Below are 210,377 nucleotides of genomic sequence, written 5' to 3'. Positions count from 1 at the left end.
TGTTCCACGGCCACGAGACGCACGTCGGCGAGCTGCCGGCCCGCCCCTTCGACGACCTGACCATCGTGGCGGTCGCCCTCCAGACCCTCCCGCTCGCCGTGCGCCGGCGTTGGCCGGTCCTCTGCATGACCCTGGTATCGCTCGGGTTCGTCCTCGACCAGCTCCGCGGCTATCACGAGATAGCGGGCACCGCACTGGCCATCGCGCTGATGAGCGTCGGCGCCCACTCAGAACGCCGACGGCGTGTCACCGCCGTCGTGTTCAGCTTGGGGTACGTGTCGCTGGCGGTGGAGCTTCATCGGCTCGGCGGGACCGAGAAGGTGGAGGGATTCGCGCTGTTCTATGTCGCGCTGGTCATGGTGTGGAGGGTCGGGTCCTGGCTGCGCTCGACCCGGGCCGCCGAGGCCGAGCGCCGGAGCCGTATCGCCGAGGCCACCCTCACCGCCGAACGCACCCGCATCGCCCGCGAACTCCACGACGTCGTCACCCACCACGTCACGGCCATGGTCGTCCAGGCCGAGGCCGCGCGCTACCTGACCGCCGCACCCGACCGCCTCGACGCGACCCTGACCGCCGTCACCGACACCGGCCGGCGCGCCATCACCGACCTGCGGCACCTGCTCGACCTGCTCAACCATGGAGGTCGCCACCCACGGCGCCACCTCGCGGACCGCATCCCCTGGCGGAAGCGGACGCGGCCTCACCGGCCTCCAAGAACGCGTCGACGCCCTCGGCGGTCACTTCACCGCCCACCGCCAAGACGACGGCGGCTTCCTCGTACACGCACGCATCCCCGCGGGAAGCCCCGCACGAACCGAGTGCTCGTCCGCGACGACCAGGCGCTAACGCGCCACCGGTCACGCGCCGCGCATCCGGCGGGCATCGTCGACGATCGCTTGCAACCGTTCGCGATGGGCGCCCTTCCAGTAGAGCCGGTCGCAGGTCTGGCAGCGGGCGAACTCGTCGTGGCAGCGGCGGGTGCCGGGTTCGAGGCGGTGCTCGATCTCCGCCTTGGCGACGGGGGCGAGCAGCCCGTTGCAGGCGGTGCAGCGCGTCCAGGGGTGCAGGGGCGGTGCGAACCGGTCGAGGAGGTCGTCGAACTGCTCCTCGGGCCGGCTGCCCCGTACGAAGGCGCCGAACCACAGCTTGCGGCGGCGGAGGATGCCGCGATCCTGGGTGAGCAGGATCCTGCGCTGTGTGTTGGCCATGTCGATGAGGGTGTCGTCGTCGAGGTCGTTGTCGTACGCGGCGTCGACCCCGACGAGCCGGAGCCGCCGTGCGAGCGTGCCGAGGTGAACGTCGAGCAGGAACCTGGGCGGGGACGGCGTCGGCTGTGGCCGTGAGACGGCGAGTACGGTGACGTGCTCCCCGTCGGTGGGCCGGTGAGACGGGGCGACCGGGTCGCCCTCCCGGAGCAGCGTGCCGACCTCGGGCAGCGGCACGCCGAGCGACTCGATCACGTGTCCCAGCGAAGACGTGCCGTCGACGGCCGCCTCCACCCGCCCGTTCCGGTGCCGGGCGGCGAGGAACAGCCGCAACTCTCGCGCGAACTCGATGACGATGCCCACGCTCTCATTGTCCGCGCTCTCGGGTCTGTTGGTGTTCGTCCGTGGTCAGGGCCCGCTGCATGAGCAGCGTGTCGATCGAGTGGCCGTGCTTGTGTCCGACGCCGGTCAGCCGGCCCGCGTGGGCGAAGCCGAAACGCTGGTGCAGCGCCGCGGAGGCGCCGTTTCCGGTGTCCGCGATGACCGCGATCATCTGGCGCATGCCCGCCTGGGCGCATCGGGGCAGCAACGCGCCGAGCAGCGTTCCGCCGAGCCCCCGGCCGGTCTGGTCGGGGGCGAGATAGATCGAGTCCTCCACGGTGTACCGGTAGGCCGGTTTCGGGCGCCAGGGGCCGGCGTAGGCGTACCCGACGACGACGCCGTTCACGTCGGCGACCAGGAAGGGAAGGCCCCGGTCGGCGAGGCCGTCGAGCCGCTGCTGCCATTCGGCGACGGTCGGCGAGACCTGATCGAAGGTGATCACGGTCTGGGAGACGTAGTGCGCGTAGATTTCGGCTACGGCCCGCAGGTCGGCGGAGGCCGCGGGGCGGATGACCGCTTCGGGGACTGCCACGGCATGCTCGATTCTCTATAGCGAAACTAAGCTCTATTATAGAGGAATGCTGGAGCTCGTGACGTTGGGCAGGCGCGTTCAGGGACTGCGACGCGATCGGAGCCTGACGCTTCAGCAGCTGGCCGAAGCGGCCGACGTGAGCGTGAGCATGCTGTCGTCGGTGGAGCACGGGCAGAAGGCGCCCACGATCGTGGTTCTGGCCCGCATCGCGGACGGTCTGGGCGTGCCCCTCGTCGACCTCGTCGCCGAGCCCGATGACACTCGGATCGTCGTACGCCGCGCCGCCGACCAGGACAGCGTCGACGAACCCGGAGGGTGGCGGCGGACGATCCTCTCGCCGGTGGTGCCCGGCGTGAACTTCGAGTGGATCCGTACGACGCTGCCGCCGGACTGTGACGCGGGCGAGTTCCCGGCGTACGCCCCGGGCTCCCATGAGTACATCGTCGTCGAGTCCGGCACGCTCCGCCTGACCATCGCCGACAGGTCCGTCGACCTCGGTGAGGGTGACTCGGCCTACTTCGCCGCCGATGTCGGCCACGCGTACGCGAACGCGGGCTCCGAGCCGTGCACCTATTACGTCGCCGCGCTCATCATGCGTGCCCGTACGCCGCGTGGTTGACGCGGAGTCCGCCGGACCCGGCCCGCCGAAATCGTGGTTTCACTCCGATTTAATCGGTCGCCACTACTTTCTCTACGGCGGAGCAGCGGCTGATTTCAAAGGTGGTACAGGTGAAACTCTGGCGAATCGGGACCCGAACGGTCATCGCCCTTTCCGTTCTGATCGGCGCGACCGGCGCGGCGGGTATGACCGCCGCCGCGCGGGCCGACGAGCCGCAGACGCCGGGTGAGGTGCTGCAGGCCGGCGTGGCGAGAATGCAGTTGGAACAGAAACTGCCCGGCGTCATCGGTATGGTCCGCGACGGAGACAGCGTCGCTTATGCCCACGCGGGCTGGGGCGACATGTTCATGCGGTGCCGGCGGACCCGAAGGCGTGGTTCCGTATCGGCAGCAACACCAAGCAGTTCACGTCCACCGTGCTGCTGCAACTGGAGGCCGAGCCACAGCCTGCCTTTCGCGTTCGCCGAAAACGTTATAGCGAACGTATCCGTCGGGACCGAAGGCTGCATCAAGGCCTTCCGGGCTGCGGAAAAAACCCGTTGATCTGCGGAAGAGGGATCGCTCTACGATTCGTCCGACGTGAACCATGGAGGTAGAAGCCTCGCAGACTGAAATACCATTGGGACCGCACCGGTCACGAACGCTCGCCGGGTGTGAGGGTGCCCCTCACAGGGCCCGCGGGTCTGCTGGGGGTTCGTCGTTACTGCGCTCGGCGTCGGGTGCTTCCGGGCGGAGCTGCCCGGACAGCCGGTGGAGCGTCCGCAGGTCGTCGTGTGACAGTTCCGACAGTACGGCGGGTGGCCGGTAGAGGCGGTTGCGCACTTGTGTGCGGAGGCGCCTGCCGCGATCGCTCAGCACGACGACCTTGACGCGCCGGTCGGTCTCGTGGGCCTGGCGCTCGACCAGGCCTTGCTTCTCCAGCCGGTCGACGATCCAGGTGACGGTCGAGGCGTCGCAGCGCCACATGTCGGCCAGGGCGCGCATCGGCTCGCGGCGGCCTGGGGCCAGCCGCATGAGGGCCTTGAGATCGCCGGCGCTGACGCCGAACTCGGCGACGGACGCCAGATGAAGCTCGTGCTCGTCCAGGAAGAAGTCGTACAGCGCTTTCCAGATCTCGGCCTTGAGTTGCTCGTCCTGGTCGGGGCCGCGTTCTTCCATGACGGCCATGGTACGTCCGTAGGATCGCTCAGAATATTCGATGAGTCAAATAGTTGGACTCATCAAAGCTTCTGCTACCGTCGAGGCTCACAGCACATCGAGCTTCGGGAGTCGCGATGACCGTCCTGGTGACCGGTGCCACCGGTCGAGTCGGTAGCCGGTTCGTCCCCCGCCTGCTGCAGCAGGCACCACCCGTCCGCATCCTGGTCCGTGACCCGGTTCGGGCCGAGCCTCTCGGCCGGCTCGGCGCCGAGCTCGCCGTGGGCGACCTGCGTGACCCGGGCACTCTCGAGCAGGCGCTCAAGGGCGTCGAGACGATCGTTCACCTGGGTGCGGCGTTCCGCGGCGTGCCCGATGAGGAAGCGGTCACGGTCAACCACACCGCGACGGTCGCGTTGGCCGAGTCCGCCCTTCGAGCAGGCGTCGGCCGGTTCGTCTACGCCAGTACCACACGGGTCTACGGGCCGGGCCGGGGTCGCCCGGCGTCGGAGGCCGACGAGCTCGCGCCACCCGGGCAGGCCTACCCGGCGAGCAAGGTGGCCGCCGAAGAAGCACTCGTGCGACTCCACCGAACCGAGGGACTGCCCCTGCGCATCGCCCGGTTGGCGTTCGTCTACGGCGAGGGAGATCCGCACCTGGCCGAATCGCTGCTGTGGGCACGTGACTGGCCGCTGCACAAGCGCCTGCACATGGTGCACCACGCCGACGTCGGCCAAGCCCTCCTACGCCTCGTCCAGGCGAACGGCGTGGACGGCCAGATCTACAACGTGGCCGACGACGCGCCCGTCACCGCCCTCGAACTGCTCGACCTCAACCGCGAGCCGGCCGCCGATGAAGCGGCGAGCCGGACCCTCGACGATCCTTGGGAAGGCATCGTCGACACCGCCAAGATCCGCCGCGAACTCGGCTTCCGTCCCGTCCACCCCACCGTCCACACCGCCAAAGACGCCGGAGCTCTGTGACGCGGCTAACCGGGGAACGTGAGCACTTCGGCGCCTGGGCGGAACGGGCTCAGCAGGGCGGACTCGGTGCCGTGTAGTTCGCCGGCGATCAGGTCCGCCAGCAGGGGTGCGAGTGTGATGCCGTCGCGGGTGACCACCGCGTACACGCGGTACGCGTGGTCCACGAAGCCGGCGGCCGTACGGCCGCGGCACGGGCCCGCGTGCTGGGCGACGCGTACCTGTTCCACGTGTGCGCCGTCGGTGCCGGTCAGCAGTTCCGGCAGTCGCGACAGCAGTTCCGCGCCGACTCGGGGAGGCGGTGGCAGCGCCGGGTCGGCCGCCGCGTCCAGGTCCGGGGCGCGCAGCAGCAGGCGGCCCCCGCCGTCCGGGCGCACGCTCAGGCGGTCCGTCGTCAGGACCCGCGACAGCGGGGCCGTCACCGGCGTCGTGCTCGCCAGGAAGCCGCCCGTGTGCGCGCCCGGCATGCGCGAGTCGAGCGTCGCGACGTCCAGCAGCGTGCCGGTCCAGCGGCCCGCGCAGCTCACCACGTAGTCGGCGGTGCGCACGTCGCCGTCCGCGAGCACGACGTTCGCCCCCGACCCGTTCGACCGGATCTCCCGTACGGCGACGCCCGTCTCGACGTCGGCGCCGCCCGCGCGTGCCTCGGCCAGCAGGCGGCCGAGCAGCCGGGCCGGGAAGACGTGCGCCTCCTCCGGGAACAGGACGTACTCGGTGCCGTCCGGGCGTGGGACCAGGCCCGGTTCCAGCTCGGCGGCCCGGTCGGCGGTGATCCGCTCGACGGCGTAGTCGCGGCCGGCGAGCCAGTCCACGCGGCGGTTCAGCTCCTCCAGGCCCGCTCGCTCCGTCGCCCACATCAGGTGTCCGGTCGGCACGAACGCGTCGCTGCCGAGCGCGTGGTGGGCGTGGACGGCGGCGTGGGTCAGCGTGTGGTACGACTCCGACTCCGGGTGGTCCGCGGCGACCAGGCCGAATGACGCGCCGGTGGTGCCGGCGCCGGGGAAGCGTTCCTCCAGCACCGTGACCCGCGCCCCGCGGCGGGTCAGCCCGGCCGCGACCGCGGCGCCCACGATGCCCGCTCCGATGATCACGACTCGCACGAGGGCTCCTTTCGCTCCCCCGCGCCTCGCGGAGGCCTTGATCGCGACGGTAGCGAACAGAAGGGGCGCGATCACCAATGTTCAACCTGGTCAGATGGTGTGTCGCGGCTCCGGGCGGGTCCGCTGGGCCCAGCGGGCGAGTGCCGGTAGGGGCGCCGAGCAGCCGAGGAACACCACGGCGACGAGGAGCCATCCCGCCGCACCGAGCCCGGTGAGCGCCAGCGTGAACACCGCGGGCGCGAACATCTGCACCGTCGCGGTGGCCGCCTCCGACGCGCCCTGGTACGCGCCGCGGGCGTCCTCGGGCATCAGGGTGATCGACAGGCCCCAGCTCGCCGCGACGAAGCCGAGCTCGCCCGCCACGTGGAACAGCGCCGCGACGACGACCACCGTCGCCGCGACCGGTACGGGACCGGCCCCCGTGGTGGCCAGGAGCACGCAGCTCGCCGCGAGCGCGACGCCGGACCGCACCGCCGTACGCGCCGAGGCGCCGACGCCGCGCGCCAGCCGGGAGGCGGGCACCTGGAGCAGGGCGATCCCGACCGAACTGATCACTACGACGGCGCCGCTCAGCGCCAGCGGGAGCCGGCCGGATCGGGAGACCCACAGCGGAAGACCCGTGGACAGCATGGCCCAGCACAGGGAGAGCCCCGCCGTGGTCCCGACGACGGCGAGGTACGGGCGGTCGCGCAGCACCGGCCGGACCCGGGCCGTACGCGACCGGGCGACCGGCGCCACGGCCGGGACGGTCGCGGTCACGGCGGCCAGCACGAGGAAGCCGGCCGCGTCGCCCCCGATCGCCGCGAGGTATCCGGCGGGCCGGTCGGCCGACAGCACCAGCGCGCCGAGTCCGGCGCCGAGGGCGTACCCGACGTGCTGGGCGACGCGTTGCCCGGCGAGCGTCCTCACCCGTTCGGCGTCCCCGCCGACCAGGCCGGCCACCATCGCGGTCCGCGCCGCGGTGGCGCCGTTGGCCGGCGCCGTGAACAGGACCGTGACCACCAGGAACGCCACGGTGCCGTGGACGACCAGGTAGCCCGCCATCGCCGCCGCCCGTACGAGAGTGACCGTGATGAGGACTCCGCGCGGGCCGTGGCGGTCGGCGAGGGCCCCGATCGGCACGGCCAGGGCCAGCCCGGCGCCTCCGGCCAGCGCCATGGCGAGGCCGACGGTCGGCGCGGGCAGGCGCAGGACCCGGGTGAAGTACAGCGCCCAGATGGTGAACCACAGGCCGTCGCCCAGCGCCGACACCCCGCGCCCCCAGAGCAGGCGCCGCAGCCCCGGCCGTACCGCCGAGAGCGTCATCGTTGTCACCATGCCACCCTTCAGAGATGCCTGAAAGGTGAATGTAGCCACGTAGGCCGGGAGGCGGCAATCATCATTCACGGTTACATGAATGGTGATAGTCTGGGCGGCGTGGCGGAGTGGATCGATCCTCGGCACCCGGTGACCAGCGCGGTGACCGCGCTCGCGCGGGAGCTCGCCGATCCGATCCGGCTCACCGCCCTGCAGTTCCTCGCCATCGAGGGCCCGCACACGCTCACCCAGCTCGCCGACGCCCTCGGCGTGACCGCGCCCCGCCTGGGCAACCATCTGGCACGGCTGCGCGCGGCCGGGCTGGTCGACGTCGAGCACTCCGGACGGCACGCGGTCTACCGCGTGTCCGCCCCCGGTCTCGGCGATGTGCTCGCGGCGCTCTCCCGGTACGCGCACGCCGATCCCGGGGCCGGGCCCCGACGGGCCGTCACCACCGCCGACACCGCGCGGACCTGCTACGACCACCTCGCCGGGCGGCTCGGCGTCGCGGTGTTCGGCGCGCTCGTCCAGCGGGGCGCGCTGACCGGCGACGGCCGGAGCCTGGGACCCGATCCCGCGTTCTTCGCCGAGCTCGGCGTCGACGTCGCGGCGGTCGACCCGGGGCGCCGCAAGCTCGCCACCGCCTGCCTGGACCGTACGCGGAGGCTTCCGCACCTCGGTGGGGCGCTCGGCCGCTGCGTGCTCGACGCCTTCGTCGACCGGGGCCTCGTCGCGCCGGCCGGTGGGCGGGAGCTGACGGTGACGGCGGCGGGCGCCGAGCGGCTGCCCGTCCTGCTGCCCGGGTTCACCCCGTCCTGAGGAGCGCGAGCCGGTAGTCGCCGGGCGTGACGCCGTAGTAGCGCGTGAACCAGCGCGTGAGGTGACTCTGGTCGGCGAACCCCGTACGGGCCGCGACGTCGCTCAGCGGCTCGCCGGCGGCGATCAGCCCCCGGGCGGCCCGCAGCCGCAGCTGCCGCTGGTAGTCGCTCGGCGCCATGCCGTACGACGCCCGGAACGCGCGGTAGACCGCGTAGCGGGTACGGCCGGTCGCGGCGGCGAGGTCGTCGGCGGTGATGTCCTCCAGGTACGCGTCGTGGATGACGTCCCGCGCGAGGGCGGCGACCGCGGAGTCCGGAGCCGTGGTCCGGTCGGACCGCGACCGCGTGGCGCGGCGGGTGAGGCACGCGACCGTGGCCGCGAGCAGTTCGTCGCGCCGCAGGGCCGGTGCGCCGCCGAGCAGCGCGCGGTGCAGGGCGTGGACGTGCCGCGCGGCGACCGGATCGTCGATCACCGGCTCGGCGAACAGCGGCAGAGCGGCCGGGCGCCCGTCCCGGTCGGAGAGCACGTCCCGTACGAGACCGGGCCCGATGTGCACCATGCGGTAGGTGAAGCCGAGCCCGTCGGCGGCGTGTCCGTCGTGCGGATCGTCGGGGTTGAACGCCATCACCATGCCGCTGGCGCTGGTGTGCGCACCGCCGCGGCACGTGAACGACTGGGCGCCGCTCTCCGTGACGCCGAAGGAGTAGGACTCGTGGCTGTGCCGGTGGTAGACATGCCGCTCGAAGTGCGCGTGCATGGCCTCCAGCGGTCGGTCACCCGAGTGCCAGTAACGGGACCAATCGCGTGACATCGCCCCATTGTCGCTCGTCAGAGGCGCACGAGCGTTCAAGACCCCGGCGGGCCGCCGCGCCAGGATCGGTCCCATGCGATTCGATACCAAGATCGGCATTGTGGTCCGGGAGGATCTGGCCGTCTGGCAGAAGCTCAACGTCACCGCGTTCCTGGCCGGTGCGGTCGCCGCGAACCACCCCGAGGTCATCGGCGAGCCGTACGAGGACGGCTCCGGCACCGGGTACCTGTCGATGTTCCGCCAGCCCGTGCTCGTCTACGCCGCCGACGCCGAGGCGCTCGGCCGGGTGCGCGCCTCGGCCGTGAACCGCGGCCTGGACGTCGCCGTCTTCACCGAGGACATGTTCAAGACCGGGCACGACGAGGCCAACCGCGCCGCGGTCCGCGCCGTGGCGGCCGAGGACCTGGCGCTGGTGGGTCTCGTGGTGTTCGGGTCGAAGAACCCCCTGGACAAGACGCTCAAAGGGCTGCCCCTGCACCCCTGAGGTCAGGACAGCGTCACGTCGTCGAACTTGGCCGACGTCGGGTCGCCGAAGTAGCCGTCGTCGTGGCTCAGCAGCGTGAGGGTGTACGCGTGGCCGGCGACGACCGGAGCCTCGGCCTTCTCCCACCTGTTGTCGTACGTGCAGGTCCGGGGGAGCACCGTGCGGGTGGCCCCGGTCGTGTCGTCGCGCAGTGAGGCGGTCACCCAGTCGTAGCGCACCCGGTCCGGGCAGCTGACGTTGTACCAGAACGACAACCTGCGGTTGCCGCGGACGGCGGTGAAGCTCTGCCGGATGACGGAGTCGCCCTTCTTCGGGTCGTCGGGGTACCCGAGCAGCGCCGCGTACCCGCCGCTGTGCGGATGGTCCTTGGTCACGCCGGTCACCACGCCTGCGGACGTCCAGCCGGCCAGCGAGCCGGTCTCGAACCCGCCGTTGGCGAGCGGCCGGAGCGCCACCGCGGCCGTACGCGCCACGGCGGCCGTACGCGCCGGGACGCCGCCGCTCCTGACGGCCTGACCCGCGACGGCTCCGCCCGCCACGGCTCCGTGCGGTACGCCGGGACGGGACGCCGCCGGGGCCGGGTGGGCGGCGCCGGCCTCGCGGGCCCGCGCCCGGCTCGACCCCGCCTGGCCGGCGCGGAAGGCGTCCACGCCGTCGGGCGTGCCGAGGCCGGTCGGGCCGTCGTAGCCGGGGCCCGCGGTGCAGAGGTACGGCGGGGTGCAGGTGCCGGTGCTGCCCTCGACGATGTCGTGCAGCCTGCCCGCGTGCGCGTACGGCACCGAGGCCGCGTACCCGTTGGCGGGCAGGGAGCCGGCCAGGGCGTAGGTTCCGGCGATGATCGGCGCTGCCGCGCTGGTGCCGCCGACGACCTGCCAGCCGCCGAACCCGAACGTGTCATAGACCGCGACGCCCGTGTGCGGGTCGGCGACCGCCGCGACGTCGGCGACGGTGCGGCGTGAGCAGCCGGTGTCCTTCTGCCACGGCGGCTTCGGCGCCCGCGTCGAGCAGCCGGAGCCCGAACCGCTCCACGCCGTCTCGTTCCAGCCGCGCGCGTTGGCCGCCCGGTTGAGCGACGTGCCGCCGACCGCGGTGACGTGCGGGGCGGTGGCCGGGAACAGCACGCCGTAGCCGCTGTCGCCGGAGGCCGCGGTGATCGCGACACCCGGATGGTCGAAGTGCTGGAAGTCGCTCGCGCTCGCGGACGCCGCCTCCGGGCCGCCGTAGCTGTTGGAGATGTACCTGGCGCCGAGGCGTACGGCGGTGTCGACGCCCTTGCCCAGACCGGGGATCGAGGGCTGGTCGGCCTCGACGAGGAGGATCTTGCAGTTCGGGCAGGTCGCCGAGACCATGTCGAGGTCGAGGGACATCTCCTCGGCCCAGCTGCTGTCGGCGCGGGGCAGCCGGCTGCCGCCGTCGGCGTTGACCTTGCGGAAGCAGCCGTTCGCGGTGGTGCACGGCGGCAGGCCGTACTGCGCGCGGTACACGGCGAGGTCCGACTCGGCCTTGGGATCGTCGTAGACGTTGATGATGGCGACCGTCTGGCCCTTGCCGGCGGTCGCGGTCGGGAGCCGGTAGGCGTCGCGCAGGTCGGTGGCGCCCAGCCCGGCGGGCGCGCGCTGCGGCTGGACGCCGTGCAGCGGTTTCACGTCGGTGCGTACGAGCGCGAGGCAGGTCACCATGCCCGGCTGGGACGTGTCGGGGCACGCCCGTTTGACCGGAGCCGCGGCGAGCGGATCGGCGCCGTGGTCCGGCGAGCCGACGTCGGCGCGGGCCGGCGCGGAGACGAGCGCCAGGGCGGCCAGCGCGGCGATTCCGGCACGTCTCGCCCGCCGGGTGGGGATGAACACATCTGCTCCCTTCACGGCGGGAACCGGGCTCGAGACGAACGAGACGAGCGGCATCCGCGCGGCGTATCGGTCATTTAACTTCTGTCGCAGACAACGCGGCCACAGATCGGGCCGCGCATCAATTCAATTCCCGCGACCGCTTCCGTCAATCTGGCTGCTGACCTGCTAAGAGTCGGCGGACGGCTGTCGTTTATTGCTGCTTATCGTGCAAATTGTCAGAGCAAAGGAGATCAGTGCCGCCTTTCAGGGAAACGGCCTGACCTGGTCAGCTCGCGTGCTTTCGTCGTTCGGCGATCTATACTGCGGCAATGTAAGACGGGAGAAAAAGGGGCGGCCTGTTGCGTGACGAGAGTGCGACGACCGGGGCCGATGGTGGCTGGGAGAATCAATTGGCCGGAGATGTCGCCGGAGCCGCCGTGCAGGCCCGCTCCATTCACGGCGACGTGCAGTTCAACTTCGGCACTCCCGCCGCGCTCCCCGCGCCGGCGCAGTTACCCTCCGCCGGGTTCTTCGCCGACCGCACGCGCGAACTGGCGGCGCTGCGGCGGCTCGCCGAGCGACCGCCGGAGACCGGCGCTCCGCTGATCGTCGTGGTCAGCGGTACGGGCGGCGTCGGCAAGACCACCCTCGCGCTCCGCTGGCTGCACCAGATCCGCGAGTCCTACACCGACGGCCAGCTCTTCGTCGACCTGCGCGGATTCTCCGGGCAGCGGCCGATGCCGCCGGCCGAGCCACTCGAACGCTTCCTGCGCGCGCTCGGCGTCGACGCCGCCGCGGTGCCGGCCGACGCCGAGGAGCAGGCGACGCTGTTCCGCACCCTGACCACGGGCCGGCGCCTGATCGTCATGCTCGACAACGCCGTGTCGGCCGCCCAGGTGCGCCCGCTGCTGCCCGGCCCGGGACCGGCCCTGGTCGTGGTCACGACGCGCCACCGCCTCACGGGCCTCGCCGTGGACGGCGCGCGCTTCCTCGACGTCGCGCCGCTCGACGACGAGGGAGCGGTCGAACTGCTCGACCGTCTCCTCGGCGACGGGCGCGTCGCGGGCGAGCGTGAGCAGGCCGTCGCCCTCGTCGCGCTGTGCGGGCGGTTGCCGCTGGCCGTGTGCGCCTCGGGAGTGCGCCTCGCCGCGCGGCGGCGCTGGCCGATCGCACGGGTCGTCCGCGAGCTGACCGACGAGACACGCCGGCTGGCCACGCTCGTCGGGGATGAGGACGACGCGTCGGTGCAGGCGGTCTTCAACGCCTCCTACGGCGCGGTCCCCGACGAGGCCGCCCGGAGGCTGTACCGCCTGCTCGGCCTGCACCCGGGCACCGACTTCGACGCCGGAGCCGCCGCGGCGCTCCTGGGTGCCGGCGCCGAGGAGGCCGCCAACCTGCTGGACCTCCTGGCCGGGGCGAACCTCCTCCAGGAGGGTCCCGGCGACCGCTACCACTTCCACGACCTGGTGCGCCTGCACGCGCGGGGCGAGGCCGACGTCTCCGAGTCCGCGGCCGGTCGCGCGGAGGCCGTGCGGCGTCTCACCGACTGGTACCTGCGGACGGCCGTCGCGGCCGACCTGGCCGTCATGCCGGGCCGCTGGCACCTGGGCGGTCACTACGACGAAGCACGGCGCGGTGCCGCCGCCTTCGACGGCCGGGAGGACGCGCTCGGCTGGCTGGAACGCGAGCGCGCCAACCTCGTGGCCGTGGTGGAGAACGCCCACGACGCGGGACTGCACGAGGCCGCCTGGCAGCTCTGCGAGGCGATGTGGCCGCTGTTCCTGCTGCGCAAGCACTACGGCAGCTGGCTCGAATCGCACGAGGTCGGGCTGGCCGCCGCGCGGGAGTGCGGTGACGCCAAGGCGGAGTCCCGCATGCTCACCGCGCTGGGCACGGCCCACCTCAACCGCCGGGACTTCCGGTCCGCCATCGACTACAACGGCCGAGCGCTGCGGCTCGACCCCCCGGGCGGGCATCCGCTCGGCGAGGCGTCCGCCCTGGAGGGTCTCGGCGTGGCCGAGTTCGCGACGGGCCACGGCGAGCGCGCCATCGGTCACTTCGCGCGGGCCCGGGCGATCCACGAGGAGCTCGGACGCCCGCGCGGTGTCGCCCTGATGACCCGCCACCTCGGTGAGGCGGAGAGCGCGATCGGCCGCCACGACGAGGCGATCGCGCACTTCACAGCGGCGCTCCGCTGGTTCGAGGCGCAGGAGGAGCACTATCACCAGGCCCGTACGCTGGGCGGCCTCGCGACGGTGTACCTGCGCGCGGACCGGCTCGGCGAGGCCGCCGACGCGCTGGCCCGGGCGCTCGTGAGCGCCCGGACCGCGGGTGCCCGGCACGAGGAGGCCGGCGTGCACGTCTTGCTCGCCGATCTCGCCGAGCGGCGCGCCGAGCCGGACGAGGTGCGCGACCGGTTGCGGGCCGCGCTGACTATCTACACCGAGCTCGGCGCACCGCAGGCAGACGAGGTCACGAGGCGACTTGCCACACCTCCGGACGCCCCATCACGCTGATCCGCACGCCCGTCCGGCCGTCGTGCAGACATCCGTCGTCGAGCGCGTCGAGGGGCCGGCCGGTCACCGTCCACGTGTGGACGAACGATGCGTACGGCCACACGTCCACGGTCCCGGGCCCGAGCGGCACCAGCCGCGCGAACCAGTCGGCGGCGACCTCCAGCAGATACTCGCCGCCCGGTCGGCCGAATGCCGCCACGAGACACCCCGGGCATCGGGCGCGCAGGGCCGCCACCCGTCCGAGCGGCCCGTCAGCGACGATCACATCCGCGATCGGCGGCCAGGGCCCGGGGACGCCGGCGTCCGCGAGCAGGTGCTCGTCGGCGAACCCAGAGTCGCCGGGATGACGCATGTCGATCGCCACACGGTGGACCACCGCCGTGGTCGGCGGCGTCGCCGGTCCCGTGACGACGACGCGCCGCCGGTCGGGGCCGGGTAAGGGGTACGGGTCCGCGTCGTCCGGCGCCGGATACACCCGGACGCGCCACGCGCTCGTGTCCATCAGGCGGCCCGCAGCCCGTCGCGAGACACGCAGTACGGCAGCGGCACCGGTTCCAGCCGGGCCGGGTGGTCCGGTTCGGCCAGCCGCATCAGCCGGTACATCTCCCGCCGCAGGATCTGCGCGGCGCGCCCCGGCACGGAGGTGAGCTCCGTACGGAGCGCGGCGTGGACGTCCTCGCCGAAGCACCCGGTGGAGGCGCGGAGCTGCGGGGACAGCGGCGCGTCCCAGTCGATCCTCGGCGCGATCGCACCGAGGCGGGAGATGTGCGAGCCCGGCTCGACGTCATCCTCGGCGAACGCCCCAAGGGCGACGGGCACGCCCAGCGCGGCCCCGTAGTAGGTGACCGAGCCGTGGTCCCCGATCACGTGGTCGGCCGCGATCAGCGCGGCACGCCAGCCCTCCTCCGGCGGCAGCAGCCGTACGCCGTGGCGCAGGCAGTCGGTGTGCCAGCGCGTCACCTGCCGCCGCCCCGAGATGGTCCAGATGCCCGGGTGGAGCGCCGCCACCACCGCGTACTCCTCGCGTGAGAGCTGGGCGGCGACGCGGAACAGCACGTCCGGGTGCCGCCCGAACAGCGAGTGCGCGCCCCAGGTCGAGGTGACCAGGACCAGCCGCCGTCCGCGCCCGACGCCGAAGGCGCGCCGGTAGGCCGCGCGCCGCCACCGGCTCTCGACGAGCCGGTCGAAGCACGGGTCGCCGCCGACGACCGCCACGGGTAACGCCTCGGGACAGTCGCGCTCGAGCAGGCGCAGGTGCCGCTCGTGCGGCAGCACGTACGCCGACGGGACGACCCGTCCGCCGACCACCAGGCGGTCGCGGAGCACGCCGGTGACCGGGCGGGGCGCGGCCGGCCCGGCTCCCTCGATGCGCGGGTAGAGCTTGCCGGGACCGGACCCGTGCGGCAGCGTCAGGACGGGCGCGTGCAGGCTCTCCAGCCGTCCGTTCGACGCCGCGACCGCCAGGTCGAAGGGCGTCCGGATCGCCTGGCTCCAGGGCACCGTCAGGCCGCCCAGGCGGTGTAGGTAGTCCGCGAGCCCGCCGGTGAAGTGCGACGACGGCGCGGCCGTGTAGACGACCTGAATCCGGCGGTCGCTCTCCAGCAGCGGAAGCACTTCGGCCAGCCGCGTGCCGGCGGTGAGGTGATGGACGACGGCGAGCACCGTCCGCTGGCCCGGCACGGTCGTTCCCCTGGCCGCGTCCAGCCCGAAGGGCCCCGGGACCCATTCGTCGTTCGACAACCTGATCCTCCCCCTACGCGGCGTGGAACGCCGCTGTCATCGGTTTCGGCCGGCGGAGCTTCATCTCCGCGCGCCCGGTCACCAGGAAGTGCGCCGGTCGCCCCGCGGTCGCGGCGACGTACCGGCCCACGGCCACGACCGCCTCGTCCAGGGCGGTCATCGAGATCCCCGCCGTCTGCCAGCAGTGCACCGCCGAGCCGTACATGGCGTAGCAGGAGCCGATACCCGCCGACGCCGGCGCGATCCGCGGTCCCGCCACCGCCAGCAGCCGCCCGTCGCGTAACCGCAGGTCGCAGCCGCCCGTACGGTGGCCGACGACGACGTCGCCGCGCCGGCGGGCGATGAGGTCGCGGAGTCCCCGCCGTACGAACACGCCCGGTACGGCCGGAGCCGGGCGGTCGTGGCGGCTCCGCGCGCAGACGACGAGATGAATGTCGGTCGTGATCCACCCGGCCGGCCGCGGCAGCCGGTGCCGGTCGGGGTCGGTCATGACGACGAGGTGCGGTTCGGACAGCCCCCGGCCCGACGGGATGACCAGCATGCCCGGCATCTCCGCCTCGGGCCGGGCCGGCCGGTACGCGGCGCGCCCGTCCGGCGGCAGGTGGTCCAGGGCCAGTGAGTCTTCGACGCGCAGCAGGTGGGCCGCGATGAGGCTCGTTTCCACGATCGTGTCTCCCGTGTCTAGTCGAGGCGGAACGGCGGAGAGACCGGATCCGTCGTGGGGATGCTGAGCGGCTGCCGGAGCCGGAGGTGGCGGTACAGCAGCGACCGCATGTTGCGGTTGAACCGGCCGGGCTCGGAGGTGATGCGCTCCAGCACCGGCCGGTGAAGGTCCGGGCGGTGCCGGGCCGCGGCGGCGTGGAGCTGCGGCTCGACGGGCCGGTACGGCGACAGCCGCGGCGCCACCCGCGCGAGCTCGGCGAGAGCGGAGTCCGGAGCGATGTCGGCGTCCTCGACGCCGCTGAGCAGCACGGGCACCCCGGTGACCGCGCCGTACGGGCCGACGGCACCGTCGTCGATGATCCAGTCGGCGGCGACGAGCGCGGCGCGCCAGTCGCCCTCGGGCGGCAGCACCCCGAGCCCGCCGCGCAGGCAGTCGGCCAGGCCCACCCCTCCCGGGCCCGGCTCGGGCGGGAACAGCGCGATCACCCGGTACTCCTCCGCCGGCAGCTCCCTGGGGAGCCGGGCCAGCAGGTTCGTCGCTCCGGGCGGGCGCGCTGTGGACCGCGCGACCACGACGACGAGGCGCTGCCGCGGGCCGACGCCGAGCGCGCGCCGGTAGAAGTTCCGCAGCGGCAGGCTGGCGGTGAGCCGGTCGTAGGTCGGGTCGCCGGCGACCGTCGTGACCGGCAGCGTCTCCGGGTGCCGCCGGGCGAGGCGCGCCACCTCGGCCTCGTGCGCGAGCACGATCGACGTCGGCCCGGCGCCACAGCGGTGCACGACCCGATGGGCGCCGGACGCGCACGGCAGGTCGCGGCGGTGGGCCTCGCGCAGCGCGGCGGCCTCGATGCGCTCGCCGAACGGCATCACGGCCGACGGCGCGCGCACCCTGCGTACGGCGGCGAGGTCGGTGGCGACGGCCAGCCCGAAGTCGCGCGCCGTGGCGTCCCGCCAGGAGATCACCACGGCACCGACGTCGCTGAGAAGCCGCTCGACCCCTCGGTGGTAGATGTCGCAGTCGGTGGTGAACGCGACCTTGACGCGCGGGTCCGACTCCACCAGCCGGACGACGTCCAGCAGATGCTGTCCGCACGCGGCGCTGCGGACCACGACGAGAACGGTGTGGCGGTCGCCGGGCGCCCCCCAGATCCCCGTGTCGTGTCCGACCGGAGACCGGCGCCATTCGAAACCGAACATGTGGTGAGAGTCGGCGACGCGCCTTGACGAAAACCTTGCCGCAACCTTGCCATGCGTCAGCGGGGCGACCCATATCGGCCAAGGGGGCTTCTGGTCATGATGACACCGTGAGTGAAACCATGTGATGAATATGTGAAGATCCACCGAAGAGGTCGTTGGTGGAGTTCCGAATTCTCGGTCCGGTAGAGCTCTGGTCCGATGGCCGGCGACACGCCGTCGGGCGCACCAAAGAGCGCTGTGTGCTGGCGATCCTCGCCCAGACACCCGGTGTTCCGGTGCCCATGGAAAAGCTCGTCAACTGGCTCTGGGACGGGGCGGAGCCGCCCGGCGCACGTGCCAATCTGCACACATATGTCTCGCGGCTGCGCGCACGGCTCAGCAGTATCGGCGACGACGCGACCATCGGAACTCTCCGGCCCGGCGGATATGTCCTCCAGGCCGATTCCAAGGACATCGATCTGCACCGGTTCCGCAATCTGCGAAGACAGGCGCGGGCCATCGCGGCGAGCGGTGACGACGAACGGGCGCTCGAACTCCTCCGCGGCGCGCACGCCCTCGTACACGGCCGGCCACTGGCCGATCTGTCCAGCGCATGGGCGGACGGCATCCGCCGGGCCATCGAGGACGAACTCCTCGGCGCCACCCTCGAACGCGTCGAGGTGGAGCTGCGGCTGGGGCACCACACCGACCTGGTGAGCGAACTCCGCGTCCTGGTCGAGGAGCACCCGTACAACGAGAAGCTCGTGGAGCACCTCATGAAGGCGCTCTACCGCGCCGGACGGCACGCCGACGCGCTGACGGTCTACCACGACGCCAGCCACCGGCTGTGGAAGGAGCTGCAGACCCAGCCCTGCCCGGAGCTCCAGGAACTCCAGGCGCGGATCCTGCGGCGCGACCGCACCCTGCTCCCGGTGCCGCGGGCGCGGGTCGTCGTGAGCGATCCGCGCCGCACCCTGCCCGATGACATCCGGCACTTCACCGGACGTGAGGAGGAGGTCCGCGCGCTGATCGAGGTCGCCTCTCCCACCCGCCCGAGGCGTCCCACGGTGATCGCCCTGGACGGCATGCCCGGCGTCGGGAAGACGGTGCTGGCCGTGCATCTCGCGCACCGGCTGGCCGAGGAGTACCCCGACGGGCAGCTGTACCTCGACCTGCACGGCCTGGACGCCGAGCAGGAGGCGACCACCCCCGCCGCCGCGCTGGACGCGCTGCTGCGGATGCTCGGCATCCAGGGCGTCCCGCCGTCGGTCGAGGAGCGCACGGCACTCTGGCGGGCCGAGCTCGCGGGCCGCCGGGTGCTCGTGGTCCTCGACAACGCTCGCGGGCGTGAGCAGATCCAGCCGCTCCTGTCCTCGGCGCCGGGCTGCCTGACCCTGATCACGAGCCGGCGGCGGCTCGTCGGCCTGGACGACGTGTGGTCGCACTCGATCGACGTGATGAGCCCCTCCGACGCCGCCGACCTGCTCGAACGCGCGATCGGACCGGATCGCGCGTCCCCGCCCGGCGACATCGCCGAGGTGGTCGCGCTCTGCGGCCACCTGCCACTCGCGATCCAGCTCGTCGGCAACCGGTTACGGCACCGCCGCGCCTGGACCAGCGCCGTCCTCGCGAAACGGCTCGCCGCGCGCAACCGGCGGCTCGCCGAGATCCGGGCGGCGGACCGCGAGATCACGGCGGCCTTCGACCTGTCGTACCGCGGGCTCGCCCCCCGCGTACGCCGGGGGTTCCGCCGCCTGGGCCTGCACCTCGGCGCCGACTTCGCCCTCCACGGCGCGGCGGCGATCACCGGCGAGCCGCCGGGCGACGCCGACCGGCTGATCGAGGAACTGCTCGACCACCACCTCCTGACCGAGCCGATGGAGGGGCGGTACCGGTTCCACGCCCTGGTCCGCGACTACGCGCGTCAGCGGGCGGCCGGTGAGGACTCGGAGTCGGTGCGCCGGGACGCCGTATGGTGCCAGCTCGACCACGCGGTGTCCGCCGCGCTGCTCGCCGACCGGCTGCTCCACGCGCACGGCCGCGACCTCGGCCGCGACGTCCCGCCGCCCGACCCGGCGCCGTTCGCGACCCCGGCCGAGGCGGACGCGTGGATGACGGCGGAGTACGCCAACCTTCTCGCCGCCGCCGAGTACGCGGAGAGCGTGGGCGCCCTGCGGCATACGGCCCTGCTCGCGCACGCGCTCGCCGGGTACCTCGACGCCGGGGGCCACTGGGACAGGGCCGACGTCCTGCACCGGCGCGCGGTCGAGGCCTGGCGGGAGCTGGGCGAGGCGGCCGGGGAGGCGCAGGCGCTGCTCGACCTGAGCGGCGTGCGGTTCCGTACCGGGCAGTACGGCGAGGCGCTCGACCACGCGCGGGCGTCCCTGGAGATCTACCGGTCGCTCGGCGACGCGCGGGGGGAGGCCGATGTCCTGGCCCATCGCGGACTCATCCTGTGGCAGCGGTCGCTGTACCGCGACGCTCTGACCAGCTCGCGCGGAGCGCTGGCGATCCGGCGGTCGCTGGGCGACCGGCGCGGCGAGGCCCGGGTGCTGGACCACATCGCGATCTTCCTGGAGTTCGTCGGCCGGTACCAGGAGGCCGCCGACCGCCGGAACACGGCCCTGGAGATCTACGCGTCGATCGACGACCCGCGCGGGCTGCTGATGTCGCTGAACAACCAGGGCGACCTGATGCTGCGGCTGGGCCGGGTCGACGCCGCGCGCGGGTACTACGAGGACGCCTCCCGCGTCATGCCGGAGATGAGCCGTCAGCACGATGCGATCTGGCGTAACAACATGGCGCGCATCCATTTACACACCGGACGGTACGACGAAGCGCTGACCGGGTTCCGCTACGCATTGCTTACATATCGACAGATTGGGGACAAGCGGAACGAGATAGAAACGCTCATCGAGATCGGAACGACCTATTTCGGGATGGGGCAGCACGGAGAGGCGCTGATCCACTTCGAGCAGGCTTTGGCCTTTTCGCGGCGAATATCGGAAATGTTCGAGCAAGCGAAGGCGCTGCGGCGCATCGGGGAGGTACTGCTGGCGGACGAGCGCCTCGCGGACGCCGACGAGGCGTTCCGCGAGGCGCTGAAACTGGCCGGCGTCATCGGCGAGCCGTACGAACGGGCCAAGGTGCTGGAAGGCCTCGGACGCCTCCACCTGCGCAGGGGCGCCCGGCACAACGCGCGCCGCTGCTGGCGCCAGGCACTGCGCTTCTTCGAGCGAGCGGGCATGCCCTCGGAGTCCGAGACCCTCCGAACCCTCCTGGAGGCCGTGTAGAGCGACGGCCGGTCCCGGAGGCGCCCACTCGGTGGGCTCGCGTTCAACGCCACGTGGGCCGGACGAGATCCATCCCGTCCGGCCCACGGTCATGCGCTGAACTGTTTGGTTCAGAAGTAGATCGAGGGGGTCGCAGTCATGTGCGTGCCCGGAATGTAGGAGATCACCTCGAACGCGAATGCTGAGATCATAGCCGCTCCAACGACGTATGTGAGTACATATTTCATGTTTGTCCTCTTTGGGTTGCTTTGTTGATCGTCCCCCCGAGTACAACCAAGATCATAATCCCTTGATCCACTTGATTGGCAAACTTTCTCAAAAATCGCGTGAGTTGCGAATCGGCGGATCACATTCGCCCGGAAAGTGTCGCAAATCTAGGCGTATGCGTGCTTATACCGTGATGACCGGTCTGGCGGGCGGGAGCAGAGCGGGGCACACTGGGGCATCCCTGGTGGCATCGGGAAGTACGGGAGAGAGCACTGGCTTCCACGCGAGAGACCGGAACGCCCGAGGCGCCGGTTCGTTTCGAACGTTCGTCGGTTCTACGGTTCGCCGCGGAGCTGGTCGCCTGGGTGGCGACGCCGTGGGCGCTGGCCTCCCACTCGCCGGTCCTCGCCGGCGTGGCGCTGCTGCTGCTGATCGGGCTGCCGACCGTGTTCGTCACGCCGGGCGACAAGATCCAGGTTCCCGTCGCGGCGCCCGGCTGGGTCACGGTCGGGCTGGTCGTGCTGCAACTCTTCGCCGCGGTCACCGCGTCCTGGGCGGCCTGGCCGGTACCGGTGGCCCTCCTGGTCTGGGCGCTGGTCATCGGCACCGTCTACACGGAGATCCCTCGCTGGCGGCGGCTCACCGGCGGGGATCTCGTCGCCACCGGTCCGGTGCACCTGGCGAACGAGGGGCTGGCGTTCGTCTTCGAGCTGCTCGCCCTGGCGTTGCTCGCCTGGTGGGGCGCGACGGTCGGGAGCGGCCTGGCCCTCCACCTGGTCCTGGGCATCGGGACGCCACTGGTGGCGGCGGTCGTGTGGGGGCTGTTCGCCGCGCCGAAGGCCCGGGTGGCGCTGCCGCTCGCCGGGGTGCTCGCGGTGAAGGCGCTGGTCTTCGTCACGGCGATGCTCTGCCTGGACGTGCTCGGGCACCGTACGCTCGCCGTCGTGTTCGGCGTGCTCGTCACCGCCAACACCGTGATCGCCACCCTCGACCGGGAGGCCGCCTTCCGCAAGGTGGACGTCTCGCCTGGCGCGGTGATCACGAACGTCCGCCGGGTGTTGTGACACGGCGGCTGACGGACGCAGAAGGTCGGCGGCCGACCCGGGCCCCTGCGCGCGGCAATGCCCACTGTCGTGGTCGCCGCGCCAGGTGGGACCGATGGCCACGCCGGGCACCCGATCGGCTGTTGTTGTCACGACTTTCGGTTGATGCGGTGTGACCGTCTGGTCGATGTGGAGCCCGGTGCGCGTTCGCCAGTCTGGCCGGGAGTCCGCGGTGGGCGCGGGCACCGGGAGGAGATGGGATGCGCGGAGCGCGAGGGCGCCGGCGGATGGCGATACCGGCCGTGGTGTCTCTGATCATGCCGCTGACCGCGATGACGGCGTCGGCGGACGCCGCCGTGCCGCGGGCGAACGGCGACTGGCCGACCTGGCAGGGCGACCCGCTCGGCTCGCGGTTCAACCCGGCCGAACACACCATCACGCCGGCCGACGTCGGCGGGCTGAAGCTGAAGTGGGCCTTCGCGTACCCGAAGGAGGCCGGCACGCCGCGCAGCCAGCCCGCGGTCGCGGACGGCACGGTCTACTTCGGCGGCCCGGACGGCAAGATGTACGCGCGCGACGCCCGTACCGGAGGCGCGCGGTGGACCTTCGACCTGGCCTCCGTCGGCACCGGCCCCACGCAGGTGCAGGACGGCCCGGCGGTCTCCGGCGGCAGGGTCTACTTCGGCGACATCCGCGGCTACCTGTACGCGGTCGACCAGCGCACCGGACGGCTCGACTGGGCCACGCGCCTCGACGCGACACCCGGGGCGGTCGTCACCAGCTCGCCCCTCGTCTTCCAGGGCCGCGTGTACGTGGGGGTGTCCAGCGGTGAGAACGTCGCCGGGAAGGACCACGCCTGCTGCACCTTCCGCGGGCACCTGGACGCTCTCGACGCCCGTACGGGAAGACTCGCCTGGCGCTACTACACCGTGCCGAAGCCCAAGCGGGACGGCACCTGGCCGAACGGTGTGCCGAAGTACGCACCGTCCGGCGGCGGGGTCTGGAGCACCCCCGCGGTCGATCCGGTGACGCGCACCGTGTACGTCGGCACCGGGCAGAACTACACCGGCAGCGGCGGGCACTTCGACTCGGTCCTGGCACTCGACGCGCGGACCGGACGGGCCCGCTGGACCGAGAAGATGACCGACGTCGACACCTGGCGGGCCGAGTGCGCCAGCCAGGACCCGGCGGACCAGAAGTACTGCCCCAACCTGCCGGAGGGCACCGCGCTGGACTTCGACCTCGGTGCGGCGCCGAACCTGTTCACCGTGGGCGGCCGTCGCCTGGTCGGCATCGGCCAGAAGGTCGGCGTGTACCACGTCCTCGACGCCCGTACGGGCAAGGCGGTCTGGCGGCGGCAGCTCTCCACGCCCATGCCGAACGGCGGCCTGTCCGGCATCCAGTGGGGGTCGAGCTACGACGGGCACCGGCTGTACGTCGCGACGTACATGGCCGGCCCGGGCACGCTGTTCGCGCTGGACCCGGCCACCGGTCACGTGCTGTGGAAGACGCCGAGCCCGGCGGACGGCTGCACGACGGGCGGCGCGGCGAAGTACCCCGACATCTGCCAGCGCGGATTCACCCCGGCGGTGACCACGACGCCCGGCATCGTCTGGGAGGGCGGCATGGACGGCAAGATGCGCGCCTACTCGGCGGAGACCGGCAGGGTCCTGTGGAGCTACGACACGATGCGCGACTTCCAGGGCGTCAACGGCCTGCCGGGCCGGGGCGGCGCCCTGTCCGGCGGCGGAGGCGCGGTCGTCTCGCACGGCCTGCTCTACACGCAGGCCGGGTACGCCTTCACCCCGTACCCGAACGACCGCGGCTCCGCGCTGATGGTGTTCGGCCGCTGACCGAGCGGGCGGCCCCTGCGGAGGGGCCGCCCTCTCTCACATCAGTTCCAGAAGGTCACCTCCGGATAGGCCGATGAGGGCCCGTCCAGCAGGGGCTCGGGCCGGTGCCGGAGGCTCCGGTCGAAGAAGGCGCCGACGTAGGCCCGCGTGATCTGTACGGCGCGGGTCCCGGAGATGTCGGCGCCGAAGGCGAGGCCGAGCTGGTCCGCGAGCGGGTGAAGGTCGGTGAAGGAGGAGTGCTGCGTGCCGGCCACGGTGATCCACCGTTTCCAGCCGGTGAGGTGCTGCCACGCGTCGCTCCAGGTCGTGTCCTTGGAGGTCGGGGTGTGCATGACCGCGGTGCCCATGAGCAGGAACGGGCGGGAGAGTCCGGTGACGGGTGTGTTGAACGTGCCGTCCATGTTGACCCCGGCCCGTACGCGCGGGTCGGCCGCCATGGTCACGGCCGTGCTGTCCCCGCCGAGGGAGTGCCCCGCCATGCCGATACGGGACGCGGAGATGCCGCCCTTCCACACGGGGCGCGGGCCGGTGAGCCGGTCGAGGACGAACGACACGTCGGCGGCACGGCCGGCGGCCAGCTTCCGCGCCAGCGCGGGCGTCTGATCGAGGTCGCAGACGACACACGTGGTGGTGTGGCCGTCGGGGAAGGTCTCACCGAAGTTCTCGTACGTGTGGTCGACCGCGGCGACCACGTATCCCCGGCTCGCCAGGTCCTCGCCCAGCGAGGTGAGGGACGAACGCGGCAGCGAGAACCCCGGAGAGAGCACGACCAGCGGATGCCGCCCGCGGGCCGGCGTGGCGTCCGCGTACGCGTCGGTGCGGGTGTGGCTCAGCGTGTCCGGCGGCACGGTGGTGATGCCCTCTCCCTTGAGTAGCAGCGCCGATTCGTCCGGGGTCATGTACGCGGCGCGCGGGCCCCGCGCCGCCGACGCCGGGTACCACAGCGACACCATCAGCCGGCGCGCACCCGACGACGGCACCCACGGGTCCGTACGCGACGAGTCGACCAACTGCAGCGTCGTGGCGCCCACCGGGCGCGGGCCGGTCGGCCGGGGGAGGCGAAGGGCGGGCTCCGCGCTCGCCTGGGTGGCGGCGGTGCAGGTGAGAAGGGTGGCGGCCAGCAGGCCGCCGAGAATGGATTTCCGCATGGACCGCAGCCTTCAGCGATGCGGCGGCGAACACGTCTGCCGGTCGGCGGTCGGCCGGCTACGACTTTCGTCGGCGGTCGGTACGACGATCGTCGTGCGCTCATGCCGCGGGCCGGCCGTACGCTCGAGGCCATGGAGCGACGCCGGTGATGGAGAGGCTGAGGCGTATCGACCGCCTGATCGACCCGGCGATCCCGTGGGTTCTCGGCGCGGTCGTCGGGCTGCTGTCCGTGGTCTACGCCGAGGGCTTCATCGGCATGCTCTACCCGCCGGCGACCGGCCCGGCGGCGCCGTGGCTCCACCCTCTGATCATCGTCTTCTGCGTGGCGTGCGGGGTCGCGGCCGGTCTCGCCCGGCGCCGGCGGTGGCCCGTGTTCGCGCTGGCGGCCCTGGGCTGGGTGTGGCTGGCGCTCTGGCCCGCCTCCATGGTCGCCGCGTACTACGCCGGCACGAGCCTGCGCCGGACGCGCGTGGTGACCTTCGGCCTGGCGGCGCTCGCGGTCGCCGGCGTGTCGATCGGGACCGGGGCCGCGGTCGGCGGATCCCGATACCTCGCGACCGCGACGTTCCCCAACATCGCGATCCTGCTCGCCGTGCTGGTGGGGCTGCCGCTGGCCACGGGCCTGTGGGTGAACGCGCGGCGGCTCGCCTTCGCCGCGCTGCGCGAGCGCGCCCGGCGACTGGAGCGTGAGCAGGTGGCCCGCGACGAGCAGGCGCGTGCGCAGGAACGGACCCGGGTCGCCCGGGAGATGCACGACGTCGTCGCCCACCGCGTATCCCTGATGGTGCTGCACGCGGGGGCGCTGGAGGTCGGCGCCGGCGACGAGCGCACCGCCGAGGCGGCCGCCCTGATCCGCGGCATCGGCCGCGAGGCGCTCAGCGACCTGCGAAACGTCCTGGGCGTGCTCCGCTCGCCGTACGCGGGCGATGCCACGGTGCCCCAGCCGACGCTGTCCGACCTCGACCGGCTGCTCGACCAGACCAGGAGCCTGGGCATCCGCGTCACCCGGCGCGACGAGGGCGAGGTACGGGCACTGCCGGACCTGGTCGAGCGGACCGCCTACCGTGTCGTACAGGAGGCCCTGACCAACGTGCACAAGCACGCCGGCGGCGCGCCCACCGAGGTCGCCCTGCGCTATCTTCCGGACGAGATCGAGGTGGCGGTGTGCAACGATCCCGGTGACGGTCCGGACGACCCGCTGCCCGGCGCCGGCCTGGGCCTGAGCGGGCTACGGGAGCGCGTGGGGCTGCTGGGCGGCGCGTTCGAGGCGTGCCCGCGGCCGGACGGCGGGTTCGAGATGATCGCCAGGCTGCCGGCCGAAGGAGGTACCGGGTGATCAGGGTGCTGATCGTCGACGACGAGGCGCTCGTACGGTCTGGGCTGCGGCTGATCCTGGAGGCCGCGGGCGACATCGTGGTGGTGGGCGAGGCACGGGACGGCGCCGAGGCCGTCGCCGCGGTCGAACGGCTCCGCGCCGACGTCGTACTGATGGACGTCCGGATGCCCGGCATGGACGGCCTGACCGCCGCGGAGCGCATCACGCGACGGGACGATCCGCCCAAGGTGATCATGCTCACCACGTTCGACCTGGACGAACACGTGCACCGGGCGCTGCGCGCCGGCGCCGTCGGGTTCCTGCTCAAGGACACTCCGCCCCGCGACCTGGCCTCCGCCGTCCGTACGGTCGCGGCGGGCAACGCCATGCTCGCGCCCACCGTGACCAGGCGGCTGATCGAGTCGTACGCCGAGCGGCGCCCATCGCGCGCCCAAGCGGCACACGACCGGTTCGCCGCCCTCACCACACGGGAACGCCAGGTCGTCCGCGCGGTCGCCCGCGGCCTGTCCAACGCCGAGATCGGCCGGGAGCTCACCATGCGGGAGGCCACGGTGAAGACACACGTCAGCCGCGCACTCGCCAAGCTCGGCCTGACCAACCGCGTCCAGGCGGCGATCCTGGTGTACGAGGCCGGCCTGATCTGACTCTGGACGGCGAACTCGGGATGAGAGGCCTACTGGGGGGTGGGGCGGTTGGCGCGGATGCGGCTGGCCAGCCAGCCGGTGTAGCCGGCGGTGCCCGCCAGGCCGAGGAGGCGTGTCTTCTTCGTGGTCAGGGCCAGTCCGAGGGCGACCTCGATCGCGCCGTTGCGGTAGGTCCACTGGCGGGTGTCGTCGGGGAAGGCGGCCTTGGAGATCGGGTCGAACACCTGCGGAGCGGCGAAGTGGGCCGCTCCGGTTCCGGCAAGGATGATTCCGGCGAGACGCAACATCGAAGGCCTTTCGGAAAGGGAGGAACCTCGACCATAGTCCTCCAGCCGCCGATGCCGCCGAGCGCTATTCACCCGGCGCGGAAGCCGAGCCTCAGCCGGTCGCTGACCGGGCGGAAGCCGATCCGCCGGTAGACGCCGTTGCTCGTCGGGTTGGCCAGGTCGGTGAACAGCACGACGTGCGAGGCGCCGGCGTCCAGCGTCGCCTGGGCCAGCGCCGCGGTCACCGCGGCTCCGTACCCGCGCCGGCGGTGCTCCGGCGGCGTGTAGACCGGGCCGATCCGCGCCATCCCCGCCACCACGCGCGTACGGCCCGCCAGCGCGACCGGGCGGCCCTCCGCCTCCCACAGCAGCAGGCCGCCGTAGCCGAGGCGGTCGTCGATCAACGCGGTGTTCGCCAGGCCGCCGCCCGACGCCTCGTCCTGGAACGCCGTGTACCAGTCGCGTACGAGGGCGTGGTCGGCGGCGGTCGCGACGCGCGGAGTGCCGTCCGGCCGGGGCTCCGGCGGCTCCAGCCGCCCGAGACGGAACAGGCGCTGGCGCATGTGCACCTCCGCGATCGTCTCCGTGCGCTTCTCCCAGACGTCGGCGAAGGCGCGGGCCGCCGTCGGGTGGCCGGTGATGCCGCCCAGGCCGACACCGCGGTCGGCGAGTTCGTCGGCGAGCGTGGCGGCGGCGTGGTCCGGCATCGCGCTGAGCAGCAGCGGGAAGGTCCCGGTCTGCAGGAGCGCACCCCGTACGCCCGCGTCCGAGCGCCACCAGCCGAACAGCGGCCCTTCGCCGAAGGCGTCCACGCCGCTCGCCCGCAGGGTCTCGACCACGCCCAGGGGCACGGTGTTCTCCACCGGGTCCGCGCGCAGGAAGTCGCCGGCCTCGGCGACGTAGGCGTCCAGATCACCCGTGATGTTCCAGCCCATGCCCCATGGTCGGCGCGACCGCCCCTCCCGCGCATCTGGTTTTTCCGGCCGCCGCCGTCATCCCGGGCCTAAGGAGGAGGTGACCCACCGGCCGCGTACCTCCCAGGAGCCGCCGTCGGCGGTGGCGCCGCGCAACCCGCGCACGGTCTCCGGGCCGGCCAGCGCGGGCAGGCGGGCGTCGTGGAGTGAGGCGAAGGCGAAGGTGCGTCGCGGGTCCCAGTCGGTGCTGTACCGCAGGCGCCGGCTCAGCTGGGCGAAGCCGAGCGTGGCGGCGGCCACCACCCACGCGTCCGGCACGGAGGCGGTCAGCCGCCGGGCGGGGCGGAGCCAGGAGGCGGCCTCCTCGGGCCAGTCCACCGTCGCGACGATCTCCTTGCCCAGCCGCTGCCAGGCGACGGCGAAGGCCCCGGCGGCCGCTCGGGAGGCATCGTCGCGGCCGTGGCCGACCACGACGGTCCCGATCCGGGCCCTCGGCCTCGTCAGCAGGCCGATGAGGGCGGTCAGCTCGGCGTCGGTGTGCGATGACGGCGGCGGCGATTCGCCGTACGCGGTCGTCTCGGTGATCAGCGGCGAACCGGGGCGCCCGGGTTCGGCCGCGATGGCGGTGGCCATGGGTCAGGCGGCGTCGTGGAAGACGAGGCCGAGGGCGTGGCGGCGGCCCGTCCGTACGGTGCTGACGCCGTGGCGTACGGCACCGGCCGACCAGCCGCGCTTGGTACGGACGGGACGGTCGCGGGTGGTGAAGATCAGGCCGTGGCCCTGTTCGAGCACCTGCACTGTGCCGCGGGACTGGGCGCGGGGACGCTGTTCGACCAGGAGGAACTCGCCGCCGGTGTAGTCGGTGCCGTGTTCGTCGAGGCCGATGACGACCTGGAGCGGGAAGAGCATGTCCCCGAACACGTCGCGGTGCAGGGCGTTCCAGTCGCCCGCGTGGTAGCGCAGCAGGATCTGAGCCGACCGGTCCTGCCCGGCCTCGTGGCACATCGCCACCCACTCGGAGAGGCCGTCGGGCCACGGCGCGGTGCGGCCGAGGCGGGCCGCCCACTCACGGGCGATGGGCAGCAGGTGCGGGTAGAAGGCCTCCCGCAGGCCCGCCACCAGGTCGGGCAGGTCGTGGGTGAAGTACCGGTACTGGCCGGAGCCGAAGCGGTGACGGGCCATGTCGATCGTGGTCCGGAACAGCTCCTCCCGGTCGTACAGCGCGGCGACGTCGCGGCACTGCTCCGGGGTGAGCAACCGCGGCGTGAGCGCGCAGCCGTGGGCGTCGAGTTCTTCGGCGAGCGCTTCCCAGTCCGCCGCGTCGACGTTTCGCCTGCTGTCGTCGGTCATCACCCTTCTACTGTGCGGCAGAGGAGATGACGTCCGCTGGCGGAAAACGGACGTCACGTTCGCCCGTTGAGTCAGGCCGTCACGGTGTGGTCGGCGTGCGCGGCGGCGGCGAAGGCCCGGATGATCGGGTGGGCGCGGCTGCCGTCGCCCGCCAGCTCGGGCTGGAACAGCGTGGCCAGGTAGAACGGGTGTTCCGGCAGTTCTGCGATCCGTACCTCGCCGTTCTCGTCGGCGCCGCTGAACCGCATCCCGTTCTCGCGCAGCACGTCGAGGAACTCCCGGCTCAAACCGTACGAGCAGTGGTACCGCTCGACCGTCCGCTCGGCGCCGAGGATGCGCCGGGCCAGCGAGCCGGGCGCGACCCGTACGGCGCCCTCGTGCCCGACGAGCGAGCACGCGAGCGGCGCGATCAGCGGGTCGCCGGTGGCGGACGGATACTCGGCGTGGCCGGCCGAGGCGAGCCCGCAGGCGTTCCGCGCGTACTCCAGGAGGGCGTGCTGGAAGCCCCCGCACGTGCCAAGGAACGGGATGTTCCGCTCTCGGGCGGTACGGGCGGCGGCGACCGCGCCGGTCAGGCTGCGGTACGGGCTGCCCGGCACCAGCCAGATCGCGTCGAAGCCGTCCACCGCGCCGTCGGCCTCTTCGGTCGGGATCCAGTACGCGTCGAGGACCAGCCGGTCGCGCTCGGCGAGCGCCGTGAGCAGTGAGGGGATCCGGACGTGCGCCCGTACGTTCGGGGAGCGGTCGCCGACCAGGGCGATCCGCGGGGTGAAGGTGTCCATGCGGACATCCTGACCACGAAGGCGAGTTCAGCGCCAACGATGATTTCGCGACTTGTCATCAGGGATACTTATGAGGCGTGGACACGCATCTGCTCCGCACCTTCGTGGCCGTGGCCCGCCACGGGTCGTTCACCGCCGCGGCGAGCGAGCTCGGTTACACCCAGTCGGCCGTCTCCCAGCACATCGCCGCGCTCGAGGCCGACCTGCGGACTCCGCTGCTGCGCCGCCGCCCGGTCGCGCTCACCGACGCGGGCACCCGTCTGCTCGAACACGCCGAGCCCTTGCTTTTGCGCCTCGCCGCCGCACGCGCCGACGTCACGCGTCTCGTCGCCGCGCCCGCCGAGCACCTCGTCGTGGGCGCCTCGGCGCTGGCCGTCACCGGCGAGCTCACGGGCGCGCTGGCGGCGGTACGGTCGCGGCGCCCGCTCGTGTCCGTGACCGTCCGGGTGCTCTCACGCGCCGAGATCGCGGCACAGGTCGCCGACGGCACCCTGGACCTGGGCCTCGTCGACGGTGTCGCGGCCCCGACCGACCCGCTGCCCCTGCCCGACGTGGGCCCGCTGAGCGCCGTCGCGGTGGCCCAGGCGCCGCTGGCCGTCCTGCTGCCGCCCGGCCATCCGCTGGAGGGCCGGCGCGGGCTCCGCCTGGCGGACCTGGCCGACGCCCGCTGGATCGACGCGCCCGAGGTCGCGATGCCCCTCGACCGGCTGCGCGCCGCGAGCGGCTCGGACGGCTTCCGGCCCTCACTGCGCTACGAGGGCACCGACGTACGCGGCCTCATCGCCCTCGCGCTCGCCGGGCACGGGCTGGCGCTGCTGCCGGAACCGGCGCTGGACGGCGTGGCGCCCGGTGTCCCGGTGCCCCGGCTCGTCCACCGCATCGAGCTGCTGCACGGCGGCCTGACCGACGGCCCGGCCGCGCTTCTCGCCGCCGCCCTCACCGGCTGACCTGAGCCTGGGCACGGACTCACCCACCGTCCGAGGAGCGCGCCGTTCGGTGCTTAGTGGCGGAGATCGGGATCGACTGGTAATGGCGTGATTCGGGGTAGTCCGGCCCGAACTCCTGGCTAGGATCGGCTGCGCTTGACGATCAACGGTGATCGCCAAGGCCCCCAGCGAGTCATATCCGCATAAGGCCCCATAGGGGGCGAAATGGCTTCGGCGGTCGTCCGGATTCGGCGGCCCGCCTTGCATGCGTCGATGCCCGGAACGCGAGGCGAATCAGCCCTGATCACGTGAGGGCCTTGCCGGTCGGCTGCCGGATCGTCGGCCTGGTGGGGCTTACCAATCCTGAGGATGTGCCCGCGCGCTGCTGCGACGAGCGTCGGTTGCGGCGGTGGCCGGTGGCCGGCGCCTCGCGACCGGTGGCCAGGGAGGTGGGGCATGCAGAAAGGGCCGGAAGAGCCGCGCGCCTGGCCACGGGATCCGGGTGGCACGGCCACGCCGCGAGCCGACGATCACGGGCAGGGCGACTGGCCGCGTGAGGCCGGCGCACCGCGGCCCGGGACGCCCGGAGGTGAGGCGGAGCGCGCGGTGTCCGGAGGCGGGCCACCGGAGCGGGTGGTGCTCGGGCGCGAGACGCCGGGCACTCCGGCGCCGGAGGCGGCACCGCCGGAAGACGATCACGCCGCCAAGATCTCCGAGTTGGAGGACCGGTGGCGGCGGGCACTGGCTGACCTGGACAACTACCGCAAACGCAGCGTCCGCGCCCTGCAGGAGGAACGGGACGCCGAGCGCGCCCGTACGGCCGCGCGGTGGCTGCCGGTGCTGGACAATCTGGAACGCGCCCTCGAACACGCCGGCGCCGAGCCCGGTGCCGTCATCCAGGGCGTCCGTGCCGTCCTCGACCAGGCCCGCGACGTCATCGCGCGCCTCGGCTACCCCCGCCAGGATGACATGGGCGTACGGTTCGATCCGGCGCGTCACCAGGCGGTCACCGTCGTGCCCTCCGAAGCGCCGGACGGCACGGTCGTGCGCGTGCTGGTGCCGGGGTACGGCGAGGGAGCGCGCCAGTTGCGACCGGCACAGGTGGTGGTCGCCCAGGGTCGACCCGAAGACCGAGCCCGCTGACCTGCGGCTCCAGTGATGCCCGACCGTGTGACGTCAAGAGTGACGTCATTATCGGCTTGACGTGACGTCGTCATGGCGTCATAGTTGGGGCATGGACCTGATGCCGTACGTGGACAACCTCCGCCGTGAGCTCGCCGTCGCCGCCGAGGCGGGCGGTCCGGAAGCTCGCGCGCTGGCCGAGCGCCTCACCGGCGCCCTGGAGTCGGCCGCCAAACTCACCCTGCTGGAGGCGTTGTCTGCGGCGGCGGACGAGATCACCCGCGATCTCGCGCCGGGCTCGGTCGATGTGCGGCTGCGCGGCGGCGACCCCGCGTTCGTGGTGACGCCGCCGCAGCCGGGGCCGTCCGCAGGCGGTGCGACCGGCGGCGGGGCGGAGACCGCGCCGGAGGCCGCGCCGCCCGTCGGGCCACCGCCTTCCGAGGAGGGCGGCACCGCGCGGATGACCCTGCGGCTGCCCGAGCACCTCAAGCTGCGCGTGGAGGAGGTCGCCGGCCGGCAGGGGCTCTCGGTGAACGCCTGGCTGGTGCGCGCCATCTCCGCGGCGTTCGAGCCCGGCGCCGGCCCCCGCCCCGCCGACCGGCCGCAGCCGCAACAGGGCGGGCGCAGCTTCACCGGCTGGGTGCGCTAGCCCCCCATCTCTCACCACTCATCACCCGGCCCCGAGGCCGGGAAGTTCCACCGGACCCATGAGGAGGGCTCCGCCATGCCTGCTTTTGACACCCCCGAACCCATCACCCTCGACGTCGACATCTACGTCGGCCGCGTCCAGATCAACGCGAGCGAGCGCGCCGACACCGTGGTGGAGGTGCGCCCCAGCGACCCGTCCACCGAGGCGAGCGTGCAGGCCGCCGAGCGCACGATCGTCGAGTTCTCCGGCGGGCGGCTGCTGGTCAAGGGCCCCAAGCCCAAGGGGCTCGCCTACCTGCGGGCCTGGCGCGGATCGGTCGAGGTGACCGTCGACCTGCCGGCCGGATCCCGCGTCGAGGCCAAGGCCGCCGCGGACTTCGTCGCCACCGGCCCGCTCGGCCGTACCGTCCTGCACAGCTCGACCGGTGACCTGCGCCTGGAGGAGACCGGTCCGCTGGAGGCCAAGGCGTCCGTCGGCGACATCTCCGTGGACCGGGTGACCGGGCCCGCCGAGGTGACCGCCTCCACCGGGACGGTCCGGATCGGGACCATCGACGGCCCCGGCACGGTGAAGAACTCCACCGGCGCCATCGCCGTCGGCGACGTGACCGGCGACCTGCAGCTGAAGACCGCCACCGGCGACATCACCGTCGGCCGCGTGCTGGGCGACCTCACCGCCAAGACCGCGCACGGCCGGCTCCAGGTCGGCGCGGTGGTGCGCGGCGCCGTCCACCTGGAGACCGGTTACGGCAAGGTCGGGATCGGCATCGCCGAGGGCACGGCCGCCTGGCTGGACCTGCACACCAAGAACGGCGTGGTGCGCAACAACCTGACCGCCGCCGAAGGCCCCGAGACCGCCGACACGGTCGTCGAGGTGCACGCCAACACCCACTACGGCGACATCGACGTCTACCGGTCCTGACCTCCGAAGATCGGTGAGGCGCCCCCTGATGAGCCGGTACCTGACCGCTCGGCCCACCGGCCGTCGGTGTTCAGGCGGTGCGCTGGAGGGTCAGGCGGGTCAGTTCCACCCGGGAGCCGATGTTCAGCTTGCGGAAGACGTGGCGCAGGTGGAAGGCCACCGTGTGCGCGCTCATGAACAGCTGGTCGGCCACCTGGCGGTTCGTCAGGCCCTGGGCGACCAGTTCGGAAACGGCGCGTTCGGTGTCGGTGAGACTCGCCCAGCCGGAGACCGGGCGGTCGGCGTGGTTCCAGTGCCGGCGGCGTACGCCCAGGCGCCGCAGCCGGCGGCGGACCCGGGCCGCGTCACGGCCGGCGTCCATCGCCTCGTACGCGGACAGGGCCGTGTCGAACGCGGACACCGCACGGCGTCTCGCCTCGGCGGTCTCCTCCTCGCCGGCGACGATCACGGTCAGGTCCTCCAGCGCCGACGCCCGTGCCCACGGGTCCGGATGATCCGCGGCGGCCCGTTCCAGCGTCGCCGGTGAGCCGTCCAGCAGGCCCCGGGCGTGGTCCGCGGCGGCGCGGACGGCGGGGAAGGCCGGGTTGCCGGCGGCGAGGCGCTCCACGGCGGTGACCACGGCCTCGGCCGCCGGCCGGGCGTTCGCGGCGAGGGCCGTACGGACCAGCCAGGCAGCCGCCGCCGGATCGGCGACCAGCGTCCAGCGGTGCCGCAGCACCTTGTCCCGCAGCGCGCCGAGGTCCAGCGATCCCGCCCCGTCCCGCGCCTCGGCGACCTGCGCCGCCGCCAGGGCGAGCGCGGCGTGCGGATATCCCGGCGCGGAGCGGTGCGCCGCCGCGTGATCGTGGGCGGCACCGAGGTCCCCGGCCCGTAGCGACGCGGTGATGAGCACCGACAGTGCGGAGGCGACGAGCAGCCGCGGGCCTCCCGTCGAGGACAGGCCCTTCTCGGCGGCGGCGATCGCCTCGTGGAACCGGCCCGCCGCCAGGTGCGCCCGCGCGGCCAGGACGGCCGGCGCCGCCGACCACGCGAGCGGCCCCAGCGTGTCGTCGCCGGCGCTCGTCATGACGGTCCGCGCCGTGTCGTGCCGCTGCGCGTCGGTGAGGAGCATCGCGAGGACGAGCCGGGGATGGACCCGGCGGGTGTCCGCGGAGACCGCGCGGCGTACGGCCTCCTCGGCGAGCGCGAGGCCGGACGTCAGCCGGCCCGCGTCCCACTCGGCCAGCGCCAGGGTGACGAAAGCCCCGGCGACCAGGGCGTCGCCGTGCTCACCCGTCGAGGAGACGATCGCCTGCGCGCGCTCCCGTACCCCGGTGCCGGAGCCGGCGCGGGCGTTCAGGAGGGCCAGTTCGGCGTCGTCGCGCAGGCCGCCGGGCAGGCCGGGCTCCGCCAGCGCCGCCGACGCCTCTTCGGCCGCCTCGTCGTCGTGTCCTCGCAGGCTGAGGATCTCCGCCAGCGTGCAGTGCAGCCGCGCGCAGGCCGGGGCGGGCATCGGCCGGTCGAACGCGGCGCGCGCGAGCCGGGCGGCCTCATCCAGCCGGTCCGTCGCGGTGAGGGCGCGGACCGCGGTGAGGGTGCGGTCGGGCCGGGCGGGTTCGGCCGGGCCGGTGAGCTCCAGGGCGTGCATGGCGAGCGCCGCCGCGTTCCGTGGCGACCGGGGCAGCACGAACGCGATCACCTCGTCGAGCCGGGCCAGCGCGCGTGCGTCCCCCGGCCGTACGCCGCGGACCAGGTGGGCGGCGGCCGAGGCGACCGAGTCCTCGCGCCCGATCAGCAGCTCGCCGATCTGCCGGTGCAGAGCCTGCCGTACCGGAGGTGGCACCGCCTCGACGATCACACGGCGGATCAGCTCGTGCCGGAAGCGCAGAACCGCCGGCGCGGCGGCCAGCAGCCCGGCCTCCAGCAGCTCTTCCAGGTCGGGTACGAGCGCCGCCGGGGTCGTGCCCAGCACTTCGGCCACGTCCTCGGGGGAGAAGGAACGCCCCAGGACGGCGCTCACTGTCAGCAGGTGGCGCGTCCTGGGGCGCAGTCCGCCGAGCCGGCGGGCCACGCCGGTGCGGACTCGATCCGGCAGCCGCGCGGAGGAGAGGCGCGCACGGCCGCCGGAGATCCTGACCGCACCTTCGTCGCGAAGGCCGGTCAGGAGTTCGGTGATGAGGAAGGGGTTGCCGCCCGCCTCGGCGGCGGAGGCCAGCAGCCCGGCGTCGGGCACGGCACCGAGCAGGTCGATCGTGATCTCGGTCACCGCGTCCTCGTCGAGTGGGCCGAGGCGGCAGCGCGCGGCGCCGTCGCGTTCCCCGCGGTCGAACAGGCGTGCCACGGCGTCGTGATCCGTGCCCGTGCACCGGACCAGCAGCCAGGCCACCGCGTGACGAGTGCCTCGCGACGTCAGCGGCTCCAGGGCCGCGAGTGTGCCCGGGTCGGCCCACTGCAGATCGTCGAGCGCCACCAGCACGGGGCCCGCGCCGGCGCGCCGCTCCAGGGCGGGCCGCAGCCGCTCGATCGGCGGCTCCGGCGGCGACGGCTCGCCGAAGGCCGCCAGCAGGGGCTCGGCGGGCGCGGGCGAGCCGAACTCCCGCGCCCGGCCGGTGACCGTGATCAAGCCCCGAGCGGCGGCCGCGCGTACCGCCTGGTCCAGCAGCAGGCTCTTGCCCGCGCCGGGTTCGCCCTCCACCAGGAGGGTTCCCGGCCGCCCGGACTCGGCCGCGTTGAGCAGCTCGAGCACCGTGGTCCATTCGCGCCTCCGGCCGCGCATCGTCCTCGCCGCCGGGCCCGGATCGCGGGACACGGTAGCCGTCATGGCTTCAGCGTCGGGCGGGCGCCCAGGGGCCCGACAGGTCACCGCGGGGCCAAAACCGCGCTCCCGTACGGTCCGGGCGTCACGCCCCCTCACCTACTCCGACCTGACGGGTGTCCCCGAGGGTCGAAACGATCAGCGTTCACCGTCCTGGGAGCCGGTGGTCCCGAAACTGGGTACGTATGCTGGTAAGAGGGGGGAAATGGCTGGTCATCGCGCTTTCTGGGGCCGCGGCGCGACGCATGACGCCGCCACGCGACGCAAGGGGGGTGCGTCGCGATGCCGATTATCCCGGAGTCGCCGCCCGGCCCTTCGCCCGGTCCGTCCCCGCAGGATCAACTGTCCGGCATGCGGTCGCTGCTCGCCCTGTCCATGGTGATGAGCGAGAGCGAAGATCAGGACCACATCCTCGGGCTGGCGGCCACGGCCGTGCCCTCGCTCGGACAGTGCCGGCTGGAGGGCCTCTACCTCACCGAGGGCGGCTGGCAGGCGGTACCCGGCGTGCACGCCACCTCGGACGCCCGGGGCGATCTCGAGACCCAGTTCGCGGTGCTGAGCGTGGCCGGCGGGCCGGTGGCGGTGCTCGGGCGCGCGTGGGCGTGGGCGTTCCCGCTGCGCAGCCTGGACGGGCATCTCGGCTACCTGGTGGCGAGCGCCGCCGGCGAACCCTCCTCGGCGGAACAGTTCCTGCTGCGCGTGCTGGCCCAGCAGGCGGGCATCGCGATCGCCGGCGCCCGGCAGCGGGCCCGCCAGCGGGCCGACGCCGAACGCCTGCGCGCCGCCAACGCCGCGCTCGCCGAGACCGTCGCCGAACTGGAGTTCAGCACGAACGTGCACGAACGCCTCACCCGCGTCGCGGCGGCGGGCGAGGGACCGGAGGGCATCGCGGTCGCGCTGCACGAGCTGACCGGCTACCCGATCGCGGTCGAGGACCGGTACGGGAACCTGCGGGCCTGGGCCGGGCCCCGCCGCCCCGACCCCTATCCGAAGGAGCCGTGGGAGTCGCGAGAGCGGACGCTGAACGAGGCGGTGCGCTCATCCCGGCCCCTGCGGCGCCAGGACCGCCTCGTCGTCACGGCGGGCCCGCGCGACGACGTCCTGGGCCTGCTCGCCCTGATCGATCCGGGCGAGTCGGCCGGCCGCCCCGAACGCGTCGCCCTCCAGCACGCCGCGACCGTGCTCGGCCTTGAACTCGCCCACCTGCACAACGTCGCCGAGGCCGAGCTGCGGCTCGGGCGCGACCTGGTCGAGGAACTGCTGTCCGGCGTGAGCGAGGAGACCGTGCTGGCCCGCGCCGACGCCCTCGGCTACGACCTGCGGAGACCGCACCGCGTGGTCGTCGTCGTGGGCCCGGTTGACGAGGGGTTCGGGCGCGCCGTCGGCGCGGCGATGCGGGACACGGGGGTCGGCTCGCTGTTCGCCGTACGGAGCCGGGAGGTGGTCGTGCTGTCCGATACCGACCGGCCGTGGCCGCGCTTCCGCGAGGCCGTACGCCGCGAACTCGGCGGCGGCCTGTGCCGGGTCGGCGTCGGTGGGGCGTACGACCGGCCGCTGGACCTGCCGCGCTCCTACCACGAGGCCCGGCTCGCGCTGCGCCTCCAGACCGCCGTCACGGGCGACCACCAGGCCACGGAGTTCGACCGGCTGGGGGTGTACCGGCTGCTCGCCGGCGTGGGCGAGCCGGCCACGGTCGAGGGCTTCGTCCGCGAGTGGCTGGGCGACCTGCTCGACTACGACGCGCGTAAGGGCTCGGAGCTGGTGGGGACGCTGAGCCGCTATCTGGAGTGCGGTCGCGGCTACGAGGCGACGACGTCCGCGCTCGCGATCCACCGCAGCACGCTGAAGTATCGCCTGCGCCGCATCCGCGAGATCTCCGGCCACGACCTGGCCGATCCGGACACGTACTTCAACCTGCAACTGGCCACCCGGGCCTGGAACACCCTGGCCGCCCTCCGCGCCGCCGACCGCCCCTGATCGCGCGCGGGCTCAGCGGTAGCCGGTCACGTCGGCGGGGAGCCCGGCCTCCCGCACCTCGACGATGTAACGCCAGGAGTCCGGGCGGCTTCCGTCGACGTCCGTGAAGCCGTACTCGCGGGCCAGCTGCCCGCTGGACAGCGACCGGCCGTTCCAGCGGGCGACGTCCGGGTCGGTCACCAGCGCCACGACGGCCCGGCCGGTGTAAGCCGGTGTCTCGGTGCTCCCAGAGCGCTCCCGCGTGCTGCGCCCGGTGACGTACACCGTGAACGCGGCGGCGCCCAGCTCCACGGCGATGCCACGCCCAGCGCCGCGCGTCGCGCCCGCCACCAACGCGATCCTGTTCTCACCCATGGAGCCCGATGCTCGCAGGGGGCTCCGACAGGCCGCCGGTGCGTTCGACGACGATCACGGCGGCGTCGTCGGGCAGTCGGCCGCCGACGTACGCCAGGAGATCGTCGCGGAGGAGGCGGACCAGCGTCTCGGGGTCGCCGTCCTGCCAAGACGCGAGACGTTCCGCGAGGGGATAGAAGACGCCGGACCGGTTTCGTGCCTCGATGACCCCGTCGGTGTAGAGCACGAGCAGGTCGCCGGGGCGGAACGGCAGGGTCTCCACGGGGTGATCGCTGGTGATCAGCTCGGTCATCCCCAGCGGCGGCGCGGGGTCGGGGAACCGCGGTTTGAGGACCCGCCGTCCGCGCAGCACCAGCGGTGGCGGGTGGCCACGGCTGATCATGCGCACCACCGGCTCGTCGTCGGGCACCTCGGCCACCGCCGCGGTGATGAAGAACTCCACGGCGTGCGGGGACGCGCCGCCGAGTTCGGCGAGGTTGCGGGCGACGCTCTCCTCCAGATGGCCGACGAGCGTGGGAAGGTCGACACACCGGTGCGCGGCCTCGCGGAACGCGCACAGCGCGACCGCGGCGTCGCTGATCGCCGCCAGCCCCTTGCCGCGCACGTCGCCGATGAGCAAGCGGCTCGCGCCGTTGGTGCGGACGGCGGCGTACAGGTCGCCGCCGATGTGCGCCTCGGCCGCCGCGGCGACGTAGACCGAGGCGATGCGCAGCGGCCCCAGCCGGGCCGGCATCGGGCGGAGCACGACGCGCTGCGCGGCCTCCGACACCGAGCGGACCTGCGCGAGCTCCCGCTGGCGCCGGTCGCGGAGCAGGCAGTAGATCACCAGGAAAACGGTGATCAGCACCACGGCGCTGAGCTGCAGCTGGTGGTTGAGGGTGCTCAGCCCGCCGTGCAGCCGCCCGACGAACAGTAGCGCCAGCAGGGCCAGGAGGCCGGAGAGCCCGGTCATCCACGGGCCGGCGAACATGGCGGTCAGGGCCGGGGCCACCGCCAGCAGCGGGCCGAGGTGGACGGCCGCGGGCAGGAGGCGGTCGGCCACCACGATCGCCACGATGAACAGGATCGGGATCAGTCGCCACGCCTGGCTCGGTCGCCAGGCCGAGCGGTAGAGGCCCTCGGGCTCCCGATGGTGCACGTGGGTCTATCTACCCCGGCGCACTCACCGCCGACCGTCGCCCGGCGCCCCCACCCGAGCATCCTGCCGATATCGGGAGAGACGTGACTCAAGTGGGTGGAATGGCCCCAACGTTGCTCGTCGGGGTCGTAAGATCACGCGGATGTGACCAGAACGTGCTTCCGTCCGGACCGGACGGCATGGGTGCCGTCAGGACTGTCGTCGCACCCGGACCGGCGGAGCCGTCCCGTACCCGATCCGGCCCGACGACCGTTCCTGTCTTAGTCCCACCGCCCGCGAGGATCTGATGGAGCAACAACTGTTGGTGGCAGCGGTGTGTTGTCTCGCCGTGGTCACCGTCATCGTCATCGCCATGCTGGTGTGGCAGCGGCGGACCACCAAGCGCCTGCGCAACCGGGTCGGCGCGCTCGAAGGCGGCGCCGAGATCCGGGAGAAGGAGCTGGCGCACATGGTCACCACGCGCCTGCCCGCCCTGGTACAGACCCTGAACGGCCGGCCGGTCGAGATCCCCGGCCCGCTGAACCCCCGGCTCGGCGAGGTCGCGTACGGGCGGCATCTGGACAAGATCGTGGAGATGTTCTCCGAGTCCGGCGGCCGGGCCAAGGCGCGCGCCGACGAGTCGGCCAAGGCCACGCTGAAGTCGATGATGCGCGGCGTGCAGAGCCTGGCCAACGAACAGCAACTGGCGATCTCCCGGATGCAGGCCCAGCACGACGACCCGGACGTGCTCGAGGGCCTGCTCAAGATCGACCACATGAACGCGCAGCTCGGCCGGCGCGCCCAGGTCAGCGCCGTGCTCTGCGGATCATGGCCCGGCCTGCAGCGGTCCGCCTCCCCGCTCACCGACGTCGTACGCGGGGCGACCTCCCGGATCCGCGACTACCTCCGGGTCCAGGTCCACTCCCAGGTCAGCGACGCCGTCGTCAGCCGCGCGGTGGAACCGGTCGTGCTCGCCCTCGCCGAGCTGCTCGACAACGCCGCACGCCACTCGCAGCCGAACACCCCGGTCGAGGTCAACTTCCAGCCGGCGCACAACGGGATGGCGATCGTCATCGACGACGCGGGCGTCGCGATGACCACCGAGGAGCTGAAGCGGGCCGAGCGCCTCCTCGCCGGCCAGGACACGGTGGACATCAACCGGCTCGGGGACCCGCCGCAGGTCGGGTTCGCCGTGATCGGCGTGCTCGCGGCCCGGTACGGCTTCAAGGTCTCGGTGGACACGCGCTCGCCGTACGGCGGCGTACGGGCCGTGGTCTTCCTGCCCACGGCGCTGCTGACCCGGATCGACGACCGCCCCAAGGCCAAGGCCACGAGCAAGGCCGAGGCCGAGGTCGCGGCCACCGGACCCGCTCCGGCCCCACAGCCCGAGACCACCGTCGCGGAGGAGAAGCCGTCGCTGACCGCGAACGGCCTGCCGCGCCGTCGCCGCGTGTCCGGCGCGACGGCCGGGTCCACGGACACGGCCTCGGCGCCGGCCGCCGTACCGGAACAGCGGACGCAGCCGCGTGAGGTACCGTCCGGCGAGCCCGTCCGGCCGGCCCGGCGGACCGCCGCCGGGCTGGGCGCCTGGCAGCGCGGCACCAGGTCCGGCCGCGCCACCGTCCCGCCCGACTCCGAAGGGAAATCGCCGGAATGAACGACGCCGCGACCAACAAGCTCGGCTGGATGCTCGACGATGCCCTCAAGATGCCGGAGACGCGCCATGCCGTGCTGCTGTCCGCCGACGGGCTGCTGATGGCGCACTCCGAGCGGATCAGCGTGGACGACGCCGAGCGCCACGCCGCCGGCATGGCCGGCCTGCAGTCGCTCGCCCGGAGTGCGGCGGAGTTCTGCAGCAGCGCGGAGACGACGTGGCGGCAGACGGTCACCGAGTTCGACGACGGGTACGTCTTCCTCGTCGCCGCGGGCCCGGGCGCGTACCTGGCGGTCTCCGCCACCGAGAACGTCGACATGGAGGCGGTGTCGTTCCGGCTCCAGGAGCTCGTGCAGCGCCTGGGCAAGGAGCTCACCACTCCGCCGAGGGGTGATCTGGGCGGCGTCCGGTGAGTCCGCCGCGGAACGAACGTGCGCTCGTCCGCCCCCACGTCGTCACCGGAGGCCGCGCGCACCCGACCCGCAACATCTTCGACCTGGTCACTCTCGTGATCGTGAACAGTACCCAGGTCACCGGGCTGAGCCCGGAGAAACGCAAGGTGATGGAGCTGTGTCAGGGCGGCGCACTCTCGGTCGCCGAGGTCGCCGCCCATCTCGCGCTGCCCGTCAGCGTTACCAAGGTTCTGCTGTCCGACCTCGTGGACAGCGGGCACATCGTGACCCGCGCGTCCGTCGCCGAGCCCGACGAGCCGTCGGACCGTCTGCTCAGGGAGGTATTGGATGGGCTCCGCGCTCGTCTCTGACCGTTTGTACGTGCGTGAGAGTGTGCGCCACTCCGTGAAGATCCTGATCGTCGGGCACTTCGCGGTCGGCAAGACCACGCTCGTCGGAGCGCTGTCGGAGATCAAACCGCTGCGCACCGAGGAACAGATGACGCAGGTCGGTGAGTCCGTCGACGACCTGACCGGTGTGCCGGGCAAGACCACCACGACGGTGGCCATGGACTTCGGCCGCCTCACGCTCAGCGATGACCTCGTGCTGTACCTGTTCGGCGCGCCGGGCCAGGACCGCTTCAAGGCGCTGTGGCACGACCTGGCGCGCGGCGCCCTCGGCGCGCTGGTGCTCGCCGACACCCGCCGTATCGAGGACTCCTTCGACGTGATGACGCTCCTGGAGGAGCGCGGCCTGCCGTACGCGGTGGCGATCAACGAGTTCGACGGCGCGCCGATGTTCCCGGAGGAGGAGCTGCGCGAGGCACTCGACCTGCTGCCGACCACGCCTCTCGTCACCTGCGACGCGCGCGACCCGGTCTCCTCGACCCAGGCGCTGATCGCGCTCGTCGAGTACCTGATCGAGACCAAGAAACGGGAGTCCGCGTGACCGCCGGTCCGTCCGAGGCCGGCGCCCCGCCGTCCGGCTGCCCCGCGCACGGGGGCCGATACCCGCTGTACGAGCTGGGGGCCGACGCGCCCGCCGTGTACGAGCGCCTGCGCGCGCGAGGCCCCGTCGTGCCGGTCGAGCTGTCCCCGGGCGTGCCCGCCTCTCTCGTCACCGGGTACGACGAGGCCCTCCAGGTGCTGCGCGACCCGACGACGTTCCGCAAGGACCCGCGCGGCTGGCAGGAGACGGTCCCGGAGGACTGCCCGGTGCTGCCCCTGATGATGTACCGGCCGAACTGCCGGCTCGCCGACGGCGCGGCCCACAGCCGGCTGCGGCTGGCCGTCACCGACAGCCTGGAACGCGTCGACCTGTTCGCGCTGCGCGGGTACGTGGAGAAGAACGCCGACGTCCTCATCGGCCGGTTCGCGGGCCGGGGCGCCGGCGACCTGGTCGCCGACTACGCCCGGGTGCTGCCGCTGCTGGTCTTCAACGAGATGTTCGGCTGCCCGCCGGACGTCGGCGACCGTCTCGTGCTCGGCATGAGCGGCATCTTCGACACCGTCAACGCCAGGCAGTCGAACGAGATCATGAGGGACGCCGTCCTGGAGCTGGTACGGCTCAAGCGGCGGGAGCCCGCGCAGGACGTCACCACGTGGCTGGCCGAACACCCCGTCCAGCTCACCGACGAGGAGCTGATGCACCAGATCCTCACCCTCCTGGGCGCCGGCACCGAGCCCACCCAGAACCTGATCGTGAACGGCCTGCGGCTGCTGCTGTCGGACGAGCGCTTCGCCGGCGACCTGTCGGGCGGCAACCTCCAGGTCGAGGACGCGCTGGATGAGATCCTGTGGACCGACCCGCCGCTGGCCAACTTCGCGATCACTTATCCGGCCGAGGACGTCGAGTTCCGGGGTGTGACGCTGCCGAAGAACCAGCCGGTCGTCATCAGCCTCGCCGCCGCGAACACCGACCCGGCCCTGGCCGGCGAGCACCGCGGGGGCAACCGCGCCCACCTGTCCTGGAGTGCCGGCCCGCACACCTGTCCGGCCCAGGGCCAGGCCCGTCTCATCGCCTCGGCGGCCATCGAGAAGGTCCTCGACGCCCTGCCGGACATGGAACTCGCCGTGCCGGCGCACATGCTGACGTGGCGGCCGGGCCCGTTCCACCGGGCGCTGCACTCCCTGCCGGTCAACTTCCCGCCGGTGACGGTGACGACGGGGATCGTCTCGGCGCCGATTCCGGCGGCGGACGTGACCGCTCCGCAGGAGGGCCTGGCGGCCGTCCTGACCGCCCGCAAGCAGGAATACCGGCCCGAGCCGGCCTCACGGCTGGGGCACTGGCGCCGCGCCACCCGGGACTGGTTCCGCCGCCTCTGACCCAGGCCGTACGGACGGCGATGACGCGGTGGTCGACTCAGAGGGCGCCGAAGTCGCCGTGGCGGCCGCTGCCTTCCGCGAAGCGGGTGGCGCCCTGGCGGGCCTCGGCCTCCAGGGCGACCTGGCCGTGGCGCCATTCGTTCGCCATCGCGGTCTCGATCGGCAGGCCCGCCTGTTCGTAGGCGGACAGGCGGTCGTGGCGCATGCACAGCTGCGGGAAGCGGGCGATCTCCGCCGCCAGTTCCTCGGCGCGTTCCCGTGCCTGGCCGGTGGGGACCACGCGGTTGGCCAGGCCCAGGCGGGACGCCTCCTGCGCGCCGACCGGGCGGCCGGTGAGGATCATGTCCATCGCCGCGCTCAGGCCGATCAGGCGCGGCAGGCGTACGGTGCCGCCGTCGATCAGCGGGACGCCCCAGCGGCGGCAGAAGACGCCGAAGACCGCGTCCTCCTCGGCGACGCGCAGGTCGCACCACAGGGCCAGCTCGAGGCCGCCCGCGACCGCGTGCCCGGCCACGGCGGCGATCACCGGTTTGGACAGCCGCAGCCGGGTCGGGCCCATCGGGCCGTGGTCGGACTCCTCCGGCGCGGCCACGTCGAACCGGCCCGCCGAGACCGCCTTCAGGTCCGCTCCCGCGCAGAACGTGCCGCCCTCGCCGTACAGCACCGCGACGCTCGCCTCCGGGTCGGCGTCGAAGGCGGTGAACGCCGCGTACAGCTCGGCGGCATGCTCGGGGTCGACGGCGTTGCGCACCTCGGGCCGGTCGATCACCACCGTGGTGACCGCGCCCGTACGCTCGACGCGGATCATCGGGCCCCGCCCGTACGCTCCACGCCCGCCCAGAGGGGGTCGCGCAACGCCCGGCGGAGCACCTTGCCGACGCCGCTCTTGGGAATCGACGCGACGAACTCCACGCGTTTGGGCACCTTGTAGCCGGCGAGCCGGTCCCGTACGTGCGCGGTGAGCTCGGCGCCGGTCACCGTGACGCCCGGCCGGGGCACCACGAACGCCACCACGGCCTCCACCCAGCGCTCGTCCGGCGCGCCGACGACGGCGCACTCGGCCACGGCCGGGTGGGAGTGCAGAGCGTCCTCGACCTCGCGCGGATAGACGTTGTACGCGCCGCTGACGATCATGTCCGAGGTGCGGTCGACGAGGTACAGGTAGCCGCGGTCGTCGAAGCGCGCCACGTCGCGGGTGCGCAGCCACCCGTCGCCCAGGAAGGTCGCGGCGTTCAGCTCGGGGGCGTTCAGGTAACCGGCCATCGTGAACGGCGCGCGCACCGCGATCTCGCCCGGCTCACCGTCCGCGACGTCCGCGCCGTGCTCGTCGATCAGCCGGATCTCCGCGTCCACCGACGGGTGTCCGCACGAGCCGAGCGGCGAGCCCGGTCCGACGTGGTCGGCGGCGGGCAGCACCGACAGGCACAGCGGCGCCTCGGTCTGCCCGTAGTACTGGCTGAAGATCGGCCCCCAGGCCGCCATCGCCTCCTCGATCACCGGGCGCGGCATCGGCGAGGCACCGTAGATCACCGAGCGCAGGCGACCGGTCTCGGCGATGGCGCCGCCGGCGGCCAGCAGCATCTGGAGCATCGTCGGCACGAGGTTGGCGTGCGTGACGCCGTAGCGGGGGATCGCCGCGAGGTACCCCTGCGGGTCGAAGCCGTCGAGTACGGCCGCCTGCGCGCCGCGCAGCCAGAACGGCAGCACGAACGTGCCGCTCGCGTGGATCAGCGGCGCGGCGTGCAGCATCACGTCGTCGGGCGCCGGGCTGATGAGGTTGGCCATGATGTTGGCGACGATCGCGGCGTAGCTCGCCTGGGTGTGCTGCGCCGCCTTGAGCGTGCCGGTCGTGCCGGAGGTGTACAGGGCGAGGATCACGTCCTCGGGCCGGGCGGGCAGCCGCGGATCGGCCGCCGACGCCGCGTGGGTCTGCTCCAGCAGGTCGTCCAGACCGAGCGTGCGCAGCCCGTCGAGGCGTTCGCCCAGCTCGCCGGCGCGCTCGGCCAGCGCGGACTCGTGCACCAGCGTGCGTACGCCGGCGTCGGCGAGCATCCGCGCGTGCTCCTCCAGCGACAGCCGGGCGTTCAGCGGCACCCGGCACGCCCGCGCCTTGAGGCACGCGAAGTCCAGCGGCACGGTCCAGAGCCCGTTGCCGAGCAGCAGCCCGACGCGTTCGCCCGGTTCGACCCCCATGCCCAGGAGCACGTTGGCCATCCGGTTGGCCGCCTCGTCGACCTGGCGGAACGTGAGCGACCGCTCCCCGTACCGGATCGCGACGCGGTCCCCGTGCCGGCGCGCTCCGGCCCGCACCATGTCGACGGTCAGCATCCATCCTCCTCAGCAGTGGGTTCGTACATACCTATCGGCCGGCGCGGGCGAGGTGCGCGTGCAGCAGCGTGGCGAACTCCTCGGGCCGCTCGGCGTACGGGAAGTGCCCGGTGCCGGTCATGACCCGCTCCTCGTAGTCGCCGTACCGCTCCAGCACCCGGCGGGTCTGGGCGATCATCGGCTGTGCGGGGAAGACCTCCGCGCCGGGCCAGCCGGGGACCATGCCGAGTGCCCCGAGATGCCCGAGATCGGTCATCGCGGTGTCGGAGACGATCGCGTCCCGGTCGCCGCGGATCCACAGCACCGGTGCCCGGCAGCCCGACTCGGGGAAGTCCTGCCAGCCGAAGTACTTCGGGGAGATGGCGTTAAGCACGCCGCGGGTGCCCGGCGCGGTACCGGGCCAGTGCGGCGAGGGCGTGGCGTCGCCGGGGTAGTGGTCGTCGCCGATCCGCGCGCCGAGGATGCCCGCCAGCAACTCGTCCTCGTTCCGTACCGCCGCCGGCTCGGAGAAGTAGAGCGTGCGGACCACGTTGCGCGGCGACAGCGGGTCGGCGTCGGTCCGGTCGCCGGCCCGGATCGCCGCGACGAGACCGGGATTGGCGGTGCCGCCGCCGGACCCGGCGAAGTCGGGTGCGCACGGCGTGCCGTCATCTCGCGTGCCGCCATAGCCGTACGGCGAGACGGGCGCGACCAGGGTGATGGTCCGGACCCGGCCGGGATGCCGGGCGGCCAGGTCCATGACGATGCCGCCGCCCATCGAGTGGCCGACCAGGTGCACCGCGCCGAGGCCGAGGTCGTCCAGGAGCGCGACGAGGTCGTCCCGGAAGTCGCCGACGCCACGCGTCGCGTCCACCGGCTCGGGCCGGCCGCCGCCGAACCCGCGCAGGTCGGGTGCGATGCCGCGCAGACCGGCCGGGAGCAGGCCGAGCTGCTCCCGCCAGGCGGATCCGTCGGAGAGGTTGCCGTGCACGAACAGCACGGGCACCTCCGTGCCGCTTTCCCCTACAGCCATCGTCACTCCAGGACCCTAGATCGATCCCGACAAATTAGTGCCGTGTCAGTCAACGTTTGCCTCGTTGGGGAGGCGGGGTTGGCTGATCCTCGCTGTGGTGGGCGAGCGACTCCCCACTTCTGGTGGGGCGGGCCACGGCCGGCCATGGGACCCCGGGTGCGGTGCCGTGATGGGGGGACCGTCGGGGGTCACGCCGGGACCGTCCGGCACCGGACAGGTGCCGTCCGGCTCGACGGTGCGTGATCACCACCGGAAACATGTTGGTGGTGATGGTGCCGCCCGGCCTGCGCCGGGCGATGTTGGCGCCGCCGACCAGGTCGCGGTGCCCGCTGAACCCGCAACGAATGCAGGTGAAATTCCGGTTCTTGGGTTTGGGAACCCGCTGCCGACAGGTGGGGCAGGTCGAGGAGGTGCCCCGCTCATCCACCAGCACCAGGTCGATCCCGGCCTGTTCGGCCTTGTCGGTCAAACACCGGATCAGGTACCCGACCCGCCAGGCCTGGACCCGCTGGTGGTGCCGCCGCCCCGCCTTGAGGGCCAGGACGCCACGCGGGTCCCCGACAACCAACGTCCCGACCCGGCGCGCGGCCGCCCAGTCGACGACCGTTTTGGCGGCCTCGTGCTGAGCCTGGCGCACGCGTCGCCGGTGACGCGCTTCGACCTCGCGCTGCCGGGCCCGATACTTTCGCCATCGCCGCGACCCGGCCTGACCCGGTTTCGGTGGCCGCCGCGACACCGTACGCCGCCGATGTTTGGTGTCTTTAAGGTGGAGGTGGGCTTCGGCGCGGATCGCCCGTCCCGACACCACCAGCCCTTCACCGTCCGGGCCCGCCACCGCGAACGGATGGATCAACCCCGGATCGACCCCCGCCACCCGCCCGGGATCCGGCTCCCGCTCTGGTGGATAGGCGGTGATGGGGACTTCGGCGGTGACATCGACGAACAACCGGCCGCCCTCGGCCACCAACGTCACCGACCGCACCTGCCCCGCCTCATAGGGGACCGGCCGGTCCAACCGCACCCACAACGACGCACACCCACGACCGGTCGGCAGCCGCAACCGCCGGCCGTCGAGGGTGAACGTGCCGTGGTAGTAGCGCACCGGCATCAACCCGCGTTTACGCCGAGGGTACCGCGCCGTCTCCTCGCCGTCTTTTCGGCGTTTGGCGGTGGCGAACCAGGCGTCCCTGTAACGCCGCAGCACCGACCGTGCTCCGACCGTGTTCAACTCCCCGAACGTGCCCGGACCCGCCGCCGACAACTCCCGGCACAACGCCTGATAGCCCACGATCGGCCGCAGGCCGCGCTGCCGCCGCCACCGGTTCACATCAAGCACACACGCCCACACATCACCGGCCGAGACCAGCAACCCGAAACACCGGCGCCGCTGACCGGCCGAGACCCGCAGACCGACGCGGGCGGTCCGCATGACCACCCGCTCACCATCACCGTCATCACGTCGAGGCACCAGGCGATTACAGTAAGTACCTACGACAGAATTCGGCCCCAGCCCGCAACACCTGATCGACGCCTGCCCGAGGCCAAAACACAGCGGCCAAGCCGCCTGACAAGCCCCCGCGCTTCCCCAACCCGTTCCAGACAGAACCCACCACAACAGGGCAAACATTGCCTGCCGCAGCACTAGCACGCACGTGGCCGGTCGCTGGGCCGTCGCGGGGTACGGAAGGACGTGGAAGCCGCAGGTGACAGCCCCGGCGCGACATCGCGCGCACCGCACGGGGGATACGCGTCCGGGGGAGCAGATGTCGGAAGCAGGCAGGCCGCTGGGTCTCTCCCGGCCCGTGAGGAGAGCCGCCTGGTCGGCCGTGGCCGCCGGGGCCGTGGTGAGCGGCCTGTACGCGGTCATGGGGCTGATGGGCCACGGCGCCCACCTCCTGCCGCCCGTCGTGTTCGTCGTCCTCGTGCTCGTCGGCCGTCCGCTGGCCGTGCTGGGCGGCCGTACCCTCCTCACCGGCGACGGCATCGTCGCGCGCCGGCCGCCGCTGCGGCGCGTCGTCCCGGGCTCGCGCGTCGGGCTGGTGAAGCTCCGGCGCGGGCTGCTCCTAGAGTGGCCGGTCCTCTGCCTGCGCGACGGCGGCCTGGTGGAGCTGGCGGCGCCGGCCCGGTTCTGGTTCCGCGCCGACCCGGAGTTCGACCGCGACCTGGACGCGCTGCGCGCGCACGTCCGGACGCACGCGTCCGTCGTGACCTGGCCGCATCGGGGCGTGCTGCGGCCGGCCACCGGCCCGCTGCTCACCGCGCTCGCGCTCGCGCTCGTGCTCATCGATCCACCGTGGGCGAGCGACGCCTGGCCGCTGCGCCGGCATGCCCGGCACCTTCCCGACGCGTGCCAGATGTTCGACCCCCAGGCGCGGGCGCTGCTGCCGGGAGCCACGGTGGACCGGATGCTCAGCCGCGTCGACGACGGCCCGCACGTCGCGCGGCACGCCTGCCAGTGGAACTCCACCCGCCTCGCGGCCGACGGGACGACGCTCGTCGTCATCGGGCGGCTGAGCGTCGTGATCGAACTGGAGCACGGCGTCGGCCCGATCAGCGACGCCGGGGAGGCCCACCGGGACTTCGTACGGGAGACGCGGATCGACGCCGGCGAGTACGAGACGAGGATCCCGCGGCTGGGCGACGAGGCCGAGCTCATCGACGTGCGTCCCGGTTCGAATCTCACCTGGGTCGCCGTCGCGGTGCACCGGGCCAACATCGAGGAGAAGATCGACCTGATGTACCGGGACCGGTCGCGCGAGCGGGAGGCCGCCAGGGCCGCCGAGAATCTCGCCCGGCTGGGCCTGTCGGAGATCCACTTCAACCGAACGTAGTGCACGGTCATCCACAGGCTGTGGACAACCGGAGCTGGCGGGCGGGTTGGAAGAGGATGTCCGCGCAGGACAGAGCCATGAGACGGGAGGGCCACTCTCCGGCCAAGTCGCTGACTTCGAGCCGCCTGACCGGCTACTCCTGGTAGTCGGTGCGTTCGCTGGAGTCGCCTGCCTCCCTCGGCTGCGGGTCCGCCGGAAAGGAGGCCGGGAAATGCCGCGTACGCAGCCTGCGGAGCGGTACTGAGATGGATTACGGCGGCGTGGTGCTGGCCGGGGTGGACGGCACCGACTCGGGGCGCGCGGCACTGCAGACCGCCGCGGCCGAGGCGGTGTCGGGCGGCCTCCGGCTCGTGGCCCTGCACGTACGCCGGTCGCCCCGGCCGCTGGAGCTGATGGCGTGGGAGGCCTATCCGCTGGCGGAGCAGTGGCGGGACGAACTCGAACTCGAGGCCTGGCTGCAGTGCGCGCTCCTGCTCGCCGACCTGCCGCTGGAGTGGGAGTACGCGGTCGTCGACGGCGAACCGGCCCCGGCCCTGCGCTCGTACGCCGCCGACCGAGCGGCCTGCGCGGTCTTCGTCGGCTCACGGATCCGTACGGGCTGGGCGGCCCGCCTGCACCGCTGCCCGGCTTTGGACCTGGAGCGCCGTTCACCCTGCCGCGTCCGCGTGGTCCGCTTCCCCGACGTGCCGAACACCGTGTGACCACGTCCGCCCCGGCCACCGAGGGTCAGGGTGCGGTCACCGGCGTCCCGCCGTGTGTCGTCGCTTGCCGTGACTTCTACAGCGCTCGGGAATAAAAGCTGGTTTTGGCGGTCCGAATCTAGGTTTATGGAGTGATTTGGCTGCGACCCAGCCAGGCGCATACCGGAAGGAGAGCGCCTCTGCCCGGAACCTGTTTCGGTCATTGAGCGGTGTAGCAAGCCCAATCCGGGTTTGGTCGATTCGTCACTTTGCTGCTCTCGTGTCCGACCCGGGCGAGGTTCTACCCGTCCTGGAGTAATAGCGGTATGTCGCCAATGAGGACTGGGACGTCTGGTCAAACACAGCACGTCAACAGGAGGTCGCACGTATGGCCGGCGAGATCGTCCCAGAAGCGATCGGGGACGACGAGTGGCTCAGTCAGTACGGCACTATCCACAAGCCAATCGCTGGCAAACCGTTTAAATGCTGTCCGACCTTCGGGCAAACTGACATCTCAATGATGCGTGGCCGACGCACAGTGGACGAGATGGCACGGTCAGTGAACCGCAAGCGCTCTGACGGAGCTATACCAGGTGAGGGCGTGAGGCGGGTGTTAGCAAGTACGCTGCGAGACGCAGGGTTCTTGGCGACTGGAAGGAGGGGCGCCTTGAACGATCTCATTGAGATCACCATCGGCGCGAGGCCGTGGCTGCCCTCCGACGGCACTGAGAGCGTTGCCGAGTTCGACCGCTATGACTTCCCGACCTGCGGTCTGGTGAGGCAGGGAGATGACCTGTTCATCTTCGACTGCGTCGAGGGGCATCTCATGGAGGGGAACGTGTGGATGTACGCACGCGTATCCCCAGAGGAGGCTCGGGAGCTCCAGGCTGCGACGGGCGAGGATCTTGTACGGGCGATTGACGCGGTGTTCGAAAGTCGCCCTCTGATGGGTGTTCTGGCTATCAACGGCCGTGTCCGCTCGGGTTCGCCTGTGACAGCCCAGAGTGTCGCAGAGAAGGGTGTTGAGCAGGCACTCTTGGATGAACTGGACAAAGGGCGCGCCGTAGCGAAGAAGACCGCTGGTGCGTTGAAGCATCTGGTTGACGTCTGATTGAAGGCGCAGGAGGCCACGTCCGTATCGCCGGCCGACTCTGGGCCTGGAGCACTACTCGCCCTGCCGGGTACGCGTGGTTCCTAGGCGTGCCGAACCCTGTGTAGGGACGGTCCGCTCTTCCCGCGCGGTGACCGGCGAAGGTGTTCCGCCGGTCACCGCGTTCGCGCTAGCGGTGGTCGTCGAGCCAGGCGGACAGGCGGTTCAGGAAGACGGCGCCCACCGGGGGCTGCGGGGCCGGCAGGACCGTGATGTGAAACGCGTGCGGCATGCCCTCGTAGACGTCCAGCGTGACCTCGACGCCCGCCCCGGCCGCCGCCCCGGCGTAGCGTCGGCAGTCGTCCAGCAGGATCTCGTCGCCGCCCGCCACCAGGAGCATGCGCGGCAGGCCCGTCAGGTCGCCGTGGATGGGTGACTGCGGCGCCCGGTCGTTCGGTCGGCCGTTCAGGTACTGGCCAACGACGTGCTCGACGACCTCCCGGCTTACGACGTCCCGGCCCGCCGGGGCGTCGATCGACGGGTTCGTCAACGTGAAGTCCGTGATCGGCGAGACCGGTACCACGGCGGCCGGGAGCGGCACGCCGTCCGCCCGCAGCGTGAGCAGCGCCTCCAGCGCGAGTGTCGCGCCCGCCGACTCGCCGAACAGGACCGTGCGTTCCGCCGGTACGCCCTCGGCCAGCAGCGCGCGGTACGCGGCGACCACCTCGTCGTGCGCGACCGGGAACGCGTGCTCCGGAGCCAGCGAGTAGTCCGCGTTGAACGCCGGACGGCCGGCCGCCTTCGACAGGTGGTAGGCCATCAGGTGCTCGAGTTCGGGGGTGCGCTGCTCGAATCCGCCGCCGTGGAGGTACAGCACGACGCCCGCCTCCCGCGGCGTGCGGCCCGAGGTGTTCGCCCAGCGGCCCGGCACGGGCAGTGCGAACGGCTCGGTGGTCTCGGCGTCCGGCGGCAGCGGCGGCGCGCCGGCGCTCAGGCCGGTCAGCGCGGCGAGCACCGTGTCGAAGGTGTCGGGGCCGGTGACGCGGTTGCTCGTCAGTCGAGACTCCCGCCGGAACGCATCGTTCATCGCCGTCAGAAGGTCACCCTCGGGCCGGTCGGCATGGCTCGTCCGCACCGGGTGCAGCGCGACGACGGGGATGAGACGCGCGGTCTTCCGCTGGTACTCGGCCCAGCCCGGGTCGGACTCGACGGCGCGCGCCCAGACCTCCTCGCGCTCGGCTCCCTGGAGCACGACCGCGTCGGCCTCCAGCGTGGACGAGCCGGTCTCGACGGTGACGCGTGGCTCGGCCACCAGATTGTGGTACCAGGCCGGATGCCGGTCCGCGCCGCCCGCCGAAGCGATCACCAGGAACCGGTCGGGGTCGGGGAGGAAACCGACAGGGACGGTGTGAGGACGGCCGGTGCGCGCTCCCGTCGTGGTGAGCAGGATCAGCCGGGCTCCTTCGAACATGCCGCCCACACGCCCGTGGTTGGCGCGGAACTCCTCGATGACCCGCTGGTTGAAATCAACGATGGGGGTGGTCAAAACTCTCCTTTGCTGTTTTGTCGCATGACAGAATGAACGACAAATAAATGGTGATAAATGGCGCGCTCGTTCGACAAACGGCATGGGCCGAAGAAAAACGGTGACGGCGCGAGTATCAGGACGCGTTCAGCTCACGGCGTTCCGGAGACGGCGTGCAGGCAAGGGCACAGGCCAGGAACGACCCGAACGGCGTCGGACGCGGCTAGGCGCGATCCATGCGGTAGGCGGCCACCTGCATCATCCCCTTCGGGCTCTCGCGGTGCTCGCCCACTCGTACGCGGTCTGGCTCGCTGTCCTTGTCAGGGCGCTCTTGCGTACGCCACGCGGCACCGACGTACATTCAACGCAAAAACCGCGCCGAACGTCAAGCAAGGTTTCGTCGCTTAACGAACAAGCGCCTGACCTCCATCGAGTAGGTCAGGCGCTTGGTCACCTTGCTTCTGTCAGGGCGTGGCAGGGCCCTCGCCCGCGCCGGTGTCCTGAATGGCGGCGGCGATTTCGTTCAGGTCGGCCTCGGACAGGTTCAGGCCGGCGGCCGCCAGCCAGCCGTCGACCTGGTCGGGGCGGCGGGCGCCGACGATGGCGCCGGTCACGCCGCTCCAGGCCAGGGTCCAGGCGACCGCCACGGCGGCGGGCTGGACGTGGTGCCGCTTGGCGACCGGTACGAGTGCGTCCGCGAGCGCCAGGTTGGTGTCGAGCTTCGTGGTGAAGTCGGGGCTGTGCCGGCGCCAGTCGTCCTCCGGCAGCCTCTCGACCCGTTCGCGGGAGAACGCGCCGGTCAGCAGGCCCGCCTGCATCGGCGAGTAGACGATCACGCCGGTGGAGTGCGCCTCGCACCAGCCGATCTCGGCGGCGGCCGAGCGGTGGATGGCCGAGAACGGCGGCTGGAGCGAGTCGACGTGCCCGAGCTTGTCGGCGGCCTCCAACTGGCTCAGGTCGTGGTTCGACAGGCCCGCCGCACGGATCTTGCCCTGTTCCTTGAGGTCGAGGAGCGTCTGCCAGTACTCCTCCAGCGGTGTGCCGTCCTCGGCCGGCCGGTGCATCTGGTACAGGTCGATGCGCTCGACACCCAGGCGGCGCAGTGAGTCTTCCACCTCGCGGCGGATCTCGGCGCCGGTCCGGCGCGCCGGCTTCCGGCGGTCGGTGGGATCCCAGACCAGGCCGCACTTGGTGAAGATGTACGGCCGGTCGGCCTCGGGGATGTCCTTGAGCGCCTGGGCCACGATCTCCTCGGAGTGCCCGAGCCCGTACACCGCGGCGGTGTCGATCCAGTTGACGCCCTGCTCGACCGCGTACCGGATCGCCGAGACCGACTGCGCGTCCTCCTGCGGCCCCCAGGCGTACGCCCAGTCGCCGCCGCCGATCGCCCAGGCCCCGAAGCCGACGCGCGTAATCCGCATGTCGGTGGTGCCGAGCTGCTTTGTCGGAAGTGCCATGGTTCTCCTTGGTGAAGTGGATCAGGCCGCGTCGAGCTCGGCGAACTCCTCGGCGGTGAGTTCGAGGTCGGCGGCCTTGGCCGAGTCGATGATCGTCTCGGGCCGGCTCGAACCGGGGATCGGAATCACGACCGGCGACTTGGCGAGCATCCACGCCAGCGCGATCTGCTGCGGGCTCACCCCGCGCGCCTCCGCGATCCGGCCGAATGCCGCGTGCTCGCCGCCCAGGTCACCGGCCCGGGAGATGCCGCCCAGCGGGCTCCACGGCAGGAACGCGATGCCGAGCACGTCGCACAGGCGCAGCTCGTCCTCGCTGCTGCGGAAGGCGGGGGAGAACTGGTTCTGCACCGACGCGAGGCGTCCGCCGAGGATCTCGTTCGCCTCGCGGATCTGGCCCGGGTTGGCGTTCGAGATGCCGGCCATGCGGATCTTGCCCTCGTCCAGCAGGTCCCGGAGGGCGCCGATCGAGTCGGCGTACGGCACGGCCGGGTCCGGCCGGTGGTACTGGTAGAGCCCGATCGCCTCGACGCCGAGCCGCTTGAGCGAGGCCTCACAGGCCCGCTTGAGGTACGCGGGAGAACCGTCGCGCCCCCACGAGCCGTCGCCCGGGCGGGTGTGGCCGCCCTTTGTGGCGACCAGCACGTTGGAGGTGTCTCCGCCGTACGTGGCCAGCGCCCGCGCGATCAGCGACTCGTTGTGCCCGGCGTCGTCGGGGCCGATGTGGTAGGCGTCCGCGGTGTCGATGAGGGTCACGCCCGCGTCGAGCGCGGCGTGTATCGCGGCGATCGAACGGCTCTCTTCGGGGCGTCCCTCGATCGACATGGGCATGCCCCCGAGACCGATCGCGCTGACCTGGACGTGACCGATCCTGCGAGTACGCATGTGACAAGACCTCCAAGGTGGCGTGCGTCAGGGCTGCAGCCGCCGGCGGGCGCGGGCCCGGCGCGCGGGCCGTCGGCCGGTGTCCGGGCCGACGGTACGGCTCTTCGGGGCGCACGGGCACGCTGATCGGCGGCTGTCGTCAACAGCCTCCCTGCACGGCTTCCCCATGTCCAACAGAAAAAACAGATGAGATCAAGCAGTTAAAGTGATGAGTCGTGGAACTGCGCCATCTGGAGCACTTCATCGCCGTCGCCGAGGAAGAGCACTTCACCCGCGCGGCCGAGCGCCTGCGCCTCGCCCAGTCGGGCCTGTCCGCCTCGATCCGTTCCCTCGAACGCGAGCTCGGCGCCCCGCTGTTCGTCCGCAGCACGCGGCGGGTCGCCCTCACCGAGGCGGGGCGCGCGCTGCTCGCCGAGGCCCGGCGTACCCTCGCCAGCGTCGCGGCCGCCCGCAGCGCGGTCGCCGCCGTCCAGGGCCTGCTGCGCGGCACCGTGTCCATCGGCACCGAGCAGTGCCTGGCCGTCATCGACCTGCCCACGGTGCTGTCCCGGTTTCGCGCCGTGCATCCGGGCGTCGAGGTCCGGCTCCGCCAGGGCGGCTCGTCCGGGCTGCTGGAGGAGGTCCGTACGGGCGGGCTCGACCTGGCGTTCGTCGCGCTGTCCTGCGGGCGCGCGCCGGCCGGGGTCGGGCTGACGCCGCTGACGACCGAGCCGATGATGCTGGTCTGCCACCCCGGCCACCCGCTCGCCGCGTGCGAGGCGGTCGACTGGTCCGCGCTGCCGGACGAGACCTTCGTGGACTTCCACCCCGACTGGGGCGCCCGGCAGGTCACCGACCGCGCGTTCGGCGCCGCGGGCCTCGAACGGCAGGTGGCGGTGGAGGTCAACGACGTGCACAGCCTGCTCGACTTCGTCGCCGCCGGCCTGGGAGTGGCCCTGGTACCGCGGCCGATCGCGTACAAGAAGAACAAGAAAGTGGTCGCGGTGCCACTGCGCGCGACGGCCCCGGAGTGGGTGGTCGCGGTCGCGGTCCCGGCCAACGGCCCGGCCAATCCGGCGACGGGCGCCCTGCTCGCCATCGCCCACGAGTCCACCTCAGCCCAGGGCACCGTGCCCGCGCCGGCGTAGTACGTCCGGCGGAGGCCCTCCTCCCGAACCACGGAACGGTCGCGAGTGTCGGACCCGCCGAGGAGGATGGCCGGGTCCACGACGAGGGGAGACCACATGATCGCCGAGCTGAAGACGGTGGCGTTCGACGCACCGGACATCGCCGCGGAGGCCGGCTTCTACGCCGCCCTGGCGGGTTGGACCCAGAGCTACGCCGAGGACGACTGGATCACGATGAGGACTCCGGACGGGTGGCGCATCGCGTTCCAGCTCGCGCCGGATCACGTGGCGCCCCGGTGGCCCGACCCGGCGGCGCCGCAGCAGGCCCACCTCGATCTGCGTGTACCCGACATCGACGCCGCCGCGGACAAGGCGGTCTCGCTCGGCGCGACGCCGCTGCGGCGTGACGAGCGCCGGCACACGCTCGCCGACCCGGCCGGCCACCCGTTCGACCTGTGCGCCAAAGAGGACGACCCGAACACGACGGTGATGGGTGTGATGCTCGACTGCCCGGACACGAAGGTGCTGAGCACGTTCTACTCCGAGTTGCTGGGCAAGCCGATCACCCATGAGGCGCCGGGCGTCGCGATGATCGGCGAGGACGGCAAGATGCCCGTGCTGTTCCAGCAGATCGAGGACTACCGCAGGCCCCGGTGGCCCGACCCGGCCGCGCCGCAGCAGGTCCACTTCGACCTGCTCGTCGAGCGCGCCGACCTGGAGTCGGCGGAGCAGGCGGCGCTCGCGATCGGCGCGACGAGGCTGCCCGGCGAGGGCGACGACTGGCGTGTGTACGCCGACCCCGTCGGCAAGCCGTTCTGTCTCACCTGGACCGAGTCGTCGGAGTAACCATCAAGCGGACCGGGCTCGACTCACGACCTGGCCGCCGCCCCTGCGAACCACCTCACTCAGTCCGAATCCCAATAACGGGGTCTCGTTGAGGTCGTCGACAGGGTCTCCAGCTCAGGCGGATCCGCCGGGGTCTTCGGTGTTTCCTCGGGCCGGTGCGGGCCCTCCGTCCCCCGACGCCACCGAAGCCAGAGCCGGCTCGTCCGCCGCGGGATCGGAGGACTTCTCCAGGGAGCCCTCCCGGCGGGGCAGCAGCAGGGGCGTGGCCAGCAGGAGCACGCCCGCGATCGCGATCGCGGCGCGAGGACCGGTCAGACCCGCCAGCAGGCCCCACAGCGCGGTCAGCGCCGCGACGGTGGCGTTCTTCGTGACCGACCAGGCGGACAGCACGCGGGCGACGCGGTCCGTTGCCGTGAGCTCCAGCCGCCGGGTGGCGAGCACCGGGTTGTACACGCTGATGCAGGTGATCAGCCCGAGTTCGACGACCATGACGAGGACCAGCCCGGCGACTCCGGGGCCGATGAAGGCCAGCCCGACCGGCCAGCACGCCGCCAGCGTCCCGGCGACCAGCACGACCTTCCGCCGCCCGTACCGGGCCACGAGCCGCCTGGACAGCCGGGAGCCGATGAGCCCGCCGGCGCAGGGGGCCGCGAAGGCCAGGCCGTACTCCCAGGGAGCGAATCCCAGCCGGCCGAGCATGAGGACGGAAAGCAGCGGCTCGGTCGCCAGGATCAGGCCGCCGACCAGGGACGAGTTGAGGAACAGCAGGCGCAGCTCCGGGTGGGACAGGATGTAGCGCCACCCGTCGAGCAGGTCGCCGGCGCGCGGCCGTGACGTCTCGCGCCGCGCGGGCCGCGGCTCGCCGCCGCCGATCGCGCGGATGCCCAGCGCGGACAGCAGGTAGCTGGCCGCGTCGGCCACCACGGTCGTCACCGGGCCGAGCAGCCCGATCGCGGCCCCGCCGAGCGGCGGCCCGATCATGGTCGCGGTCCACGACGTGGACTCGAACCGTCCGTTCGCGACGAGCAGGTCCTCCTGCGGCACGAGAGCCTTCAGGTACGCGCCGCTCGCCGACCGGAACGCGATGTCGGCCGCCGCGACGACGATCGACACGATGAGGAGCTGGACGAAGGTGAGCAGGTCGAACGCGTACGCGACCGGGACGCTCAACATCGCCGCGCACCGGACCAGGTCCATCCCGACCATCACCGGCCGCTTGCGGCGGAACTCCACCCAGGGGCCGAGCGGCACCGCCACCGCCGCGCCCACCGCCATCCCCGCGGCGGCCAGCACGGACACCTCCGGCGACCCGGCGTGCAGCACCCGGATCGCGATCAGCGGGAACGCGTTGAACGCCAGCCACGTGCCGACCGTGCTGACCCCGAACGCCGCCCACAACCACCGGAACTCCCGGCCCAGCGACCGCCTCATCCCGATCCTCCCCGTGGCATCGACCGAGGCGATCCAACAGCGCCGGACCTGCCGGCGGCAAACAACCGTGAGGTGTCGGACCACAGCCGCCGGTTGTGCGGCCTGGCCTCTCAACGCGTCCGGCCGCTCAATGAGTCCTGCTGCTCAGGGCGTCTTGCCGATCAGCGTGCCGAGCGAGAGCCGGCACTGGACGTACCGGCCGCACCGACCGTTCAGCCGTCCGTGAATCCCGCCGACGCGGGTCTTCGGGACCGACAGGATGGAGGGGACGTGAGGAGGCTTCAATGCGCGTAGCGGTCCTGGCCGACATCCACGGCAACCTTCCCGCGCTCGAAGCGGTGCTCGCCGAGGTCGAGACCTGCGGAGCCGACGCGATCGTGCTGAACGGCGACATCGCGGCCGGGCCGATGCCCGCCGAGACGCTGGACCGCCTGGCCGCGCTGGGCGAGCGCGCCGTCTGGGTCCGCGGCAACGGCGAACGCGAGGTCGCCGACGCCTTCGACGGCACGCTCGCCCCCGAGCTGCCGGACGTGGTCCGCCGGACGGCGGAGTACTGCGCGACCCGGCTGGAGCGGCGGCACCGGGCCCGGCTCGCGGACCTGCCGCTGTCCGTCACGCTGGAGGTCACCGGGCTCGGCGCCGTACGGTTCTGCCACGCCACCGCGCGTGACGACGCGGAGTTCATCCTGGTCGACTCGCCTCTGGAGCACTACCGCGAGGCGTTCGCGGGCACGGACGAGCCGACCGTCGTGCTCGGCCACACCCACATGCCCTTCGACCGTCTCGCCGACCGTCGCCGGTTCGTCAACCCGGGCAGTGTCGGCATGCCGTACGGCGCGGGTCCCCGGGCGCACTGGGCCCTGCTGGGTCCCGACGTGGTGCTGCGGAGCACGGCCTACGACCTGGAGGCCGCGGCGCGGACGTTCCGCGCCGCGGCGCCGGGCTACCCGGGCCTCGCCGGCTTCATCGCCGAGAACCTGCTGACCGTGCACTCCGACGCCGAGGCCCTGGCGGCCTTCTCCGGCGCGGCCGGGTCCTGAGGGCCGCCCCGTCAACGGGCCGGACCGTACGACTGCGATCGGGCGCGTCGGGCCGGGCGTGGCTCAGTAGTAGTGCCGCAGGCGCGGCCACATCGCCGACCACGGTCCGGTGGTGCCGGAACACACGTCGACGTGCGCACCCCGCTCCTCGTTGTCGGTGCCGGTGGCCACGCGGCTCCGCGTCCGGCAGCCGGTGAAGAACCGGTCGACGTCCTCGTCTCCGTCCTGGTACACCAGCACCACCGGGCCGGTCGCGGAGTCCGGCGGCGGTCCCCAGTCGGCGTCGCTCATGTGACCCGAGTACGGCATCGGCAGGCCGTGCCGCGGCCCGTACCGCGCGATCGCCCCGTGCTCGCCGTAGTTCTCCGCGAAGATCACCGCGTGGGCGCGCTCCGCCGGGGGGATCGCGGACCACTGCGCCGCGACGGCCGAGGTCAGCGCCTGCCAGCCGACCTGCTCGCCCTGTTCCTCGTTGAGCGCGTTCGCCGGCGCGAGCGCGCTCGGCGGCAGCAGCGGCAGGGAGACGAGCCCGGACGTGACGGCCGCGAGGGCTCCGGCGACCACGACGACGGCCGTACGCAGCCGGCCGCGCGTCCACCGTGCCAGCGGCTCGCAGCCGGCGGCGGTCAGCACGAGCAGCAGCGGAAGCGCGTAGTAGGGCTTGCCGCCGGACGCCACGACGACGACGCACAGCAGCGGGTACGCCACGACCACCGCGCGGGCCCAGCGGAGCTCCGGGTCGCGCCACAGGCGCCGGATGCCGGCGATCCAGACCGGGACGAGAAACGGCGACAGGTAGACGATCTGCAGGGGCACGAACAGCGCGCGGTTCTCCGCGCCGTCGTCGGCGCTGATGCCCCCGGCGACGGTGAGCTGCGGCCAGCCGTGCGTGGCCTGCCACCACAGGTTCGGCGCGGCGATGACGGCGGCGATCACCACCGCGGCGACCGGCCACGGGCCGCGCAGCGCACTGCGCGGCCCGACGGCGAGCACCGCGAGGAGCAGGGCGACGGCGAGCATGACGACCAGGTACTTGTTCAGCGCCGCGAGCCCGACCACGGCACCGAGCACGAGCCACCGGCGTCCGTCGCCGCCGGTACGCAACAGCCCGAGTGCCAGCCACGCGACCACCAGCCAGGCGAGCAGGTCGAACGTCGCCGTCGAGACCATGTGCCCGACCGCGAGGACGAACCCGGACACCGCCGCGGCCAGCGCCGCGAACACCTGCGCCCGCCGGCCGCCGTTCAGCTCCCGTGCGATCAGGGCGGTGACGAGCACGGTGGCGGCACAGGCGAGAGTGGCGGCGATGCGCAGCCCGGCGGGCGTGTCCCCGAACAGCGCGGTGGCGCCCCGGGCGACGAGCGGCGTCAGCGGAGGCTGGTCGACGTATCCCCACGCGGGATGCCGGCCGGCGACGAGGAAGTACAGCTCGTCACGGTGGAAGCCGTACCGGGGAGACAGCGCGCTCAGTACGGCGGCGAGCCCGACGACCACGCCCGCCACGGGCCAGGCCGCCAAACCGGGCCGCCCCGTGTTCGGCCTTACGGTCGTCATGGCGTGACCCTCCCAACGCGCGGGCGCGGGCGCAAGGCCTTGCGTCGGCCGGATCCGGCGTCCCTGGGACGGGTGTGCGTTCCCGTACGCCGGAACGCACCGCCCCGGGCCGTACGGTGCGAGGGCAACGCTCATCGCCAGGCATGTGAGGCGCCACGTGACGACGCAGCAGGACCCCTCTCGTGAGACGGTCGACCGCTGGGCCTTCGCCGATACGGTCGAGTCCGGCTCACCGGCGCGCAAACCGGGTGTACGACTCGGCCCGGCGATCGGAGCGGCGGCCGCCGCCGCCCTCGTCGTGGTCGCCGCCACGGTCATCCCGCAGATCAGGAAGGATCCGCTCGGGGCGGCACGCGGTACGGTCCCGCAGACCCCCACGGGCGCACCGGCGGCCCAGGCACCGGCCGGACAGGCTCCGGTGGGGCAGGAGTCGCTGGCTCCGCAGCAGACCCCGCAGGGCGGTGGCGGATCCCTCACGTACGCCAACCACGCGATCGTCGGCCCCGGCGGCGCGTGCTGCTCGACGTCGGGCGGGGCCTGGACCGCCGCCGGGACCGGCGGCTACCCGGCGTACACCGGACCGGTGCGCACCTCCGCCGACCGGAACGCCTGGTACGAGTGGAACCTCGGCCGGCCGGCGAGCGGCGCGCGGTGGGACCAGATCAAGATCCGCCTGTGGATCCCCCAGGCCCAGGCGGGCGCGTGGGTGCGGATCACGGTCACCTCGACCGCCGGCAGCGCGTCGAACGTCGCGACCTTCGACGTCGCCGAGCAGGAGTACCAGGGCTGGTACGAACTGCCCGCGACCTTCACCATCGGCACACCGGACCGCCGCACGGGCTCGGCGTGGGTGAAACTGACCTACCTGCGCCCGTACACGGACCAGGCGGCCGCCCAGGCCTGCGCGGACGGCTCCTGCGACCGTATGGCCGCCGCGCAGGCCGAGTTCCTCTGGAGCTGACCGCTACCCGTTCCACTGCTTCGCGAGCGCGCCGTCCGTCATCAGGTAGTTGTTGTGCACGTGGCCGAGCGCCACGTAGAGGTTCCGCAAAACCTCATACACCTGATCTGCCGCCTGGTCCCAGTTGCGCTGGGCGTCGTCGTAGGAGATCGACGCGTTGCTGTTCCAGTCGGCCTTGAGCTTGAGCAGGAACTGCTGGAGGTTGTCGTGTTCGGTGACCAGCGCGTTGTGCACGCCGCGGATGTAGTCGGCGGCGTCGGAGATCAGGGGGAGATTGGCGTCGATGGAGTCGATCGCCGGTACGTTCGCCATGAGAGCCCTCACTATCCGTTCATCGCGCTGCCGGCCTGCGTGATGCCGAGCAGGTTGTCCTCTTCCATCTCGTTGTAGGACTTGTGGGAGGTGCTGAGGTTGTCGGCGATGACGTACAGCGCATCGCGCACGGCTCCCGCCCGGGTGTCCCAGTCGACCATCTGCTGATCGCAGTACGCCGTGGCCGCAGGGCTCTTCCAACCGCCCTTGAGGCTGTCGATGTGGTTGCGCAGCTGGATCAACTGCGCGTGGATCGAGTCGGCGGCGTCGTGCACGAACTGTGACGCGCTGACGATTGTGTCGAGGTTGGTCTGCAGCATCGACGAGCTTCCCGTCGTGCCCTGTGGGGTCGTTCGCACGGTGATCCTCCATCCGGGGCGGTCCGGTACGGCTGTGCCCCAGCGCAGCGTACGGACGGCAGGCGTGCGTTCAGGCGAGCCGGAACGCGCACCTCGACCTCTCAGCCGAACATGCCGCCGAGCAGGTTCGACAACCCGTCGAACACGCCGAGCAGGGCGAGGAGCACCGGCGCGGTCGCGCCGTCGATCAGGGCCCACCCGGTCGTCACGTGGCGCAGGCCGTCGCGCGAACGGCGCCGTACGGTGCTGAGCGCCGCCACCGCCACCCCGGCGACCAGCGGGATCACCACGGCGGCGCCCGGCAGGCCGTGCGCGACCAGCACGACCGTGAGCGCCAGCACGGCGGCGATCACGGTGATGCCCGCGCCGACGGCCGTGGGCGCCGCCTCGCGGGCGTACCGGAACGTCGCGGCGCGCAGCGCGAGTGAGCAGCCCGTCACGGCCACCAGGGCGATGGCGAAGGCGGGGTCCCCGGTGACCAGGAGCACGCACGAGGCGACGACGGCCGCCGCCGTGCAGCCGTACGTGCCGGAGACCAGGAACGTCCGCGACGATCTGGTCTGCGCCTCCACCCTTCCGGGCTCCAGGGCGGCCCGGCGGCTCAGCTGCCGGCCGAGCAGCCGTGGGCCGGTCCGCAGCGCGAGCGTCGCCACGACCACGCTGATCGCCGACGCCTGCGCGGCGCCGAGCCCCAGGGCGACGGCGACGGAGGAGAGCGTCAGCGCTCCGGCGAACACCGTGAGGCCCGGCGCCGTCCGCGGCATGAGGGGCGTCGCGGCGAGCACCGTGACCAGGAGCGCGATCGCCGCTCCGGCGAACCGGGCGTGCGGCAGGTGAGCGGTGAGACTCCACCCCGCGACCGGTGCCATCGCCCACGCGCCGCACGTGAGCGCGACCTTCGGCGGGACGCGTGCCGCGCCGGCGGGCAGCAGGTACGCGAGGGCGAGCAGCGTGACCGTGGCGGCCAGCAGCGCCGGCCCGGCCGACGCGCGCAGCGCCGGCACCCACGCCGCGACGGCCGCGCCCATGACGAGCAGGGCTGCGGCGAAGACCATGACACCCGGGCCCGCGAGCGCGGACGCCGGCCGTTCGCCGTCCGCGACCGCCGCCGAGGCGACGGGATCGTCGAAGGTCACGACGTGCGGTGACTCCCAGGCGCTCGCGTCCACGAGGTGAAGGACCTCGCCGTCGAGCACCTGCGCCTCGGCGAGCGTCGTGGTCAGGTCGAGGGGCGGCCGGCCGACACGGGCGAACGTCCACGCGGGCGGCCGGGCGTCCTCACCCTCCAGCCCGCACAGCGCCGCCACCGCGGGAGTCAGCTCCAGCAGGGGAACGGTGTTGGGCAGCGTGATGTCGACCCGGCTTCCGGCCGTGTGCACGCTGACCGCTGACAGATCTCTGCGCACCGGTGACGAGCTCCCTGTTCCGGCGCCCGCGTCTCTACCGGGGCGCGTGGCCGCTCATTACCCCACGCGGGGCCGCGCGTTCCGTACCGGCGGATCGCGCGGCCGGCTGCCGGACACTCCTTTCCGTGCGCGCTCTCTTCCACCGACCGGCCCGTGTGGCACCTCCGAGCCTGCCGGACGAACCGCTGAAGATCGTGCCGCCACCGCCCGACCAGGCGAGGTCTCCGGCAGGCACCTGGTTCCAGATGCTGCTGCCGATGATGAGCGGGTTCAGCGGCCTGATGTTCATGCTGTACAACCCGCGACCGCTGTACATCATCGTCGGCGCCACGATGGCGGTCGGCTCGGTCGGCCTCAGCGTCGCGATGTTCACCCAGCAGCGCTCGATGCTCAGCCGGAAGGCCAAGCTCGAACGCGAGCAGTACGACGCCTACCTTCGCGGCCTGGCCCGCCGGGCCGCGGCGATCGCCGCGGCCCAGGACACCGTGGCCCGGTTCGTCCATCCCGACATGGCCGGGCTGTGGGCGGTCTGCTCGGCACGCGTACGGGTCTGGGAGCGTCGCCCGGACCACGCGGACTTCTGCACCGTACGGGTCGGGCGGGGGACCGCGCCGCTGCACACGCCCCTGACGCTGGAGGCCGAGGAGGGGCCGTTCGCCCGGCGCGACCCGGACATGCAGGCGGCGGTCGACGCCCTCATCGCCCGGCACGGCCGGGTACGCGACCAGCCGCTCGTCGTCGACCTGCTGGACACCCCGGTGGTCAGCCTCATCGGCTCGGCCCCGCGTACGCGGGCGACCGCCATGCGGATGGTGACGGAGCTGGCGACGTTCTGCGCGCCGGACGACCTGGTCATCGCGGTGTGCCATCCGTCCGACGCTGCAGGGGACTGGGAGTTCGTCAAGTGGCTGCCGCACGCGCGGCTGGGCGACTCGGTCCTGCTGCTGCCGGACGGAGAGGGGTTCGAGGAGCTCCTGAGAGACGAGCTGGAACGTCGGCGCGAGCAGGCCCGGCGCCGTACCGGCATGTTTCTCAAGGAGGACAGGCAGGAAGAGGCGCCGCGCCGTCTCCTCCTCGTCATGGACGGGTACGCCGCGTCCGCCCCGATCGCGCGGCTCGACGCGGTGAGCGAGCTGGCCGAACGCGCGGGTGAGCTGGCCGCGAGCGTGCTGTTCAGCGTCGAGGTACGGCGCGATGAGCCACCACGCGTCAATGCCCGCGTCCTGGTCGCCGACGACGGCGGCCTCGCGATCGACGGGGCGGCCGACGGGGTGGCCGACCCGGCGGAACCCGCGCTGTGCGCGGCGATCGCCCGCACCCTGTCGCCGCTCCGGCTCGGTGATCCCGGCGCACGCGCCGTCCTGGACGAGACGTGCCGGCTCGTGGAACTCCTCGGCGTCCCCTCCGCGAGCGCGCTGGACGTGAAGGCCCTGTGGTCGTCGCTCGCCCCGCCGTACGACGTGCTCCGCGTGCCCGTCGGTGTGAACAGCGAGGGACGCGCCGAGGTGCTCGACCTGAAGGAGTCGGCGATGTCGGGGATGGGGCCGCACGGCCTCATCGTCGGCGCGACCGGCTCGGGCAAGAGTGAGCTGCTCCGCACGCTCGTGACCGCGCTGGCGCTGACCCATCCGCCGGACGTACTGGGCTTCGTGCTGGTCGACTTCAAGGGCGGCGCCGCCTTCGCCGGCCTCTCCGGCCTCCCGCACGTCGCCGGCATGATCACCAACCTGGCCGACGACCTCACCATGGTCGACCGGATGTACCTGGCCCTGTTCGGCGAACAGCAACGACGGCAGAAGCTGCTCCGCGACGCGGGCGACATCGACAACGTACGGGAGTACCAGCGCCGCCGCGACGCCGGACTGCTCGGCCCCGACGCGCCACCGCTGCCGTACCTGCTCATCGTGGTGGACGAGTTCGGCGAACTACTGGCCGGGCGCCCGGACTTCATCAGCCTCTTCGTGGCCATCGGCCGCCTGGGCCGCAGCCTCGGCATGCACCTGCTGCTGTCCAGCCAGCGGCTGGAGGAGGGCAGGCTGCGCGGGCTGGAGAGCCACCTGTCGTATCGGATCTGCCTGCGGACCTTCAGCGCGGTCGAGAGCAGCATGGCCATCGGGACGCCGGACGCCTACAACCTGCCGCCGATCCCCGGCTCGGCGTACCTCAAGGTGGACACGACGATCTACGAGCGTTTCCGCGCGGCGCTCGTCTCCGCGCCCGACCTCGAACCCTCGCAGCGCGTCGAGGACACCCCTCGTCCGGTGGTCTTCGCCACCTCACTGGCCGTCTCTGGCGAGCCTGAGGTGCCGGCGACCGTCGCCGAACCGGATCGCCCGACGGAGATGGCGACCGCGGTCACCCGCATCCAGGAGACCGGGGCCGAACCCGTCCACCAGGTGTGGCTGCCGCCCCTGGACGCCAAGATCCCCCTGAGCCGGCTCCTTCCGCCCCTCCACCAGGATCCGCAGCGCGGCCTGCAGGTCCGCGGCTGGCCCGCCCTCGGCTGCGGCGCGGTACCGCTCGGCGTACTCGACCTGCCCGAGGCCCAGTCGCAGCGGCTCTTCGCCGTCGACCTCACCCGCTGGGCCGGGCACCTCGTCGTCGTCGGAGCACCACAGACCGGAAAGAGCACGTTCCTGCGGGCGCTGCTGCTGTCCGCGCTGGTCACCCACACGCCCGACGAGATGCACATCTACGCCGTCGACTACGGCGGCGGCTCGCTCTTCTCGCTCGCCGGCGCGCCGCACATCGGCGCCGTCTCGGGCCGGCTCGAACCCGACAAGGTCCGGCGTACGGTCAGCCAGATCTGGAAGCTCGTCGACGAGCGCGAGGAGCGGTTCCGCGAGCTGGGTGTGGACTCCACGGAGACCATGCGAAGCCGCCGGGGCGAGCTGCCCGCCGAGGACACCAGCGACGTGCTCCTCGTCATCGATGGCTGGGGCACGCTCCGCGGCGAGTTCGATGACCTGGACGAACAGATCCTCGACATCGCCGCGCGAGGACTCCGTGTCGGCATCCACCTGATCCTGACCGCGAACCGCTGGATGGAGGTACGCCCGCAGCTCCGCGACAACATCGGCGGCCGGATGGAGCTGCGCCTGAACGACCCGGCCGACTCCGACATCAACCGCAAGGCCGCCGCCACCCTGCCGGTCGGCGTGGCCGGCCGTGCGCTGACCATGGAAGGCGACCACGTACAGGTGGCCCTGCCCGAACTCGGCCCGTCGGTGGAGGAAGTGGTCAGCGCGATCGCGTCGGCGTGGCAGGGCGCACCGGCACCGCGCATCCGGCTGCTGCCCGCCCTGGTCTCACCGGGCCAGCTGCCCGGTCCGGCACACGACCGGGAGCCCGGAGTGCCGATCGGCATCGACGAGCTGGAGCTCGGCCCGACCTACCTCGACATGAGCGGAGCCGACCCGCACTTCCTCGTCCTCGGCGACGCGGAGTCGGGCAAGACGACGTTCCTGCGGTCGTGGCTCGACGGCGTGCAGGCGCGACGACCGGCGGAGGAGGCGATGTTCCTGGTCGTGGACTACCGGCGTACGCTGCTCGGCGCGGTGCGGCAGGAGCAGACCTGGGCGTACTGCGGCGCCGCGTCGGCGGCGATCGCCGCGGTCAAGGAACTCGCCGAGGGCATCGTCGAGCGCCTGCCCCCCGCGACGCTGACCCCGCGCGAGCTGGCGAAGCGCTCATGGTGGTCGGGCCCGGAGTTCTACGTCGTGGTCGACGACTACGATCTGGTCGCGTCACCGTCGGGCAACCCGCTGCTGCCGTTGGTCGACCTGCTGGCCCAGGGCCGCGACCTGGGCCTGCACGTCATCCTGTCCCGCCGCGTCGGCGGCATGGCCCGGGGCGGCTTCGAACCTCTCCTGGGCCGCCTCCGCGAACTGCGCCAGCCGGGCCTGATCCTGTCCGGCGACCCGTCCGAGGGCCCACTGATCAACAACCTCCGCGCCTCGCCGCAACCCCCGGGTCGCGGCGTGCTGGTGCGCCGCAAACAGCGCCCGGTCCTCATCCAGACGGCCGCCGGGCCACCACCAGAGGAGTGAGGACCCCGCGCGTTCCGGTCGGGGTGAACGCGCGGGGCGCTCTTCGACAATCGGAATGCCTTTCAGCATCGAGGAGACGGTCATGAGCGAGGGTGGTTCTTCGACGCCGCGGGGGTTGTCGGACACGCCGGAAGAGCAGCCGGACAAGAAGGACGGCGACCGTCCACGCCCCGGCACCGGGCGAAGGCTGGGGCTGGCCGCGGCGGCCGGCCTCGGCGCGGCGGCGGCCGCCGGCCTGCTCGCCGTCGAACACACGGACGACCATCCTCACCCGGCTCCGCCTGATGGCGGCCACCATGACGTGCACACGCCCCCGGGCCGGACGCCTGCGACTCAGCCGAGCGGCGATCAGGGGATCACTCCCACCGAGAACACACCGGCCGATCCGGCGGCTCCCGGTGAGCCGGTCGCCGCGGACACCGGCACTCCGGACGCGACGCACACTCCAGACCCGGCGCAGCCTGGATTCAGCCCCCAGGACCTCGGTGGCCAGGACCTCGGTGACCGCGACCTCACGAGCCAGGCTCCGAGGGGCTTCACCATCACGGACGGTGCGCCGGCCGTCGGTGGCTCCAACGCATCGGACCTCGGTCAATCGCCGACGACGCTCTATGACTCATCCGGCCACCCGGTCATGGCGCTCGATCGTTCCGGTCAGTGGCAACCGATCAGCAATGGGCCAGAAACGCAGAACGGTACACGTGGTCGGTCATCGGTCCTGTACGACTCCTCTGGTGACCCGGTCGCGATGCTGGATTCCGCCGGGCAGGTCGTCCCCATCAGCGGCCGGGCGCCGGTCGGTACTAGTACGCAGCGGACAACGGGAACCGGGCGAACGTCGACAGGAGACGACAGCGCCCAGCAGACCCAGAGCGGTCAAGGCAGCGCACCGCAGTATGTACCGATGAGCGACGCTGAAATCGCCCAGTACATGCGCGGGCTCACGCCGGAACAACGGGCGGCGGAAATACAAAAAGTATTGGATGATCAAAAGATCCACCTCTCGGGCGCGAAGCTGCCCGGCCTGCCGAATGGATTCTGGGACAAGGACGGCTATACCTATATAGACGAGAACGGAAAAAAGAATACTCTTAATCTCCTTGCCGCTGCCGCGACGCTCACGATGCTTGAGGACTATTTCTCGCACTTCAAGACTGATATATCGGCGCTGAGTGACACGGCGGCGAAGCTGTCCGCAAAGGGTGATGACATCGATAGTCCGGCGGTCGCCCTCGCACTGGCCTTCAATGCGGTGGATGGAATCTGGAAGACGCTGTTCGATGATGTGGGCAACGCGTCGGATGAAAGCATTACCAAGGTGCAGAACAACTTCTACCAATTGAAGAGCTTGCTCTTCGGCGGAAACGTCACGAATCCGACGGATAACAAAACCGCCATGACCAATGGCAACATTGCGACCGTGGCGAGCGCGATACGCGACCAGGCCTCGTCGTTGAACCTGGCCGCGTCGCAGTACGTTCAGACCGAAGAAGAAAACCTCTCCCAATTTGGGATGCACGCGGATGACCCTCGTCCCGCATGGGAGAAGGCTCGCTACGTCAATGGGCAGGATCTGGCGAAGACCGGAAATTTCCCTCCGGGCTTCTTCGATCCGCACAACCCGTCCAGCCCCTACTATCAGCAGTGACCAGGCAATGGTTATCACTGGGGCTCCCGACCTGAGTTGGATATTCCGCAACATCGCCGATGACGCGCACACCCACGTTCAGCCGCTGCGCGCCGCCGCCGCCGCGTGCAGAACGTACGCTGCGAAGATCGAGAACGTTCCCGGTGACTGCGACACGATCATCGCCACGGGGCTTGCGAACTGGGATGGGCCGGCTAAGGACGCGTTCCTGCTGAGTTGGGCGATCAACTTCTCCGGCACGCCCAACGACGGGTACTCGCCCGCCTCTTTCAGCCAGCTCAGCAATGAGGCGATGGCGCACGGTGCGCCATTGCAGCCGATCCTGCCCGCGCTGCACTCGCAGATCCTCGACACGGCCGACCAACTCGAAGATCTCGCATCGAAGATCGAACAATATGTGATCGCCTGTAAGACCGCACAGGTCATCGACCTGGGCCTCGCCGTTCTGTCCGTCGTGCTCTTCATCTTGACCATTGAGATCGGCGGCGAGGGCGGCCTGGTCGCCGGCCTGTTCTCCTACCTCGGCGTGGACGCGGCGGCCACCTATCTCGCCGGGCAACTCGTGGCGTGGGGGCTCGGCTGGGTCGTGAGCATCGCGGCCCCGATCGTCACCAACGTCGTCATGCCCGCGCTGGAACTGGCCTTCATCAGCGGCATGATCAACCTGGTGTCCCAAGAGGTCACGAACGCGCTCGTCTGGGATCCTTACCGGCAGTCGATCGGTGAGCCGCCCGCGGGTGTGAATTGGAACGAGGTCGTCGACGCGGCATTGATCGGCGGGATGTCCGGCGCGGTGATGGGAGGCGTCGGAGGCATCGCGGGGGCGCTTCTCAAACCGGTCATGCAGGACGCGAGTCCGATCCTACGACAAGTGATCACCCGTAGCCTGGGTGCGGTGCTCGGCGGGGTCGGCGATATTCCGGTCCAGCTGACACACGTCTTCGACCCGAATCACCCGCGGGGCTGGGACTGGGGGGAGTTCGGGTCGAGTATCGGCGTCGGCGCCTTGATGGGTGGACGAATCGGTGATCTGTTCACTCAACGTCCGACCCTGATCATCGACAACCCCGACGGCGGCACGCTGTTCATGGCGCCGGAAAAAGGGCTGAAGGTCGATCTCAACAGTACCGACTTGTCTGTCATCGACCCGACGACGGGGAGGCCGGTATCGGCCGACCGGTGGGCGTTCAACGTCATCGATCCGGCTACCGGCCGGATCATCGGCCACGCGTTGCCAGGCACGTCCAACCTTGATGACCCGTTCCTTCGCGTTGTCTACAACGACGGCACTGTGGACAACTATGCGCTCAATGGGTCCACCGTGCACATGTTCACGTCCGAGAAGGTCGGTTTGGTCGATGGTCCGACCACGTCGGCGAAACCGCCGGACGGCGTTCCGCTCAACACCAAGTACGACAAACATGTCGCATATTCGGTGGAGGGCGGGAAAGCGCGTCCTCTATTCCAAACCGAAGCTCTCGGTGACAAGAAGATCGCCGTCAGCGCCTTCGATGGTCAGGGCGACCCTCATCTCGTCGAGGTGCACGAGAAACTCACCGACGAGATCGAGGTTCAGGTCGTCGACAGCTCTCTCGGCGGCCCTGATGTCGTCACGACCATTGAACTTCCCAAGGACTCATGGGTCGTCTACGACCAGAACGGCAGTGTTGTGGCGGCGACCCGTCCCATGAACAAGGTTTCGTTCGATCCATCGCCGTCCGGTCCTGGTGGTGTACGTCCGTCTCGGGTCGACAGGAATTCTACCGAGCTGTACATGGCGGGTTCGGATCGGCAGCTCAGACGCCTGGGGTTCATCCGTAAGAACCCGATCAGCAAGAAGTTCGATTTCTACGGTGATAAGTGGCGGCCTGGCGACTCCGAGGGCCTTTTCACTTTCACTGGCAGCGGGTTCGAGGGCATGTCCCTCCGGCAGTTCCCGGATGGCCTCGGAACCACGACGATCGCGGTCGGCGAGACACAGCGTTTCGCGTACGACCTCACGGGGAAGGTGGAGCCCACCTTCCCCGCGCCCGCACCCAAGGAGACCACCGGCACCGCCGCACCGCACTCTGCGGGCCGAACCGTCGATGCGAAGGAGCCTCAGCAAGAAGAACAGCGAACGTTGCTCGTCGCGTCGGTTCCCGGCGAGATCCCCCACTCGGGTGACGAGATCCTTTCTTCCGAAACGCCGGCCCCGACGTCTTCCGAGCCGCCGGTCGCAAACGTCGTCCAGGACCCGGTCAAGGTCGCGTCGGCCCGATCCGAGCCGGCGTCAACATCGAGACTCGTCACCCCCGCGTCCGGCGAGCCGCTGAAACTCGCGCTCCCGAAGGCGACGGGCGAGTCGCAGACGGCTGTTACCACGAATGACGCGCTGCAGACGCTGCGCCGGCACGCGCGGACCCTGCTACAGGAACTGAGCGACCGTCCGCCGTCGGAGGGATACGACCTTCGCAAGGCGTTGGAGTCGCTGCGGGACCTGGTCGGTGACCTCGACGGGCACCCACGCAAGGACGGGCTTCTCGAAGCCCTCGGCATGATGCTGGACGATAGGTGGGGGCTTCGGAACGGGCTGAACACTGATCCGCTGATCAAAGACGAGTTGTTCCTGCCGCTGCTCCGGCAGTTGGCCGATCTCGCCCCCGGGCCGCATGTGCCGCGGCTGCCGGATCCGCAAGGTTTCCGTTTTGACGCATCGGCTTCCTCCGGCAGCGAGTCGGCCGACGGCGGCCTCGTGCCGGAGCAGGAGGAACCCGCCGCCGTATCCCCGCCGAGTACACCGAAACCGGAACTGCCGGCGCACCAGCGGGTCGAGGCGATGGTGCCGGGACTATGGGAGGAAATCGACCCCAGCAGTAAGACGGTCGGTCCGTGGATGTTCAAGGACTACGGGCCCTACCGCAACGATGACACGGTTTCGATGACGAAGCTGCTGCGGACGTACGGTGTCGCCCCAGGCGATCAGGTTCTGGCGAACTTCGCGATCCATATCCAGGTCGAACCGGTGTCCACGACGCCCGCTGCGGCGAGCGGGGACGTCGAGGTGCTCAAGGACCTGCACGGTTCGCCGCCCGCGCCGGAGATCGTACGGCCACGTCATCCGGACGCGAGCAGATTCGTCTATCCGTACGACGGTCTGATCCACCCGGCCGTTGAGAACGAGGACGTGCCGGCCGAGTCGGGTGTCAAGGCGCCTGCGGGCGACCACGTGCCCACGCTCCTCGCGGAGATGTTCGTCGCAGGGGACGACCTGGGGATCGTCGAGGACGAGGTGCGCAACCTGCTTCCCTGGGCCAGGGCCTACACGGTAGCGTTCGGTAAGGAGGTGCTGATCTCGCTACGGCCCGAGCCCGGCGGCACGCGGATCCTGGTCTCCCACAGCACCATCGGTGAGAACCCCGCCAACCTCGACGTCGCCGGGCTGGTCAAGGGATATGGCCGCCGGATCCTGGTGTCCTCCGTCAGGACGCTCGACACAGACGAGGCCTTCCACTTGGAGGCACCGGGCGGTCGGGTGCGGCCGTTCGATGTGCGGCCGACCCCGGAGCGCCTCATCCCGTACGCCGGGATGCGAGACGGCCCCGGCCGCGAAGCGGAGCTGGATCAGATCGGGGAGGCGTTGCAGGAATGGCATGAACACGGCCTGGGAGAGCTGAAAGCCGGGCAACTCGACGCGATCCTGACCTACATCGACAGCCTTCTCACCGAAGCGGACGCGATCGCCCAGTTCAAGGGCGGCGAACTGCGGCCGATCGCGCAGCGCTTCACGAAGGTCGCCACTTCCCTGTGGGACCTGTTGTACCGGGCCGATGCCTTCGGTTCGGTCGAAGCGTTCACGCCCAGGGCGGGCACGAAGGCCTACAACCGGATCCTGACCGCGCGAAAGCTGGTGCGGGCCGAGCTCGGCAACTACCGCACGCGTGTTGTGGCCAGGGTCCCGCTGCGCTCCCGTGACCTGCCCGAGCTGGACGAGGAGGAGCGCGACCGGCTGGACCGGTTCCTCCGGCGCGCGACGCTCCACTACCGCATGGAGTTCGGCTACCAGCTCGCGATCGACCTGGACGCCCAGCCAGGGGAGCCGATCTGGTACGTCGTGGTGGTCCGCGGCGGCAGTGCCCGGATCGGGGCGAGCTCGGTGTTCGCCCACGGACATCCTCAGTTCGACAAAACGGAGGCAAGCCTGATCCGGCGCCCGTCGGGCCTTGAGACCGGTACCGAAGGCGACATCGGTGACCTGCGGAACTCCCCGTACACAACCGGCCAGATCGTGCCCGGCGACCGTACTCGCCACCTGGTCACGTACCACCGTGACCGCGTATATGACATCGATCGGGACGGGACGAGCATTCGCATTCCGGATCTCGTGGGACCCGTGCGAGACGCGGTCGAGACGCTGATGCTGTGGAAGGACATCAGCGCCTGGCTTCCCCTCATCGATGCGCTACGCGATCCCCGGCGTCCCGCGTCCTGGTCACCGGATCCGGTCACCGTCCAGCGCCTGCGAAGCCGGCTGGACCACGTTCGCGACGACCGACTTGAACCCGATGAGGCGGCGCTGGTCAACGGCAAGCGGCGCCTGCTCGGTGAGCAGGCGAAGGCCGCGCTGGACCGACTCGTCAGCGGGTCGAAGGCCGGCCCGGACGACCGCACCCTGATCAACGAGCTGCTGAACTACCTGCGTGGTCTCGCCCGTCGGCAACAGGTCAAGGCTCGGATGGCGCAAGGGGAGGTCAGCGCGCACTTCCCGTCGTACGACCCGAGAAACCCAGCTGCCCGGCGGAGTGTCGAGCCGTACCGAGCGGGCGGCGGACCCCCGACCCCCCACAAGCCGGAACCGTCGGCGTGGATGTCGCCCGCCGACGCCAAGCGATGGTGGGACGAACTCACGCCGGCGCAGCAGGACGACATGGCACGGATATTCGTCGGGGTCCACGGAGTGTCTCCGACGGCCGCGACGTTCAAGGGCACGAGGTTCCTCTCCGATCCCGGCGCCGCCGGACCGTGGTACATGCTCCGGCTCAGCAGACCGGCACATCAGCAGTACTTCGAGCCCGGTAACGCCGCGTTGACGCACATCGCGAAGATCATCGTCGGCGGTGAGTCACCGGTGCAGGACGCGGTCGACGAAACCAGGCCGATCACGGAGGTCGGTTCGGGCCCGGGCGGCGGCGGGCGGTCGTCCATCACGGCGTTCCTCGAAGAGCTGAAGACCCTGCCGGACGAGGATTTCATCGCGCGGGTACGGGAGTTCCTCGCGTCTCTCGGCGGTTCTCCCGGCGACGCGAAGCAGCGGGAGACGGTCCAGCGCATCGAGGAGTTCCTCGGGCTGATCGGGGAGGATTCCGCCGCGCGGCGCGTCGCCTGGGACGCGCTTCAGCAACTTGTGGATCCGTCCAGCGGACTGCCGCCGGACCTGCGAGCCCAGCACGGCCTCGGCGACCGGTGGAAGCCCGCGTCGGATTTGGACAAGCGGTCGGAAGACCTCGCCCGCGAGCGAGAACGACTGCGCGGCGAGGAGCAGGCACTCACGGAGGGCGTGCACACCCTCCAGCAGGAGATCGACCAGGAGTTCGCGGACAAGAGCGCGGCCATCCACGCGTCGGCGGAAGCGATGCTCGGCCGGATCGACGAGATCAAGACGAAGAACGAGGATCTGGCGGCCGCACGGTTCGCTCGGATCGAGGCCGAGTTCCGGGCCACGATGGAAGCCATCACCCAACAGTCCGTACAGTCCGTGCCGGAAGTGCCAGTCGACGAGTCGGCCAACGGGCCGGTTCTCGACCCGCGGCTCACGCCGGAAGAACTCCTCCGGCAGCTTGACCAGATCCGGACCGAGCTGAATCAGGCCATGCAGGCCGAAAATGCGGAGTCGGGCCCGCAGGCGGCGGAGCAGGAGAAGGCCGTCGAGGGATCCTCGGAGACCGTGAAGCCGCCGGCGCGGAACGAACTCCAGCAGAACCTCTCGGCCCGCCTTGTCGAGGGTGGCGCCCACGTGGTGCCGTCGGCCGCCTCACCTCCGGTCGTTCCCGGGGCGCGCTGGTTGCCGGCCGACGCCTCGTTGGAGGCTCTCGAGGACGCGCTCACCGAGCAGCAGCAGCGGCTTGCGGCGCTCGACGAGAGCGAGGCGGTGTTCGATGAGCGAAACGCTCCGCTGCGCTCCATCGTCACCGCACTCGACCTCTTCCGGCGGATCTCCGCCGCTCGCGACCGGCATCTGGCGAACGCTCGGCAGCACCTGGACTCCTACGACGCCCAAGCGCTGTCGATGCCGACGCGTCGGGGCCTGGACTACCAGGACAGCATGCGGCTCCGGCAGAGCCTGCTCGATCGGTGGGCGGAGAACGCCGCCCATGACATCGAGGAGGTGGAGTTCCTCGAACGCGTGGTGGCGTGGGGGAAACGGAAGGGACGCATCACCCCCGAGCAACAGGCCCAGGTCGACACCCTTTTCGAAGACTTCCCGGAGCTGGATGATCTGCCCGCGAGCATCGTGAACGGCCTGCCCACGGGGCTTCGAGGCCGGCTGTTCGACATCCGGCAGTTCGTCGTGGACGCGATCAAGGTCCACGAGTATCTGACCCGGCGTGGGCTCGGCCCGCTTCTTGATAGCGGGATCGACGGACTGCACACCGCTCACCGAGAGCGTCTGAAGGCCCTGGACCAGCACATTCTCGATACGCGCGCTGGGATCGCAGCGCAGAACGAGGCGCTGAGGGCCGCACGGCAGGTCCACAACCCTGTACAGGTGGCCGCGGCGACCGCCGCCCGCCAGGCACTGCGGGCCGATCTCGACGAGGCGCTGGGCGAACGCCGGCGGCTCGATCGGCTCGTCGCCTTCTACCTGAACGAGCATCCGGAGCGACTGGGCGCAGAGGTGGCGGTGACCGATGATCGAGTGCGGGAGCTGCGGCGGCTGCTGGAAGCGGCAATGCGAACGGGTGACACGACGGCGGTCGCCTCGCTGTCCGAGAGCCTCGGCCGGGCCATCGATCACCTCCAGCGGCTCTCGGCGCAGTACGCGATCTACGACCTGCGAACCCGGTTGGCACAGGTGATGGAGGTCGTACGGCAGGCACGAACGGCGGGTGACGCAGGCCGGCTGCGGACGGCGAAGAAGCAGGCCCACCGGCTTCGGGCGGCCGTCCGAACTCTCCAGGCCGTCCCGGAGGCCGTTCGCGCGGCTCGCTCGCTGTTGAGCGAGCTGGCCGAGATCGACGTGGCGCTCGCCGACGCGGAGCAGACCGCGAACGACAAGGTGGCGGCGGCCGGTGTCGACGTCGCACGGGTACGGCGAATTCGCAACGCCTACGCGAACCGGGAGAAGGCCTTGGAGAACCGCCGGACCCGGCTCACGGCGGCGTTCGAGGATCACCTGCGCACGCTCCAGGGGAACGGCTATCTCCAGCACCTGCTCGACGCGGCGCTCGCCGGGGACCGGGAAGCGGCCGCGACGCTTCTGGACCATGAACGTCTCCTCCGGTGGATCGAGCACCGCCGCGCCCTCGCGGCGGGACGGACCGTGAGGCCGAAGGCGGAGAAGCCGCACGAACTTCCGATCGACACCAGGGACCCGGTCGTCCAGCAGGTGTTCAGGACCTCACAGAAGGCCATCCCCAAGATGGCGAAGTACGCCTTCTACGAGCGTCGGCGCGAAGAGGCGATGGGGTACGAGCCGACGGTCCATTCACTGGACATGCGTCTTCAAGAGCCCCATCCCAGCAAGGCGGCGAGGCTCGGCAGGAAGATGGAGCGGCTGAGGAAGAGGATCCCGGATCTGAGCGCCGTCCATTCGTACGGCCGGTATGTGATCGAGCAGGAGGACGACCAGCGGCCCGGTGTCCAGGCGGTCCGCGAGCGTGTCAGCGAGGCGGCCGCACCGGATCCGCTGTGGTCCGCGGACTCGGTCGACGTCGTCGTTCGCCACATCGAAGACGGGCTGGGGCCCGCGCAGAGGGCTCGTGCCGACTTCGCCGCCGAGCGAACCCGGCGGAACTCCTACGTCTCCGCGCTGAACGAGGTCGTCGACGCGATGCGGGCGGTCGAGCGGCTGCGCCTTGCCGGCGCCGCCGAAACCGAGGTGCGCTCCCAGTACGAACGTCTCGTGACCGCCCGCCTCGGCCTGCGCGGGTGGACGGTCGTCGGCTCCGAGGCGCTTCCAATCCGCCAGAGCCTCGACGGTCGCGAGCTGCCGCCCGTCCCGTCGCGGGCCGACGACGACCCGAGGACCTGGGTCGATGAGATCGAGGAGATCAGGGAGATCCCGGTCAACGTGCCCTTCGCGTTGCATCACACCCACCGAGACGTCTTCAAGGACGGAAAGCCGCTCGACTGGGTGGGCGGCGATCTGCCGATCGAGTCGACCATCGAGTCCCAGAAGTACGTCGTCGTCATGAAGGACGGTGCGGAGTACGAGGTCACCGAGTTCGTCCACCAGACTCTTGTCATCAGGAGCGGGTCGCTTCTGGAGGGCGGTCTGGCCATGGCGCGTATCGGCGGCGGCCTGACGACCCCACTCAGCGCGTTCAGCTGGGCGCCGAAGCACGCGGTCGGGTTCGGGCCGTTCACCCTCCTCTTCCAGCTACCGTTCGGTCTGAACACCGACCTGCAGTACATTCCCGAGCTGCGCCGGGACTTTTTCGTCTACGAGCACGTGGGCCGCAAGACGGTGAAGGTCAAGCGACTCACGGATCACGGCGACCCGCGGAAATCCTGGAAGATCCACACGCCCGCGACAGGAATCAAGCTGGTCGACGACACACTCAAGACCGTTCAGTTCTATGTGAAGTGGGGTCTGCAGGCGCAGATCGTGCCCATGGTCGTCGTGAAGTTCGGTGACCCGTCCACAACGGACGGCAATCAGCTGGTCGATCTCGCCAGCTTCGGTGCCGTGGGGGCCGGGCAGGTCACCGGTGAGATCGCCTATTTCCGTGACGCCGCCACGGGTGCCTTCATCCGGATGGACTGGACGGCCGGCGTGGAATTCCTGTACGGCCTGTTCGGCGGGATGCCGGATCACTATGGTGCGACTCGGCTGCTACCGGATGTCAGCCCCTTCATGAACTGGAGGCCCACCCCGAGCACCGTTCCGTGGAATCGTGTGTGGACGCTCGATATCAAGCCGCTCATCCAGCATGTGCGAGATGCGGTGCTGCTGAAGGTCCCCGGGCTCAGTACCGTCATCCAGCGGCGACTCGACGCGGTCAACCGTCTGCAGTACGTGGGCGTCGCCGGCCAGTGGGCCAAGGACCGGCGTGCCTACCTTCTGCTGGAGGCGTTGAAGGGACACGATCGGCCGTCCGACGACGAGGGACCCCAGCTTCTGGTCCCGCCGTCCCGCGGGCCCCGGCCGAAGAAGCCCACGGGCGGCCCGGCCCTGCGCTCGCCCTCCGGCGGTGACCTACTCCTGCCCCTTGATCCGCCGCCGACCCCGGTCCAGACGTCGCGGACGCGGCCCGTGGCCGGCGCCGCGTCCAAGGCCGTGGAACCCGGGCCGAAGCGTGCACCCGCGCCGACTCCTCCACCGCCGAGCGACGTGCCGCCCGCCGTCGCGCAGCTGCTCCAGGTCGAGGCCAAGAACCAGGCGGAACAGGCACGGAGGCGGGTAGAGGACGCTCTGCGGGGCGGCGACCTCGTGCAGAACGCCGCCGACGAGATTCTCGCGCTGGTGAAGGAGGTCGAAAGCTTCGCCGCTCTCCCGTCGGACCAGGGGCTTCGGGGAATCCACGTGACCGCCCACGCGGACGCCGTACGGGCGCTACGCCACCGGATCGGCGAACTGCCGCCAGCGCCGGGCACCACCGGTGTGCTCCGCACGACGCCGCTCGCGCCGGTCGAGGATCCGAACGGACAGGATGGAGGGAAACTCCGATGACCGAGGTCCGTACGGCGGGAGCCGCCGAGGCACCGAGGACGCGTGTCCTGCGGGTCGAGAAGGGCGGATTTGGTGGCTACTCCTCGATCGGCGAGGCGCTCGAGGCGGCCGTGGACGACGACCTGTTGACGGTCGCGCAGGGCACGTACGTCGAGAACCTCACGGTCACCAAGAACGTGACGATCGAGGGCGAGGGGCCGGTCGTCGTGCAGTCGCACCGTGGTGTCACGCTGGCCGTGTCGGCCGCGTCCGCGACGGTGCGGGGGCTGACCCTCCGGGGCGGCGACGCCGCTGAGCCGGCGCTGCGCGTCGACGCCGGTGACGGTCTGATCGACTCGTGCGAGGTGCATGCCGAGCACGCGGGCGGGATCACCGTCGTCGGCGGGGATCCGCTGATCCGCGACTGCCGGGTGACGTCGGCGGGCTTCGGCGTCAGCGTACGTGACGGCGCGCGCGGGCGGGTCGAGCGGTGTGAGATCAGCGGGCGGCGTGGCGGGATCCTCGTCACCAGCGCGGCCGACCCGACCGTGACCGGATGCACGATCGTCCGACCGGACGGCAACGGGATCTACGTGACCGGTGGCGGGCACGGCAGCTTCGACGACTGCGCGGTGAGCGCGGCCGGGCAGCCGGCGGTGGCCGTCGACCGCGGCGCCGACCCGGTCATGCGGCGCCTGAAGATCTCCGGCGGCGACAGCTACGGCTTCTGGATCGATGAGGACGCGACCGGGCTGTACGAGAACTGTGCGGTACGCGGCACGCGGGGGCACGGCGTCCACGTCACGGGCGCCGCGGATCCGATGGTCCGCTCCCTCACGGTCGAGGGCGTCCAGGGCGCCGGCATCCAGGTGAGCGGCGGCAAGGGCACGTTCGAGGACTGTCTTGTCCGGACCGGTGGCGGCGACGGCGTGGCGGTCGACGGGGGCGCCGGCCCGGCGCTGCGCCGCGTCATCGTCAGCGACGTCGCGGGTCACGGCATCGCGGTCGAGGCGGCGAGCGGTTCGTTCGACGAGTGCGTGGTGTCCCGTAACGGGATCGGCCACGCCGGGATTCGCGTCGGCCGGGGCGCCGCGCCGTACTTCCGGCGCTGTACGGTCTCGCACGTTCCCGGCGAGGGCGTGCGCGCCGATCCCGAGGCGGCGGCGGCCCTGGAGGACTGCCTGATCAACGAGACGAAGGGCACGCCGATCGGCGTCCTCGGCGGTACCGACGGCGACGGTCGCTACACCCTGACGCTCGGGGTCGCGGAGCGCACCGCCGCGGCGGGCGCCGTCGCGCCCGCCGGTCTCCGCGCGACCTCGGCCACGGCCACCGACGGCGGCAGGCGGCGGAACCGGTCCGGCCCGGTCACCGCCGACGACCTCGACGACCTGCTCGCCGAGCTCGACGAGCTGATCGGACTCGCGCGGGCCAAGCAGGAGGTCGGGGACCTGGTCAAGCTGACGCTCGTCGCGAAGCAGCGGGAGCGGGCCGGGCTGCCGCCTCCGCCGCTCAGCCGGCATCTGGTGTTCGCCGGCAGTCCCGGCACGGGCAAGACGACCGTGGCGCGCATGTACGGGAAGATCCTCGCGGCGCTCGGTGTGCTCGCCAAGGGGCATCTCGTCGAGGTCAGCCGGGTCGACCTGGTCGGGGAGTACGTCGGGCACACCGCGCCCAAGACGCAGGCGGCGTTCGACAAGGCGCGCGGGGGTGTGCTGTTCATCGACGAGGCGTACATGCTCTCCTCCGGCTCCGACGACTTCGGGCGCGAGGCGATCGGGACGCTCGTCAAGCTGATGGAGGATCACCGGGACGAGGTCATCGTCATCGTCGCCGGCTACCCGGACGAGATGGACCGGTTCCTGTCCGTCAACCCCGGGCTGGCGTCGCGGTTCACCCGCACGATCACCTTCGAGGACTACTCCTCCGAAGAGCTCGTCACGATCGTCGGCGAACAGGCCGGGAAGCTGCACTACGAGCTGTCCGAGGAGACCGAACGGGCGCTGCTCGGCCACTTCGCGGCCATCCCGCGCGACCGGCACTTCGGCAACGGCCGTACGGCACGGGTCGTGCTCGAGGAGATGATCCAGCGGCAGGCGCGGCGGCTCTCGGCCGTGGCCGAGCCGAGTCGTGCGGAACTGCTCGCGCTCCTGCCCGCCGACCTCGGCTCCTAGGCGTCCTATGCGGTTGTGGCGATGCCGCCGTCGACGGGGATCACGGCGCCCGTTAGGTACGCGCCTGCCCGGCCGGCGAGGAACACGGCGACACCCGCCATGTCGTCGTCGCGGCCGATCCGGCGTAGTGGGGCCGACGCCGCGATCGCGTCGCCGAGCTCATCGAGCGTTGCAGCCATCATCGTCGACGGGAACGGTCCCGGTGCCACGGCGTTCACGGTGACGTGCTGCGGTCCTAGTTCCTTGGCGAGCACTCTGGTGAGTTGATGCAGTGCGGCCTTGCTGCTGGAGTACGAGTAGTTGGGCCGCTGGGGGATGTGGATGGCGGCGATGCTGCCGATGTTGATGATCCGCGCGGGATCGTCGGCGGTGCCCGCCCTGCGAAGTGCGGGCAGCAACGCCTGGACCAGCCAGAACGGCGACTTCAGGTTGAGGTCGACGACCGTGTCCCAGGCCGCGTCTGGGAACGTCGCCAGCGGCTCGTCCCACATGGCGCCCGCGTTGTTGACGAGGATGTCGAGACGCTCCGAGTCGGCGGTGACGAGGTCGGACAGTCGCCGACACTCGTCGTGGCGGGACAGGTCGGCGGGGATGGCCCGCACCTCACCGAATTTGGACAGCTGCTCCTGCGCCTGAGCGCACGCTTCTGCGTTGCGTGAGCTGATGACCACGCGGCCGCCCGCCTGGAGAAGGCCACGCGCGATCATCATTCCGATGCCTCTGGTGCCACCGGTGACGAGCGCGCGCTTTCCACGCAGATCGAAAAGTTCTGCATGCGTTGTGAATTGGTCGTCTACCACGTGCGGTCCTTCTAGGTGTACGGGAGGGCTTGGCGGAGGATCAGCAGGTCGATGTGTTCGACGCCGAGCTTGTCGGCTGACTTCTCGAAGCCGTGCAGGGTCTCTCTGCCTTGCTGGGTGCCTCCCACGAAACCCGTATTCGTGCGCGGGTGGGAGTTCCTGCTCTTCCGGGTAACGGCAGTACCTCCCAGCACACCGCCGCACGACCTACGGTGATGATGTGACCGACAGCGAGAGGCATGAGCAGGCCGACGAGGTGCGGGAGTTCCTCAGTACTCGTCGCGCCCGCATTACGCCGCAGCAGGCAGGGCTGCCCGTCTTCGGTGTCAATCGACGTGTGACCGGGTTGCGCCGGGAGGAGGTGGCACTGCTGGCCGGGGTGAGCATTGACTACTACATCCGCCTCGAGCGCGGGAACTTGAGCGGCGCCTCGGACTCGGTGCTGGACTCCTTGTCCCACGCACTTCAGCTCGACGATGCCGAGCGGGCCTACCTCTACGACCTGGCCCGCGCGGCCACGGCGTCCGAGCGCCGACCACCCGCTGCGCCCGGGCGGATCCGACCGGTGATTCTGCGGATGCTCGACGCGATGACCGACCTGCCGGCCTACATCCGCAACGGACGGTTCGACATCCTCGCCGCCAACTCTCTCGGCCGGGCTCTGTATGCCCCGGTCTACGATTCCTCGTTGTTCGCGCAGCGTGGTCCGGTCAACACCGCGCGGTTCCTGTTCCTCGATCCTGGTTCCGCCGATTTCTGGTCCGAGTGGGAGAAAGCCGCCAACGACTCGGTCGCCTTCCTGCGCACCGAGACCGGCCGTTCGCCGCGAGACAAGGGCCTGACGGACCTGATCGGCGAGCTCTCCACAAAGAGCGACGAGTTCGCCCGGCGTTGGGCCAGGCACGACGTGAAGTTCCCCCGCTCCGGCGTGAAGCAACTCCACCACCCGCTCGTCGGGGACCTAGCCCTGCCCTACGAAGCCCTCGATCTGCCCGCTGACCCCGGGCTCTGTATCACCATCTACTCGCCCGAGCCCGACTCACCCGGACGCCAGGCACTCGATCTTCTGGCCAGCTGGACCGGCTCGACCGCACTTCAGCGCTGACGATCGTCACCCCGCCAGGGCTCTTTGTTCCGCCTGACCACCAAGATCCATCTGGCTGCCGAGCAGGGGCAGAAGGTGCTGTCGCTGCTGATCACCGCTGTGCGCAAAGCGGGTCACCATAACGCGCACCCCTTCTCCGCAGAATGAGGCGCGGGGCGCACCGGCGTCCCGGTGACCGTTCACGAGGAGGAACGCGTGCTCGGCAGCCTGCAGGATCTCGTGTGGCGTGCCGTCCGTGCCGTCATGGCGCGGCGGACGCCGGGCCGGACGATCGCGGGTGGGCTCGCGGCGACGCTGCTCCTCGCCGGGGTCGCGTTCGCGGCCGGCAAGGGGATCGCCTCGGCCGGTTTCTCGACGCACGCCGGCACCGCCTGGCTGGGGACCACGCCCCGGGGGTCGGTGACGCTCGTCGACGGCACGAGCGGGCGGCCGTCGGCGGAGATCGTCCTTCCCGGTACGGCCGGACACCGGCTGCAGATCAGCCAGGACGGCGACACGATCCTCGTGTACGACCCGAGCACCGGCGTGCTCACCAAGATCGACTCTGGGCGGCTGACCGCAGGGCCGGCGCGGGCGACCGTGCCCGGCGTGCGGCTGGTCGCCGGGGCCAAGGCCGCCTACCTGGTGGACTACGGGGCCGGCACCGTGCAGCGCATCGACCTCGCCACGCTGGAGAACGTCGGGGCGGTGATCCGCGTCCCCGGGCACCTCGGCACCGCGGGCGTCGACGCCCAGGGCACGCTCTGGGTGCCGCGCTCCGACGACGGCATGGTCGTGCCGGTCACCTCGGGCGGGCTCGGCACCCCCGTCGACGTCCAGGGGCGCGGCTCCAACATGGCCGTGTCCGTCGTCGGCGGGCGGCCGGTCGTCGTGGACGGCACCAAGGGCCGGGTCAGCGTGCTGACCGCCACGGGTGTCGCCTGGTCGGCGGCGCTCCCCGGGGCCGCCTCCGGCGCGGCGCTGCTCGCCCCCGCCACCCAGGACAAGGGCCGGCTGCCGCTGGTCGACAAGACCGGCGGCCGTCTCTTCGTCGTCGACACCGACGCCCACAAGGTCCAGTCCGTACGGCTCGACAACGGCGGCGGGCACGACCTCGGCGCGCCCGCGATGAACGGCGACCGCGTCTACATCCCGGACCAGTCCACCGGCTCGGTCCTGGTCTACTCGACCACCCACCACACGTGGGAGCCGTCCTTCCCGGTCAGCGGCAAGGCAGGGCCCATCGACACGCTGCCCGAGAACGACGCCGTGTACTTCAACGACACCGAGAGCTCGCACGCGGTCGTGGTCGGCGCCGACGGCACGCCGCGCCCGGTGCAGAAGTTCACGCCCGTACGGCCGGGGGCCAAGAAGTCGCCGAGCCCGGCCGGCCCGGTGCTGCCCGGATCGACGCCGAGCGCTCCGGCGACACGGCCCACCGTCCCGGGCAGCGGCCCCTCCGGACCCGTCACCGTCCGTACGCCCGGCCCCGGCACGCCGTCCCGGCCGTCCGACACGAGCGGGCCACCCGACCCGTCGGGCATCCCGACCACCCCGAGCGGCACGCCCACGGACGGCACGGACCCCACCCCGACGCCGCCTGACGACACGACGCCGACGCCCCCCACGAACACGACCCCGACCCCGACCCCGACCCCCACGGACACCGTCCCGGCGCCCGAGCCGCCGGGCGCGCCGACCGGCGTCGGCGCGGCGCCGCAGCCCGGGGGCTCGGTCCGGGTCTCCTGGAGCCCGCCGTCGGGCGCGCCTAAGAACGTCTCCTACACGGTCTCCTACTCTGACGGCGATGACTCCTCCGGCTCGGTGCAGACCACCAGCACCGTCCTGACCGTCGACGCGACCCGGCTCGTCTTCCTGCGCACCTACACCTTCTCGGTGACCGCGCACACCGACGGCGGCGACTCGTCGGAGGCCACCGCCAAGGCGCGGTCCGGCGGCGACGGCAAGTCCTTCACCGTCGACGTGTCCAAGACCACGACGGATCCGGTCAACCCGTGCACCGACCTGCCGAACTGCCGGGCGACCATGCGCGAGGACCCCACCCACACGAGCGCTTCGACCGGCGAGGCCCCGCAGGGCTCCACCGTCGTCGGCTACTGCCACAAGGACGGGCAGTCGATCGGCAACGACGACGGCGTCCGGTCGACGCAGTGGATCCTCATCGAGCACGACGGCAAGCGCGGCTATGTCAGCACGCTGTGGCTCGGCGGGGCGGACGCCTACGAGAGCGTCTGGCCATGCCCATGACGCGGCCCATGACGCGGCCCATGACGCAGCCCGTGACCCACTGAACCACGACGTCCGACAGGAGAGAGGCACCCGATGACTCTGACGACCCAGGCGCCGCCGCCACCGCTGCCGGTCGCCGAGTACGCGCACCGGTTCACCGCCATCGGCGACAGCGTCGCCCGCGACATCAAGGGCAAGCGCGAGGTCGTCGACGCCGCGCTCATCTGCCTGCTCGCCGAGGGGCACCTGCTGGTCGAGGACGTGCCCGGCGTCGGCAAGACGTCGATCGCGCGCGCCCTCGCGGGGGCCCTGGGCGTGAGCTGGGGGCGGATCCAGTTCACCCCGGACCTGCTGCCCTCCGACGTCACCGGAGTGTCGATCTTCAACCAGCGCACCCAGGAGTTCCAGTTCCGGCCGGGCCCGGTCTTCTCCTCGATCGTCCTCGCCGACGAGATCAACCGGGCGTCGCCGAAGACGCAGTCGGCGCTCCTGGAGGTCATGGAGGAGCGGCAGGTGACGGTGGACGGCACGGCGTACCCGGTCCGCCGGCCCTTCATGGTCGTCGCGACCCAGAACCCGGTCGAGATGGACGGCACGTACGCGCTGCCGGAGGCGCAGATCGACCGGTTCACCATGCGGCTCACCGTCGGCTACCCCGACCACACCGCCGAGATGGAGGTACTGAAGACCCAGGCGAACGGCCACCGAGCCCGGCCGGTGTCCACGGTCGCCGACGAAACCGCGGTCGGTGAGATGATCGCCGCCGCCCAGCGGGTGCACGTCGGCGACCCGGTCTACGACTACGTCGTACGGCTGACCGCCGCGACGCGGACGGTGCCCGGCGTACGGCTCGGCGCCAGCCCGCGGGCCGGGATCGCGCTGCTGCGCGTCGCCCGCGCCCACGCCGCGGCGAGCGGGCGCGACTTCGTCACGCCGCACGACGTCAAGGCGCTGGCCGTGCGGGTCCTGGCGCACCGCGTGCTGCTGACGGCCGAGGCCCAGGTCGGCGGCAGGTCCGCCGAGGACGTGGTCCGCGGGGTGCTCGCCTCCACGCGGGTGCCGGACGGGAGGTAGGCCGTGCCCACCCGTACCGGCATCGCCCTCCTCGTCGCCGGCCTGTGCTGCCTCGCCGGGGGCTACGGCCTGGGCTACACCGAGCTCGACGTGCTCGGCTGCGCGGCGCTGCTGGCGGTCGTCCTCGCGGTCGCCGCGGTGGCGTGGCGGCCGACGCTGGAGCTGTCCCGCGACCTGCAGCCGACGCGGGTGGCGCGCGGCGAGCCCGCGGTCTGCGTGCTGAGCGTGCGCAACACCGGCCGGCTGCCGATGCCGCGCACGGTCGTGCACGACCGGCTCGGGTCGCGCCGGGTGCCCGTCGAGGTGCCGTTCCTGCGCCCGGGCCGGGAGACCACGCTGACGTACCGGCTCGACACCACGCGACGGGGGGTGTACGAGGCCGGGCCGCTGCGCTGGGAGCGGCGCGACGGCCTTGGCCTGGCGTCGGCGGGAGGCGAGGCCGGCGACGTCCGCGGCCTGTACGTCCACCCCGCGGCGCATCCGATGACCATCGTCCCGTCGGGCCGGGCGCGCAACCCGGAGGGCCCGGCCGACACGGTCGTGGCCAGCGGTGCGGCCTTCCACCGGCTCCGCGAGTACGTCGCGGGCGACGACCTGCGGCAGATCCACTGGCGGTCCACCGCCCGCACCGGCACGCTCATGGTGCGCGAGAACCTCGACACGAGCCTGCCCGCCACCACCGTCCTCCTCGACACCGCCTACGTGGGCTACGACGGCGACGTCTGCTTCGAGGAGGCCGTCGAGGTGGCCGCGTCCGCGCTGGTCGCGGCCGTGCGCCTGGGCTTCCCGGCCCGATGCGTGGCGGGCGGGTCCACGGTCGAGGCGAAGGGGGACGCGGCGGAGGCGCTGGACTTCCTGGCCGGGCTGTCCCTCGGCGCCGGGCCGGGGGTGAGCGGCCTCGCGCACGCCCTGCCGCACCGGCGTACGGGGGCCGCGCTCATCGCGGTGACCGGGCGGGCCGGCGACGCCGACCTCGCGGCGCTGCGGCAGGTCGCCCCGCGGTTCGACCGTACGGCGCTGATCGTGCTCCCCCTCAAGGGCGTGGCCGCGCCCGTGGCGACGGACGGCGCGGTGCCGGTCATCGCCGCGGCCGGTGCGGCCCAGGCGTGCGCCCGCTGGAACGACCTGGTAGGAGCACGGCCGTGAGGCGGGTGCTCACGGCGGCGCTCGCCGGGGTCGCGGGACTGGCGTTCGTGCCGCTGTGCGCGACGCGGGTGCTGCTCGTGGTGCCGTTCGCCGCGGCCCTGGCCACGGTCGTCGTCGTTGCCGCGCGGCGCGGATCCCTGCTGGTCGCGCTCGCGGGCTGGCTCGTGGCCGGGCTGCCACCGGCGCTCGCGTTCGGCGCGGGGACCGCCGGCGTGTCCGACGTCGTCCGCGGCGGCCTGGTGGACGGGTTCCGGATGGCGCTCACCCAGGCGCTGCCGTTGCCCGCGACGCCGGCCGTGCTGTTCTGGGTGTTCACCCTGGTCTGGTGGGCGGCGTACTGGGCGGGGCGCGCGGCCGACCCGCGCGTCACCCCGCTGCTCGCGCTCCTGCCGCCCGGCCTCGTGCTGCTGACCGGCATCGGGTTCGGCGTCTCCCAGCCGGGCCGTGGGCTGCCGATCGCCGCGCTGTTCGCCGGGCTCGCCGCCCTCCTGCTGGCAGTCGGGAGCGGCGCCGGTCTCCGGCGGACGCTCGTCGCGGCCGTCACGTGCGCGGCCGTCGTGCTCGGCGCCCTCACCGCCGCCGCCCGGCTCCCGTACGAGGGCAAGCGCCCGGTCTTCGACCCGCGCGCGCTCGTCCACCCGCCCGAACAGCTCGAACACCAGCTCAGCCCCCTCGCGTACGCCTCGCTGTGGGCCGCCGAGCCGCCCCGCCGCCTGCTGACGCTGACCACCGCCGCCCCGGTGAACCAGCGGCTCGCCGTCTTCGACCACTACGACGGCCTCGACTGGTCCTCCGGCGCGTCGTACGTCCCGGTCGGTTCGCGCCTGCCCGCCGGCGGACGGCCCGGCCGGTCCGTACGGGAGAGCGTGGCCGTCGACGACCTGCCGTTCGCCTGGCTGCCCGCCCCCGACCGGGCCACGGAGGTGACCGGGACGCTCGTGCGCGTCGACCGGACGGCGGGCGTGCTGACCACGGCGGGCGGGCATGCCGCCACCGGGCTGCGCTACAGCGTGACCGCGAGGGTGCCGAGCCTGACCGCGCGACAGGCGGCCGGCGCGACCCCGGCGTACGGCCCGGCGTACCGCGACACCCTCGACGTGCCGGCGAACGTGCCGCCCTCGATCCTGGCCGACGCGGAGCGGCTGACGCAGAGCGCCGCGGGCCCGTACCAGCGGCTGCTCACCCTCCAGGACCGGCTGCGCACCCAGGACCGGTACGACGTGCGCGCCGCGCCCGGCCGTACCGTCGGGCACCTGCACTTCTTCTACGACAAGAGCCACCGGGGGACCGCCGACCAGTTCGCCACGGTGTTCGCGCTGATGGCCCGGCATCTCGGCTTCCCGGCGCGGATCGCCGTCGGCTTCACGCCGGGCCACGCGGTCGGCGGCGGGCGGTACGAGGTGACAACGGCCGACGTCGTGGTCTGGCCCGAGGTGGCCCTGCGCGGGCTCGGCTGGGTGCCGTTCTACCCCGTGCCACGGGCCGGCGACGGGGGCGGGACGATCGGCCGGTCCGTGGGCGAGCCGCCCGAGCGCGCCGCGCTGGACCGGACCGTCGCCGCCCGAGGAACCTCGGCGCAGCCGAAGCAGACCACCGCCGCGCGTACCGCTCCCACGTCGCCCGGCGCGTCGGTGTACCGCTGGTGGCCCGTCGCGCTCCTGCCGCTCCTCCTGCTCGCCGGCTACCTGTTGCCGGGGCCGGTGACCCGCGCGCTGACCCGGATGCGGCGCCGGTCCGGCACCCCGTACGAGCAGGTGGTCGGGGCCTGGCAGGAGACGGTCGACGCGCTCGCCCGGCTGCCCGGCACCGGCGACCTGATCACCTCGACCGCCGAGGAGGTCACCGAACACACGCGAGGCCGCCTCGGCGATGTCGCCGGCGCGCAGATGGAGAGCCTCGCCCGCCACCTGTCGGTCTCGGTGTTCTCCGGCCGCCCGGCCGGCGAGGCCGACGCGGCCGCCGCGTGGCTGATCGTCGCGCGGATGCGGGCGCTGGTGGACGGGCGGATCACCCGAGCCCAGCGGTTCCGCGAACTCGTGCGCCCCCCGTGGGCGGCCGTACGCCGCGCTGTGAAGGAGACACGATGAAGCTCAAGCGGTCGAGAACGGCCGAACTCTCCGTCCCCGACGGCTACACCGGGCTGACGCGTGTGCCGGCGGCCGACCCGGTGGTCGCCTTCCACGCCGTGCAGGAGGGCGTCGGGCGGCCGGTGCTGGTGTTCGTCGCGCCCCACGCCGGCGACTTCGACCGGTTCCGCGCGACACTGGCGAACCTCCCGCAGCGGCCCGGCCTCGCGACGGTGTACGACGCGGGGCGCACGAAGGCCGGCCACCCGTACGTCGCGACCGCGGCGCCGGGCCGGTCGCTGCGGGACCGGATCGAGGCGGGCGGCCCGCTGCCGCCGCCCGCCGCCGCCGCGTTCACGGTACGGCTCGCCGAGGCGCTGAGCGCGGCCCACGACGCCGGAATCGTGCACGGTGACATCCGGCCGGAGTACGTCTGGCACGCCGACGACGCCGCGCCCGAGCTCACCGGCTTCGGGCTGTTCTCCCCGACCGCGCCGCCACTGACCTGGGTGCCGACCGGGTGCGTCCACCTCGCGCCCGAGGTGCTGGAGGGCGCCGAGCCCGGCGTCGCCGCGGACGTGTACGCCCTCACGTCCGTGCTGGCCACGGCGATCGCCGGGGAGCCCATGCACCTCGCGGCGGCCTGGGCCGGGCACGCGACGCTCATCCAGCGCAAGCTCGAACCCCTGTCCGCGGCCATCACCCGCCCGGACGTCCCGGACGGCCTGCTCGCCGTGGTCCGGCGCGGGATGGCGGCGGACCCGGCCGCCCGGTACGCCTCCGCCGCGGATTTCGCCGCGGCGCTGCGCGGCGTCCAGACCGCCGAGACGAACGAGATCGCGCGTCCGGCCGAGGCGGCGCCCGCGTTCCCACCGCCGGACCCCGCCGCCGAGAAGACCCTGACGACCGCTCCCGGTGACGCCGTGACCGAGACGCCGGGGCCGCTCGTCGAGACGCTGCCCGGCCTGGAGCTCGAGACGGCGGAACCGGGCGGGCCGGGCGCGCGGCGCGTGCTGGTCGTGGCCGCCGCCGCGCTGGCGATCGTCGCCGTCACGGGCGTCATCGGGCTGCTGGGAAAGGGCCGGTCGCAGGAGGCGGCGGCGCAGCGGCCCGCCCCGACGCCCGCCGCCCCGACGCCCGCCCCGTCGCACCCGGCGCCCACCGCCACCCGGCAGGCGCCCGTCCTCGGCAAGCTCGAACTGACCCGCTACCAGCCCGCCAAGCTCAAGGCCGTGCCCGCGCCGCAGCAGGCCGTGCTCACGTGGTCCCTGCCCCCGGACGCCCGGCGCGACGGCGCGGGCATCATCATCCGCCGCCAGCCCGCGGACGATCAGCCGGTCGCCGCGCTGTCGCGGACGAACGGCCGGCTGCCGGAGACGTACGTCGCGGTGCCGCTCAAGCCCGGTCAGCAGTACTGCTTCCTGGTCGGTGTGCTCCTGCGGCGGGCCGACGGCGGGACGGCGCTCGCGCAGTCCGGACCGGTCTGCGCGATGCCCCGCTGACCCGGCGCGGGCTGGGCCATAGTTGAGGCGGATGACGGCAGGAGGCGTTCGGTGACCACGGGCGGAGCACCCGGCGCGGACACGGCGCAGGACGACCTGACGCTGAGGATGCCCCGCGAGGACCTGTCGCTGAGCCGGCTGATGCCCCGCGTGGCCAAGGCCTTCCCGCTCCGGATGCTGCTGAGCTTCAAGCTGGTCACCCGCCTGTTCGAGGCGCTGGTCGCGCTCCAGAGCGGCGTCGCCCACGGCCGGCTCCTCGCGCTCGCGGCCCTGGGCTGTGGCGTGCTCGACTGCCTGCTCGCGCCGATTCTCAGCGGCCCCGGCCGGCGGATCGTGCCGCGGGTGGCGCTGGACACGCTCGACGTGGCGCTGTGGTCGCTCGCGCTGCCCGGGTCCGGCGACGTGGTCGTGATCGCGGCCAGCCCGGTGATCACCGAGGCGGGGCTCTGGTACGGCACCCGCGGTTTGGTCCCCCCGGTCCTCGTCGGCTGCGCGGCCACCGCCACGCAGGCCGCGGTGGGGCACTTCACGCTGCTGACGCTCCTGTGGCCGGGCTTCGCGGCCCTCGGCGGACGGCTCATCCGGGTCTACCTGCTGGCGCGCTGGCGCGAAGAGGCGCGGCTCATGCGGCACCACATCGAGGCCGCGGTCAGCCAAGCCGAACTCGCCGGGCAGAACAGCGTCGCGATGGGCGCGGACTCCGTGGTCGACCTCCTCGTACGGACGGCACCGCTCATCGCGCAGTACGAGCCCGCGCCGGTCCCGGCGCCGTTCTCGGGGTGGAAGGCGGCCCTGGCCGAGGCGTGCGGGCGCCAGTCGACCTACCTCGGCGTCGCGCTGCTGCGCTGGCAGAGCGCGTACAACTCGCGCAGCCCCGACCTGTCCACGGACGTCGAGCTGCGGATCAGCCCCGGCGCGGGCACCCTCCTGCTGTCCCCGGCCCAGACGCGCCACCTGGAGTCGGACCTCGACGCGATGGGGCTGCGCGGCACGGTGACGGTCGACGCGCCGCATCTCGGGCCGCCCGGCCAGCGGCAGGAGGTCCTCGTGGACGGCCGTACGGTCATCGTCCCGGCCGACCCGCGGCCGGACTCCTGGCCCATCACCGCGGCGCCGATCGCGTTCATCGGCGGCGCGATGGTCGTGCTCTGCCAGTCGGTGCCGGCGTGGGAGGCGGTGCCGCTCTGGCTCACCGCGCTGCTCGCGGCGGTGAACATGGTCGCGGCGTGGTGGGCGCACCGCAACGCCGGCCGCGACCCGCGCGACCTGGCGCGGCGGGTGATCCCGGTGGCGCTGCTGCTGGGCGCGCTGCAGAGCGTGGTGACCTCGGTCGCGATGCGCGTGGGCAGCGGACGCCTGCCCTTCGAGTTCTTCCTGCACTGGGTGGTGCCGCTGGTGTATGTGCACGCCCGTGACCTGCGCCGGAGCCGGCTGCCGTTGGTCGCGGCGGGGCTCGCGGCGGCCCTCGGCGCCGGTGCGCTGGCGATGCCGCCGTTCCGGGCCGTGGACGCGCTGATCGGGCTGTGCTGGTTCGCTCCGCCGGTGCTGACCATCATGGGCGTCCGCGACATCCTCGACCAGGACGTCGCGGACATGCACGCCCAGCGCGTCCGGATCAGCGACGAGGCGGTCCGCGAGGGGTTCCGCCGGGGGCGCCTGCTGGTGGTGGAGCTGACCGGCGAGGCGGTCGATCAGCTACAGGGCCGCTACCGCGCTCTCGGAAACGCGGTTCCGCGTCATATGGGCGAGGAGATCGAACGTCGATTGGAGGAGGCGGGCGCCATGCTGGCCACGGCCGCGGCCGACTGAATAACCATTCCTTTCTAGAATGGAATGGTTTATCCGCACGGAATCCGTAATCATGTTGGCGTAGGTTCCAGGTGCGGGGAGGGCGGCATGCCGCGGCCTGTCGATGCGTGCGTCCGCGTGGTGGTCGTCGACGACGACGCCGTCAACCGACACGGGATGGCCGCCCTGCTGTCCGCCTCCGACCGCATCACGCTGGTCGCGGCGCTCGACCACGACGAGGCGCTGGCCGCCGACGACGTGTGGAGCGAGGCCGACGTGGCGATCGTGGACGCCGCCGACCACCGCCGCCCCAACGACCAGTTCCCGGGCGTGGCCGTCGTCGAGCACATCCGCCGGCACGCCGGGCGGCTCACCGTGATCGTGGTGACCGGCCACTTCTTCGACGACGCCGTACGCCGCCGCATGCGCGAGGCGCGCGCCGACTTCTTCTACCACCGCGCCGACATGGCCGACGCGCAGGCGCTGTACGACGCGGTGCTGCGCCCGGAGGCGGCGCGCCGCCGGGTCCCCGAGCCGCGCGACCCCGAGGGCCAGTTCCGGCACGGGGTCAGCGAGCACACGCGCGTCAACCGTGCGGTCGGCTACGCGCTGGAGAACTCCCTGGAGGAGCGCCTGGCCGAGCACGCGGAGCCGCGCAGCCGCCGCTGGCTGCGGCTGCGCGGCGACTTCAACCGCGTGGCCCGGCTGACCCCGGTCACCAGCGACGGCCGCCGCCCCGACCGGCCGCAGGAGGAGCCCTCCCTGCCGCAGATCACCCGCTTCATCGCCTGGGCGATGAAGGTCAAGCACCCGACCTCCGACAACGACGAAACCCCTGCCTGAACCCGCCCGCCGCGGTGTCAGTCCTCGACCTCGATCGCGAGGCCGGGGCAGACGTGGGCGGCCTCGCGGACGTCGTCGTCCAGGTCCGACGGCGGGTTCGCGTCGCGGAGGACGACGATGCCGTCCTCATCGCGCTGGTCGAACACGTCCGGGGCGAGCATCACGCACTGGCCCGATCCGATGCACTTGTCCTGATCGACGCTGACCTTCATGCCGAATTCCTCCTCACCAGGAGACGGGCAGCTCGTGCACGCCGTACACGAGCATGTCGTGCTTGAACCTGACCTCTTCCAGCGGCACCGCGAGCCGCAGCGTCGGGACGCGGCGGTAGAGCGTGCCGTAGACCACCTGGAGCTCGACCCGCGCGAGCGGCTGGCCGAGGCACTGGTGGATGCCGTACCCGAAGGCCACGTGGTGCCGTGCGTCGCGGTGGAGGTCGAGCACGTCCGGGTCGGGGAAGGCGCTCTCGTCGCGGTTGCCCGCGTCGGTCGCCACGATGACGCCCTCGCCGGCCTTGATCAGCCGCCCGCCGACCTCGACGTCCTCGGTGGCCACCCGGCGCCGGCCGCTGTGCACGATGTTGAGGTAGCGCAGCAGCTCCTCGACCGCGCTCTTGATCAGCTCCGGGTCGCCCTCGCGCAGCTCGGCGAGCTGGTCGGGGTGCTGGAGCAGGGTCAGCGTGCCGAGCGCGATCATGTTCGCGGTCGTCTCGTGCCCGGCGACGAGCAGCAGCACGGCCATGTCGGCGAGCTGGGAGCGCGTCATCGTCTCGGCCTGCTCGACGACCAGCCGGCTGAGCAGGTCGTCCGCGGGCTCGTCGGCCTTACGGTCGAGCAGGCGGACCAGGTACTCCTTCAGCTCGTCCCCGGCCGCGACCGCCTCTTCGGCGGTGGACCGGGTGCTGACCATGGTCCGGCTGCACCGCTGGAACAGGTCGTGGTCGGCGTACGGGACGCCGAGCAGCTCGCAGATCACCAGCGAGGGCACGGGCAGCGCGAAGGCCGAGACCAGGTCGGCCGGTGGCGTGCCGGCGAGCATCGTGTCGATGAGCTCGTCCACGATCTTCTGGATCCGCGGGCGCAGGGCCTCTACGCGCTTGATCATGAAGGTACTGGTCAGCATCCTGCGGTACTTGCCGTGTTCGGGCTCGTCCATCGAGATGAACGACCGTGAGCGCCGGCGCCGCGCCCGTGAGGCGGCGGTGACGTGGGGGTAACCGGGTCTCCTCACGTCGGCGCTGAACCGGCGGTCCCGCAGGACGGCGCGCTGGTCGTCGTAGCCGGTGATCAGCCAGGGGTGGCTGCCGTCCCAGAGCCGCACTCTGGTGACGGAATCCTCGGCGCGGATGCGGCCGAGCTCGGGTGGCGGGTCGAACGGGCAGGCCCGCTTCATCGGGTAGGCGGGCACACGGGTGTCCGGCATCGAGGGCCTCCTACACGGACAGTTGCCGAACGATTGTTCGGTGGTCTGCCCAGCATATGTCGTCGGACATTGCGTGAGGAGAGTGCCAGAGTGAGGCTTAAATCACGTTTCGCCTGCTAAATAGTGGTTTGTAGTGCGGATTCTTCCGGGCCGGCCGACTGCGGTCGGGGGTTCTACTCGAAGACGAGGGAGATGAGCTCGTCGACGAACGGCAGGATGTCGGCGTCCTCCCCGGTGCCGCGCGAGTGGAACAGCGCCACCCGCCCGTGGGTGCCGACGAACACCACCACGGCCGCGCGGTCGCTCGGCAGGCGCAGCCGCTGGCCCGCCCGCTCACAGCGTTCGAACGCGGCGACGACGGAGTCCACCACCGCCACCATGGCGCCGCGCGGCCGGCCGTCCGGCTCGTGCGTGATGCGGCGGTTGCCCAGCATCAGCCGGTAGTGGCCCGGATTGGCGATCGCGAACCGGCAGTAGGCGTGCATCTGCGCGCGAACCCGGCCGACCACGTCGCCGGCGTCGACGCTCTCGTCGGCCTCCCGCATGACGGCCGAGAGGCGCTCGTAGTCGTACTCGACGACCCCGCGAACGAGCGCGGCCTTGTCGGCGAAGTGCTGGTAGATGCTCGCCGGGGCGATGCCTGCGGCCCGCGCGACCCCGCGGATCGTCAGCGCCTCCGCGCCGCCCAGCTCCGAGAGCAGCCGCACGGCCGCCTCCAGGATCTCCGTACGCAGCCGCTCACCCTGTCCCCAGGGGTTACGGACCCGCTGCGGCGTGAGATCCGTCTCGTCCGGCATCCCCCCATCATCCCGTGCCGGCCGCACACCGCCACCCCTCAGGGGCCTCAGCGCAGCGCCAGCCCGGCCCGTTCGGCGACGAGTTCGGCACGGATCAGCTCCAGCAGCCGTCCGACCCAGTTACGGCCTCGATCCCCGCCTGCGGTCCAGTAGTCCGAACCCAGATCGGAGTAGTGGATGGGCGCGTCACCGGTGGCGATCAGGGAGTCGGCGAGCCCGCGGTGCTGGGCGAACTTGGCTCGCAGCAGCCCGGCCATGACCCCGGCCCGCATGTCGGGCCACTCCGGACGACGTACGGCCTGCCCGGCGAGCTTCCGGGCGTCGTAAGGATGCTCTGCGGCGCGGATGCGATCGGCCGCGCCGGGATCGTCCGTGGACAGCGACCAGTAGGCGTGCGTGACCGTCGGATAGCGGACGCCGCCGAACTCGATCACGGCCGGGTACTCGTTCCGCAGGACCAGTACGCCCGGATCGTCCGGCCAGCCCTTCGGGTAGAAGACCGCGTTCAGGTTCACCGGTCCCGCCGCGGGCCCGAGCGGATCGTCCGGCTCGCGCCGATCGGCGTACTCGGCGTGGCTGCGCTCCCGCTCGGCGAAGTACTCGAAGGCCCGCCGCCGCATGTCCTCGGTGACGACTCCGAACCGGTCCGATGGTTCGGGTTCGCCGATCAGCGTGTCGCCCACCGGAGTGCACAGGACGCGCAGCGGCCAGTCCTTGGAGTCCATGTCGCCGAGGGCATAGCGCCGGTCCATCGCCGGGATCGCCAGGTACGCGGTGGCGAGCGCGCGTCTGTCCTCTTCCGAACGGCCGGCCAGGTACCGATCCAGAACCCGCAGACAGCGGTCGGTGGAGTCCGGACGATCGTTCAACCGGTCGATCTCGTCGGCGACCTGGGTGACGAAGTCGTCCGGGTCGATCCAGACATGCGGCTCGTCGAAGACCCACGAGGCCAGCCCGTGCGCCGACGCCCGTGCGCCCTGCGGGATCTCGGTGGCGATCCAGCCCTGGGCCAGCTTGGCGCGCAGCCCGTCGAGGTCGACCCACTCCCAGCACCAGATCGCCCCGTCCGCGTAGATCAGCAGATCGGTCAGGTGGTAGGTCCAGTTGTGGATGAAGATCGGCCGCCAGGTTCCTTTGATCCGCTCGCCGTCCACGACCCGGAATGTCCTGTTCTGCACGCGCGCAGCCTAGATCACGTCGTCGGGGTCGGCGGGCGGCCGTGACTCATCCCTCCGGACTCACGTACGTCGCGTTGCGGTCGACCGCCAGGTAGATGTCGTTCGCCACCGGGCGGCGCAGTTCCTCGGCGATGTGGCCGAGCAGGCCGGCGCAGCGGGCGAGGAGTACGGTGCCGCGGAGCAGTTCGAGCGGCAGGCCGAGGTCGGCGAGGGCCGCGCCGCTCACCCCGGCGCCGTTGAGCGGCAGCGTACGGCCGAGGATCCGGGGGTGGACGCGGCCGACGGCCTCGAACAGTGCCAGGTGCGGTCCGTACAGGTCCTCCTCGTGGGCGATGCGGATGATGACCGGCGTGCGCGGGTCGCCTTCCTTGTGCACCGGGTGGCCCAGGCCGGGGACCAGCAGGCCGGCGTCCTTGCGCGCGGCGACCGCGCGTTCGGCCAGCGCGTCCCAGCCCGCCTCGTCGGACGGTTCCTCGCCCGCCTCGGCCAGGACGCCGGCGAGGAAACGGCCGGTGTCCTCGGTGACGCCGAGGTACCGCGAGCCGCCGCCGAGGAGCCCCGCGGCGAGCGCGCCCTGGATCGCGTCCGGCGCGCTGAGGTAGGTCAGGCGCGCGGCGATCGCGGTCGGGGTGAACCCGTGGTCGGCGAGGCCGAGCAGCACGGCCTCGAACAGCCGCGACTGCTGCGCGGTCGGCCGTTCGAGGGTGAGCAGCCAGTACGCGAGCTCACCGAAGCTCACCTTGCCCATCAGGTCCCGGGCGAGATCCTGTCCGAGCAGCGTGATGGTCGTGGGGTCGGACGTGCCGAGCGAGGTGGGGAACTCGGGTACGGGACGGCTCACGCGTGGGGTCCTTCCGGGTGGTTTTCTGCGTGCTTGGGCAGGCCGAGCCAGGCGCGCACCTCGTCACCGTGGGCGTCCAGGGCGGGCGGCGCGAGGTCGTAGCGCGCGGGCGTGGCCGACAGGCGGACCGGGTTGCGCACGCTCGGTACGCCGTCGGGCGCGACGACCGGCTCCAGGCCCAGCTCGCCGGCGAGCTCGACGCCGCCGCGCACGTCGTTGATCGGCCCGCAGGGGATGCCCGCCTCGGTGAGCACGGCGAACCACTCCTGCGCCGACCGCGTGGCGAGGCGTTCGAGGAGCAGGGGCCGCAGCTCCTCGCGGTTGTCGTTGCGGCTCCCGACGGTCGCGAAGCGCTCGTCGTCGGCCAGCCCGGGCGCGCCGATCGCCGCGCAGAGGCAGCGGAACTGCCCGTCATTGCCGGCGACCACGATCAGCTCCCCGTCGCCGGTGGCGAGCGGCTCGTACGGGAAGAGGCTCAGGTGCGCGTTGCCCATGCGCTGGGGGACCACGCCGCCCGCGATGTACGCCGACACCTGGTTGACCATGGCGCTGAGCGCGGTGGAGAGCAGGTTCGTCTCGATGCGCTGCCCCTGACCGGTGAGGTCGCGGTGGTGCAGCGCGGCGAGGATGCCGACCGCCGAGTGCAGGCCGGTCATGACGTCGAAGACCGAGATGCCGGAGCGGTACGGCGGGCCGCCGGGGTCTCCGGTCAGGCTCATCAGCCCGGACATGGCCTGGACGAGCAGGTCGTACCCGGGCAGCGACGCGCCCTCCGCCGAGCCGAAGCCGCTGATCTCGCAGTAGATGACGTCGGCGTTGCGCGCGGCCACGGCGTCGTAGTCGAGACCGAACTTCGCCAGCCCCCCGGGCTTGAAGTTGTGGATGAACACGTCGGCCCGCGCGGACAGGGCGTGCGCGACCTCGGAGTCCTCCGGATCGGCGAGGTCGAGCACGATGGACCGCTTGTTGCGGTTGACCGCCAGGAAGTAGGTGCCCACACCGTCGCGCACGGGCGGCACCCAGTGCCGGGTGTCGTCACCGGCCGGCCCCTCCACCTTGATCACGTCGGCGCCCAGGTCGGCGAGCAGCATCGTGCAGTACGGGCCCGCGAGCACACGGGAGAAGTCGGCCACCACGATGCCCGACAGCGGCCCGGAATTTCCTGGTGACATGAGGCGCTCCAACCGCGATACGGACAACTGTCCGTACTCTGATCGCGGCGGACGCCATCTGTCAAACGCCCACCCCGTTATCCACAGCCTGTGGATTCTCGCCACAGGGCCGCGGTCCGGCTGGTCGACTTCACCGTGACGGGTTCGGCACGCGGAGCGGGCCACACCTGGATCAGGTACTCCTCCCGGGGATCGTCGTCCTCGCGCGGGTCGCCGTCGTCGCGGTTCCGCCCGTGGACGCGCAGCCGATAGTCACCGGGGCCGGGCAGCTCCAGACGCTTCGCCGGGTCGTCGCCGTCCGTCGTCCCGAAGTCGAGGAAGGCGGATCGCCAGGCGACGGACACCTCGGCGACGTCCTGCCAGCCGTCGGCGGCCGGCGGCGGTGACCCGTCCCACAGCTCGGCGGTGACGAGGATGTCGCCGATCTCCTGGCCGCACACGACCCGGGCGCCGTCGCCGTCGGGGTCGGCGTCGACCAGGCCCGTCGCGGTCCAGTCCGCCTCGAACTCGGTGTACAGGGATTCGCCGGTCAGGTCGACCGTGGACGCGTCCACGAACACCTCGGCCGAAGCGTGGCGTAGCAGAGTCGGCAACAGGCTCCCCTTCTCGCGATGCCGGACGTGGGCGCCGATCGTGCCCCAACCGGCGGCGAGGACTCAACCCGGCGCGAGGGCAACCCGGGCTGAGTTCCTCCTCCGCCTTGCGACGCGACGCCTGGACGCCGCTCGCTCGGACGGGGACTTTGAGACAGGCTCTAGCGGTCCTCCTTCGCGACCGCTTCGCGTACGGCCGGGGCGATCTCCTCGGCCCAGCGGTCCAGGGAGACGGCGTCCTGCGTTCCGCCTTCGGGGGAGAAGAGCGTGAAGCCCGCCGCGCCGTGCTCCAGGACGGCGCCGGTCAGTTCCTCGATCCACTGGGCGGCGGAACCGCCGATCCAGCGCCCGTCGTCGTTCCGGGGGGCGGCCAGTGGCCGTTCGGTGATGCGCCCGGGGAGGTTGAAGACCGTGGCGACCTCGCCCGGATCGCGACCCGCGGCAGCCGCCGCCTCGTCGATGACCGGCCGCGAGGTCCGGTAGCGCTCGCTGAGCCAGTCTGCCGCGTGGCCCGGGATCCAGCCATCGGCGACCCGGCCGGTGGCGGCGAGGGACCTGGGGCCGACCGACCCGGTCCACACCTGGGGCGCGGCCACCGGAGCCGGCTCGATCTCGTGCACCTCGTAGTGACGGCCGCGGTGGGTGACCGGCGCCCCGCCGCCCGACAGCTTCTTGACCAGGACGATCGCCTCCTCGAAGGCGTCCACGGCCTCGGCCGGTGACAGGCGCGGCACTCCCATGTCGGAGATCCGGTCCCACAGCCCGCCGGCGCCCATGCCGAGCACGACGCGGCCGCCCGACAGCGCCGACAGCGTGGTCACCGTCCGCGCCAGCATGGGGGCGGGCCGGGTCGGCAGGTTGGAGACGTTGGCGAAGCCCGCGATGTGCCGCGTGCGGCCGAGGATGAACCCGATGGTGGCGTAGGCGTCCAGGCGCTCGCCGATGTAGGGGTGGTCCGACAGCGAGAAGTGGTCGAGCCCCGCACGGTCGGCCTGCTGGACCATGCGCAGCAGCTCCGGCCCCTCGTCGACGGTGCTGTGCGCGCCGAACCCGAAGACGACTTGTCGTACGGCCAAGGTTCCGCCTTTCGTTCAGAACGAAACGTAACGTTTCGTTTCGAGGAAAATAGCGACCGACGGGTCGTGGTGTCAAAACTGAACGTTACGTTTCCATAGACTGCCCCGGTGACCGAGAGAAACAGCGGCCGAGGGCCGCGCTCCCGCGAGGCGATCCTGCGGGCCGCCAGCGATCTGTGCCGGGAGCGGGGCTACGCGGCCGTGACCATGGAGTTGATCGCGACCCGCGCACGCGTCGGCAAGCCGACGCTGTACCGCTGGTGGCCCTCGAAGGGCGCGGTCTTCCTCGACGTGGTCCTCGACCAGGTCGTCGAACCCGCGATCGAGCTCCCCGACACCGGGGACATCGCCCGCGACCTGCGCACCTGGATCCGCGGTTTCGCCGAGCTGTTCACCGACCCGCACTCGCGGCAGCTCCTCGTCGGACTGCTCGGCGCCGCCCAGGTCGACACCGAGCTCGCCACCATGCTCCGCGAGAAGGTGCAGCGCCCGCTCCAGGCCGGCAACCAGAAGCGGATCATCGCCGCCCAGGCGGCCGGCGAACTTCCCGCGATGGACCCGGTCCTGCTCGAGGAGCTCCTCATCTCACCCCCGTGGTACCGGCTCCTGGTCTCCGGGGAGCCGCTCACCGTGGAGTACGCCGACGCGCTCGTGGACGCGGTCATCGGGAGTCGGTAGGGCGGCTCACCGCGCCGGCTCGGCGTGGGGGCGGGACTGCCAGAGGGCCCACTCGGCGGAGACGTCGCCCGCCGTTCGGAGGAGCCGGGGGAGGTGTTCGCCGACCAGGACGTCCACGCTCGTCTCGGCCGCGTGTACGGTCACGTTCATCGCGGCGCGGACCTGGCCGGCGCCGTCGCGGACCGGGGCCGCGATCGACCGGATGCCCGGCGCCAGCTCCTCGTCCGCCAGCGCCCAGCCCCGCGCGCGTACGGTGAGCAGCTCCTCTTCCAGCTCGGCCGGGTCGCGGGGCAGGAACGGCGGCAGGCCCGCACGGCTCGGCAGGCTCAGCGTCTCGCGGAGCGCGTGCGCGGGCAGGGCCGCGAGCAGCACCTTGCCCTGGGAGGTGCGCGCGGCCGGGAAGCGGGTGCCGATCTCGACGCGCAAAGTGATGATCTTCGGTACGGAGACGCGGGCGACGTAGACGATGTCGGACCCGTCGAGCTGCGACATCGAGGACGACTCGCCGGTCTGGGCGACCAGGTCCTCCAGGTGCGGACGCGCGATGTCCCACAGCCCGAGCGCGCCCACGTACGACATGCCCAGGCGCAGCACCTGGGGCGTCAGGGCGAAGGCACCGTCGTCGGCCCGGACGTAGCCGAGCTCCCGCAGCGTGAGCAACAGCCGGCGCGCGGTCGGGCGCGCCAGGCCGGTCGCCGCGGCGACCTCGGTCAGCGTCATGCGCGGTCGCCGCTCGCCGAAGCACGAGAGGATGTCCAGCCCGCGGGCGAGCGCCTCGACGAAGTCGGGATCGGAGCCGCGTCCGGCCATGATGTCTCCCCTGCTCAACCGGTGTCACCGGACAGTGACAACGGGAGCATGGTCGCACAGCGGCCGACGCGCCGTGAACCGGCCGACGCGCCGTGAACCGGTCGGCACGCCCGGCCGCGTCCCCCTTGACACCCGCCGGGCTCCCGCGACATCTTTCCCCTAACGCCGCTCATCGGACGAGTGTCCGGCAGACGGTTGTTATCGAGGAAGGACCGTCACGATGGCGAAGCTCGTCGCGATTCTTGCCACGACGCACCATCCGTTCTACTACCGGACCAGCCGCCTTCCCGCCGAGGAGGCGCCGCCCTTCGCCGCCGAGTGGGTCCGGAAGGTCGAGGCCTACCGCGAGACGCTGACGCGCGCCCGCCCCGACGTGCTGGTCATGGTCGGCTCGGACCACTTCCACCAGCTGTGGCTGGACAACATGCCGCAGTTCCTGGTCGGCAAGGCCCCGTTCTACGACGCGAACTACTACAACGAGGAGCGGGAGTTCGGCCTGCCGAAGCTGCTCCTCAAGGGGCACGAGGAGCTGTCGGCGTACATCCTGCGCGAGGGCATCGACCGCGGCTTCGACCTGGCGTTCAGCAACGAGCTGCGCGTCGACCACTCCATCACGTGCCCGATCTTCACCGTACGGCCGCAGAACGACCTGCCGATCGTGCCGATCTACACCAACATCTTCGCCCCGCCGCTGCCGCGCCCGGAGCGGTTCGTGCAGCTCGGCCGGACGATCCGCGAGCTGATCGACGCGTGGCCGAGCGACCTGCGCGTCGCGGTGATCGGCACCGGCCACCTGTCGCTCGAACTCGGCGGCCCGCGTCAGTTCGGCCCCCACGGGCCCGACCCGGAGTTCGACGCGAGGGCGGTCGAGTGGATCGCGAACGGCGACCTCGAGGGCTGCCTGGCGGAGGTCACGCTCGACAGCCTGCACGCCCCGGGCAACGCCACCCACGGCTTCATGGACTTCATGCTGATGATGGGCATCGCCGGCCCACACAAGGCCGACTACGCCGACAACCTGGATCTGTTCCACACCATGGAGGCCTACTTCACCTGGTACCCGAACGGAGCTGACGCATGAGCGAGCGAATCGAAGACACGCGCCTGTGGATCACTCTGCTCCTCCCGGGGTCCCCGCGGAAACGCGGAGCCTGCGGAGCGTTTTCGTGGGGTGGGGCGGAGGATGGCTCATGAGCAAGTACCTGGTGAACAAGTTTCTCTACACCATCGACCGGGATCCCGAGCTCGTCGAGCGCTACCGCGACGACCCCGAGGGCACCGTCGCGTGGTGGGAGGCCGAGAAGGCGAACGAGATCCTCAACCTGCCCTCCGGCGAGCGTTCGACCTGGCTGTCGTTCACCGAGGAGGAACGCCAGGCGCTCAGGACGCACGACCACGTCGCCCTGTTCACGATGGGCGCGCACAACTTCCTCACGCTGACGCTGTGGATCGCCATGTTCGAGCGCGACTTCACCGAACCGCTCGGGATGCAGCTCGACTACGCCGCCAAGCTGTCCCACTTCACCCTCCCGTACCCGGACATCTCCACGTGAGCACAGGTGACGCCATGACCGAGCGGAGCGAGGGAATCGAAGGCGCGCACCAGTGGTCACTTCCGCCTACGAAGGAGGACTCATGACCCCCGAACAGCTCGACGGCCGCCCGATCGTCTTCCGCGGCGCGACCGTCCTCACCATGGACGACGCCGGCGTCATCGAGGGTGGCGACGTGCTCGTCACCGGAGAGACGATCGCCGAGGTCGGCCGCGGTCTCGCGGTGCCCGACGGTACCGCCGAGATCGACGCCTCCGGCGGCATCCTGATGCCCGGCATGGTCGACACCCATCGGCACATGTGGCAGACCGCGCTGCGCGGCCTGGGCGCCGACTGGACCCTGACGCAGTACTTCGTCTTCTACTACCTCAACTGGGGCAAGATCTTCCGCCCCGAGGACATCCACGCCGGCAACACGCTGTCCGCGATCGAGGCGGTCGACGCGGGTGTCACGACGACGGTGGACTGGTCGCACGGGCTGCAGACGGTGGAGCACGGCGAGGCCGCCGCCGACGCGCTGCGGTCGGCGCCCGGCCGGTTCGTCCTCGCGTACGGGAACCTGCTAGGGGCCCCGTGGGAGTGGACGAACAGCCCGGAGTTCCGCGGCTTCGTCGAGCGTTTCGGCACGCCGGACGACATGCTCGGCCTCCAGCTCGCCTTCGACGTCACCGGCGACCCGGAGTTTCCGGAGAAGGCGGCGTTCGAGGCCGCCCGCGACCTGGGCCTGCGGGTCACCACGCACGCCGGTGTGTGGGGCGCGACCAACGACGAGAGCATCCGGCTGATGTGGGAGGGCGGCTTCATGACGCCCGGCACCACGTACGTCCACGCCGCCACCCTCACCCAGGACTCCTACCAGCGCATCGCCGCCAGCGGCGGGTCCGTGTCGGTGTCGACCGAGAGCGAGCAGAGCGCCGGCCAGGGATACCCGCCGAGCTGGGAGCTGCGGCGGCACGGCATCCCCGTCTCGCTGTCGATGGACACCAGCGTGTGGTGGAGCGCCGACCTGTTCTCCGCGATGCGGGCGACGCTGTCCGCCGACCGTTCGCGCGAGCACCTGGAGGCGCACTCCCGCGGCGACACCGTCGTGCACAACCGGCTGCGCGCCGAGGAGGTCGTCCGCTGGGCCACCATCGGCGGCGCCCGCGCGCTCGGACTCGACTCGGTGATCGGCAGCCTGACCCCGGGCAAGAAGGCCGACCTCGTACTGATCAAGAACGACGACGCCCCGGCCCTGTACCCGCTGCTCCACCCGTACGGCAGCGTCGTTTACCAGGCGGGCCGTGGCGACGTGCACACCGTGCTGGTCAACGGGCGCGTGGTCAAGCACGAGCACCGTCTCGTCGGCGCCGACCTGGCCGGCGCCAAGGAGGCCGTCGGGCGCACCGTGGAGTACGCGCGGTCGACCATGGGCGAGGAGGCCTGGCAGGACAGCATCACGCCGGAGCTGCCCGCCGCCGAGCGCATCCCGAACCCCTACACCTACACCGACTTCGACGGCGGCGACGAACGCCACCGCGCCCAGCGTCAGGAGACCTGACCCGCGACACGCACGAAGGCTTCCGCCGACCCTCTCTCTTCCCCGGGAGCGTGTTCTTTCTCCAGAACGGGAAGATGGGCTGTGCGGCGACTCCGGCGATTCGACGACGGCGGCGCCGTCGGCGGACGGCGGCTCTCAGCGGCTCGTCACGACCGACCGGTCCTCTTCCGTATCGCCGAACGCGGGGTCATCGCTGATGGCCGCCAGGATTCCCCGGAGCGTCCGCTCGAGGTCCGGTCCTGGGCGCACGCTCGCCGGCCGGTGCGTGTTCACCGCCCGCATCCATCCCTCGTCCTCGGGGACCAGGCCGGCGAACCGCCAGCCGCCCAGCTGGTCCATGACCTCCTTGGGCCCGCACCCCACGTCCGGCCTCGTCCGGTTGAGGATCATGAGGATCTTCTCCGGAGGAATCCCGCCGCCTCCCTGCCGCTCCGGCGTGACGAGGGCCGACAGCCAGGAGCCGACGGCCTCCAGCGTCACCCGGTCGGGCTCGACCGGCACCAGGACGGCATCGGCCCCCGCCAGGACCCGGTCGAGGAACGTCCGGTCGGCCGGTTCGGTGACCGGCGTGTCGATGAAGACGAAGTCGAACGTCTGCCGCAGTACGGCGAGGATCCGGCGGTACAGCGCGTCGATCCTGGAGCGGTCGACGCTGACGATGTCCTGCGGGGCGAGCAGCGCGTAGAGGCCGATCTCGGGGATGCTCGCGAGGTTGTCGCGCACCGCCCCCGGCGAAAGCGACCAGGGGGCCTGGAGCAGATCCCGGACGGTCGGCGGTTTCAGGTTGAGACAGCGTGCCACGTCGGCCCGCTCGAGGTTGATGTCGACCACCACGGCGGACCCCGCCCGGCCCGCGCTCCGCAGCAGCCTCGCCGCGTGCATCGCGAGGTTCACGGCCGTGGTCGTCTTGCCGACCCCGCCCTTCGCCGAGGTGATCGCGATGACCGTGCCCTGCCCGACGGGCTCGCCGGCCGGAACGTACGCGGCCGGGGCCCCGGCGCTCGCGGACGGCTCCTGCCGGAAGCCGGAGCCCACCGGGGCGGGGCGGGGAGCCGTTCCGCCGTCGATCGGTGTCCGCGGCCAGGCCCGGTGTTCGGGGACCGGCCGGGCGGGTGGTGCCGGGGGAGCCGGTGCGGGGATCGGCCGGGCGGGTGGCGCTCCCGGAAGGGTCCACGGCTCCGGCGGCGGCGCGGGCTGGAGCTCCAGCCGCGGTCCCGGGCCGACGGTGCCGAGAGCCACCAGCAACTCCGCCATGTTCAGCCGCTTCGCCGCCATGACCACCCTCGGGTCGAAGACGTCGCCGCGCTCGGCGAAGGACACGTGAACGAGGACGGTGTACCCGTTGCGGACCAGGCCGTTGGCCAGTGCGGCGACCTCCGCGCCGGGGACGTCTTCGGCGAATCCCGGCGTGAACACGAAGGCGACCGGCGAGCCCACCCTGCCGCTCCGGGAGAGATCCCGCAGCTCCGAGGCGGAGGCGACGTCGAACACGACCGGGAACCGCCCGGTGTCCCGGAGCCTGCTCGCGACACCCGGGTTTCCCGCTACGACGACGGTCGGCGCAATAGCCATCACAGGTTCCTCAGTGCTCTGGTCACCGGCCGGACGAGCCCGGCCGGCGCTCCTCCACGAACAGACCAACGACCACCCAAGCCGAAAGTCGCATGATCAACAACTTCGCCAGGGCCTCTATGGATTTGATTGTTAACTATGCAACAGTTAGCATGTTAACTATGAGTGGGTCGAAGCGGGAGAGCACGTTGGAGCTGATGCGGTGGGTCGTGTGGGGGCAGCGACGCATCGCCGATGACTGGATACGGGAACGCGGCCTCACTCACGAGCAGAGCGCCGTGTTGGCGTACCTGTCAAAGAACCCGGATGCCATCCAGCGTGACGTCGCGCGGGCCACGCGCACCAGTGCGCCGAGCGTCTCCCGGCTCCTGGCCGGGCTCGAGCGGCGCGGACTCGTGGAACGTCAGACGCAGGAGGATGACACGCGCAGCCGCCGCGTGCATGTCACCCCAGCGGGCTCCGAACTGATCCAGGGTTTCGAAGAGGCCATGGACCGTGTCGAGGAGTCGATCCTCGCGCCGCTGGGCGCCGCAGGGCAGGCGCTGCTCCACGACCTCCTGGAGCAGCTCGCATCCCGGATTGAGCCACCCAGTTCCCCCTGACCGGGCCCTGCTACTCCGCGCGGTGGCCGGGAATCCCGCAGGCAGGACCGCCGGTTCATCCACCAGCAGTAAGGAACGCATGCATGACTCAAATTACGATCATCGGTGCCGGTCTTGCGGGACTGACACTGGCACGAACCCTGGCGGTTCACGGAATCCCGTCCACGGTGTACGAAGCGGAGGCCTCTGCGCAGGCCCGAGGCCAAGGCGGCATGCTCGATATCCACGACTACAACGGACAGCACGGGATCCGTGCCGCCGGCCTGATGGACGGCTTCCGATCCCTCGTCCTCGAAGGTCGCCAGGCATCCCGCGACGTGGCACCTGACGGCACCGTCCTGGTGGATCAGCCCGACGACCCCGCCGGGGGCCGCCCCGAGGTGCAGCGTGGCGAGCTCCGACAGTTGCTGCTGGAATCTCTCCCTGCCGACAGGGTCGTCTGGGGCCACAAGACTCAGAATGTTCGGACCCTCGAGGACGGTCGTCACGAAGTGACCTTCGCCAACGGATCGACAATTGTCACCGACATCCTCGTCGGTGCCGACGGCGCCTGGTCGAAGGTCCGGCCGCTGCTCTCTGATGCCACGCCCGCCTACGCCGGACGCTCGATGGTCGAGACTTACCTGTATGAGAGCGACACCCGGCACCCTGCCACCCTGGCGTTGGTCGGCGGCGGGTCGATGACCGCCTACAGCGAGACCAGCCGCATCGGTCTTGGCGTGCAGCGCGAGCGCGCGGACACCCTGCACTCCTACGCCATGTTCGACCAGCCGCTCGACTGGTTCCAGGGCATCGACTTCAACGACGGCGCTGCGGCCGCCCGCACGGTGGCGGCGATGTTCGAAGGGTGGGCGCCGGAGCTCGTCGCGCTGGTCGCGGACAGCGACATCCCGCCAATTTTCCGCCCCTTGTACGGGCTACCGATCGGGCACCGCTGGGAGCATGTACCTGGGGTCACGCTCATCGGAGACGCCGCCCACCTGGCACCGCCGGACGGCGAAGGAGCGAACTGGGCGCTCTTCGACGCCGGCCAGCTCGGCAACGCCATCGCCGAACAGCCTGAGGACATCGACGCGGCCATCCGCGCCTACGAAGCCGCGCTGTTCCCGCGGAACATCGAGACCGCCACCGCAGCCGCGGCCTACTACCCCGACTTCAAACCGTACTGTTCGACCACGTGACGGCTCAACGATGGGGATCGCCGGAGGTCAGCTTCTCGGGCGCCGCGGATCTTCCCTGCACGCCGAACCGGACCGCGGCCTCGAACCACGTCTCGGGGTTGGCGATCAGAGCACCGATCTGTCCCATCGCCGCCATGTCCTCGGCCGGCGCGCCCGGGCGTACTCCGACCACGTAGTCGGCGTCGAGCGGGCTCTCCGCCGCGACACACCAGGCGGGCAGGGCCGCGTACGGGCCTTCGAAGATCCGGCTGCCCTCAGGGAGCAGCGCCGTGAAGGAACGCATGATGACCGGAGCGGCGGGCCCGGTCAGGACCACCGCCTGGGTCCGCTCCAGCGCCGTTCTGACCTCGGCGAGCTGGTCGTCGGTGACGATGCCGGCGGCGACGAGCGCGGGCAGGTCAGGTCCGGTCCGCCGGGATCGCCGGAGCACGACGGAGTCACCGATACGGGTGACGACCGCTCCCACCTCCTCCTGCACGGCGGCGATCGCCCGGTGCGCCATGGTGAGGCTGCCGAAGCCGGCGACGTGGAGGACGCCGAGCGTCCCGCACACGGTCACCTGCGTGCCGCGGATGTGCACCTCGTCGACGCGTTCGTCCTGCCAGAGATGGAGGAAACTCTGCCCGTCGGCCAGCAGGATCCGGGTCTCGGCCGGTCCCGCGTGCTCCTGCGGCGCCGGGGCCGCCGGTGCCTTGGACGCGCGCCGGGTGACGGCGGTGGGGGACTGCCGCTCCTCGGCAGGGTCCGGGGACGGCGGGGACTGCGAGCGGGGAGGCCACAACAGCTCATCGGACGGCTCCGGCGGTGCTTCCGCCGGGACGCCCGGCTCCGTACCGGGCAGCGTGTTCCCGTCCTGCGCGGCCGGCGTCTCTTCCGGTGCCTCGGCCGTGCCGTCCTCCGGAGGACCGTCCTCGTCGGCGACCTCCGACGCCCAGTCCCGTACGGTCGCCTCCAGCTCGAGCTCCGCCTGCTCGGCGGATTCGGCCTCCGGGTCTGCGGCCGTCTCCCCGGCCTGGGGGGCCTGTTGGTCCGGCGTCTCGTTCCCGTCGGGGGTGTCGTTCTCGACGCCGAGGGCGCTCCAGAAGTCCGCCGCCTGAGTGGGTGGCTGTGTCGCTGACATCGGGCAGATCCTTCCGCGAAGAAGCGTGACGGTAGCGATCGATCAGGTGATGGGCAGGCCGAGGATGCGCCGGCGCCTGCGCCTGCCGCCGCTCGGTGATCCCATGGCCGTGGCGAAGACCGGGTCCTCGGTGGCGGCCCGCAGAATGCCGCTGAAGACGGCGTCCAGCTCCGGGTCCCCGTTGAACGCGATCAGCCTGCTGGCGTTCACGGCCCGCGTCCACTCGCGGTCGTGCGGGACCCTGCCGACGAATCGCCAACCGTCCATGATGCGCATGATCTCCTCGGGGCCACAGCCCACGTCGGGGCGTGCCCGGTTGAGGATGAGCGACAGTTTCTCCGCGGCGACACCGCCGCCGCGCGAGTACGGCGGCATGGTGATCGTCTCCAGCCAGGCGTGGATGGTCTCCAGCGTCGGACGGCTGGGCTCGACCGGGACGAGGATCGCGTCCGCCTCGCGCAGGATCAGGTCGGTGAGCGTCGTGTGGTGGGGTTCGGCGACCGGCGTGTCGACGAACACGAAGTCGAACATCTGCCGCAGCAGCCCGAGAATCCGCAGGTACGGCACGGAGCCCGCCAACGCGGCATCGGCGTCGGTGAAACCCGGTGGTCCGAGCAGCGCGTACAGGTCCGCGTCGGGGACGTGGGCGAGATGGTCGCGCACCGTGTGCGGTGTGAGCGGTCCGGGCTCGTGGAGCAGGTCGAGGATCGTCGGGGACCTGACGTTCAGATACCGCCCGATGTCGGCCTTCTGGACGCTGGTGTCCAGCAGCACCGTCCGTCCCGTACGACCGGCCGACCGCAGCGACCGTGCGGCGTGGACCGCGAGGTTCACGATCAGGCTGGTCCGGCCCACGCCGCCCTTCGCCGCGGCGACGGCGATGACGCGTCCGCCCTTACGCGGGCCGGAGAGCGGGCCGGGATATCCGTCGGAGGCGGCGGGAGGAAGCGGCAGGGGGGTGCGCCCGGCGGCGCCGAGCAACGACAGGAGTTCCGGCATCGGCTGCCGGCTTCCGGTGATGCGGACGTTCGCGCCGAAGCGGTCGCCCCGTTCGACGAAGGAGTCGTGGACCACGACCCGGAACCCGATGTCGGCCAGCCCGTTCGCCAGGGCGGCCACATCGGCCCCGGGGACGTCCTCGGCGAAACGCGGAGTGAACACGAACGCCGCCGGGAGCCTGACCCGGCCGCTGCGGGACAGCGCGCGCAACTCGCTCGCGGAGAAGACGTTGAACACCGCGGGGAACCGGCCCGTCCCGCGCAGCTCGTGCGCGATGTCCGTGCCCCCCGCGACGACGAGGTTCGGTGCAGTCGTATCCACTGTGTTCCCGGTGCTTCGATCGTCGGTCTGCCGTTCGGACGCATGGCCCCTCAGTCTCCGACTGTGCGGCCGAGAACGTCTACCGCCAGCACCGATCGCCGAACCTAGCCAAGGATCTCGGCCAGCCGGCTGACGGCGGGGCGGGACTCCAGGTGGAGGCGGGCGAGGTCGAGCCCCTCGTCGCCGAGAACGACGAGGAGGCTGTGGTCCTGCACCGCGTAGACGACGATGTGGCCGCTCTGGCAGCGGGTGACGACCTCGCGGAGTTCGCCCATGCCGACCTCGTTGCTGGTGCTCTTGCCCAGCCCGAGCGCCGCCGCCGCGAGGGCGGCCAGCGCGTCCGCGCGCACCTTGTCGGTGTCGGACGCGATGAGCATGCCGTCGACCGACGCGACCGCGCTGTCCCTCACCCCGGCCACCTGCTCACGCAAGGCGTACAGCTCGGTGAGCACCGCTTCCTTGTTCATCCCCTGCCCTTCGTGATGCTTGTCGAGATCGGCTGCGCCGTCTGGACACACAGCGTGCGGACACCCCCGTCGGGTTCACTGCTGCCTAGAGGTCGACTTCGCTCTCGATGCGCCGCAGGTTGTGGCGGGCGAGGGCCAGGTTGGCGCGGGAGCGGTCGAGGGCCAGGTAGAGGAACAGCTGGCTGCCGCCGCGGTTGAGCAGCCTGATCACGTGGTACTGCCGGTCGAGCGTGATGAGGATGTCCTCGATCGACTCGTTGATGCCCAGCGACTCGAGCGTACGGGCCTTGGCGCGGACGACCTCGGTGTTGCCCGCCGCGGCGATCTCCAGGTCGAGTTCGCTGCCGCCGCCGCTGACGCCGAGCGTCATGCCGCTCTCGTAGTCGACCAGCGCGGCGCCGAGGGCCCCGTCGATCGCCATGGCTTCCTTGAGCGCGGTTTCGATGTTCATCGAGCCTCCCACCCGTGAACCGTCTGCCGGGCGTTCCCGTTGACCGAAACTCCATTTGTGACGCCGCTCGGCAGGCGTTATGTATCTGAGGAGCAACGTACAGGGCTGGATAACGACATGCCGGGAATTTGACGCTACCAAGGGCGTTTGACACCTGACCTGACACTGGGTTCCGGGCAGAGTGATAACGGATGACCGGAATGTCGCCGTGGGGATGTGCCGGGCTTCGGGGGTGCGCCTGGCATGATGACTTCGCGCCGAGATTCGTAGAACGTCGTTGAACTCCCGTTTCGACGGACGGCCGACGTGACCGAACCCGTTCCGCGCACCGAGCCGCCGAGAGGAGCCGCGGTGTCCGTCCCCAGGTCAGGCGTTCTTACGACGGCTCTCACGCGCCGAGGCCGGCAGCGGTTCTCCGGGACCCTCCGGCTCCACGGCGGCCAGGGCGGCGAGGTGGCCATGCGCGACGGCGCGGTCCTCGCGGCCTCCACCCCGGCCGCGCCGGGGATCGAGTCGCTGCTCCTGCGCTCCGGCCGGGTCTCCGAGGCCGACTGGAGCGAGGTGTTCACCGCCGCCGCCCCGTACGGCCGGCTGGCGGAGGAGCTGGTCGAGCGTGGCCTGCTCGGCGCGGCGGCCATCGAGGTGCTGACGCAGACCGCCGTCTTCGACGCGATCTTCGCGATCGCCCTGGGCGGCGTCACCGCCTGCACCGCCCGGCCCGCGGCGCCCGGCGACCTGCCGCCGCTGCTGCCCGCCGAGCCGGGGCTGGACACCGGGCGGATCGTACGGGAGACCCACCGCCGGCTGGAGGTGGTCGCCGGCTGGCAGCGGCTCGGTCTGTCGATCCACACCCGCCCGGCGCCCGCGGAGACCCGGCGGAACCCGGCCCTCGCGCCGGGCCGCGCGGCGATCCTCGCCACCGCCGACGGGAGGGCCAGCGCGCGCGACATCGCCTTCAGCCTCGGACGAGGGCTCTACTCCGTGCTGTCGGACCTGGCCATCCTGTTCAAAGACGGTCTGATCACCGTCGACCCGCCCTCCGGAGCCCGGCCCGCGACCGAGTCCGTCCAGGTCGGCGCGGTCCGGTTGGAGGAGGTCCCGCTCGCCGAGCTGCCGATCGGCGAGCTGCGGGACGGCTCGTCGCCGGATGCCCTGCTGGACCCGGCACCGTCCGCCGAGACCGCCGCCGAGCTCCCGCGCCGCCGCCGCGGCACGCCCGGGACCTCCACCGGCGCCTGAGGCCGCGTCAGATTCGCCGCCGGTCGAAACGGCATCGGTTCGACGCCGCATTAGTACGCGCTGCCCGGGTACGTGGGCCGCACCACCGAATGCGCACTATTCCGGGAAAGGCGTCAACGATGAGTCAGGACACCACCCGAGCGGGCGGGAACGGCGAACGCGAACAACTCGTCGCCGGGATCGAACAGAGCCGCCAGGATCTGGTCAGAACGGTACGGGCACTGTCCGCCAAGGTGGACGTGCCCACGCGCGTACGGGGCAGGGCCGCCGAGATGCGCGAACGCACCCGGCCCGCCCTGGTGTACGGCGCGGCCGGCGTCTGCGCCGCGGCCGCACTGCTGGCCCTGAGCAGGAGGAAGCGGTCATGAGCGAGCGAACCGATAAGCACGCTTTCCTGGTCACTCCTCCGACGAAGGAGGGTTCATGAGCAAGGCGAACTCCATGTCCCGGTCGGCCTCGGCGGCGCTCGGCATCGCCGGCGGCCTGATCGCCGGTGTGATCTTCAAGCAGACCTGGCGGCTGATCGCCCGCGACGACGACACCCCCGACGCCGGCGATCTGGAGCGGAGCTGGGCCGAGGTGCTCATCGCCGCGACCCTGCAGGGCGCGATCAGCGGAGCGGTCAAGGCCGCACTCAACCGCGGTTACCTCCTGCACAGCCAGCACGACGACGAGGTCGAATGAGCGAGCGGAGCGAGCGAATCAAAGAACACGCGCGCCTGGTCTCTCCTCCGACGAAGGAGGGCCCGTGAGTGAGCGGAGCGAGCGAATCAAAGAACACGCGTGCCTGGTCTCTCCTCCGACGAAGGAGGACCCATGAGTGCGGACGCCACCGATGTGCCTCGGAGCCCGACCGATCTGCCCGGCCGCTCGTGGTGGGCCGCGGTGCGGCGGTCGCTGGGGGAGTTCCGGCGCGACAACGTCACCGACTGGGCCGCCGCGCTCACCTACTACAGCGTGCTGTCCATCTTCCCGGCGATGCTCGTGGTCGTCTCCCTCGTCGGCCTGGCCGGGAAGTCGGTGTCCCGGTCGCTGATCACCAACGTCGGCGAGCTCGCGCCCGGGCAGGTCAGGCAGATCCTCGTGGACGCCATCACCGAGTTGCAGCGAGGACACGGCGGCGCCGGGATCGTCGCGGTCATCAGCCTGGCGGCGGCGATCTGGTCCGCCTCCGGTTACGTCGCCGCGTTCATGCGCGCCGCCAACGCCATCTACGACATCGACGAGGGACGCCCGATCTACAAGACGCTGCCGATCCGCGTCGCCATCACCCTCACGACGCTGGTGCCGCTGTCGGCGTGCGCCGTCGCCGTGGTGGTGTCCGGGCCGATCGCCCAGCGCGCCGGGGCGATGGTCGGTGCCGGGCCGGCGGCCATCACGATCTTCGGCATCGTGAAGTGGCCGGTGTTGCTGCTCGTCGTCGGTCTGCTGTTCGCCCTGCTGTACTGGGCGGGGCCGAACGCCAGGCAGGGGGTTCGCTGGGTCACTCCCGGCGGTGTGTTCGCCGTCGTCATCTGGCTGGTCGCGTCGGCCGGTTTCGCGTTCTACGTCGCGCACTTCAGTTCCTACAACAAGACGTACGGAAGTCTCGCCGGCCTGATCATCTTCCTGGTCTGGATCTGGATGTCGAACATCGCCATCCTGCTCGGCGCGGAGCTCAACGCCGAACTCGAACGCGGCCGCGCCATCGCCGCCGGCCGGCCGAAGACCGAGGAGCCGTACGTCGAGCTGCGCGACACCCGCGCCCTGGACGACCCGCCCCCGGAGCACGGGCAGGCGCCGTGATGAGCGCCGAGGGGCTCCGGCAACCCACGATGCCGAAGCCCGCGAGGGAGGTGACGGCGACCGACCAGCAGCCCCACGCGACGGCGCACCAGCACCACCAGGGGTCGCGCCGCAGCCACGCCGGCGGCAGGCACTGGCAGGTGACCACCAGCACCAGTCCCAGGCCGGGCGTCGGGTGCTCGCGGGTCAGGTAGTCGAGGATCTGCAGCGCGGCGGCACCCAGGCTCAGCGCCAGGCCCGTGAGCCCGTCGCCGCAGCCGGTCCCGCAGGGCCTCCGGCTCCGGAAGCGACGGCTCGGTCAGTCGGCGCGACCTCTAGGTCGTCCGCGGTCGCGTCGCCAGGGCCCCGGGCCCGCGGATCAGGCGCGGAGGGCGTCGATCAGGGCGTCGACGGCGGCGAGTGCGGTGGCCGTGTCGAGTCCCGCGCGGGAGACCAGGGAAAGGCCCTGGACGGTGAACAGCAGTAGCTGCGCCTGGGCCTCGGGGGTGGCGTCCTGGGTGACCTCGCCGTCGGCCTGCGCGCGCCGCAGGGCGTCGGCGACGATCTGGGTGAAGCGGGCGTGCGAGCGGGCTACGACCTCGCGGGCGTCGGCATCCTGCGGAACAAGTTCGGCGGTGGTGTTGCCGATCATGCACCCTTGCGGAACGCCGACGTCGGAGGCGTACTCCTGCGCCCGGGCCGGATTGGCGAGCACCTCGCGCAGCGCCGGCAGCACCGGCCCGTCCTCCAGCGCCGTGACCAGCCGGCGCTCGTAGGTGTCCCAGTACAGCTGGACCGCTGCCAGGTAGAAATGCCGCTTGTCGCCGAAGGCGCCGTACAGGCTGCCGCGTTCCAGGGCCAGCGCGTCGACGAGGTCTTGGACGGAGGTCGCTCCGTAGCCCCGGGACCAGAACAGCAGGAGCGCGCGCTCCAGGGCCTGGTCTTTGTCGAATGCGCGGGGGCGTCCCGTCCGTGCCATGTGCTCACGTTACGACTTTTTGACCGGACGCACAAAATCCCGTACGGTGACGGCCGAGGGACTTCTTGAACGATGACACAGAAGTACGCCGGCGCGAGCGCGCCAGCGGACGAGAGGCAGGAGCGCATGGACTTCGGGGGAAAGACGGCACTGATCACCGGATCGGGCGCCATCGGCGGGCTCGGGCACGCGACGGCGAGGATCCTCGCCGCCGGCGGTGCCGACGTGGTCATCACCGGCACCGACCCGGACCGCGGCGCCCAGGTCGTGGACGACGTGCGGGGGAGCGCGGCCGGCACCGTGCGCTTCATCCCCGCCGACCTGGCCGACCCGCGGGCCGTGCAGCGGCTGGCCGAGGACGCCGGGGCGGTGGACATCCTCGTCAACAACGCGGGCGTCGTCCCGTTCAGCGCGACCGCCGACCAGGACATCGCCGACTACGACGCCGCCTTCGCGGTCAACGTGCGCGCGCCGTTCGTCCTGGTCGCCCAGCTCGCACCGAAGATGGCCGCCGGCGGAGGCGGCAGCATCGTCAACGTCAGCTCCACCGCAGCCGGCCTCGGCATGCCGCCGATGGCGGTCTACGGTGCCACCAAGGCGGCGCTCGAGTCCCTGACCCGCACCTGGGCGGCCGAGTTCGCCGCGTCGAACGTGCGCGTCAACGCCGTGTCGCCCGGCCCGATGACCACCTCCAAGGTGGTGGCGGCCATGGGCCCGGACCTCGGCGGCATGGGACTGACGACCGCGCTGAAGCGCACCGGCGACCCGGCCGAGGTCGCGCGGGTGATCGCCTTCATCGCCGGCGACCAGGCAAGCTACGTGACCGGTGCCGTCGTGGCCGCCGACGGAGGCCGGACCGCCATCTGACCCCGGACGCGCCGGCTACCGACACGGCGGAGGTGGCCTGGGCGTTCTCCGAGCCGATGACGGGGACGGTCCGTCATCGTTATCGACCCCACCGTTACCAGAACCATGCGCCTTGGCGCGAAATAGGAGAATGAGGGCAATGGGTCGTCTTGCGGGAAAGCGCGCACTGATCACAGGCGGGACGAGCGGCATCGGCCTCGAGACGGCCCGTGAGTTCCTCGCCGAGGGAGCGGCTGTCGCGATCACCGGTCGCTCGCAGGAACGGCTGGATGAGGCCGCCCGGCAGCTGGACGGTCCGCTGCTGCCCATCCTCAGCGACGCCGGCGACGTGCCCGGCCAGGCGGCGCTCGCGGCGCGACTGCAGGAGGAGTGGCCGCAGCTCGACATCTTGATGAGCAACGCCGCCGACGTCACCCACCTTCCGATCGAGGAATGGACCGAGGAGGCATTCGACAGGATCATCGCCACCGATCTCAAGGGACCGTTTTTCCTGATCAAGGCGTTGCTGCCGCTCTTCTCCCGGCAAGCCTCGGTCATTCTCGTCGGCTCGGTCTCCGCTTTCATCGGGCACGAGAACGCGGCGGTCTACGGTGCCGCCAAGGCGGGCCTGCTGTCCCTTTCCCGCGGGCTGACCTATGAGCTGAAGGACCGGGGTATCCGGGTCAACGGGCTGAGTCCTGGGCCGACCGTCACGGACGCGTTCAAGCCGCTCGGCCCCGAGCGCCAGGCCGCCATCTACGACGAACTCCGGCGGACCGTGCCCCTCCATCGCCTGGGGACCGCCACCGAACTGGCGAAGGCGGCGGTCTATCTCGCCTCGGATGAGTCCGCCTACACCGCCGGCACCGTGCTGCGCGTTGATGGCGGCATCGGGGAGCTTGCATACTGAGCGCCTGCGCTGTCTCCTCGGCGATGCGCGGCCGTCATGAAACGGCCCCGCGCCGGGTGGTCCGGTGCGGGGCCGTGGTTCGTACGGGAAGGGCTCAGCCGTTCCAGCCGGAGGTGAGCTGCTGTCGCGCGGCGAACCCGGTCGCGCGGCCCGCGTAGACGTACATCACGCCGGTGTTGCTCTGCACGCCGATCAGGTCCGAGACGCCGTCGCCGGTGATGTCGCCGGTGTAGGTGAGCGAGCGGATGCCGCCCCAGCCGGAGCCGAGCTGCTTACGGGTGCCGAGCGCCTTGGACGCGCCGGGGTAGACCCACAGCGTGCCGTCGGAGATGCGCACCGCGATCAGGTCGGGCTTGCCGTCGCCGGTGATGTCGTTGACACCGACCAGCTTGTTCATGCCGTTCCAGCCACCCGTACCGATCTTGATGCGGGTGCCGAGCGCCTTCGACGCGCCGGGGTAGAGCCAGAGCGTGCCGTCGGACTTCTGGGCGGCGATGAGGTCGGGTTTGCCGTCGCCGGTCAGGTCGCGGATGGCGGTGAGGTCCTTCATGCCGTTCCAGCCGCTGTTACCGATCTTGATGCGGGTGCCGAGGGCGTTCGTGCCGCCCGGGTAGAGCCAGAGCGTGCCGTCGGACTTCTGGGCCGCGATGAGGTCGCCCTTGCCGTCGCCGGTCAGGTCGCCGATGCCGGTGAGCTCGGTCATGCCGTTCCAGCCGCCGGTACCGATCAGCCGCCGGTCGGAGGCGGCCAGTGACGGGCCGGGGTAGAGCCACAGCTTGCCGGTCGCGCGGTCGGCCGCGACCAGGTCGGCGGTGCCGTCTCCGGTCAGGTCTCCCAGGCTCGACAGGTCGGCGTCGGTGTGGCCGGTGACCTTGAACATGCCGCCGGGCTGCATGTCCGCGGCGAGCTTGGCGGCGCTGATCGTGTGCGAACCGCCGGTGGCCTTCCACGGGTCCCACACGGTGATCGTGCCGGCGCTGGTGTCGTAGCCGTACGCGACGATGGCGTGGCCGACCTTGGTGCCGCTCATGCCGGCGTTCCAGGGCAGCTTCTCCATCCACACGCCGAGGGTGGGGGCCCGCTTGAGCACGCCGACGTCGTAGGAGACCTGCGACAACATGCTCGACGCCGTCGAGGCGTCGGAAAAGCCGTAGCTGTAGCCGAGCGGGTCCACGTAGCCGTTCATGACGGGCAGCGCCTGGTTGCCCGTGGTGCCGTTGGCGGACGTCGTGCCCATCTTGGTGGCCAGGGTGTCCTGGCTGACGGACACGCCGAACGTCGACAGGCTCATCGACGCCGAGGTGGGCACGCACTTGTAGTTCGTGTTCTGGTACTGGCCCTTCAGGGACAGCTTCGCCGAGGTCGGCGCCGCGGCGGTCGCCGCCGCCGCGACCTTCGGAGCCATGAGGGAACGGGTCGCGTGGACGACCGCGTCGCCGCGTGGCGGACGGGGCGTCACCGCCGCGTCGGCCGTGCCCGATGCCATTCCCGTGGCCGCCAACGTCAGTACGGCCGCCGAGGCCGCCAGGGGCAGGCGTCGGCCGAGCGTCTTCATGGGAGGTCTCCTCGCACTTCGGGGGGAGCGCGGCCGGCCCGCCCGGTCACCGGGAGGAGCGGTCACGCCGAAGGGTGGCACTGGCGGTCACGGAGGATTCGTGATGCCCGCCGGGCGTTTCGACGCCACCGAGGCGGACGCGGTTCCGATCTTTCGGACGCTTTTTACCGCTTTTTCGGGTGAGCGAGGAGTCGACGGCCGCGCCGTCACGACCGGTCGGCGCGCACCCGGTCGTACCGGGAGGTCACCGGGGGATGGTGACCTCGAGCGAGGTGCCCTCTCCGGCGGGGCTCCGCAGCCGCAGCGTGCCCTCCACGGCGTCGACGCGGTCCATGAGTCCGAGGAGCCCCGACCCGGGGCCGATGACGGCGCCGCCCTGCCCGTCGTCACGGACCGACAGGCGGATCTCGTGGTCGTCGTGGTCGAGCTCGACGCGGGCGGTGGAGGCGTTCGCGTGCTTGGCGACGTTGTTCAGTGCCTCGGAGACGATGTAATAAAGCGTCACCTGGTGCTGTTCCGGCAGCGAGTCCGGAATCTCCGTACGCAGCTCGACCGGCACCGGTGACCGGCGCGCCAGCGTCCGCAGGGCCGCCCTCAGCCCTGACTTGGACAGGACGCCCGGATGGAGTCCCCGGCAGATCTCCTGCAGTTCGGCGATGGCGTTCGACAGGCCCTTGCCGGTGTTCGTCAGCTGTTCCCGCAGGTCGTCCTCGCCGGGCGGCATGGCCGACTCCGTGGCGCGCAGGTCGAAGCCGAGGGACACCAGGTGCTGCTGAACACCATCGTGCAGGTCGCGCTCGATCCGGCGGCGCGTCGCGTCCGAAGCGGCGATCACCCGGGCACGGGAGTCGATGAGGTCCGCCCGCGACTTGGCCTGCGCGAGCGTGCAGGCGACGAGTTCGACGAAGTCGGCAAGGCGCGTCTCGGTGTCGTCCCGGGGCGGCGTCTCGCCGCGGAACATGACCGCGACGTCGCCCCACAGGCGCCCCTCCACCCAGACCGGGCAGGAGACGATGTGCTTGATCCCGTGCGACCGGGCCCAGGCACCGGCCTCGCCCGTGACGGACGCGCTGCTCCTGCGGACCGGCCTCCCGGTCCGCAGCACGAGCGCCGCGGCGGAGCCCGACCCGATCGGCCATCGCTCCGCCATCGGCGCGATCATCTCCGGGGAACGCGGATTCGACCACCATCCCACCACCGTCGCCGTCTGGTCGTCCTCGTACCGGTCGATCGCGGCGTGGTCCGCGCCGAGGAGCGCGCCGAGCTCGCCCGCGACCGTCGTGAATGCCTCCGTGGGCGAGAGCCCGCGGGCGACGAGCGTCGTCACCCGCCGGAGCGCCCCGTACGACTGCTCGAGCCGTTCGAGCTCGGCCCGGTCGGCGAGCATCGACCGCAGCGCGGCAGTGGACTCCGTGGCGCGGGCACGCAACGTACGCGCGGCCGGCCTGTTCGCCAGCCGCGTGACCGCGTCCCGTACGCCCAATGACCGTCCCGTGATCGCTCGCCGCGAGCCGTGCACTCGCCTCGCTCAGAGTATGTCTCCGCAGGTCAAGTGGGCAAAAACGGCCTTTTTCGCCGCCGGCCGCCGGCCGTCGGCCGCCGACGATTACGGGACCGTTTGCCGCGTGTCGGCCGTAGCGCGTCCCGGGCCGGACACCAGCATCAGTGTCTCCAGCCGGGCCCGGGTCTCGTCGTCCTCGGGCACGTAGGTGACCAGCCGCGCGCCTGACTGTGGGGCGAGCCAGAGGCTGGTGTTCAGGAGCTTCAGGTGGCCGACGTGAGGGTTGTCGATGTGCTTGGTCTTGTCGGAGACTCCGACCACCTCGAACCTGTCCCAGAGGGCGCGGAACTCCGGCAGCGTCTTCAGCCGTGTCAGCAGGGCCTTCCACGCGGGCTCGGCGAGGTGCTCGGCCATGGAGGCGCGGAACTTCGCGACCATGTCACGGGTCGCTTCCTCCAGGTCGCCCGTCGCCGCCCGCCACTGGTCGTTGGTGAAGGCCAGCCACATGCAGTTGCGGTCCTGGCGTGGCAGGCCGTCCATGTCGCACAGGAGCCGGCTGAAGGCGCGGTTGTAGGCGAGGATGTCGTAGCGCGCGTTCTGTACGCAGGCCGGGAAGGGGTCGAGGCGGTCCAGCATCGACCGCAGGGCGGGCGTGACCGTCGGGCAGGGTTCTTCCGGCGCCGGATCCGTGGCCCCGGCGAGCGCGAACAGGTGCGCTCGCTCACTCTGATCCATCAGCAGCGCCCGTGCCAGAGAGTCCAGCACCTGGGCGGAGACCTGGATGTCGCGGGCCTGCTCCAGCCAGGTGTACCAGGTCACCCCGACCGCGGACAGCTGCGCGACCTCCTCGCGACGCAGCCCCGGCGTGCGCCGTCTGCGGCCACGCGCCAGGCCGACCTGCTCCGGAGTGATCCGCTCGCGGCGGCTGCGCAGGAAGTCGGCCAGCTCCTGGCGGCGCGTGTCCGGGGTCGGGGCACTGTCGACGCTCGTCCTCATGTCACTACTGTGCTACGCGGCTCAGCCTGTTACCAGGTAGAACTTCTACCAGGATAAAGACACTCTGGTAACAGGCTGAGGAGTGCCGGAACGTCGACAGGGTGAGTGAAACAGAGACATCCGGAACATCCCTCAGACAGCCGGGCGCCGTCATCGCCCCCGCGGAGGGCGGGCACGGCCGCCCTGACGACCGGCCGCCCGCACTGGGCTCGCTCGGCCTGTTCACCGTCCTGCTCGGCGCGGCCCTGCCACTGATCGATTTCTTCATTGTCAACGTCGCCCTGTCGACCATCGATGAGGATCTCGGCGCGGGCCCTGCCCTGCTCGAACTGGTGGTGGCCGGGTACGGCCTGGCGTACGCGGTCCTGCTCGTCCTCGGAGGGCGGCTCGGTGACACCTTCGGCCGCCGCAGGCTCTTCGTCGCCGGCCTGGCCGCCTTCGGACTCACCTCGCTCGCGTGCGGGCTCGCGCCCGATCCCTGGGTGCTGGTGATCGCTCGGGTGGCGCAGGGCGCGGCGGCCGCGATGATGATGCCGCAGGTCCTGGGCACCATCCATGCCTCCACCACCGGCCACCGTCGAGCCAGAGCGGTCGGCCTTTACGGCGCCACCCAGGGCCTTTCCATGGTGGTCGGCCAGATCATCGGCGGTGTCCTTGTCGCGGCGGACCTCTGGGGCTCCGGCTGGCGCTCGATCTTCCTGGTGAACGTGCCGATAGCCGCGGCAGGACTCCTCCTGTCGCTGCGCACTGTGCCGGACACCCGCTCCCCGCGGCCCGAGCCGGTCGACGTCCCCGGCACCCTCTTGCTCACCGCGGCGCTCGCCGCGTTGTTGCTGCCGCTCACCGAGGGCAGGGCGACCGGATGGCCGGCATGGACCTGGGTGCTGCTCGCGGCGAGTCCGTTCCTGGCGCTGGCCTTCCAGCGCGTCGAAGCGAGGTCCGACCGGATGGGCCGCACCCCGCTGGTGCCGCCGAGGCTGCTGCGCCTCGTCTCGCTGCGTCGCGGCCTCGCGCTTCTCCCGCCGTTCGGGATCGGCTTCGGCGGCCTGATGTTCGTGCTGGCCATCGCGTTGCAGCAGGGCCTGCGGATGACCGCCGTGATCGCCGGTCTCGCCCTGGCCCCGTTCGCGCTGTCGGTCTTCCTCTCCTCGTTCGCCGGCCCCTGGATGGTCACCCGGTACGGCGCGGGGCGGGTGGTGACGTTCGGAATCCTGCTGCAGTTCGTCGGCGGTGTCCTGCTGTTCCTGACGTTCTGGCACTACTGGCCGCACCTGAACGCGTGGGGCCTGGCGCCCACGTTCGTGGTCGTCGGGTTCGGCCAAGGCCTGCAACTGCCGGTGCTCTTCCGCATCGTGCTCTCCGACGTGCCGCACGAACGCGCGGGGGTGGGCACCGGCGTGATGACCACGACTCAGCAGTCGGCGCTCGCGCTCGGCGTCGCGACGATCGGCTCGCTGTTCCTGGCCCTGCTCGGCCCCTGGGGCATGCGGGACGCGCTGCTGGTGGCGCTGTCGACCTGGCTCGGTGCGGTCGCGTTGACGGGCGTGTTGAGCCTCAGGCTGCCGAGCGTTTCATAATGCACAGAGAAGGAGACACCATGTCGGCTACAAGCAGGACCAGGCAGAACCTCGAGGTTCGGCGATCGGATCACACGACGATCCGATACACGGCCAGCGGTCCGGCCGGAGGGCCGACCCTGGCTCTCATCCACGGCTGGGCGTGCAACCGCACCGACTTCGATGCGATGACCGACCATCTGCCCGGAAACTACCGGGTCCTTGCGATCGACCTCGCCGAGCACGGACAGTCGCGGTCAACGCGGGACGTCTGGACCATGGAAGAGTTCGCTCGCGACGTGGCAGCCGTACTGGAAGCCGAGTCGGTGGACACGTGCGTCGTGGCCGGGCACTCCCTCGGCGGAGCGGTCGCCGTCGAAGTCGGGCGGCTGCTGCCTGACACGGTCTCGCACGTGGTCGCGCTCGACGCGCTGCACTATCTGTCCTTGTTCCCGGCGCAGAGCGACGAGCAGACCGACGCGATGCTGCACCTGTTCCGTACGGACTTCGCCGCGGCGGTGCGGGGTCTCGTCGAGGGAGGTTCGCCGGCAGGGACCGACACGGCTCTCAAGGACTCGTACTTCGAGAAGATGGTCGCGGTGCGGCAGCCCGCGGGCGTGCGTTCCATCGAGGGGCTGGTGCGCTGGGACATGGACGCGGCGCTGCGCGAGACACCGCAGCCGATCACCGTGTTCGCGATACGAGACCTGGTGACGCAGGAGGCGATCGACCGCTACGCGGACCGCTTCGACATCGCGCTCGTCGACCTGGGCAGCCACCACTTTCCGGTGGAGTCACCCGAAGACACGGCGAGGCTTCTGGCCGCGACCGTGGAAACTAGTGCAGTGTCAGTCAACGTTTGCCTCGTTGGCGAGGGGAGGGTTGGCTGATCCTCGCTGGGGCGAGCGACTCCCCACGTTGGGTGGGGCGGGCCACGGCCGGCCAGGGGACCCCGGGTGCGGTGCCGTGATGGGGGACCGTCGGGGGTCACGCCGGGACCGTCCGGCACCGGGGAGGTGCCGTCCGGCTCGACGGTGCGTGATCACCACCGGGAAGGGATTGCCGGTGGTGGTGGTGCCGCCCGGGCCACGCCGGGCGATGTTGGCGCCGCCGACCAGGTCGCGGTGCCCACTGAACCCGCAACGAATGCAGGTGAAGTTCCGATCCTTGGGTTTGGGAACCCGCCGGTGGCAGGCGGGGCAGGTCGAGGACGTGCCCCGCTCGTCCACCAATACCAACGCGATCCCGGCTTGTTCGGCCTTGTCGGTCAAACACCGGATCAGGTGCCCGATCCGCCAGGCCTGGACTCGTTGGTTGTGCCTCCGCCCGGCTTTGAGGGCCAGGACGCCGCGCGGGTCACCGACCACGAGTGTGCCGATCCGGCGTGCGACCGCCCAGTCGACGACGGTTTTGGCGGCCTCGTGCTGAGCTTGGCGGACCCGCCGCCGGTGCCGGGCTTCGACCTCGCGCTGCCGGGCCCGAATTTTCCGCCACCGTCGCGACCCGGCCTGACCCGGTTTCGGTGCCCGCCGTGCCACCGCGCGCCGCCGATGTTTGGCGTCTTTGAGGTGGAGGTGGGCTTCGGCGCGGATCGCCCGTCCCGACACCACCAGCCCTTCCCCGTCCGGGCCCGCCACCGCGAACGGGTGGATCACTCCTGGGTCGATTCCCGCCACCCGATGTGGGTCCGGTTGCTGGTCTGGTGGGTAGGTGGTGATGGGGACTTCGGCGGTGACATCGACGAACAACCGGCCGCCCTCGGCCACCAACGTGACCGACCGCACCTGCCCCGCCTCATACGGGACCGGCCGGTCCAACCGCACCCACAGCGCCGCACACCCACGACCGACCGGAAGGCGCAACCGCTGGCCGTCGAGCGTGAACGTGCCGTGGTAGTAACGCACCGGCATCAACCGGCGTTTCCGCCGCGGATACCGTGCCGTTTCCTCACCGTCTTTTCGGCGTTTGACGGTCGCGAACCACGCGTCGCTGTACCGCCGCAGCACCGACCGCGCTCCCGTGGTGTCCAGTTCCCCGAACGTGCCCGGACCCGCCGCCGACAACTCCCGGCACAACGCCTGATAACCCACGATCGGCCGCAGCCCACGTTGCCGCCGCCACCGGTTCAAATCCAGCACACACGCCCACACATCACCGGCCGAGACCAGCAACCCGAAACACCGGCGACGCTGACCAGGCGAGACCCGCAGACCGACGCGGGCGGTTCGCAGCACCACCCGGCCACCACCATCAGCAACGTCACGTCGAGGCACCAGGCGATTACAACAGGTGCCTACGACAAAACTCGGCCCCCAGCCCACCGCACAGACTCAACACGCGCCGCCCGAGTCGCGCACCGACAGGGCAAACGTTGCCTGCTACGGCACTAGCGCTTCGCCGACGCGAGCGTGAGCAGAGAGTCACGCTGGACGGCGTCCAGGGAGAGCGTCTTGTAGCCGATCTCCTCGAACAGCACGGTGATCCGGTCGGGCTCCTCGCGCATGACCGTTCCGGCGCCCCAGGACGCGTGGACCACCTGGGAGTGGATCGGGAAGGGCGTGTCGGCCCGCGCCGTCTCGACCGACCCGCTCGCGCAGGTGTCGCAGTTTCCGCAGGTCTGCCGGGCGTACGGCTCGCCGAAGTACTCCAGCAGGTACCGGCGGCGGCAGCCCGTCGTCTCGGCGTACCCCCGCATCATGTCGATGCGCGAGTCGTCCATCTTCCGGCGGCTCTCGTCGAACTCCATGGCGTCGGCGACCGCCCGCTCCGGCGCGGGTCCCTTCCGGGCGTACCGCAGCTCGCCGCGGTCGCCGACCTCCACCGCCTCGGCGTGCTGGAGCAGGTTGACCAGGCCGGTCAGCTTGGACGCGCCGACGTTCAGCGTCTCCCGTACCGCGCGCGCCTTCACGGTGCCGCCGTGCTCGTGGAGGAGCGTGGCGAGCCGGAGCAGCATCTCCTCGTCCGGCCGGCCGGCCGCGAAGAACCGCCGCAGGCCCAGGTCCTCGGACCGGTAGAACAGGACCGCCTCGGCCGGCTCACCGTCGCGGCCGGCGCGGCCGATCTCCTGGTAGTAGGAGTCCGGCGACTCCGGCGGCGCGCTGTGCAGGACGTACCGCACGTTCGGCTTGTCGATCCCCATGCCGAACGCCGAGGTGGCCACCACCACGTCGACCCCGTCCTCGGAGAACATGGTGTGCACCCGTTCGCGGTCGGCGGTCTTCATCCCGGCGTGGTACGCCTCGGCGCGGACGCCGGCCTCGGTCAGCTCCTTCGCGTACGCCGTGGCGTCGCGGCGGGTGGCGACGTACACGAGGCCGAGCCCGTCACGCCCGGCGACGTCCTCCAGAAGCGCCCGCCGCTTGTCGGACTCCTCGGTGAACCGGCGGACGCGCAGCCCGATGTTGGGCCGGTCGAAGCCCCGGATGACCTGCCGTAGGTTCCGCAGGCCGAGCACCTCGACGATGTCCTCGCGTACGGGCGGGGAGGCGGTCGCGGTCAGCGCGATCACCGGCGGGTGGCCCAGGCGGTCGATCACCCGGCCGAGCCGGAGGTAGTCGGGCCGGAAGTCGTGTCCCCAGGCCGACACGCAGTGCGCCTCGTCGATGGCGATCAGCGAGGGCCGCGCCGCGACGAGCTTGTCGACCACCTCCGGCTTGGCGAGCTGCTCGGGCGACAGGAACACGTACTCGGCCTGACCGGCGCGGATCTGCTCCAGCGAGCTCTCGCTCGAACCCGCGCGCTGGGCGGAGTTGACCACGACCGCGCCCCCGGCGTTTCGCTCGGCGAGGGACAGCATCTGGTCGCGTTGCAGCGCGATCAGCGGCGAGATCACGATGGTGGGACCGTCGAGCAGCTGGGCGGGGATCTGGTACGTCGCGGACTTCCCGCCGCCGGTCGGCATGACCACGAGGACGTCGTGGCCCTGGAGCAGGTGCTGCATGGCCTCGTCCTGGCCCGGCCGCAGCTCCTCCCAGCCGAAGACCTCACGGGCGGTCCGCTGCACCTGCCGCCGTCGCCGCCCGAACCGCCGGAAACCATCGCGAATGCCCATGTAGCGCCTCCCCGCCGGGCGCTGCTACCCCGAAGGCCCCGGCTTAGTCCTCTTTCGCCTACGCGTGATCATTCCAGGGCCACGTGGGCGGTATGGGGGGTTCGGCGAACCGGAGGCGTGACGCGGAACGCGTTCAGGACCCGTCCGGTCGCGGACGGGTCCTGTGCCGGGGGCGAAGGAAAGTCGTCGGTACGGGCGGACCCGTCAGTCCTTGAAGACGTCCTTGATCTTTTCGCCGGCCTGTTTCAGATCGCCCTTGGCCTGGTCGGACCGGCCCTCGGCCTCCATTTCCTCATCGTCGATGGCCTTACCGGTTTCCTTCTTGACTTTGCCTTTGATCTCCTCGGCTTTGTTGCGGGCTTTGTCGGTGGCGCTCATAACTCTCTCCTTGTCGTCGAAAAGGCATGGTGAAAACAATTCGCGAATCGCCTTTGATTCACGTCGGCCACTTTTTCTCTGCCCGCTATTTCGGGCTCCTAACGTCCCGTCGCCATTCGCGGCGCGGGGGAGTCCGCCGCCGTGCGCCGGTGCCGGCGCGCAGGGGGTGTGGCGCGCCCGCCCGGGATCCGTGGGAGCCCCGCGGCGCGTCCTCGGGAGGCCCGCGGTGCGTCCGCGCGGCGCCCGGGACGCGTGCACAGGGTGGCCGAGCGCGCGGTATGGGCCCCCGAGAGGCTGATCTCCGCGCCCCGCCCTTCTGACGATCAGATCGCCGGTCACAGTGGTCGGTCGCGTACGATGCGACGGTCTCAGCGGCAGATCACAAGAATTTCGAGGGAGCTATATACATGTTATGTATATCCGCCTATGGTGATCGTCCTGTAACCCTACGGAAACAACACGAAGGAGGATGACGATGGCAGAGGCCCCCCCGCAGGCCATCGTTCGGAGTCTCGTGCCGGCGCGGATCGACCGGCTGCCCTGGTCTCGTTTCCACACCCGGATGATCATCGCTCTCGGTGTGGCGTGGGTCCTGGACGGCCTGGAGATCCAGATCGCCAGCATCATCGGCCCCGTTCTCCAGCATGCGAACACGCTGCACCTCACGTCCCAGGATGTCGGCTTCTCCGCGACGATCTATCTGATCGGCGAAGTGGTCGGCGCGCTGGTTTTCGGCCGGCTTTCCGACCGGTTCGGACGACGCAAACTGTTCGTCGCGACACTCGGGCTCTACCTCGTCGCGAACGGGCTCACCGCCTTCTCGTTCAACTACGGGATTTTCCTGTTCTTCCGCTTCGTCGCCGGTATGGGAATCGGCGGTGAATACGCGGCGATCCATTCGGCGATCGACGAGCTCATTCCCGCGAAGTACCGCGGCCGGGTCGACCTGGCGGTCAGCGGCACCTACTGGTTCGGCGCGATCCTCGGCTCGCTCAGCGAGTACCTCCTGCTCAACAAGTCGGTCTTCGCCGACGACATCGGCTGGCGAGTCGGCTTCTTCATCGGCCCGGTGCTGGGCCTGGCGATCTGGACGCTGCGCCGCACCCTGCCGGAGAGCCCGCGCTGGCAGCTCTCCCATGGCCACGCCGATGAGGCCGAAGCGACGATCGCGCAGATCGAACGCGAGGTGGCGTCCTCCGGCAAGGAGCTCGCGCCGGTGGACGAGGACCGGTACCTGGAGATCAAGCCGCAGGAGTCCGTCTCGTTCCTGCAGGTCGCCAAGACGCTGTTCAAGGAGTACCCGACGCGGTCGCTGCTCGGCGCGACCCTGATGATCAGCCAGTCGTTCCTGTACAACGCGATCTTCTTCACCTACGGCCTCGTGCTCAAGCACTTCTACGGGGTCTCGGACCACAGCGTGGCGACGTACTTCTTCGCCTTCGCCGCGGGCAACCTGCTCGGGCCGCTGTTCCTCGGCCGGCTGTTCGACACGATCGGCCGCAAGCAGATGATCGCGAGCACCTACATCGTGTCCGGTGCCCTGCTCGCCTTCAGCGGCTACCTGTTCAACATCGGCGCCCTGACGGCCGTGACGCAGACCGTGCTGTGGACGGTGATCTTCTTCATCGCCTCGGCCGCGGCCAGCTCCGGATACCTGACCGTGAGCGAGATCTTCCCGATGGAGCTCCGCTCGCAGGCGATCGCCCTGTTCTTCGCGATCGCCCAGGTCTTCGGCGCCCTCGGCCCGACGGTCTTCGGCTCGCTGATCGGCGACCAGGACAACCCGAACCCCGGGCGGCTGTTCATCGCCTACCTGATCTCGGCGGGAATCATGATCCTCGCCGGCGTCATCGCGGCGATCTTCGGAGTCAAGGCCGAAGGCGCGTCCCTGGAGGACATCGCCGCCCCCATCAGCTCGATCCGGTCGGCCGCCGGCAGCGTCAGCGAGAAGCTGGAGTCTGGGACCGGCTCCAGCACCGTTCCCTCGGTGACCTGACCTACGCCGGCCCATCGAGAAAGGTCCCCGCGCGCCTCGCTCCGCGCGGGGACTCTCTCGTGTCCGGGGTCAGCTCCCGTACTGCTTGGTGTCGGGGTGCTCGACGAGCAGGATGTGCGCGGTCTTCTCGGCGACGGGGCGGTGCCGCACCCCTCGGGGGACGACGAACAGCTCACCCGGGTTCAGCACCACCGGGTCCCGTCCTTCCAACTGGATCTCGAAGCTGCCGTCCCAGCACAGGAACAGCTCGTCCTCGTCGTGGTGGTGCCAGGGGAACTCGCCTTCGAGCCGGGCGAGACGAACGACGGTGGTGTCGTTCACGAACGCCAAGTTGTGCTGCTGGAACGGCCCGGGAAGTGCGGTGATGGCCTCGGGCACCGATACCGCGGCAAGGCGCCGCAGGTCCTCCTGTCGTGTGGTCATGCCGTGATCCTCGCCGTCATCGTGGCCCGGTTACAGAGCCAATACGCCAGAATTGGTCCACCGAAGGAACCAATCGTCCGGATCGGAGCACTTCGATGGACCCAGCCGAGCTGGCCGACCGCCTGGGCCGGTGGTCGGCCGGCCGCGGACCGCTCTACCTCCTGCTCGCCGCGCGGCTGCGGCGCCTCGTCGACGAGGGCGAACTGCCGCCCGGCACCGCGCTGCCTCCCGACCGGGCCCTCGCGTCCGCGCTGGCCGTAGGACGCGGGACCGTCGTGGCCGCGTACGAACAGCTGCGCCTGGACGGCCGGATCATCCGGCGCCAGGGAAGCGGGACCCGCGTGGCCGGGCCGGCGCGCCCGGGGCCCCGGGACACCACCGGCGCACCCGTCTTCCTCCACCTGCTGGAGCCCCGGGACGACGACGTGATCCTCCTGGCGTGCGCCGCGCCCACCGCACCGCCGGCGGCGCTGCCGGCCGCCTACGAACGGGCCCTGTCCCAGCTGGCCACGGTCACGAACGACATCGGGTACCACCCATCGGGCCACTGGCGGTTGCGCCGTGCCATTGCCGACCACTACACGCGCCGCGGGGTACCGACCGACCCCGAGGACGTCCTGATCACCAACGGTGGTCAGCAGGCCCTGTCCCTGCTCGCCCGCGCCTTCGTCGAGCCCGGCGGCACGGTGCTCGTCGAGGCGCCCACCTATCCCGGTGCGATCGAGGCGTTCCGCGAACAGGCCGCGTCCTTGCGGACGCTTCCCGTGGGCCTGGACGGCTTCGAAACGGTGGCCCGTACTCGCCCGGAACTCGCCTATCTCGTGTCCACCCACCACAACCCGACCGGTGGAGTACTCCCGCCGCTCGCGCGCCGGCGGCTCGCCGCGACCGCCGCCACGGCGGACGTACCGCTCGTCGACGACGAGGTCCTCGCCCACCTGGCGTTCCCCGGGCAGCCCACGCCCCCTCCACTCGCCGGCGAAACGGTCATCTCCCTGGGTTCGCTCAGCAAGAGCGTCTGGGGCGGGCTACGCATCGGCTGGATACGGGCGGCACGGCCCATCATCGACCGGCTCGCCCGGCTCAGGGCGGTTCATGATCTCGGCGGGAACGTCGCCGCGCAGCTCGCCGCCGCCGAACTGCTGCCCCGCCTGGAAACGCTGTGCCGAGACACCGCGGCGGACCGCCAGGCCCGCCATGACCACCTGCGCGCGGAACTGGCACGGCGGCTGCCGCAGTGGCAGGCTCCGCCCGTCACCGGTGGTCAGACGCTGTGGGTACGCCTTCCCCACGGCGACGGCGACTCCTTCGCGCAGACGGCCCTCCGGCACGGCGTCGCCGTGTTGCCCGGCAGCGGACTGGACGCCTCCGGTGGCAGCAGGGAGTTCGTCCGCATCCACTTCCTCGCCGACCCCGGCACGCTGACCGAGGCGGTGCACCGCCTGGCCACGGCCTGGCAGACGTACGGAGGTGGTGCCGACCGAGGTGCGCCGGCGCCTCGGTCGATGGCGATATGACGTCTCGCCGTCAGCGGCGGACCGGCGGCACGGGCGGCACCTCGGGTGCCTCGTCGAAGTCCTCCTGGGTCAGCCGGAACTCCTCGGGATAGTGATCGCGGCTCGTACGGCGGTCCGGCTCGGTGGTGCGCCAGGTGTACAGGCACCGCTCGCACCGCAGGACCTCCCACACTCCGGGCACCGGCGAGCTCGCGACCCACTCGACGTGCTCGAACGCGCAGCGCGGGCAGGTCATGAGTCTCCCTTCTCCGGCCAGTGGCGGCCGGTGGCTCAGCGCGTGGAGAGCATCGCGCTGAGCTTGGCGATCCACCGCGGCGTCTCCGGCAGGTCGGACACCGGCCGGCCGTAGCTGCCGCGGACGTCCGGGGGCACCGGGGTGGTGGCGTCGATGATCAGCTTGTCGCTGATGCCGGGCGGCTCCGAGCCCGGGTCGAGTTCGAGGACCGACATGGCGGGCAGGTCGACCAGGTCGCTCGCCGGGTTGACCTTGGTGGACAGCGCCCACATCACCTGGGGCAGGTCGAACGGATCGACGTCCTCGTCGACCATGATGACCACCTTGCAGTAGCCGAGGCCGTGCGGCGTGGACATGGCGCGCGTGCCGACCGCGCGGGCGAAGCCGCCGTAGCGCTTGGCGGTCGAGATGATCGCCAGCAGGCCGTGGGTGTACATCGCGTTGACCGCGCGTACCTCGGGAAAGTCCGCCTTGAGCTGCTGGTACAGCGGTACGCAGGTGGCCGGCCCGATCAGGTAGTCGATCTCGGTCCACGGCATGCCGAGGTAGAGCGCCTCGAAGATCGGGTCGTCGCGGTGGGAGATCCGCTCGACGCGGATCACCGGCATCCGGCGACCGCCCGAATAGTGGCCGGTGAACTCGCCGAACGGTCCCTCGAACTCCCGCAGGCCCCCCTCGACGACTCCCTCCAGGACCACCTCGCTGCCCCAGGGCACGTCCAGGCCGGTGAGCGGGGCGGGCGCGATGGGCACCGGCGCGCCGCGCAGCGCGCCGGCGAGGCGGTACTCCGACTGCTCGTACCCCAGCGGTGTGCCGGCGACGATGGAGACGACCGGGTCGTTCCCCAGAGCGACCGCGACCGGCAGGTCCTCGCCCCGCTCTTCGGCCTTGCGCAGGTGGATGGCGATGTCGTGCATGGGCACGGGCTGCAGGCCGAGCCGGTCACGGCCCTTCACCTGCATGCGGTACACCCCGACGTTCTGCCGGCCGAAGTCGTCGGGCGCCTCGGGGTCGCGGGAGACCACGGCGGCCTTGTCGAGGTAGCAGCCGCCGTCGCCGTCGTTCAGCCGGAACAGCGGCAGCACCGCGAACAGGTCGACGTCGTCGCCCGTCACGGAGTTGCGCGCCCAGGGCGGGTCCGGCCGTCGCTCGGGCTCGACCGGCGCATCGCCCCAGCGGCGGATGAACTCCTGGACCTGGTCCTTCACGGAGGTGTCCGGCGGCAGGCCGAGCGCGACCGCGTGGTTGGCCCACGAGCCGTGCACGTTCATGGCGATCCGCGCGCCGGTGTACCCGGTGACCTTGTCGAAGTACAGCGCCGGGGCGTTCTCGCCGATCCGGCAGGCGGCGTTGGCCGCGGCGGCCAGGTCCGGCTCGGGCGCCACCTCCTCGGTGACCCGCAGCAACTGGCGCTGCCGCTCCAACTCGTCGAGGAACGAGCGGAGGTCGTCATAGGCCACCGGAACCCCTCCCCGTCCGGCGTGGCCGCCCGCCGCCGCGATCAGCGGCTGCGATCACGGTGCGCCTGCGTCTCCGTTCCGGTCCACGCGTAGTAGTCCGTCTGGCCGAGTCCGACGAAGCCCATCAGCCGGGCGGTGAACTCCTCGAACATGTCCTCGACGGTCCGCGGGACGTTGTAGTACGTGGGGATCATCGGGTACACCACGGCGCCGGCCTCGGTGACCTGCGCCATGTTGCGCAGGTGGATGAGGTTGAAGGGCGTCTCTCGTACGCACAGCACCAGCTCGCGGCGCTCCTTCAGGCAGACGTCCGCCGCCCGTTCGAGGAGGGTGTTCGCCTGCCCCTGCGCGATCCGGCCGACCACGCCGAGGGCGCAGGGCACGACGACCATGCCCCACGTCGGGTAGCTGCCGGACACCATGGGGGCGGTCAGGTCCTGCGGGTCGTACGCGGCGACCTTGGCGTGCCGCTCGCCGAGGAGCCGCTCCACCGGATCGTCGGCCTCCGCCCCGCCGAACTCGTGCGCGATCAGCGTACGACCGGCCTCCGACACCAGCAGGTCGACGTGCCCGACCCGCTCGTCCCGTACGAGCGCGGACAGCACGTAGCGCGCCATCCGTGTCCCACCGGCCCCGGTCACGGCCAGCGTGAGCCTGCGCTGCTCACCCATGTGCGGATCCCTACCCGCTCACCGGCCTCCCAGCGAAGCCTTTGCTCAGTTAAGACACTGTTCAGGCGCCGCCGATGAGCGTGTCACCGGCCGTGGCCGTATCCCACGGCGAACGCTCGCTTGAGGTAGTCCCACGCGTGGGCGTCCAGGATGCCGTGTGTGGCGGCCTCGGGCCCCTTGCCGTCGATCTTCGCGTAGATCGCCGACAGCAGGTGCCCGTCGTCGCCGACCATTTCCCGCATCGCCTCGTCCCACTGCCGCGCGAGAGCCTGTGCCGCCGGGTCGGCGGGGTCGGTCTCCCGCTGGATCTCGATGTTGATCTCGTCGACGAGGTGAGCGCATCGCTCCTGCCAGCGGCCGAACTTCTCGGCGAAGCCGGGGTCCTGGTGACGTCGCCGTGCCCGGGTCAGCTGGTCGGGTGTGAAGTAGCCGGCGTTCATGATGGCCTCCATCGTGTCGATGAGTTGGTCGATCGAGGGTTCCCGTGCCTGGTGGATGCCGTGCCGCAGCGCGAGGAGTCGTTGCCGCACCTGGGACTGCCGGCCGATCACCTGGTCGACGTGTTCCAGTTGCCTGTCCACCGCTCGCACCAGATCGTCGCCGGGCCCGTCGAGCGCCTGGGCGATCTCACGCAGCGGCATGCCGACATGGCGCAGCGCGATGATCTGGTAGAGCCTGCGCACATCGTCGGCCGTGTACAGCCGATGTCCGGCATGCGACCGAGTGGCAGGCCGCAGGAGCCCGATCTCGTCGAAATGGTGCAGGGCGCGTACGGTCAGTCCGGTCGCGTCCGCCAGTTCCCCGACTTTCCAGAGTCGTTGATCCATGTGATCACCTGGGCGCGACGCTACTGCCTCACGCTGCGTGAGGTGCAAGCCTTCGTCAGCGGGCTCGCCGGCGCGGGATCTCCCGTCCGGCACGTCAGGAACTCATCCTGATTACGTGCCGCCGATGGCGAGCAGTCCGGCGACGCCCAGCGCGTACAGGACCAGGACCGTACGGCTGTCCGGGCCCATGCGGAGACGACGGCTGCGCGGGCGGAAGATCAGGCCGGTCATGTACACGAGCGTGAGCAGCGCGCCGAGGGCGGTCAGGTAGATGTCGGAGCGGTGCGCGGCCGGCAGCGCCGGACGCCCGGACAGCACCGACGCGATCAGGAACAGCACGGGCAGGAAGGCGTTCCCGCCGAAGATGTCGCTGACCGCGAGCTGGTCGTCGCCGAGCCGCACCGACGTCACGCCGCTGCTGATCTCCGGCAGCGCGGTCGCGGCGGCCAGCACGGTGGCACCGAACACCACGCCGCTCATGCCGATGCGGCCGAAGAACGCCTCGCCGCTGCGTTCGAGCACCACCCCGGCGACCAGCGTCGCGACCGCCGCGGCGCCGAACACCAGCGCCGCCCGTCCGGTACCGACGCCCTTGGTGGTGGCCTGCTTCTCCTTCTTGGCCTTGGAGTGACCGCGCGGCTCGGGCTGCGCGTCGGGCGCGTCGCCGCCCTCGTGCCAGGGCAGCCCCCGGCCGGCCCGTCTGAGGAGGATCAGCCCGGCCACCCAGACCGCGGTGATGAGTACGGCCGCCGGACCCAGCCGGGCGAAGGCGAAGTCGCGGGGGAGTTGCGTGCCCATGACGACGATGGCGAGCAGCGCGACGACCAGCGCGCCCTCCAGCACGAGGAGCAGACCGGCGGCCCGGTACGTCAGCGGCGTACCCCGGCCGGCGACGTCCAGCACGACGAGGACGACGGTCTGCACGGCGATGCCGCCGAGGATGTTGCCGACCGCCACATCGAGGTCATGCGCGAGGGCGGCACTCACCGTGATGGCGAGTTCGGGCAGGTTGGTCGCCACGGCCAGTAGCACCAGCCCACCGAGCGCGCTTCCGAGCCCCAGCCGTTCGGACAGCACGTCGGTGGTGTCGGACAGGTGCACTCCGGCGTACCAGACGACGCCCGCACTCACCAGGAAGAGGACCAACAGCACGATGGACGACAAATGACCCATGGGCTGTCCGTTTCCCGGTCGCGTTCCGTCCATGCGATCCTGACGGCGGTGGCCGGAAAGCGTCATTCCCTTCGGCCGGCGCGATTGCGCAACGCCGTGTTCCTTATGAGGATCCGGCGCATCATGCCGTAGCTCACGCCGAACTCGTCGGCGACCCGGCGGATCGACCAGCCCTGGTCATAGAGCCGGGCCGCGTCCTCGTCGATCCGCCGTCTGACGGTTTCGGCGGCCCGTACGGCCAGCACCTCGCCACGCCGGTACCGACGATGGCCGCCGGGGGTGTGGACGGCGGGTTTGAGCAGCCCGTCCCGCGCCCACCGGGCGATCGTCGTGGTCCGTACGCCCAGCAGCGCCGCCGCCTCGCGCGGCGTGAGCAGATCGTCGAAGTCGGAACCCGGAAAAGACATGGGGAGAGGCCAATCCAGCAGGAGGGGAGGGGTTTTGCCGTGAGGTCTACAGGCGGAACCAGACGATTTTTCCGTCCTCGGCGGCGGGGCCGGAGCCGACTGTTCCGCAGTCCCGGGACAGATGTTTGACGAGGCACAGCCCTCGTCCCGACTCCGCCTCCAAATCGTCGAAGGAAACGACCTTCGGGAACTCGGGGAGCTTTAGCGAGTCATCCCATACCTCGAACAGCGGGCTGCCGTCGTTCGGGTGCATGGTCAGTACGATCAGCGGACTCGTCGTGTGCCTGATGGAGTTGCCGACCAGCTCTGAAATGCAGATTTCTCCAATTTCGACCAGATCTTCTCTGTGCTCGGTCAGCAGGAAATGCCTGGTCCACATCCTGGCGAGATTGGTAGTCTCTTTGTTCCGATGAAGTACGTGACGCTGACGGTCGCACTTCCGATCGGCGCTATTGATCACTGTGGCCATCCAAGCTTCACCTCGTGCCGTCGCATTACGAGTCGTGGTGAAGTCTGGGCCGTCCAGGCCGCCGGCGATACCTTCCTGAAATGATTGGAAGGGCTAGGAGGGCAGATGAGTTCGGAACCCAGGCTCAATCCCGACACGAACATGTGGGACTGGATCACTGACGACCTGCGGCATCACGCCAGGAAGTCCGGTTTGTCGGGTGCCGAGTTAGCACGCATTCTGAACCGGGATCCTTCCAGCGTCTACAACATCCTCAGCGGGCGAAGGAAGATTCAGGACAAAGACGCAAAGATCCTGGACAAGCGGTGGGATCTGAATCACCACTTCGCCAGGATGCTCCGCTACGCCAAGCTGAAATCCAACTCAAAGTGGTTCGGCCAATACCTCGAACACGAGGCCGGGGCCAAGGTGATCAAGTCGTACTCGGCTCTGGCCATCCCTGGTCTGCTCCAGCTCCCCGAGTATTCCGCCGAGTTGTTCGTCGCCGCTGGAGCCACGGACGTTGACGGACTCGTCGAAGAACGGATGCGGCGACAGGAGATCTTGAAGCGAAACCCGCCCCCGACCCTGTGGCTCCTGGTCACCGAGAACGTTATCGACTGGCCGGTGGGTGGCGCCGAGCTGATGCGCAAGCAGCTCTCTCACCTGCTGGAGGAGGCGGCAAAGCCGAACATAGGGCTGCGCGTGGTGCCGCGCGCCACAGGAGCTCACGGAGGCTTTGACGGGAGCTTCTCGGTCATCTCTGGCGAATCGGGAGATATCGCCTACACTGAATCTCCAGGAGGAGGAAGGCTGGTGCCATCTGCCCCTGAGGTGCGCGATTTCGGCATCAGATTCGACCGGATAGGGCAGCTGGCGCTTCCCGAGCCATCGTCCCGAGAAATGATCCAACGGGCCTTGGAGGCTCTCTGATGGTGACACCGGACGGCTGGACGAAGAGCAGCAGAAGCGGTGGCAGCGCCAATACGGACTGCGTAGAGGTGAAGAAGGTCGACTCCGTCGGATCCGCCTGACCGAGTGAGCGGGATGCCGAGCGCCCGCGACAGAGCGAGGTCGTAGCAAGAACCTCAGCTCACCGCACAACCTTTTGTGGGCCTGGAACCTCGCGCATGTCCGGTTTCGTCTGTCCAGGGGCGGGGTCGGCGGTCTGACCTAGGAGGCGGGCGGGCAGTCGGGAGGCGCACTTGCCCATAATCTGATTCTCGAATTGATGGACCCCACGACACTGGTGCCCTGGGACCTGGCCATCTTGGACCCCGACTAGTGCGGTGACCACGAACGTTCACCGGGTTGGTCGGCCTTGTGGCGGCGGGGTCAGGTTGGGATCCGTTCAGTCCTGTGATCGTTTTGGGCCAGGCGGTATGGCGATGATGTTCAACGATTCGATCTCTTGGATTGCCTCGTTGGCCAAGGCGCGTATGTCGCGCCAGCCTGGATCAGTCTTGAGGGCATCATCGGTCCAGCGGTCGGCGTTGTGGTGACCGCTCATACGGTTGAGCTGGTCGTCGATTGCGGCGAGGAGATCGTGCAGTCTCTGGTTGATCAGCCGGGGGTCCGCGCGGTCGATCAGCGCAAGGGTCCAGCTGTTGGCCCAGTCGAAGTCAAGGGCGAGTTCGTCGGAGCAGCCGTGCGCTGCGCTCCATTCGATTTGTGCCGCAGCTGGCGCGGCAAGCACGACGAGCGCCTCGGCAAGCCGCAACAGTGCGGTGGGGACATCTGGGGATTCCACCGTGGGAGTGTCGCACTCTCCAGGATGCGGCCGGGTTGGGTCATGCTGCCTTGGGGCGTGGACGGCCCCAGCCCGGCGTGTCACCAGACCCGGTGAACGTAAGTGGTCACCGCACTAGCGGCCAAGCACGGTGGATAACGACCTCGGGAACGGCCGGAGCCAAACAGGCGGGCCATGCTGGGTATGAAACGCGCGTCGACTCGGTGCGATGTCCACCTGCCCGTCTGCCGTCTTACGCCAGAGGGCCGAGAGACTGCCGAAGCAGGAAGTCGGGGCACGCCAGCGCTACGCGACCTTCAGGGGATGGGCCGTCTGTGTGGTTGATATGGGCGCTTATTCGCGGTCGGCGGGTGCGGTGATCTTCCAGTGGCCGGTCGGGGTGATCCACAAGATGACGCCGGGCCAGAGGTGTTCGATGTGCCAGCCGGGGGTCGCCTTCTCTCGATGATGGCGTCTGCAAAGCAGCGACAAGTTGCAGGGGCACGTGGCACCCCCACGGTGATAGGGGATGCTGTGGTCCGCGTCGCAGTGCCGGGCGGGTCGGCGGCAGCCGGGAAAGACGCATCGCCGGTCGCGGGATTCAATCAGGCGGCGCATCACCGCGGGTGGTCGGTAACGGGCGGCGCCGTGCTTGGCGCGACCATCGGGGCAGGGGCCGTAAGCAGCATCGGCGTCCGGAGCGAAGGCATCCCCGGTGATGGCCGGGGCTGCATCGCCGGTGCTGGGGGCAGGGGCGGCGACGCACCAACGATTTTTTAGCTCGGTCAAGGACTGTTTGATGCGGGCGCCGGCCTGGGCGATGAGCCCGCCCAGGTCGTGGTGGCGTTCACTGAAAGCGCTGGTGGGAGTAGCCGTAGACCGGCCGCCGTACGCTCGGGACCGGGCGTAGGAAGCCCTCGGGTCAGTGTCGGCTCCGTCGACCGCGCCGATGACGCTGGCCAAGGCCCCATCCGCTTGGTGCGCATTGGTCAGGAAGTGATTGATGTGGGATCCGGCCTCGGCGACCAGGTCACCGAAGTCGCAGTGGCTGCCGCGCCGGGTGTCGTTGAGGGCATGAGTGAGAATGGCCAGTTCGGTGCGGGCGGCGTCGGCGATGACATCGGCGATGGCGTCGTCCACCGCGGTCCAGCCCGGCTCGCCCGTCGCAGGCGGCTTCGGGGTGGGGCGTTCGGTGGTGTCGGCGGGTGGCTCGCTGGTGGCGAACGTGCCGCGCAGCAAACCCAGGAACACATCGGCGCGTAGCTGGTCGATCCCACGGCCGTCACCGTCGCGTTTGAGGCCGGTGGCGATCGCGCTGACCCGGCCATAAGCGGCGCTGGCGGCGTCGGCGGGCAGGTCCACACCAGTCAGATGGGCGGTACCGTCCTCAGATTCGACCAACTCCACGCCACGACGTTTCTCTGCCTCTGCACGTCGTCGATCCGCCATCTCGGGATCGAGTCGTTTGATCAGGCGACGGATCTTCGCCCGGATTTGCCCGGTGCTCTGCTCCGGTGCCTTGGGCAGGACCTTGGCCTCGATGATGCCCATGGACTCTTCGTCGACCTGGTCGACGGCGTGCCAGATCGTCCGTGCCTTGAGATAGTCGATCTCACCGGCGGCCAGCGCCGCGAAGGTGCCCGGCAACTGCCCGGTCAACTCGGTCGCGAACCGGATCAGCCCATCGGCCGCAGTGGCCGTGAGTGTCAGCGCCTCCGCCACCTCATCGAACACATAATCGGCAGGCGAAAGCACCTCCACCGCCGGGTCACGACCCTCTGCCTCAGCGAACCGCCGCCGGGTCAACTCCGCGACCGCCGCCAACTCCACTGCCTGCACCCGCGACGCCAACCGCCGCGCCCGCACCATCGTCTCGACCAATTCTTGATCGTATAGCCCACCGGCGTCGACCCCGAGCACCTCGCTCGAAGGTGTTTGCGGCGCCTGCATCAATACATCCATCCGCTCGCACCTCCCAACGAATCACCTTGAGAACTTCGAACATTATAGCGAATTCATGGAACGTATTCGAGTGGCAATTCGGTCAAATTGAAAAAGGTTATATCGATTGCGCCGCCAGGAGATTGCGTAAGCGGCTCTCCTGATCATATCTGGCCAATCGGGAGAAATCGCCTACACTGAGTCCCCGGGAGGGGGGAAGGCTAGTGCCGTCTGGCCCCGAGGTGCGTGAATACGGCATTATGTTCGATCGAATAGGGCAGCTAGCGCTTCCTGAGTCATCGTCCCGCGAAATGATCCAACGGGCCTTGGAAGCTCTCTGATGGAGACACTGGACGGCTGGAAGGAGAGCAGCAGGAGCGGTGGCAGCGCCAACACGAACTGCGTAGAGGTTAACAAGGTCGACTCCGCCGAATCCGCCTGACCAGGCAGCGAAGGACTTCGCTCCCGTCTGGTAGGCAGGGGCCTTCGCTTGGGGCAGGTTATGCGTCGGGGTCCGGTCCGGTCGCCTGGTGAACTACCGCGGCAAGGCCTGCTTCGATGGCGTTGATGGCGGGTTCGCTCTCGGTTCCCAGTTGGTGGCGGGTGGCGAGCCAGGCGGCGTCGTTGTAGGTCAGCCATACATCGTTGTTCGCGTCCTGCCAGGCGAGAGCCTTCACCGGGAGGTCGATGCCGCTGGTCTGACGGTCCTGCATCAAGGGGGTGCCGCCCCGCGGGTTGCCGAAGATCAGCAGCTCGGTCGGGCGAAGCCGCATTCCGGCTTGGGCGGCGTTGTCCGCGTGATCGATTCGCGCGAAGACGAGAAGGCCCGCAGCGGTGACCGCCGCCTGAAGCCGGTCGATCGTCTCGCCGACCGACCAGTCGCTGGCAACGGTGATCAGGCCGGTGCCCTCACTCATCCGCCCCTCCTCCGCTGATCGGCGGCGACACTACACGAAGCCTCTTTTCATTCAGCCCGACGACCGGCGCGTTCGGCGCGCCAGCGCTCCACCAGGGCGGGTAGTTCGCGGAACATGAAGCCGTAGAAGTCGCGCATCTCCTCCAGCCGCCGGCCGGCCACAGAGTCGCGGCCGGCGGCGTCGATGCCCTGGTCGGCGGCCTCGAACATGGCCTGCACCATGCCGTTCTGCGTCGACATGAGCGTGGCCCACGCCCCGTCGCGCAGCCGGTAGTGCTCGCGGCGGCTGCCGGGGGCGGGTACCCGTTCGATCAGTCCGACGGTGGAGAGCATTTTGATCGCCCCCGACACCGACCCGGAGCTGATGCCCAGCCCGTCGGCCAGTTCGGGTGCGGTGACGGACTCACTGTCGGCGAACAGCAGACCGGCCAGCACCCGCGCGGTCGCCTTCTGCATGCCGCCTTGGGCCAGCGTCAGGGCCATCCGCTCCGCCGCATCGGTGGTGTCTGCCAAGGTCATCCCCTCACTCACGATCCCGGTCCAAGGTTAACAGCTCTAAATCTTCAAAGATCTCTGAAAGTTTTGATAATGTCTGGCGTATGAGCGCGGCGATCGAGCTCACGGAGCTCACGAAGACGTACGTCTCGCGGCGGGTGGTCCGGCGGGGCCTGTCCGGTCTCGACCTGACGGTGCGTACGGGCGAGGTGTTCGGCTACCTCGGCCCCAACGGCGCCGGCAAGTCCACCACGATCCGCCTGCTACTCGACCTGATCCGCCCCACCTCCGGCGGCATCCGGGTGCTCGGCCTGGACCCGCGCGCCGACGCGGAGAGACTGCACCGCCGGATCGGCTACCTGGCCGGCGACTTCGTCGTCGACGGACGCCAACGGGCCGGCGAGTGCCTGGCCTTCCTGGGCGGCCTGCGCGGCGGCGTCCCGGCCCGGCGCATCACCGAGCTGGCCGACCGCCTCGAACTGGACCTGGGCGCGCGGATCAAGAGCCTGTCCAAGGGCAACCGGCAGAAGGTCGGCCTGGTCCAGGCGTTCATGCACGACCCCGAGCTGCTGATCCTGGACGAGCCGACCTCCGGGCTGGACCCGCTGGTGCAGCAGACCTTCTCCGACATGGTCACCGAGGCCAGGGCCGCCGGGCGGACGGTGTTCATGTCCAGCCACATCATGAGCGAGGTGGAGGCGGTCGCCGACCGGGTGGCCATCATCCGCGAGGGTCGCCTGGTCACCACCGACACCGTGGCGGGGCTGCGCGCCCGCTCGTTCCTGCGGGTGCGCGTCGACTTCGCCGTACCGGTGGCCGCCGCCGAGTTCGCCGGCCTGCCCGGCGTCACCGACCTGACGGTGGACGGGACCACCCTGGCCTGCCGCGTGGACGGCAGCCCCGACGCACTGGTCAAGGCCATCGGCCGGCACACCGTCACCGGACTGCGCGCCGACGGCCAGGACCTCGAAGAGCTCTTCCACGCCTACTACACCGGCCGCGCCGCCTGAGGTCTCCCGGCCTCGCTCCCTTCTCGCGCAGAGGACTCGATATGACCACCGCTTCGCCCGCCACGCCTGACGCGACCCTCGGGGCCTCCGGTGCGGCACGGGCCTTCGGCCGCTCGATGTTCGGCAAGACCCTGTTCGACAACCGCCGCGTCTTCACCGTGTGGGCGGTGGCCGCCGGCCTGCTGACGATGATGTACGCCGGCTTCTACCCGCAGATCACCGCAGGCACCGCGAGCAGTGTGCCCGAGGCGATCCGCGGCTTCGGGTTCGACGATATGACCTCGGCCGCCGGCTACCTTCAGGGCGCGGTGTTCGGGCTCCTCGTACCCCTGCTGGCCACCTTCTACGGTGCCGCCACGGGAGCCCGCATGATCTCCGCCGACGAGGAGTCCGGCTACCTGGACCTGCTGCTGTCCCACCCCCTCGGCCGCACCCGGCTGCTCCTGCACCGGTTCGCCGCGCTCGCGGCGGGCGCCGTCCTGATCGCCGTGGTGGTGCTCGGCGCCGTACTGGCGGTGCGCTCCAGCGCCGGGCTGCAGGCCGTGCCGGTCGGGGGCTTCACCGCCCAGGCGGTCAACCTGGCGCTGCTGGCCGTCCTGTTCGGCGCCCTGGCCACCGGGATCGGCGCCGCCACCGGAGCAGGCCGCGCCACCGTGTTCGGCACCACCGCCGGGGCCGGCGTGCTCACCTACGCCGTCCACGGCTTCGCACCGCAGATCGGAGCCGCCTGGCTGCGGCGACTCACCCCGTTCCACTACTACATCGGCGGCGAACCCCTGAAGAACGGCTTCCGGCTCGCCGACGCGACGGTCCTGGCCGCCGCCACCGTCGTCCTCATCGCGGCCGGCGCCTGGCGCTTCAACCGCCGGGACCTCGGCTGACACCTTCAGCGGACGGGTCGTCCTTCGGCTCGGGCCGCCAGGCCATGCCGGGGACGACGAGCGGGCCGCCGGTGACCGGGTCCGGGACGACGACGGACGCCAGGCCGAAGACCTCCTGGACCAGTTCCGCGGTGACGACGTCGCGCGGCGGCCCTTGGGCGATGATGCGGCCGGCCTTCATGGCGACGAGGTGATCGGCGTAGCGGGCCGCCTGGTTGAGGTCGTGGAGGACGGCGACGACGGTGCGACCGCGCTCGTGGTTGAGCTGCCGGATCAGGTCCAGCACCTCCACCTGGTGGGCGATGTCCAGAAACGTCGTGGGCTCGTCGAGGAGCAGCAGCTCGGTGTCCTGCGCGAGGGCCATCGCGATCCACGCGCGCTGGCGCTGGCCGCCCGACAGCTCCTCCACCGGCCGTTCGGCGAGGTCCGCGGTGGCAGTGCGCTCCAGCGCCTCGGTGGTGGCCCGCTCGTCGTCCTCCGACCACTGCCGCCACCACGTCTGGTGCGGCTGCCGGCCGCGCGCCACCAGGTCGGCGACGGTGATCCCGTCCGGGGGCGTGGGGGACTGGGGCAGCACGCCCACGGTTCGCGCGATCTGCTTGCGGGGGACGCGGGCGAGTTCGGCGCCGTCCAGCAGCACGACGCCGCGGCGCGGCTTGAGCAGCCGGCCGAGCGCCCGCAGCAGGGTGGACTTGCCGCAGGCGTTCGGGCCGACGATGACCGTGACCTGCCCGTCGGGAATCTCCAGGTCCAGGCCGTCGACGACGGTCCGGTCCTCATAGGCGAGGGTCAGGTCCTGTGCCGTGAGGCGGCTGTTACCGGGAACGCTCATGAGGTGGTGCCTCCGGAACGGCTGCGGGTGCGGAAGATGAGCCACATCAGGTACGGCGCGCCCACCACGGCGGTGAGGACGCCGACCGGCAGCTCGATCGGGGCGAACAGGCGGCGGGCCAGCAGGTCCGCCACGACGACGATCAGGGCGCCGGTCAGCGCGGAGGACAGCAGGGGGATCTGGATCGTACGGGTGAGCCGGCGGGCGATCTGCGGTGCCAGCAGGGCGACGAAGTCGACCGGCCCGGCCGCGCCGGTCGCCACCGACGCCAGGACGACCCCGAGTGCCGCCAGCCCGAGCCGTACCTGGTCCAGCCGTACGCCCAGGGCGGTGGCCGTTTCGTCGTCGAAGGACGCGCTGCGCTGGGCGCGGGCCGCCCACAGCGCGGCCGGGACCGCCAGGAGCAGAACGAGGACGAGCGGACCCGCCTGGTCGTATCCGCGCCCGTTGAGAGAGCCGGTCAGCCACACCTTGGCCTGCTGCGCGACGAGGTAGTCGCCCTTGGTGAGGAACAGCTGGGTGAGGGAGCCCAGGGCGACCGAGATACCGATGCCGACCAGCACGAAGCGCGAGGCGTGCAGCCCCCGCCGCCACGCGAAGACGTACACCAGCAGGGTCGCCGCGAGGCCGCCGCCGACGGAGACGTACGGCAGCGCGTCGTGCGAGGCGAGGCCGAAGCTCATCGCGGCGACCGTCGCCGCGCCCGCGCCGTGCGTCACGCCGATGACGTCCGGGCTGGCCAGCGGATTGCGCGCCACCGTCTGGATCAGGGCGCCCGCCACGCCGAAGGCGGTGCCGACGAGCAGGCCCACGACGAGGCGCGGCAGGCGCAGGGTGCCCACGACGAGCCGGTCGGGGCTGGGCCGGCCCAGCAGGACCCGGCAGACCTCCACCGGAGAGACGAAGGACTCGCCGACGCTCAGGGAGACGACCACGACCGCCGCCAGCAGTACGGCGAGCGCCACCACGACCACGAAGGCCCGGCGATGCAGCAGGAAACTACCGCGCCCGAGACGCAGCACGGCATGACCGGGCGGGCGTACGGCCACCGACGACGTACGGCTCATGCCGCCACCACCGTCTTGCGCCGTACGAGCGCGATGAGGAACGGAACGCCGAGCAGGGCGGTCATGACGGCCACCGGCACCTCCGAGGGCGGGAAGATGATCCGTCCGATGACGTCGGAGACGAGGAGCATCACGGGCCCGAGCAGCGCGGCCAGCGGCAGCACCCAGCGGTGCGCGGTACCGACCAGGCTCCGCGCGATGTGGGGTACGGCCAGGCCGGTGAAGGCGATCGGGCCGGCCGCGGCCACCGCCACGCCGGTGAGGACGGTCGCGCCGAGCGCGCCGAGCGCGCGCAGCACGGCGACGTTGTGGCCCAGGCCCGCGGCGGTGTCGTCGCCGAGGGCCAGGGCGTCCAGCCCGCGGGACACCGCCGCGACCAGCACCAGCCCGGCCAGCAGGAACGGCCACACCTGACCGATGATCTCGCTGCCGCGTCCACTGATCGACCCGACCTGCCAGAAGCGGAACTCATCCAGGGCCCGGGCGTTGGTGGTGGCGATCCCGGAGACCACGGAGGCGAGGAAGGCGTTCATCGCGGCGCCGGCCAGGGCGAGCTTGACCGGCGAGGCACCGCGGTACCCGCCGCTGGCGACGGCGTACACACAGGCCGCCGCCAGCGCCGCGCCCGCGAACGCGAACCAGACATAACCCGCCAGCGTGTGCACGCCGAAGAAGGCGATCGCGCACACGACGCCGACCGACGCGCCCTGGCTGACACCGAGGACTCCGGGTTCGGCGATCGGGTTGCGGGTCACCCCCTGCATCACGGTCCCGGCCAGCGCGAGCGCGAGGCCGACCAGCATGCCGACGAGGGTGCGAGGCACGCGCAGCGACCGCACCACCTGGGCGTTGTCGCTGGTCCCGCCGTGCAGCAGGGCCTGGAACACCTCTCCGGGGCCGATCTGCCGGCTGCCCACCGCCAGGCTCAGCAGCACGGCGATGAGCAGCATCAGCGTGGCCGCCAGCAGCCAGACGATCCGGCGGCGGGTCGGCCCGCTCACCTTCTCTGCCAAAGCCGGGCGGCGACGCTCCTGCGGGGTGGAGCGGTCACGCTCGTACGGGGTGGGGCGGTCACGCCGTCAGGTACTTCTGCAGGTCGTTCAGGACCGAGTCGGCCGCGGTGACGCCCAGCCCGAGGTACCAGGTCTCGTCCGGAACGTCGAAGGCGTGGCCGTCCTTGACCGCCTTCAGGTTCTTCCACAGCGGGTTGCCCTGGGCCTTGCTCTTGTCGGTGGCCTTCGGGTCGCCGTACACGCCGGTGAAGATGTAGTCGGCGTCGGCCTGGTCGATGTTCTCGGCGCTGACCTCGGCGGCCAGGTCGTTGATGTCCTGGTTCTTCGGGCGCGGGATGCCGACGTCCTTCAGGATGGTGCCGATGAAGGAGGCGTTGGCGTACAGCCGGACGACGCCGTTCGGCATGTAACGCACCATCGACACGGTCGGCTTCTTCGCGCCCAGCTTCTCCCCGAGGGCCTTGGCCTTCGCGTCGTAGTCGGCGAGCTTCGCCTTGGCCTGCGCGGTCCGGTCGAGCGCGGCGGCGTTGAGGAGGTAGTTCTCCTTCCACGTGAAGCCGGGGCGGATCGAGAAGACCGTGGGGGCGATCTGCGACAGCTCGTCGTAGGAGTCCGCGGCGCGGAGCTGGCTGCCGAGGATCAGATCGGGCTTGAGCGCGGCGATCGCCTCGAGGTTGAGGTTGTTGATCGTTCCAACGTTCTTCGGGCTGCCCGCGCCCTTCAGGTACGAGGGCAGCTTCGGCGACCCCTCGGTAGGCGCCAGCCCGACGGGTTGGATGCCGAGCGAGACGACGTTGTCGAGCTCGCCGACGTCCAGGACGACGACTCGCTTGGGCTGCGCCTTGATGACCGTACGGCCCATCGCATGCGTGATCGTCCGCGGCCACTGGCCCGGCTTGGCGTCCGTCCCCATCGCCGCGGTCTTCTTCGCGGCGTCCGCGAAGTCCTTGCCGCCCTTCGCGACCGACTGCTTGTCCTTGGTCCCGCCGCTGCCATCCTTTCCGCTCCCGCTGGATCCGCTGCCGCACGCCCCAAGGGACAGAACGGCGGCCATGGCGAGAGCGACGGCGGCTGTGCCGCGGCGCCGAAGAGACATGAGGCTCCCTTGGGTGAGAATCACCTGAGAATTAGGCGAGCCTTACCTTATGTTGAGCCTGTGCACTCTGTGCAAGTGGGGGCCTGTGGCTGTGGATCAGTCCCAGGTCATCGGGTGGCCGCGTCGATCGGTTCTGGTTCGTCCTCCGTTGTGCGGGTGGAGTGTCGCGGTCCCCGGGCGAGGACGTAGAGAAAGAGGGCGGCCATGACCGCGACTCCTGCCCACATGGCATGCTGCCAGCCGTCGACGAACGACTCCTTGGCGGCACGGATCACGGCCTGCGCGTGGGGGCCTGCCTGGTGCGCGGCGTCGAGGGCATTGGCGACGCCCTCGCGCGCGGTGTCGGCCGGGCCCTTGGGAACGCCGTCGAGCCGGGAGCCGATGGCGTCGCGGTAGCCGGCGGACAGGAGCGCTCCGAGCAGGGCGACGCCGAGCGCGGTGCCGAATTCGCGGGTCACGTCGTTGAGCGCGGACGCGACGCCCTGGCGCTCACGGGGGAGAGCGCTGGTGATGGCCTCGGTCGAGGGTGTCATCGACAGACCCATGCCGGTACCCATGGCGAGCATGCCGGGCAGGACGGACGGATAGCCGCCGTCGACGGAGACGAAGGCGGCCATGAGCGCCAGACCGGCACCGGACAGGAGAATCCCGATGGTCATCGTCGCCTGGGGGCTGGTACGCGCGGCCAGCTTGGGGGCGAGGCCGGAGGTCGCCATCATCAGCACGGCCATCGGCATCAGCGCCAGGGTGGACAGCAGCCCCGACCAGCCGAGGACGGCCTGCAGAAAGGGGAAGAGAACCACGAAGATACCCGCCTGGACCCCGAAGACCACCAGCAACGTGATCGAGCCGCCGGCCAGAGAGCGTTCGCCGAACAGGCGCACATCCAGGAGGGCGGCCTCCCGGCGGCGCAGTTCCCAGGCCACGAAGGCACCGGCGGCGATGATGCCGACGGCGAGGCTGAGCAAAGTCGCGGGCGCGGTCCAGCCGCGCTCCGGGCCTTCCTGAAGCAGGAAGATGAGCCCTACCACGGCGACGACGGAGGTCAGCGCGCCGACGGCGTCGAAGGCATGCCCGGACGTCTCGCGGGAGTCGGGGACGGATCGCAGCGTCATGGCCAGTGCGACGATGTCGAGTGCGACGGGCAGGACGAACAGCCACCGCCAACTGGCCACGTCGACCAGCGCGGCCGAGAGGAACATGCCCAGGATGCCGCCGCCCCCGGCGACACCGGTCCACACGCCGATCGCCTGCCCCCGTTCGTCGGGGGGGAAGGTGGAGGTGATGACGGCGAGGGTGATGGGCATGATCATCGCTGCGCCGACGCCGCTGAACAGCCGCGCGGCCAGCATGACCTCCGCTGACGGGGCCAGACCTGCCGCAGCACTGGCCACGCCGAAGACGGTCAGGCCCGCCAGCAGCATGGGCTTGCGGCCGAAGCGGTCGCCGATCGCGCCGAGCGGCAACAGCAGTGCGGCCAGACCGAGCGCGTAGACGTTGATGATCCAAAGGATCGTGCGTTGCGAGGCGCCGAAGGTGATGGCGAGGTCGGGCTGGGCGACGTTGAGCCCGGAAACCGAGGCGATGACGGCCATCAACGCGATGCAGACGGCGATCAGGATCGTGCGACGCCGGCGCGCGTCGGGCACCCTCTCGCCAGGGACGCCGCTCGGCTCGGCGCTCACCTTGCCGGGCTGGTTGATACTCATGGATTCCTCTCAACAGGACATGCGCAGATCGGCGCCGGAGCAGAGCCGGGGCGCGGTGTGGTCGGTGGGGCGAACACGAACGACGCTAAGTCAGGATTGCCGCTACGGCATACGATGTTGCCTATGACGCATGACGATGGTGAGCTGGACAGCCTGGTGCGCAAACGCATCCGGGCACTGCGCGTGGCTCAGGGCTGGTCCTTGGAGGATCTGGCCGTCCGGGCCAAGGTCAGCCAGTCCACGCTCAGCCGTATCGAGAACGGCCGGCGGCGGCTGGCCCTGGACCAGCTCGTCACCCTCGCCCGGGCCCTGGACACCTCCCTCGACCAGCTGGTCGAGACCGATACCGACGACGTGGTCTCCAGCCCGATGATCGATGCGGCCCGCGGGCTGAAGCGTTGGCCCATCAAGGCCGACCCCGGCATGACCGTCGTGCGTCAGCGCATGACCGACCCGCCGCCCGGCGATCCCTCGCGGATGCGCGCCCACCCGGGGCGCGAATGGCTCGTCGTCCTGTCCGGCACCGCGATCCTGCTGCTGGGCAACCGACGCCTGCGGATCGAGACCGACCAGGCCGCGGAGTTCCCCACGATGCTTCCGCACGCCATCGGGGCCGAGGGCGGACCCTGCGAGATCCTGGGCATCTTCGACCGCGACGCCCGCCGCGGTCATCAGCGTGGCGAGGACGCCGGCCGGGCGAGCCGCGCGCGACGATGACGGTTTGCGTGTTCGGCAGCGCCGGCGGCCATCGCCTTGCGCGTTCGGAAAGCCGCCAGGCCAGGTCCGAACGGCCCGCTTAGCGTGGACGTATGAGCCACACCTCCCCGCACATGCACGCCGTCCACGACGTAGGCGACCAGACGGAGCTTCTCGACCTGGACGCGGAAGTGCTCGCCGAACACCTCGCCTCCATCACCGACTGGCTGCCCATCGAGAGCAGCCCTCGCGGCATCGTGGATCTGGGCTGCGGGACCGGAGCCGGCGTCCTCGCTCTGCTCCGGCGTTTTCCCGAGGCGGAGCTGACGGCCGTCGACTCCTCCGCCGTGCACCTGCACCGCCTGCGGGAGAAAGTGGCCGCGGCCGGAGCGGCCGATCGCGTGCGCATCGTGCAGGCCGACCTCGACGCGGCGGCGTGGCCCGAACTCGGCACGCCGGAGCTGGTCTGGGCGTCGGCCTCCATGCACCACATGGCCGACCCCGACCGCGCCTTGGGCCAGGTCCACGACCTGCTGGCACCGGGCGGCCTGTTCGCCGTCGTCGAGCTGGCCGGCTTCCCCCGGTTCCTGCCCGAAGACGCTCCGAAAGACGCTCCCGGGCTCGAAGAGCGCTGCCATGCGGCACTCGACCACCACCACGCCGAGCACGTGCCCCACCGCGGCGCCGACTGGCGAGCGAAGCTGGCGAAGGCCGGCTTCACCATCGAGGGCGAACGCATCGTCGCCGTCAGCATCGACCCGTCCGAAACCGACGCGGTCGGCCGCTACGCGCTCAGCAGCCTGCGTCGCATGCGCGGCAGTGTCGCACCCGCTCTGACGGCCGAGGACCTGACCGCTCTCGACCGACTGCTCGACACCGGCGGTCCGCACAGCATCCTGCGCCGCGACGACCTGCGCGTACGCACCGAGCGGACGGTGTGGGCCGCACGCCGTGCCTGACCCGCCCTCGGCTCACCAGGTGAAACGACGTCTCCGTCAGTCGGCACCGCCGTACGTCGCCCGCAGCCGGGATTTGAGGATCTTGCCGGTGCCGTTGCGGGGGATCTCGTCGGTGAAGACGACCGAGGTGGGGAGCTTGTAGCGGGCGAGGCGGCCCGACAGTGCGGCGAGGAGGCGTTCGGTCGTCAGGTTCGAGCCCTCGCGGGGGACGACGATGGCGCGGCCGGTCTCGCCCCAGCGTTCGTCCGGGATGCCGATGACCGCGCACTCCACGACGTCGGGGTCGGCGAGCAGGGCGTTCTCCACCTCGGCGGGGTAGACGTTCTCGCCGCCGGAGATGATCACGTCCTTGATGCGGTCGACGATGTAGGCGTAGCCGTCGGAGTCCAGGCGCGCCGCGTCGCCCGTACGGAACCAGCCGTCGGTGAACGTCCGGGCCGTCTCCTCGGGCAGTCCCCAGTAGCCGGGCATGACGTGCGGTCCGTTGACGACGACCTCCCCGGTCTCGCCGGGCGGCACCTCTTCCAGGCCGCCGAGGCCGACCACCTTCACGTCGGTGAAGAAGTGCGGCACGCCCGCCGAACCGGCCTTGGACACGGCGTGCGCCGCGTCGAGGAACAGGGTGCCGGGCGCCGCCTCGGTCATCCCGTACCCCTGGAGGAAGGTCAGCCCGCGCTCCTGGTACGTCGCGATGAGCGAGGGCGGTACGGGCGCTCCGCCGCAGGTCAGCAGGCGCAGCGACGACAGGTCCGCCTCCGCCCAGCGCGGCGAGCGTGCCACCGCCTGGAACATCGCGGGTACGCCGAACATGAAGGTGACGCGGTGCCGTTCGATCAGGTCGAAGGTGGCGTCCGGGTCGAAGCCGCCGGTCAGCACGCAGGTGCCGCCCTTGAGCAGCACCGGCAGCGTCAGCATGTTCAGCCCCGCCGTGTGGAACAGCGGCGCGGACACCAGCGCGACCTCGCGGGCGATCAGGTCGTGGTCGATCAGGACGTTGACGGCGTTCCAGGTGATGTTGCCGTGGGTGAGGACCGCGCCCTTGGGCCGCCCGGTGGTGCCGGACGTGTACATGATCATGCAGGGGTCGTCGAGCGCGACCGGTACGTCGATCGGCTCGTCCGCCGCCGGCAGCCGGTCGAGCTCCTCCCGCGCGATCGCGGTCACCGGGAGGTCGTCCACGGGCTGCGCGTGAATCAGCACCGAGGCGCCCGAGTCGGCGAGCTGGTAGGCGACCTCCGGCCCGGCCAGCCGCGCGTTGAGCGGGACGAACACCCCACCGAGCATCCCGGTGGCGAACAGCGTCTCCAGGAACGACGGATGGTTGAAGCCCAGGTAGGCGACCCGGTCACCGGGCCCGACCCCGGCACGGCGCAGGGCGTGCGCGAGCCGGACCACCCGCTCGCGCAGCTCCGCGTACGTCATCGCCCGGTCGTCGTGGATGAGGGCGACGTCCTCCGGCGTCTTGCGTGCTCGCCGTACCGGCCACGAACCCAGTCCCTGGTCGCGCACGCGGGACCTCCTCGCCGGGGGATCGTCCGGAGGTGACTCGTCGAAATTAGGTTGGTCTCCGGGGACAGTCAACGGTCTGCCCGGAGTCGGCCGTAAGTGCCGGAATGGGAGTACGGGGCGGAGCGGCCGGCCTCCCTCGCGGAGGCCGCGGGGGAGACCGGCCTCAGCCTTACCGCCGGGTCACGGTCACGGCCACGGTGGCGCCGTGGCCGGGGCTGACCTGTACGGAGAACAGATGCGAGGCGGCGTCGTAGTGGACGTCGCCGGCGCTGCCGCCCGCCGCCCGTACCGACACCGGGACCGGAGAGTAGCCGTGCAGCGTGACCGGTCCGTCCCCGCGGGCGAACGCGACGGTGGCGTTGACCGCGCCGCCGTCCGACAGCGACCTGATCCGCTGCTTGCCCAGGGACACGAACTTGCCGGCGTCGCCGAGGAACGCGATGCCCGACCGGCCCACCGGCACCACCTGGAAGTACGACCCGTCGCGGGTCACCTGCGCGGTGTAGGTGTCATCGGCGTCGACCACCTTGCCGGTGCCGGAGAAGTAGTCGTACACGTACGCCTTCCCCGTCACGCCGAGGTCGGCGGGCCGGAAGTGGGCGTCCTCGGTCGTCGGCACGGTGACCGCGCCGGCGCTGACACCGAGGTTGTCGATGTTCGGACCGTTCGCGCCCGTCGTCGCCGCCCGTACGGTGTGGTGGCCGGCGGACAGGGTGACCACCACCGGCTGTACCGACCACGAGGCCCAGTCGCCGGTCGTGTCGAACGGCTGCGTGGACGCCGTGCCGCCGTCCACCGTGACCGCGAGGGGCCGGCCCGCGAAGCCGCCGTTGGCGTACCGGAACAGCAGTGTGTACGTGCCGTCGGACGGCACGTCGACGTTCCACTCCACGTAGTCGCCGGAGTCGTGCTGGTAGTCGGCGAATCCGCGGCCGGTGTAGCCGGAGTGGTCGGTGCCCACGACGGGCCCGGACAGCTTGGCGTCCTCCGCCTCGTAGGTCGTGTCCGGCTTCGGCGTCGGCACGGCGCGCGCGTAGGAGAAGACGTAGCCGGCGGACAGCGAGCCGTGGCGGCTGCCGGTCGTCGCGACCATCGCGCCGCCGGGCTGGGCGGCGTCACCCACGTACGTGGCGTCGTCGGGGACGATCGGGGTGTCCGGCTTGACGATCGTGCCGTCCGCCTCGGCCACCTTGTTCAGGTTGGCGGCGCTCTCCTTGCCGATCGGGTCACCGACGCCGACCGGGCCGGCGGACAGGTTCTGCAGCAGCAGGTTCTGCGTCTCGGTGCTCATCGCCACGTCCGCCCACGGCCACACGCCGAGCGCGCTCGCCAGGCGTGATGTGTAGAGGAACGAGTCCCACTTGGAGCGCTCGAACCGGTCGTTCGAGACCCGGGTGTTGGTGACGTTGTCGTACAGCGTGCTCTGCAGGTAGTCCTGCGGCAGCGGCATGCAGTACTGGATGTCGAGGCCGTTCGCCGCCGCGGCCTTGGCCATGTTGTCCAGGAACGCGGCGCGGTCGGTGAGGTTGAAGTCGGGCTGCGCGTGCGAGCACAGCCAGTCCTGCTCGAAGGTGTCGACTCCGGACGCCTTGAGGTAGCGCATTCGGTCGTTCCAGAATGCCGGGTCGGTGACCACCTGCCCCGACATCTTGTACTCCTGGTGGTACGGGCTGGACGGGTCGATCCACCGGGCGTGCGTGATCAGGGGCACGCCCACGCTCTGCTGGAACGCCTTGAGCCCGTCGGGGAACAGCGTCTTGTCCGCCTCGTAGCGGTACTCGCCCTCGGGGTTGTCGTCCCAGACGGCGTTCGGGCCCTTCGGGTAGAACCAGCTGTCCAGCTGCAGGTTCCCCATCGGGAGGCCCTTGGCCTTCCAGTCGTCGCGGACCGCCTGCAGCGTGCCGGCGTAGCCGAGGCTCTTGTCGTAGTTGTAGTAGTACGTGGCGCCGTTGTCGGTCCAGTAGCCGAGCTTGGCGAGGGTGTTCGTGGCGTCCTGCGACGGCCGGTGCTTGCCGGACAGACCGGTGAGGGCCTTGCCCCAGGTGCCGTAGACGTCGTTGATGCCGTGGCCGAAGGCGAGCACGGTGCGCTGGGTGAACCCGGCCGGCAGGCTGCTGACGCCCGAGGAGACGCCGCTGGTCAGCGCGCCGCTCGCGTCGTACTTCGTGACCGCGGTCGTGAAGTTGGACGCGGGCGAGAGCAGGTAGCCGCTGCCGGAGGCGTCGAACGCCAGGTACGGGCTGAAGCCCGCGTCGCCCGAGGCGTCGAACTTCCGGTCGGCGAAGCAGCCGGCGAAGGTCTCGGTGTGCGGCAGGGCCGGCTTGCCCGACAGCGCGGGGAACGGATAGGCGTTGGCCGCGGCCTGCCGGTACGTCGTGGTGAACAGGACCACCGGTTTGTCGTCGTAGGCGCGGATGCCGCTGCCGCGCCCCACGCCGCCGGCCGTGTAGTCGAAGTCGACCTCATGGTAGGCGCCGACGCCGTCCCGGCCGCTGACGTGCTTGATGTGGTCCACCGGGGCGCCGACCGAGCCCGCGAAGTGATAGCGCGGGCCGCTCGTGTCGATGGTGTAGCCGCCACCGGCGCTCACCGTCACCGTGGTGCGCGACGCGTGGGTGGTGGCGCCGGCCGGCCCGGCGGTGAGGGCCAGGCTCAGCGGGAGTGTGACCGCGAGCGCGCAGGCGAGCGCGGTACGTCGGCGGGATCTTCGTGGCGGCGTGTACATGGGCGCTCCTCATCGGATCGATCGGGGCTCTCCACGCTCTTCGGGCTGCCCGAATAGGGGGGATTTCCGCGAAGTTAAGACGGCATTTCTGCCTTGTCAATGGAGGGAGGAGTGCCATATCTGGCCTAATTATGCTGAGAAAAATGCAAAATTAGCGCGGTAGCGTACGCGCCGGGAGGACGGCATGAGCCAAGTGAGCCCGCGACCCAGGCCGGGATATCCGCACCGCGCGTACAACCTCGACCGCATGGTCGCGGCGGTGCGCGCGCACGGGACGGTCACCCGCGCGGAGCTCGAGCGGATCACCGGGCTGTCGCGGGCGACGGTGGCGGCCCTGGCCGCCCGGCTGATCGGCGACGGCGTCCTGCGGGAGGTGCCCGCCGACCCGAACACCCGCGTCACGCCGGGCCGGGGACGGCCGCCCGCCCGGCTGGCGCTCACCGAGGCGGCGGGTCTCGTCGTGGGCATGGCCTTCGGCCACGGCGATCTGCGCGTCGCCGTGGCCACGCTCTCGGGCGACGTCACCGCCGAGCGCCACGTGCGGCTGTCCGTCGACAACTCCGTGGAGGTCGCCCTTGACACCGCGGCCCGCGAATTCAGCGAAATATTGCGCGAAACCAGCCATCGGAAGGGCGACGTCGAAAAGGTCGTCGTCGGCCTGCCCGCGCCCCTCGACCGGCACACCGGCCGCGTCGTGGTCAACAACATCCTGCCCGGATGGGTCGACATCGATCCCGCGGGCGGCCTCGGCGAGCGCATCGGGCGCCCGGTCATCCCGGAGAACGCCGTCAACCTGGGTGCGCTCGGGGAGATGACGTACGGCGCCGGCACCGGAAAACGCGACCTGGTCTTCGTCAAGGTCTCCACCGGTGTCGGCGCCGGCCTGATCTTCGACGGGCGCCTCTACCGCGGCACCAACGGCTACGCGGGCGAACTGGGCCACGTGCAGATCGAGCTCAACGGGCTCGTGTGCCGGTGCGGCAGCCGCGGCTGCCTGGAGACGCTGGTCTCGACGCCGCACATCCTCGCGGCGCTGCGGCCGATGCACGGCGACGCGCTCACCGTCGCGGACGTGGTCCGGCTGCTCCAGGCGGGCGACTCGGGCGCGTCCCGCGTCGTCGGCGACGCCGGACGCGTCATCGGCCGGTCGCTGGCCGACATGTGCAACGTGCTCAACCCCGAGGCCGTGATCGTCGGCGGTGAGCTGAGCCTGCCGGGCGGCGCGCTCACCGACGGCATCCGGGAGGCGATCACGCGCTACGCCCAGCCGGGCGTCGCACGCGCGGTGACCGTGACGACCGGAACACTGGAGAACCGCGCCGAACTCCTCGGCGCGGTCGCTCTCGCCATTCAGCGAACGGCCCGGTCCGCGTGATGGCGGACCATCTGCCGGACCAGGCCGTGGTAAACAAAATCAGAAGTCGAATTCGACGGATCCGGAAGAGTCACTGAAGTATTTGGTGGCGACGGCCAGCCACTGTCCGTTGACGTTTCGGTAACCCACCGCCTCGTCGCTGGCCACACCGCTCAGCACGGCGCTCCAGCAGCCGCCCGGCGGCTCGATGTAGGAGGAGAACCCGCCGCGGTACGGGAACGACACGTACTCGTCATGCGGGTTGATGTTCCCGCTGACGTTGCAGAAGCGGAAGTTCACGCCGTCGGCGTGCGCCGCCGCCGGGACCAGTGCGGACGCGAAAATCCCCGCCGCGGTCAGACTCAGCAGGGTCTTGATGCGAGCACCCATGATCAGGGCTCCTCCTTGACTGCCGGAAAGATAGTTCGTTCGAGCCGTTCACTCCGGCATACGGGAGACGCGCCGACAGGGTTCAGCGCGGAAATGATTTCCTCGGCGAAAATCCCTGGAACGGCCGGGCGCCCTTTCCTTTCGCCTGGCCGACCGGGCGTCGCGCCCGGCCGGCCATGGGTCGCCGGGAACCGGACCCGGCCCATGACGTCCCACCGGCACTCGCGGCGCGGGCGCCCCCGGATCCGGCCCCCGGCCATCCTGTCCCGCTCGTACTCGCGGCGCGGGTCGCCCGCTCTCGGTACGGCGCGGTGTGGCGGGCCCGCGCGCGAGCCGAAGCCGGGGGCCCGGCGTCTGTGGAGGGTGGCTTCTTCGCATACCCCACTTGACGTGGACGTTTCAGGGCGGTTTCATACTCCTCACTCCCGAAGGCGTTGCCCTCGCTCGCGCCTTTCCCTCGTCCGTAAACGTTTACGACCCTCCGGACGGCGTCGCCGTAAACGTTTACGGAGAACCCTCGACTGGAGGTGGTCATGCGTCAGGGACCGACGATCACGACCATCGCCGAGCGTGCCGGTGTCTCGATCGCCTCGGTGTCGCGTGTCCTGAACGGGCTGCCCACCAGCGAGGCGACCGTACGCGCCGTACGGGTCGCCGCCGAGGAGCTCGGCTACGTCCCCAACTCGGTGGCGCGGTCGCTGAAGTCGAGCCGGACGAACCAGGTCGCGTTCGCCATGGCGGACATCGGCAACCCGACGTACGTGGCGATGGTCCGCGCGATGCAGCCGGTGCTGAAGGACGCGGGCCTCCGCCTCATCCTCCACTCCACCGACGCCGACATCGACGACGAGCTCGACGTGCTGCGCCGGCTCGGCGAGCGGTACGCGGACGGCCTCATCATCAGCCCGATCCGCGTCACCGAGCGGCACCTGGAGGCGTTCGCCGAGGCCCGCGCCCCGGTCGTGGTCATCGGGTCGGTGCCCGCCGGCACGCCCGTCGACAACGTACGGGCGGACTCGCGCACCGGGATCCGGCTCGCGCTCGACCACCTGTACGCGCTGGGGCGTCGCCGCATCGGCTTCGTCAACGGCCCGCTCGACACGGTGCCGGGCGCCGCGCGAGCCCGCGCGTACGCCGACGCGCTGACCGAGCTGGGCCTGCCGCACGATCCGGCGCTCATCGAGATCGGTGACTTCTACCGCGAGGACGGCGCCGCCGCCACCCGAAGACTCCTAGCGCGGACCCGTCCGGACGCCCTCATGTGCGCCAACGACCTGATCGCGCTCGGCGCGCTGGACGTGCTGCGCGCGGAGGGAGTGCGGGTGCCGGAGGACGTCGCCGTGGTCGGCACCGACGACACGGACCTGGCGCCGGCGGCCTGGCCCGCGCTCACCAGCGTCGCGCTCGGGTCGGCCGAACGCGGTCGCCGCGCGGCCGAGCTGATGCTCGACCGCCTCTCCGACGGCGACGCCGAGCCCCGGGTCGTCACGGTCGAACCCCGCCTGGTCGTCCGCGGATCGACGTGTTCGCAGAAGGGCATCTCATGACAGCCATCGAGGCCACCGCCCGAGGCCGGGTCGGGAAGGGCCGCCGCGCCGACCGCGGCGTCTCGTTCCTCCTGCTCCCGGCGCTCATCCCGGTGCTGATCTTCAGCGTGGGCCCGCTGCTGTACGGCATCTACCTGTCCTTCACGGACGCACGCGGGGGCCGCAACGCGGTCATCTCGTTCGTGGGACTGAAGAACTTCGGCGAGGTGCTGACCGACGGGGACTTCTGGTCCTCCTTCAAGATCGGGTTGATCTGGGCGGTCAGCGTCACGGTCCTGCAGTTCGCCGCCGCGCTAGGACTCGCCCTGCTGCTCAACTCCGACCTGCGGTTCCGCGGGCTCGCGCGGGCGCTCGCGATGGCACCGTGGGCGATGCCGCCGATCGTCATCGGTCTGATGTGGCGGCTCGTCTACCACCCGACCGCCGGCGTCCTCAACGAGACGCTGCGCGACGCGCACGTCATCGGCCACAACATCGACTGGCTGAACAACTTCGGCACCGTGCTACCGGCGATCATCGTCGTCGGCGTGTGGACCGGGATGCCGCAGACCACCGTGGTCCTGCTGGCCGGGCTGCAGGGCGTCGCGTCGGAGCTGCACGAGGCCGCCTCCGTAGACGGCGCCGGCGTGTGGCGGCGCTTCTGGAGCATCACGCTGCCCCAGCTCCGCCCGGTGATCATCGCGATCACCTCGCTCGACTTCGTGTGGAACATCAACCAGTTCGCCATGGTCTACGCGCTGACGCAGGGCGGTCCGGGCGGCCGTACGCGGCTGCCGATGCTCTTCGCGTACGAGGAGGCGTTCCGCTACGGGTTCTTCGGGTACGCGGCGGCGCTCGGCGTCGCGATCACCATCGTCGTGCTCGCCGTACTCGGCCTCTACCTCTGGCGCCAGATGAGGGAGAACGCCTCATGAGCAAACCGCTGAAGTACGTGGCGCTGCTCGCGTACCTGGTCTTCCTGGCGTTTCCGCTGCTGTGGCTGCTGTCGACGTCGTTCAAGACGCAGCGCGAGATGGCGAACCTGCATCCGCGCTGGATCCCGCACCACCCGACGCTGAGCAACTTCACCGACGCGTTCTCCACCCAGGACCTCACCGGGAGCGCGCTGCGCAGCCTGGTCGTCGCGCTGTCCGTGGCGGTCATCACCGTGATGCTCGCGCTGCCCGCGGCGTACGCGCTGGCCCGGCACCGGTCGATGCTGAACCGGGTGGCGATCGGGTGGGTGCTGGTCAGCCAGGTGTTCCCGGTGATGCTGATCGTCATCCCGCTGTTCATGATCCTGCGGAAGCTGGACCTGGTGAACACCCTGCCGGGGCTGATCCTCGTGCACGTGACGTTCACCCTGCCGTTCGCGCTGTGGATGCTCCAGGGGTACGTCCGCGGCGTTCCGCGTGAGCTGGAGGAGGCGGCGGCCGTCGACGGCGCCGGGCGGGTGCGTACGCTCGTCCGGGTCATCGCCCCGCTGCTGACTCCCGGCGTGATCGCCACGCTGCTGTTCGCCTTCATCTCCTCGTGGAACGAGTTCTTCTTCGCGCTCGTGATCCTCAAGGACCCGGACAAGGCGACCCTGCCGCTCACGCTCGTGAAGTTCACCGGCGCCGAACAGGCCGCCCGGCTGGGGCCGCTCGCCGCGGCGTCGGTGCTGGCGACCATCCCCAGTCTCGTGTTCTTCGCCGTCATCCAACGCCGGCTCCGCTCGGGCCTCACCGCCGGTGCCGTCAAGGGTTAATCAGGAGGTTGCCCATGCGTCGTCTTCGTTCCGTGGCCGCGGTCGCCGCGGCCGCCGTGATCGGGCTGGCCGCCGGCTGTTCCGGTGGTGGCAGCAGCGATTCCGATAAGCCGGTCAAGCTGAAGTTCCTCAGCCTGGCCTGGCAGAAGGACTCCCTCGCGGCGAACAAACGCCTCGTCGCCGAGTGGAACAAGGAGAACCCCAAGATCCAGGTGCAGTACGTCCAGGGCAGCTGGGACAACGTCAACGACCAGCTCGTCACCTCCTTCGAGGGCGGCGACCCGCCGGACGTCATCCACGACGACTCGTCGGCGCTGGCCGGATTCGCGAGCCAGGGGTACCTGACCGACCTGACCAAGCTGCTTCCCTCGAGCCTGAAGAGCGACATCCCGCAGTCGGCCTGGGGCACCGCGACCTTCGCGGGCCAGGGCGGCGGCGAGCAGGGCATCTACGGCGTGCCGTTCCTGCAGGAGTCGCAGGTCATCCTCGCCAACAAGAAGATGCTCGACGACGCCGGCGTGAAGGTGCCGACCGTCGACCAGCCCTGGACCTGGGACCAGTTCCAGCAGATCTCCAAGAAGCTCACGACCGGCAAGCGCTTCGGCGTGGCCTGGGCGCTCAAGTCCCCGGTGAACCGCGTGCTCAACCTCGCGCTGAACTACGGCGGAACGTTCTTCCAGACCTCGGGCGGCAAGACGACGGTCAAGGTGGGCCCGCAGGAGCGTGAGGTGCTCCAGCGGATCCACGACCAGCTCTACAAGGACAAGAGCGCCGACCCGTCGGCGCTGGGCATGGGCACCGCCGACCCGCTGCCCGGCTTCTACGCGGGCAAGTTCGCCATGCTCCCCGCGAGCATCTACATGCGCCAGCAGGTCATCGAGCAGGCGCCGAAGAACTTCCAGTGGGTCACCATCCCGCCGCTGAAGGGACAGACGACGCAGCAGGGCGAGATCGCCCAGACGCTGTCCGTCGCCGCCGACAGCAAGCACCCCAAAGAGGCCGTGAAGTTCATCAGCTGGTTCCTGAACGGGCAGCACCAGGTGGAGCTGGCCAAGGGCGACTGGCTGATCCCGACGAGCCAGACGGCCGCCAAGGACCCGTCGCTGAACACCCCCAAGGACGGCTGGGACATCGCCATCGCCTCGGCGAAGAACCTCATCCTCGCCCCGTACCTGAAGGTCGACGGCTACGACGAGTTCAAGACCAAGGTCGCCACGCCGGCGCTCCAGTCATACTTCGCCAACAAGATCAGCATTGATCAGCTGGCGCAGAAGCTGACCGGCGACGGGGACAAGGTGCTGGCGAGATACCAGCATTGAGCGGCGAGATGACGATCGGGGACCGCGCCCGCGGGTGTCTGCTCGGCCTGGCGGCCGGCGACGCCCTCGGGCGCCCCGCCGAGAACCTCACCCCCGAGGAGATCGCCCGGAGGTGGGGCCGGCTGACCGAGCTGGAGCCCGGCCCGGACGGCGTCGCGGCGGGCACGGACGACACCGAGTACGCGATCTTCGTAGGGCTGCTGCTGGAGACGTACGGATCGGCGCTCACCAGCGCGGACGTGGTCCGTACGTACCGGGAGCAGATCCTGCCGATCACCGGCCCGATGAAGGGCGCGGGCTTCTCCGAGCTGGGCACGGTCGAGGCGCTCCGCCGCGGCCTGGAGCCGCCCCTGACCGGGCTCTCCCACCGGCACGGCTGGTCCGACGGCCTGGCGATGCGCTCCGCCCCGTACGGGGTGTTCGCCGCGGGCGACCCGGCGGAGGCGGCACGCCTCGCGGCGGTCGACGGCGCGGTCAGCCAGAGCGGCGAGGGAGTGAACGGCGGCCGGGCGGTCGCGGCGGCGGTCGCCGTCGCGATGACCGGCGCGGAACCGTCGGCCGTGGTGGCGGCCGGACTGGCCGCGGTCCCGGCCGACTCCTGGACCGCCCGGAGCGTCGGTGCCGCGATGCGCGCGGAGCGCGAGGCGCCGAGCGAGCGGAGTGGCCGGTTGAGGGACGAGACCGGGCGCGGAGCGAGTGAGAAGCCGAGTGCGACCAGAGAACTCGCCGAGACAGGTGAGGACCTGGCGCGGCGTCTGCACGAGGCCGTGGTCACCCGTCACTACCCGTGGACCGACCTCGCGCCGGAGGCGGTCGCGCTCGCCTTCGCCGCGTACCTGACCGGCGGCGGCGACGTCGAGGAGTCCGTGGTGACCGCGGTGAGCCTCGGCCGGGACGCGGACACGACCGCCGCGATCGCCGGCGCGCTCGCCGGCGCCGGCCGGGGCGAGGGCGGCGTACCGGAGCGCTGGGCGCGCGCCATCGGCCCGGCGCGGGGCACGTGCCTGCCCGCGGTCGCGGGCCGCGACGTACGCGAGGTCGCCGACGCCCTGGTGCGGCGGCGGATGAGCGGCTGAGAAGCGGAGGAACAGACATGTCATCGGGGGATGATCGGGTACGCGGCGCCTTCGCCGGGCTCGCCATCGGCGACGCGGCCGGCTGGCCCGCCGCCCGGCACCGGTGGGCGCTGCTGGCCCCGTGGACCCGCAGGCTCGGCAGGGAGCTCGACACGTTCGCCGAGGAGCACCGCCTCACGGCGCTGCCCGTGCCGTTCGCGCTGAACCAGCCGGTCGCCGCGCTGGGCATCGGCCCGTCCGACGACGCGGAGTGGCTGGCCTGGACCGCCCGGACCCTGGATGAGGACCGCCGGGCCGCGTTCGCCGCGCTGGACGACTCCGTACGGGCCCGGATCTCGGTCCGTACGGCCCTGGACAACCTGGCGCGCGGGCTGGACCCGCCCGTCAGCGGTCACGACAACCCGCACTACTTCGACGACGCCGCGGCGGTTCGCGCGGTGGCGTTCGGCGCTGCGTCGGCGGGCGACCCGGAGACGGCCGCGCGCCGCGCCCGCGCCGACGCGGAGGTCACCAACGCCGAGGACGGCGTCCACGGGGCCGCCGCGATGGCCGCGGCGGTCGCCGTCGCGGTGGCGGGCGGGTCCGCGATCGACGCCGTGGACGCCGGGCTCGCCGCGCTGCCCTGCGGCACCGCGATCCGGCAGGCGGCGCTGGACGCGCTCGACGCGCCGGGCGACGCGTTCGCCGTGATCCCCGCGCTCGACGCCGCGGTGCAGGACCACGTCTACAGCTACGGGCTGGCCGCCGCGCAGACCGTCCCGGTCGCGCTGGCGCTGACCAGGGCGTCGGCCGGCGACCTGGCCCGCGCCGTACCGGCCGCCGCCTGCCTGGCCTCGCTCGCCGACTCGGCACCCGCGCTGACCGGCGCGCTGACCGGTGCGATCACCGGTTACACGGCACTGCCCGAACCCTGGCGGGACAACACCAAAGTCCTCGCCGGGTGCTGCCTGCCGGACCTGGCCGGCGCGGACCTCATCGCCATCGCCGACGACGTCGCCGAACGATCCGGTGAACGCACGGAAGGGGAACAATGACGCTCCTGCAGGACAAGGCCGTCGGCGCGATCGCCGGTGCCGCGGTCGGCGACGCGCTCGGCGGAGCCACCGAGGGGTGGACGCCCGAGCAGATCCGCGAGCGCTACGACGGCTGGGTGACGGGCATCGTCCCGCCGTACTTCGCGGACTGGCGCAACGCGCGGCCCATCGCGCCGTACCACAAGGGCGACGGGCACGTCACCGACGACACCCTCATGACGCACGCGCTGATCCGCGTGTACGAGCGGGCCGGCGGGCACCTGGACGCGTACGCCGCTGCGGACCACCTCGTGCCCGAGATGATGGGCGAGAAGCGCTGGATCCCGGAGCTGGAGGCGGAGGCACTGCCGCTGCAACGGGTGTTCCTGGCCGAGAAGTGGCTGGTCCTGCGCCTGCACTACGGCCACATCGACCCGCGCGAGGCCGGCGTGGGCAACATCGTCAACTGCGGCGCCGCGATGTACATGGCGCCGGTCGGCGTGGTCAACGCCGCCGACCCCGACGGCGCGTACGCCGAGGCGATCGAGCTGGCGGGCGCGCACCAGTCCAGCTACGGGCGCGAGGCGGCCGGCGTGTTCGCGGCGGCCGTCGCCGAGGCGATGCGGCTCGGCGCGACCCCGGACTCGGTGGTCGCCACGGCGATCCGGCTCGCCAAGGACGGCACCCGCGCGGCGGTCGAGGCCGTCTGCGAGCGGGCGCGCGACTTCGCGCAGTGGGAGGGGTCGTTCGCCGGGCTGCGCGAGGCGGTCCGCCCGTACGACACGGTCGCCGACACCTACCGCGACCAGGGGCTGGGCGCGCGACGGCCGAGCCGGACGCACAGCATCGAGGAGTTGCCGCTCGCGCTCGCGTTCCTGCTGATCGCGGGCGGGGACTACCGCGAGACCGTGCTCGGTGCGGTCAACTACGGCCGCGACGCCGACTCGATCGCCAGCATGGGCGGCGCCATCGCCGGTGCCCTGGGCGGGACGGACGCCGTACCCGCGGACTGGCGCCGGGAGATCTCCACCGCCAGCCGGCTGGACCTGGAGGCGCCCGGCCGGGCCATCGCGGCGGTGGCCGAGCGTGTCCACGCGGCCGACGTCGAGCGCAGGCGTACGCACGAGCAGGCGTTCGAGGGGCTGCTCGTATGAGGCTGACCTGGATCCAGCCGGAGGATCTCGTCGGGCACGAGCTGCGGCAGGCGGAGCAGGACGGCCGGGACGTCTCCGCGATCGCCGACCGCTGGCACGCGGCGGGCGGGCACGACGCGCCGCCCCGCGCCGGCGCCTCCCCGGAGCCGGCCGCACCGGACCTGCGCGCGCTGGCCGACGGACTGCTCGCCGAGCTGGACGCGCTCCCGTCACCACGGCACGAGCCGACCGCCCTGCCGGAGATCATCGCCGCCTGCCCGGACTGGCCCGCCGCCACGCGCGCCACGGTCTCGCAAGATCGGGTGTACGGCGCGTGGCTGGGCCGGGCGGCCGGCTGCGTCCTCGGCAAGCCGGTGGAGAAGATCCCGCGCGGGGGCGTCCGCGCGATCGCCGAGGCCACCGGGAACTGGCCGATCCGCGGCTGGTTCACCGCCAAGGGCCTGCCTTCGGAGATCGCGGAGCGGTGGCCGTGGAACCGCCGCAGCGCCGTGAACAGCCTCGCCGAGAACCTCGACGGCACGCCCGAGGACGACGACCTCAACTTCCCGATGCTGGGCCTGGCGCTGCTCGAACGGCACGGCCCCGACTTCACCACCGACGACGTCGCCCAGGCATGGCTGGACGAGCTGCCCGCCGGGCGGGTGTTCACCGCCGAGCGCGTCGCCTACCGCAACCTGCTGCTCGGCATCGAGCCGCCGCGGACCGCGACGTACCGCAACCCGTTCCGCGAGTGGATCGGCGCGCAGATCCGCACCGACGTGTACGGCTGGGTCAACCCGGGCGACCCCGCGGCGGCGGCCACCATGGCGCACCGCGACGCGTGCCTCAGCCACACGGCCAACGGCGTCTACGGCGCGATGTTCGCCGCGGCGATGTGCGCGACCGCCCTCGTCGCGGACTCGGTGGAGGAGGTGCTGCGCGCGGGCCGCGCGGTGCTGCCCGAGGGTTCGCGGATGGCCCGCGCGGTCGACGAGGCCGTCGCCTCGGCCCGCGCCGAGCCCGACCTCGACCGGGTCCTGGACGGGTTGCACGAGCGTCACGCCGGCCTGCACTGGGTGCACTCGGTCAACAACGCGGCCCTGGTCGCGGCCGCCCTCGCCCTTGGCGACGGCGACTTCACCCGGTCGATCGCGGCGGCGGTGGCCGGCGGCTGGGACACCGACTCCGACGGCGCGACCGTCGGCTCGATCGCCGGGGCACTCGGGGGCGCCCCGGGCATTCCCGAGGCGTGGACCGCGCCGCTGCGCGACCGGATGACCAGCAGCCTCACCGGCTTCGACGGCGTACGGATCAGCGACCTGGCCGAGCGCACCGCCGCCCTCGCGAACGGAAGGGCCGGCTGATGGCGAAACCGCTGGAGGGCGTCCGCGTCCTCGACATCGCGACGCTGTTCGCCGGCCCGATGGCCGCGATGTTCCTCGGCGACTTCGGCGCCGAGGTCATCAAGGTCGAGCACCCGCGCCGGCCGGATCCGTCGCGGGGGCACGGCGCGGCCAAGGACGGCATCGGGCTGTGGTGGAAGATGCTCGGCCGCAACAAGCAGACCGTCACCCTCGACCTGTCCGCGCCGGAGGGGCAGGAGCTGCTGCTGCGCCTGGCCCGCGACGCCGACGTGATCATCGAGAACTTCCGGCCCGGCACGCTCGAACGCTGGAACCTGTCGTACGAGCGGCTCAGCGCGGCCAACCCCGGACTCGTGCTCGCCCGCGTCACCGGGTTCGGCCAGTTCGGCCCGTACGCGCGGCGGCCGGGGTTCGGAACTCTGGCCGAGGCGATGAGCGGGTTCGCGGCGATGACCGGCGAGCCGGACGGGCCGCCGACGCTGCCGCCGTTCGGGCTCGCGGACGGCATCGCCGCGCTGGCCACCGCGTACGCCGTGATGACCGCCCTGCGCGCTCGCGACGCCGGGGGCAGCGGGCAGGTGGTGGACCTGTCCATCATCGAGCCGATCCTCACCGTGCTCGGCGGCCAGCCCACGGCGTACGACCAGCTCGGCCTCATCCCGCCGCGCACCGGGAACCGGTCGGTCAACAACGCGCCGCGCAACACCTACCGGTGCGCCGACGGCTCATGGGTAGCCGTCTCGACGTCCGCGCAGAGCATCGCCGAGCGCGTGATGCGGCTGGTCGGCCACCCCGAGTACCTGTCCGAGCCGTGGTTCGCCACGGGAGCGGGGCGGGCCGAGCACGCCGACGAACTCGACGCGGCCGTCGCCGCGTGGGTCGGCTCGCGGACGCGCGCGGAGGTGCTGGAGGAGTTCGAGAAGGCCCAGGCGGCCGTCGCGCCGATCTACGACGTGGCCGACATCATGGCCGACCCGCAGCTCGCGGCGCTGGAGGCGATCACCACCGTGGACGATCCCGACCTGGGGGCCGTGCGCATGCAGAACGTGCTGTTCCGCCTGTCGGGCACGCCGGGCGCCATCGAGTGGAGCGGGCGTTCGCACGGCGCGGACACCGACCGGATCCTCGGCTCGCTCGGGCTCACCGCGGACGACATCGCGGGGCTGCGCGAACGGGGCGTGATCTGATGCCGACCCTGCTCTACGTCCCGGCCGACCACGCCCGCAGAGTCGAGAAGGCGCTCGCCTCCAGCGCGGACGTCGTGATCCTCGACCTGGAGGACGCCGTCGCGGTCGCGCACAAGGAGGCGGCGCGGGCGGCGGTCGTCCGGCTGCTCGCGGATCCGCCGCGACCGGTCCAGGTCCGCGTCAACGACCTGCGCACCCCGTACGGCCGCGCCGACCTGGCCTCCCTGGCGCCGCTGCTGCCGGGCACCGACGGCGTACGGCTGCCGAAGATCGAGTCGGCGGACCAGGTGCGGGAGGCGGCGGCGACCGCCCCGGGCGTCGCGCTGCATCCGCTTCTGGAGTCGGCCCTCGGCGTGGAGCGCGCCTACGACATCGCCCGTGCCCATCCGCGCGTGGCGAGCATCGGTCTGGGGGAGGCCGACCTGCGCGCCGACCTGGGCGTTTCGGACGACGCGGGTCTGGCCTGGGCGCGGTCGCGGATCGTCGTGGCGGCGCGCGCCGCCGGGCTGCCGGCTCCGGTGCAGTCGGTGTACACCGACGTCGCGGACCTGGACGGTCTGGCGGCCTCCAGCCGGATGGGCCGGGCCCTGGGGTTCCGCGGGCGGGCGGCGATCCACCCGGCGCAGCTGCCGGTGATCGCCGAGGCGTACCGTCCGGAAGCCGCCGAGATCGAGGCGGCGCGCCGTGTGGTCGAGGCGTTCGCGTCCGCCACGGTCACGGACACGGGCGCCGTCGCCCTGGAGGACGGCGCGTTCGTGGACATCGCCGTGGTCCGCCAGGCCGAACGCCTCCTCGCCGAGGCCGATCGGGGAGACTGACACGGCGACGCCCGGGCCGGTCGCGGGTCAGGGCTTCGTGAAGACGATCTCGACTCTCCGGTTCTGGGCGCGGCCCTCGGGGTCGTCCTTGCCGCCCGACTGGTTGGGGGCCACCGGCTTGGTCTCACCGAAGCCCCTGGCCTGGATCCGGTCGCCGATGCCGCCGCCGAGCTGCTGTTCCAGGGCGGTCTTCACCGCGTCCGCGCGCTTCTTCGACAGGGACCGGTTGTAGCCGGGGTCGCCGATGGAGTCGGAGTGGCCGTCCACCTCGATCGTGCCGACGGAGCTCTTCAACTGCGGCGTCAGCTGGGCGAGCGTCTGGCGGGCGGCGGCCGTGAGATCGGCCTTGTCGAAGGCGAAGAGCAGGTCAGCCGAGATCCGTACGGTAACGCGCTTGCCGTCGTCCTCCGTCGTCTTCAGCGGTTTGACCGAGTCGGCCGGCCGGATCGCGTGGACGGAGTCCGCGATGTTCTGGTCCGTGGGATCGGCCTCGGCGACTCCCGGGGCCGCGAGGGTGAGCCCGGTGAGAAGTGCGACGGTGCGCAGCGCGACGTGCTTCATCGCTGCACCGGGATGGTGGAGAACGGCTGCCACGGGTCGACATGGACGTTCATCTCGGTCACGTTCGCCGGTGGCGCGGCGAAGGTGTAGGTGGCGAGTCCCGAGTGGTTGTTGGCGATCACGGTGGAGATGTCGTCCGACTTGAGTTCGTTCTCCTGGTCGTCCTTCACGACGCTGTAGCGCTTGAGGTTGACCGTGTCGACCAGCGCGGGTTCGAACGACTTGAGCGGGGTCTGGCCGATCAGGTCGTAGATCCTGGGCCGGTCCTCCGAACCCGCCGGCAGGTGCGGGGTGAACCGCAGCGTGAGGACCATGAGCTTGCCTCCCTCGCTCACCCGCATGCTCATGACGTCGATGTCGACCTTCCCGCCGGGGTACACGGCGGTTTCGCCGGTCTCACTCGCCAGGGGCTTACCGGACGATCGGGGCGCCGAAGAGGACCCCGTCGACGCGGGCGCCCGAGTGGTCGCGTGCTCGTCGCCATCACCGGACGACGCACATCCGGTCACAAGGACGCCGACGGCCACGAGCAGGACCGCCCTCCGTCCGATGTCGATTTCCATGGCCTTCCCCCTCGAGCAGATCGGCGACTTCGAGCGTGCGCACCGTTTCCGCGGCGGGCTTTCGTTCACCGCCACGCTCTAAAGCGTCCGTCCGCCCCTGCTGGGCGCAACCGGCCGCGTGGTAGGAGTGCCCTACCGCGAGTGGCGTACGGTGACTGCCTCCGACAGGGGGACGCGTGGCAGAACACCGGGCTGCAGGCTGGGCCCATGCGTCTAAGCATCAATATCGGGAACTTCACCTCTCCCGGCGGCCCGGACTCCATCGGCCGTTCGTTGCTGGATGTGGCACGGGCGGCCGACGAGTCCGGTATCGACACGGTGTGGGTGGGAGATCACCTGATCCAGGCCAATCCGTATGACACAACGGGCGACGACATGCTCGAGGCCTACACCGCCCTGGGCTTCCTGGCGGGCCGGACCGAGCGTGTCCGCCTCGGCGTCATGGTCACCGCGGTGACCTTCCGCCCGCCGAGCCTGCTGATCAAGGCCGTCACCAGCCTCGACGTGCTGTCGGGCGGCCGGGCATGGTTCGGGGTCGGCGCCGGCTACAACGAGACCGAGGCACGGGCGATGGGACTCCCACTGCCGCCGACCGCGGAACGGTTCGAGCGGCTGGAGGAGACACTACGGCTGGCCCGGCAGATGTGGTCGGGTGTGGAAGCACCGTTCGAGGGTGTGCACTACCGGCTGGACCATCCCACGAACCGGCCGAACTCGCTGTCCCGTCCGCACCCGCCGATCCTGGTGGGAGGCGCCGGCGAGAAGAAGACGCTACGGCTGGTCGCGGCCTATGCCGATGCCTGCAACCTGTTCGACATTCCCGGGCAGGGGAACCTCCTGCGGCGCAAACTCGATGTGCTCGCCGGGCACTGCCAGGCCGTGGGCCGCCCGTTCGACGCGATCGAGAAGACCGTGAGCAGCCGCCTCGAGCCCGGCGAAAGCCCGGCAGCGGTCGCTGAGCGCTGTGCGGCCTTCGCCGAGTTGGGGATCGGCCACATCGTCATGGTCGTCGACGGCGCCTGGACCGTCGAAGCCGTTGAACGGTTGGCCGCGGCGGCCGACCTCGTCGCCCACCACGCATGACCGGTCCTCGTCCCTCGGAAAGGAGTCACCATGACCGTGGAACTGAATCACACCATCGTCCCCGCCCGTGACCCGCGAGCCTCGGCGGAGTTCCTGGCCGGAATCCTCGGCCTGAGCGTCGATCCGCCGGTGGCGCACTTCACGCCGGTCACGCTGGCCAACCAGGTCACCCTGGACTACGACCGACTGGACGACTTCGAGTCACACCACTACGCGTTCATGGTCAGCGAGCAGGAGTTCGACGCCGCCCTCGCCCGCATCCAGCGCGGCGGAATCACCTACTACGGCGATCCCGCATGCCAAGAGATCGGGCAGATTTATCGCAGTAAGCGCATCGAGGGTCGCAGGGGTACGTATTTTCGCGACCCCGACGGGCATCTCATGGAAATCCTGACCCCGGGCGGCTGACGTCCCTGTCTCGTACGGGTTCTTGTTTCCCCGGAAGGCGCCAGGTCAGAGGGCTGATTAACGGTGTCGGTGTTCGGCGGGCCTGGTCCTTGTCGGGGGCGCTTTGTAGTCTGGCGGCCTCCTCTCGAGTCCTGGAGTTCACATGACCGTCGCACCATTGCGCGAGACCGAATATTCGCCGTTTCTGCGTACCGACTTCACCGATGAGGAGGCCTGGCAGGCGTTGCTGGACGAGGTCGGCGACGACTGGGTGACCGTCATGGAAGACCCCGGCCACCAGGGTCTGTCCGTGGAGGAGCTGCTGGCGTTGGTCCCGGACGGCAGCCGCTATCCGGTGCTCGTCGTGGCCGACGACGTGACGTTCTCCTCCGCCGAGCGCCCGCTGCTGCTGATCGACGTCAATGAGGAGCCCGGCCGTACGTTCCGGGCCGTGCCCGACGCGTTCCAGTCCGCGATCGGCAATCTGTCGATCGCGAACCTGGGCTTCGACGACTATCTCCGTTCCCTCGACGACTCTGGCGTCTACCGGATCTCCGACCGCCAACGCCAGGCGCTGGCCGCCCTCCAGTCCGCGAGCCGGCCGAACACGGAAATGCCGCAGGCACGCGTGCTGGGCCCGGGAGCCTCACGTGCACGCCTCGGACGTCCCACCCGGCAGGCCCAGCCCGCCCAGCCTGCCCGGCCCGCCCGTGCCGCACAGCCGAAGAAGCCGAGCGCGCCGCCGGAATCCTGAGCCCGTATCGTTCGGTTCACGAACAACGGGAGGGCAGTGACGTGAAGCGCAGGGCGCTCGTCGCCGTCGCGGGTGGGGTCGCGGTCGTGGGGCTGGCGGCCGGGCTTGCCGTCGTGTTCGGTGGGAGCGCGGATGAGCGGCCCGAGGACGTCGTCAGCACCTACTCGACGCAGGATCCGCACGACGTCGCCACGTACTGGACCGACGAACGCATGCGGAACGCCAAGCCCGGCTGATCTCCGAAGACCGTCCGGGCCTTGGCGGACGCGGAAATGCGTTGGCGGGGAGCAACGGTCAAATGATCGTTGAAATGTCGTTCGCCGACCTGGTCCGCTGGTTATTCTCCTCTCCGTTTCGGCGAAATTCGGGGACGGGGGAACAAAGGTGGCGCTTCGACGGTGGGCCCTGGCAGCGGTCACGCTGGGGGCGACGGTGCTCGTACCCGTGACGGCGGCGCACGCCGACGCGGGTTACGTTCCGGGGCAGTTCATCGCCAAGCAGTACACCGAGGCGCTGGGCCGCCTTCCCGATCAGGTGGGCTGGCAGGGCGACGTCGCGTACTTTCAGTCCGACGGCTGCAACGCCACCACGCTCGCCAACGTCGGCCGGTCCATCTACACCTCCTCGGAGTTCACCGGGCTCGGCTACGACGACGCCGCCAAGGTGCTCGCCCTCTACCGGGGATCGGTCAACCGTGAGCCCGACAAGCCCGGCTTCGACCACTGGATCGGGCAGCTCAAGGGCGGCATGGCCTGGCCCACCGTCGTGGACAAGTTCTTCACCGGCGGCGAGTTCGCCGCGCTCGTTCCCAAGATCTGTACGGGCGTCAAGGACGGCAGCGGCTCGTCGTACCAGTTCGGCACGGTCCCGGCGCTGACGCTGCCGACCAGCGGCAGCGGGTTCGCCGGGTCCGGCGCCGAGCTGCAGCAGACCCTCGACGCCACGCCCAAGGGCGGCACGGTCTACCTCGCGCAGAAGGCCGTCGTACGGCTCGGCGCCAAGCTGCGGATCCCCGCCGGAGTCACCTTGGCGACAACCGGCCGTCCCGACCCGCGCCACTACGCGTCGATGGGCCGGCTCGTACGCGACGGCGCGTTCAACGATCGGCTCGTGGAGCTCGGCGACGGCGCCCACCTGGAGAACGTCTGGGTCGACGGCGCGCGGGACACCCCGGAGAACTCCGACGCGAGCCGCGACAACGTCGTGCTCGACGGCGGCACGGGCACCTCGGTCACGAACAGCAAGATCTCCAACTCCGCCGGCCCGCAGGCCGTGTACGCGCTGGGCGCCTTCGACGGGTACGCCTGCGCCGACGTCAGGATCAGCGGGAATGTGATCACGGCCTACTCCAGCGACCACGTCAAGACCAACACCTGGAGCGACGGTGTCGCGGTGACCTGCCAGGACGCAACGGTCAGCGACAACCAGATCGTGGACGCCTCCGACGTCCCGATCGTGCTCTACCGCTCGCAGCCGGTGACGGGCGCCACGGTCGCCCAGCGGTCGAGGGTCACGGGCAACACGGTGCTGAACGCGGGCAACTCCGCGTACGGCGGCCTCGGCCTCGACCCGCTGCCCTCCGACACGCCGGGGACCGTCGGCTTCACCGGCGCGACCATCAGCGGCAACACGATGTGGACCAGCCCGAACGCCCACTACGTCATCGGGCTGGTCGACGGGACGCGCTCGTGGTTCGGGCCCAAGTCCAACACCGGCAGCGGCGGCGAGATCTCCGCGAACACCACCGGCTCGCAGACCGCCCGGGTCGTCACCGGCATCGGCGCGACGGGCATGCTGAACACCAAGATCACCGGCAACACGATGAAGTGGAGCCACGTGAGCGGCGTCAGCAAGTGCCCGAACGTCGACTTCGCCGCGTCGATCTCCGCCGGCACCGCCTCGGGCACGTTCTCGCCCACCCCGGTCGACGTGGCCTTCGACAGCTGCGTCTAGGGCCTGTGTCGAGTGTGTTGGTCACGGCCACTCGTCGATGGCCGCGAAGAGGACGTTGTTTCAGGTGCGGATCGCGTCCGCACGATGGGAGTGGCACAGCAAGTACCAGCGCCCGTAGCGGACGACGATGGACCAGGGATCCACCTCCGCCTCCCACTCGTTGCCGGCCTCGCTGCAGTACGTGACCAACACCCGGCGCCGGGCCACGACGGCGTCGATGAGTTCGCTGGTGATGGCCGGATCGGGGCGGGCCGAGTACGGGTCCGGTGCGGCGGACGCGTGTTCCCGCAGCGTGGCCGCCTGTTGGCCGACGCTCTCCGGAAGCGCCTTGACGACCTTGCCCAGGGCGGTGCCGACCAGGTCGTCGGTGTCGGCCGCGGTCGGCTGGCCGCTGAGTACCGCAATCACCAGGCCGAGGGCCTCGGACTGCGTGAAGTGCACAGGCGGCAACCTCGTCCCGCGCCCCAGCCGGTACCCGCCATGCGGGGCGCTTGGGCGATCGCCGGACAAACCGGCGGTGGATTGTCCGGATCTCCTCCTACGGTGACATCCATGAAGCTGGAGAAGGGGAACTGACCATGGACATCCTGCTCATCGGTGGCCTGTGGCTGAACGGATCCGTGTGGAGGCGCGTCGCGTCCGCGCTGGAGCCGCTCGGCCATCGCCCCGTGCCGCTCACCCTCCCGGGCCAGGGGGACGGCTCTGTGTCCGCCACGCTCGACGACCAGTTGGCGGCGGTGCTCGACGCGGTGGACGCGGCGCCCGGCAAGCCCATGGTGGTGGGGCATTCCGCTGCCTGCACGCTGGCCTGGCTGGCCGCCGACCGGCGGCCGGAGCGGCTGGCCAAGGTCGCCCTTATCGGCGGTTTCCCAACCGCCGACGGTCAGCCGTACGCCGACTTCTTCGAGGTGAGAGACGACGTCATGCCCTTCCCTGGCTGGGGCCCGTTCGAAGGGCCGGACGCTGCCGACCTCGACGACGGGGCCAGGCGAGAGTTGGCGGCTGCTGCGATCCCCGTGCCCGCAGGTGTGGCCAAGGGAGTGGTACGGCTGGCAGACGAACGGAGGTTCGACGTCCCGGTCGTGGTCGTATGCCCGGAGTTCACGCCTACACAAGCGCAGGAGTGGATCAACGCTGGCGACGTCCCGGAGCTCGCCCGGGCCGAGCACGTCGACTTTGCCGACATCAACTCAGGCCACTGGCCCATGGTCACCCGGCCTGCCGAGCTGGCCCGGATCCTGGCTGCGGCGGCCAACGCGGCCTGACAGGGGAGTTACCGGGCACCAGCAAGACCCTGGGTGTGCTGGTCACAGCCACTCGTTGATGGCCGCGAGGCGCTCACCGGCCTACCGGGGCGAGGTGGGAGATGACCTTCTTCAGTGTCTGTTCCACCCGTGAGGTCCCGTGGTCGGCGTTCTGAACGTCGAGCCCGACCAGGATGATGGCATTGCCGAGCTGCACGAAGACGTCGTGTCGCGTCCGCAGGACTGCCGGCCAGGGAGATCACCACTCCCAGACCCGAGTCAGCGGAGGCCAGGAGCGCTTGCGTGAACTCCCGGCCTTCTCCATCAGGCTCGAAGACGACCTTGTCATCCACGTGATGGAGACAGAGCGGGATCGCCGGCTGGCCGGCGGGAGTAGTGCCCCAGCCGGTGCCGAGATCCGCTGCCGTGGGCAGTACGGTCTCGGCGGCGGCGCGGTCGATCGTCAGCCCCTTCGTATCCCGGACGGACCAGTCCGCCGCCGAGCCGTTCTCGGCCACGGAGCCACAGCCGATCAGGCACGGAACCGCGGAACAGAGCACGGCCAGGGCCATGAGGACGAACCGGGGACGGGCGCTGAGGTACACGACTTGGCTCCACATCGGTTGTTGGCTCCTGCGATGGCGCCGCTGTGCCGATTCAGCGCCGTGACCAGGGCCGTTCGGGTCTCTCGCAGGAGTGTGAGGACGCCTGGTGCGCGTTCCGCATCCGGCGATCACGCAACCCGGTGACCGTGCCCGCCACGAGATCGGTGCCGGTAACTCGATCGGGGCATGCGCGTTCCGTAGGGGCCGGAACGCGCGGCCAAGGTGCCTAGCGTCTCCTCGTCGGTATTCGCGTTCCGTCCCACCAGCGGGCGAACGCCCAAGCGTTAGGACCACGGATGGAACCCCGATCGGCGTCGTCAGGAGGTGGGCGTTGTGGCCAGATTCGCGGCCCTTGGCGTTGACGATCCACGCGCCGTCGCCGGATATGTGCTGCGGGCTCGTCTCGGCGGTGGCGGCATGGGCCAGGTCTACCTTTCGTTCAGCCCCGGTGGGCGAGCGGTCGCCGTGAAGGTCGTCCGGCCCGAGTTGGCCGATGACCCGGAATTCCGCCGCCGGTTCCGCCGCGAGGTGGAGGTCGCACAGCAGGTGCAAGGCCCGTACACCGCTCCGGTGCTGGACGCTGACCCGGACGCGCCACGCCCCTGGCTCGCCACCGCCTATATCGCCGGGCCGACGTTGCAGGAGGCGGTCATGCGGCACGGCCGGCTGTCCCAGCCGGTCGTGGCGCGGCTGCTGGCCGGATGTGCCGAGGCGCTGGCCAGTGTGCACGCGGCCGGGCTGGTACACCGCGACTTCAAGCCCGGCAACGTCCTGCTCGCCGACGACGGCCCTCGGGTCATCGACTTCGGTATCGCGCGCGCCGCGGACGCCAGCACCCTCACCCACTCCGGCCTGATGATCGGCACTCCATCGTTCATGGCCCCAGAGCAGGTCAAGGGGCAGGAGATCACCCCGGCAGCCGACGTCTTCGCCCTCGCGCTCACCGCCTACTACGCCGCCACCGGGCAGAGCGCCTTCGGGGACGGCATCGCGGCCAATCTCGCGTATCGGATCGTCCACGAGAACCCGGAGCTGAACGGCTGCCCGCCGGACCTGCGCCCGCTGCTGGCCCGATGCCTGGACAAGGATCCGGCTCGCCGCCCGGGCACCACCGAGATCATCGAACAGGCCCGCGTGCTGGTGCCGGACGAGCAACACGAGGCGGGGACATGGCTGCCCCCCGCGATCGCGACCACCCTGACGCAGTACCGCCCCGCTACGCCGCCGCAGGACGCTCCGCCTCATCCCTGCACACTTCAGAACGCGGATGCCCGGACCCGGCCGGCGACCGCACCATCCGTACCGGCACATGACTCCGGCCCGTCCATGCCGTACGCCCCGACGGGGAACCGCGGCGCGCCCCGCCAGCCGCTATTGATCGCGGCGGCCGCCGGGATCGCGGTCTTCGCGGTCGGCCTGGTGGCGCTGGCCGTCCTGCCGAAGGGACACTCCGGCGCCGAGACGAAGAACCACGGCTCGCCGGTCACACACGCCGGCGCGGCCGAGACGCCGGCGAGCGAGGGGAGTCCGTCATCGGCGTCCTCGTCTCCCACGCCCTACGGCGGCCAGTTCGTCCAGGAGTACAAGGACGTCACGTTCTCGCTCCCGGGCGGCGGGAGCATCTCCGGGGTGTCCTTCACCGACAAGGGCCCCAAGGTCACCACGGACAATATCGAGGCGGACGGGGCGGACCTTCAGTACTTCACCGTCTCGGACCCGGAACTCCGGCTTCGGTTCGACAGCGTCGAGATGGCTCCGAGCACCGGTCCGGCGGACGCCGGCGCCTGTTACGACGCCGTCAACCGTAGCCCGATCGCCGGCGCCGTCAGTTACCCCAGCCTCAAGATCGGAGCGGTGTTCTGCCTGACGAACACCATGAGCAACCAGCTCACCTACATCCGCCTCACCGGTAAACGCCCCGGCCGCCTGACCTGGAGCGCCACCGGCTGGCTGTCACAGTCCGAATAGCCGGCACGGCGCCGGCGGCAGCCGTACCCGGCCAGGTTCGGCCGAGCCTCACCCTTCCACGTCGGGCGATCACCGGCTTGATGCCGCGTTTTCACAGCAGGCGGCGGTACTTGTCGAAGTCGTAGCGCGTTGCCGCCGGTGAGAGTGACGGCGAGCGGTCTGCCGGCCAAGATCCCCAAGCTCAACTCATACTGAAACGATCAGTTAGCGATACAACGCGCGCAAAAAAGTGTCCACCACGCTCTCGACGTACCCCTCCGTGACCGGCCGGCGGGACAGCAGCCGCCGGTAGAAGATGGGCCCAAGCAGCAGGTCGTCGATCAGGTCCGCGTCCCGTCCGTCCTCGGCCTCCCCGCGCTCGACGGCCCGCTGGACGGCCGCGTGCACGGGCCTGCGGCGCTGGGCGGTGAAGTCGGCCAGCAGCCGGGCGATCTCCGGGTCGCGCTCGGCGGCGTCGATGAGCGCCGGCACGAGCGCGGCCGTCGGTGGCGTCGTGATGATCCGGACCAGGTCGTGGCCGAACCCCACCAGGTCGCCGCGCAGGGAGCCGCTGTCGGGCGCGGTCGCCGACGGGACGATCGCCTCGATCGCGGCCAGGAGTACCGCGCGTTTATCCGGCCAGTGCCGGTAAATCGTGGTCTTGGCCGCGCCCGAGCGGGCCGCGATCGCCTCGACGGTCGTTCCGGCGAAGCCGTGCTCGGCCAGCAGTGCGACCGCGGCGTCGATGATCACTCGCCGTGAGCGTACGGCGCGGGGATCGCTCGACGCCCGGTGCGGGTCGCCCGACTCCTTGTTGCTCGGTGCCTTCGTCATCATCGTCCCTCTCGGCCTTGCGGGCACTCTAGCAGTTCGCTACGCTACGGTAGCGTAGCGAACTTCCCTCAGGGAGGCGACCATGAAGTTCGGCGTCGAGATCCCCACCTGCACCGCCGGCATGATGCATCCGGCCCGTTTCGCCACCGTGGACGAAGTGATCGACGTCGCGGTCGAGGCCGAGCAACTCGGCTACCACGACGTCGGAGGCAACGACCACCTCAGCACGATGCGGTTCGTCCGCGACGCGTGGCCGGACCCGCCCGACTACTTCGAGCCGCTCGTCACGCTGGCCGGCGTCGCCGCGCGCACCTCCGTGGTCCGGCTGAGCACCGCGATCCTCATGCTGCCGCTGCGCCAGAGCGTGCTGCTCGCCAAGCAGATCGGCACGCTCGACCACCTCAGCGGCGGCCGCGTCACGGTCGGCGTCGCGGTCGGCGGCTACCGCGACGAGTTCGAGGGCGTACGGCCGGATCTCGCCAAGGCCTCGCGCGCGGACCTGATGCGAGAGCGGCTGGAGGCGCTGCGCCTGCTGTTCACCGAACGCCGGGCGACCTACCACGGCACGTACGAACGGTTCGACGACGTCGAGATGTATCCCAAGCCGGTCCAGTCGCCGCTGCCGATCTACTCCGGCGGCAACGCCGACGGCTCGATCCGCCGGGCGGCCGAGCTGTGCCAGGGGTGGCTGCCCGCCAAGCTCGGCCCGGACCGTATCCGCGAGGGTCGGGCGAAGCTGGAGACGTACGCTCGCGCGGCGGGCCGCGACCCGGCGATGATCACCACCGCCTTGCAGTCGGTCGTCTGCCTGGGCGACACCGCGGAGCAGGCGCGCGAGACGTTCCTGAAATCCTCCTTCGACCTGTTCCGCACCTCACTGAAGGACACGATGACCAAGGGCGTCGACGTCGAGAAGTACTTCGACCTCAACCTCGTCGGCACACCCGACGAGGTCTGCGCCAAGATCGCCGCGTTCGGGGAGGCGGGCGTCGAGCACTTCTGCGGGCTGCTGTTCGTCGGCAACACCGTGGCGGAGATGCGCGACCAGATCCGTACCTTCGCCCGCGAAGTCCTGCCCGCCTTCCCCGAGCGTCCGGCGGTGGCCGCCCGATAGCCTCGTGCAGGCAGAGGTAGCAGAAATCATGCCGTTCGTCGTCGATCTGAGCGCCGGCACGATCGGAGCGGGACGACCGCTTCGTCCGCTATTAGAACGCGTCGCTCAGGCCTGCGCGAAGTAGTGCCCGTGGTCCAGGTCCTCGATGAGACCCGGATGCGCCGGCTCCCAGCCGAGGACCTTCCGCGTCACCTCGCTGGAGGTCGGGTTGTCCGTCCCCGCGAAGGCGCCGAGGAAGGCGAAGCGCTCCGCGGCGTCCGACGCGGAGATGCCGTCCGTGGGCACGCCGACGCCGCGCCCGATGGCCGCCGCGATGTCACGGAACGGGACGCCCTCCTCCGCGACCGCGTGCAGCCGGCTTCCGGCCGGTGCGGTCTCCAGGGCGAGCCGGTACACCCGCGCCGCGTCGAGCGTGTGCACCGAGGGCCACCGGTTGGCGCCGTCGCCCACGTACGCCGACACGCCGGACCGACGGGCGATGTCGGTCAGGATGTGCACGAAGCCGTGGTGGTCGAGCGAGCTGTGCACGATCGGGGGCAGCCGGACGATGGAGGACCGTACGCCGTGTTCGGCGAGGCCGATCACGTAGTTCTCCGCGTCGACCCGCGGACCGCCGGAGCCGAAGTCGGCCTCGGTGCCCGGCCGCCCGGTGACGCCCGCGAACGTGAGCATGAGCGTGCCGGAGGAGATGACGAACGGCTTGCCCGTCCCTTCGAGCGCCGAGCCGAGCGCCTCGACGGCGGCCAGGTCGGCGGCGACCGCGGCCGGGAAGTTCCCGGTCCTCATCTCGTCGTGCTTGAAGGCGAGGTGGATGACGCCGTCGGACGCCTCGGCGGCCTCGTGCAGCCCGTCGAGGTCGTCCAGGTCGCCGCGGCGCACCTCGGCGCCGGCGGCCGCGACCGCCTCGGCCGCGCCGTCCGAACGCGCCAGCCCCACGACCTGATGCCCGGCCCGCAGCAGCTCGGGCAGGACCGCCGAGCCGATGTGCCCGGACGCGCCGGTCACGAAAACACGCATGGGAAACCTCCCGGAACGGAGTGATGTCACCTGGTGTCATCACCCTAGCATGGTGATGACACCAGGTGACATCGACTAGTCTTGCCGCATGGGCAGATGGCGGCCGGACGCGCGGGTGCGGCTGATGGAGGCGGCCCTGGCCCTGTACGGCGAGCGCGGGTACGACGAGACGACCGTCGCGGAGATCGCCGAGCGCGCGGGGCTGACGAAGCGAACGTTCTTCCGCTACTTCGCGGACAAGCGCGAGGTGCTGTTCTGGGGTTCGGAGCTCCTGGAGCAGCAGATGGTGGCCGCCATCGAGGCCGCCCCCGCGTCCGCCTCGGCGCTCAGCATGATCGGCGCGGCGCTGGACGCCGCCGCCGCCCGGTTCGAAGAGGCCCGGGAGTTCGTCGGCCTGCGGCAACGGATCGTCGCCTCAAGTCACGAGCTGCAAGAACGTGAGCTGATCAAGACATCGAAACTGGCCGCCGCCGTGACGGCGGCACTGCGCGCACGGGGAATCGACGACGACGCCGCCGTCCTCGCCGCCCGTATGGGCACGACCGTCATGCACTTCGCCTTCGAGCGCTGGGTCGACGACCCGGACCGGACGCCGTTCCAGCGGATCGCCAGGGACGCCCTGGCCCGGCTGAAGGAAATCGCCTCCGCCGGATAATCAAAAACGCCGAATTCAACCGTCCTTGATACGGGCGAACACGACCGACAACAGTTTGGGCGCGACCTTCTCCCGGTAGATCCGATCCCCATCGCCGTCGTGCCGCTGCCCCTGCCACTTGACGTCGTTCGGGAAATTCCAGCTCAACGACAGCTCGACGTGGCCTCGGTGACACAGGTACTCCGTCTCTGACGCCTTGCAGGTGACGCCTGCCGGAGGCTGGATCGGAAGCCTGATGTCATTTCCCGTCGTGGTGTCGTGATCGTATTCCTCTTTCACATAGTCGGGCGTACCCAGCATTTTCAGGGAGAGGTCCGTGCTGATCACATCGTCGGTGCCGTCCAGGTGGGCGTCTCTGACGCAACTCGCGCCGTACGCCGTGCTGTAATCGATCCCGCCACCGCCGGAGAACGACAGGGAACCGAGTTTCAGGTCCGACTGCGACGTGCTCACCTTGGTGGTCGTGGGCAGCACCGTGGTGATGTCCGACTCGCGGATCATGTCACAGGCGCGCGGCCAACTGGTCGCCGGGACCACCCGGCTGCCGGCGCCGGTGAAGGTGGGCACCTGCACCGTCTGGCCGACCGCCGGCGCGCTCCCGACCTTCACCGGTTTCTGTCCGCACGCCGTCAGCGTCGCGAGACCGCCGGCCGCCAACGCCGTGGCCGCCGCCCATTTCCGTGTGTTCCCGCCCCGCATGAATGTCTCCGTCTGATCGGCTGCTCGCACTCTTGCCGGGCAAGAGCGCCCGTGACGGGAAGAGATCGTAAGTCCGACTTGCGGAACATCTGATCGGCGAGTTCGGTTTAAGTGATCAGATCGTTATAAACCTGCGCCGGCGCACATCTGGGCATTTCTCCGCGGGCGGATATCGAAGTTTACTGCCGTCGCCAGGCGTTTAACCGGATACATACCAGCGATCCCTAGGCTCCCCCGGATCGATCGTCCGAGACTCGCGACCTCCACCGGGAAGGACCCGCGACCTCGGCCTGGAACGGACAAGGAGCGCGCATGGGAAAGCTGTTCGCCTTCAAGGTCGCGACCGTTGAGCGGACCCGGCCCGCCGGTGGGGATGTGTCGGCGCACTACGACCCGGCCGGCCAGCAGCTCGTCTGGCAGGGCGACGCCGAAGCGATCCTCGGCGCCGCGGTCTGCACCAAGGGTGTCTACAACGGCCACAAGACCTGCTCCTCGAACGGCGGAACGTACTGCACGCTCGGCGGGACCTGCGGCACCTCGGGCTTTCCCGAAAGCACCCACGGTCGCTGCTACGCGTGTGACTACGGATGATCGGCCACCGGCCGGTCCGTCCGCGAGCGAGGCCCGCGGGTGGACCGGCCGGTCCTGCACCTTCACCGACCCCTGGCAGCAGACGACCCCTCCAGCGACCTCATGAACAACCGGCAGATCGTCATCGTCACCGACGTCTTCGACGTCCATGCCGATCGCATCATCGAGATCCTCCGCGAGCGCGACCGCGAGCCGGTCCGCCTCAACTACAGCGACGTCCCGGACAACGTTCGTCTCTCCTGCGTGCTCGGCGGGCGGGAGTGGCGGGGCGAGATCGAGATCCTGACGAACGACCGGGTGATCGAGACGGCGCGGGTCGGCTCGGTGTGGTGGCGCAAGCCGGGGCCCTTCAAGCTGCCCGGCGACCTGACCGGCCAGGAACGGGTGTTCGCCGCCGAAGAGCTGAGACACGCGATGGACGGCCTGTGGAACGTGCTGGACTGCCTGTGGGTCAGCCGGCCGGAGGCCATCCGCCGGGCCGGTTACAAGATCGAGCAGCTCGACCGGGCCGCCCGCCTCGGCTTCGCCGTGCCGCGCACCGTCGTGACCACGGACCCGGGCACCGTCCGCGCCTTCCACCGCGAGTGCCATGGCGACATCGTGTTCAAGGTCCTCACCGAGCCCTACCTGGCCGCCCGCACGTACCTGGAGACGAACGACGACGTCGAGGACTTCACCCCCCTGGTCACCCCGACGACCAGGATCACCGAGGCCGAGCTGGAGATGCTCGACGCCGTACGGACCGTGCCGTGCCAGTTCCAGGAACTCCTCCCCAGGCGTTCCGAGCTGCGGGTGACGGTGATCGGCGAGGAGGTGTTCGCCGCCGAGCTTCGTCCCGACGACCCCGGCGACGCCCCCGTCGACTGGCGGGACGCCGAGACGACGTACCGGCCGGCGGACCCGCCCGGCGAGGTCGTCGAGCGCTGCCTGCGCCTGACCCGCGGGTACGGCCTGAACTTCGCCGCCATCGACCTCGCCGTGACCACGGACGACCGGTACGTCTTCCTGGAGATCAACCCCAACGGCCAGTTCCTCTACGTCGAGGACCGCGTTCCGGAGCTGCGCATGGGCGAGGCGATGGCGACCCTCCTGACGAGCGGAGTGGACGGATGACGAACGGGACGACAGACGAATGACGACGGTCACGATGATCCGGCGGCTGCCGGAGCTGGAGAGCCTGCGCGGCAACGCCGCGCTGGTCTACTGCGGGAGGATCGACCATGACGCCCCGCGGACGCTGCACGAGGCGCTGCGCGAGGTCGGGCACGTTCCGCGCCTCGACCTGGTGCTGGCGACGTACGGCGGGGCGGCCACCGCGGCCCGACGCCTGGGCCTGCTGCTGCACGAGTTCACCGACCGGCTGACGATCCTCATCCCGGACCGCGCGTGGTCGGCCGGCACTCTGCTGAGCCTGTGCGCGCACGAGCTGGTGATGACCCCGATGGCCGAGCTCGGGCCGCTCGACCCGCGGCTGGAGTCGCCGGGCGGCACGCCCGCGGTGATCTCGTCCGGGCAGATCCATGCGTTCCGGACGCTGGCCGAGGAGTGGTTCGCGATGAAGGAGGGCGAGGACGTCCTCGCGCTCTTGACCCAGCGGATGCTCCCCGCGACGCTCGGCGCCTTCTACCAGGCGGAACGCCTGACCCGGCAGATCGCCATCGAGTTCCTCGGCGGCTACCAGCTCGCCGGGGAGGACATCGCGACGGTCGAGGACATCGTCGAGCAGCTCATGAGCGGATACCACGCCCACGACTATCCGATCACCCGCACGGACGCGATGCGGCTCGGCCTGCGGGTCGAATGCGCCTCCGGCGCCGAGGAGACCATCCTGTACGACGCCGTCACGCACTGCCGCGAGGAGCTGGCACGCCTCGCGGCGACGAGCGGCGGCCCGGCCGGGGGAGGACCGGATGTCCGCGACTGATCTGGCGCTGTTCGCGCGGATCCTCATCGGCCTGACGTTCGCGGCCACGGTCGTCGGCAAGCTGCGCGACCCCGCGTCCTTCGGCGACGCGGTGGACGACTTCAAGATCTTCGTCAGGCGGGCCGTCCGGCCCGTCGCGACCACGCTCATCGTCGCCGAGGCGGCCGTCTGCGTGCTCGTCGCCCTGCCCGGCCCCGGGCCCGTGGCCGGGCTCGGGCTCGCGGGCGTCCTGCTCCTCGCCTACACCGCGGCGCTGGGCACCGTGCTGGCCCGCCGCATGACGCTCGGCTGCAACTGCTTCGGAGCCAGCCCCCGCGTCGTCAGCCGGCACGACATCGCACGCAACGTGCTGCTGCTGTGCGGCGCGATCGGCGGCCTCGTCGCGTACGTCCTGGCCGGCCCGCATCACGCGTACGACGCCGCGCGCCTCACGCTCCTCGCCGGGACGGCCACCGCGGCGACGTTGCTGCTGGCCAACTTCGCCGACGTCGTCGAGACCGTACGCAAGCCCATGAGCGCCGAATGACGGGAGATCGCGGTGGATGTTCGTGACGTGAGCCTGATCGCCCTGTGGGTCCTGTCGCTGATCAACCTGGTCCTGATCCTGCGGGTGGTGACCGAGGCCCGGCGCGGCATCAACGCGCGCTCGGCGACGGCCGGCACCGGCCACGGCGAGCTGGCCCTGAACGCGCCCGCGCCGCCGTTCCGCGCCCGTGACCTGAGCGGCCGGCGGGTCACCGATGAGGCGTTCACCGGCGGTGTGGTCCTGATCTTCGTCTCGCCCGACTGCGGGAGCTGCCACACCATGCTGCCGATGGCCCACGCGCTGGCCGCGCGGGCGCGCGAGGCCGACGGCACCGAGTTCGTCCTCGTCTCCAGCGCCGGACCGGGCCGGACCAAATCGTGGCTCGCCGACCTCGAACGCGACCACGACCTACGGGTGACCCTCTCCGTCCTGGTCGCACCGACCGACGCCACCCCCTTCGTGACCGAGTACGACCCCCAGGGCCTGTTCCCGTACTTCGTCATGGTGGACGGCGACGACACGGTCCGGGCCCGCGGCATCGTCGGGTACGAGGACTGGCGCACGCTGGCGAACGGCTGGCCGGGACGGGAGTCCGCAGAGGTGCCGGCGGCCACGGCCGGCCCGACCCCGTGACCTCCGGGCGCCGCTCCCTGCCGGTCCGGCTCGTCCACGGCGTCCGGGTGGCCGGTGGCGCCTTCGCGCTGATGTGGCAGGCCGCGCCGCGGACGGTGCTGCTGTCGCTGGCGCTCCAGGTCAGCGGCGCCCTGGTGAGCGGCGGCATGCTGCTGGCCGTCCGCGGCATGGCCGGCACCGTGTTCGGCCCGCACGCGGCGGCCTGGCGGCCGGGTGCCGTCGCCGCCGACCTCGCCCTGCTGGCGGGAATGCTCGCGGCGATGGCGCTGGCCGGCAGCCTGCAGCGAGGCGTCGGGATGGTGCTGGGCGAACGGGTCGGCTGGTACGCCTTCCGGCAGGTGCTCGACGTCGCCTGCGAGGTCGAACTCGCCGCGTTCGACTCCTCGGAGTTCCACCAGCGCCTGCAGCGCGCCCAGGGGTCGGCGCACCGCCCCATCCAGATGACCGAGCAGTTGATCTCGCTGGCCGGATCGGTCGTCACCATCTCGGGGATGGTGTCCGCCCTCTACCTCATCGACCCGGTGCTCGTGGCCGTGCTCGCCCTGGCCGCCGCGCCGCCCCTCGTCGCGTCCGCGACCTTCGGCCGCAAGCTCTTCACCGCCGTCGTCGGGCTGGGCGAGAACGACATGCGCCGCCACTACGTACGGTCCTTGATGACCGAACGGAACCACGCCAAGGAGGTACGGGCCTTCGGGCTCGGCCGCTACCTCCGCCGGCTCGACCGGGACCTGTTCGACGAGCGCCTGACCATCATGCGGGCGGTGGCCCGGCGTACGTCCGTGCACGCCCTGGTGGCCGCCATGGCCAGTGCCCTGGGCATCCTGTCCGGCGTCGGGCTCCTCGCGTACTCGTTCGCGACCGGGCACAGCTCGCTGACCGCGGCGGCGACCGCGGCGGTGGCGGTCGTCCAGCTCGGCCCGATGCTGTCGAACGTCACCTACGGTCTCGGCGAGAGTTACGAGCACGCGCTCTTCCTGTCGGACTACCGGGCCTTCTGCGCGCGCGGCGAGACGATCCGCCGGGCGCGGGAACGGGCCCGCCTTCCGGCGCCGCGCGACCCGGCGACGATCACCGCCGAGAACGTCACGTTCCGCTACACCGGTGCCGTACGACCCGCGCTGTCGGGCGTGTCCATGACGATCCGCCGCGGCGAGGTGATCGCGCTGGTGGGCGAGAACGGCTCCGGCAAGACGACCCTCGCCAAGGTGCTGTCCGGGCTGTACGAGCCCCAAGGGGGACGGATCCGGTGGGACGGCGTGGACCTACGGGACATCGACGCGGCCGGAGTACGGGAGCGGACGGCGGTGCTCTTCCAGGACTTCGGCCGCTACCTGTTCACCGCGGCGGAGAACATCCGCATCGGCCGCCCGGCCGCCCCGGCCGACCTCGCCCGCGTCCAGCACGCCGCACGCCAGGCGGGCGCGCACGAGTTCGTCTCCGCGCTGGAGCACGGGTACGACAACGTCCTCGGCAGCGAGCTCCCCGGCGGAGTCGACCTGTCCCTGGGGCAGTGGCAGCGGGTGGCGCTGGCCCGGGCGTTCTTCCGCGACGCCCCCCTGGTGATCCTCGACGAGCCGACCGCGTCGATGGACGCCTTCGCCGAACACCGGCTGTTCAAGGGCATCCAGAATCTCTTCGCCGGTCGCACGATCATCCTCATCTCGCACCGGTTCTCCAGCGTGCGCACCGCGGACCGGATCTACACTCTGGACGCCGGACGGATCATCGAGGCCGGAAGCCACGATGAGCTCATGGCCGCGGGAGGAACGTACGCCCGGATGTTCGAGCTGCAGTCCAGCGCCTATCTGCGTGAGGCCGCCGCCACGCCGGTGGGCCGCCACCACCGCCCGGCCGGGCGGGCGTGAGCGCCGGAACGGGTATTTCAGACACCGCGGAACCTGTACCGTTCGGGCGTCGTCATTGGTGTCAATCGCCCGTCCGCGCGGAGCGGATTGCGCCGCGTGGAGCGCCGGCACACAGCCCCTACGCGATCGGACATGGAGATGCTCGTCGACTCATCCGACGACGACGTTCTAGCCTTTTCCGTACTCGGCCCGCTGACGGTACGTCGCGGTGGCGAACCGGTCGATCTCGGCACCCCGAAGGCGTGCGGTGTCATGGCGATCCTGCTCACGAGGCCCAACCGGCCGGTGTCGATCGACACGATCGTGGACGCGCTCTGGGAGGACGAGCCACCGAAGACGGCGGTGAAGAACGTCCAGGTCTACATCCACCATCTGCGGCGCGCCCTCGGCTCGGCGGACCGGATCGTACGGCAGAGCCCGGGGTACCGGCTCGTCGTCCACCCGGGCGAGCTCGACGCCCAGCGGTTCGCCGACCTCGCCCGCGCCGGGCGTACCGCCGAAGACCCCGCCGGCCTGCTGCGGGAGGCGCTCGGTCTCTGGCAGGGCGACGAGGCGTACGACGGCATCCACGACATCCCGCTGATCCGGACGGAGACCCGCCGCCTGGGCGAGGCGCGGATCGCCGTGATCCAGGACCTCATCGACGCCGACCTGCGGCACGGGCGGCTCGCCCACCTGACCGCCGAGCTCACCGCGCTCACCAACCGGTACCCGCTACGCGAGGGGCTCTGGGCACGGCTGATGACCGCGCTGTACCACTGCCGGCGCCAGGCCGAGGCGCTGCGCGTCTACGAGCGCGCCCGGCGCATCATCGCCGACGAGACCGGCCTGGACCCCGGCCAGGAGCTGCGCGACCTCCAGCAGATGATCCTCACCGCGCAGCCCGCCACGGACGCCCTGTTCGAAGTGCCCCGCATGCTGCCCGGCGACGTCGCCGACTTCACCGGCCGTTCCACCGAGCTCGCCTCGGCGGAAGAGTCGCTGCGCCGACCCGGGAGTGACGCCGCGCCGGTCCGGCTGGTCGCCGTCTCGGGCCGCGGCGGCATCGGCAAGACCGCCTTCGCCGTACACCTGGCGCACCGGGTCGAGGAGGCCTACGACGGCGGGCAGCTCTACGCCAGCATGTCCGGCACCCGGCCCGGCGAGGTGCTCGGGATCTTCCTGCGGCTGCTCGGCGTCGCCGCCGGTGACATCCCCGACGGGGTGGAGGACCGCGCCACGCTCTACCGCCACCGGCTGGCGCGGCGGCGCGTCCTCGTGGTGCTCGACAACGTCGACTCCAAGGCGCAGATCATGCCACTGCTGCCGGGAAGCGGGGCGTGCGCCGTGCTGACCACCAGCCGCGGCCGGCTCGGCGGGCTGCCCGGTGCGCACGCCATCGACCTCGACGCGCTGCCCCCCGGCGACGGCCACCGCCTGCTGAACAAGATCACCGGAACGCGCGACCTCGGCGAGGCCGCCGATGCGTTGCTGCGCCTGTGCGCCGGGCTGCCGCTGGCGCTGCGCATCGTCGGTGCGCAACTCGCCACCCGGCCGCACCGGACGCCCGCCGAGCTGGTCGAGCGGCTGAACGACGAACGCGACCGGCTCGACGTCCTGCGCCACGGCGATCTCGCCGTACGGGCCACCTTCGAGATCAGCTACCGCGCCCTGTCGGCCGCGGCCCGCCGCCTGTTCCGCCTGCTCGGCCTGCTCGAGGTGCCCGACTTCGCCGCGTGGACGGCCGCCGCCGTACTCGACACCACCGCGGAACGGGCCCAGGAACTCCTGGACGAGGTCATCGACGCGCGGCTGCTCGACGCGGCCTCGGGCCGCTACCGCTTCCACGATCTCGTCCGCATCTACGCCGGTGAACGGGCCCAGGAGGAGGAGCCGGAGGCCGAGCGCACCGCCGCCCTCCGCCGCGCCTTCGGGGGCTGGCTCGCCTTCACCGACGCCGCGCACCGCGCGGCCGGGGACGGCGTCTACGCGGCGGACGAGACGCCGCGCTGGCACCCCGAGATCGCCGCCGAGGCGTTCACCCGCTCGTCGATCGTCGAGGTCCGCACGGAGTGCCGCGCGCTGGTCGCCACCGTCGCGCAGAGCGCCGCGCTCGGCATGACCGGCCACTGCTGGCAGCTCGCGCTGGGCGGGGTGCCGATCTTCGCGCAGGGCAACTTCGTGGACGAGTGGACGGCGGCCCAGGAGTGCGCGTTCGAGGCGTGCGTGGCCGCCGGCGACCGGCGCGGCCAGGCCGCCATGTTCTACATGCGCGGGCTCCTGCACGACTGGAGACGGCGCCATCCCGAGTGCCGCGACTCGCTCTCCCGCGCCCTGGAGATCTTCGACGACCTCGGCGACCGGCACGGCAGCGCGCTGGCCGTGCACCGGCTGGCGAGCAACGAGCGGCTGGCCGGGCGCGTCACGGAGGCCATCGCCCTGTCGCGCCGCGCGCACCACCTGCTGCACGCGCTGGGCGACCACGGCGCCGCCGCCGACGCCCTGGTCCAGGTCGGCGTCGTCCACCTGGAGTCCGGCGACGCCACCTCCGCCGTCGAGGTGCTCGACGAGGCGATGCGCCAGGCCGTCGAGCACGACGCGACGCTGGTGCTGGCGCAGGGCGCGTACTGGATCAGCGCGGCGCAGATCGACCTCGGCCGGCTGGACGACGCCGCCCGGTCGCACGCCATCCTGGAGGACTTCGTGCGGCGCGTCGGCAGCCCCACCGCCGAGGTGTACGCGCACTACTCACGCGGCCTGCTCGACGCCGCGCGCGGTGAGCGCGACCCCGCCCGTGAGCGGCTGGAGTCGGCGTTGAACATCGCCCGTGAGATCGAGGACCCGCTCATGCAGGTACGCGTGCTGTGCACGCTCGGCGACCTGCACCCCTCCCGCGAGACGGCCGCGCTCTACCTCTATGAGGCGGCCGAGATCGCCGAGGAGCTTCGGATGCCGCTGTGGCAGGCGCTCGCGGCCGAGGCGCTCGGCCGCCTGCACGCCGAGCGCGGCGACCACGACGCGGCCCGCGCGGCCTGGCGGTACGCCCACGACCTGTTCGTCCGGATCGGCTCTCCCCGCGCCGAGGACGTGGCGCGCCTGCTGGAGGCCCGGACCGCGCACACGCGGTGAGCCGGCCCTGGTGAGTTCCCCGAATCCCTCGGCTCATCACCGTGGCTCCGGCGTGGAGGGCTCCGGAGGGCCGAGGTCGGCGGTGAGGCCGTAGTGGTCGCTGGCCTGGACACCGTCGACCGGTTCGGTGAACAGCCGCTCGCAGCCGCGGATCGGCAGTGTGGGCCCGCCGTGCAGGCCGCAGCGTACGAGTATGTAGTCGATCCGCCGGAACGGCCAGTCGCCGTCGACCATGAGCGGGTTGTCGGGCGTGTAGGTGACGCCCGGCTCGTCCGGGTGGACGCGCTCCCAGGCGTCCCGGTAGCAGACGCTCGTCCCGCCCAGTGACCCGCGGCCGGTCCAGAACCGGATGCTCGCCGCGTCGGGTGCCGCGTCGAGGTCCCCGGCCAGCACGACATGCAGGTCCCGTCCGTCGAGCATGTCGTCGATCAGCCGCGCGGCGGCGACGGCCTGAAGCTCGCGCTCGTACTCCAGGTCCAGCCGCCAGCTGGGGAAGTGGTTGACGAACAGCAGCGGCCCGACCGGATCCGGCGCCTCGATGAGCGCGGCCAGGGTCGTGCAGGCGAACCCGGCCGTCCGCGCGGTGACGTGCAGGTCGGCCTCGCGCACCTCGGCGATCGGCCACCGGCTGCCGATCGCGATCGTCTGCCCATCCGTCGCGCGGGCGTCGCTCCGTGCGAGGTGATATCCGGGACCGAGCAGGTCGGCGGCCTGGTCGTACGAGGAGGTCTCGATCACCTCCTGGAAGGCCGCCAGGTCGGGGCCGAGCTCGCCGATCCCCTTCGCGAGGACCTCCCGCCGCCTCGCCCAGTCTCCGCGTGTGCCCCAGAGGTTCATGGTCATCACCCGCATGCGCGGGTCGGTACCCGGCGCTCAAGCGAACATGCCGACCGGGCCGTCACCCCGACGGCCCTCGACCGTGACCTGGTCGAGGACCGTCCACCTCGCCGTTGGTCAGGCAGGGGTCTCGGCGGTGGCGGTCAGGACCGCGCGGCCGAGGATGTGGCCGGCCATGGTGAAGCCGAGGAAGGCCGGGGTGGCGTCGGCGGGGACGCCGATGGACTCGACGTCGAGGGCGTGCACCACGGTGAAGTAGCGGTGAGGACCGTGCCCGGCCGGCGGGGCGGCGCCGATGAACCGGGCCATGCGGGCGTCATTGGGCAGCTGGAAGGCGCGCTCGGGCAGGCCCGAGCCGGTGTCGTCGCCGGCGCCCTCGGGCAGCTCGGTGACGGCGGCGGGGATGTCGGCCACACCTCCGCGACGCGATCATGCGCGGGGACCACGCCCCCGGCGACGCCCTGAAACCGCAGGACCTCGCCAAGGAACAGGGTGTGAGCCTGGCCGTCGTACGCGAGGCGCTCGTGCGGGTGGTCGGCGACGGCCTCGCCGACCGGCTGCCCAACCGCGGCTTCGCCGTCCCGGCCTTCTCCGACCGCCGCTGGCAGGAGATCGCGGAGGCCCGCCGGACCATCGAGCCGGTCGTGCTGCGCATGTCCATCGAGCGCGGTGACGTCGACTGGGAGGCCCGGGTACGGGCCGCCCACCACCGGCTGGCCCGCACCCCGGCGTACGTGGCGGAGGAGGGTGAGTACTACAGCGCGGCATGGTCCGAGGCCCACCGGGTCTTCCACCGCACCCTGCTGGAGGGCTGCGGCAACCCCGTGCTGCTGGAGACCTTCGACCGGATGTGGACCGCGAGCGAGCTCGCTCGCCGCTGGTCGGCGCACCGCAACCCCGACCGGGACGGCATCGGCGAGCACCGCCGGCTGGAGCAGGCGGCGCTGGCCCGCGACGCCGACACCGCGGCCGAGGTACTGGCCCAGCACCTCACGCTGACCGCGGCCGGGCTGACCGGCGACGCGTAGCAAGCCGGGGGCGTACGACCAAGGCCCGGGTTCCCCGGGCCGTCAGGGCACTCGGGGAGTCACGCCGCGCCTCCCTCTCGCGGTTCGGCGAGGTGGGCGACCGATTCCCGGAGCCCCTGCCACGCCTCTTCGGTGTCGGGGGAACGGTCATGAGGCGCGCGGAACCAGTCGACGTAGAGGGACACCTCTTCCAGGTCCCAGCGGAGCCGGTAGAGCGCGAGGGCGGAGGCGTCGACCCTACGTCCGGCGGCCTCGGCGTACCACTCCAGGTCTTCCGGGCTCTCCGCGACGGACCACAGGTCGCGTTCGGGCGGTGCGAGGCCGACCGTGTCCCAGTCGACCAGGAGGTGGCCGCCCTCGTACTGCAGAAGGTTGCCCGGGTGCGGCTCGCCGTGGGTGAGGACGGGTGCGCCGTCGCTCGTCCGCACGTCCTCGGCCAGCCGGTCGAAGTCCTCCAGCCGTCGCAGGATCGCCGGGGCGTGCCCGGACAGCAGGGCTCGGGCGGGTTCGGTGAACGGCCCGGGCGCCCAGCGGATCGCGCCGTGCAAGGCGCTTCGCAGCAGGTCGCGCAATGACAGGTCGAGGTCGAGCACCGGGGCGGACGCCGGAGGCGTCGCACGATGCAGCTCGGCGAGCAGGTCCAGAACGGCGCCGCGTTCGGACGCGGTCCGTTGCCGGTCGAAGTCTCCGTTGATCCCGTCCAGGAAGGGGAAGACGCTGACGGCGTACCGAGGGCCGAGCAGGCGGACGGTCTCGCCGCCGGCGTCCCGCAACGGCGCCACCACGAAGTCCAGGTGTCCCTCGTCGCGCAGGGCCGCCGCGGTGTCCATGGCTCCGCGCAGGCTCCGCAGGGCGGCGTGCGCGTCCTGTGCGCCCTTGAGCTCCAGGTCGGCGACGGTGACGAACCATTTCTCCCCGGCGCCACCGGCCGCGATCCAGTGATGGTCGCCGAAACCGACCGGGGCGTACTCCAGCGAGGACGCGCCGACTCCCCACTCATCCAGAATCCGGAGCAATCGCTCCTCGTCGAGATCCCTCGGTCGCGCTCTCACACCGAGCACGTTAGGCGGTCACGGTCGGCTCCGCACCGCGATATCCGGCCCGGGGCGGCGGCGCGTCCACCGCCCCGGGCGTCGCCTACGAACCGGCCGTCGACCGTCGCATCCGTACGGCCTGGGCGAGGGGTTCGGCGGCACGGGCGAGCAGAGGCCCGGCGACCGCGAGGATGAGGACGTACGCCGCCGCGAGGGGGCCCAGACGCGAGTTGCCCCCCGCGGTGACGGCCAGCCCGGCGATAACGATGTTGAACTCCCCCCGAGGCACCAGCGCGGTCCCGGCGCGCAGGCGTCCCGTGCGCGCGACGCCGGCGCGGCGGGCGGCCAGCCACCCGGTGGCGGACTTGGTGAGGATGCCCGCGACCGCGAGCAGCGCGGCGATCCCGACGACGGGCGGTAGCTCGGTCGGGTCGGTGTGCAGGCCGAAGAACACGAAGAAGACGGCCGCGAACAGGTCGCGCAGCGGGGTGATGAGCTGGCGCGCGTCGTGCGCGAGCGGCCCGGACACCGCGATGCCCACGAGGAACGCACCGACGGCCGCCGAGACCTGCAACTGCTCGGCGAGCCCGGCGACCAGCACGGTCAGCCCGAGGACCTTCAGCAGCAGCACCTCCTGGCTGGGGCTGGCCACGAAGCGCTCCACGACCGTGCCGTGCCGCAGTGCCACCCAGAGGATGACGCTGATCGTCGCCGCCGCGATCAGCAGCGTGAGCGTGCCGCCCAGCAGCCCGGCCCCGGCGAGCAGGGCCGTCAGGATCGGCAGGTACGCCGCCATGGCGAGGTCCTCGAAGACCAGGACCGACAGCACCGAGGGCGTCTCCCGGTTGCCCAGCCAGCCCAGGTCGCCGATCACCTTGGCGGTGATGCCCGAGGAGGTGACACAGGTGACGCCGGCCAGCGCGACGGCCGCCACCGGCCCCCAGCCGAGGAGGACCGCCGCGATCGCGCCGGGCGCGGCGTTGAGCGCGAGGTCGGCCAGCCCGATCGGCGCGGAGGTGCGCAACGTGGCCACGAGCTCGTCGGGGGTGTACTCCAGGCCGAGGGTGAACAGCAGCAGGATCACGCCGACCTCGGCGCCGAGCGAGACGAACTCCTCGCTGGTGGTCAGCGGCAGGATTCCGCCGGACCCGAACGCGAGACCGGCCAGTAGATAGAGGGGAATGGGGGAGATGGAGAACCGTACCGAGACGGCTCCGAGGAGCCCGAGGCCGAGGATGATGGCCCCGAGCTCGATGAGTTGACTCGTCATCCGCGCCTATCCCGTCGCCAGGATGTCGCCCACGGCCGCGGTGCCCTCGGCGGTGCCGACCACGACGACGATGTCGCGGGCCTGGAAGCCGAAGTCCGGGCGCGGGCTGGCGACGACGTTCCCGTCGCGTACGACGGCGACGATGGAGGCGCCGGTCCTGGTTCTGATCTGCGCGTCGCCGAGCGTGCGCCCGTCGTACGGGGAGCCGGCGGCGATCGGGATCTGCGCGCTGACCAGCCCCTCGACCTGCCGGTGCAGCTCGGTCAGGCGTTCGACGATCCGCGCCGTGCCGAGCAGCTCGGCGAGCGCGTTGGCCTCCTCGACGGTGAGCGGCACGGTCAGCACGCACGTGTCGGGGTCGACACGGTCGTAGACGAGCAGGTCGCGGCGGCCGTCGCGATGAGAGATCGTGCCGATCCGGCGGCCCTTCGCGGTGGTGAATACGTGTTGCAGCCCGATTCCGGGCAGAGCGGTGCGTTCGACGTCCACGGGTCGTTCCCTGTTCGGTTCGGTTGGTGTTCGGCCTTGGGGCAGGCACAGGGCATCCCTGCCGGACCCGCGGTGCGGGCCGGGAGGGGTATGGGAAGGCGGCTCTGGTGAGCCGATGTCTAGACCTGGGCGTACGGCGGCGCGCGGCCGTCGCGCGTGAAACGGCCGAGGGCGGTGGCCGTCGCCGTGGCGCCGGGCGGGTTCGACCAGGCGCAGGTGAGAGCGCCGGGTGGCGCGGTCGCCGGCAGGGCGGCGGCCGGCAGCGGCTTGCTCTCGGCGTTGTCCAGCCGGGGCGTGGCACCGGGCCGGAGCAGTGGGCAGCCGGCTCCCGTCACCGCCATCTCGGCCTTCGCCGGGGACGCGGCGGCCATGCCGCCGCCGGTGGAGGCGAGCGCGGGGGTGAGGATCGCGCACAGGGCGAGCAGCAGTGCGACGGGCAGCGACACGGCCGGCCGCCGCCGGCGCGTACGCTCGTCCGCCATCGCCCTCGCCCTCCGTCTCGCGGGAGCGTCCGCGGCCTCGCGCGGCCTCGCGTCCCGATCGCCTGGTGGCCCGAGCCTATAGTCCGATTTGCGCCGCTTGATGACACCCCGCATCAGTGGAGACAACGGGCCGTGATCGCCGCTGCGATGTGTCCGGCGAGGACCGGGTCGGGGAGCCGCCCACCCTCAGGAGCGTTCCGGCCCGCCTCGGTGCCTCTGGACCAGGGGCATGAAGAGCTCGTTGACGATCGAGTGGATGCGTGCGGGCTTCAGGGGTTTCAGATCCATGAGCAGATCGTGACGTACCAGGTCGAATGGCATGGTGAGCACGGCGGAGGGGATGCGATCGAGGTCGATCTCGCCGCGGTCGTGGGCGCGCCGGTAGATGATCTGGGTGGATGAACGTGGCGCGTCGCCCAGGACCTTGTCCCGCGCCTGCGCGAGAGTCAGGCCGGTATCGGTCAGCAGCCCCGAGAAGACGATGGCGCCGGCGACGGCGAAGAAGGCGGCGCGGGCCTCGCTCATGGCGGTCAGCAGGGCGAGCAGGTCGCCGGGCAGCGTGCCGGTGTCGGGGATCGCGACCGGGTGGACCTCGCGGTAGTGCTCGATGGCGGCGAGCACGAGTTCGTTCTTGTTGGCCCAGCGGCGGTAGAGCACCGCGATCCCGGTGTGCGCCCGCATGGCGACGGACTCCATCGTCAGCTTCGCGAAGCCGACCGACGCCAGCTCGTCCCATGCCGCGGTGAGCAGGGCGTGATCGAGTTCCGCCCCTCGGCGTCGCCGTTTGACCTCGCCCGCATCCGCTTCGACGGCACCCATGGTCCCGATTATAAGAGAGGTTTGCCTATCTTGCCCCACCGCTGTACCGTCCGGTTAAGGAATGATTCCAACTCTTAATTGGGGCGTGTGCGATGTTCGACGTCGTCATCGTCGGCGGAGGGCCGGTCGGGCTCTTCCTTGCCTGCGAGCTCAAGCTCGCGGGGGTCGACCCGGTGGTGCTCGATCGGCTGCCCGAGCCGAGCCGGGCGGACAAGGCCCACGGACTCGGCGGCCAGGTGGTGCGCCTGCTCGACGATCGCGGCCTGTTCGAGCGGTTCGGCGGATCGGGGGTCCCGAAGCCGGTGCCCAGGTTCTACTTCGGAACGCTGCCGTTGCCGCTCCACGTCCTCGGCGACGACAACCCGATGTACGTGCTCCCGATCAACCAGCGCGACATCGAACGCGTCTTGGCGGAGCGGGCCGCCGAACTGGGCGTCGACGTTCGTCGCGGATACGAGGTCCGGTCGTTCGCGCAGTCGCACGACCACGTCGCACTCGACGTCCTGAGGGGCGACGGCACGCGGGAGGGCCTCCGTGCCCGGTTCGTCGTCGGTTGCGACGGCGGCCACAGCGAAATCCGGAAGCAGTCCGGGATCGCCTTCCCCGGGATCGTCGACGAGCGGGTGGTCTCCCGCGCGGCCATCATCGCGCCGACCGCACAGATCGCACCGGTCTCCGGCGGGCGGATCGCGATCGAGGGGTACGGCGAGATCTTTGGCAACTACGAACGGACGGAAGGTGGGGTGATCATGGTCGCGCCCATCGACCCTGAGCACCCCTTCATCACGACGCTCGAATGGGAGGATCACCCCGCCGGCAGCTTCCCGGGCCCGGGAGCACCGATGACGCTCGACGAACTGGAGGCGAGCGTCGAGCGGGTCCTCGGTGTGCACGTGTCGCTGGCCCTGCCGACTGACGGCTCGCCCGCGCTGCTGCGCCGTATCTGCGGGCGGAACACGCGCCTTGCCGACCGCTACCGGGAACGCCGCGTGTTCATCGCCGGTGACGCCGCCCACGTGCACGCCGCCTCCGGCGGGCCGGGTCTCAACCTGGGGTTGCAGGACGCCGCGAACCTCGCCTGGAAACTGGCGGCCGAGCTGCACGGCTGGGCCCCCGACGGACTGCTCGACAGCTACGAGTCCGAGCGCCGCCCCCTCGGGCAGCGGGTGTTCATGCAGACGCAATCCCAGACGGCCCTCATGGCGCCGGGCAGCGACGTGACCGCCCTGCGGGAGCTGTTCACCGAGATGCTGAGCCGGCGCGAGAACGTCCAGCTGATCGCCGATCTGATGGCCGGCGCCGATGTCCGGTACGACATGGGTGATGCCGAGCCTGCCGACGTCACCGGATGGTTCGCGCCGAGCCTCGATTTGATGATCGAGGACGGTCGCGTGCTCCGTCTCGCCGAACTCCGCCGCGACGCTCGCCCGCTGCTCGTGGACCTGTCCGACGGGACCGCGCTGACCGAGGTCGCGTCGGCCTGGTCCGATCGCGTCACCCGCGTGGCCGCCAAGGAGGCCGCCCCGTCGCCACCGTCGCTGCTCATCCGTCCCGATGGGTACGTCGCCTGGTCGGGAAGCGATCCGGACGGCCTCCGGGGGGCGCTCGGACGCTGGTTCGGCGCCGCGGCGCGGTAAGCGGCACCTACGGGTATGCGCTGTCCAGGACCGACCGGACCCCGGCGGCGATCTCGAGATCCTCGCGCGAGGTGATGACGAAGCTGCGTACGGGGGCGCCGGGAAGGCCGATCTCGGCGTCGGCGGTGTCCTCGCGCGCCGGGTCGAGCGCGACGCCGAGGAAGCCCAGTCCCTCCGCCGCCCGGCGCCGTACCCCCACCGCGTGCTCGCCGACGCCGCCGGTGAACACGAGGGTGTCCAGGCCGCCGAGCGCGGCGGCCATCGCGGCGATGCCGGCCCGCAGGTGGTGGAGGTAGACCTCCAGGCCGAGACTCTCGCCGATCTCGCGCATGTCGGCGGTGCCGGTGAGGGCGAGCAGCCCGGAGTGGTGTTCGAGGGCGTCGGCGAGTTCGGCGGGCGTGAGTCCCTTGCGCTCCTGGAGCCAGAGCAGCAGGCCGGGGTCGACGCTGCCGGAACGGGTGGCCATGACCAGGCCTTCGAGCGGGGTGAAGCCCATGGTCGTGTCGACGGAACGCCCCCGCGCCACCGCGCACAGGGACGCCCCGGCGCCGAGGTGGCAGACGACGAGCCGGTCGGGCACGCCGCCGAGCAGCTCACCGGCCCGCCGCGTGGCGTACGCGTGCGAGAGGCCGTGGAAGCCGTACCGCCGGATGCCGTACTCCTCCCGCCACACGGCGGGCAGCGCGTATGTCGCCGCGGCCTCGGGCAGGTGGGCGTGGAAGGCGGTGTCGAAGCAGGCGACCTCGGGGACTCCGGGCAGCACCGCGCGTACGGCGTCGATGCCGTGCAGGGACTTGGGCTGGTGCAGCGGCGCCAGCTCGGTCAGGGCGCGAAGGCGCGCCTCGACGTCGTCGTCGATCAGGACGGGGTCGGTGAAGTCCGCGCCGCCGTGGACGACGCGGTGCCCGACGGCGTCCGGCGCGGGCAGTTCGCGCAGGTCGTCCAGGTCGGTGGGCCGGGCGAGGACGGTGTCGTCGTGGTCGAGCAGGCTGAGCTTCAGGCTGGACGACCCGGCGTTGACCACGAGGATCCGCACGCGTGCTCTCCTCTCAGGCGGTGGTGGGCCAGGTCCAGCCGGAGATCTCCGGCATGTCCTCGCCGTGTTCCCGGGTGTACGCGCGGGCGCGCAGCCGCGCGTCCGCCATCTCCTGCCGGACGTTCCCCACCCGGCCGCCGAGCGAGGGCACCCGGTCGATGACGTCCATGACGATGTGGAACCGGTCGAGGTCGTTGAGCATGACCATGTCGAACGGCGTCGTGGTCGTGCCTTCCTCCTTGTAGCCCCGGACGTGCAGGTTGTCGTGGCCGTGGCGCCGGTAGGTGAGGCGGTGGATCAGGTACGGGTAGCCGTGGAAGGCGAAGATCACCGGCCGGTCGACGGTGAAGATGGCGTCGAACTCCCGGTCGGACAGCCCGTGGGGATGTTCGGTGTCGGGCTGAAGACGCATCAGGTCGACCACGTTGACGACCCGGACCCGCAGGTCGGGGAAGTGCCGCCGGAGCAGGTCGGCGGCGGCGAGCGTCTCCAGCGTGGGGATGTCGCCCGCGCAGGCGAGCACGACGTCCGGGTCCGTGCCGCGATCCACACTGGCCCACTCCCAGATGCCGATGCCGCGGGTGCAGTGCAGCACGGCGTCCTCGGGCGACAGCCAGTCGAGCGCCGGCTGCTTGCCCGCGACGACGACGTTGACGTAGTCGCGTGAGCGCAGGCAGTGGTCCATCGTCGACAGCAGGGTGTTGGCGTCCGGCGGCAGGTAGACCCGGATGATCTCGGGCTTCTTGTTCATCACGACGTCGAGGAAGCCGGGGTCCTGGTGGGTGAAGCCGTTGTGGTCCTGGCGCCAGACGTGCGAGGACAGCAGGTAGTTCAGCGACGCGATCGGCCGCCGCCAGGGGATCTTCCGGGTGGTCTCCAGCCACTTGGCGTGCTGGTTGAACATCGCGTCGACGATGTGGATGAACGCCTCGTAGGAGTTGAACAGGCCGTGCCGCCCGGTCAGCAGGTAGCCCTCCAGCCAGCCCTGGCACAGGTGCTCGCTCAGCACCTCCATGACCTGGCCGTGCGGCCCGAGGTGCTCGTCCACCCCGAGGACGTCGGCCTTCCACACCCGGTCGGTGACCTCGAACACCGCCGACAGCCGGTTCGAGGCCGTCTCGTCCGGGCCGGTGATGCGGAAGTTGTCCCGGTTGGCGGCGACGACGTCGCGCAGGTACGCCCCGAGGGCGCGGGTCGGCTCGGTGGACCTGGTGCCGGGCGCGTCGACCGCGACGGTGTAGGCGAGGAAGTCCGGCAGCTCCAGGTCGCGCAGCAGCAGGCCGCCGTTCGCGTGCGGGTTCGCGCTCATCCGCCGGTCGCCGGCCGGCGCGGGCGCGAGCACGCCCGCGACCGGTCGCCCGCTGGCGTCGAACAGCTCCTCGGGACGGTACGACCGCAGCCACGTCTCCAGCTGCGCCAGATGCGCCGGGTTGTCCCGTACGCCCGCGAGCGGCACCTGGTGGGCGCGCCAGGTGCCCTCGACCGGCAGCCCGTCGACCACCTCCGGCCCGGTCCAGCCCTTGGGGGAGCGCAGCACGATCATCGGCCACCGCGGCCGCTCGGCGGTCCCCGTCTCCCGTACGCGACGCCGGATCGCGAGGATCTCGCCGATCGCCTCGTCCAGCGCCTCCGCCATCCGCCGGTGCATCGCCGCCGGCTCGTCGCCGCAGACGACGATCGGGCGGTGCCCGTACCCCTCCAGCAGCGCTTCCAGCTCGTGTTCCGGGATGCGCGCGAGCACGGTGGGATTGGCGATCTTGTAGCCGTTCAGGTGCAGGATCGGCAGGACCGCGCCGTCCTTCACCGGGTCGAGGAACTTGTTGGAGTGCCAGCTCGTCGCCAGCGGCCCGGTCTCGGCCTCGCCGTCGCCGACGATGCAGGCCACGACCAGGTCGGGGTTGTCGAAGGCCGCGCCGTACGCGTGTGCGAGGGCGTAGCCGAGCTCGCCGCCCTCGTGGATGGAGCCCGGAGTCTCGGGCGCGACGTGGCTGGGGATGCCGCCGGGGTAGGAGAACTGCCGGAACAACCGCTGCATCCCGGTCGCGTCCTGGGACACGTACGGGTACACCTCCGAGTAGGTGCCCTCCAGCCACGCGTTCGCCACCGCGGCCGGCCCGCCGTGCCCCGGCCCCATGATGTAGATCATGTCCAGGTCGTGTGCGGTGATGACGCGGTTCAGGTGCGCGTAGCAGAAGTTGAGGCCGGGTGAGGTGCCCCAGTGCCCCAGCAGCCGGGGCTTGATGTTCTCCCGGCGCAGCGGCTCGCGCAGGAGCGGGTTCGAACGCAGGTAGATCTGGCCCGCGGACAGGTAGTTCGCCGCACGCCACCAGGCGTCGATCGGCCGGATCTCCTCATCGGTGAGCATGGGACTCTCCTCATCTCGGCGTCAGACCAGTGGCCTACCCGGGCACGGTGATCCCGACCGGGCTATGACCAAGCCCACCATCCGGCGGCCGGAAGAGGTGAGGGACGAAGGTCCCGTCGCGGGAGTGCCTTCCGGCGTTCACTCCTCCGAGGGCGTGGGGGACTCGGATGCCCGGAGCCGGGTGATGAGGCTGGCGGCCTGCGTGCGGCGGCGGAGGTCGAGCTTGGTGAAGATGCTGGAGACGTAGTTCTTGACGGTCTTCTCGGCCAGGAAGAGGCGCTCGCCGATCTGCCGGTTGGTCAGGCCGTCGCCGATCAGGTCGAGGATCCGGCGTTCCTGCTCGGTCAGGGACGCGAGCGGATCCTTGCGCGGGCGCTCGCGGAGGCGCCGCATCACCAGCGTGGTGCTGCGCGCGTCGAGGAGCGACTGGCCGGCCGCGACCGTACGGACGGCGCCGACCAGGTCCGACCCGTGGATCTGCTTGAGCACGTACCCGGCGGCCCCGGCCATCACCGCGTCGATCAGCGCCTCCTCGTCGGAGAAGGAGGTGAGCATCAGGCACGCGAGCTCGGGCATCCGGGACCGCAGCTCCCGGCACACGCTCACGCCGTCGCCGTCCGGCAGCCGTACGTCCAGCACGGCGACGTCGGGGCGCAGGGCCGGGATCCGGGCCAGCGCGCCGTCCGCGGTGCCGGCCTCGCCCACGACCTCGATGTCGGGTTCGGACTCCAGCAGCGCCGCGACCCCGCGCCGTACGACCTCGTGGTCGTCGAGGAGGAAGACCTTGATGGGGGTGGTCATGGCCTCGACGGTACGGCGGCCGGAAAGACCGGGACAATGGGAGACCCGGCGTGAGAGGAAGGCGGCCCCCGTGTCTGTCCCCAACCGGCCGGACGAGGATCACGCTCGCCCGGTGCTCCCTCAGCTGCGGCTCGACGACCTGCTCACCGAGTTGCAGAGCCGGCTCGCGACCGTGCTGACCACCCGTGACCGGATGCACGGGCTCCTCGAGGCCATCGTGTCCATCGGCCGCGACCTCGAACTGGAGACCGTGCTGCGCAGCATCGTCGAGGCGGCGACCACGCTGGTGGACGCCCGGTACGGGGCGCTCGGCGTGATCGGGGAGGACGACGGGCTGGTCCAGTTCATCACGGTCGGGGTGACGCAGGAGCAGATCGACGCCCTGGACCACTGGCCGCACGGCCTGGGCATCCTGGGCCTGCTCATCAAGCAGCCGCAGCTGATCCGGCTGGCCGACCTGAGCGAACACCCGGAGTCCTCCGGCTTCCCGGCGAACCATCCGCCGATGCGGAGGTTCCTCGGCGTCCCCATCAGGGTGCGCGACGCGGTGTTCGGCAACCTCTACCTGACCGACCGGACCGACGGCGAGGAGTTCGACGAGGACGACGAGAGCGTCGTCTCGGCGCTCGCCACCGCCGCCGGCGTGGCGATCGAGAACGCCCGGCTCTACCAGGAGGCGCGTCGCCGCGAACGCTGGCTGGAGGCCAACGCGGAGGTGTCCACCGCCCTGCTGTCGGGCACCGATCCGGACGACGTCCTGCACCTGGTGGTCCGGCGGGCCCGCGCGATCTGCGACGCCGACCTCGCGACGGTCGCGCTCGCGCACGAGGCGGAGGAGGAGCTGGCGGTCAAGGCGGTCGACGGCCGGTACGCCGACGAGCTGAGAGGCCGGCGGACACCGCTCGACGACACGCTCGCCGGGCGGGTCTACCGTACGGGCACGTCGCTGGCGTCGCCCGGCGCCGACGGGGAGGCCCGCCCGTCCGGCATCGCGACCGGCGTTCCGCTGGGGCCGGTGCTGGTCGTGCCGCTGGGCGCGGGAACGGCCGCGCGCGGTGTGGTGTCGGTCGCCAACGTGCCGGGCAGGCTGCCGTTCGCCGAACCCACGCGACGGCTCCTGGAGACCTTCGCGGCGCAGGCGGCCGTCGCGCTGGAGCTGGCCGAACGCCGCCGGGACGTCGAGCGGCTGGTCGTCTTCGAAGACCGCGACCGCATCGCCAAGGACCTGCACGACACGGTCATCCAGCGGCTGTTCGCCATCGCCATGACGCTGATGAGCGCCATCAAGATCACCAAGAAGCCCGACGTCGCGGTCCGCGTCCAGCGGGCCGTCGACGACCTGGACGACACCATCCGGCAGATCCGCTCGACCATCTTCGCGCTGCAGGCCTCGGCCGATGACGAGCCGGCCCTGCGGGCCCGCCTGTTCGGCGTCATCGACGGCGCTCGCGAGAGCCTGGGGTTCGCGCCCGCGGTGCGGTTCGACGGGCCGCTGGACACGATCGTCGACGACACGGTCGGCGACCACCTCGTCGCGGTGCTGCGCGAGGCCCTCTCGAACGCCGCGCGCCACGCCCACGCCTCGACGGTGGACGTGACCGTGGCCGCCGGTTCCGACGTGCTGCTGCGGGTCGCCGACGACGGGGTGGGCCTCACCGGCGACGGCCGGCGCAGCGGCCTGGCGAACCTCGACGACCGCGCGCGACGGCTCGGGGGCACCTTCGACGTCCGTTCCGGGGACACCGGCGGCACCGTCCTCGAATGGCGCGTACCGCTCACGACCTGACACCGCGGCGCGCCGCCGCGCCGCGATGGTCCGGAGCGGGACGAAGGTCCCGCGCGCGTCCCTGCTTTCGCCTCTGCGGCGCCTCGGCCGCCGTGGCGTTAGGTGAGGGCAGCCGGAAACGCTCCGGCGCGAAAGAGGTGAAGAGATGTCCGCCACCGACTCCCGGACAGCGCGCCCCCGCACCGTTCACCCGACCGTTCACCGTACGGACCCGGTCCTGCCCCGGACCGGCGGGCCCGCCGTCCGTTACGTGTGGGCGATCACCCGGCTGTCCCTCGGCTTCGTGTTCTTCTGGGCGTTCGCGGACAAGCTGTTCGGCCTCGGCCACAGCACGGCGAGCAAGCAGGCGTGGATCCACGGCGGCCACCCGACCCTGGGATTCCTGAAGTTCTCGGCGGCGGGGCCGTTCAAGGGCTTCTACCACTCCATCGCCGGTGCCGCCTGGGCCGACTGGCTGTTCATGCTCGGCCTCGCCGGCATCGGTGCGGCGCTGCTCCTGGGCGTCGGCATGCGCGTCGCGGCCGGAGCGGGCGTGGTCATGCTGGTCATGATGTGGAGCGTCGTCCTCCCTCCGGACAGCAACGTCTTCATGGACGACCACCTCATCTACGCGCTGGTCATCGTCGGCCTGGCCCTCGTCGGCGCGGGAGACACGCTCGGTTTCGGCCGCCGGTGGAGCCGGACCCGCCTCGCCCGGCGGTTCCCCGTCCTGAGGTAGCGGCCCGCAGGCAGCGACAAATGAGGGAGCGGCGAGAAGTGCCGCTCCCTCTTTCCCCATCTGGAGAGACCATGAGTTCCACCGCGGGCGGAGGAACCTTCAGCCGCGAGCAGTGCCTGGCCCTGCTGGCCACCGTGCCGATCGGGCGGATCGTCCACACGGACCGGGCGCTGCCCGCCGTCACCCCGGTGACCTTCGCCCTCGACGGCGACGTGGTCACGGTCCACGCGGAGGCGACGCTCGGCGCGGCGATCGGCGGCAGCATCGTGGCCTTCCAGGCGGACGACGTCGACCCGCACACGATGGTCGGATGGTCCGTCACGGTCATCGGCCGGGCCGTCTTCACCGGCGGCCCGGTCCCGCGACCCTGTTCCGGGCCGCCGGGGCGGGCCCCCGCGCTCCGCATTCCGGTGCGGCACGCGTCGGGCGTCCGCGTCGGCCCGCGCTGACCCTCGGGCGGGCCGACGCGTCCGCCGGCCCGGAGCCACGTTCTCGGGTGATCCGCCGGAAACCCACGGGCTGTTCATGCCGTCAGTTGTTCAGCGACCAGTCGATGAAGAGCGCGCGGCATGAATGCGACCATAAGGCCGGGGACGTGTTGCGGAGAATCGGGAGTACCGCCAGCAGGTCCGCGACATCGACCTGGCATGAGTGGCAGTCTTTGAGGTGCATTCTCATCCGCAGATGTTCCTGAGGGGGCAGGGCGCCGAGTACGTAAACACCGGTGTCTTCCCGGAACGGGCAGCTCATCGCCGGCTTCGTGGCTCAGAACGGTCGTGTGTCCGTTCGAGCCAGCCGGGCCACAGACGGCGGGCCACCCGGGCGTCGAGGCGGCCGCCCATGTGCATCGACCGCCACACACCGCGGTAGCCGGGGAGGACACCAGCGGCGATGAGGATGTGCGCGGCGATGAGGGGCGTGCAGAAGTAGGTCGCCCACTTGTGCACGCGCGCCAGCACGGCGAACGCCGGACCGCCGTGGAGGACGACGAGGCCGACACCGCTTCCGATGAGGGCGAAGATCCCGGCGGCCATGAGGAGGTTGACGATTCGCTGCCCGGGATCGAAGTGTCCCTCGTGCCGGGTGAACCGTCCCGTCACAACGCCCGACGGCCATCTGAGGAACCACCGTGTGTCGCCCGTACGGAACCGTACCGATTCGGCGATGAACGTCCGTGTGGCCCGTATGCCCAGGACGGGGCCCGCGACGGCGAGTGCGACCAGCGCCCAGCCAACGTCCTTGTGCACGGTCGTGTCCGGCATGTGCAGCAGCCGAGACAGCGGGCTGGGACGGCCCTCCTGTCCGAGGAGCAGCCACCAGCCGGTCGCCAGCAGGAGAAGAGTCGTGAGGTAGACGCCGGCGTGGAACCACCGTGTCCGGCGTGTGTACCGCTCGACGACGTCGCGACGTACACCGGGCGCCGCCCGGTCAGTAACCATAACCGCCGTTCCCGCCGCCGGTGGAGTCGCTGGAGCCGCCGCCGCTGCTGCCGCCGGTGACGTTCACACTGACCTGAGCGCTGGCGCCCGCCGGCGAATGATCGGCGTGTTGGAGTGTCACGCCGATGATGTGCCGTCCCATCGGCAGGCTCTTGATCTGGTAGGTCGTCGAGGTCACGACCGTGTACTCGTTGGTCTTGCCGTCGACGAACACATGGACGTGGTCCTTGCCCGAGTCGGTCGGGCCGATGTCCTCGCTGGTGGTGAACTTCAGCGTGATGGGCAGTTCGACGTTCGCCCCGTCGCTCGGCGCCTGGATCGAAAGCGTGGGCTTGCCCGCGTTCCCGCTTGAGGCCTGTGAGTCCGGGCCACACCCGCTCAGTCCGAGGACCGTGCAGGCCAGGCCGGTCGCCGTCAGCATCTTGATGTACGTCGCCACGGATCCGTCCTTCGGTGCGGTTGCCTGTGTCACCGGTAATACGGAGCGGCTGACGGAAAGGATTCGCTTCTCGGTGAACCCTTTCGGGCTCGGCGTCCGTATCCCACATGTGGGAACTTTCAGATGAGTCGCTGCTCGCCGGCATGGCCGCCGGGGACGCGGAGACCGCGGCCATCTTCGTACGGCGATATCAGGCGCGTGTCTTCGGCCTGGCCGTCGCGCTGGTCGGATCGTCGGCGATAGCCGAGGAGATCGCGCAGGAGGCGTTCCTCCGCGCATGGCGGTATGCGGACGCCTACGACCCCCGCAAAGGCCGTGCGATCACATGGCTGCTCACGATCACGAGGAACCTGGCGGTCGACGCGATGCGCCTGCGCGGGGAACGACCCGTCGATCCGCATCTCCTACTGAGCAGGCTGACCACCAGCGAGCACGCCGACCAGCCCTCGGTCACGTACGAAGACGCCGAGGAACTCCGCGATGCTCTGCGCGCACTCCCGCCCGAGCAGAGTACGCCGATCGTGCTTTCGGTGTTCTACGGCCTGACCGCGGTCGAGATCGCCGACCGCGAGCACATACCCTTGGCAACCGCCAAGACCCGGCTCCGCCGAGGGCTCGCCAAACTCCGTGTGGCCTTGGGGGTGACCAATGACTGACCGCTCGGGATGCGAAGAGACGCGGCAGGTCCTCCCGGAGTTGGCCGCAGGCGTCGCTCCAGCGGAAGACCGCGCCAAGGCATTGCGCCACCTGGCCGTATGCAGGCGGTGCCACCGTGAGCTGGAAGTGCAGACCGCGCTGATCGACGAACTGCTCCAACTCGCCCCGGAACGCCAGCCACCCGCCGGCTTCGAGGCCTCCGTACTGAAGCCCATGCTGCACCGGCAGCGGCCCCGGCGCCTGCGCAACGCGATCCTCCTGGCCGCTTCGATCATTCTCGTCGCGACGCTGTCCGCGGGTCTGTCCGGGGACGCGGTCTGGCACCGGACCGAGAGCGACCGCCGGATCGCCGACGCCTACCGCAGGACGCTCGCCGTCGCACACGGCCAGTACCTGCGCGCCGTTCCCGTGGTCGGGGCGGCCACCGCGGCACCGGAAGGGTACGTGTTCGCCTACCAGGGATCACCCTCGTGGGTCTTCGTCACGATGACCGCGGCACGCCGGCCGGGTACGTACGAGGTCGATCTCACGACGCGCGAGGGCCGCGCGGTCGAACTGGGCCACATCACCGTACGGGAAGGCCGAGGAACATGGGGTGCGACCATACCGGTCGCCGTCCACGACATCCTCGTCCTGCGGTTCCACGCCTCTCCCGGCCGCGACCTCCTCGCGCGATTCAGCTGAGGGACCGGGGTCAGGCCGATCATCACGTCCGTGCGGGTAGGCGCGGCCGGACGCCTACCCGCAGTTCGACCACGAACTCCCGGCGGCGGTCAGTTCTCCGCGCCGTCCTCACAGACGATGACGCGGCAGCGCGCGTTCGACAGTACGGCGGGCACGGTGTCGCCGCCGAACAGCGCGCCGTGCCGGGAGTTCAGCCGCGAGCCGACCACGAGCACCTCCGCGCGATCCGCGAGCCGGGCCAGCTGCGCGCCGGGCTCGCCCCGGGCGATGCGCAGCCGGGTGGAGACGTGCTGCGTGCGCGGTAGAAGGCGCGCGACCTCCTCACGCAGCCGGAGCCACGCCTTCGGGCCGCGCAGCGGGCCACCGTCGCGTGGGATGACACGGACGACGTCGAGACGGGCGTGGCGCCGGCGTGCCTCCTCCGCCGCGCGCCGGAGCGCCACCGTCGAGTTGGGCGACCCGTCGAACCCGACGAGCACGTACCGGGGCCCAGGGATGATGTGCATGACCGACCTCCTGTTTTCCTCCCCAAGCGTGC

189 protein-coding genes and 4 pseudogenes are annotated in these 210,377 nt (G+C 71.3%); 98 read left to right on the top strand and 95 right to left on the bottom strand.

Going from position 1 to position 210,377, the window contains the following annotated elements:
• Positions 1–65: 65 nt before the first annotated feature.
• Positions 66–578, top strand: a pseudogene (locus tag ABEA10_RS51205) (histidine kinase); the annotation flags it as partial.
• A 279-nt stretch (positions 579–857) separates the two neighbouring features.
• On the opposite strand, the gene ABEA10_RS20750 reads toward ABEA10_RS51205, so the two are convergent.
• Positions 858–1,562, bottom strand: a complete 705-nt coding sequence (locus tag ABEA10_RS20750) for a Mut7-C RNAse domain-containing protein (RefSeq protein ID WP_425550932.1) — start codon at positions 1,560–1,562, stop codon at positions 858–860.
• Positions 1,563–1,572: 10 nt separating this feature from the next.
• Positions 1,573–2,118 carry a GNAT family N-acetyltransferase gene (locus ABEA10_RS20745; protein ID WP_345466182.1) on the bottom strand — a complete coding sequence of 182 codons (546 nt, stop codon included), beginning with the start codon at positions 2,116–2,118 and terminating at the stop codon, positions 1,573–1,575.
• Between the two features lie 46 nt (positions 2,119–2,164).
• Here ABEA10_RS20745 and ABEA10_RS20740 point away from each other — a divergent pair, with 46 nt between their 5' ends.
• Together ABEA10_RS20740 and ABEA10_RS20735 are read left to right on the top strand one after the other, a co-directional pair.
• Positions 2,165–2,737, top strand: a complete 573-nt coding sequence (locus tag ABEA10_RS20740) for a helix-turn-helix domain-containing protein (protein WP_345466179.1) — start codon at positions 2,165–2,167, stop codon at positions 2,735–2,737.
• Positions 2,738–2,847: 110 nt separating this feature from the next.
• On the top strand, positions 2,848–3,279 hold the full coding sequence (locus ABEA10_RS20735) for a hypothetical protein (protein WP_345466176.1): 432 nt from the start codon (positions 2,848–2,850) through the stop codon (positions 3,277–3,279).
• A gap of 123 nt (positions 3,280–3,402) precedes the next feature.
• Here ABEA10_RS20735 and ABEA10_RS20730 read toward each other — a convergent pair whose 3' ends face one another.
• Positions 3,403–3,894: a MarR family winged helix-turn-helix transcriptional regulator gene (locus ABEA10_RS20730; protein WP_345466174.1), complete on the bottom strand. Its 492-nt coding sequence runs from the start codon at positions 3,892–3,894 to the stop codon at positions 3,403–3,405.
• 116 nt (positions 3,895–4,010) lie between these two features.
• Here ABEA10_RS20730 and ABEA10_RS20725 point away from each other — a divergent pair, with 116 nt between their 5' ends.
• Entirely contained in the window at positions 4,011–4,856 is an 846-nt protein-coding gene (locus ABEA10_RS20725; protein ID WP_345466172.1) for an NAD-dependent epimerase/dehydratase family protein, read from the top strand.
• A gap of 5 nt (positions 4,857–4,861) precedes the next feature.
• Here ABEA10_RS20725 and ABEA10_RS20720 read toward each other — a convergent pair whose 3' ends face one another.
• Both ABEA10_RS20720 and ABEA10_RS20715 read right to left on the bottom strand, forming a co-directional pair.
• A complete protein-coding gene (locus ABEA10_RS20720; protein WP_345466170.1) occupies positions 4,862–5,953 on the bottom strand; it encodes an NAD(P)/FAD-dependent oxidoreductase in 1,092 nt (363 codons plus the stop codon).
• A 90-nt stretch (positions 5,954–6,043) separates the two neighbouring features.
• Positions 6,044–7,258: an MFS transporter gene (locus tag ABEA10_RS20715; protein ID WP_345466168.1), complete on the bottom strand. Its 1,215-nt coding sequence runs from the start codon at positions 7,256–7,258 to the stop codon at positions 6,044–6,046.
• A 111-nt stretch (positions 7,259–7,369) separates the two neighbouring features.
• On the opposite strand from ABEA10_RS20715, the gene ABEA10_RS20710 reads away from it, so the two are divergent.
• On the top strand, positions 7,370–8,068 hold the full coding sequence (locus ABEA10_RS20710; protein WP_345466166.1) for an ArsR/SmtB family transcription factor: 699 nt from the start codon (positions 7,370–7,372) through the stop codon (positions 8,066–8,068).
• Here ABEA10_RS20710 and ABEA10_RS20705 read toward each other — a convergent pair.
• Positions 8,055–8,879: a helix-turn-helix transcriptional regulator gene (locus ABEA10_RS20705; protein WP_345466164.1), complete on the bottom strand. Its 825-nt coding sequence runs from the start codon at positions 8,877–8,879 to the stop codon at positions 8,055–8,057. The two genes, ABEA10_RS20710 and ABEA10_RS20705, sit on opposite strands and share 14 nt — an antisense overlap.
• A gap of 73 nt (positions 8,880–8,952) precedes the next feature.
• Between ABEA10_RS20705 and ABEA10_RS20700 the strand changes: the two genes are divergently transcribed.
• Positions 8,953–9,363: a DUF2000 family protein gene (locus tag ABEA10_RS20700; protein ID WP_345466161.1), complete on the top strand. Its 411-nt coding sequence runs from the start codon at positions 8,953–8,955 to the stop codon at positions 9,361–9,363.
• Positions 9,364–9,365: 2 nt separating this feature from the next.
• Here ABEA10_RS20700 and ABEA10_RS20695 read toward each other — a convergent pair whose 3' ends face one another.
• Positions 9,366–11,210 carry a S8 family serine peptidase gene (locus ABEA10_RS20695; protein WP_345466159.1) on the bottom strand — a complete coding sequence of 615 codons (1,845 nt, stop codon included), beginning with the start codon at positions 11,208–11,210 and terminating at the stop codon, positions 9,366–9,368.
• Positions 11,211–11,548: 338 nt separating this feature from the next.
• Between ABEA10_RS20695 and ABEA10_RS20690 the strand changes: the two genes are divergently transcribed.
• Positions 11,549–13,705, top strand: a complete 2,157-nt coding sequence (locus ABEA10_RS20690) for a tetratricopeptide repeat protein (RefSeq protein ID WP_345466157.1) — start codon at positions 11,549–11,551, stop codon at positions 13,703–13,705.
• Here ABEA10_RS20690 and ABEA10_RS20685 read toward each other — a convergent pair.
• From ABEA10_RS20685 to ABEA10_RS20670, 4 genes are read right to left on the bottom strand one after another with little or no spacing between them, the layout of a single operon-like run.
• Positions 13,662–14,207, bottom strand: a complete 546-nt coding sequence (locus ABEA10_RS20685) for a hypothetical protein (RefSeq protein WP_345466155.1) — start codon at positions 14,205–14,207, stop codon at positions 13,662–13,664. The genes ABEA10_RS20690 and ABEA10_RS20685 overlap by 44 nt on opposite strands.
• Positions 14,207–15,445 carry a hypothetical protein gene (locus tag ABEA10_RS20680; protein ID WP_345466153.1) on the bottom strand — a complete coding sequence of 413 codons (1,239 nt, stop codon included), beginning with the start codon at positions 15,443–15,445 and terminating at the stop codon, positions 14,207–14,209. The genes ABEA10_RS20685 and ABEA10_RS20680 overlap by 1 nt, the downstream gene beginning before the upstream one ends.
• A 13-nt stretch (positions 15,446–15,458) precedes the next feature.
• Positions 15,459–16,109, bottom strand: a complete 651-nt coding sequence (locus ABEA10_RS20675; protein WP_345466151.1) for a hypothetical protein — start codon at positions 16,107–16,109, stop codon at positions 15,459–15,461.
• Positions 16,110–16,126: 17 nt separating this feature from the next.
• The gene (locus tag ABEA10_RS20670) at positions 16,127–17,302 is read right to left on the bottom strand and encodes a hypothetical protein (RefSeq protein ID WP_345466149.1); all 1,176 of its coding nucleotides are present in this window, start codon (positions 17,300–17,302) and stop codon (positions 16,127–16,129) included.
• A gap of 158 nt (positions 17,303–17,460) precedes the next feature.
• On the opposite strand from ABEA10_RS20670, the gene ABEA10_RS20665 reads away from it, so the two are divergent.
• The 3 genes from ABEA10_RS20665 (at position 17,461) to ABEA10_RS20655 (ending at position 23,677) form a co-directional block, all read left to right on the top strand.
• On the top strand, positions 17,461–20,574 hold the full coding sequence (locus ABEA10_RS20665; protein ID WP_345466146.1) for an AfsR/SARP family transcriptional regulator: 3,114 nt from the start codon (positions 17,461–17,463) through the stop codon (positions 20,572–20,574).
• Between the two features lie 572 nt (positions 20,575–21,146).
• Positions 21,147–21,845, top strand: a complete 699-nt coding sequence (locus ABEA10_RS20660; RefSeq protein ID WP_345466144.1) for a YrdB family protein — start codon at positions 21,147–21,149, stop codon at positions 21,843–21,845.
• 239 nt (positions 21,846–22,084) lie between these two features.
• Complete coding sequence (locus tag ABEA10_RS20655) at positions 22,085–23,677, top strand: outer membrane protein assembly factor BamB family protein (RefSeq protein ID WP_345466142.1); 1,593 nt, start codon at positions 22,085–22,087, stop codon at positions 23,675–23,677.
• 41 nt (positions 23,678–23,718) lie between these two features.
• Here ABEA10_RS20655 and ABEA10_RS20650 read toward each other — a convergent pair whose 3' ends face one another.
• Positions 23,719–24,825, bottom strand: coding sequence for an alpha/beta hydrolase family protein (locus ABEA10_RS20650; protein WP_345466140.1), 1,107 nt, complete (start codon positions 24,823–24,825; stop codon positions 23,719–23,721).
• Positions 24,826–24,974: 149 nt separating this feature from the next.
• On the opposite strand from ABEA10_RS20650, the gene ABEA10_RS20645 reads away from it, so the two are divergent.
• Together ABEA10_RS20645 and ABEA10_RS20640 are read left to right on the top strand one after the other, a co-directional pair.
• Complete coding sequence (locus ABEA10_RS20645; RefSeq protein WP_345466197.1) at positions 24,975–26,162, top strand: sensor histidine kinase; 1,188 nt, start codon at positions 24,975–24,977, stop codon at positions 26,160–26,162.
• A complete protein-coding gene (locus tag ABEA10_RS20640) occupies positions 26,159–26,806 on the top strand; it encodes a response regulator (protein ID WP_345466138.1) in 648 nt (215 codons plus the stop codon). The genes ABEA10_RS20645 and ABEA10_RS20640 overlap by 4 nt, the downstream gene beginning before the upstream one ends.
• 29 nt (positions 26,807–26,835) lie before the next feature.
• On the opposite strand, the gene ABEA10_RS20635 is transcribed toward ABEA10_RS20640, so the two are convergent.
• From ABEA10_RS20635 to ABEA10_RS20615, 5 genes are all read right to left on the bottom strand, one after another.
• Positions 26,836–27,093 (bottom strand): hypothetical protein, encoded by a 258-nt coding sequence (locus ABEA10_RS20635; RefSeq protein WP_345466135.1) that lies wholly within the window; start codon positions 27,091–27,093, stop codon positions 26,836–26,838.
• Positions 27,094–27,161: 68 nt separating this feature from the next.
• Positions 27,162–28,007, bottom strand: coding sequence for a GNAT family N-acetyltransferase (locus ABEA10_RS20630; RefSeq protein ID WP_345466133.1), 846 nt, complete (start codon positions 28,005–28,007; stop codon positions 27,162–27,164).
• Positions 28,008–28,064: 57 nt separating this feature from the next.
• Positions 28,065–28,619, bottom strand: coding sequence for a hypothetical protein (locus tag ABEA10_RS20625; protein WP_345466130.1), 555 nt, complete (start codon positions 28,617–28,619; stop codon positions 28,065–28,067).
• Between the two features lie 3 nt (positions 28,620–28,622).
• Entirely contained in the window at positions 28,623–29,336 is a 714-nt protein-coding gene (locus ABEA10_RS20620; RefSeq protein ID WP_345466128.1) for a 2OG-Fe(II) oxygenase, read from the bottom strand.
• 71 nt (positions 29,337–29,407) lie between these two features.
• The gene (locus ABEA10_RS20615) at positions 29,408–30,118 is read right to left on the bottom strand and encodes a CTP synthase C-terminal region-related (seleno)protein (protein WP_345466125.1); all 711 of its coding nucleotides are present in this window, start codon (positions 30,116–30,118) and stop codon (positions 29,408–29,410) included.
• Between the two features lie 77 nt (positions 30,119–30,195).
• On the opposite strand from ABEA10_RS20615, the gene ABEA10_RS20610 reads away from it, so the two are divergent.
• The 4 genes from ABEA10_RS20610 (at position 30,196) to ABEA10_RS20595 (ending at position 33,736) form a co-directional block, all read left to right on the top strand.
• Complete coding sequence (locus tag ABEA10_RS20610; RefSeq protein ID WP_345466123.1) at positions 30,196–31,065, top strand: LysR family transcriptional regulator; 870 nt, start codon at positions 30,196–30,198, stop codon at positions 31,063–31,065.
• A 435-nt stretch (positions 31,066–31,500) separates the two neighbouring features.
• Complete coding sequence (locus ABEA10_RS20605; RefSeq protein WP_345466120.1) at positions 31,501–32,187, top strand: nucleotide exchange factor GrpE; 687 nt, start codon at positions 31,501–31,503, stop codon at positions 32,185–32,187.
• A gap of 91 nt (positions 32,188–32,278) precedes the next feature.
• Positions 32,279–32,815, top strand: a complete 537-nt coding sequence (locus ABEA10_RS20600) for a hypothetical protein (RefSeq protein ID WP_345466118.1) — start codon at positions 32,279–32,281, stop codon at positions 32,813–32,815.
• Positions 32,816–32,890: 75 nt separating this feature from the next.
• Positions 32,891–33,736, top strand: coding sequence for a DUF4097 family beta strand repeat-containing protein (locus tag ABEA10_RS20595; protein ID WP_345466116.1), 846 nt, complete (start codon positions 32,891–32,893; stop codon positions 33,734–33,736).
• Between the two features lie 70 nt (positions 33,737–33,806).
• Here ABEA10_RS20595 and ABEA10_RS20590 read toward each other — a convergent pair whose 3' ends face one another.
• A complete protein-coding gene (locus ABEA10_RS20590; protein ID WP_345466113.1) occupies positions 33,807–36,536 on the bottom strand; it encodes an ATP-binding protein in 2,730 nt (909 codons plus the stop codon).
• A 276-nt stretch (positions 36,537–36,812) separates the two neighbouring features.
• On the opposite strand from ABEA10_RS20590, the gene ABEA10_RS20585 reads away from it, so the two are divergent.
• Positions 36,813–38,507 carry a PucR family transcriptional regulator gene (locus ABEA10_RS20585; RefSeq protein ID WP_345466111.1) on the top strand — a complete coding sequence of 565 codons (1,695 nt, stop codon included), beginning with the start codon at positions 36,813–36,815 and terminating at the stop codon, positions 38,505–38,507.
• A 12-nt stretch (positions 38,508–38,519) separates the two neighbouring features.
• Here the strand turns inward: ABEA10_RS20585 and ABEA10_RS51200 are convergent, their stop codons facing one another.
• A complete protein-coding gene (locus ABEA10_RS51200) occupies positions 38,520–38,861 on the bottom strand; it encodes an SDR family oxidoreductase (protein WP_425550929.1) in 342 nt (113 codons plus the stop codon).
• Positions 38,854–39,999, bottom strand: coding sequence for a PP2C family protein-serine/threonine phosphatase (locus ABEA10_RS20575; RefSeq protein ID WP_345466109.1), 1,146 nt, complete (start codon positions 39,997–39,999; stop codon positions 38,854–38,856). Before ABEA10_RS20575 ends, ABEA10_RS51200 begins: the two co-directional genes overlap by 8 nt.
• Before the next feature lie 286 nt (positions 40,000–40,285).
• Between ABEA10_RS20575 and ABEA10_RS20570 the strand changes: the two genes are divergently transcribed.
• From ABEA10_RS20570 to ABEA10_RS20550, 5 genes are read left to right on the top strand one after another with little or no spacing between them, the layout of a single operon-like run.
• On the top strand, positions 40,286–41,635 hold the full coding sequence (locus ABEA10_RS20570) for an ATP-binding protein (RefSeq protein ID WP_345466107.1): 1,350 nt from the start codon (positions 40,286–40,288) through the stop codon (positions 41,633–41,635).
• Positions 41,632–42,045, top strand: coding sequence for a roadblock/LC7 domain-containing protein (locus ABEA10_RS20565; RefSeq protein WP_345466103.1), 414 nt, complete (start codon positions 41,632–41,634; stop codon positions 42,043–42,045). The genes ABEA10_RS20570 and ABEA10_RS20565 overlap by 4 nt, the downstream gene beginning before the upstream one ends.
• Positions 42,042–42,395, top strand: coding sequence for a DUF742 domain-containing protein (locus ABEA10_RS20560; protein ID WP_329247673.1), 354 nt, complete (start codon positions 42,042–42,044; stop codon positions 42,393–42,395). The genes ABEA10_RS20565 and ABEA10_RS20560 overlap by 4 nt, the downstream gene beginning before the upstream one ends.
• Positions 42,373–42,972, top strand: a complete 600-nt coding sequence (locus tag ABEA10_RS20555) for a GTP-binding protein (RefSeq protein ID WP_345466100.1) — start codon at positions 42,373–42,375, stop codon at positions 42,970–42,972. Before ABEA10_RS20560 ends, ABEA10_RS20555 begins: the two co-directional genes overlap by 23 nt.
• Positions 42,969–44,348: a cytochrome P450 gene (locus ABEA10_RS20550; protein ID WP_345466098.1), complete on the top strand. Its 1,380-nt coding sequence runs from the start codon at positions 42,969–42,971 to the stop codon at positions 44,346–44,348. The genes ABEA10_RS20555 and ABEA10_RS20550 overlap by 4 nt, the downstream gene beginning before the upstream one ends.
• 37 nt (positions 44,349–44,385) lie before the next feature.
• Here the strand turns inward: ABEA10_RS20550 and ABEA10_RS20545 are convergent, their stop codons facing one another.
• The 4 genes from ABEA10_RS20545 to ABEA10_RS20530 are packed head-to-tail and all read right to left on the bottom strand — an operon-like array spanning position 44,386 to position 49,156.
• Positions 44,386–45,156, bottom strand: coding sequence for a crotonase/enoyl-CoA hydratase family protein (locus ABEA10_RS20545; RefSeq protein ID WP_345466096.1), 771 nt, complete (start codon positions 45,154–45,156; stop codon positions 44,386–44,388).
• A complete protein-coding gene (locus ABEA10_RS20540; protein WP_345466094.1) occupies positions 45,153–46,676 on the bottom strand; it encodes a class I adenylate-forming enzyme family protein in 1,524 nt (507 codons plus the stop codon). The genes ABEA10_RS20545 and ABEA10_RS20540 overlap by 4 nt, the downstream gene beginning before the upstream one ends.
• Before the next feature lie 31 nt (positions 46,677–46,707).
• A complete protein-coding gene (locus tag ABEA10_RS20535; protein WP_345466092.1) occupies positions 46,708–47,688 on the bottom strand; it encodes an alpha/beta fold hydrolase in 981 nt (326 codons plus the stop codon).
• A gap of 49 nt (positions 47,689–47,737) precedes the next feature.
• Entirely contained in the window at positions 47,738–49,156 is a 1,419-nt protein-coding gene (locus ABEA10_RS20530; protein ID WP_345466090.1) for an RNA-guided endonuclease InsQ/TnpB family protein, read from the bottom strand.
• Between the two features lie 334 nt (positions 49,157–49,490).
• Here ABEA10_RS20530 and ABEA10_RS20525 point away from each other — a divergent pair, with 334 nt between their 5' ends.
• From ABEA10_RS20525 to ABEA10_RS20515, 3 genes are all read left to right on the top strand, one after another.
• Positions 49,491–50,519, top strand: coding sequence for a hypothetical protein (locus ABEA10_RS20525; protein ID WP_345466087.1), 1,029 nt, complete (start codon positions 49,491–49,493; stop codon positions 50,517–50,519).
• A gap of 245 nt (positions 50,520–50,764) precedes the next feature.
• A complete protein-coding gene (locus ABEA10_RS20520; protein ID WP_345466085.1) occupies positions 50,765–51,220 on the top strand; it encodes a universal stress protein in 456 nt (151 codons plus the stop codon).
• A gap of 367 nt (positions 51,221–51,587) precedes the next feature.
• Positions 51,588–52,310, top strand: coding sequence for a hypothetical protein (locus ABEA10_RS20515; RefSeq protein WP_345466083.1), 723 nt, complete (start codon positions 51,588–51,590; stop codon positions 52,308–52,310).
• Between the two features lie 169 nt (positions 52,311–52,479).
• Here the strand turns inward: ABEA10_RS20515 and ABEA10_RS20510 are convergent, their stop codons facing one another.
• From ABEA10_RS20510 to ABEA10_RS20500, 3 genes are all read right to left on the bottom strand, one after another.
• Positions 52,480–53,835, bottom strand: a complete 1,356-nt coding sequence (locus ABEA10_RS20510; RefSeq protein ID WP_345466081.1) for a nitroreductase/quinone reductase family protein — start codon at positions 53,833–53,835, stop codon at positions 52,480–52,482.
• Between the two features lie 443 nt (positions 53,836–54,278).
• Positions 54,279–55,271, bottom strand: coding sequence for an aldo/keto reductase (locus ABEA10_RS20505; protein WP_345466080.1), 993 nt, complete (start codon positions 55,269–55,271; stop codon positions 54,279–54,281).
• Positions 55,272–55,292: 21 nt separating this feature from the next.
• On the bottom strand, positions 55,293–56,153 hold the full coding sequence (locus tag ABEA10_RS20500) for an aldo/keto reductase (RefSeq protein ID WP_345466079.1): 861 nt from the start codon (positions 56,151–56,153) through the stop codon (positions 55,293–55,295).
• Between the two features lie 215 nt (positions 56,154–56,368).
• Here ABEA10_RS20500 and ABEA10_RS20495 point away from each other — a divergent pair, with 215 nt between their 5' ends.
• Together ABEA10_RS20495 and ABEA10_RS20490 are read left to right on the top strand one after the other, a co-directional pair.
• Entirely contained in the window at positions 56,369–57,280 is a 912-nt protein-coding gene (locus ABEA10_RS20495; protein WP_345466076.1) for a LysR family transcriptional regulator, read from the top strand.
• A 96-nt stretch (positions 57,281–57,376) separates the two neighbouring features.
• The gene (locus ABEA10_RS20490; RefSeq protein WP_345466073.1) at positions 57,377–58,105 is read left to right on the top strand and encodes a VOC family protein; all 729 of its coding nucleotides are present in this window, start codon (positions 57,377–57,379) and stop codon (positions 58,103–58,105) included.
• Positions 58,106–58,219: 114 nt separating this feature from the next.
• Here ABEA10_RS20490 and ABEA10_RS20485 read toward each other — a convergent pair whose 3' ends face one another.
• A complete protein-coding gene (locus ABEA10_RS20485) occupies positions 58,220–59,536 on the bottom strand; it encodes an MFS transporter (protein WP_345466070.1) in 1,317 nt (438 codons plus the stop codon).
• Positions 59,537–59,820: 284 nt separating this feature from the next.
• Here ABEA10_RS20485 and ABEA10_RS20480 point away from each other — a divergent pair, with 284 nt between their 5' ends.
• Positions 59,821–60,576, top strand: coding sequence for a metallophosphoesterase family protein (locus ABEA10_RS20480; RefSeq protein ID WP_345466068.1), 756 nt, complete (start codon positions 59,821–59,823; stop codon positions 60,574–60,576).
• A gap of 63 nt (positions 60,577–60,639) precedes the next feature.
• On the opposite strand, the gene ABEA10_RS20475 is transcribed toward ABEA10_RS20480, so the two are convergent.
• The gene (locus tag ABEA10_RS20475; RefSeq protein WP_345466065.1) at positions 60,640–62,130 is read right to left on the bottom strand and encodes a glycosyltransferase family 39 protein; all 1,491 of its coding nucleotides are present in this window, start codon (positions 62,128–62,130) and stop codon (positions 60,640–60,642) included.
• A gap of 157 nt (positions 62,131–62,287) precedes the next feature.
• Between ABEA10_RS20475 and ABEA10_RS20470 the strand changes: the two genes are divergently transcribed.
• The gene (locus ABEA10_RS20470; RefSeq protein WP_345466063.1) at positions 62,288–63,091 is read left to right on the top strand and encodes a hypothetical protein; all 804 of its coding nucleotides are present in this window, start codon (positions 62,288–62,290) and stop codon (positions 63,089–63,091) included.
• Between the two features lie 3 nt (positions 63,092–63,094).
• Here ABEA10_RS20470 and ABEA10_RS20465 read toward each other — a convergent pair whose 3' ends face one another.
• From ABEA10_RS20465 to ABEA10_RS20455, 3 genes are all read right to left on the bottom strand, one after another.
• On the bottom strand, positions 63,095–63,403 hold the full coding sequence (locus tag ABEA10_RS20465) for a WXG100 family type VII secretion target (protein ID WP_345466061.1): 309 nt from the start codon (positions 63,401–63,403) through the stop codon (positions 63,095–63,097).
• Positions 63,404–63,414: 11 nt separating this feature from the next.
• Positions 63,415–63,762 carry a WXG100 family type VII secretion target gene (locus ABEA10_RS20460; RefSeq protein WP_345466059.1) on the bottom strand — a complete coding sequence of 116 codons (348 nt, stop codon included), beginning with the start codon at positions 63,760–63,762 and terminating at the stop codon, positions 63,415–63,417.
• Between the two features lie 101 nt (positions 63,763–63,863).
• Positions 63,864–65,168: an EsaB/YukD family protein gene (locus tag ABEA10_RS20455; RefSeq protein ID WP_345466056.1), complete on the bottom strand. Its 1,305-nt coding sequence runs from the start codon at positions 65,166–65,168 to the stop codon at positions 63,864–63,866.
• 125 nt (positions 65,169–65,293) lie between these two features.
• On the opposite strand from ABEA10_RS20455, the gene eccCb reads away from it, so the two are divergent.
• From eccCb to ABEA10_RS20435, 4 genes are all read left to right on the top strand, one after another.
• The gene (eccCb, locus tag ABEA10_RS20450) at positions 65,294–69,217 is read left to right on the top strand and encodes a type VII secretion protein EccCb (RefSeq protein ID WP_345466053.1); all 3,924 of its coding nucleotides are present in this window, start codon (positions 65,294–65,296) and stop codon (positions 69,215–69,217) included.
• An 82-nt stretch (positions 69,218–69,299) separates the two neighbouring features.
• Positions 69,300–70,865, top strand: coding sequence for a hypothetical protein (locus ABEA10_RS20445; protein ID WP_345466051.1), 1,566 nt, complete (start codon positions 69,300–69,302; stop codon positions 70,863–70,865).
• A gap of 7 nt (positions 70,866–70,872) precedes the next feature.
• Entirely contained in the window at positions 70,873–80,736 is a 9,864-nt protein-coding gene (locus ABEA10_RS20440) for a coiled-coil domain-containing protein (RefSeq protein ID WP_345466049.1), read from the top strand.
• Entirely contained in the window at positions 80,733–82,889 is a 2,157-nt protein-coding gene (locus ABEA10_RS20435) for a right-handed parallel beta-helix repeat-containing protein (RefSeq protein WP_345466047.1), read from the top strand. Before ABEA10_RS20440 ends, ABEA10_RS20435 begins: the two co-directional genes overlap by 4 nt.
• A gap of 5 nt (positions 82,890–82,894) precedes the next feature.
• Here ABEA10_RS20435 and ABEA10_RS20430 read toward each other — a convergent pair whose 3' ends face one another.
• Entirely contained in the window at positions 82,895–83,689 is a 795-nt protein-coding gene (locus ABEA10_RS20430; RefSeq protein WP_345466045.1) for an SDR family oxidoreductase, read from the bottom strand.
• Positions 83,690–83,909: 220 nt separating this feature from the next.
• Here ABEA10_RS20430 and ABEA10_RS20425 point away from each other — a divergent pair, with 220 nt between their 5' ends.
• The 8 genes from ABEA10_RS20425 to ABEA10_RS20390 all read left to right on the top strand — a co-directional run bounded on the left by ABEA10_RS20425 (position 83,910) and on the right by ABEA10_RS20390 (position 95,442).
• Positions 83,910–84,794 carry a helix-turn-helix transcriptional regulator gene (locus tag ABEA10_RS20425; RefSeq protein WP_345466042.1) on the top strand — a complete coding sequence of 295 codons (885 nt, stop codon included), beginning with the start codon at positions 83,910–83,912 and terminating at the stop codon, positions 84,792–84,794.
• A gap of 171 nt (positions 84,795–84,965) precedes the next feature.
• A complete protein-coding gene (locus ABEA10_RS20420) occupies positions 84,966–87,041 on the top strand; it encodes a fibronectin type III domain-containing protein (RefSeq protein ID WP_345466039.1) in 2,076 nt (691 codons plus the stop codon).
• A gap of 75 nt (positions 87,042–87,116) precedes the next feature.
• Complete coding sequence (locus tag ABEA10_RS20415; RefSeq protein ID WP_345466036.1) at positions 87,117–88,097, top strand: AAA family ATPase; 981 nt, start codon at positions 87,117–87,119, stop codon at positions 88,095–88,097.
• Between the two features lie 3 nt (positions 88,098–88,100).
• Positions 88,101–89,243: a DUF58 domain-containing protein gene (locus ABEA10_RS20410; RefSeq protein ID WP_345466034.1), complete on the top strand. Its 1,143-nt coding sequence runs from the start codon at positions 88,101–88,103 to the stop codon at positions 89,241–89,243.
• Complete coding sequence (locus tag ABEA10_RS20405) at positions 89,240–91,330, top strand: transglutaminase TgpA family protein (RefSeq protein ID WP_345466032.1); 2,091 nt, start codon at positions 89,240–89,242, stop codon at positions 91,328–91,330. The genes ABEA10_RS20410 and ABEA10_RS20405 overlap by 4 nt, the downstream gene beginning before the upstream one ends.
• Entirely contained in the window at positions 91,327–92,811 is a 1,485-nt protein-coding gene (locus ABEA10_RS20400) for a protein kinase domain-containing protein (protein ID WP_345466030.1), read from the top strand. Before ABEA10_RS20405 ends, ABEA10_RS20400 begins: the two co-directional genes overlap by 4 nt.
• Positions 92,812–92,862: 51 nt before the next feature.
• Positions 92,863–94,620: a hypothetical protein gene (locus tag ABEA10_RS20395; RefSeq protein ID WP_345466028.1), complete on the top strand. Its 1,758-nt coding sequence runs from the start codon at positions 92,863–92,865 to the stop codon at positions 94,618–94,620.
• Positions 94,621–94,707: 87 nt separating this feature from the next.
• Positions 94,708–95,442 carry a response regulator gene (locus ABEA10_RS20390; RefSeq protein WP_345466025.1) on the top strand — a complete coding sequence of 245 codons (735 nt, stop codon included), beginning with the start codon at positions 94,708–94,710 and terminating at the stop codon, positions 95,440–95,442.
• 17 nt (positions 95,443–95,459) lie between these two features.
• Here the strand turns inward: ABEA10_RS20390 and ABEA10_RS20385 are convergent, their stop codons facing one another.
• From ABEA10_RS20385 to ABEA10_RS20350, 8 genes are all read right to left on the bottom strand, one after another.
• Positions 95,460–95,654, bottom strand: coding sequence for a ferredoxin (locus tag ABEA10_RS20385; protein ID WP_345466022.1), 195 nt, complete (start codon positions 95,652–95,654; stop codon positions 95,460–95,462).
• A 13-nt stretch (positions 95,655–95,667) separates the two neighbouring features.
• A complete protein-coding gene (locus ABEA10_RS20380) occupies positions 95,668–96,864 on the bottom strand; it encodes a cytochrome P450 (RefSeq protein ID WP_345466020.1) in 1,197 nt (398 codons plus the stop codon).
• A 173-nt stretch (positions 96,865–97,037) separates the two neighbouring features.
• Positions 97,038–97,661: a TetR/AcrR family transcriptional regulator gene (locus ABEA10_RS20375; RefSeq protein ID WP_345466018.1), complete on the bottom strand. Its 624-nt coding sequence runs from the start codon at positions 97,659–97,661 to the stop codon at positions 97,038–97,040.
• 47 nt (positions 97,662–97,708) lie between these two features.
• Positions 97,709–98,839 carry an NADAR family protein gene (locus ABEA10_RS20370; protein ID WP_345466016.1) on the bottom strand — a complete coding sequence of 377 codons (1,131 nt, stop codon included), beginning with the start codon at positions 98,837–98,839 and terminating at the stop codon, positions 97,709–97,711.
• 46 nt (positions 98,840–98,885) lie between these two features.
• Positions 98,886–99,680, bottom strand: a complete 795-nt coding sequence (locus tag ABEA10_RS20365) for a citryl-CoA lyase (RefSeq protein WP_345466013.1) — start codon at positions 99,678–99,680, stop codon at positions 98,886–98,888.
• Positions 99,677–100,852: a CaiB/BaiF CoA transferase family protein gene (locus tag ABEA10_RS20360; protein WP_345466011.1), complete on the bottom strand. Its 1,176-nt coding sequence runs from the start codon at positions 100,850–100,852 to the stop codon at positions 99,677–99,679. The genes ABEA10_RS20365 and ABEA10_RS20360 overlap by 4 nt, the downstream gene beginning before the upstream one ends.
• Positions 100,853–100,929: 77 nt before the next feature.
• Positions 100,930–101,445, bottom strand: a complete 516-nt coding sequence (locus ABEA10_RS20355; RefSeq protein WP_345466008.1) for a hypothetical protein — start codon at positions 101,443–101,445, stop codon at positions 100,930–100,932.
• Positions 101,446–101,606: 161 nt separating this feature from the next.
• Complete coding sequence (locus ABEA10_RS20350) at positions 101,607–102,521, bottom strand: LLM class flavin-dependent oxidoreductase (RefSeq protein ID WP_345466006.1); 915 nt, start codon at positions 102,519–102,521, stop codon at positions 101,607–101,609.
• A 108-nt stretch (positions 102,522–102,629) separates the two neighbouring features.
• Here ABEA10_RS20350 and ABEA10_RS20345 point away from each other — a divergent pair, with 108 nt between their 5' ends.
• A complete protein-coding gene (locus ABEA10_RS20345; protein ID WP_345466004.1) occupies positions 102,630–103,199 on the top strand; it encodes a TetR/AcrR family transcriptional regulator in 570 nt (189 codons plus the stop codon).
• A 6-nt stretch (positions 103,200–103,205) separates the two neighbouring features.
• Here ABEA10_RS20345 and ABEA10_RS20340 read toward each other — a convergent pair whose 3' ends face one another.
• Positions 103,206–104,009 carry an IclR family transcriptional regulator domain-containing protein gene (locus ABEA10_RS20340; RefSeq protein ID WP_345466002.1) on the bottom strand — a complete coding sequence of 268 codons (804 nt, stop codon included), beginning with the start codon at positions 104,007–104,009 and terminating at the stop codon, positions 103,206–103,208.
• A gap of 220 nt (positions 104,010–104,229) precedes the next feature.
• Here ABEA10_RS20340 and ABEA10_RS20335 point away from each other — a divergent pair, with 220 nt between their 5' ends.
• The 3 genes from ABEA10_RS20335 (at position 104,230) to ABEA10_RS20325 (ending at position 107,102) form a co-directional block, all read left to right on the top strand.
• Positions 104,230–105,090: a DODA-type extradiol aromatic ring-opening family dioxygenase gene (locus ABEA10_RS20335; RefSeq protein ID WP_345465999.1), complete on the top strand. Its 861-nt coding sequence runs from the start codon at positions 104,230–104,232 to the stop codon at positions 105,088–105,090.
• A 109-nt stretch (positions 105,091–105,199) separates the two neighbouring features.
• Positions 105,200–105,562, top strand: coding sequence for a hypothetical protein (locus ABEA10_RS20330; protein WP_345465997.1), 363 nt, complete (start codon positions 105,200–105,202; stop codon positions 105,560–105,562).
• Between the two features lie 82 nt (positions 105,563–105,644).
• Entirely contained in the window at positions 105,645–107,102 is a 1,458-nt protein-coding gene (locus ABEA10_RS20325; protein WP_345465994.1) for an amidohydrolase family protein, read from the top strand.
• 135 nt (positions 107,103–107,237) lie between these two features.
• On the opposite strand, the gene ABEA10_RS20320 is transcribed toward ABEA10_RS20325, so the two are convergent.
• Positions 107,238–108,674 (bottom strand): CpaE/TadZ family protein, encoded by a 1,437-nt coding sequence (locus ABEA10_RS20320; protein ID WP_345465991.1) that lies wholly within the window; start codon positions 108,672–108,674, stop codon positions 107,238–107,240.
• Positions 108,675–108,871: 197 nt separating this feature from the next.
• Here ABEA10_RS20320 and ABEA10_RS20315 point away from each other — a divergent pair, with 197 nt between their 5' ends.
• A complete protein-coding gene (locus ABEA10_RS20315; protein ID WP_345466195.1) occupies positions 108,872–109,276 on the top strand; it encodes a MarR family winged helix-turn-helix transcriptional regulator in 405 nt (134 codons plus the stop codon).
• An 83-nt stretch (positions 109,277–109,359) separates the two neighbouring features.
• Positions 109,360–110,457 carry an FAD-dependent oxidoreductase gene (locus ABEA10_RS20310; RefSeq protein WP_345465989.1) on the top strand — a complete coding sequence of 366 codons (1,098 nt, stop codon included), beginning with the start codon at positions 109,360–109,362 and terminating at the stop codon, positions 110,455–110,457.
• Positions 110,458–110,461: 4 nt separating this feature from the next.
• On the opposite strand, the gene ABEA10_RS20305 is transcribed toward ABEA10_RS20310, so the two are convergent.
• From ABEA10_RS20305 to ABEA10_RS20290, 4 genes are all read right to left on the bottom strand, one after another.
• On the bottom strand, positions 110,462–111,577 hold the full coding sequence (locus ABEA10_RS20305) for a hypothetical protein (protein ID WP_345465987.1): 1,116 nt from the start codon (positions 111,575–111,577) through the stop codon (positions 110,462–110,464).
• Positions 111,578–111,619: 42 nt separating this feature from the next.
• Positions 111,620–112,897, bottom strand: a complete 1,278-nt coding sequence (locus ABEA10_RS20300; RefSeq protein ID WP_345465985.1) for a CpaE/TadZ family protein — start codon at positions 112,895–112,897, stop codon at positions 111,620–111,622.
• A gap of 104 nt (positions 112,898–113,001) precedes the next feature.
• Complete coding sequence (locus ABEA10_RS20295; protein ID WP_345465983.1) at positions 113,002–113,364, bottom strand: roadblock/LC7 domain-containing protein; 363 nt, start codon at positions 113,362–113,364, stop codon at positions 113,002–113,004.
• 85 nt (positions 113,365–113,449) lie between these two features.
• Positions 113,450–113,815, bottom strand: a complete 366-nt coding sequence (locus ABEA10_RS20290) for a hypothetical protein (protein ID WP_329247546.1) — start codon at positions 113,813–113,815, stop codon at positions 113,450–113,452.
• 351 nt (positions 113,816–114,166) lie between these two features.
• Between ABEA10_RS20290 and ABEA10_RS20285 the strand changes: the two genes are divergently transcribed.
• From ABEA10_RS20285 to ABEA10_RS20270, 4 genes are all read left to right on the top strand, one after another.
• A complete protein-coding gene (locus ABEA10_RS20285; RefSeq protein ID WP_345465977.1) occupies positions 114,167–115,054 on the top strand; it encodes a hypothetical protein in 888 nt (295 codons plus the stop codon).
• Between the two features lie 119 nt (positions 115,055–115,173).
• The gene (locus tag ABEA10_RS20280; protein ID WP_345465974.1) at positions 115,174–115,422 is read left to right on the top strand and encodes a DUF3618 domain-containing protein; all 249 of its coding nucleotides are present in this window, start codon (positions 115,174–115,176) and stop codon (positions 115,420–115,422) included.
• A gap of 55 nt (positions 115,423–115,477) precedes the next feature.
• Complete coding sequence (locus tag ABEA10_RS20275; RefSeq protein WP_345465972.1) at positions 115,478–115,738, top strand: DUF4235 domain-containing protein; 261 nt, start codon at positions 115,478–115,480, stop codon at positions 115,736–115,738.
• A 132-nt stretch (positions 115,739–115,870) separates the two neighbouring features.
• The gene (locus ABEA10_RS20270) at positions 115,871–116,839 is read left to right on the top strand and encodes a YihY/virulence factor BrkB family protein (RefSeq protein ID WP_345465970.1); all 969 of its coding nucleotides are present in this window, start codon (positions 115,871–115,873) and stop codon (positions 116,837–116,839) included.
• A gap of 358 nt (positions 116,840–117,197) precedes the next feature.
• Here the strand turns inward: ABEA10_RS20270 and ABEA10_RS20265 are convergent, their stop codons facing one another.
• Positions 117,198–117,797 (bottom strand): TetR/AcrR family transcriptional regulator, encoded by a 600-nt coding sequence (locus tag ABEA10_RS20265; protein WP_345465967.1) that lies wholly within the window; start codon positions 117,795–117,797, stop codon positions 117,198–117,200.
• A gap of 72 nt (positions 117,798–117,869) precedes the next feature.
• Between ABEA10_RS20265 and ABEA10_RS20260 the strand changes: the two genes are divergently transcribed.
• A complete protein-coding gene (locus tag ABEA10_RS20260) occupies positions 117,870–118,664 on the top strand; it encodes an SDR family NAD(P)-dependent oxidoreductase (protein WP_345465965.1) in 795 nt (264 codons plus the stop codon).
• Positions 118,665–118,776: 112 nt separating this feature from the next.
• Entirely contained in the window at positions 118,777–119,553 is a 777-nt protein-coding gene (locus ABEA10_RS20255) for an SDR family oxidoreductase (protein ID WP_345465963.1), read from the top strand.
• Between the two features lie 94 nt (positions 119,554–119,647).
• On the opposite strand, the gene ABEA10_RS20250 is transcribed toward ABEA10_RS20255, so the two are convergent.
• The 3 genes from ABEA10_RS20250 to ABEA10_RS20240 all read right to left on the bottom strand — a co-directional run bounded on the left by ABEA10_RS20250 (position 119,648) and on the right by ABEA10_RS20240 (position 123,605).
• On the bottom strand, positions 119,648–121,108 hold the full coding sequence (locus ABEA10_RS20250; protein ID WP_345465961.1) for an FG-GAP-like repeat-containing protein: 1,461 nt from the start codon (positions 121,106–121,108) through the stop codon (positions 119,648–119,650).
• 244 nt (positions 121,109–121,352) lie between these two features.
• Positions 121,353–122,591, bottom strand: a complete 1,239-nt coding sequence (locus ABEA10_RS20245) for a GAF domain-containing sensor histidine kinase (protein WP_345465958.1) — start codon at positions 122,589–122,591, stop codon at positions 121,353–121,355.
• A 123-nt stretch (positions 122,592–122,714) separates the two neighbouring features.
• A complete protein-coding gene (locus ABEA10_RS20240) occupies positions 122,715–123,605 on the bottom strand; it encodes a helix-turn-helix transcriptional regulator (protein WP_345465955.1) in 891 nt (296 codons plus the stop codon).
• Between the two features lie 101 nt (positions 123,606–123,706).
• Between ABEA10_RS20240 and ABEA10_RS20235 the strand changes: the two genes are divergently transcribed.
• Positions 123,707–125,182, top strand: a complete 1,476-nt coding sequence (locus tag ABEA10_RS20235) for an MFS transporter (protein ID WP_345465953.1) — start codon at positions 123,707–123,709, stop codon at positions 125,180–125,182.
• Positions 125,183–125,202: 20 nt separating this feature from the next.
• Positions 125,203–126,051, top strand: a complete 849-nt coding sequence (locus tag ABEA10_RS20230) for an alpha/beta fold hydrolase (protein WP_345465950.1) — start codon at positions 125,203–125,205, stop codon at positions 126,049–126,051.
• On the opposite strand, the gene ABEA10_RS20225 is transcribed toward ABEA10_RS20230, so the two are convergent.
• From ABEA10_RS20225 to ABEA10_RS20215, 3 genes are all read right to left on the bottom strand, one after another.
• Complete coding sequence (locus ABEA10_RS20225; protein WP_345465947.1) at positions 126,010–127,398, bottom strand: RNA-guided endonuclease InsQ/TnpB family protein; 1,389 nt, start codon at positions 127,396–127,398, stop codon at positions 126,010–126,012. The two genes, ABEA10_RS20230 and ABEA10_RS20225, sit on opposite strands and share 42 nt — an antisense overlap.
• 149 nt (positions 127,399–127,547) lie before the next feature.
• Positions 127,548–129,212, bottom strand: a complete 1,665-nt coding sequence (locus tag ABEA10_RS20220; RefSeq protein ID WP_345465944.1) for a RecQ family ATP-dependent DNA helicase — start codon at positions 129,210–129,212, stop codon at positions 127,548–127,550.
• Between the two features lie 204 nt (positions 129,213–129,416).
• Positions 129,417–129,590 (bottom strand): CsbD family protein, encoded by a 174-nt coding sequence (locus tag ABEA10_RS20215; RefSeq protein ID WP_345465941.1) that lies wholly within the window; start codon positions 129,588–129,590, stop codon positions 129,417–129,419.
• Positions 129,591–130,065: 475 nt separating this feature from the next.
• Between ABEA10_RS20215 and ABEA10_RS20210 the strand changes: the two genes are divergently transcribed.
• Positions 130,066–131,586: an MFS transporter gene (locus ABEA10_RS20210; protein WP_345465939.1), complete on the top strand. Its 1,521-nt coding sequence runs from the start codon at positions 130,066–130,068 to the stop codon at positions 131,584–131,586.
• Between the two features lie 69 nt (positions 131,587–131,655).
• Here ABEA10_RS20210 and ABEA10_RS20205 read toward each other — a convergent pair whose 3' ends face one another.
• Positions 131,656–132,009, bottom strand: coding sequence for a cupin domain-containing protein (locus ABEA10_RS20205; RefSeq protein ID WP_345465937.1), 354 nt, complete (start codon positions 132,007–132,009; stop codon positions 131,656–131,658).
• A 95-nt stretch (positions 132,010–132,104) separates the two neighbouring features.
• Between ABEA10_RS20205 and ABEA10_RS20200 the strand changes: the two genes are divergently transcribed.
• Positions 132,105–133,526 carry an aminotransferase-like domain-containing protein gene (locus tag ABEA10_RS20200; RefSeq protein WP_345465935.1) on the top strand — a complete coding sequence of 474 codons (1,422 nt, stop codon included), beginning with the start codon at positions 132,105–132,107 and terminating at the stop codon, positions 133,524–133,526.
• Positions 133,527–133,536: 10 nt separating this feature from the next.
• On the opposite strand, the gene ABEA10_RS20195 is transcribed toward ABEA10_RS20200, so the two are convergent.
• The 7 genes from ABEA10_RS20195 to ABEA10_RS20165 form a co-directional block, all read right to left on the bottom strand.
• A complete protein-coding gene (locus ABEA10_RS20195; protein ID WP_345465933.1) occupies positions 133,537–133,761 on the bottom strand; it encodes a non-oxidative hydroxyarylic acid decarboxylases subunit D in 225 nt (74 codons plus the stop codon).
• Between the two features lie 35 nt (positions 133,762–133,796).
• The gene (locus ABEA10_RS20190) at positions 133,797–135,221 is read right to left on the bottom strand and encodes a non-oxidative hydroxyarylic acid decarboxylases subunit C (protein WP_345465931.1); all 1,425 of its coding nucleotides are present in this window, start codon (positions 135,219–135,221) and stop codon (positions 133,797–133,799) included.
• Positions 135,222–135,262: 41 nt separating this feature from the next.
• Entirely contained in the window at positions 135,263–135,892 is a 630-nt protein-coding gene (locus ABEA10_RS20185) for a UbiX family flavin prenyltransferase (RefSeq protein WP_345465929.1), read from the bottom strand.
• A gap of 83 nt (positions 135,893–135,975) precedes the next feature.
• The gene (locus ABEA10_RS20180) at positions 135,976–136,719 is read right to left on the bottom strand and encodes a MerR family transcriptional regulator (protein ID WP_345465926.1); all 744 of its coding nucleotides are present in this window, start codon (positions 136,717–136,719) and stop codon (positions 135,976–135,978) included.
• A gap of 111 nt (positions 136,720–136,830) precedes the next feature.
• Positions 136,831–137,892, bottom strand: coding sequence for a hypothetical protein (locus tag ABEA10_RS20175; protein ID WP_345465924.1), 1,062 nt, complete (start codon positions 137,890–137,892; stop codon positions 136,831–136,833).
• Positions 137,893–137,954: 62 nt separating this feature from the next.
• Positions 137,955–138,299, bottom strand: coding sequence for a helix-turn-helix domain-containing protein (locus ABEA10_RS20170; protein WP_345465922.1), 345 nt, complete (start codon positions 138,297–138,299; stop codon positions 137,955–137,957).
• Positions 138,300–138,345: 46 nt separating this feature from the next.
• Complete coding sequence (locus ABEA10_RS20165) at positions 138,346–138,768, bottom strand: ATP-binding protein (protein ID WP_345465920.1); 423 nt, start codon at positions 138,766–138,768, stop codon at positions 138,346–138,348.
• A gap of 105 nt (positions 138,769–138,873) precedes the next feature.
• On the opposite strand from ABEA10_RS20165, the gene ABEA10_RS20160 reads away from it, so the two are divergent.
• Together ABEA10_RS20160 and ABEA10_RS51195 are read left to right on the top strand one after the other, a co-directional pair.
• Positions 138,874–139,680 carry a helix-turn-helix domain-containing protein gene (locus ABEA10_RS20160; RefSeq protein WP_345465918.1) on the top strand — a complete coding sequence of 269 codons (807 nt, stop codon included), beginning with the start codon at positions 138,874–138,876 and terminating at the stop codon, positions 139,678–139,680.
• Entirely contained in the window at positions 139,680–139,781 is a 102-nt protein-coding gene (locus ABEA10_RS51195; protein ID WP_425550928.1) for a DUF397 domain-containing protein, read from the top strand. The genes ABEA10_RS20160 and ABEA10_RS51195 overlap by 1 nt, the downstream gene beginning before the upstream one ends.
• 317 nt (positions 139,782–140,098) lie before the next feature.
• On the opposite strand, the gene ABEA10_RS20155 is transcribed toward ABEA10_RS51195, so the two are convergent.
• The 4 genes from ABEA10_RS20155 to ABEA10_RS20140 all read right to left on the bottom strand — a co-directional run bounded on the left by ABEA10_RS20155 (position 140,099) and on the right by ABEA10_RS20140 (position 143,846).
• Positions 140,099–140,497 carry a hypothetical protein gene (locus tag ABEA10_RS20155; protein ID WP_345465916.1) on the bottom strand — a complete coding sequence of 133 codons (399 nt, stop codon included), beginning with the start codon at positions 140,495–140,497 and terminating at the stop codon, positions 140,099–140,101.
• A 333-nt stretch (positions 140,498–140,830) separates the two neighbouring features.
• Positions 140,831–142,438: an HNH endonuclease signature motif containing protein gene (locus ABEA10_RS20150; protein WP_345465914.1), complete on the bottom strand. Its 1,608-nt coding sequence runs from the start codon at positions 142,436–142,438 to the stop codon at positions 140,831–140,833.
• Positions 142,439–142,917: 479 nt separating this feature from the next.
• Positions 142,918–143,334 (bottom strand): DUF302 domain-containing protein, encoded by a 417-nt coding sequence (locus ABEA10_RS20145; RefSeq protein ID WP_345465912.1) that lies wholly within the window; start codon positions 143,332–143,334, stop codon positions 142,918–142,920.
• A 47-nt stretch (positions 143,335–143,381) separates the two neighbouring features.
• Positions 143,382–143,846: a GbsR/MarR family transcriptional regulator gene (locus ABEA10_RS20140; protein WP_345465910.1), complete on the bottom strand. Its 465-nt coding sequence runs from the start codon at positions 143,844–143,846 to the stop codon at positions 143,382–143,384.
• An 86-nt stretch (positions 143,847–143,932) separates the two neighbouring features.
• On the opposite strand from ABEA10_RS20140, the gene ABEA10_RS20135 reads away from it, so the two are divergent.
• A complete protein-coding gene (locus tag ABEA10_RS20135) occupies positions 143,933–144,838 on the top strand; it encodes an ABC transporter ATP-binding protein (protein WP_345465908.1) in 906 nt (301 codons plus the stop codon).
• A gap of 41 nt (positions 144,839–144,879) precedes the next feature.
• Entirely contained in the window at positions 144,880–145,719 is an 840-nt protein-coding gene (locus ABEA10_RS20130; RefSeq protein ID WP_345465906.1) for an ABC transporter permease subunit, read from the top strand.
• Here ABEA10_RS20130 and ABEA10_RS20125 read toward each other — a convergent pair.
• The 5 genes from ABEA10_RS20125 to ABEA10_RS20105 all read right to left on the bottom strand — a co-directional run bounded on the left by ABEA10_RS20125 (position 145,697) and on the right by ABEA10_RS20105 (position 151,436).
• Entirely contained in the window at positions 145,697–146,551 is an 855-nt protein-coding gene (locus tag ABEA10_RS20125; RefSeq protein WP_345465904.1) for an ABC transporter ATP-binding protein, read from the bottom strand. The genes ABEA10_RS20130 and ABEA10_RS20125 overlap by 23 nt on opposite strands.
• A complete protein-coding gene (locus ABEA10_RS20120) occupies positions 146,548–147,618 on the bottom strand; it encodes a FecCD family ABC transporter permease (RefSeq protein ID WP_345465901.1) in 1,071 nt (356 codons plus the stop codon). The genes ABEA10_RS20125 and ABEA10_RS20120 overlap by 4 nt, the downstream gene beginning before the upstream one ends.
• The gene (locus ABEA10_RS20115) at positions 147,615–148,619 is read right to left on the bottom strand and encodes a FecCD family ABC transporter permease (RefSeq protein WP_345465899.1); all 1,005 of its coding nucleotides are present in this window, start codon (positions 148,617–148,619) and stop codon (positions 147,615–147,617) included. The genes ABEA10_RS20120 and ABEA10_RS20115 overlap by 4 nt, the downstream gene beginning before the upstream one ends.
• Positions 148,620–148,689: 70 nt before the next feature.
• Positions 148,690–149,727: an ABC transporter substrate-binding protein gene (locus ABEA10_RS20110; protein WP_345465897.1), complete on the bottom strand. Its 1,038-nt coding sequence runs from the start codon at positions 149,725–149,727 to the stop codon at positions 148,690–148,692.
• A 107-nt stretch (positions 149,728–149,834) separates the two neighbouring features.
• Complete coding sequence (locus ABEA10_RS20105) at positions 149,835–151,436, bottom strand: MFS transporter (protein WP_345465895.1); 1,602 nt, start codon at positions 151,434–151,436, stop codon at positions 149,835–149,837.
• 123 nt (positions 151,437–151,559) lie between these two features.
• On the opposite strand from ABEA10_RS20105, the gene ABEA10_RS20100 reads away from it, so the two are divergent.
• Both ABEA10_RS20100 and ABEA10_RS20095 read left to right on the top strand, forming a co-directional pair.
• Positions 151,560–152,153 carry a helix-turn-helix domain-containing protein gene (locus tag ABEA10_RS20100; RefSeq protein ID WP_345465894.1) on the top strand — a complete coding sequence of 198 codons (594 nt, stop codon included), beginning with the start codon at positions 151,560–151,562 and terminating at the stop codon, positions 152,151–152,153.
• Positions 152,154–152,245: 92 nt separating this feature from the next.
• Positions 152,246–153,091 carry a class I SAM-dependent methyltransferase gene (locus tag ABEA10_RS20095; RefSeq protein ID WP_345465891.1) on the top strand — a complete coding sequence of 282 codons (846 nt, stop codon included), beginning with the start codon at positions 152,246–152,248 and terminating at the stop codon, positions 153,089–153,091.
• 36 nt (positions 153,092–153,127) lie between these two features.
• On the opposite strand, the gene ABEA10_RS20090 is transcribed toward ABEA10_RS20095, so the two are convergent.
• A complete protein-coding gene (locus tag ABEA10_RS20090; RefSeq protein ID WP_345465889.1) occupies positions 153,128–154,600 on the bottom strand; it encodes an acyl-CoA synthetase in 1,473 nt (490 codons plus the stop codon).
• Between the two features lie 169 nt (positions 154,601–154,769).
• Complete coding sequence (locus ABEA10_RS20085; protein WP_345465887.1) at positions 154,770–157,325, bottom strand: CBM35 domain-containing protein; 2,556 nt, start codon at positions 157,323–157,325, stop codon at positions 154,770–154,772.
• A gap of 184 nt (positions 157,326–157,509) precedes the next feature.
• Between ABEA10_RS20085 and ABEA10_RS20080 the strand changes: the two genes are divergently transcribed.
• A complete protein-coding gene (locus ABEA10_RS20080) occupies positions 157,510–158,700 on the top strand; it encodes an ROK family transcriptional regulator (RefSeq protein ID WP_345465884.1) in 1,191 nt (396 codons plus the stop codon).
• Between the two features lie 39 nt (positions 158,701–158,739).
• On the opposite strand, the gene ABEA10_RS20075 is transcribed toward ABEA10_RS20080, so the two are convergent.
• The gene (locus tag ABEA10_RS20075; RefSeq protein ID WP_345465881.1) at positions 158,740–159,069 is read right to left on the bottom strand and encodes a hypothetical protein; all 330 of its coding nucleotides are present in this window, start codon (positions 159,067–159,069) and stop codon (positions 158,740–158,742) included.
• Positions 159,070–159,602: 533 nt separating this feature from the next.
• On the opposite strand from ABEA10_RS20075, the gene ABEA10_RS20070 reads away from it, so the two are divergent.
• From ABEA10_RS20070 to ABEA10_RS20025, 10 genes are read left to right on the top strand one after another with little or no spacing between them, the layout of a single operon-like run.
• Entirely contained in the window at positions 159,603–160,616 is a 1,014-nt protein-coding gene (locus ABEA10_RS20070) for a LacI family DNA-binding transcriptional regulator (protein ID WP_329247417.1), read from the top strand.
• A complete protein-coding gene (locus tag ABEA10_RS20065; RefSeq protein ID WP_345465878.1) occupies positions 160,613–161,530 on the top strand; it encodes a carbohydrate ABC transporter permease in 918 nt (305 codons plus the stop codon). The genes ABEA10_RS20070 and ABEA10_RS20065 overlap by 4 nt, the downstream gene beginning before the upstream one ends.
• Entirely contained in the window at positions 161,527–162,345 is an 819-nt protein-coding gene (locus ABEA10_RS20060; protein ID WP_345465877.1) for a carbohydrate ABC transporter permease, read from the top strand. Before ABEA10_RS20065 ends, ABEA10_RS20060 begins: the two co-directional genes overlap by 4 nt.
• 14 nt (positions 162,346–162,359) lie before the next feature.
• Positions 162,360–163,664 (top strand): ABC transporter substrate-binding protein, encoded by a 1,305-nt coding sequence (locus ABEA10_RS20055; protein ID WP_345465875.1) that lies wholly within the window; start codon positions 162,360–162,362, stop codon positions 163,662–163,664.
• A gap of 8 nt (positions 163,665–163,672) precedes the next feature.
• Positions 163,673–164,740 (top strand): ADP-ribosylglycohydrolase family protein, encoded by a 1,068-nt coding sequence (locus tag ABEA10_RS20050; protein ID WP_345465872.1) that lies wholly within the window; start codon positions 163,673–163,675, stop codon positions 164,738–164,740.
• A gap of 17 nt (positions 164,741–164,757) precedes the next feature.
• Entirely contained in the window at positions 164,758–165,774 is a 1,017-nt protein-coding gene (locus ABEA10_RS20045) for an ADP-ribosylglycohydrolase family protein (protein WP_345465870.1), read from the top strand.
• A complete protein-coding gene (locus ABEA10_RS20040; protein ID WP_345465867.1) occupies positions 165,771–166,907 on the top strand; it encodes an ADP-ribosylglycohydrolase family protein in 1,137 nt (378 codons plus the stop codon). The genes ABEA10_RS20045 and ABEA10_RS20040 overlap by 4 nt, the downstream gene beginning before the upstream one ends.
• Positions 166,904–168,250: an ADP-ribosylglycohydrolase family protein gene (locus ABEA10_RS20035; RefSeq protein WP_345465864.1), complete on the top strand. Its 1,347-nt coding sequence runs from the start codon at positions 166,904–166,906 to the stop codon at positions 168,248–168,250. The genes ABEA10_RS20040 and ABEA10_RS20035 overlap by 4 nt, the downstream gene beginning before the upstream one ends.
• A complete protein-coding gene (locus tag ABEA10_RS20030) occupies positions 168,250–169,437 on the top strand; it encodes a CaiB/BaiF CoA transferase family protein (RefSeq protein ID WP_345465862.1) in 1,188 nt (395 codons plus the stop codon). Before ABEA10_RS20035 ends, ABEA10_RS20030 begins: the two co-directional genes overlap by 1 nt.
• Entirely contained in the window at positions 169,437–170,255 is an 819-nt protein-coding gene (locus tag ABEA10_RS20025) for an HpcH/HpaI aldolase/citrate lyase family protein (protein ID WP_345465860.1), read from the top strand. The genes ABEA10_RS20030 and ABEA10_RS20025 overlap by 1 nt, the downstream gene beginning before the upstream one ends.
• A gap of 27 nt (positions 170,256–170,282) precedes the next feature.
• On the opposite strand, the gene ABEA10_RS20020 is transcribed toward ABEA10_RS20025, so the two are convergent.
• Together ABEA10_RS20020 and ABEA10_RS20015 are read right to left on the bottom strand one after the other, a co-directional pair.
• Positions 170,283–170,816 (bottom strand): OmpA family protein, encoded by a 534-nt coding sequence (locus tag ABEA10_RS20020; RefSeq protein WP_345465858.1) that lies wholly within the window; start codon positions 170,814–170,816, stop codon positions 170,283–170,285.
• Positions 170,813–171,379: a hypothetical protein gene (locus tag ABEA10_RS20015; RefSeq protein ID WP_345465856.1), complete on the bottom strand. Its 567-nt coding sequence runs from the start codon at positions 171,377–171,379 to the stop codon at positions 170,813–170,815. Before ABEA10_RS20015 ends, ABEA10_RS20020 begins: the two co-directional genes overlap by 4 nt.
• A gap of 207 nt (positions 171,380–171,586) precedes the next feature.
• On the opposite strand from ABEA10_RS20015, the gene ABEA10_RS20010 reads away from it, so the two are divergent.
• From ABEA10_RS20010 to ABEA10_RS19990, 5 genes are all read left to right on the top strand, one after another.
• Entirely contained in the window at positions 171,587–172,462 is an 876-nt protein-coding gene (locus ABEA10_RS20010; RefSeq protein WP_345465854.1) for an LLM class F420-dependent oxidoreductase, read from the top strand.
• A 30-nt stretch (positions 172,463–172,492) separates the two neighbouring features.
• Positions 172,493–172,870 carry a VOC family protein gene (locus tag ABEA10_RS20005; RefSeq protein WP_345465852.1) on the top strand — a complete coding sequence of 126 codons (378 nt, stop codon included), beginning with the start codon at positions 172,493–172,495 and terminating at the stop codon, positions 172,868–172,870.
• Positions 172,871–173,012: 142 nt separating this feature from the next.
• Positions 173,013–173,603, top strand: coding sequence for a DUF6924 domain-containing protein (locus tag ABEA10_RS20000; RefSeq protein WP_345465850.1), 591 nt, complete (start codon positions 173,013–173,015; stop codon positions 173,601–173,603).
• Positions 173,604–173,644: 41 nt separating this feature from the next.
• Positions 173,645–173,839, top strand: coding sequence for a hypothetical protein (locus ABEA10_RS19995; protein ID WP_329247376.1), 195 nt, complete (start codon positions 173,645–173,647; stop codon positions 173,837–173,839).
• 148 nt (positions 173,840–173,987) lie between these two features.
• Positions 173,988–175,556: a DUF4214 domain-containing protein gene (locus ABEA10_RS19990; RefSeq protein WP_345465846.1), complete on the top strand. Its 1,569-nt coding sequence runs from the start codon at positions 173,988–173,990 to the stop codon at positions 175,554–175,556.
• A 60-nt stretch (positions 175,557–175,616) separates the two neighbouring features.
• Here ABEA10_RS19990 and ABEA10_RS19985 read toward each other — a convergent pair whose 3' ends face one another.
• A complete protein-coding gene (locus ABEA10_RS19985; RefSeq protein WP_345465844.1) occupies positions 175,617–175,997 on the bottom strand; it encodes a helix-turn-helix transcriptional regulator in 381 nt (126 codons plus the stop codon).
• A 137-nt stretch (positions 175,998–176,134) separates the two neighbouring features.
• On the opposite strand from ABEA10_RS19985, the gene ABEA10_RS19980 reads away from it, so the two are divergent.
• Positions 176,135–176,821 (top strand): alpha/beta fold hydrolase, encoded by a 687-nt coding sequence (locus tag ABEA10_RS19980; protein WP_345465841.1) that lies wholly within the window; start codon positions 176,135–176,137, stop codon positions 176,819–176,821.
• 73 nt (positions 176,822–176,894) lie between these two features.
• Here ABEA10_RS19980 and ABEA10_RS19975 read toward each other — a convergent pair whose 3' ends face one another.
• Positions 176,895–177,017, bottom strand: coding sequence for a hypothetical protein (locus ABEA10_RS19975; RefSeq protein WP_345465839.1), 123 nt, complete (start codon positions 177,015–177,017; stop codon positions 176,895–176,897).
• Between the two features lie 694 nt (positions 177,018–177,711).
• Here ABEA10_RS19975 and ABEA10_RS19970 point away from each other — a divergent pair.
• Positions 177,712–179,373 (top strand): annotated as a pseudogene (locus ABEA10_RS19970) (serine/threonine-protein kinase); the annotation flags it as partial.
• Positions 179,374–179,577: 204 nt separating this feature from the next.
• Here ABEA10_RS19970 and ABEA10_RS19965 read toward each other — a convergent pair.
• Positions 179,578–180,186 (bottom strand): TetR/AcrR family transcriptional regulator, encoded by a 609-nt coding sequence (locus ABEA10_RS19965; protein ID WP_345465837.1) that lies wholly within the window; start codon positions 180,184–180,186, stop codon positions 179,578–179,580.
• 82 nt (positions 180,187–180,268) lie between these two features.
• Here ABEA10_RS19965 and ABEA10_RS19960 point away from each other — a divergent pair, with 82 nt between their 5' ends.
• Complete coding sequence (locus ABEA10_RS19960) at positions 180,269–181,300, top strand: LLM class flavin-dependent oxidoreductase (RefSeq protein WP_345465834.1); 1,032 nt, start codon at positions 180,269–180,271, stop codon at positions 181,298–181,300.
• Positions 181,301–181,405: 105 nt separating this feature from the next.
• On the opposite strand, the gene ABEA10_RS19955 is transcribed toward ABEA10_RS19960, so the two are convergent.
• Positions 181,406–182,317 (bottom strand): SDR family oxidoreductase, encoded by a 912-nt coding sequence (locus tag ABEA10_RS19955; protein ID WP_345465832.1) that lies wholly within the window; start codon positions 182,315–182,317, stop codon positions 181,406–181,408.
• An 88-nt stretch (positions 182,318–182,405) separates the two neighbouring features.
• Here ABEA10_RS19955 and ABEA10_RS19950 point away from each other — a divergent pair, with 88 nt between their 5' ends.
• Positions 182,406–182,972, top strand: coding sequence for a TetR family transcriptional regulator (locus ABEA10_RS19950; RefSeq protein WP_345465830.1), 567 nt, complete (start codon positions 182,406–182,408; stop codon positions 182,970–182,972).
• Positions 182,973–182,987: 15 nt separating this feature from the next.
• Here the strand turns inward: ABEA10_RS19950 and ABEA10_RS19945 are convergent, their stop codons facing one another.
• A complete protein-coding gene (locus ABEA10_RS19945) occupies positions 182,988–183,671 on the bottom strand; it encodes a hypothetical protein (RefSeq protein WP_345465827.1) in 684 nt (227 codons plus the stop codon).
• A gap of 312 nt (positions 183,672–183,983) precedes the next feature.
• On the opposite strand from ABEA10_RS19945, the gene ABEA10_RS19940 reads away from it, so the two are divergent.
• The 7 genes from ABEA10_RS19940 to ABEA10_RS19910 all read left to right on the top strand — a co-directional run bounded on the left by ABEA10_RS19940 (position 183,984) and on the right by ABEA10_RS19910 (position 192,318).
• Entirely contained in the window at positions 183,984–184,262 is a 279-nt protein-coding gene (locus ABEA10_RS19940; protein WP_345465825.1) for a hypothetical protein, read from the top strand.
• 102 nt (positions 184,263–184,364) lie between these two features.
• Positions 184,365–185,375, top strand: a complete 1,011-nt coding sequence (locus ABEA10_RS19935) for an MvdC/MvdD family ATP grasp protein (RefSeq protein WP_345465823.1) — start codon at positions 184,365–184,367, stop codon at positions 185,373–185,375.
• A gap of 19 nt (positions 185,376–185,394) precedes the next feature.
• Positions 185,395–186,186, top strand: coding sequence for an SDH family Clp fold serine proteinase (locus ABEA10_RS19930; RefSeq protein WP_345465821.1), 792 nt, complete (start codon positions 185,395–185,397; stop codon positions 186,184–186,186).
• A complete protein-coding gene (locus tag ABEA10_RS19925) occupies positions 186,173–186,712 on the top strand; it encodes a MauE/DoxX family redox-associated membrane protein (protein ID WP_345465819.1) in 540 nt (179 codons plus the stop codon). The genes ABEA10_RS19930 and ABEA10_RS19925 overlap by 14 nt, the downstream gene beginning before the upstream one ends.
• 12 nt (positions 186,713–186,724) lie before the next feature.
• Positions 186,725–187,345: a TlpA family protein disulfide reductase gene (locus ABEA10_RS19920; protein ID WP_345465817.1), complete on the top strand. Its 621-nt coding sequence runs from the start codon at positions 186,725–186,727 to the stop codon at positions 187,343–187,345.
• On the top strand, positions 187,342–189,210 hold the full coding sequence (locus tag ABEA10_RS19915) for an ABC transporter ATP-binding protein (RefSeq protein WP_345465814.1): 1,869 nt from the start codon (positions 187,342–187,344) through the stop codon (positions 189,208–189,210). Before ABEA10_RS19920 ends, ABEA10_RS19915 begins: the two co-directional genes overlap by 4 nt.
• Before the next feature lie 132 nt (positions 189,211–189,342).
• Positions 189,343–192,318 (top strand): AfsR/SARP family transcriptional regulator, encoded by a 2,976-nt coding sequence (locus tag ABEA10_RS19910; RefSeq protein ID WP_345465812.1) that lies wholly within the window; start codon positions 189,343–189,345, stop codon positions 192,316–192,318.
• 36 nt (positions 192,319–192,354) lie between these two features.
• Here ABEA10_RS19910 and ABEA10_RS19905 read toward each other — a convergent pair whose 3' ends face one another.
• Positions 192,355–193,170, bottom strand: coding sequence for an endonuclease/exonuclease/phosphatase family protein (locus tag ABEA10_RS19905; protein WP_345465810.1), 816 nt, complete (start codon positions 193,168–193,170; stop codon positions 192,355–192,357).
• Between the two features lie 102 nt (positions 193,171–193,272).
• Positions 193,273–193,569 (bottom strand): annotated as a pseudogene (locus ABEA10_RS19900) (YbhB/YbcL family Raf kinase inhibitor-like protein); the annotation flags it as partial.
• Between the two features lie 17 nt (positions 193,570–193,586).
• Between ABEA10_RS19900 and ABEA10_RS19895 the strand changes: the two are divergent.
• Entirely contained in the window at positions 193,587–194,183 is a 597-nt protein-coding gene (locus tag ABEA10_RS19895; RefSeq protein WP_345465807.1) for a GntR family transcriptional regulator, read from the top strand.
• A gap of 59 nt (positions 194,184–194,242) precedes the next feature.
• Here ABEA10_RS19895 and ABEA10_RS19890 read toward each other — a convergent pair whose 3' ends face one another.
• The 5 genes from ABEA10_RS19890 to ABEA10_RS19870 all read right to left on the bottom strand — a co-directional run bounded on the left by ABEA10_RS19890 (position 194,243) and on the right by ABEA10_RS19870 (position 198,277).
• Positions 194,243–195,235, bottom strand: a complete 993-nt coding sequence (locus ABEA10_RS19890; RefSeq protein ID WP_345465805.1) for a phosphotransferase — start codon at positions 195,233–195,235, stop codon at positions 194,243–194,245.
• 85 nt (positions 195,236–195,320) lie between these two features.
• Positions 195,321–196,487 (bottom strand): cation:proton antiporter, encoded by a 1,167-nt coding sequence (locus ABEA10_RS19885; protein WP_329247317.1) that lies wholly within the window; start codon positions 196,485–196,487, stop codon positions 195,321–195,323.
• 6 nt (positions 196,488–196,493) lie between these two features.
• Positions 196,494–196,976, bottom strand: a complete 483-nt coding sequence (locus ABEA10_RS19880; RefSeq protein WP_329247315.1) for a cation:proton antiporter regulatory subunit — start codon at positions 196,974–196,976, stop codon at positions 196,494–196,496.
• Positions 196,977–197,095: 119 nt separating this feature from the next.
• The gene (locus ABEA10_RS19875; RefSeq protein WP_345465800.1) at positions 197,096–197,458 is read right to left on the bottom strand and encodes a hypothetical protein; all 363 of its coding nucleotides are present in this window, start codon (positions 197,456–197,458) and stop codon (positions 197,096–197,098) included.
• A gap of 186 nt (positions 197,459–197,644) precedes the next feature.
• Positions 197,645–198,277, bottom strand: coding sequence for a TetR/AcrR family transcriptional regulator (locus tag ABEA10_RS19870; RefSeq protein WP_345465798.1), 633 nt, complete (start codon positions 198,275–198,277; stop codon positions 197,645–197,647).
• Between the two features lie 92 nt (positions 198,278–198,369).
• On the opposite strand from ABEA10_RS19870, the gene ABEA10_RS19865 reads away from it, so the two are divergent.
• On the top strand, positions 198,370–199,914 hold the full coding sequence (locus ABEA10_RS19865) for an FAD-dependent monooxygenase (protein WP_345465796.1): 1,545 nt from the start codon (positions 198,370–198,372) through the stop codon (positions 199,912–199,914).
• 7 nt (positions 199,915–199,921) lie between these two features.
• Here the strand turns inward: ABEA10_RS19865 and ABEA10_RS19860 are convergent, their stop codons facing one another.
• The 3 genes from ABEA10_RS19860 to ABEA10_RS19850 form a co-directional block, all read right to left on the bottom strand.
• Positions 199,922–200,950: an acetate/propionate family kinase gene (locus ABEA10_RS19860; RefSeq protein WP_345465794.1), complete on the bottom strand. Its 1,029-nt coding sequence runs from the start codon at positions 200,948–200,950 to the stop codon at positions 199,922–199,924.
• A 13-nt stretch (positions 200,951–200,963) separates the two neighbouring features.
• A complete protein-coding gene (locus ABEA10_RS19855; protein ID WP_345465792.1) occupies positions 200,964–203,315 on the bottom strand; it encodes a phosphoketolase family protein in 2,352 nt (783 codons plus the stop codon).
• A 138-nt stretch (positions 203,316–203,453) separates the two neighbouring features.
• Positions 203,454–204,116 carry a response regulator gene (locus ABEA10_RS19850; RefSeq protein WP_345465790.1) on the bottom strand — a complete coding sequence of 221 codons (663 nt, stop codon included), beginning with the start codon at positions 204,114–204,116 and terminating at the stop codon, positions 203,454–203,456.
• Between the two features lie 112 nt (positions 204,117–204,228).
• Between ABEA10_RS19850 and ABEA10_RS19845 the strand changes: the two genes are divergently transcribed.
• The 3 genes from ABEA10_RS19845 to ABEA10_RS19835 all read left to right on the top strand — a co-directional run bounded on the left by ABEA10_RS19845 (position 204,229) and on the right by ABEA10_RS19835 (position 207,069).
• On the top strand, positions 204,229–205,902 hold the full coding sequence (locus ABEA10_RS19845) for a sensor histidine kinase (protein ID WP_345465788.1): 1,674 nt from the start codon (positions 204,229–204,231) through the stop codon (positions 205,900–205,902).
• A gap of 145 nt (positions 205,903–206,047) precedes the next feature.
• Positions 206,048–206,620 carry a hypothetical protein gene (locus ABEA10_RS19840; RefSeq protein WP_345465786.1) on the top strand — a complete coding sequence of 191 codons (573 nt, stop codon included), beginning with the start codon at positions 206,048–206,050 and terminating at the stop codon, positions 206,618–206,620.
• Between the two features lie 71 nt (positions 206,621–206,691).
• Positions 206,692–207,069 (top strand): pyridoxamine 5'-phosphate oxidase family protein, encoded by a 378-nt coding sequence (locus ABEA10_RS19835; protein ID WP_345465784.1) that lies wholly within the window; start codon positions 206,692–206,694, stop codon positions 207,067–207,069.
• Between the two features lie 82 nt (positions 207,070–207,151).
• Here the strand turns inward: ABEA10_RS19835 and ABEA10_RS51190 are convergent, their stop codons facing one another.
• The 3 genes from ABEA10_RS51190 to ABEA10_RS19825 are packed head-to-tail and all read right to left on the bottom strand — an operon-like array spanning position 207,152 to position 208,498.
• Positions 207,152–207,370, bottom strand: coding sequence for a zf-HC2 domain-containing protein (locus ABEA10_RS51190; protein ID WP_425550927.1), 219 nt, complete (start codon positions 207,368–207,370; stop codon positions 207,152–207,154).
• Positions 207,367–208,059 (bottom strand): cytochrome b/b6 domain-containing protein, encoded by a 693-nt coding sequence (locus tag ABEA10_RS19830; protein WP_345465782.1) that lies wholly within the window; start codon positions 208,057–208,059, stop codon positions 207,367–207,369. Before ABEA10_RS19830 ends, ABEA10_RS51190 begins: the two co-directional genes overlap by 4 nt.
• Positions 208,049–208,498, bottom strand: a complete 450-nt coding sequence (locus ABEA10_RS19825) for a hypothetical protein (RefSeq protein WP_345465779.1) — start codon at positions 208,496–208,498, stop codon at positions 208,049–208,051. Before ABEA10_RS19825 ends, ABEA10_RS19830 begins: the two co-directional genes overlap by 11 nt.
• 107 nt (positions 208,499–208,605) lie before the next feature.
• Here ABEA10_RS19825 and ABEA10_RS19820 point away from each other — a divergent pair, with 107 nt between their 5' ends.
• The 3 genes and pseudogenes from ABEA10_RS19820 to ABEA10_RS19815 all read left to right on the top strand — a co-directional run bounded on the left by ABEA10_RS19820 (position 208,606) and on the right by ABEA10_RS19815 (position 209,839).
• Positions 208,606–209,154: an RNA polymerase sigma factor gene (locus tag ABEA10_RS19820; protein ID WP_345465777.1), complete on the top strand. Its 549-nt coding sequence runs from the start codon at positions 208,606–208,608 to the stop codon at positions 209,152–209,154.
• A pseudogene (locus ABEA10_RS51185) lies at positions 209,147–209,257 on the top strand (zf-HC2 domain-containing protein); the annotation flags it as partial. The gene ABEA10_RS19820 and the pseudogene ABEA10_RS51185, both read left to right, overlap by 8 nt.
• Positions 209,258–209,281: 24 nt before the next feature.
• Positions 209,282–209,839: a hypothetical protein gene (locus ABEA10_RS19815; protein WP_345465774.1), complete on the top strand. Its 558-nt coding sequence runs from the start codon at positions 209,282–209,284 to the stop codon at positions 209,837–209,839.
• Between the two features lie 89 nt (positions 209,840–209,928).
• Here ABEA10_RS19815 and ABEA10_RS19810 read toward each other — a convergent pair whose 3' ends face one another.
• Positions 209,929–210,345, bottom strand: a complete 417-nt coding sequence (locus ABEA10_RS19810; RefSeq protein WP_345465772.1) for a universal stress protein — start codon at positions 210,343–210,345, stop codon at positions 209,929–209,931.
• Positions 210,346–210,377: the final 32 nt, after the last annotated feature.

It is taken from the genome of Actinoallomurus oryzae (genome assembly GCF_039541955.1).
GTDB classification, from domain to species: Bacteria; Actinomycetota; Actinomycetes; order Streptosporangiales; family Streptosporangiaceae; genus Actinoallomurus; species Actinoallomurus oryzae.
This window is presented reverse-complemented; position numbering and strand designations above follow the sequence as displayed.

Excerpts from the sequence above, each read along its gene's own strand:
- ABEA10_RS20740 (WP_345466179.1), top strand. The coding sequence starts at position 2,165 with ATGCTGGAGCTCGTGACGTTGGGCAGGCGCGTTCAGGGACTGCGACGC.
- ABEA10_RS20730 (WP_345466174.1), bottom strand. The coding sequence starts at position 3,894 with ATGGAAGAACGCGGCCCCGACCAGGACGAGCAACTCAAGGCCGAGATC.
- ABEA10_RS20725 (WP_345466172.1), top strand. The coding sequence starts at position 4,011 with ATGACCGTCCTGGTGACCGGTGCCACCGGTCGAGTCGGTAGCCGGTTC.
- ABEA10_RS20715 (WP_345466168.1), bottom strand. The coding sequence starts at position 7,258 with ATGACGCTCTCGGCGGTACGGCCGGGGCTGCGGCGCCTGCTCTGGGGG.
- ABEA10_RS20705 (WP_345466164.1), bottom strand. The coding sequence starts at position 8,879 with ATGTCACGCGATTGGTCCCGTTACTGGCACTCGGGTGACCGACCGCTG.
- ABEA10_RS20700 (WP_345466161.1), top strand. The coding sequence starts at position 8,953 with ATGCGATTCGATACCAAGATCGGCATTGTGGTCCGGGAGGATCTGGCC.
- ABEA10_RS20685 (WP_345466155.1), bottom strand. The coding sequence starts at position 14,207 with ATGGACACGAGCGCGTGGCGCGTCCGGGTGTATCCGGCGCCGGACGAC.
- ABEA10_RS20670 (WP_345466149.1), bottom strand. The coding sequence starts at position 17,302 with ATGTTCGGTTTCGAATGGCGCCGGTCTCCGGTCGGACACGACACGGGG.
- ABEA10_RS20655 (WP_345466142.1), top strand. The coding sequence starts at position 22,085 with ATGCGCGGAGCGCGAGGGCGCCGGCGGATGGCGATACCGGCCGTGGTG.
- ABEA10_RS20650 (WP_345466140.1), bottom strand. The coding sequence starts at position 24,825 with ATGCGGAAATCCATTCTCGGCGGCCTGCTGGCCGCCACCCTTCTCACC.
- ABEA10_RS20645 (WP_345466197.1), top strand. The coding sequence starts at position 24,975 with ATGGAGAGGCTGAGGCGTATCGACCGCCTGATCGACCCGGCGATCCCG.
- ABEA10_RS20635 (WP_345466135.1), bottom strand. The coding sequence starts at position 27,093 with ATGTTGCGTCTCGCCGGAATCATCCTTGCCGGAACCGGAGCGGCCCAC.
- ABEA10_RS20630 (WP_345466133.1), bottom strand. The coding sequence starts at position 28,007 with ATGGGCTGGAACATCACGGGTGATCTGGACGCCTACGTCGCCGAGGCC.
- ABEA10_RS20625 (WP_345466130.1), bottom strand. The coding sequence starts at position 28,619 with ATGGCCACCGCCATCGCGGCCGAACCCGGGCGCCCCGGTTCGCCGCTG.
- ABEA10_RS20620 (WP_345466128.1), bottom strand. The coding sequence starts at position 29,336 with ATGACCGACGACAGCAGGCGAAACGTCGACGCGGCGGACTGGGAAGCG.
- ABEA10_RS20615 (WP_345466125.1), bottom strand. The coding sequence starts at position 30,118 with ATGGACACCTTCACCCCGCGGATCGCCCTGGTCGGCGACCGCTCCCCG.
- ABEA10_RS20605 (WP_345466120.1), top strand. The coding sequence starts at position 31,501 with ATGCAGAAAGGGCCGGAAGAGCCGCGCGCCTGGCCACGGGATCCGGGT.
- ABEA10_RS20600 (WP_345466118.1), top strand. The coding sequence starts at position 32,279 with ATGGACCTGATGCCGTACGTGGACAACCTCCGCCGTGAGCTCGCCGTC.
- ABEA10_RS20595 (WP_345466116.1), top strand. The coding sequence starts at position 32,891 with ATGCCTGCTTTTGACACCCCCGAACCCATCACCCTCGACGTCGACATC.
- ABEA10_RS20590 (WP_345466113.1), bottom strand. The coding sequence starts at position 36,536 with ATGACGGCTACCGTGTCCCGCGATCCGGGCCCGGCGGCGAGGACGATG.
- ABEA10_RS20585 (WP_345466111.1), top strand. The coding sequence starts at position 36,813 with ATGCCGATTATCCCGGAGTCGCCGCCCGGCCCTTCGCCCGGTCCGTCC.
- ABEA10_RS51200 (WP_425550929.1), bottom strand. The coding sequence starts at position 38,861 with ATGGGTGAGAACAGGATCGCGTTGGTGGCGGGCGCGACGCGCGGCGCT.
- ABEA10_RS20570 (WP_345466107.1), top strand. The coding sequence starts at position 40,286 with ATGGAGCAACAACTGTTGGTGGCAGCGGTGTGTTGTCTCGCCGTGGTC.
- ABEA10_RS20565 (WP_345466103.1), top strand. The coding sequence starts at position 41,632 with ATGAACGACGCCGCGACCAACAAGCTCGGCTGGATGCTCGACGATGCC.
- ABEA10_RS20555 (WP_345466100.1), top strand. The coding sequence starts at position 42,373 with ATGGGCTCCGCGCTCGTCTCTGACCGTTTGTACGTGCGTGAGAGTGTG.
- ABEA10_RS20545 (WP_345466096.1), bottom strand. The coding sequence starts at position 45,156 with ATGATCCGCGTCGAGCGTACGGGCGCGGTCACCACGGTGGTGATCGAC.
- ABEA10_RS20540 (WP_345466094.1), bottom strand. The coding sequence starts at position 46,676 with ATGCTGACCGTCGACATGGTGCGGGCCGGAGCGCGCCGGCACGGGGAC.
- ABEA10_RS20535 (WP_345466092.1), bottom strand. The coding sequence starts at position 47,688 with ATGGCTGTAGGGGAAAGCGGCACGGAGGTGCCCGTGCTGTTCGTGCAC.
- ABEA10_RS20520 (WP_345466085.1), top strand. The coding sequence starts at position 50,765 with ATGGATTACGGCGGCGTGGTGCTGGCCGGGGTGGACGGCACCGACTCG.
- ABEA10_RS20515 (WP_345466083.1), top strand. The coding sequence starts at position 51,588 with ATGGCCGGCGAGATCGTCCCAGAAGCGATCGGGGACGACGAGTGGCTC.
- ABEA10_RS20505 (WP_345466080.1), bottom strand. The coding sequence starts at position 55,271 with ATGGCACTTCCGACAAAGCAGCTCGGCACCACCGACATGCGGATTACG.
- ABEA10_RS20500 (WP_345466079.1), bottom strand. The coding sequence starts at position 56,153 with ATGCGTACTCGCAGGATCGGTCACGTCCAGGTCAGCGCGATCGGTCTC.
- ABEA10_RS20490 (WP_345466073.1), top strand. The coding sequence starts at position 57,377 with ATGATCGCCGAGCTGAAGACGGTGGCGTTCGACGCACCGGACATCGCC.
- ABEA10_RS20485 (WP_345466070.1), bottom strand. The coding sequence starts at position 59,536 with ATGAGGCGGTCGCTGGGCCGGGAGTTCCGGTGGTTGTGGGCGGCGTTC.
- ABEA10_RS20480 (WP_345466068.1), top strand. The coding sequence starts at position 59,821 with ATGCGCGTAGCGGTCCTGGCCGACATCCACGGCAACCTTCCCGCGCTC.
- ABEA10_RS20475 (WP_345466065.1), bottom strand. The coding sequence starts at position 62,130 with ATGACGACCGTAAGGCCGAACACGGGGCGGCCCGGTTTGGCGGCCTGG.
- ABEA10_RS20465 (WP_345466061.1), bottom strand. The coding sequence starts at position 63,403 with ATGGCGAACGTACCGGCGATCGACTCCATCGACGCCAATCTCCCCCTG.
- ABEA10_RS20445 (WP_345466051.1), top strand. The coding sequence starts at position 69,300 with ATGAGCGAGGGTGGTTCTTCGACGCCGCGGGGGTTGTCGGACACGCCG.
- ABEA10_RS20440 (WP_345466049.1), top strand. The coding sequence starts at position 70,873 with ATGGTTATCACTGGGGCTCCCGACCTGAGTTGGATATTCCGCAACATC.
- ABEA10_RS20435 (WP_345466047.1), top strand. The coding sequence starts at position 80,733 with ATGACCGAGGTCCGTACGGCGGGAGCCGCCGAGGCACCGAGGACGCGT.
- ABEA10_RS20415 (WP_345466036.1), top strand. The coding sequence starts at position 87,117 with ATGACTCTGACGACCCAGGCGCCGCCGCCACCGCTGCCGGTCGCCGAG.
- ABEA10_RS20400 (WP_345466030.1), top strand. The coding sequence starts at position 91,327 with ATGAAGCTCAAGCGGTCGAGAACGGCCGAACTCTCCGTCCCCGACGGC.
- ABEA10_RS20390 (WP_345466025.1), top strand. The coding sequence starts at position 94,708 with ATGCCGCGGCCTGTCGATGCGTGCGTCCGCGTGGTGGTCGTCGACGAC.
- ABEA10_RS20385 (WP_345466022.1), bottom strand. The coding sequence starts at position 95,654 with ATGAAGGTCAGCGTCGATCAGGACAAGTGCATCGGATCGGGCCAGTGC.
- ABEA10_RS20380 (WP_345466020.1), bottom strand. The coding sequence starts at position 96,864 with ATGCCGGACACCCGTGTGCCCGCCTACCCGATGAAGCGGGCCTGCCCG.
- ABEA10_RS20375 (WP_345466018.1), bottom strand. The coding sequence starts at position 97,661 with ATGCCGGACGAGACGGATCTCACGCCGCAGCGGGTCCGTAACCCCTGG.
- ABEA10_RS20360 (WP_345466011.1), bottom strand. The coding sequence starts at position 100,852 with ATGTCACCAGGAAATTCCGGGCCGCTGTCGGGCATCGTGGTGGCCGAC.
- ABEA10_RS20340 (WP_345466002.1), bottom strand. The coding sequence starts at position 104,009 with ATGGCCGGACGCGGCTCCGATCCCGACTTCGTCGAGGCGCTCGCCCGC.
- ABEA10_RS20335 (WP_345465999.1), top strand. The coding sequence starts at position 104,230 with ATGGCGAAGCTCGTCGCGATTCTTGCCACGACGCACCATCCGTTCTAC.
- ABEA10_RS20330 (WP_345465997.1), top strand. The coding sequence starts at position 105,200 with ATGAGCAAGTACCTGGTGAACAAGTTTCTCTACACCATCGACCGGGAT.
- ABEA10_RS20325 (WP_345465994.1), top strand. The coding sequence starts at position 105,645 with ATGACCCCCGAACAGCTCGACGGCCGCCCGATCGTCTTCCGCGGCGCG.
- ABEA10_RS20320 (WP_345465991.1), bottom strand. The coding sequence starts at position 108,674 with ATGGCTATTGCGCCGACCGTCGTCGTAGCGGGAAACCCGGGTGTCGCG.
- ABEA10_RS20315 (WP_345466195.1), top strand. The coding sequence starts at position 108,872 with ATGCGGTGGGTCGTGTGGGGGCAGCGACGCATCGCCGATGACTGGATA.
- ABEA10_RS20310 (WP_345465989.1), top strand. The coding sequence starts at position 109,360 with ATGACTCAAATTACGATCATCGGTGCCGGTCTTGCGGGACTGACACTG.
- ABEA10_RS20305 (WP_345465987.1), bottom strand. The coding sequence starts at position 111,577 with ATGTCAGCGACACAGCCACCCACTCAGGCGGCGGACTTCTGGAGCGCC.
- ABEA10_RS20295 (WP_345465983.1), bottom strand. The coding sequence starts at position 113,364 with ATGAACAAGGAAGCGGTGCTCACCGAGCTGTACGCCTTGCGTGAGCAG.
- ABEA10_RS20290 (WP_329247546.1), bottom strand. The coding sequence starts at position 113,815 with ATGAACATCGAAACCGCGCTCAAGGAAGCCATGGCGATCGACGGGGCC.
- ABEA10_RS20280 (WP_345465974.1), top strand. The coding sequence starts at position 115,174 with ATGAGTCAGGACACCACCCGAGCGGGCGGGAACGGCGAACGCGAACAA.
- ABEA10_RS20275 (WP_345465972.1), top strand. The coding sequence starts at position 115,478 with ATGAGCAAGGCGAACTCCATGTCCCGGTCGGCCTCGGCGGCGCTCGGC.
- ABEA10_RS20270 (WP_345465970.1), top strand. The coding sequence starts at position 115,871 with ATGAGTGCGGACGCCACCGATGTGCCTCGGAGCCCGACCGATCTGCCC.
- ABEA10_RS20265 (WP_345465967.1), bottom strand. The coding sequence starts at position 117,797 with ATGGCACGGACGGGACGCCCCCGCGCATTCGACAAAGACCAGGCCCTG.
- ABEA10_RS20260 (WP_345465965.1), top strand. The coding sequence starts at position 117,870 with ATGACACAGAAGTACGCCGGCGCGAGCGCGCCAGCGGACGAGAGGCAG.
- ABEA10_RS20250 (WP_345465961.1), bottom strand. The coding sequence starts at position 121,108 with ATGAAGACGCTCGGCCGACGCCTGCCCCTGGCGGCCTCGGCGGCCGTA.
- ABEA10_RS20240 (WP_345465955.1), bottom strand. The coding sequence starts at position 123,605 with ATGAGGACGAGCGTCGACAGTGCCCCGACCCCGGACACGCGCCGCCAG.
- ABEA10_RS20230 (WP_345465950.1), top strand. The coding sequence starts at position 125,203 with ATGTCGGCTACAAGCAGGACCAGGCAGAACCTCGAGGTTCGGCGATCG.
- ABEA10_RS20220 (WP_345465944.1), bottom strand. The coding sequence starts at position 129,212 with ATGGGCATTCGCGATGGTTTCCGGCGGTTCGGGCGGCGACGGCGGCAG.
- ABEA10_RS20215 (WP_345465941.1), bottom strand. The coding sequence starts at position 129,590 with ATGAGCGCCACCGACAAAGCCCGCAACAAAGCCGAGGAGATCAAAGGC.
- ABEA10_RS20210 (WP_345465939.1), top strand. The coding sequence starts at position 130,066 with ATGGCAGAGGCCCCCCCGCAGGCCATCGTTCGGAGTCTCGTGCCGGCG.
- ABEA10_RS20205 (WP_345465937.1), bottom strand. The coding sequence starts at position 132,009 with ATGACCACACGACAGGAGGACCTGCGGCGCCTTGCCGCGGTATCGGTG.
- ABEA10_RS20200 (WP_345465935.1), top strand. The coding sequence starts at position 132,105 with ATGGACCCAGCCGAGCTGGCCGACCGCCTGGGCCGGTGGTCGGCCGGC.
- ABEA10_RS20195 (WP_345465933.1), bottom strand. The coding sequence starts at position 133,761 with ATGACCTGCCCGCGCTGCGCGTTCGAGCACGTCGAGTGGGTCGCGAGC.
- ABEA10_RS20185 (WP_345465929.1), bottom strand. The coding sequence starts at position 135,892 with ATGGGTGAGCAGCGCAGGCTCACGCTGGCCGTGACCGGGGCCGGTGGG.
- ABEA10_RS20180 (WP_345465926.1), bottom strand. The coding sequence starts at position 136,719 with ATGGATCAACGACTCTGGAAAGTCGGGGAACTGGCGGACGCGACCGGA.
- ABEA10_RS20175 (WP_345465924.1), bottom strand. The coding sequence starts at position 137,892 with ATGGGTCATTTGTCGTCCATCGTGCTGTTGGTCCTCTTCCTGGTGAGT.
- ABEA10_RS20170 (WP_345465922.1), bottom strand. The coding sequence starts at position 138,299 with ATGTCTTTTCCGGGTTCCGACTTCGACGATCTGCTCACGCCGCGCGAG.
- ABEA10_RS20165 (WP_345465920.1), bottom strand. The coding sequence starts at position 138,768 with ATGGCCACAGTGATCAATAGCGCCGATCGGAAGTGCGACCGTCAGCGT.
- ABEA10_RS20160 (WP_345465918.1), top strand. The coding sequence starts at position 138,874 with ATGAGTTCGGAACCCAGGCTCAATCCCGACACGAACATGTGGGACTGG.
- ABEA10_RS51195 (WP_425550928.1), top strand. The coding sequence starts at position 139,680 with ATGGTGACACCGGACGGCTGGACGAAGAGCAGCAGAAGCGGTGGCAGC.
- ABEA10_RS20150 (WP_345465914.1), bottom strand. The coding sequence starts at position 142,438 with ATGGATGTATTGATGCAGGCGCCGCAAACACCTTCGAGCGAGGTGCTC.
- ABEA10_RS20145 (WP_345465912.1), bottom strand. The coding sequence starts at position 143,334 with ATGAGTGAGGGCACCGGCCTGATCACCGTTGCCAGCGACTGGTCGGTC.
- ABEA10_RS20135 (WP_345465908.1), top strand. The coding sequence starts at position 143,933 with ATGAGCGCGGCGATCGAGCTCACGGAGCTCACGAAGACGTACGTCTCG.
- ABEA10_RS20130 (WP_345465906.1), top strand. The coding sequence starts at position 144,880 with ATGACCACCGCTTCGCCCGCCACGCCTGACGCGACCCTCGGGGCCTCC.
- ABEA10_RS20125 (WP_345465904.1), bottom strand. The coding sequence starts at position 146,551 with ATGAGCGTTCCCGGTAACAGCCGCCTCACGGCACAGGACCTGACCCTC.
- ABEA10_RS20120 (WP_345465901.1), bottom strand. The coding sequence starts at position 147,618 with ATGAGCCGTACGTCGTCGGTGGCCGTACGCCCGCCCGGTCATGCCGTG.
- ABEA10_RS20110 (WP_345465897.1), bottom strand. The coding sequence starts at position 149,727 with ATGTCTCTTCGGCGCCGCGGCACAGCCGCCGTCGCTCTCGCCATGGCC.
- ABEA10_RS20105 (WP_345465895.1), bottom strand. The coding sequence starts at position 151,436 with ATGAGTATCAACCAGCCCGGCAAGGTGAGCGCCGAGCCGAGCGGCGTC.
- ABEA10_RS20100 (WP_345465894.1), top strand. The coding sequence starts at position 151,560 with ATGACGCATGACGATGGTGAGCTGGACAGCCTGGTGCGCAAACGCATC.
- ABEA10_RS20095 (WP_345465891.1), top strand. The coding sequence starts at position 152,246 with ATGAGCCACACCTCCCCGCACATGCACGCCGTCCACGACGTAGGCGAC.
- ABEA10_RS20085 (WP_345465887.1), bottom strand. The coding sequence starts at position 157,325 with ATGTACACGCCGCCACGAAGATCCCGCCGACGTACCGCGCTCGCCTGC.
- ABEA10_RS20080 (WP_345465884.1), top strand. The coding sequence starts at position 157,510 with ATGAGCCAAGTGAGCCCGCGACCCAGGCCGGGATATCCGCACCGCGCG.
- ABEA10_RS20075 (WP_345465881.1), bottom strand. The coding sequence starts at position 159,069 with ATGGGTGCTCGCATCAAGACCCTGCTGAGTCTGACCGCGGCGGGGATT.
- ABEA10_RS20070 (WP_329247417.1), top strand. The coding sequence starts at position 159,603 with ATGCGTCAGGGACCGACGATCACGACCATCGCCGAGCGTGCCGGTGTC.
- ABEA10_RS20065 (WP_345465878.1), top strand. The coding sequence starts at position 160,613 with ATGACAGCCATCGAGGCCACCGCCCGAGGCCGGGTCGGGAAGGGCCGC.
- ABEA10_RS20060 (WP_345465877.1), top strand. The coding sequence starts at position 161,527 with ATGAGCAAACCGCTGAAGTACGTGGCGCTGCTCGCGTACCTGGTCTTC.
- ABEA10_RS20055 (WP_345465875.1), top strand. The coding sequence starts at position 162,360 with ATGCGTCGTCTTCGTTCCGTGGCCGCGGTCGCCGCGGCCGCCGTGATC.
- ABEA10_RS20050 (WP_345465872.1), top strand. The coding sequence starts at position 163,673 with ATGACGATCGGGGACCGCGCCCGCGGGTGTCTGCTCGGCCTGGCGGCC.
- ABEA10_RS20045 (WP_345465870.1), top strand. The coding sequence starts at position 164,758 with ATGTCATCGGGGGATGATCGGGTACGCGGCGCCTTCGCCGGGCTCGCC.
- ABEA10_RS20040 (WP_345465867.1), top strand. The coding sequence starts at position 165,771 with ATGACGCTCCTGCAGGACAAGGCCGTCGGCGCGATCGCCGGTGCCGCG.
- ABEA10_RS20035 (WP_345465864.1), top strand. The coding sequence starts at position 166,904 with ATGAGGCTGACCTGGATCCAGCCGGAGGATCTCGTCGGGCACGAGCTG.
- ABEA10_RS20030 (WP_345465862.1), top strand. The coding sequence starts at position 168,250 with ATGGCGAAACCGCTGGAGGGCGTCCGCGTCCTCGACATCGCGACGCTG.
- ABEA10_RS20025 (WP_345465860.1), top strand. The coding sequence starts at position 169,437 with ATGCCGACCCTGCTCTACGTCCCGGCCGACCACGCCCGCAGAGTCGAG.
- ABEA10_RS20020 (WP_345465858.1), bottom strand. The coding sequence starts at position 170,816 with ATGAAGCACGTCGCGCTGCGCACCGTCGCACTTCTCACCGGGCTCACC.
- ABEA10_RS20015 (WP_345465856.1), bottom strand. The coding sequence starts at position 171,379 with ATGGAAATCGACATCGGACGGAGGGCGGTCCTGCTCGTGGCCGTCGGC.
- ABEA10_RS20010 (WP_345465854.1), top strand. The coding sequence starts at position 171,587 with ATGCGTCTAAGCATCAATATCGGGAACTTCACCTCTCCCGGCGGCCCG.
- ABEA10_RS20005 (WP_345465852.1), top strand. The coding sequence starts at position 172,493 with ATGACCGTGGAACTGAATCACACCATCGTCCCCGCCCGTGACCCGCGA.
- ABEA10_RS20000 (WP_345465850.1), top strand. The coding sequence starts at position 173,013 with ATGACCGTCGCACCATTGCGCGAGACCGAATATTCGCCGTTTCTGCGT.
- ABEA10_RS19980 (WP_345465841.1), top strand. The coding sequence starts at position 176,135 with ATGGACATCCTGCTCATCGGTGGCCTGTGGCTGAACGGATCCGTGTGG.
- ABEA10_RS19965 (WP_345465837.1), bottom strand. The coding sequence starts at position 180,186 with ATGACGAAGGCACCGAGCAACAAGGAGTCGGGCGACCCGCACCGGGCG.
- ABEA10_RS19960 (WP_345465834.1), top strand. The coding sequence starts at position 180,269 with ATGAAGTTCGGCGTCGAGATCCCCACCTGCACCGCCGGCATGATGCAT.
- ABEA10_RS19955 (WP_345465832.1), bottom strand. The coding sequence starts at position 182,317 with ATGCGTGTTTTCGTGACCGGCGCGTCCGGGCACATCGGCTCGGCGGTC.
- ABEA10_RS19950 (WP_345465830.1), top strand. The coding sequence starts at position 182,406 with ATGGGCAGATGGCGGCCGGACGCGCGGGTGCGGCTGATGGAGGCGGCC.
- ABEA10_RS19945 (WP_345465827.1), bottom strand. The coding sequence starts at position 183,671 with ATGCGGGGCGGGAACACACGGAAATGGGCGGCGGCCACGGCGTTGGCG.
- ABEA10_RS19940 (WP_345465825.1), top strand. The coding sequence starts at position 183,984 with ATGGGAAAGCTGTTCGCCTTCAAGGTCGCGACCGTTGAGCGGACCCGG.
- ABEA10_RS19935 (WP_345465823.1), top strand. The coding sequence starts at position 184,365 with ATGAACAACCGGCAGATCGTCATCGTCACCGACGTCTTCGACGTCCAT.
- ABEA10_RS19930 (WP_345465821.1), top strand. The coding sequence starts at position 185,395 with ATGACGACGGTCACGATGATCCGGCGGCTGCCGGAGCTGGAGAGCCTG.
- ABEA10_RS19925 (WP_345465819.1), top strand. The coding sequence starts at position 186,173 with ATGTCCGCGACTGATCTGGCGCTGTTCGCGCGGATCCTCATCGGCCTG.
- ABEA10_RS19910 (WP_345465812.1), top strand. The coding sequence starts at position 189,343 with ATGGAGATGCTCGTCGACTCATCCGACGACGACGTTCTAGCCTTTTCC.
- ABEA10_RS19905 (WP_345465810.1), bottom strand. The coding sequence starts at position 193,170 with ATGCGGGTGATGACCATGAACCTCTGGGGCACACGCGGAGACTGGGCG.
- ABEA10_RS19895 (WP_345465807.1), top strand. The coding sequence starts at position 193,587 with ATGCGCGGGGACCACGCCCCCGGCGACGCCCTGAAACCGCAGGACCTC.
- ABEA10_RS19885 (WP_329247317.1), bottom strand. The coding sequence starts at position 196,487 with ATGACGAGTCAACTCATCGAGCTCGGGGCCATCATCCTCGGCCTCGGG.
- ABEA10_RS19875 (WP_345465800.1), bottom strand. The coding sequence starts at position 197,458 with ATGGCGGACGAGCGTACGCGCCGGCGGCGGCCGGCCGTGTCGCTGCCC.
- ABEA10_RS19870 (WP_345465798.1), bottom strand. The coding sequence starts at position 198,277 with ATGGGTGCCGTCGAAGCGGATGCGGGCGAGGTCAAACGGCGACGCCGA.
- ABEA10_RS19865 (WP_345465796.1), top strand. The coding sequence starts at position 198,370 with ATGTTCGACGTCGTCATCGTCGGCGGAGGGCCGGTCGGGCTCTTCCTT.
- ABEA10_RS19855 (WP_345465792.1), bottom strand. The coding sequence starts at position 203,315 with ATGCTCACCGATGAGGAGATCCGGCCGATCGACGCCTGGTGGCGTGCG.
- ABEA10_RS19850 (WP_345465790.1), bottom strand. The coding sequence starts at position 204,116 with ATGACCACCCCCATCAAGGTCTTCCTCCTCGACGACCACGAGGTCGTA.
- ABEA10_RS19840 (WP_345465786.1), top strand. The coding sequence starts at position 206,048 with ATGTCCGCCACCGACTCCCGGACAGCGCGCCCCCGCACCGTTCACCCG.
- ABEA10_RS19835 (WP_345465784.1), top strand. The coding sequence starts at position 206,692 with ATGAGTTCCACCGCGGGCGGAGGAACCTTCAGCCGCGAGCAGTGCCTG.
- ABEA10_RS51190 (WP_425550927.1), bottom strand. The coding sequence starts at position 207,370 with ATGAGCTGCCCGTTCCGGGAAGACACCGGTGTTTACGTACTCGGCGCC.
- ABEA10_RS19830 (WP_345465782.1), bottom strand. The coding sequence starts at position 208,059 with ATGGTTACTGACCGGGCGGCGCCCGGTGTACGTCGCGACGTCGTCGAG.
- ABEA10_RS19820 (WP_345465777.1), top strand. The coding sequence starts at position 208,606 with ATGTGGGAACTTTCAGATGAGTCGCTGCTCGCCGGCATGGCCGCCGGG.
- ABEA10_RS19810 (WP_345465772.1), bottom strand. The coding sequence starts at position 210,345 with ATGCACATCATCCCTGGGCCCCGGTACGTGCTCGTCGGGTTCGACGGG.